At 58.4% G+C, this 230,686-nt stretch carries 176 protein-coding genes, 3 pseudogenes and 1 riboswitch (2 of these 180 running past the window's edge); of the genes and pseudogenes, 81 read left to right on the top strand and 98 right to left on the bottom strand.

Annotated elements, in window-relative coordinates:
• Window positions 1–700, bottom strand: partial view of a DNA recombination protein RmuC gene (rmuC, locus tag JOE34_RS13540; protein ID WP_161420716.1) — the 5' portion only. It extends 665 nt beyond the left edge of the window; 700 of the gene's 1,365 nt are visible here — the first part of the coding sequence; it begins with the start codon at window positions 698–700; the stop codon falls past the left edge of the window.
• A gap of 753 nt (window positions 701–1,453) precedes the next feature.
• On the opposite strand from rmuC, the gene JOE34_RS13535 reads away from it, so the two are divergent.
• From JOE34_RS13535 to JOE34_RS13525, 3 genes are all read left to right on the top strand, one after another.
• Complete coding sequence (locus tag JOE34_RS13535; protein WP_024960053.1) at window positions 1,454–1,759, top strand: hypothetical protein; 306 nt, start codon at window positions 1,454–1,456, stop codon at window positions 1,757–1,759.
• A gap of 481 nt (window positions 1,760–2,240) precedes the next feature.
• Window positions 2,241–2,459, top strand: a complete 219-nt coding sequence (locus JOE34_RS13530; RefSeq protein ID WP_002554588.1) for a hypothetical protein — start codon at window positions 2,241–2,243, stop codon at window positions 2,457–2,459.
• 248 nt (window positions 2,460–2,707) lie between these two features.
• Window positions 2,708–3,982 carry an outer membrane protein transport protein gene (locus JOE34_RS13525; RefSeq protein WP_024648754.1) on the top strand — a complete coding sequence of 425 codons (1,275 nt, stop codon included), beginning with the start codon at window positions 2,708–2,710 and terminating at the stop codon, window positions 3,980–3,982.
• Window positions 3,983–4,240: 258 nt separating this feature from the next.
• On the opposite strand, the gene JOE34_RS13520 is transcribed toward JOE34_RS13525, so the two are convergent.
• The 13 genes from JOE34_RS13520 to cobO form a co-directional block, all read right to left on the bottom strand.
• Entirely contained in the window at window positions 4,241–4,792 is a 552-nt protein-coding gene (locus JOE34_RS13520) for a glutathione peroxidase (protein ID WP_003314628.1), read from the bottom strand.
• A 61-nt stretch (window positions 4,793–4,853) separates the two neighbouring features.
• Window positions 4,854–4,976, bottom strand: a complete 123-nt coding sequence (locus JOE34_RS26060) for a hypothetical protein (RefSeq protein WP_280922941.1) — start codon at window positions 4,974–4,976, stop codon at window positions 4,854–4,856.
• On the bottom strand, window positions 4,973–6,172 hold the full coding sequence (locus JOE34_RS13515) for an MFS transporter (protein ID WP_162488815.1): 1,200 nt from the start codon (window positions 6,170–6,172) through the stop codon (window positions 4,973–4,975). Before JOE34_RS13515 ends, JOE34_RS26060 begins: the two co-directional genes overlap by 4 nt.
• Window positions 6,173–6,279: 107 nt before the next feature.
• Window positions 6,280–7,011 (bottom strand): adenosylcobinamide-GDP ribazoletransferase, encoded by a 732-nt coding sequence (locus tag JOE34_RS13510; RefSeq protein ID WP_024664249.1) that lies wholly within the window; start codon window positions 7,009–7,011, stop codon window positions 6,280–6,282.
• 1 nt (window position 7,012) lies between these two features.
• Complete coding sequence (cobC, locus tag JOE34_RS13505; RefSeq protein ID WP_016568706.1) at window positions 7,013–7,585, bottom strand: alpha-ribazole phosphatase family protein; 573 nt, start codon at window positions 7,583–7,585, stop codon at window positions 7,013–7,015.
• Complete coding sequence (gene cobT, locus JOE34_RS13500; protein ID WP_032661167.1) at window positions 7,582–8,634, bottom strand: nicotinate-nucleotide--dimethylbenzimidazole phosphoribosyltransferase; 1,053 nt, start codon at window positions 8,632–8,634, stop codon at window positions 7,582–7,584. Before cobT ends, cobC begins: the two co-directional genes overlap by 4 nt.
• Entirely contained in the window at window positions 8,631–9,152 is a 522-nt protein-coding gene (gene cobU, locus JOE34_RS13495) for a bifunctional adenosylcobinamide kinase/adenosylcobinamide-phosphate guanylyltransferase (RefSeq protein WP_003344890.1), read from the bottom strand. Before cobU ends, cobT begins: the two co-directional genes overlap by 4 nt.
• The gene (locus JOE34_RS13490; protein WP_003393744.1) at window positions 9,153–10,613 is read right to left on the bottom strand and encodes a cobyric acid synthase; all 1,461 of its coding nucleotides are present in this window, start codon (window positions 10,611–10,613) and stop codon (window positions 9,153–9,155) included.
• Window positions 10,610–11,614, bottom strand: a complete 1,005-nt coding sequence (cobD, locus tag JOE34_RS13485; RefSeq protein ID WP_003314621.1) for a threonine-phosphate decarboxylase CobD — start codon at window positions 11,612–11,614, stop codon at window positions 10,610–10,612. Before cobD ends, JOE34_RS13490 begins: the two co-directional genes overlap by 4 nt.
• The gene (gene cbiB / locus JOE34_RS13480; RefSeq protein WP_096115738.1) at window positions 11,607–12,515 is read right to left on the bottom strand and encodes an adenosylcobinamide-phosphate synthase CbiB; all 909 of its coding nucleotides are present in this window, start codon (window positions 12,513–12,515) and stop codon (window positions 11,607–11,609) included. The genes cobD and cbiB overlap by 8 nt, the downstream gene beginning before the upstream one ends.
• Window positions 12,512–13,162 (bottom strand): 5,6-dimethylbenzimidazole synthase, encoded by a 651-nt coding sequence (bluB, locus tag JOE34_RS13475; protein WP_209995958.1) that lies wholly within the window; start codon window positions 13,160–13,162, stop codon window positions 12,512–12,514. Before bluB ends, cbiB begins: the two co-directional genes overlap by 4 nt.
• Window positions 13,159–14,454: a cobyrinate a,c-diamide synthase gene (locus JOE34_RS13470; RefSeq protein ID WP_003393738.1), complete on the bottom strand. Its 1,296-nt coding sequence runs from the start codon at window positions 14,452–14,454 to the stop codon at window positions 13,159–13,161. The genes bluB and JOE34_RS13470 overlap by 4 nt, the downstream gene beginning before the upstream one ends.
• Window positions 14,455–14,479: 25 nt before the next feature.
• Window positions 14,480–15,091: a cob(I)yrinic acid a,c-diamide adenosyltransferase gene (gene cobO / locus JOE34_RS13465; protein WP_003393737.1), complete on the bottom strand. Its 612-nt coding sequence runs from the start codon at window positions 15,089–15,091 to the stop codon at window positions 14,480–14,482.
• Window positions 15,092–15,181: 90 nt separating this feature from the next.
• A riboswitch (cobalamin riboswitch) is annotated at window positions 15,182–15,396 on the bottom strand.
• 119 nt (window positions 15,397–15,515) lie between these two features.
• On the opposite strand from cobO, the gene JOE34_RS13460 reads away from it, so the two are divergent.
• Complete coding sequence (locus tag JOE34_RS13460) at window positions 15,516–16,844, top strand: sorbosone dehydrogenase family protein (protein ID WP_004411233.1); 1,329 nt, start codon at window positions 15,516–15,518, stop codon at window positions 16,842–16,844.
• A 339-nt stretch (window positions 16,845–17,183) separates the two neighbouring features.
• Here JOE34_RS13460 and JOE34_RS13455 read toward each other — a convergent pair whose 3' ends face one another.
• The 6 genes from JOE34_RS13455 to JOE34_RS13430 all read right to left on the bottom strand — a co-directional run bounded on the left by JOE34_RS13455 (window position 17,184) and on the right by JOE34_RS13430 (window position 22,691).
• Window positions 17,184–17,729: a C40 family peptidase gene (locus tag JOE34_RS13455; RefSeq protein ID WP_003404277.1), complete on the bottom strand. Its 546-nt coding sequence runs from the start codon at window positions 17,727–17,729 to the stop codon at window positions 17,184–17,186.
• A gap of 89 nt (window positions 17,730–17,818) precedes the next feature.
• The gene (locus JOE34_RS13450; RefSeq protein ID WP_004416752.1) at window positions 17,819–18,547 is read right to left on the bottom strand and encodes a C40 family peptidase; all 729 of its coding nucleotides are present in this window, start codon (window positions 18,545–18,547) and stop codon (window positions 17,819–17,821) included.
• A gap of 75 nt (window positions 18,548–18,622) precedes the next feature.
• Window positions 18,623–19,387, bottom strand: coding sequence for an NAD-dependent deacylase (locus JOE34_RS13445; protein ID WP_024692408.1), 765 nt, complete (start codon window positions 19,385–19,387; stop codon window positions 18,623–18,625).
• Window positions 19,381–20,085, bottom strand: coding sequence for a DnaA regulatory inactivator Hda (gene hda, locus JOE34_RS13440; RefSeq protein WP_003369632.1), 705 nt, complete (start codon window positions 20,083–20,085; stop codon window positions 19,381–19,383). Before hda ends, JOE34_RS13445 begins: the two co-directional genes overlap by 7 nt.
• Window positions 20,086–20,474: 389 nt before the next feature.
• Window positions 20,475–21,548: an AI-2E family transporter gene (locus tag JOE34_RS13435; protein WP_003404282.1), complete on the bottom strand. Its 1,074-nt coding sequence runs from the start codon at window positions 21,546–21,548 to the stop codon at window positions 20,475–20,477.
• 39 nt (window positions 21,549–21,587) lie between these two features.
• The gene (locus tag JOE34_RS13430; RefSeq protein WP_209995956.1) at window positions 21,588–22,691 is read right to left on the bottom strand and encodes a DUF2066 domain-containing protein; all 1,104 of its coding nucleotides are present in this window, start codon (window positions 22,689–22,691) and stop codon (window positions 21,588–21,590) included.
• Between the two features lie 341 nt (window positions 22,692–23,032).
• Between JOE34_RS13430 and purM the strand changes: the two genes are divergently transcribed.
• From purM to JOE34_RS13410, 4 genes are all read left to right on the top strand, one after another.
• Complete coding sequence (gene purM, locus JOE34_RS13425) at window positions 23,033–24,091, top strand: phosphoribosylformylglycinamidine cyclo-ligase (RefSeq protein WP_209995948.1); 1,059 nt, start codon at window positions 23,033–23,035, stop codon at window positions 24,089–24,091.
• A complete protein-coding gene (gene purN / locus JOE34_RS13420; RefSeq protein ID WP_017279531.1) occupies window positions 24,091–24,741 on the top strand; it encodes a phosphoribosylglycinamide formyltransferase in 651 nt (216 codons plus the stop codon). Before purM ends, purN begins: the two co-directional genes overlap by 1 nt.
• A gap of 8 nt (window positions 24,742–24,749) precedes the next feature.
• The gene (locus JOE34_RS13415; RefSeq protein WP_003305121.1) at window positions 24,750–25,463 is read left to right on the top strand and encodes a DUF3108 domain-containing protein; all 714 of its coding nucleotides are present in this window, start codon (window positions 24,750–24,752) and stop codon (window positions 25,461–25,463) included.
• A gap of 508 nt (window positions 25,464–25,971) precedes the next feature.
• Complete coding sequence (locus tag JOE34_RS13410; RefSeq protein WP_002554613.1) at window positions 25,972–26,151, top strand: hypothetical protein; 180 nt, start codon at window positions 25,972–25,974, stop codon at window positions 26,149–26,151.
• A gap of 78 nt (window positions 26,152–26,229) precedes the next feature.
• Here the strand turns inward: JOE34_RS13410 and JOE34_RS13405 are convergent, their stop codons facing one another.
• The 5 genes from JOE34_RS13405 to cysM all read right to left on the bottom strand — a co-directional run bounded on the left by JOE34_RS13405 (window position 26,230) and on the right by cysM (window position 32,399).
• The gene (locus JOE34_RS13405) at window positions 26,230–26,769 is read right to left on the bottom strand and encodes a DUF2058 domain-containing protein (protein ID WP_003314606.1); all 540 of its coding nucleotides are present in this window, start codon (window positions 26,767–26,769) and stop codon (window positions 26,230–26,232) included.
• A gap of 30 nt (window positions 26,770–26,799) precedes the next feature.
• On the bottom strand, window positions 26,800–27,633 hold the full coding sequence (mazG, locus tag JOE34_RS13400; protein WP_209995938.1) for a nucleoside triphosphate pyrophosphohydrolase: 834 nt from the start codon (window positions 27,631–27,633) through the stop codon (window positions 26,800–26,802).
• A 108-nt stretch (window positions 27,634–27,741) separates the two neighbouring features.
• Window positions 27,742–29,985 carry a GTP diphosphokinase gene (relA, locus tag JOE34_RS13395; RefSeq protein WP_032612245.1) on the bottom strand — a complete coding sequence of 748 codons (2,244 nt, stop codon included), beginning with the start codon at window positions 29,983–29,985 and terminating at the stop codon, window positions 27,742–27,744.
• Between the two features lie 156 nt (window positions 29,986–30,141).
• Window positions 30,142–31,497, bottom strand: a complete 1,356-nt coding sequence (gene rlmD / locus JOE34_RS13390) for a 23S rRNA (uracil(1939)-C(5))-methyltransferase RlmD (protein WP_003424955.1) — start codon at window positions 31,495–31,497, stop codon at window positions 30,142–30,144.
• The gene (gene cysM, locus JOE34_RS13385; RefSeq protein WP_024664402.1) at window positions 31,497–32,399 is read right to left on the bottom strand and encodes a cysteine synthase CysM; all 903 of its coding nucleotides are present in this window, start codon (window positions 32,397–32,399) and stop codon (window positions 31,497–31,499) included. Before cysM ends, rlmD begins: the two co-directional genes overlap by 1 nt.
• A gap of 250 nt (window positions 32,400–32,649) precedes the next feature.
• On the opposite strand from cysM, the gene JOE34_RS13380 reads away from it, so the two are divergent.
• The 3 genes from JOE34_RS13380 to JOE34_RS13370 all read left to right on the top strand — a co-directional run bounded on the left by JOE34_RS13380 (window position 32,650) and on the right by JOE34_RS13370 (window position 36,325).
• Window positions 32,650–35,403, top strand: a complete 2,754-nt coding sequence (locus tag JOE34_RS13380; protein ID WP_024649972.1) for a response regulator — start codon at window positions 32,650–32,652, stop codon at window positions 35,401–35,403.
• A gap of 80 nt (window positions 35,404–35,483) precedes the next feature.
• Window positions 35,484–35,921, top strand: coding sequence for a hypothetical protein (locus tag JOE34_RS13375; protein ID WP_003314595.1), 438 nt, complete (start codon window positions 35,484–35,486; stop codon window positions 35,919–35,921).
• Window positions 35,918–36,325 carry an META domain-containing protein gene (locus JOE34_RS13370; RefSeq protein WP_046266894.1) on the top strand — a complete coding sequence of 136 codons (408 nt, stop codon included), beginning with the start codon at window positions 35,918–35,920 and terminating at the stop codon, window positions 36,323–36,325. Before JOE34_RS13375 ends, JOE34_RS13370 begins: the two co-directional genes overlap by 4 nt.
• Window positions 36,326–36,485: 160 nt before the next feature.
• Here JOE34_RS13370 and JOE34_RS13365 read toward each other — a convergent pair whose 3' ends face one another.
• Window positions 36,486–36,953, bottom strand: a complete 468-nt coding sequence (locus tag JOE34_RS13365; RefSeq protein ID WP_004416738.1) for a TlpA disulfide reductase family protein — start codon at window positions 36,951–36,953, stop codon at window positions 36,486–36,488.
• A gap of 129 nt (window positions 36,954–37,082) precedes the next feature.
• Here JOE34_RS13365 and arsC point away from each other — a divergent pair, with 129 nt between their 5' ends.
• The 3 genes from arsC (at window position 37,083) to JOE34_RS13350 (ending at window position 38,809) form a co-directional block, all read left to right on the top strand.
• A complete protein-coding gene (gene arsC, locus JOE34_RS13360) occupies window positions 37,083–37,436 on the top strand; it encodes an arsenate reductase (glutaredoxin) (protein WP_003314592.1) in 354 nt (117 codons plus the stop codon).
• On the top strand, window positions 37,433–38,038 hold the full coding sequence (gene wrbA / locus JOE34_RS13355; protein ID WP_003418197.1) for an NAD(P)H:quinone oxidoreductase: 606 nt from the start codon (window positions 37,433–37,435) through the stop codon (window positions 38,036–38,038). Before arsC ends, wrbA begins: the two co-directional genes overlap by 4 nt.
• A 99-nt stretch (window positions 38,039–38,137) precedes the next feature.
• On the top strand, window positions 38,138–38,809 hold the full coding sequence (locus JOE34_RS13350; protein ID WP_003314590.1) for a DNA-3-methyladenine glycosylase I: 672 nt from the start codon (window positions 38,138–38,140) through the stop codon (window positions 38,807–38,809).
• Between the two features lie 6 nt (window positions 38,810–38,815).
• Here the strand turns inward: JOE34_RS13350 and ttcA are convergent, their stop codons facing one another.
• Complete coding sequence (ttcA, locus tag JOE34_RS13345; RefSeq protein ID WP_003344844.1) at window positions 38,816–39,640, bottom strand: tRNA 2-thiocytidine(32) synthetase TtcA; 825 nt, start codon at window positions 39,638–39,640, stop codon at window positions 38,816–38,818.
• 194 nt (window positions 39,641–39,834) lie between these two features.
• On the opposite strand from ttcA, the gene JOE34_RS13340 reads away from it, so the two are divergent.
• Complete coding sequence (locus JOE34_RS13340) at window positions 39,835–40,329, top strand: SprT family zinc-dependent metalloprotease (protein ID WP_003314586.1); 495 nt, start codon at window positions 39,835–39,837, stop codon at window positions 40,327–40,329.
• A 66-nt stretch (window positions 40,330–40,395) separates the two neighbouring features.
• On the opposite strand, the gene JOE34_RS13335 is transcribed toward JOE34_RS13340, so the two are convergent.
• The 4 genes from JOE34_RS13335 to JOE34_RS13320 form a co-directional block, all read right to left on the bottom strand.
• Window positions 40,396–41,748 carry a dicarboxylate/amino acid:cation symporter gene (locus JOE34_RS13335; RefSeq protein WP_003393718.1) on the bottom strand — a complete coding sequence of 451 codons (1,353 nt, stop codon included), beginning with the start codon at window positions 41,746–41,748 and terminating at the stop codon, window positions 40,396–40,398.
• Window positions 41,749–42,210: 462 nt separating this feature from the next.
• Window positions 42,211–43,557: an ATP-binding protein gene (locus JOE34_RS13330; RefSeq protein WP_057405934.1), complete on the bottom strand. Its 1,347-nt coding sequence runs from the start codon at window positions 43,555–43,557 to the stop codon at window positions 42,211–42,213.
• Entirely contained in the window at window positions 43,554–44,231 is a 678-nt protein-coding gene (locus JOE34_RS13325) for a response regulator (RefSeq protein WP_003393715.1), read from the bottom strand. Before JOE34_RS13325 ends, JOE34_RS13330 begins: the two co-directional genes overlap by 4 nt.
• Before the next feature lie 27 nt (window positions 44,232–44,258).
• Entirely contained in the window at window positions 44,259–44,609 is a 351-nt protein-coding gene (locus JOE34_RS13320) for a hypothetical protein (RefSeq protein ID WP_003344838.1), read from the bottom strand.
• Window positions 44,610–44,782: 173 nt separating this feature from the next.
• Here JOE34_RS13320 and JOE34_RS13315 point away from each other — a divergent pair, with 173 nt between their 5' ends.
• On the top strand, window positions 44,783–45,571 hold the full coding sequence (locus tag JOE34_RS13315; RefSeq protein ID WP_096113442.1) for a dienelactone hydrolase family protein: 789 nt from the start codon (window positions 44,783–44,785) through the stop codon (window positions 45,569–45,571).
• A 178-nt stretch (window positions 45,572–45,749) separates the two neighbouring features.
• A complete protein-coding gene (locus JOE34_RS13310) occupies window positions 45,750–46,475 on the top strand; it encodes a 4'-phosphopantetheinyl transferase superfamily protein (protein ID WP_198699077.1) in 726 nt (241 codons plus the stop codon).
• Here the strand turns inward: JOE34_RS13310 and fhuF are convergent, their stop codons facing one another.
• Genes fhuF through JOE34_RS13295 form a run of 3 tightly spaced genes read right to left on the bottom strand, consistent with a single transcriptional unit; the run spans window position 46,476 to window position 49,538 of the window.
• Window positions 46,476–47,222 carry a siderophore-iron reductase FhuF gene (gene fhuF / locus JOE34_RS13305; RefSeq protein WP_096113441.1) on the bottom strand — a complete coding sequence of 249 codons (747 nt, stop codon included), beginning with the start codon at window positions 47,220–47,222 and terminating at the stop codon, window positions 46,476–46,478. It abuts the gene before it with no gap.
• Window positions 47,180–48,790 (bottom strand): ATP-binding protein, encoded by a 1,611-nt coding sequence (locus JOE34_RS13300; protein ID WP_017279015.1) that lies wholly within the window; start codon window positions 48,788–48,790, stop codon window positions 47,180–47,182. The genes fhuF and JOE34_RS13300 overlap by 43 nt, the downstream gene beginning before the upstream one ends.
• Before the next feature lie 4 nt (window positions 48,791–48,794).
• Window positions 48,795–49,538, bottom strand: a complete 744-nt coding sequence (locus JOE34_RS13295; RefSeq protein WP_003393712.1) for a response regulator — start codon at window positions 49,536–49,538, stop codon at window positions 48,795–48,797.
• A gap of 709 nt (window positions 49,539–50,247) precedes the next feature.
• Here JOE34_RS13295 and JOE34_RS13290 point away from each other — a divergent pair.
• A complete protein-coding gene (locus JOE34_RS13290; protein WP_003418215.1) occupies window positions 50,248–53,160 on the top strand; it encodes a ribonucleoside-diphosphate reductase subunit alpha in 2,913 nt (970 codons plus the stop codon).
• Between the two features lie 265 nt (window positions 53,161–53,425).
• Window positions 53,426–54,673, top strand: coding sequence for a ribonucleotide-diphosphate reductase subunit beta (locus tag JOE34_RS13285; protein WP_003393710.1), 1,248 nt, complete (start codon window positions 53,426–53,428; stop codon window positions 54,671–54,673).
• 260 nt (window positions 54,674–54,933) lie between these two features.
• On the opposite strand, the gene JOE34_RS13280 is transcribed toward JOE34_RS13285, so the two are convergent.
• The 3 genes from JOE34_RS13280 to JOE34_RS13270 form a co-directional block, all read right to left on the bottom strand.
• Window positions 54,934–74,964, bottom strand: coding sequence for a non-ribosomal peptide synthetase (locus tag JOE34_RS13280; protein ID WP_209995936.1), 20,031 nt, complete (start codon window positions 74,962–74,964; stop codon window positions 54,934–54,936).
• 662 nt (window positions 74,965–75,626) lie between these two features.
• Window positions 75,627–76,223, bottom strand: a complete 597-nt coding sequence (locus JOE34_RS13275) for a cytochrome b (protein ID WP_003434345.1) — start codon at window positions 76,221–76,223, stop codon at window positions 75,627–75,629.
• A 33-nt stretch (window positions 76,224–76,256) separates the two neighbouring features.
• Window positions 76,257–76,853 carry a TetR/AcrR family transcriptional regulator gene (locus tag JOE34_RS13270; protein ID WP_003434343.1) on the bottom strand — a complete coding sequence of 199 codons (597 nt, stop codon included), beginning with the start codon at window positions 76,851–76,853 and terminating at the stop codon, window positions 76,257–76,259.
• Window positions 76,854–77,001: 148 nt separating this feature from the next.
• Between JOE34_RS13270 and JOE34_RS13265 the strand changes: the two genes are divergently transcribed.
• The 5 genes and pseudogenes from JOE34_RS13265 (at window position 77,002) to JOE34_RS13245 (ending at window position 81,546) form a co-directional block, all read left to right on the top strand.
• Window positions 77,002–78,213, top strand: coding sequence for a multidrug effflux MFS transporter (locus JOE34_RS13265; RefSeq protein ID WP_010421739.1), 1,212 nt, complete (start codon window positions 77,002–77,004; stop codon window positions 78,211–78,213).
• A gap of 271 nt (window positions 78,214–78,484) precedes the next feature.
• On the top strand, window positions 78,485–78,721 hold the full coding sequence (locus JOE34_RS13260; RefSeq protein WP_209995911.1) for a hypothetical protein: 237 nt from the start codon (window positions 78,485–78,487) through the stop codon (window positions 78,719–78,721).
• A 260-nt stretch (window positions 78,722–78,981) separates the two neighbouring features.
• The gene (locus tag JOE34_RS13255; protein WP_003314561.1) at window positions 78,982–79,665 is read left to right on the top strand and encodes a response regulator transcription factor; all 684 of its coding nucleotides are present in this window, start codon (window positions 78,982–78,984) and stop codon (window positions 79,663–79,665) included.
• Window positions 79,662–81,002 carry an ATP-binding protein gene (locus JOE34_RS13250; protein WP_209995909.1) on the top strand — a complete coding sequence of 447 codons (1,341 nt, stop codon included), beginning with the start codon at window positions 79,662–79,664 and terminating at the stop codon, window positions 81,000–81,002. Before JOE34_RS13255 ends, JOE34_RS13250 begins: the two co-directional genes overlap by 4 nt.
• Before the next feature lie 77 nt (window positions 81,003–81,079).
• Window positions 81,080–81,546: pseudogene (locus JOE34_RS13245) on the top strand (hypothetical protein).
• Between the two features lie 31 nt (window positions 81,547–81,577).
• Here the strand turns inward: JOE34_RS13245 and JOE34_RS13240 are convergent.
• The 5 genes from JOE34_RS13240 to JOE34_RS13220 all read right to left on the bottom strand — a co-directional run bounded on the left by JOE34_RS13240 (window position 81,578) and on the right by JOE34_RS13220 (window position 90,604).
• Entirely contained in the window at window positions 81,578–83,665 is a 2,088-nt protein-coding gene (locus tag JOE34_RS13240) for an AIPR family protein (protein ID WP_209995907.1), read from the bottom strand.
• Between the two features lie 15 nt (window positions 83,666–83,680).
• Window positions 83,681–84,628, bottom strand: coding sequence for a PD-(D/E)XK motif protein (locus JOE34_RS13235; protein ID WP_245227150.1), 948 nt, complete (start codon window positions 84,626–84,628; stop codon window positions 83,681–83,683).
• The gene (locus JOE34_RS13230; RefSeq protein ID WP_209995903.1) at window positions 84,621–87,353 is read right to left on the bottom strand and encodes a Z1 domain-containing protein; all 2,733 of its coding nucleotides are present in this window, start codon (window positions 87,351–87,353) and stop codon (window positions 84,621–84,623) included. Before JOE34_RS13230 ends, JOE34_RS13235 begins: the two co-directional genes overlap by 8 nt.
• Window positions 87,350–88,816 carry an ATP-binding protein gene (locus JOE34_RS13225; protein WP_209995901.1) on the bottom strand — a complete coding sequence of 489 codons (1,467 nt, stop codon included), beginning with the start codon at window positions 88,814–88,816 and terminating at the stop codon, window positions 87,350–87,352. The genes JOE34_RS13230 and JOE34_RS13225 overlap by 4 nt, the downstream gene beginning before the upstream one ends.
• Window positions 88,817–88,963: 147 nt before the next feature.
• On the bottom strand, window positions 88,964–90,604 hold the full coding sequence (locus tag JOE34_RS13220; RefSeq protein WP_122335523.1) for a DNA cytosine methyltransferase: 1,641 nt from the start codon (window positions 90,602–90,604) through the stop codon (window positions 88,964–88,966).
• 28 nt (window positions 90,605–90,632) lie between these two features.
• Between JOE34_RS13220 and vsr the strand changes: the two genes are divergently transcribed.
• The gene (vsr, locus tag JOE34_RS13215; protein ID WP_058416730.1) at window positions 90,633–91,052 is read left to right on the top strand and encodes a DNA mismatch endonuclease Vsr; all 420 of its coding nucleotides are present in this window, start codon (window positions 90,633–90,635) and stop codon (window positions 91,050–91,052) included.
• Window positions 91,053–91,391: 339 nt separating this feature from the next.
• The gene (locus tag JOE34_RS13210; RefSeq protein WP_209995899.1) at window positions 91,392–91,946 is read left to right on the top strand and encodes a Bro-N domain-containing protein; all 555 of its coding nucleotides are present in this window, start codon (window positions 91,392–91,394) and stop codon (window positions 91,944–91,946) included.
• Between the two features lie 52 nt (window positions 91,947–91,998).
• Here the strand turns inward: JOE34_RS13210 and JOE34_RS13205 are convergent, their stop codons facing one another.
• The 4 genes from JOE34_RS13205 to JOE34_RS13190 all read right to left on the bottom strand — a co-directional run bounded on the left by JOE34_RS13205 (window position 91,999) and on the right by JOE34_RS13190 (window position 100,992).
• A complete protein-coding gene (locus JOE34_RS13205; RefSeq protein ID WP_122243290.1) occupies window positions 91,999–92,289 on the bottom strand; it encodes a hypothetical protein in 291 nt (96 codons plus the stop codon).
• Window positions 92,290–92,749: 460 nt separating this feature from the next.
• Window positions 92,750–95,866, bottom strand: a complete 3,117-nt coding sequence (locus tag JOE34_RS13200; RefSeq protein WP_209995897.1) for an autotransporter serine protease — start codon at window positions 95,864–95,866, stop codon at window positions 92,750–92,752.
• A 91-nt stretch (window positions 95,867–95,957) separates the two neighbouring features.
• Window positions 95,958–98,963 carry an autotransporter serine protease gene (locus JOE34_RS13195; protein WP_209995895.1) on the bottom strand — a complete coding sequence of 1,002 codons (3,006 nt, stop codon included), beginning with the start codon at window positions 98,961–98,963 and terminating at the stop codon, window positions 95,958–95,960.
• 463 nt (window positions 98,964–99,426) lie between these two features.
• Window positions 99,427–100,992 (bottom strand): PAS domain-containing methyl-accepting chemotaxis protein, encoded by a 1,566-nt coding sequence (locus JOE34_RS13190; protein ID WP_198710942.1) that lies wholly within the window; start codon window positions 100,990–100,992, stop codon window positions 99,427–99,429.
• A 245-nt stretch (window positions 100,993–101,237) separates the two neighbouring features.
• Here JOE34_RS13190 and JOE34_RS13185 point away from each other — a divergent pair, with 245 nt between their 5' ends.
• Entirely contained in the window at window positions 101,238–101,588 is a 351-nt protein-coding gene (locus JOE34_RS13185) for a topoisomerase DNA-binding C4 zinc finger domain-containing protein (RefSeq protein ID WP_003393205.1), read from the top strand.
• A gap of 32 nt (window positions 101,589–101,620) precedes the next feature.
• Here the strand turns inward: JOE34_RS13185 and JOE34_RS13180 are convergent, their stop codons facing one another.
• The 3 genes from JOE34_RS13180 to recQ all read right to left on the bottom strand — a co-directional run bounded on the left by JOE34_RS13180 (window position 101,621) and on the right by recQ (window position 106,599).
• A complete protein-coding gene (locus JOE34_RS13180; protein ID WP_046265606.1) occupies window positions 101,621–103,846 on the bottom strand; it encodes a FimV/HubP family polar landmark protein in 2,226 nt (741 codons plus the stop codon).
• A gap of 95 nt (window positions 103,847–103,941) precedes the next feature.
• Window positions 103,942–104,376 (bottom strand): MarR family transcriptional regulator, encoded by a 435-nt coding sequence (locus JOE34_RS13175; protein ID WP_003363288.1) that lies wholly within the window; start codon window positions 104,374–104,376, stop codon window positions 103,942–103,944.
• Between the two features lie 93 nt (window positions 104,377–104,469).
• On the bottom strand, window positions 104,470–106,599 hold the full coding sequence (gene recQ, locus JOE34_RS13170; protein WP_032659871.1) for a DNA helicase RecQ: 2,130 nt from the start codon (window positions 106,597–106,599) through the stop codon (window positions 104,470–104,472).
• Window positions 106,600–106,778: 179 nt separating this feature from the next.
• Between recQ and JOE34_RS13165 the strand changes: the two genes are divergently transcribed.
• Complete coding sequence (locus JOE34_RS13165) at window positions 106,779–107,366, top strand: YecA family protein (RefSeq protein WP_003314545.1); 588 nt, start codon at window positions 106,779–106,781, stop codon at window positions 107,364–107,366.
• 10 nt (window positions 107,367–107,376) lie between these two features.
• Entirely contained in the window at window positions 107,377–107,790 is a 414-nt protein-coding gene (locus JOE34_RS13160; protein WP_024693547.1) for a YbaN family protein, read from the top strand.
• 38 nt (window positions 107,791–107,828) lie between these two features.
• Here the strand turns inward: JOE34_RS13160 and pap are convergent, their stop codons facing one another.
• Window positions 107,829–109,325: a polyphosphate:AMP phosphotransferase gene (gene pap / locus JOE34_RS13155; RefSeq protein WP_004416703.1), complete on the bottom strand. Its 1,497-nt coding sequence runs from the start codon at window positions 109,323–109,325 to the stop codon at window positions 107,829–107,831.
• Window positions 109,326–109,473: 148 nt separating this feature from the next.
• Here pap and mnmC point away from each other — a divergent pair, with 148 nt between their 5' ends.
• The 4 genes from mnmC to JOE34_RS13135 all read left to right on the top strand — a co-directional run bounded on the left by mnmC (window position 109,474) and on the right by JOE34_RS13135 (window position 115,886).
• A complete protein-coding gene (gene mnmC, locus JOE34_RS13150) occupies window positions 109,474–111,498 on the top strand; it encodes a bifunctional tRNA (5-methylaminomethyl-2-thiouridine)(34)-methyltransferase MnmD/FAD-dependent 5-carboxymethylaminomethyl-2-thiouridine(34) oxidoreductase MnmC (protein WP_209995886.1) in 2,025 nt (674 codons plus the stop codon).
• Between the two features lie 170 nt (window positions 111,499–111,668).
• The gene (locus JOE34_RS13145) at window positions 111,669–112,337 is read left to right on the top strand and encodes an ABC transporter ATP-binding protein (RefSeq protein WP_004416701.1); all 669 of its coding nucleotides are present in this window, start codon (window positions 111,669–111,671) and stop codon (window positions 112,335–112,337) included.
• Window positions 112,337–114,817, top strand: a complete 2,481-nt coding sequence (locus JOE34_RS13140) for an ABC transporter permease (protein WP_046719103.1) — start codon at window positions 112,337–112,339, stop codon at window positions 114,815–114,817. The genes JOE34_RS13145 and JOE34_RS13140 overlap by 1 nt, the downstream gene beginning before the upstream one ends.
• Window positions 114,807–115,886: a lipocalin-like domain-containing protein gene (locus tag JOE34_RS13135; RefSeq protein ID WP_096113062.1), complete on the top strand. Its 1,080-nt coding sequence runs from the start codon at window positions 114,807–114,809 to the stop codon at window positions 115,884–115,886. The genes JOE34_RS13140 and JOE34_RS13135 overlap by 11 nt, the downstream gene beginning before the upstream one ends.
• Window positions 115,887–115,911: 25 nt before the next feature.
• Here JOE34_RS13135 and JOE34_RS13130 read toward each other — a convergent pair whose 3' ends face one another.
• A complete protein-coding gene (locus JOE34_RS13130; protein ID WP_239959235.1) occupies window positions 115,912–116,052 on the bottom strand; it encodes a hypothetical protein in 141 nt (46 codons plus the stop codon).
• Window positions 116,053–116,473: 421 nt separating this feature from the next.
• Between JOE34_RS13130 and JOE34_RS13125 the strand changes: the two genes are divergently transcribed.
• The 4 genes from JOE34_RS13125 (at window position 116,474) to JOE34_RS13110 (ending at window position 121,569) form a co-directional block, all read left to right on the top strand.
• Window positions 116,474–118,246 (top strand): N-acetylglutaminylglutamine amidotransferase, encoded by a 1,773-nt coding sequence (locus JOE34_RS13125; protein ID WP_003402540.1) that lies wholly within the window; start codon window positions 116,474–116,476, stop codon window positions 118,244–118,246.
• Window positions 118,247–118,249: 3 nt separating this feature from the next.
• The gene (ngg, locus tag JOE34_RS13120) at window positions 118,250–119,998 is read left to right on the top strand and encodes an N-acetylglutaminylglutamine synthetase (RefSeq protein ID WP_003418255.1); all 1,749 of its coding nucleotides are present in this window, start codon (window positions 118,250–118,252) and stop codon (window positions 119,996–119,998) included.
• A gap of 79 nt (window positions 119,999–120,077) precedes the next feature.
• Window positions 120,078–121,274 (top strand): osmoprotectant NAGGN system M42 family peptidase, encoded by a 1,197-nt coding sequence (locus JOE34_RS13115; RefSeq protein ID WP_003314534.1) that lies wholly within the window; start codon window positions 120,078–120,080, stop codon window positions 121,272–121,274.
• 67 nt (window positions 121,275–121,341) lie between these two features.
• Window positions 121,342–121,569 (top strand): YheU family protein, encoded by a 228-nt coding sequence (locus JOE34_RS13110; RefSeq protein ID WP_003314533.1) that lies wholly within the window; start codon window positions 121,342–121,344, stop codon window positions 121,567–121,569.
• A gap of 59 nt (window positions 121,570–121,628) precedes the next feature.
• Here the strand turns inward: JOE34_RS13110 and csrA are convergent, their stop codons facing one another.
• From csrA to JOE34_RS13090, 4 genes are all read right to left on the bottom strand, one after another.
• Window positions 121,629–121,823, bottom strand: coding sequence for a carbon storage regulator CsrA (gene csrA / locus JOE34_RS13105; RefSeq protein ID WP_209995883.1), 195 nt, complete (start codon window positions 121,821–121,823; stop codon window positions 121,629–121,631).
• Window positions 121,824–121,993: 170 nt separating this feature from the next.
• Complete coding sequence (locus tag JOE34_RS13100; RefSeq protein ID WP_003393231.1) at window positions 121,994–122,326, bottom strand: YnfA family protein; 333 nt, start codon at window positions 122,324–122,326, stop codon at window positions 121,994–121,996.
• 104 nt (window positions 122,327–122,430) lie between these two features.
• Window positions 122,431–123,246: an SDR family oxidoreductase gene (locus tag JOE34_RS13095; RefSeq protein WP_003393233.1), complete on the bottom strand. Its 816-nt coding sequence runs from the start codon at window positions 123,244–123,246 to the stop codon at window positions 122,431–122,433.
• Window positions 123,247–123,348: 102 nt separating this feature from the next.
• Window positions 123,349–123,726, bottom strand: a complete 378-nt coding sequence (locus JOE34_RS13090; protein ID WP_209996862.1) for a DUF2784 domain-containing protein — start codon at window positions 123,724–123,726, stop codon at window positions 123,349–123,351.
• 316 nt (window positions 123,727–124,042) lie between these two features.
• On the opposite strand from JOE34_RS13090, the gene JOE34_RS13085 reads away from it, so the two are divergent.
• Window positions 124,043–124,201, top strand: a complete 159-nt coding sequence (locus JOE34_RS13085; RefSeq protein WP_002552554.1) for a DUF3309 family protein — start codon at window positions 124,043–124,045, stop codon at window positions 124,199–124,201.
• Between the two features lie 118 nt (window positions 124,202–124,319).
• Here the strand turns inward: JOE34_RS13085 and JOE34_RS13080 are convergent, their stop codons facing one another.
• The 3 genes from JOE34_RS13080 to JOE34_RS13070 all read right to left on the bottom strand — a co-directional run bounded on the left by JOE34_RS13080 (window position 124,320) and on the right by JOE34_RS13070 (window position 127,375).
• Window positions 124,320–125,978, bottom strand: a complete 1,659-nt coding sequence (locus JOE34_RS13080) for a cation acetate symporter (RefSeq protein ID WP_010421599.1) — start codon at window positions 125,976–125,978, stop codon at window positions 124,320–124,322.
• A complete protein-coding gene (locus JOE34_RS13075; protein WP_003314526.1) occupies window positions 125,975–126,286 on the bottom strand; it encodes a DUF485 domain-containing protein in 312 nt (103 codons plus the stop codon). The genes JOE34_RS13080 and JOE34_RS13075 overlap by 4 nt, the downstream gene beginning before the upstream one ends.
• 234 nt (window positions 126,287–126,520) lie before the next feature.
• Window positions 126,521–127,375 (bottom strand): glycine betaine ABC transporter substrate-binding protein, encoded by an 855-nt coding sequence (locus tag JOE34_RS13070; protein WP_003412711.1) that lies wholly within the window; start codon window positions 127,373–127,375, stop codon window positions 126,521–126,523.
• A 1,179-nt stretch (window positions 127,376–128,554) separates the two neighbouring features.
• On the opposite strand from JOE34_RS13070, the gene JOE34_RS13065 reads away from it, so the two are divergent.
• The 5 genes from JOE34_RS13065 to JOE34_RS13045 all read left to right on the top strand — a co-directional run bounded on the left by JOE34_RS13065 (window position 128,555) and on the right by JOE34_RS13045 (window position 134,163).
• Entirely contained in the window at window positions 128,555–129,853 is a 1,299-nt protein-coding gene (locus JOE34_RS13065) for a lipoprotein (RefSeq protein WP_003314524.1), read from the top strand.
• Window positions 129,846–130,658, top strand: coding sequence for a VacJ family lipoprotein (locus JOE34_RS13060; RefSeq protein ID WP_209995881.1), 813 nt, complete (start codon window positions 129,846–129,848; stop codon window positions 130,656–130,658). Before JOE34_RS13065 ends, JOE34_RS13060 begins: the two co-directional genes overlap by 8 nt.
• A 133-nt stretch (window positions 130,659–130,791) precedes the next feature.
• Window positions 130,792–131,382, top strand: a complete 591-nt coding sequence (locus tag JOE34_RS13055; RefSeq protein WP_010421587.1) for a hypothetical protein — start codon at window positions 130,792–130,794, stop codon at window positions 131,380–131,382.
• 203 nt (window positions 131,383–131,585) lie between these two features.
• The gene (locus tag JOE34_RS13050) at window positions 131,586–132,788 is read left to right on the top strand and encodes an MFS transporter (protein ID WP_003314520.1); all 1,203 of its coding nucleotides are present in this window, start codon (window positions 131,586–131,588) and stop codon (window positions 132,786–132,788) included.
• Window positions 132,789–133,086: 298 nt separating this feature from the next.
• Complete coding sequence (locus JOE34_RS13045) at window positions 133,087–134,163, top strand: diguanylate cyclase (RefSeq protein ID WP_024663594.1); 1,077 nt, start codon at window positions 133,087–133,089, stop codon at window positions 134,161–134,163.
• A gap of 4 nt (window positions 134,164–134,167) precedes the next feature.
• Here the strand turns inward: JOE34_RS13045 and JOE34_RS13040 are convergent, their stop codons facing one another.
• The 5 genes from JOE34_RS13040 to JOE34_RS13020 form a co-directional block, all read right to left on the bottom strand.
• Window positions 134,168–135,037 carry a hypothetical protein gene (locus JOE34_RS13040; protein WP_209995879.1) on the bottom strand — a complete coding sequence of 290 codons (870 nt, stop codon included), beginning with the start codon at window positions 135,035–135,037 and terminating at the stop codon, window positions 134,168–134,170.
• A gap of 694 nt (window positions 135,038–135,731) precedes the next feature.
• The gene (locus tag JOE34_RS13035; RefSeq protein ID WP_024663595.1) at window positions 135,732–136,463 is read right to left on the bottom strand and encodes a hypothetical protein; all 732 of its coding nucleotides are present in this window, start codon (window positions 136,461–136,463) and stop codon (window positions 135,732–135,734) included.
• 183 nt (window positions 136,464–136,646) lie between these two features.
• The gene (locus tag JOE34_RS13030; RefSeq protein ID WP_003320199.1) at window positions 136,647–136,916 is read right to left on the bottom strand and encodes a LuxR C-terminal-related transcriptional regulator; all 270 of its coding nucleotides are present in this window, start codon (window positions 136,914–136,916) and stop codon (window positions 136,647–136,649) included.
• Between the two features lie 455 nt (window positions 136,917–137,371).
• The gene (locus JOE34_RS13025) at window positions 137,372–138,688 is read right to left on the bottom strand and encodes an MFS transporter (RefSeq protein WP_003314515.1); all 1,317 of its coding nucleotides are present in this window, start codon (window positions 138,686–138,688) and stop codon (window positions 137,372–137,374) included.
• 267 nt (window positions 138,689–138,955) lie between these two features.
• Entirely contained in the window at window positions 138,956–141,130 is a 2,175-nt protein-coding gene (locus JOE34_RS13020; RefSeq protein ID WP_209995877.1) for a TonB-dependent siderophore receptor, read from the bottom strand.
• A gap of 301 nt (window positions 141,131–141,431) precedes the next feature.
• Here JOE34_RS13020 and JOE34_RS13015 point away from each other — a divergent pair, with 301 nt between their 5' ends.
• Window positions 141,432–141,740, top strand: coding sequence for a PepSY domain-containing protein (locus JOE34_RS13015; RefSeq protein ID WP_003393264.1), 309 nt, complete (start codon window positions 141,432–141,434; stop codon window positions 141,738–141,740).
• Between the two features lie 93 nt (window positions 141,741–141,833).
• On the opposite strand, the gene JOE34_RS13010 is transcribed toward JOE34_RS13015, so the two are convergent.
• The 8 genes from JOE34_RS13010 to JOE34_RS12975 form a co-directional block, all read right to left on the bottom strand.
• Window positions 141,834–142,997, bottom strand: a complete 1,164-nt coding sequence (locus tag JOE34_RS13010) for a PQQ-dependent sugar dehydrogenase (RefSeq protein WP_032659916.1) — start codon at window positions 142,995–142,997, stop codon at window positions 141,834–141,836.
• A gap of 55 nt (window positions 142,998–143,052) precedes the next feature.
• On the bottom strand, window positions 143,053–143,376 hold the full coding sequence (locus tag JOE34_RS13005; RefSeq protein ID WP_003418274.1) for a hypothetical protein: 324 nt from the start codon (window positions 143,374–143,376) through the stop codon (window positions 143,053–143,055).
• Window positions 143,377–143,625: 249 nt separating this feature from the next.
• Complete coding sequence (locus JOE34_RS13000; protein ID WP_032659918.1) at window positions 143,626–144,810, bottom strand: GAF domain-containing sensor histidine kinase; 1,185 nt, start codon at window positions 144,808–144,810, stop codon at window positions 143,626–143,628.
• 113 nt (window positions 144,811–144,923) lie between these two features.
• Window positions 144,924–146,111 carry a PAS domain-containing sensor histidine kinase gene (locus tag JOE34_RS12995; RefSeq protein ID WP_024663934.1) on the bottom strand — a complete coding sequence of 396 codons (1,188 nt, stop codon included), beginning with the start codon at window positions 146,109–146,111 and terminating at the stop codon, window positions 144,924–144,926.
• Complete coding sequence (locus JOE34_RS12990; protein ID WP_024663935.1) at window positions 146,101–146,922, bottom strand: alpha/beta hydrolase; 822 nt, start codon at window positions 146,920–146,922, stop codon at window positions 146,101–146,103. The genes JOE34_RS12995 and JOE34_RS12990 overlap by 11 nt, the downstream gene beginning before the upstream one ends.
• A 211-nt stretch (window positions 146,923–147,133) precedes the next feature.
• Window positions 147,134–147,571, bottom strand: a complete 438-nt coding sequence (locus JOE34_RS12985; RefSeq protein ID WP_003393272.1) for a nucleoside deaminase — start codon at window positions 147,569–147,571, stop codon at window positions 147,134–147,136.
• 31 nt (window positions 147,572–147,602) lie between these two features.
• Entirely contained in the window at window positions 147,603–148,103 is a 501-nt protein-coding gene (locus JOE34_RS12980) for a hypothetical protein (RefSeq protein WP_004416660.1), read from the bottom strand.
• A gap of 133 nt (window positions 148,104–148,236) precedes the next feature.
• Window positions 148,237–149,250 (bottom strand): ABC transporter substrate-binding protein, encoded by a 1,014-nt coding sequence (locus JOE34_RS12975; RefSeq protein WP_004416657.1) that lies wholly within the window; start codon window positions 149,248–149,250, stop codon window positions 148,237–148,239.
• 120 nt (window positions 149,251–149,370) lie between these two features.
• Here JOE34_RS12975 and JOE34_RS12970 point away from each other — a divergent pair, with 120 nt between their 5' ends.
• Window positions 149,371–149,781, top strand: a complete 411-nt coding sequence (locus JOE34_RS12970) for a GNAT family N-acetyltransferase (RefSeq protein ID WP_003314506.1) — start codon at window positions 149,371–149,373, stop codon at window positions 149,779–149,781.
• Between the two features lie 24 nt (window positions 149,782–149,805).
• Here JOE34_RS12970 and def read toward each other — a convergent pair whose 3' ends face one another.
• From def to JOE34_RS12955, 3 genes are all read right to left on the bottom strand, one after another.
• Entirely contained in the window at window positions 149,806–150,345 is a 540-nt protein-coding gene (def, locus tag JOE34_RS12965; RefSeq protein ID WP_003314505.1) for a peptide deformylase, read from the bottom strand.
• Window positions 150,346–150,395: 50 nt separating this feature from the next.
• The gene (locus JOE34_RS12960; protein WP_003314504.1) at window positions 150,396–151,361 is read right to left on the bottom strand and encodes a YihY/virulence factor BrkB family protein; all 966 of its coding nucleotides are present in this window, start codon (window positions 151,359–151,361) and stop codon (window positions 150,396–150,398) included.
• Window positions 151,362–151,586: 225 nt separating this feature from the next.
• Entirely contained in the window at window positions 151,587–151,778 is a 192-nt protein-coding gene (locus JOE34_RS12955; RefSeq protein ID WP_003402493.1) for a CsbD family protein, read from the bottom strand.
• 220 nt (window positions 151,779–151,998) lie between these two features.
• Between JOE34_RS12955 and JOE34_RS12950 the strand changes: the two genes are divergently transcribed.
• On the top strand, window positions 151,999–152,379 hold the full coding sequence (locus tag JOE34_RS12950; RefSeq protein WP_032659919.1) for a hypothetical protein: 381 nt from the start codon (window positions 151,999–152,001) through the stop codon (window positions 152,377–152,379).
• Between the two features lie 90 nt (window positions 152,380–152,469).
• On the opposite strand, the gene JOE34_RS12945 is transcribed toward JOE34_RS12950, so the two are convergent.
• Window positions 152,470–152,871 carry a DUF2177 family protein gene (locus JOE34_RS12945; RefSeq protein ID WP_010421525.1) on the bottom strand — a complete coding sequence of 134 codons (402 nt, stop codon included), beginning with the start codon at window positions 152,869–152,871 and terminating at the stop codon, window positions 152,470–152,472.
• 144 nt (window positions 152,872–153,015) lie between these two features.
• Here JOE34_RS12945 and JOE34_RS12940 point away from each other — a divergent pair, with 144 nt between their 5' ends.
• Window positions 153,016–153,648, top strand: a complete 633-nt coding sequence (locus JOE34_RS12940; RefSeq protein WP_032659920.1) for a DsbA family protein — start codon at window positions 153,016–153,018, stop codon at window positions 153,646–153,648.
• Between the two features lie 69 nt (window positions 153,649–153,717).
• Here the strand turns inward: JOE34_RS12940 and JOE34_RS12935 are convergent, their stop codons facing one another.
• The gene (locus tag JOE34_RS12935) at window positions 153,718–154,554 is read right to left on the bottom strand and encodes a S1-like domain-containing RNA-binding protein (RefSeq protein WP_024663939.1); all 837 of its coding nucleotides are present in this window, start codon (window positions 154,552–154,554) and stop codon (window positions 153,718–153,720) included.
• Window positions 154,555–154,860: 306 nt separating this feature from the next.
• Here JOE34_RS12935 and JOE34_RS12930 point away from each other — a divergent pair, with 306 nt between their 5' ends.
• The 4 genes from JOE34_RS12930 to JOE34_RS12915 all read left to right on the top strand — a co-directional run bounded on the left by JOE34_RS12930 (window position 154,861) and on the right by JOE34_RS12915 (window position 157,535).
• A complete protein-coding gene (locus JOE34_RS12930; RefSeq protein ID WP_002554403.1) occupies window positions 154,861–155,049 on the top strand; it encodes a hypothetical protein in 189 nt (62 codons plus the stop codon).
• A gap of 167 nt (window positions 155,050–155,216) precedes the next feature.
• Window positions 155,217–155,729, top strand: coding sequence for a hypothetical protein (locus JOE34_RS12925; RefSeq protein ID WP_003314495.1), 513 nt, complete (start codon window positions 155,217–155,219; stop codon window positions 155,727–155,729).
• A 144-nt stretch (window positions 155,730–155,873) separates the two neighbouring features.
• Window positions 155,874–156,602 carry a TorF family putative porin gene (locus tag JOE34_RS12920; protein WP_003314494.1) on the top strand — a complete coding sequence of 243 codons (729 nt, stop codon included), beginning with the start codon at window positions 155,874–155,876 and terminating at the stop codon, window positions 156,600–156,602.
• Window positions 156,603–156,671: 69 nt separating this feature from the next.
• Entirely contained in the window at window positions 156,672–157,535 is an 864-nt protein-coding gene (locus JOE34_RS12915; protein ID WP_209995875.1) for a DUF6279 family lipoprotein, read from the top strand.
• A gap of 106 nt (window positions 157,536–157,641) precedes the next feature.
• Here JOE34_RS12915 and JOE34_RS12910 read toward each other — a convergent pair whose 3' ends face one another.
• From JOE34_RS12910 to JOE34_RS12900, 3 genes are all read right to left on the bottom strand, one after another.
• The gene (locus JOE34_RS12910) at window positions 157,642–157,944 is read right to left on the bottom strand and encodes a hypothetical protein (protein WP_003346256.1); all 303 of its coding nucleotides are present in this window, start codon (window positions 157,942–157,944) and stop codon (window positions 157,642–157,644) included.
• Between the two features lie 184 nt (window positions 157,945–158,128).
• Complete coding sequence (locus tag JOE34_RS12905) at window positions 158,129–159,466, bottom strand: DEAD/DEAH box helicase (protein ID WP_003402477.1); 1,338 nt, start codon at window positions 159,464–159,466, stop codon at window positions 158,129–158,131.
• A 314-nt stretch (window positions 159,467–159,780) separates the two neighbouring features.
• Window positions 159,781–160,680 (bottom strand): LysR family transcriptional regulator, encoded by a 900-nt coding sequence (locus JOE34_RS12900; RefSeq protein WP_122243029.1) that lies wholly within the window; start codon window positions 160,678–160,680, stop codon window positions 159,781–159,783.
• 88 nt (window positions 160,681–160,768) lie between these two features.
• Here JOE34_RS12900 and JOE34_RS12895 point away from each other — a divergent pair, with 88 nt between their 5' ends.
• A complete protein-coding gene (locus JOE34_RS12895; protein WP_209995873.1) occupies window positions 160,769–161,569 on the top strand; it encodes an NAD(P)H-dependent oxidoreductase in 801 nt (266 codons plus the stop codon).
• Window positions 161,570–161,651: 82 nt separating this feature from the next.
• Here JOE34_RS12895 and JOE34_RS12890 read toward each other — a convergent pair whose 3' ends face one another.
• Window positions 161,652–162,680, bottom strand: coding sequence for an alpha/beta hydrolase (locus JOE34_RS12890; RefSeq protein ID WP_046265620.1), 1,029 nt, complete (start codon window positions 162,678–162,680; stop codon window positions 161,652–161,654).
• Window positions 162,677–163,939, bottom strand: a complete 1,263-nt coding sequence (locus tag JOE34_RS12885; RefSeq protein WP_046265621.1) for an MFS transporter — start codon at window positions 163,937–163,939, stop codon at window positions 162,677–162,679. The genes JOE34_RS12890 and JOE34_RS12885 overlap by 4 nt, the downstream gene beginning before the upstream one ends.
• A 105-nt stretch (window positions 163,940–164,044) precedes the next feature.
• On the opposite strand from JOE34_RS12885, the gene JOE34_RS12880 reads away from it, so the two are divergent.
• Complete coding sequence (locus JOE34_RS12880) at window positions 164,045–164,938, top strand: LysR family transcriptional regulator (RefSeq protein WP_024650586.1); 894 nt, start codon at window positions 164,045–164,047, stop codon at window positions 164,936–164,938.
• A gap of 16 nt (window positions 164,939–164,954) precedes the next feature.
• Here JOE34_RS12880 and JOE34_RS12875 read toward each other — a convergent pair whose 3' ends face one another.
• The gene (locus tag JOE34_RS12875; RefSeq protein ID WP_046265622.1) at window positions 164,955–166,067 is read right to left on the bottom strand and encodes a hypothetical protein; all 1,113 of its coding nucleotides are present in this window, start codon (window positions 166,065–166,067) and stop codon (window positions 164,955–164,957) included.
• Window positions 166,068–166,227: 160 nt separating this feature from the next.
• On the opposite strand from JOE34_RS12875, the gene JOE34_RS12870 reads away from it, so the two are divergent.
• The 4 genes from JOE34_RS12870 (at window position 166,228) to JOE34_RS12855 (ending at window position 169,403) form a co-directional block, all read left to right on the top strand.
• Window positions 166,228–167,538: a mechanosensitive ion channel family protein gene (locus tag JOE34_RS12870; RefSeq protein WP_046265623.1), complete on the top strand. Its 1,311-nt coding sequence runs from the start codon at window positions 166,228–166,230 to the stop codon at window positions 167,536–167,538.
• Window positions 167,539–167,600: 62 nt separating this feature from the next.
• The gene (locus JOE34_RS12865; protein ID WP_003393315.1) at window positions 167,601–167,792 is read left to right on the top strand and encodes a hypothetical protein; all 192 of its coding nucleotides are present in this window, start codon (window positions 167,601–167,603) and stop codon (window positions 167,790–167,792) included.
• Window positions 167,782–168,063, top strand: a complete 282-nt coding sequence (locus JOE34_RS12860) for a type II toxin-antitoxin system RelE/ParE family toxin (RefSeq protein WP_003319672.1) — start codon at window positions 167,782–167,784, stop codon at window positions 168,061–168,063. The genes JOE34_RS12865 and JOE34_RS12860 overlap by 11 nt, the downstream gene beginning before the upstream one ends.
• Before the next feature lie 260 nt (window positions 168,064–168,323).
• Window positions 168,324–169,403 (top strand): hypothetical protein, encoded by a 1,080-nt coding sequence (locus JOE34_RS12855; protein WP_235202837.1) that lies wholly within the window; start codon window positions 168,324–168,326, stop codon window positions 169,401–169,403.
• 477 nt (window positions 169,404–169,880) lie between these two features.
• On the opposite strand, the gene JOE34_RS12850 is transcribed toward JOE34_RS12855, so the two are convergent.
• Window positions 169,881–170,576: a hypothetical protein gene (locus tag JOE34_RS12850; protein ID WP_152533119.1), complete on the bottom strand. Its 696-nt coding sequence runs from the start codon at window positions 170,574–170,576 to the stop codon at window positions 169,881–169,883.
• 739 nt (window positions 170,577–171,315) lie between these two features.
• On the opposite strand from JOE34_RS12850, the gene JOE34_RS12845 reads away from it, so the two are divergent.
• Complete coding sequence (locus JOE34_RS12845; protein ID WP_024664888.1) at window positions 171,316–172,980, top strand: DUF262 domain-containing protein; 1,665 nt, start codon at window positions 171,316–171,318, stop codon at window positions 172,978–172,980.
• A gap of 505 nt (window positions 172,981–173,485) precedes the next feature.
• Here the strand turns inward: JOE34_RS12845 and JOE34_RS12840 are convergent.
• Window positions 173,486–177,280, bottom strand: a complete 3,795-nt coding sequence (locus JOE34_RS12840) for a hypothetical protein (RefSeq protein WP_024664889.1) — start codon at window positions 177,278–177,280, stop codon at window positions 173,486–173,488.
• A gap of 240 nt (window positions 177,281–177,520) precedes the next feature.
• On the opposite strand from JOE34_RS12840, the pseudogene JOE34_RS12835 reads away from it, so the two are divergent.
• Window positions 177,521–177,784 (top strand): annotated as a pseudogene (locus JOE34_RS12835) (hypothetical protein); the annotation flags it as partial.
• A 447-nt stretch (window positions 177,785–178,231) separates the two neighbouring features.
• On the opposite strand, the gene JOE34_RS12830 reads toward JOE34_RS12835, so the two are convergent.
• Window positions 178,232–178,762: a nucleotidyltransferase family protein gene (locus JOE34_RS12830; protein WP_235202838.1), complete on the bottom strand. Its 531-nt coding sequence runs from the start codon at window positions 178,760–178,762 to the stop codon at window positions 178,232–178,234.
• Window positions 178,763–178,992: 230 nt separating this feature from the next.
• Here JOE34_RS12830 and JOE34_RS12825 point away from each other — a divergent pair, with 230 nt between their 5' ends.
• Window positions 178,993–179,379, top strand: coding sequence for a hypothetical protein (locus tag JOE34_RS12825; protein WP_024664892.1), 387 nt, complete (start codon window positions 178,993–178,995; stop codon window positions 179,377–179,379).
• Window positions 179,380–179,682: 303 nt separating this feature from the next.
• Entirely contained in the window at window positions 179,683–181,803 is a 2,121-nt protein-coding gene (locus JOE34_RS12820) for an alpha/beta hydrolase domain-containing protein (protein WP_209995871.1), read from the top strand.
• A 200-nt stretch (window positions 181,804–182,003) separates the two neighbouring features.
• Here the strand turns inward: JOE34_RS12820 and JOE34_RS12815 are convergent, their stop codons facing one another.
• Window positions 182,004–182,444 (bottom strand): hypothetical protein, encoded by a 441-nt coding sequence (locus JOE34_RS12815; protein WP_024664894.1) that lies wholly within the window; start codon window positions 182,442–182,444, stop codon window positions 182,004–182,006.
• 1,037 nt (window positions 182,445–183,481) lie between these two features.
• On the opposite strand from JOE34_RS12815, the gene JOE34_RS12810 reads away from it, so the two are divergent.
• Window positions 183,482–183,919 carry a DUF3757 domain-containing protein gene (locus JOE34_RS12810; protein WP_003425545.1) on the top strand — a complete coding sequence of 146 codons (438 nt, stop codon included), beginning with the start codon at window positions 183,482–183,484 and terminating at the stop codon, window positions 183,917–183,919.
• A gap of 56 nt (window positions 183,920–183,975) precedes the next feature.
• Here the strand turns inward: JOE34_RS12810 and JOE34_RS12805 are convergent, their stop codons facing one another.
• Window positions 183,976–184,551, bottom strand: a complete 576-nt coding sequence (locus JOE34_RS12805) for a DUF1349 domain-containing protein (protein WP_010421419.1) — start codon at window positions 184,549–184,551, stop codon at window positions 183,976–183,978.
• Window positions 184,552–185,013: 462 nt separating this feature from the next.
• On the opposite strand from JOE34_RS12805, the gene JOE34_RS12800 reads away from it, so the two are divergent.
• A complete protein-coding gene (locus JOE34_RS12800) occupies window positions 185,014–185,559 on the top strand; it encodes a Bro-N domain-containing protein (protein WP_024664895.1) in 546 nt (181 codons plus the stop codon).
• Between the two features lie 78 nt (window positions 185,560–185,637).
• Window positions 185,638–186,372, top strand: coding sequence for an SDR family oxidoreductase (locus JOE34_RS12795; protein ID WP_003314465.1), 735 nt, complete (start codon window positions 185,638–185,640; stop codon window positions 186,370–186,372).
• Between the two features lies 1 nt (window position 186,373).
• On the opposite strand, the gene JOE34_RS12790 is transcribed toward JOE34_RS12795, so the two are convergent.
• The gene (locus JOE34_RS12790; protein WP_003418418.1) at window positions 186,374–187,252 is read right to left on the bottom strand and encodes a carboxylate/amino acid/amine transporter; all 879 of its coding nucleotides are present in this window, start codon (window positions 187,250–187,252) and stop codon (window positions 186,374–186,376) included.
• A 266-nt stretch (window positions 187,253–187,518) separates the two neighbouring features.
• Here JOE34_RS12790 and JOE34_RS26130 point away from each other — a divergent pair, with 266 nt between their 5' ends.
• Window positions 187,519–192,351, top strand: a complete 4,833-nt coding sequence (locus JOE34_RS26130) for a glycosyl hydrolase family 28-related protein (RefSeq protein WP_024664896.1) — start codon at window positions 187,519–187,521, stop codon at window positions 192,349–192,351.
• Between the two features lie 187 nt (window positions 192,352–192,538).
• On the opposite strand, the gene JOE34_RS12780 is transcribed toward JOE34_RS26130, so the two are convergent.
• Window positions 192,539–192,853, bottom strand: coding sequence for a hypothetical protein (locus JOE34_RS12780; RefSeq protein ID WP_003425559.1), 315 nt, complete (start codon window positions 192,851–192,853; stop codon window positions 192,539–192,541).
• A 67-nt stretch (window positions 192,854–192,920) separates the two neighbouring features.
• Between JOE34_RS12780 and JOE34_RS12775 the strand changes: the two genes are divergently transcribed.
• The 3 genes from JOE34_RS12775 to JOE34_RS12765 all read left to right on the top strand — a co-directional run bounded on the left by JOE34_RS12775 (window position 192,921) and on the right by JOE34_RS12765 (window position 196,574).
• Window positions 192,921–193,844 (top strand): LysR family transcriptional regulator, encoded by a 924-nt coding sequence (locus JOE34_RS12775; protein ID WP_003425560.1) that lies wholly within the window; start codon window positions 192,921–192,923, stop codon window positions 193,842–193,844.
• Between the two features lie 232 nt (window positions 193,845–194,076).
• Window positions 194,077–194,640 carry a peptidylprolyl isomerase gene (locus JOE34_RS12770; RefSeq protein ID WP_003314459.1) on the top strand — a complete coding sequence of 188 codons (564 nt, stop codon included), beginning with the start codon at window positions 194,077–194,079 and terminating at the stop codon, window positions 194,638–194,640.
• Window positions 194,641–194,741: 101 nt separating this feature from the next.
• Window positions 194,742–196,574, top strand: coding sequence for an ABC transporter ATP-binding protein (locus JOE34_RS12765; RefSeq protein WP_016568773.1), 1,833 nt, complete (start codon window positions 194,742–194,744; stop codon window positions 196,572–196,574).
• Window positions 196,575–197,481: 907 nt separating this feature from the next.
• Here JOE34_RS12765 and JOE34_RS12760 read toward each other — a convergent pair.
• From JOE34_RS12760 to hrpA, 4 genes are all read right to left on the bottom strand, one after another.
• Window positions 197,482–198,609 carry a GNAT family N-acetyltransferase gene (locus tag JOE34_RS12760; RefSeq protein ID WP_016568774.1) on the bottom strand — a complete coding sequence of 376 codons (1,128 nt, stop codon included), beginning with the start codon at window positions 198,607–198,609 and terminating at the stop codon, window positions 197,482–197,484.
• Window positions 198,610–198,648: 39 nt separating this feature from the next.
• Window positions 198,649–203,544: an NEL-type E3 ubiquitin ligase domain-containing protein gene (locus tag JOE34_RS12755; RefSeq protein ID WP_209995869.1), complete on the bottom strand. Its 4,896-nt coding sequence runs from the start codon at window positions 203,542–203,544 to the stop codon at window positions 198,649–198,651.
• A gap of 120 nt (window positions 203,545–203,664) precedes the next feature.
• A complete protein-coding gene (locus tag JOE34_RS12750) occupies window positions 203,665–204,786 on the bottom strand; it encodes a beta-ketoacyl-ACP synthase III (protein WP_209995867.1) in 1,122 nt (373 codons plus the stop codon).
• A 241-nt stretch (window positions 204,787–205,027) separates the two neighbouring features.
• Window positions 205,028–208,939, bottom strand: a complete 3,912-nt coding sequence (gene hrpA / locus JOE34_RS12745; protein ID WP_209995865.1) for an ATP-dependent RNA helicase HrpA — start codon at window positions 208,937–208,939, stop codon at window positions 205,028–205,030.
• 173 nt (window positions 208,940–209,112) lie between these two features.
• On the opposite strand from hrpA, the gene JOE34_RS12740 reads away from it, so the two are divergent.
• A complete protein-coding gene (locus JOE34_RS12740) occupies window positions 209,113–209,358 on the top strand; it encodes a type II toxin-antitoxin system Phd/YefM family antitoxin (RefSeq protein WP_003402372.1) in 246 nt (81 codons plus the stop codon).
• Between the two features lie 272 nt (window positions 209,359–209,630).
• Here the strand turns inward: JOE34_RS12740 and fadD1 are convergent, their stop codons facing one another.
• Together fadD1 and fadD2 are read right to left on the bottom strand one after the other, a co-directional pair.
• On the bottom strand, window positions 209,631–211,322 hold the full coding sequence (gene fadD1, locus JOE34_RS12735; protein ID WP_024649270.1) for a long-chain-fatty-acid--CoA ligase FadD1: 1,692 nt from the start codon (window positions 211,320–211,322) through the stop codon (window positions 209,631–209,633).
• 354 nt (window positions 211,323–211,676) lie between these two features.
• Window positions 211,677–213,365, bottom strand: a complete 1,689-nt coding sequence (fadD2, locus tag JOE34_RS12730) for a long-chain-fatty-acid--CoA ligase FadD2 (RefSeq protein ID WP_122219782.1) — start codon at window positions 213,363–213,365, stop codon at window positions 211,677–211,679.
• Window positions 213,366–213,733: 368 nt separating this feature from the next.
• On the opposite strand from fadD2, the gene JOE34_RS12725 reads away from it, so the two are divergent.
• Both JOE34_RS12725 and JOE34_RS12720 read left to right on the top strand, forming a co-directional pair.
• Complete coding sequence (locus JOE34_RS12725; protein ID WP_003314447.1) at window positions 213,734–214,204, top strand: MaoC family dehydratase; 471 nt, start codon at window positions 213,734–213,736, stop codon at window positions 214,202–214,204.
• 173 nt (window positions 214,205–214,377) lie between these two features.
• A complete protein-coding gene (locus tag JOE34_RS12720; RefSeq protein ID WP_024664218.1) occupies window positions 214,378–216,009 on the top strand; it encodes a type III helper protein HopAK1 in 1,632 nt (543 codons plus the stop codon).
• 211 nt (window positions 216,010–216,220) lie between these two features.
• Here the strand turns inward: JOE34_RS12720 and JOE34_RS12715 are convergent, their stop codons facing one another.
• Window positions 216,221–216,379, bottom strand: a complete 159-nt coding sequence (locus JOE34_RS12715) for a hypothetical protein (protein WP_003314444.1) — start codon at window positions 216,377–216,379, stop codon at window positions 216,221–216,223.
• A gap of 100 nt (window positions 216,380–216,479) precedes the next feature.
• Entirely contained in the window at window positions 216,480–216,821 is a 342-nt protein-coding gene (locus JOE34_RS12710; RefSeq protein ID WP_003348204.1) for a hypothetical protein, read from the bottom strand.
• 233 nt (window positions 216,822–217,054) lie between these two features.
• Between JOE34_RS12710 and rapA the strand changes: the two genes are divergently transcribed.
• Together rapA and JOE34_RS12700 are read left to right on the top strand one after the other, a co-directional pair.
• Window positions 217,055–219,901, top strand: a complete 2,847-nt coding sequence (rapA, locus tag JOE34_RS12705; protein ID WP_016568779.1) for an RNA polymerase-associated protein RapA — start codon at window positions 217,055–217,057, stop codon at window positions 219,899–219,901.
• A 241-nt stretch (window positions 219,902–220,142) separates the two neighbouring features.
• Window positions 220,143–222,434 carry an EAL domain-containing protein gene (locus JOE34_RS12700; RefSeq protein WP_032659775.1) on the top strand — a complete coding sequence of 764 codons (2,292 nt, stop codon included), beginning with the start codon at window positions 220,143–220,145 and terminating at the stop codon, window positions 222,432–222,434.
• A 149-nt stretch (window positions 222,435–222,583) separates the two neighbouring features.
• Here JOE34_RS12700 and JOE34_RS12695 read toward each other — a convergent pair whose 3' ends face one another.
• A complete protein-coding gene (locus JOE34_RS12695; RefSeq protein ID WP_003393364.1) occupies window positions 222,584–222,889 on the bottom strand; it encodes a DUF2288 domain-containing protein in 306 nt (101 codons plus the stop codon).
• On the opposite strand from JOE34_RS12695, the pseudogene JOE34_RS25865 reads away from it, so the two are divergent.
• From JOE34_RS25865 to JOE34_RS12660, 8 genes and pseudogenes are all read left to right on the top strand, one after another.
• A pseudogene (locus JOE34_RS25865) lies at window positions 222,888–223,139 on the top strand (hypothetical protein); the annotation flags it as partial. The gene JOE34_RS12695 and the pseudogene JOE34_RS25865 sit on opposite strands and share 2 nt — an antisense overlap.
• A 75-nt stretch (window positions 223,140–223,214) precedes the next feature.
• A complete protein-coding gene (locus tag JOE34_RS12690) occupies window positions 223,215–224,339 on the top strand; it encodes a branched-chain amino acid ABC transporter substrate-binding protein (protein ID WP_004416489.1) in 1,125 nt (374 codons plus the stop codon).
• A 227-nt stretch (window positions 224,340–224,566) separates the two neighbouring features.
• Window positions 224,567–225,490: a high-affinity branched-chain amino acid ABC transporter permease LivH gene (gene livH, locus JOE34_RS12685; RefSeq protein ID WP_003314436.1), complete on the top strand. Its 924-nt coding sequence runs from the start codon at window positions 224,567–224,569 to the stop codon at window positions 225,488–225,490.
• Window positions 225,487–226,752, top strand: coding sequence for a high-affinity branched-chain amino acid ABC transporter permease LivM (locus JOE34_RS12680; RefSeq protein ID WP_003314435.1), 1,266 nt, complete (start codon window positions 225,487–225,489; stop codon window positions 226,750–226,752). The genes livH and JOE34_RS12680 overlap by 4 nt, the downstream gene beginning before the upstream one ends.
• Complete coding sequence (gene livG, locus JOE34_RS12675) at window positions 226,749–227,516, top strand: high-affinity branched-chain amino acid ABC transporter ATP-binding protein LivG (RefSeq protein WP_003314434.1); 768 nt, start codon at window positions 226,749–226,751, stop codon at window positions 227,514–227,516. Before JOE34_RS12680 ends, livG begins: the two co-directional genes overlap by 4 nt.
• The gene (locus tag JOE34_RS12670) at window positions 227,517–228,218 is read left to right on the top strand and encodes an ABC transporter ATP-binding protein (RefSeq protein ID WP_003393371.1); all 702 of its coding nucleotides are present in this window, start codon (window positions 227,517–227,519) and stop codon (window positions 228,216–228,218) included.
• A 253-nt stretch (window positions 228,219–228,471) separates the two neighbouring features.
• Entirely contained in the window at window positions 228,472–229,152 is a 681-nt protein-coding gene (locus tag JOE34_RS12665; RefSeq protein WP_003412840.1) for a membrane protein, read from the top strand.
• A gap of 97 nt (window positions 229,153–229,249) precedes the next feature.
• A protein-coding gene (locus JOE34_RS12660) for an NAD(P)/FAD-dependent oxidoreductase (protein ID WP_046271178.1) crosses the window boundary here: on the top strand, window positions 229,250–230,686 show its 5' portion. Its footprint extends 177 nt past the window's final position; the window shows 1,437 of its 1,614 coding nt (coding positions 1–1,437); its start codon is at window positions 229,250–229,252; the stop codon falls past the right edge of the window.

The following is a 230,686-nucleotide window of genomic DNA, read 5'->3' as shown; positions in this document are numbered from 1 at the left end:
CCGGCCCCTTGAGGCTGATTTGCGTCTGGTACTCACGGCCCTTTTCAAGCCCGGCATGCTCCAGCACGCGCTCCAGGATCAGCTCGCCCCAGTTGCCCTGGGTCTTCTGCCCCTTCAAGGCGCGTGTCAGGTTGGTCGCCTCATCACTCAAACGCTGATTCAACTGCTGCAGACGTTCCAGCTCCTTGGCCAAGGAAAAGCGTTCGCGCGCTTCGTTCTGGTAACTCTCCTCGACACGCTTTTCGAACGACTGGATACGCTCCTTGAGCGGCGTGAGCAATTGGCCCAGCTGCTGCTGGCTGGTCTCGGCGAAGCGCTGCTCGCGCTCATCGAAAATCTTGCCCGCCAGTTCAGCGAACTGCGCGCGCAGCTCATCCCGGGACCCCTGCAGATCGTTCAGGCGCTGCTGATGGCCATCCTGCTGTTCGCGCAGCTCAGCGTTAAGCGCTGCACACTGCGCATCAAGGCGACGCAACTCTGCCTCTCTGGCGGCACGCTCATGATTCCAGTCCTGTGCCGTTTCGCGCGCGTTATCGCTTTCCTGGCGCAACAACTCGACCTCGCGGCGCAAAGCCGCCAGATCAGCCTGCTTGGCGGCATTGGCCTGACTGAGGTCGCTGACCTCGTCACGGCACGCATCCAGCTGGGCGTTGAGACCTTCCTGCGCCATTTGCGCCATGCTCAAACGCTCATCGAGCAACGCGCTCTCGGCCTGACGAGCGGCCAGACGGCGCTGCAGATGCCAAAGCAGGCCCAGCAAGGGCAACGCTGCTGCGCCAAGCCCCAGTAACAGGCTGTTCAGGTCCAGTGCCATTAAAGACTCCATGCGGGCTGAATAATAAAGGCCAGCGGCAGATTGAGTAGAGCGTGATAGTGCAGCAGAAACATCATCTCGGGTGAGACGGGATCAACAGGCGGGGGCAAATCGGGGGAACGGATTGTACGCGCTTTCAGCACGGCACACAGCCCCTATTAGGGGGACATTTGCGCGGGACAATCCACAGAAGCTGTGGATAACTCAGTGGACAACCGCCCTTTAACTTCCGCAAACGCAAGCAGCATGGGGCCTGCGCTCAAACTGACGATTTTTTCACCAGCTAAAAAAAAACGATGTTTTTCATTGACTTAATAATTCACCATCATAAATCAAACCCTTAGCTTCGCTTGTGACAGTGATGTCGCAGCTTGTGGCGCTAATGTGCACAACTCCTCATCAGGGCCGTTTTTGGTCATTTCATGCATCATTTATTGCGTGCCCGAACGCATCGCATTCTCAATGAATACAAGGCTCTCAGCAGGTTTTCGGTTTCTGGTTCGACATTGATGAAGAGGCATTTTGCGCATTATTCAGGGCAATGAAAGCAACACAGGCGACAAATTGCACATAGTGCGGTCCAAGCACTGCCAAAAATGCTCCCCATCCTAATGAACCAACGATTCAGTGAAGGAATCCATGAAGGAGATCGCCCAGTTCTTCCTGCTGCTGTTGGCTGTTTGCTTCGTCGCCCTGGCAGTCAGTATCGTGCTGCCACCCCCGGACGGCGGCGTGTTCGCCTACAGCGTGCTGCTGTCAGCGATCGCCCTGATGCTGATCATCTGCGGTGACCTGAGCAGCGGGCGCATCAACGCGACAGGCGACATCATGCGCGCCATCGAAAGCCGCAGGTCGCTGCGGCTGACTGTCACCGCCTACGTGCTGGGCTGCTCGATGGTTGCGTCAATCACCGTACTGATCTATAGATTGGCCGGGCACTGGTGAAGTTTTATACACTGCCACTTGCAATGTCCAGATGAGGCGGGTAATATCGCCGCCGTTAGTACCAAGCTGAAAATCAATTCCGGTCGACAAGTCCCCCGACAGACACTCCTCCATGCGACGAGAATGTTGGCAACAAGGGATCGACCACCTCGATGGTTTCCAGACATGAACCTTTCGCGCTGATGCACCATTTGGGGTGACAGTGCAGTCATGGCCCTCATGGTCTGCTTCAACCAGCCTGCAATTGATCAGGATCTTCACCCGGAGCGTAGAACCTTTGCTCCTGTTGTGTTGCCTGCCCTCCTAAGTACCTACCGGTCAGCCAGAGCGCCATACGATAAAGCGCGCTTCAACTGCCTGTCTTTGTTCCAGTCAGGTTCTCCGCCCAGCCAGGCTTTTGTATCAAATGTCGGCCCGCGTTTACTGGAATCTTTATTTTTGCACGGTATTGTTCCGTGTTGCTTCAGGAAACACCTTGAATATGAATACTCAGACTCAACATGCAATTCACACATTGACCAACGCTTTTGCCCCAATGAACTGCCTGATCATGGCCGCTCGCAAAGGCTGCTTCAGTTTCACCATCGTCAATGAACACGGCATCGCCCGCCACAGCGAACGCCTGTACCCCGATCAGTACGCCAGCGCCGAACCGCTGCAGGCCGTGATCGAGCGTACCCGCCAGGCCCTCATCGCCTGACGAAAACGTTGCACCGCAAGCCAAAAGCCCCGCACTGCAAAGGCGGGGCTTTTTTTATGCGCGCTTTATAACAGTGTCATTATGCGACGATAAGGCTCTGGAACTGCGCTAATTCGAAGTTCCTACTCCTTCGGCAGGATTGTCCTACAAGAATAGCTCTAAATCGGGCTCCTCAGCCTATAGCGCGCCGTCGAAAATGTTGGTAATTTTCGACCGGTGAATAACAAGGAGTTCTAATAATGAAAATAATGACAAAAGCACTGAACCGGACAACGCTTGGACTCGCACTGGGTCTGGCCTCTTCTCAACTGCTCGCTGCCGGCTTTGCCCTAAACGAACAAAGCATCAGCGGCATGGGCACCGGCTTTGCAGGTCGCTCCTCGTCAGCCGATGACGCAAGCACCGTATTCGGCAACCCTGCCGGTATGTCCCGCATCAAACGCGAACAAATCAGCGTGGGTGCAGCGGCAGTGATCGCCAAGACCGATATCGACAATGGCCGTGGCACATTTGGCGGCAGCAACGACGGCGACATGGTTCCGGTGGTCGGCGTACCCATGGGCTACTACGTCAAACCAATCGATGATCACTGGGCATTTGGTCTGGGCGTGTACGTACCGTTCGGCCTGGTCACCGATTACGAAAAAGGCTTCGCTGGCCGCTACTGGGGCGACAAGAGTCACGTCCAGGTCGTGACCTTCCAGCCGACTGTCAGCTATGCATTCAATGACAAGGTGTCCATCGGTTTCGGCCCGACGATCAACCGCATCGACGGTGAGCTGACGTCCGCTACATTGAATGGAAGAAGCCCGGGCCTCAACGACGGCAAGGTAAAGATCGAAGGCGATGACACCGCAATCGGCTTCAATGCCGGTATCCTGGTGCAGGCTACCGACACCACTCGCCTGGGCCTGACTTACCACTCCAAGGTCGATTACAAGCTCAAGGGCAAGACCAAGATCGAAGGTTCGGGCTTTGCCGGGTTCTCCGGCCAGAAGTATGACGCTTCGCTGGATATCTCCACGCCTGAGTCCGTGGACTTCTCCATCACCCAGCAGATCGACGAGAACTGGACGGTCTATGCCGGCAGTACCTGGACTCGCTGGAGCCGCCTGCAAGACATCACCGTCAACAACGATGGCGTCCCTGCCCTGCTAGGCGGTTCTGCCGGTCCGATCGGCACCATCACTGAAGAGCAGAACTGGCACGACACCTGGGCGCACGCCATCGGTGCTTCGTACAAGGTCAATAAAGAGTGGACGCTGCGTACCGGTTTCTCCGTTGATCAGTCGCCGACCAACAACGTCAACCGCTCCCCACGCATCCCGACGGGCGATCGCAAGATCATCAGCTTCGGTGCCGGCTGGAGCCCGACCGACGACCTGACCATCGACGTGGCGTACTCGTACCTGCGTGAAGACGAAACCAAGATCCGCGACAGCAGCCCGTCCAAAGGTTCGTACAGCGCCGACTACCGCAACACCGCTCACGGCCTGGGTACTTCGGTTACCTATCGCTTCTGATAAGCAACTGCCAGGCTGAAAAAAAGCCCGCAACCAGTGATGGTTGCGGGCTTTTTAGTGCATGCCTGGTGCGCTCAGACCTGAATTGATTGAATAGCGTACAGATACTCCGCGTCATTGACTGACTATCGTGCCGACGCTCAGCGTCGGCATGCAGTTCTGGACGCTCTGCGTCCCCTATGTGGCGCCTCGCATCACACAAGGGTTCTGCGATGCCAGGTCGATTCAGACAAGACTCAAGCCGCCCTTTTTTGCCCCCTAAGGCTTAGACGCAATCGCCTTCTCAATGGCTGCGATCAGCTCAGGATCATCCGGCTTGGTCATGCTGGAGAAGTTGGCGATGACCTTGCCCTGGCGATCGACCACGTACTTATAAAAGTTCCAGCGCGGCGCACTGCTTTGCTCGGCCAGCACCTTGAACAAATGGGTCGCATCATCACCGCGCACGGCCTGCGGCTCGGTCATGGTGAAGGTCACGCCATAATTGACGTAGCAGACCTTGGCAGTCTCCTCACCATCCTTGGCTTCCTGTTTGAAGTCATTGGACGGCACGCCCAATACTTCGAGCCCCTGCCCCTTGTAGCGCTGACTCAGCGCTTCAAGGCCTTTGAACTGCGGGGCGAAGCCGCAGAAGCTGGCAGTATTGACCACCACCAGCGGCTTGCCGGCAAAGCGCTTGCACAGGTCGATGTTTTCCTTGGCGCGCAGCTTGGGCAACTCGCCTTGCAGCAACGGCGGGCAGTCGGCGGCCATTGCAGCACCGCTCATGGCCAGCAGCAAAAGAGGGATCGAAAAAAAGCGAATGTTCATCATGGCGGCCCTGAATATTGTTTTGGTCTGCCGACACGCTACCCCATGCAGGAGCGTCTGCCTAGCAAGCGCCCATTCCCAATTGCAATGCGCCCAGCCCGACATGCTGCCAGGCCCTCCAGAGCAATCCCAGCACCACGGCGCCCACCAGCAGCGCCGCCAGCAGAGGCCAGCGCCGACTCATGCCAGACCGCCCTGCGCCTGCAATCGTGCCACCGGCCGCTCGCGCACCGGCCAGTTGAGCGCCGCGGCGAGTAGACTCAGCAGTATCGAGACTTGCCAGATCAGGTCGTAGCTACCGGTGCGGTCATACACCAGCCCGCCCAGCCAGCCACCGAGGAAGGCGCCTAGCTGGTGAAACAGGAAGACAATGCCGCCCAGCATTGACAGGTTGCGCACACCGAACAGTGTCGCGACCGTACCGTTGGTCAGCGGCACGGTCGACAACCACAGCAAGCCCATCGCCACGCCGAACAGATACGCTGTGGTCTGGCTCAAGGGTATCCAGAGAAACATCACGATCACCACCGCACGCAACAGGTAAAGCACGGTCAGCAGTCGGGGCTTGGACATGCGCCCGCCCAGCCAGCCTGCTGTGTAGGTGCCGAAGATATTGAACAGGCCGATCAGGGCCAGCACTGTAGTGCCGACCTTGGCGGGCAAGTGCTGATCCACCAGATAGGCCGGCAAATGCACGCCAATGAACACCACTTGAAAGCCGCAGACAAAGAACCCCAGCGCCAACAGCCAGAACCCCGAATGCGAGCACGCCTCACGCAGCGCCTCGCCCAGGGTCAATTCGACGCCGGTGGATACGCTCGGCGTATCCTTGAGCATACCCACCAAAGGCAGGATCAACGCCACCATCACGCCCAGCACCAGCAAGGCACCGGACCAGCCCAGCCAGTTGATCAAACCCAATGTACCGGGCAGCATGGCGAACTGACCGAATGAGCCGGCCGCGCTGGCGATCCCCATGCCCATACTGCGTTTTTCCGCAGGCAGCGCACGCCCCACGACACCCAGAATGACCGAAAACGATGTGCCGGACAGACCGATACCGATCAGCAGACCGGCGCTCAATGAAAGGCTGAGGGAAGAATCGGCGGTACTCATGCACAACAGACCTGCGGCATACAGCACACCGCCGACGAAGACGACTTTCGCCGCACCAAATCGATCGGCCAGCGCCCCGGCGAAGGGCTGTGCCAGGCCCCACATCAGATTCTGCAGGGCAATGGCAAAGGCAAAGACTTCACGTCCCCAGCCAAACTCGGCGCTCATGGGTGCCAGAAACAGACCGAAGCCGTGCCGCGTGCCCAACGAAAGCGCAAGAATCAGCGCACTCCCCAGCAGAACCCAGCCACTGGTACGCCAGATCGATGTCATGGTTAAGCTCCCTGCGCTTTGTGTTACATGGTTTTACCCGCGATTCGCGAAGCTACGCGCTGCCGGTAAAAGCTGTCAACAAAGCGATGCGCAGGGTCTCAAAGCAGCGCCAGCGTCAGCAGCACCGCCAACTCCAGCAGCTCAAGCAATGCCCCGGCTGTATCACCGGTGCATCCGCCCAGACGGCGCATCATCAGCTGCCGCAACCAGAAGAAGCAGGCGGCGCAGACCAGCAATACCATTCCCCCTGACCAGCCGGCGAGCAGCACGCACGCAATGGCAGTGGCGAGCAAAACCTTGCGTCCAGGGCCACGCGGCAGATGATCGGCCAGCGCCTGCCCCAACCCTCCGGAACGCACATACGGCGTCCCCAAAAACAGCCCAAGCATGGCAGCGCGCCCGATTACCGGTGCCAACAGCAGCCAGACACTGGCATGGCTCTCGATCAGCGCCAGAATCGCGGCAAACTTGAGCAGCAGCACCAAGACCAGCGTGACCACGGCGATAGGCCCGCTGCGTGGATCTTTCATGATCTTCAAGGTGCGTTCACGGTCACCGAAGCCGCCCAGCCAGGCGTCAGCACTGTCGGCCAGACCATCCAGATGCAGGCCGCCGCTGAGCAATACCCAGGCAGTGAGTACCAGCGCGGCGTGCAGCATCAGCGGCGCACCACTGAGCAGCGTGTTGAAACCCAGCAGCAGGGTGCCGAACACCGCCCCCACCAACGGGTAGAACAGCAAAGAACGCCCCAGCTCTTCGGGACGCGGCATACTGGGCAGCCTGATCGGCAGGCTGCCGAGAAATTGCAGAGCGATCCAGAACGGCAGCATCTCAGATCTCCGTGAGTACGCGATCAGCAGCGACCTGAATCGACAACAGCGCGCCATGTCCGACCACCACCTGCAACAGTTGCTCACGCGGCAAACCACGCGCCTGCGCCACCAGCAGGCGCATGACACCACCATGACTGACCAGCAACACGCGCTCACCCGCATAAGCCTGATGCAGACGCTCAACGGCACTCAATACGCGGTTCGAGAAATCCAGCACCGGCTCACCGTTGGGAGGTGTGAAGGCGTAGGGATCCGCCCAGAACAGCCCCAGGCCCTCGGCATCGGTCTCCATGAGTTGCGCAGGGCTGTGCCCTTCCCAGTCACCGAAATGCAGCTCCTGCAAACCCGGCTCCAGGTGCAGAGGCAACGACAAGCGCTGCGCCAGCTCCTCGGAGAAACGGGCGCAACGTTGCAGCGGCGAGCTGACAATCCGCGTCCAGGGGCCGCCACCCGCCACTGCCGCACGCATCTGCTGCCAGCCAGACTCGGTCAGAGCGTCGTCGATGCTGCCGCGCAGGCCGCCGCCCAGTTCGGTTTCGCCGTGACGCAACAAGTCCAGGTGCAAGGTCATGCGGGACGATCCGCCACAGCCGCTTCGGCAAACGTCGCCATGCCGTTGTGCAGCTCGCACGCCAGGCGCACCAGCGGCACCGCCAGTGCGGCACCGCTGCCCTCGCCCAAACGCAAACCGAGGTCCAGTAACGGTTCGGCCTGCAACGTTTCCAGCAGATGCCGATGGCCCGGTTCGGCGCCCCGATGACCGAACAGCAGCCAGTTACGGCAGGAAGGGTTCAGGCGCACCGCCACCAGCGCGGCCACGCTGCAAATGAAACCGTCGACCAGTACCGCAATTCCTTCCTGCGCGCAGGCCAGGTACGCACCAGTCAGTGCGGCGATTTCGAAGCCGCCCAGACAGAACAGGCTGCTCAACGGGTCACCCGCCTGCTCGGCGTGCAATGCCAGTGCGCGCTCGATGACACGCGTCTTGTGCTGAATACCCTCGGCGTTCAGCCCGGTGCCCGGTCCGACCAGCAATGGCGCGGCGCACTCCAACAGTGAGCAGGCGACTGCGCTGGCGGCTGTGGTGTTGCCGATGCCCATCTCGCCACCGATGAACAGTTCGGTGCCGACAGCTTTGGCGCGCAATACGCTGTCACGCCCGGCCTGCAGGGCGGCGAGCCCCTGCTCGACACTCATGGCCGGCCCCTGGGCAAAATTGGCGGTGCCCGCGCCAATGCGCAGATGGCGCACCCCGGGCAGATCCATTGGCGACACGGTGCCCAGATCGACCACGTCCAGTTGCGCGGAGAGCTGACGCGCCAGCACGCTGATCGCAGCGCCGCCGTTGACGAAGTTGTGCAGCATCTGACCGGTGACTTCCTGTGGGTACGCCGACACACCTTCAGCGACGACGCCATGATCAGCGGCAAAAATCGCGATCCACAGTTGATCGACGGCCGGACGCTCACGTCCCTGCAGACCGGCCAGCTGTACCGCCAGGCGCTCCAGTTGTGCCAGTGAACCGGCGGGTTTGGTCAGTTGCTGCTGACGGGCCAGTGCCGCCTCGCGCATTGGCACATCAATGGCCTGTGCAGGCTTGAGCCACCAGGAATTACTCATAGCGCGGTTCCTTTCAACGTCAGGGGCAAGCCGGCAACGGTCAACACGACACGCTGGCAACGCTCGGCCAGCGCCTGATGCAACAGGCCGGCTTCATCGACATAGCGACGGGTCAGTTCGCCGAGCGGCACGACACCAAGCCCGGTTTCGTTGCTGACAAAAATGATTTCACCCGGCAGCCCAGCAAGGCTGTCGAGCAGGGATTCACGTTCTTGAAGCAGGCGCTCGGGGTTGTCGAGCATCAGTAGATTGGTCAGCCAGAGGGTCAGGCAATCGACCAGCAGGCAGCAATCGGGCGCCGCGTTTTCGCGCAGTACCCGCGCCAGTTCGATCGGCTCTTCGACCAACCCCCAGTGCTCGGGACGGCGTGCGCGATGACTGGCAACACGCTGATTCATTTCGCCGTCCAGAGGCTGACTGGTGGCGATGTACGTCACCCTCAGCGCGCTGTCGGCGGCCAGTTTTTCCGCCAGACGACTCTTGCCGGAGCGCGCGCCGCCGAGGATCAATTGCAGCATTCAGTTCGCCTCCAGGCCACACAGTTCGCGAAGCAATGGGCCGTCCAGGTGCTTTTCCACCAGGTCCGCCAGACGTTCGATGTCGCGCTCGCGCAAGGCGTGATAATCGACGGACTGCACGTTCGTCAACCCCGCCCAGCGCAGCAACGCGCTACAGGCAGCAGGTGATTCGAACAGGCCGTGCAGGTAAGTCCCCAGCACCTGGCCATCGGCACTCTGCGCACCATCGCAACGCCCGTCGTCCAGTTGCACGGCAGCCTGCTCCAGCGCCGGCCCTGTCGTTACCCCGGCATGAATTTCGTAACCGCTGACCTCGGCGTCTTCCAGGGTCAGACGACCGCGCACATTGCGCAGTTGCTTTTCCGCTTCCAGCACCGTGCTCATTGCCAGTAGGCCAAACCCTGGGCTGGACCCGGCTGCGCCTTCCAGCCCGAGTGGATCGTGTACCTGCTCACCGAGCATTTGCAGGCCACCGCAAATCCCCATCAGCTTGCCGCCATAACGCAAATGCCGCTCGATGGCGGTGTCCCAGCCATTGTTGCGCAGGTAGTTGAGATCGCTGCGCACACTCTTGGAACCGGGCAGAATGATCAGGTCCGCAGGAGGAATCGCCTGGCCGGGGCCGATGAATTGCAGATTGACCTGAGGGTGCAGGCGCAACGGATCGAAATCGGTGTGATTACTGATGCGAGGCAGCACCGGGACCACCACGTTCAGCACATGCTCGACCTTGTCGGTCTGACGCTGGTCCAGGCCGTCTTCGGCCTCCAGGTGCAGATCCATCACGTAGGGCAGCACGCCAACCACCGGCTTGCCGGTGCGCGCTTCCAGCCAGTCCAGGCCCGGCTGCAACAAGGCGATGTCGCCGCGAAAACGGTTGATGATGAAACCCTTGACCCGCGCCTGCTCGCTGGGCGACAGCAGCTCGAGCGTGCCGACCAGATGGGCAAACACCCCGCCACGATTGATGTCGGCAATCAGCAGCACCGGGCAGTCGACCGCCTCGGCAAAGCCCATGTTGGCGATATCGTTGGCGCGCAGGTTGATCTCGGCCGGAGAACCCGCACCCTCGACCACAATCACCGGATAGCTCTCACCCAGGCGCCGATGCGATTCCAGCACTGCCTGCATGGCGATCTCTTTGTAGCCGTGATACGCCACCGCGTTCATGGTGGTCACGGCGCGGCCGTGAATGATCACCTGCGCGCCGGTGTCACTGTTGGGCTTGAGCAGCACCGGGTTCATGTCGGTGTGCGGTTCGAGGTAGCACGCCTGGGCCTGCACGGCCTGTGCGCGACCGATCTCGCCGCCGTCTGCCGTCACCGCGCTATTGAGCGCCATGTTCTGCGGCTTGAACGGCACAACCTTGACGCCCTGACGAGTCAGCCAGCGGCACAGGGCCGTCACCAGGGTGCTCTTGCCGGCATCGGAAGTGGTGCCTTGTACCATCAGCGTGCTCATGGGTATTCCTTGCGGTATTCAAGCAGAACATCGTGCAGCCGCAGCCAGTCGGCCTCGTCGCAGGGCAGACCGAAACGCAGACTGGACGACTCGGAGCTGTCACCCTTGAACAGGCGCAGCAGCACGCCACGCTGCGCACAAAACTCATAGAGCGTCTGCGCTTCAGGGGTCACCAGCCATTGGAACAGCGCGCAGCCGCCTTGCGGGCTCAGACGGTAGCGGTCGAGCAACGCCACCAGCCGCTCGCGGGCCTGCTCACAGCGCTCACGCTGGCGCGTCTGCCCCTGCTGATCGCTAAGGCACACCTGACCGATGATCCGGGTTGGCCCACTGACCGACCAAGGCCCGATTTCCTGCGCCAGCATCCTCAACAGCACCGGCTCGGCCATGACAAAACCAAGCCGGACGCCGGCCAGGCCGAAAAACTTGCCAAACGAACGCAGGACAATCAGTCCGCTGCGCCACGTCTCGGCCGCCAGGCTCATGCCCGGCGTGTTATCCATGAACGCTTCATCGACGACCAGCCAGCCACCGCGCTCGGCCAGTCGCGCATGCCACTCCAGCAGGCGCTCGGCGCTCAGGTGCAGGCCGGTCGGGTTGTTGGGGTTGACCACCACCAGCACGTCCAGGCTGTCGAGGAAGTAGTCGACCTCCTGCTCACCCACCTCACGGACCACGAAGCCGTTCTTGCGCCAGGCATGCGCGTGCTCTGCGTAGCAGGGCGACAGTACGCCAACCCTCCCTCCGCTGCGCACCCGTGGCAGCGCCTGAATCGCAGCCTGCGAACCAGACACCGGCAATAACCGGGACACGCCGTAATAAGTGCAGGCCGCCGCTTCCAGACCATCGTCAGTCTCGGGCAACCGCGCCCAGGCACGCGTCGGAATCTCCGGGATGGGCCACGACCAGGGCGCGATCCCGGTGGACAGGTCCAGCCAGTCGGCCAGAGGGATACCGTAATGCTGCGCGGCCGCGCGCAACCGCCCGCCGTGCTCAAGCATAAAATTCAGCTGCCACGCAGATGACCAGCAGCCATAACCAGACGCCGCGCTGCACCAGTTGCCAGCCGCGATCGATCGAGTCCGCATCGGCAGGCGTACCCTCACCCAGTTGCGGACGCTGATGCAGCTCGCCGTGGTAGATCGCCGCGCCCCCCAGTTCGACGCCCAGCGCGCCTGCGCCAGCGGCCATTACCGGGCCGGCATTCGGACTGTCCCATGCCGGAGCCTGCGTACGCCAGCAACGCAGCGCCAGTCGGGTCTTGCCCAGCAAGGAATAGGTCAATGCCACAAGACGTGCGGGAATATAGTTGAGCAGATCATCGATCTTCGCCGCAGCCCAGCCAAAACGCTCAAAGCGCTCATTGCGGTAACCCCACATGGCGTCCAGCGTATTGCTCAGCCGGTACAGCACCACACCGGGCGCGCCAGCCACCACGAACCAGAACAGCGCCGCGAACACCGCATCGCTGCCGTTCTCCAGCACCGACTCGGTAGCTGCGCGGGCGACTTCGGTAGCGTCCAGCTCAGTGGTCTGGCGACTGACCAGATAACCGACCCGCTGACGTGCTTCGACCAGATCATCACTGCGCAGCGCTTGCGCCACCGGCTGAACGTGCTCACCCAGGCTGCGCATGCCCAGCGCGCAATACAGCGCCAGAATATCGAACAGCCAGCCCACGCCAGGCAACCAGCTCAGCAGCGTGGCCAGCAGCGTCAGCGGTACAACGGTGATGACCCAGGCAGTAACGCCATGACTGCGCCAGCCACGGCCGCCACTGTTGAAGCGCTGCTCGACCCGGCTGGCGAAGTTGCCGAACGCCACCAGCGGATGCCATCGTTTTGGCTCACCGAGCAGCGCATCCAGCGCGACCCCGGCGACGCTCAACAGCGCCACACTCATTGACTCACTCCCCATTGATTCTCGTACAGCAGCTCATGCAGCGGACGCGCCTGCGCCCAGCCTTCCATCACCAGCATTGGCGCAGGATAAAATTCCTTGACCGGGCCCAGACAAATGATCGCCAGCGGCTTGGCGCCGTCAGGCATGCCCAGCAGTTCGGCCAGCGCCTCGGGGTCGAACAGCGACACCCAGCCCATGCCCAGGCCTTCTGCACGCGAGGCCAGCCACAGGTTCTGGATCGCGCAGGACAGCGAGGCCATGTCCATTTCCGGCAAGGTGCGACGGCCGAAAATGTGCTGCTCTCGCTTTTCCATCAGCGCGGCGACCAGCACTTCTGCACAGTCGTTGATGCCTTCGACCTTGAGCTTCATGAACTCGTCGGTTCGCTCACCCAGCGCCTCGGCGGTACGAATACGCTCTTCCTCTACCTGCGCCTGCATCCGGTCGCGCAATAACGGGTCGCTGATGCGGATGAAGCGCCACGGCTGCATCAGCCCGACGCTGGGAGCCTGATGCGCGGCCTCCAGTACGCGTGCCAGCAGCTCGGGCGCGACCGTGCCGCCGATGAAGTGGCGCATGTCGCGACGTTCGGCGATGGCGCGGTACACCGCAGCCCGCTCTTCGGGGCTGAACGCTTGCTCGGTCATGGTTTGAACAGCGCCGCTATCGCCCGAGGGCAGGAAGGAAAATAGAAATGCACGTAGGACGCGGTCAGGCGACCCAGGCGATAAACCGCTTCTGCGCCGCGTCCGCCATTAGGGCTGACGCCACGCGCGATCGGCTGCAGCTCGGTGCTGGTCAGCGAATGATGATAAGTGTGACCGTGCAGCGTGCCCTCGGGTAACTCGACGGCTTGCAAGGCCAGCGCAGCCAGACGCTTCTGCATGACGGCTTCACCGGACAGCAAACCGACCAGTTCGGCACGCACGCCCTCGACATCGGTCAAGGCTTCGAGCAAATAGAGCATGCCGCCGCACTCGGCCAGAATCGGCTTGCCGGCAATATGGTGAGCCCTGATCGAAGCCTGCATCGCGCCATTGGCGGCCAGCGCGACGTGGTGCAGCTCCGGGTAGCCACCTGGCAGGTACAGGCTGTCGGCGTCGGGCAACTCGCGATCATGGATCGGCGAGAAGAAACTCAGCTCGGCACCCATGTTCCTCAGCAGGTCCAGACTCGCGCCATACAGAAAGGCAAAGGCCTCGTCGCGCGCGATGGCGATGCGTACGCCGCGCAGCAGCGGCTCGACCTGAACCGGGTCGGGCGCAGTGAAGGTCACGGCCGGCGGCAAGGCCACTTCACAGGTGCTGGCAAGCGCCGCAGCCGCCATGTCCAGACGCACGTCCAGATCGTTGAGCTCACTGGCCTGGACCAGCCCCAGATGGCGGCTGGGCAGTTCGAAGCCGACTTCCCGGGACAGTGCGCCGTACCAGCGCAGGCCTTCGGTCAGGCTGTTCTCCAGCAATTGCGCATGGCGTACCGTGCCGACGCGATTGGCCAGCACACCGGCGAACGGCAGATCAGGCTGATAGCGCGCCAGGCCCAGCGCCAGTGCGCCAAACGTCTGCGCCATGGCCGTGCCGTCGATCACACCGAGTACCGGCACGCCAAAATGCCGGGCCAGGTCGGCGCTCGACGGCGTGCCATCGAACAGGCCCATGACCCCCTCGATCAGAATCAGGTCCGCCTCATCAGCCGCTTCCCACAACAAGCGACGGCTTTCATCCGCACCGACCATCCACATGTCCAATTGATAGACCGGCGCGCCACTGGCCCGCTCGAGAATCATCGGGTCGAGAAAATCCGGGCCGCACTTGAACACCCGGACCTTGCGCCCCTGATTGCGGTGCAGGCGTGCCAGTGCAGCGGTCACCGTGGTTTTGCCTTGCCCGGAGGCAGGCGCAGCGATCAATACCGCCGGGCAATCACGCGGGGCTCTCATTGCAATGCGCTCAATGATGAAGGGGTCACAGCTCGATACCTTTCTGCGCGCGAATACCGGCCTGGAACGCGTGCTTGACCACGCCGATCTCGGAAACGGTATCGGCCAGGTCGATCAATTCGGCTTTGGCACCGCGGCCAGTCACCAACACATGCTGCATCGGCGGACGTGCCTGCAGGTCGCTCAGCACCTGTTCGAGGTCGAGGTAGCCATGTTTGAGGGCGATGTTCAGTTCGTCGAGCACTACCAGCCCAATGGCCGGATCGCGAAGCATTTCCTGAGACACAGCCCAGGCGGCTTCAGCGGCGGCGATGTCACGCTGGCGATCCTGGGTTTCCCAGGTGAAGCCCTCGCCCATCACGTGATAGCGCACCTGCTCGGGGAAACGGCGGAAAAACATTTCTTCGCCGGTGCTGTTGCGGCCCTTGATGAACTGCACCACACCACACTGCATGTCGTGGCCCATGGCCCGGGCGAGCATGCCGAATGCCGAACTGCTCTTGCCCTTGCCATTGCCGGTCAATACCAGCAGCAGGCCGCACTCGTTGGGCGAGCTGGCAATACGCTGGTCCATGAAGGCTTTCTTGCGCTGCATGCGCGCCAGATGGCGTTCGTCGCGTTCGGGGGATTCGTTCATCTGGGTTCTCCGCTCGGGGCAGGCGACAACAGACGGAAGGACAGCACTGGACAGCACGGCAACGCCCTGCACAGAACACCACCCTCCGTGATGTCATTGAATGATTCAGGCCGGTCTCCGGGCTCATGAGCGGGTCACCCCGGCTGCGCGCCTTCCCATGTCGAAACACAGTGGCGTCAGGCACAGCCTTGACTCATTTACCGTTGCGGGGGCAGCGCCGGGATCGGATCTGTCGACCCACACCGGCTTCCCTGTTTCACTCTGCCAATCGAGGATTGCAGAGCACCTGAAACAAACCGCGAAGGGTAGAGGGTTGGACCGGGAGCGTCAATCAACACCGTCGCCGCGGAACGTTATTGAACCTAGCGGGTTGGCGGCGCCTCTATCAGTTACTGGACCACGCCTTTGTTAATGGAGATCGATCATGTTCAAACTCAGACCCCACTACGCAGTGTTGCTGCTGGTCGCCGGCGGCCTCGCTGCCTGCGGCGAGTCGTCGAGCCTGCAAGTCTCGGATGGAACAGGCCCCTCGCCCAAGCTGCCGGAGCCCAACAAGACGCTGATTCCGACCGTCAACATCGCACCCGCCGTAGGCTGGGAAAAAGGCGCCAAGCCGGTCGCCGCGCCGGGCACACAAGTGGCTGCGTTCGCCGAGAACCTCGATCACCCGCGCTGGCTGTATGTATTGCCCAACGGTGACGTGCTGGTGGCAGAAACCAATTCGCCCGCCAAACCGGATGACTCCAAAGGCATTCGCGGCTGGGTGATGGAAAAAGTCATGGGCCGCGCCGGTGCCGGTGTGCCCAGCGCCAACCGCATTACCTTGCTGCGCGACGTGGACAAGGACGGTGTGGCAGAGACCCGCACGGTTTTCCTGCAAAACCTCAATTCGCCGTTCGGCATGACCCTGGTGGGCAACAAGCTGTATGTCGCCGACACCGACCGCCTGATCAGCTTCCCGTATGAATCCGGGCAGACCTCGATCAGCGCGCAAGCGACCAAGGTCGTCGACCTGCCGGGCGGTACGCTCAATCACCACTGGACCAAGAACGTCATCGCCAGCAAGGATGGCAGCAAGCTGTACGTGACCGTGGGCTCCAACAGCAACGTGGCCGAGAACGGCATGGACAAGGAAGAAGGCCGTGCGGCGATCTGGGAAGTGGACGCGGCTACCGGTAACCACCGGATCTTCGCTTCCGGCCTGCGCAACCCCAACGGCATGGATTGGGAACCGAAGACCGGCAAACTGTGGACGGCGGTCAACGAGCGCGACGAGATCGGCAGCGATCTGGTGCCTGACTACGTGACCTCGGTGCAGGACGGCGCATTCTACGGCTGGCCTTACAGCTACTACGGCCAACACGTCGACGAGCGCGTCAAGCCGCAGAACCCGGCACTGGTCGCCAAGGCGATTGCCCCGGATTACGCAGTCGGTCCACACACCGCCTCGCTGGGCCTGGTGTTCGCCGACGGCAAGACACTGGCTGCACCGTTCAACGAAGGTCTGTTCATTGGCCAGCACGGCTCGTGGAACCGCAAACCGCACAGCGGCTACAAGGTGGTGTTCATTCCATTCAGTGGCGGCAAACCCAACGGCACACCGGTCGATGTGTTGACCGGTTTCCTCAACAAGGATGAAAAAGCCATGGGTCGTCCGGTTGGCGTAGTCAATGATCAGCGCGGCGGATTGCTGGTGGCCGACGATGTCGGCAACAAGATCTGGCGCGTGACATCCGCCAAGGCTGCTCAGTAACGCCGAGCGTAGAGATTTGACGCAGAGCGTCGCACGATAGTTGAGATCATCGCTCCCTACGCTCCAGCACTCGGCGTTACACACAAGTCCTGGAGAGCCCGGAATACGTGCCTTTCAGGGTTCTGTCCGAAGGGCGTAGGAGCGAACTTGTTCGCGAAGGCGGTGTTTCAGAAGATGCATTTTCGGCGATCATACAGGCCCTTCGCGAACAAGTTCGCTCCTACGGCCTACGGCCAGAATCAAAAGCAGACTTAGGTGTAACGTTGAGCGCTCCGCGTGGGCGTGGGCATGCAGTTCTGGACGCTCTTGAGCGCGCGCAGAGCAATCAGCGCGAAGCGCTTAAGGCCGATTCTGCGCCAGGCTGGCGGGCTGAATTACGCGCTTGGCGTTGAGGTAGGCTCTCTGCCAGTAAGGCTTGTCGAGGCTGTCGAGCTTGACCGTGCCGCCGGTGGCAGGTGCATGCACGAAGCGGCCTTCGCCGACATAGATCCCGGCGTGGGACACCTGAGAACCGCCCGATGTGGCGAAGAACACCAGATCACCTGACTGCAATTGCTCGCGACGAATATTCGGTGCGCCCATCACGATCATCTCGCGCGTGGAACGCGGCAGGGAAATGCCCGCCGCATCACGATAGACATAACCTATAAGACCGCTGCAATCGAAACCGGAGTCAGGCGTGTTGCCGCCCCAGCGATAAGGCGTGCCAACCAGCCCCAACGCACGAAACAGCACGTCTTCGGCAGCCGGAGAGAGAATCTGGGGAGGTGCAGTGACCACCGGACGCTGAACGATCCGGGGCGCTTTGGGCGGAGGCGGCGCACTGGCGCAGGCACCGAGCAACGCAGCAACAGAGATGACTAACAGCCGCAACGCAATCGACATAACCACAACAACCCATCCGGATGCGGCTTACGCTGCCGAGAAGCTCAAAAACGCAGAAAGACCCGAAGGTCTTGTACTGCGCGTTCTATTTATTTACGCCGCTTGGACGCGGTCTTGACTGTAGTCGAAGTCATCGCCGTTGTCTGCGTTACTTCAGGTGTCGATTTTACTGCAACAGTACCTGGGGCCATCGCCAGAGGCCGCTTGGCCTCGATGAAGGTCTTGCTCCAGTAGGCGTCATCGAGGCTGTCGATGCGCACACCGCCGCTGCGGCGACTGCTGGAGTGGATGAACTGCCGATTACCGGCGTAGATCGCTGCGTGGCTGACCTGACCGCGACCGCGGGTACTGAAGAACAGCACATCGCCCGGCTGAAGCTTGTTGCGCGCCACCAGAGGTGCGTTGACGTTGATCATTTCACGCGTGGAACGTGGCAGGCTCATGCCGGCCTCTTCGCGAAACAGATAACCGATGAAGCCGCTGCAATCGAAACCTGAAGAAGTCGACGTGCCGCCGAACTTGTAGCGTGTGCCGATCAGCGACTTGCCACGCTCCAGGATGCTGTCGGCCAAGGCCGGCAGTTGGTAAGACTTGTTATCAGCGAACTGGGACAGTTCGTCTTCGGTAGCGAGCTCGTCCTGCAGGACTGCCGCGTCTGCGCGACGGGCTGCGGACTGGGCGTTGGCATTGATTGCGCTCTGATAGCGTGGAACTGGCTGGGCCTGTTCCTGCTGTGCGACCGGCATATTGGCCGAGCAACCGAAGAGAAATGTAACGAGTGCGAGAGGCACGAGGGGTGCGAAGCGAACAACTTGCATGGGCACAACCGTGGCTGACTAGTTAAGATGGCGAGACTATGCCTTTTATGAAGGTGATTTGCAAATTCAATCGAACTAGATGTGACTTATGAGTTCGGCCATGACATGTGCCGCGCGGTACGGTAAAAAGACGTCCATCTGCGCGCTGTGATCCGTCGGCTGCGGATTGATTTCTGCGGTAAAACCCCCGGAAACCCTGGTGCGAATGACAGGTTCGTGAATGTAGGGGAAGCTTGCGGTGGTGCCGATACTCAGGACCGCGTCATAGCCTTTAGCCAGCTCTTCATGCAGTGTTTCCAGCGCTTTTTCGGGGAGCATTTCCTGAAAAAGAACGACGGACGGTCGCAAAATGCCACTACATGCCGGGCATAAGGGGGGCAAAGGGCGCTGCAAGTGCTCGCTCAATTGAGAATCCTCAGCACCGCAGGATTGGCAAAACAGTGGCGAGAGTTGCCCGTGAATTTCGATCAGGCGCTCCGGCGGACTGCCCGCCGCGCGATGGTAACCGTCGACGTTCTGGGTCAGTACCCAGCACTCGGGTTTGATGCGCTGCAACTGGGCGATGGCGTAATGCGCGACATTCGGCTCGCCACCCAGGCACGCCTTGCCCAGTTCGGCGATGTATTTCCAGCACAGTTCAGGGTCACGACGCAGCATGGGCCCGGACAGGGCCATTTCGATAGGCAGGCCATCGTCGGTCTTGCCATTGTAGAGCCCGCCCACGCCGCGATAGGTCGGCAGCCCCGAATCGGCAGACAGACCCGCCCCGGTGATCACCAGAATCCGTTGTGCATGGCGCAAGGCAGCCGCCGTCTGCATCAACAGCGCCTGATCTACCACCCGAGGGTCTCTTTAAGGAAGGGAATGGTCAGCTTGCGCTTTTCCTGGAGTGACGCCTGATCGAGGCGCTCGAGCAATTCGAACAACGCGCTCATGCTGCGTGTACCACGCGTCAGGATGAAATGCCCGACATCGTCGGTCAGGTGCAGGCCTCGGCGTGAAGCACGCAGTTGCAAGGCGCGCAGTTTGTCTTCGTCGGACAGCCCGCGCATCTGGAACACCAATGCCATGGTCAGGCGCGATTTCAGGTCGGGAAGCTTTACCGGCAGTTCGCGGGGCGACTTGGACGCGGCAATCAGCAGGCGACGCCCACTGTCACGCAGACGATTGAACAGATGAAACAGCGCTTCTTCCCAGTCCGGCTTACCGACGATCGCCTGCAGGTCGTCCAGACACACCAGCTCATATTGCTCCAGATGATCGAACAGCTCGATGCCTTCATCTATCACTTCGGCCAGCGGCAGATACACCGCAGGCTCGCCAAGCTGTTCGAAACGCAGACAGGCAGCCTGCAGCAGGTGCGTGCGCCCTACCCCGTCCTTGCCCCACAGATAGATGAGGCTTTCGGTCCAGCCAGCGTCGGCTTCGCACAGCCGCTCGACATAGCCGAGTGCAGCGGCGTTGGCGCCTGGATAGTAATTGACGAAAGTGGCGTCATCACGCAGACGCACACTCAGGGGCAGCTGAATCGGTTTCATGCTGACTAACGGCTCATGCAAACCGTCAAGGGCCTCTGTGTAAAGAGCGCAAAGTTTATACCCGTGACGCTGGTCGCACAATGCGACAGACCTCAAGCAAAATCAAAGGTTTGCGTCAGGGTGAGTAAAGCGCCGCCCAGGCTCTGTACGAAAAGTCGGCGAGCGAAGGTCAGGCAAGGCAAAAACAGGCGAGGAACGGCCGGGGTCGCGTTCGACTCGACGTGTTGTAAATGAGCATTCCGATTGGACTCGCATCCGAGCCTGTTTTTAACGAAGCATCACCGAGCGCAGCCACTTTTCGTACAGAGCCCAGTACGGGGCGTTTGAAGGGGGTCATGCCCTCAAGGCATGAGCCTCTTCACCGGTCGGCGAAGAGGCTTGCGTCGACCTTACAGCTCCGGATCTTCCGCGCCTGCGTAGATTTCCGAGTCCTTGTACAGATCATGCATGTGGCGCACCAGCACCATGATCACCGCAGCCACCGGCAGGGCCAGCAGAATGCCGGTAAAGCCGAACAGCTCGCCACCTGCGAGAATCGCGAAGATGACCGCGACCGGGTGCAGGCCGATGCGATCACCGACCAGCAATGGCGTCAGCACCATCCCCTCCAGGGCCTGACCGATCATGAACACCGCCACAATCCCCATCATCGGGTACAGGTCACCGCCAAACTGGAACAGCCCGGCCACCAGCGCCGAACCGATACCGATCACGAAACCCATGTAAGGCACGATGGCCGCCAGACCGGCAATGACGCCGATCAGCAGGCCCAGTTCCAGCCCGACCAGCATCAGACCGGCCGCGTAGATCACGCCAAGGCCGACCATCACCAGCAACTGACCGCGTATGAACGCGCCCAATACTTCATGGCACTCGCCCGCCAGCTTGACGATTTGCGCTTCACGCTGACGCGGCAGCAGGCCACGAATCTTGCCGGTCATGATGTCCCAGTCGCGCAGCAGGTAGAAACACACCACGGGAATCAGCACCAGGTTGGTCAGCCAGCCGATCAGCGCAAGGCTGGACGCAGTAGCCTGGGACAGCACGATAGAGACGATGTCCCCGGCCTGGCCCATATGCTCGGAGATGGCTGCCTTGATCTTGTCGAACTTCCAGAACCCGTCTGCCAGCCCGAACTTGGCCTGAACCCACGGCAACGCCGCGTGTTGCAGCCAGTCGAGGATCTGCGGCGCCAGTTCGTAGAGGCGGAACAACTGCTTGGCCAGCATCGGTACCAGAATCAGCAGCAACGCCATCAGCACCAGCGTGAACAGCCCGAAAACGACCACCACGCTCAGGGTTCTGGACAGTCCGGCGCGCTCCAGTCGATCCACCAGCGGATCGCCCATATAGGCCAGTAGCAATGCCACCAGAAAGGGAGTGAGGATTGGGTGCAACAGCACCACGAATGCGACCAGCAAGGCCAGGCCGCCGATCCAGAACCAACGCCGCATATCAGTCATCAATATCCCTCAAGCCAATAGAAAAGCGTTCTTGCCGGGTTACCAGCGGAAATAAAGCTGTGGCGCGGACGCCGGAACAATCATCGGTGCGGGCGCAGGTGCCGCAACAGGAGCAGCTCCATTCGCTGGCGCCACCGGCGCAGTTGCATCGACAGGCGCGGCAGGCGGCGTTGCGGTAGCGGTTGCCTCGGCTGCAGGCACTTCCTGCAATTTGGCCAGCGACAACTGCGAGCGTAGCTGATCGGTGCTGCCACTGACCTCAAACACCACTTTATCGCCTTCGACAGAACTCAGACGCACGCCGAACGGTTCGAGTAACTGAAGCAGTTGCGCATAGCGCTCCAGCGTCATGCCCTGAACCTGGATCAGCATGCCGGTCGACGCACCTGGCTTGGCAACGAAGCGCGGCGCCAGACGCTCGCTTACCGAGAGCAGCACCGCATCGGCCAACGCCTCGGAGGTGGCACCGGTTGCGGTGCCCTGTTCGCGCTGATCACCCAGCCACAAGCGCCATTTGCCCTGCCACTGACCGCCATCTTCCCTGGCGTGCACGGCCAGTATCGCGTCAGCGCCATAGCGCTCGGAGGCTTCCTTGAGCGGCGCAGGGTCAGTGCCCTCCAGGGTTTTCGCGTTACCGATACCCTGCTCGCTCAAATCAGCCAGCGGCAGGCGCAGTGGCAGTCCGCGGTGCTGAGCGGCCTGGCGCAAGGGTTCGGCGGCGGCCTGACCGTCGCCGACCAGATTCGAGCCTTCCACCGAGTCATTCAGCCACCAGCCGAGAATCGATGGGCGATTACTGCCCCAGATCGACAGACCCGCATCGTGCAGCGCACGGTCGGTGGTTGCCGGATCGAAGTCGACCAGCAGGGTTTCCGGCGGTCCGGCCTCGTAGCCGAACTGGCTAATGATCTGCTGCGGGTCTTTGCGCAGCGCGGCGATGGCCGAACCCTGCACGGCCTTGGCGTCCCCGGTCAGGCGCAGCACCAGGGTTTCGACGGCGGCCTGCGTGGCCCGCGTGCGTTCATCGGGCGACTGGCCATTGACCGGCTCGCGAACCTGATAAAGGTTGCTGACCGTTTCGGCAAGGCTGGGAAGGCTGATCAGGGACAGACAGCCGATTAGAAGAATTCTGGAAAAACGCATGGACAGTTCCCGAACGGAAAAAAGTAAAAAGAAGCTGTTTCAGCAGGTGTACAGGTCTGGGACAGACGTGAGCCACCCATCATTCAGTTCGCGCATAAAGTACACCCTAAACGTCCAGGCTCGCACTGACAGGCCACCTGGTTGAGGTTTATTTGGTGCAACACCGCCCTGTTGTCGGCGCAAGGATGGCCCCTGATGAGCAAGCCTGATAAAATCGCGCGCCTTCGCAGACCGGCAATCGCCATGGCCCCAACATTACCACCGCATGACAGCGCGGTGCTGAACGGGCCCTAACGCAGCGGTCGATACCTCCGAATCCCCCCTAAAGGCCTGGATTTTCTATGAGCAAGCAACCCTCCCTGAGCTATAAAGACGCCGGTGTAGACATCGACGCCGGTGAAGCATTGGTCGAACGCATCAAGAGCGTCGCCAAGCGCACCAAGCGTCCGGAAGTCATGGGCGGCCTGGGAGGCTTCGGCGCCCTCTGCGAAATCCCGGCCGGCTACAAGCAACCGGTTCTGGTTTCCGGCACCGACGGCGTGGGCACCAAGCTGCGTCTGGCGCTGAACCTGAACAAGCACGACACCATCGGCATCGACCTGGTCGCCATGTGCGTCAATGACCTGGTGGTCTGCGGTGCAGAGCCGTTATTCTTCCTCGATTACTACGCCACCGGCAAACTGAACGTCGACACCGCCGCTCAGGTCGTCACCGGCATCGGCGCCGGCTGCGAACTGGCCGGTTGCTCGCTGGTGGGTGGCGAAACCGCTGAAATGCCGGGGATGTACGAAGGCGAAGACTACGACCTCGCAGGCTTCTGCGTCGGCGTGGTGGAAAAGGCCGAGATCATCGACGGCTCGAAAGTCGCTGCCGGTGACGCCCTGCTCGCCCTGCCATCGTCCGGCCCGCACTCCAACGGTTACTCGCTGATCCGCAAGATCATCGAAGTGGCAGGCGCGGACATCGAGAACATCCAGCTGGACGGCAAACCGCTGACCGAACTGCTGATGGCGCCGACCCGCATCTACGTGAAGCCGTTGCTCAAGCTGATCAAGGAAACCGGCGCAGTCAAGGCCATGGCCCACATCACCGGTGGCGGCCTGCTCGACAATATTCCACGCGTACTGCCTGAAGGCGCTCAGGCCGTTGTCGACGTCGCCAGCTGGCAGCGTCCGGCCGTGTTCGACTGGCTGCAGCAGCAAGGCAACGTTGCGGAAAACGAGATGCACCGCGTGCTGAACTGCGGCGTGGGCATGGTGATCTGCGTCGCTCAGGAGCACGTTGAAGCGGCACTCAAGGTGCTGCGTGAAGCGGGCGAGCAGCCTTGGGTGATCGGCCAGATCGACACCGCTGCCGAAGGCGCAGCACAGGTCGAGCTGAAAAACCTCAAGGCGCATTGATGCCAGCCATCTGCGACGTCGTGGTGCTGCTGTCCGGCACCGGCGGCAACCTGCAAGCGATGATCGACAGCTTCAAGGACGGGGCTAGCCCCGTCCGCATCCGCGCGGTGATATCCAACCGCGCAGATGCGTTCGGCCTGCAACGCGCCCGAGACGCAGGCATCGAAACCTGCGTACTGGATCACACCGCGTACGAAGGTCGCGAGGCCTTCGATGCAGCGCTGATCGAACGGATCGACGCCTTCCAGCCACAGTTGGTCGTACTGGCCGGGTTCATGCGCATTCTCAGCGCAGGGTTCGTTCGCCACTATCACGGCCGTCTACTGAATATTCACCCTTCCCTGCTGCCGCGTTACAAAGGCTTGCACACGCACAAGCGTGCGCTGGAAGCCGGCGACACCGAGCATGGCTGCAGCGTGCATTTTGTTACCGAGGAACTCGATGGCGGCCCACTGGTCGTACAGGCAGTTATTTCGGTACAGTTGCACGACACGCCCGCAACGCTCGCGCAACGGGTCCATGTTCAAGAGCACCGTATTTACCCACTGGCCATTCGCTGGTTTGCCGAAGGCCGACTGAGCCTTGGTGAACAAGGTGCGTTACTCGATAGCCAGTTACTCCCGGCCAGCGGCCATCTGATTCGACATTAGGAGATACTATGCGTCGCGCTCTGCTCTTCGCTTTCGCTCTGCTCGCATTGCCTGCCGTACAGGCCGCAGACCTTCAACCCTTCTCCGCCAGCTACACCGCCGACTGGAAACAGCTGCCCATGAGCGGTACGGCTGAACGCAGCCTGGAAGCCGGCGCCAACGGCACCTGGACCTTGAGCTTCAAGGCCTCGATGATGATCGCCAGCCTGACTGAAGTCAGCACACTGAAGGTCGACAAGGACACCCTGCTGCCGCAGACCTACAGCTTCGAGCGCAGTGGTCTGGGCAAATCCAAGAAGGTCGATCTGGCGTTCGACTGGAACACCAAGTTCGTCACCGGCACCGACCGTGGCGATGCGATCAAGCTGCCGCTCAACCGTGGCATCCTCGACAAGTCCACCTATCAGCTGGCGTTGCAACATGACATCGCTGAGGGCAAGAAGAGCATGAGCTATCAGGTTGTCGACGGTGATGAAGTGGACACTTACGACTTCCGCGTGCTGGGTTCGGAAAAAGTCACCACCAAGACAGGCCAGGTCGATGCGATCAAGGTCGAGCGCGTGCGTGACCCGACGCAGAGCAAGCGCACCACCGTGCTGTGGTTCGCCAAGGACTGGGATTACCTGCTGGTCCGCCTGCAACAGGTCGAAACCGACGGCAAGGAATACAACATCGTCTTGCTGGACGGCACCGTCAACGGCAAAGCCGTCAAAGGCAGCTGATAGCCTTGACCGCCCGCACCACAGAGCCCCGCTTTTTAGCGGGGCTTTTTATTGGCTGAAGGCATGCGACGCAGAGCGCCGCACGATAGTCGCGCCGGCACCGGCCCCTTCGTGAGCAAGCTCACTCCCACGCCCTTCGGGCAGAAGCGCAGAGCATCGGGCACGATAGTTGAGGTTATCGTTCCGCACGCTCCAGCGTGGGAATGCAGGTCTCGACGCTCCGCGCCGCCAAGAGGACGCGGAGCGTCTGGAACGGCGTATCCAGGCGCGTTCGGACGAGCCGACAGCGCACCCGAAGCACATGAAACATCCTTCATTTTGCCACCACTGCGCTGTAAGCCTCGTCAAGCAAGGGCTGCAGAAGATCGATCAATTTCTGACCACCGGGGAACCTGAACAGGCTATTTACTTAGGCAGCTAACAAATCCTATAAAAGAGTCCTGCGACACATCGCCGCAGTATCCAGAGGCCTAACCATCGAGGCCATCAAAGTCAGGAGCTTACTACTATGACTGTCAGAGTTACTGAACGCGACGACGCCCACCTCTCTCACGAAGCCGTTGCCGACGGCATCCAGATCTGGGATGTACACCAACAGGACCAACTTGTCGGCATGTTCCACGTTGAGTCCGATGCCCTTCGCTATAAGGAAGAGCTGGAAGCGCTGGAAAGCCAGGGCAACCACTGAACAATTCCAAGAACAGAAAAAGACAAAACCCGCTGAATGCGGGTTTTGTTTTGACAACTCAATGACAGCGCCGTGGGCTTACCACATCAGATCGTCAGGCACCTGATACGCCGCGTACGGGTCGTCTGCATCCGGCGCTTCGGTCGGGGTGTTGAGCAGCACGATACGACGCGGGTCACGCTCCTGGATCTTCAGCGCAGCCTCACGCGGAATGATCTCGTAACCGCCACCGTGGTGAACGATGGCCAGTGAACCGCTGCTGAGCTTGTTGCGCACCATGGCGTTGACCGGGATACGCTTGACCTTCTTGTCGTCAACGAAGTTGTAGTAATCCTCGGTGATCAGCTTGGGCAGGCGCGACACTTCGATCAGTTGCTTGACCTGAGCAGTACGGGCCTTCTGCTCGACCTTCTCCTGCTGCTGACGGTTCAGCTCCTGATCACGCTTGGCCTTCTCGGCCATGGCCTCCTGGGCCGCACGCTTTTGCGAGTCATCGGCCTGCGCCTGACCCTTATGCACCAGACGCTGCTCTTTCTGCTTTTCTTTGCCGACCTGCTTGGCCTGCTTTTGGTTGACCAGACCTGCCTTGAGCAACTGATCGCGAAGGGAAAGGCTCATTGTCTACTCACTTATACCGTTACCGCACACTCAGCCGCAGCCGGGTGTGCTCTTTTCCTGACGTTTGGCTTCGCCCCACAACGCGTCCATTTCTTCGAGCGAGCACGCTTCGATAGGACGCTGCAGGTGGCGCAAAGCCTGTTCAATGAATCGGAAGCGTCTGTCGAACTTGCTATTGGCCGAGCGTAGCGCAGTTTCCGGGTCGACCTTAAGATGTCGGGCCAGGTTGACGACGCTGAACAGCAGGTCGCCGACTTCCTCGGCAATGCCCTCGGCGTCATTGTCGACCATGGCCTCAAGAATTTCATCGAGTTCTTCACGCACCTTGTCGACCACCGGCAAAGCCGCAGGCCAGTCGAAACCCACCTGCGCCGCACGCTTCTGCAGTTTGGCCGCACGACTCAACGCCGGCAAGGCCCGAGGCACGTCGTCGAGCAGCGACAACTGCTCGGGAACGCCAGCCTTTTCGGCACGCTCCTCGGCCTTGATTTCGTCCCAGCGAAGGTTGACCTGCTCGTCGGTCAGGCGCGGCGTTTCTGCCGACGCGTACAGCTCGCCGGTCGGAAACACGTGCGGATGGCGACGCAGCAACTTGCGGGTAATACCGTCGATCACATCGTCGAATTCAAACCGGCCTTCCTCTTTGGCCAACTGCGCATAGAAGACCACCTGAAACAGCAGGTCTCCCAACTCGCCTTTCAGATGGTCGAGGTCGCCCTGTTCAATGGCATCGGCCACTTCATAGGCTTCTTCCAGCGTGTGCGGCACGATGCTGGCGTAGGTCTGCTTCAGGTCCCACGGGCAGCCGAACTGCGGATCACGCAGCCGGGCCATGAGGTTGAGCAGGTCTTGAACTGTATACATGGGTTTCCTTCGGTCGCAGCGGTTTAGCTTCAAGCTGCAAGCTGCAAGCTGCAAGCCACCGCAATCCGCTTTAGCTTGCAGCTTGGAACTTGCAGCTTATAGCTGCCCCTAGGGCGTCCTGTTCCTGCGCGTTTCAATGATGTTCGGCAACTGGGAAATACGCCCCAGCAACCGCCCCAACGCGTCCAGACCCGGAATCTCGATGGTCAGGGACATAAGCGCTGTGTTGTCTTCCTTGTTCGAACGGGTGTTGACCGCCAGCACGTTGATCCGCTCGTTGAGCAGCACCTGGGTGACATCCCGGAGCAAGCCGGAACGGTCGTAGGCGCGGATGATGATGTCCACCGGATAGGTGAGCACCGGCACCGGTCCCCAGCTGACCTGAATGATCCGCTCGGGCTCGCGACCGCCCAGTTGCAGCACCGAAGCGCAATCCTGACGGTGAATGCTGACGCCACGACCCTGGGTGATATAACCGACGATGGCATCGCCCGGCAGCGGCTGGCAGCAGCCGGCCATCTGCGTCATCAGGTTGCCGACGCCCTGAATCTGAATATCGCCACGCTTGCCGGGCTTGTAGCCGGTGGCCTTGCGCGGGATCAGCTCCAGTTGTTCATTGACGCGATCAGGCTCGACCTGCTGCTGAGCCAGATTGACCAGTTGCGCCAGACGCAGATCGCCTGCGCCCAAGGCCGCGAACATGTCATCGGCCGTCTTGTGATTGGCCTTGTCCGCGAGCTTGTCGAAATCGACCTGTGGCAACGCCAGGCGCGCCAGTTCGCGTTCGATCAGGGTTCTGCCGGCAGCGACGTTCTGGTCGCGGGCCTGCAATTTGAACCAGTGAACAATCTTGGCCCGCGCCCGTGAGGTGGTGATGTACCCCAGGTTCGAGTTCAGCCAGTCGCGGCTCGGCGTACCGTGCTTGCTGGTGATGATTTCGACCTGCTCGCCGGTCTGCAGGCTGTAGTTGAGCGGTACGATTCGACCATTGATCTTCGCACCCCGGCAGTTGTGGCCGATTTCGGTGTGCACCCGATAGGCGAAGTCCAGTGGTGTCGCGCCCTTGGGCAGGTCGATGGCGTGGCCGTCCGGGGTGAAGACGTAGACGCGGTCAGGCTCGATATCGACCCGCAGCTGATCGGCCAGACCGCCGATGTCGCCCAGCTCTTCATGCCATTCGAGCACCTGACGCAGCCAGGAAATCTTCTCTTCATAATGATTGGAGCCGGATTTGACGTCGGTGCCTTTATAGCGCCAGTGCGCACACACGCCCAGCTCGGCCTCTTCATGCATGGCGTGGGTGCGGATCTGCACTTCCAGCACCTTGCCTTCCGGCCCGATCACGGCGGTATGCAGCGAGCGATAGCCGTTTTCCTTGGGGTTGGCGATGTAGTCGTCGAACTCTTTGGGAATATGCCGCCACAAGGTATGCACGATACCCAGCGCGGTGTAGCAATCGCGCATTTCCGGGACCAGCACACGCAGCGCACGCACGTCATAGATCTGGCTGAAGGCCAGGCCCTTGCGCTGCATTTTGCGCCAGATGGAATAGATATGCTTGGCACGCCCGCTGATGTCAGCGGTCACGCCGGTGGCCTGCAGTTCGTTGTCGAGCTGGGACATGACGTCGCTGATGAAGCGCTCGCGGTCCAGCCTGCGTTCATGCAGCAGCTTGGCGATCTGCTTGTATTGATCAGGCTCCAGGTAGCGGAAGGACAGGTCCTCCAGCTCCCACTTGATGTGACCGATGCCCAGGCGGTGGGCCAGCGGAGCATAGATGTCGAAGACTTCGCGGGCCACACGGTTGCGTTTTTCGTCGTCGGCGTTCTTTACCGCACGAATCGCGCAGGTACGCTCGGCCAGCTTGATCAGTGCAACACGAACGTCGTCGACCATCGCCACCAGCATCTTGCGCAGGTTTTCGACCTGCGCCTGACTGCCGAGCACCAATGACTGACGAGGGCTGAGACTGGCGCTGATCGCGGCCATGCGCAGCACGCCGTCGATCAGCTTGGCGACCGTTGCGCCAAAGCGCTGCTCGACTTCAGGCAGCGCAATGAGACCTTCACGCACGCCACGGTAAATGACCGCAGCGATCAGCGAGTCCTGATCCAGCTTGAGGTCAGCCAGGATCTCCGCGATTTCCAGACCGGTCTGAAAACTGGAGGTGCCCTCTGCCCAATGATTCTTGTGGGCCTTGTCGGTCTGCTCGGCTTCCCGGGCAAATTCACAGGCCTTTTTCATGACTTCCCGGTCCAGGACCAGGTCGACGCTGACAATATGATCGAGCCACGCGTCGAGATTGATACTGCCGTCTGTGTTTATCGGCTGGTTCGCTCTCACCTGTACCATGCTGCTTACCTTCCCTACGGCGCGATGAATAGCGCCATCAGTCGCCAGCCTTCTGAGCGAATGCCACTTGCCGGGCAAGCAAGGACCGGCATTCGCGGGCCAGTCGGATTAAATGAGATTCCTTGTCAGCAACGACCTCGTTCCAGTGAACGCTGCTCACTTACTCATTTCAAATAAAGCCATCGCCTCGACATGCGCCGTCTGCGGAAACATATCGAGGATTCCGGCACGTTTTAACCGGTAGCCCTGACGGATCAGTTCGACCGCGTCACGAGCCAAAGTTGCCGGATTACATGAAACATAGAGCAGTCGCCGGGCCCCCGTCTTTCTGATTTGACGGACCACTTCAAAGGCCCCATCACGCGGTGGGTCCAAGAGTACCGCAGAAAACCCTTCTGCCGCCCAGTCGGCATGTGTCAGCGGCTGCGAAAGATCCGCCTGAAAAAACTGCACATTGTGCAGATCATTACTCATTGCGTTGACGGCTGCACGCTCGACCATGGTCGCAACGCCTTCAACCGCCACCACTTCCCTGGCCAGACCCGCCAGCGGCAAGGCGAAATTGCCCAGACCACAGAACAGGTCCATGACACGTTCGTCTTTTGCAGGCGCCAGCCATTGCATAGCCTGCTCGATCATCGCGGTGTTGACCGCCGCGTTGACCTGAATGAAATCTCCCGGTCGCCAGGCCAAGTGCAGGTTCCACGGCTCCAGCCGGTAGCCCAGCGTATCGCCAGGGCTGGCCGGTTGGGGCTCGCCGTCACCATGCAGCCACAGCTGCGCGCCATGCCTGGAGCAAAACGCTTGCAACAGCGCCAGATCGGCCTCGGCAAGCGGCGCGGTGTGGCGCAACAACACAGCAGTCGCCACACCACTGAACAGCTCGACATGACCCAGCGACTGCGGCTTGCTGAAACTTTTCAGCATGCCAGGCAGCTCATTCATGATGGGTTGCAAGGCCTGTACCAGCACCGGACAGTGTTCGATGCTGACGATGTCCTGGCTGGCGGCTGCGCGAAACCCCACCTCCAGCCTTTTGGCCTTGGCATCCCAGCGAACCGCGACCCGCGCGCGTCGGCGATAGGCCAGCTCGGCACCGCTCAAAGGTGCCGCCCATTCATCCGGCACAACATTCGCCACGCGCAGCAACTGCTCGGCGAGCATGCGCTGTTTCAGGGCAAGCTGTTCTTCGTGGGGCACATGCTGAACACTGCAGCCACCACAGCGACCGAAATACTCACAGGCCGGAGCGCGACGCATGGCGCTGGCGGTGAAGACCCGCTCGGTGCGCGCCTCGACGACCTTGCCGCGCGCATTGAGCACGCGCGCCTCGACCTCTTCGCCTGCCAGACTGCCGGCGACAAACCAGGTTTTGCCCTCGAGAAAGGCGATACCGCGACCGTCGTCGGACAGCCGCTCGATGGTCAGCCGCTGCTTTTTACCGGTAGGAATCTGTACGGTTTTAACGCCGCCCGCAGGCTGAAAGCGCAAACCTCTTTCATGCTTGGCCATCAGTTGGGCGAATCATAGACGCCGGTCGACAGGTAACGGTCGCCTCGGTCACAGATGATCGCCACAATCACGGCGTTTTCGACTTCCTGGGAAATACGCAACGCCCCGGCGACCGAACCACCGGACGACACGCCACAGAAGATGCCTTCTTCGCGGGCCAGTCGACGCATGGTGTCTTCGGCTTCGGTCTGGCCCATGTCGATGATGCGGTCGACACGGTCCGACTGATAGATTTTCGGCAGGTATTCGTACGGCCAGCGGCGAATACCGGGGATCGAGGCGCCCTCCATCGGTTGCAGGCCGACGATCTGCACGTCCGGATTCTGCTCCTTGAGGTAGCGCGAGGTGCCCATGATGGTGCCAGTGGTGCCCATCGAACTGACGAAATGGGTCACGGTACCGCCCGTCTGCCGCCAGATTTCCGGACCGGTGGAGGTGTAATGCGCTTCAGGATTGTCGCCATTGGCAAATTGATCGAGCACTTTGCCGCGCCCTTCGGCCTGCATGCGCTCGGCCAGATCGCGAGCACCTTCCATGCCCTGGTCCTTGCTGACAGAAATCAGCTCGGCACCATAGGCGGTCATCGCGGCCTTGCGTTCGGCACTGGAGTTGTCCGGCATGATCAGAATCATCCGGTAGCCCTTGATCGCCGCGGCCATGGCCAGCGCGATCCCGGTATTGCCGGAGGTGGCTTCGATCAGTGTGTCACCCGGCTGGATCTGGCCGCGCAACTCGGCGCGGGTGATCATCGACAAGGCCGGGCGGTCTTTTACCGAGCCAGCGGGGTTGTTACCTTCGAGTTTCAACAGGAGGGTATTGCTGGTGTTACCCGCCATGCGTTGCAGACGCACCAGCGGGGTGTTGCCGACGCAATCGGCAATGGTTTGATACTGCAGGGTCATGGCGTCTTCGCAATCCAGACTGCGGGGGGTGCCTATCATAACGGCAAAAGGCCAAAGCCCATATCACGCAAAGTGCGCTGCTTATTCCCAAAAAGAATAAACGCTGATTTTTCCACTGCCGCCCCGCCCTGCACAGAGAGTAAGGTGCCCATGCCGATGGTAAATGGCTAAACTCATTCCCTTGTGCCGATACAGCAAGGCAGCCGATGCCTGATATCGACGGACTGATACATGTTGCCGGAGGAAGAGCGTGCTGACCAAGCTGGGTATAAAAGGCCGTGTGCTGCTACTGACTATTTTGCCTGCCAGCCTGATGGCGGCGACGCTCGGTGGTTATTTCACCTGGATGCAGTTGAGCGAACTGCAAAGCCAACTGCTGCAACGCGGCGAAATGATCGCCCAGGATCTGGCGCCGCTTGCCGCCAATGCCCTGGGGCGCAAGGATAAAGTGCTGCTCAGTCGCATTGCCACCCAGACGCTGGAGCAGGCCGACGTGCGCGCCGTGTCGTTTCTCGACACCGATCGAACGGTATTGGCCCACGCCGGGCCGACCATGATCAGCCCGTCGCCGATTGGCAGCGCCTCGCAGTTGCTCAGTTCCACCGGCACCGATGCCACGCGCTACCTGCTGCCGGTATTCGGCAGTCAACGCCATCTGACCAGCCCGATCATCCCTGCCGAAGCCGATACCCTGCTGGGCTGGGTCGAGCTTGAAATCTCCCATAACGGCACGCTGCTGCGCGGTTACCGAAGCCTGTTTGCCAGCCTGCTGCTGATCCTGACCGGGCTGGCGTTTACCGCGACCCTCGCGGTACGCATGAGCCGCACCATCAACGGGCCGATGAGCCAGATCAAGCAGGCGGTTTCGCAACTCAAGGACGGCAATCTGGAAACCCGCCTGCCACCGCTGGGCAGCCGGGAGCTGGACGAGCTGGCGTCGGGCATCAACCGCATGGCGGCGACGCTACAGAACGCGCAGGAAGAACTGCAACTGAGCATCGATCAGGCAACCGAGGATGTGCGACAGAATCTGGAGACCATCGAAATCCAGAACATCGAACTCGATCTGGCACGCAAGGAAGCGCTTGAAGCAAGCCGGATCAAGTCCGAATTCCTGGCCAACATGAGCCATGAAATCCGCACGCCGCTGAATGGCATTCTGGGCTTCACCCATTTGCTGCAAAAAAGCGAGCTGACCCCCCGCCAGTTCGACTATCTGGGCACCATCGAAAAGTCCGCAGACAACCTGTTGAGCATCATCAACGAGATTCTCGACTTCTCGAAGATCGAGGCCGGCAAGCTGGTGCTCGACAATATTCCGTTCAACCTGCGCGATCTGTTGCAGGACACCTTGACCATCCTCGCCCCGGCGGCGCACGCCAAACAGCTGGAGCTGGTCAGTCTGGTGTACCGCGATACGCCACTGGCGCTGTCCGGTGACCCGCTGCGTCTGCGGCAGATCCTGACCAATCTGGTCAGCAACGCGATCAAATTCACCCGCGAAGGCACGATCGTCGCGCGCGCCATGCTCGAGGACGAAACCGAAGAGCACGCGCAGCTGCGCATCAGCGTGCAGGACACCGGGATCGGCCTGTCCAGCCAGGATGTCCGAGCACTGTTCCAGGCCTTCAGCCAGGCCGACAATTCTCTTTCGCGTCAACCGGGCGGTACCGGGCTGGGTCTGGTGATCTCCAAACGCCTGATCGAGCAGATGGGCGGCGAAATCGGTGTCGACAGCACGCCGGGCGAAGGTTCGGAATTCTGGATCAGCCTGAAACTGCCCAAGGCCCGTGAAGACAAGGAAGAATCACTCAATATTCCGCTCGGAGGCCTGCGCGCCGCAGTACTTGAACATCATGACCTGGCGCGTCAGGCGCTGGAGCATCAGCTGGAAGACTGCGGCCTGCAGACCATCGTGTTCAATAATCTGGAAAACCTGCTCAACGGCGTGACCGCAGCGCACGAAACGCCAGCAGCCATCGATCTGGCGGTACTGGGCGTGACGGCGCTGGAAATCTCTCCTGAACGGCTGCGCCAGCACATCTGGGACCTGGAAAACCTCAACTGCAAGGTCATGGTGCTGTGCCCGACCACCGAGCACGCGCTGTTCCAGCTGGCGGTCCACGATGTCTACACGCAACTGCAGGCCAAGCCCGCATGCACCCGCAAACTGCAAAAAGCCCTGTCCGAGCTGATCGCGCCGCGAGCGGTGCGTACCGATATCGGCCCGCCACTGTCGAGCCGCGCACCGCGAGTGCTGTGCGTGGACGACAACCCGGCCAACCTGCTACTGGTACAGACCCTGCTCGAAGACATGGGCGCTGAAGTGGTCGCTGTCGAGGGCGGTTACGCGGCGGTCAATGCGGTACAGCAAGAAGCGTTCGATCTGGTGTTGATGGACGTGCAGATGCCCGGCATGGACGGCCGGCAGGCCACCGAGGCGATCCGCGCCTGGGAAGCCGAACGCAACCAGAGTTCGCTGCCGATCGTAGCCCTCACCGCGCATGCGATGGCCAATGAAAAGCGCTCACTGCTGCAAAGCGGTATGGACGACTACCTGACCAAGCCGATCAGCGAACGGCAACTGGCGCAGGTGGTGCTCAAGTGGACCGGGCTGGCGCTGCGCAACCCTGCGCCGGAACGCCAGAATGAAGCGCTTGAGGTGCATGTCGGGCCGCTGGTGCTGGATCATGAAGAAGGGTTGCGCCTGGCGGCAGGCAAGGCGGATCTTGCCGCCGACATGCTGGCCATGCTGCTGGCTTCCCTGGATGCCGACCGCGAGGCCATTCGTGCGGCGCGTGCCAGCCAGGATGTGCACGCGTTGATCGAACGCATCCACCGTCTGCACGGCGCAACGCGGTATTGCGGCGTTCCTCAACTGCGCAGTGCCTGCCAGCGCGCCGAAACCCTGCTCAAGCAAGACGCTCCGCACACCGAAGAGGCCCTGAACGATCTGGACAAGGCCATCATTCGCCTGGAAGCCGAGGCGCGGGTCATGGCTTGAGCGTGCGGCGGGACACCTTTCGTGCCTGACGCTCCAGCGTGGGCGGAGCATGTTAGGATGCGCGCAATTTTGGAGGACCCATGGTCGAACACGATTTTCGCTACAGCATGCTTAACCCTCAGCACACGCTGACCGAATGCCGAACTCTGGCGCCCGGTCGCTATCAGGTCACCGGCAACGGCGGCTCGATTCACGACAACGACCAGTTGTTGGTGACCATCAAAGGCAGTAAAAGCCTGCACATGCGCCTCACCGTCGAGAAAGTCCGGCACCTGATCAACCCGCCCGGCCAGTGGATTGCGGTGGCCAAAGGCCCGGTATTCGACGAGTTGGCAATTCATCAGTGGAAAGTGAATTGCGACAGCTGCGCCGCCGAACTGAACTTCGAGTTCATGGTAGAGAGCAAGCTGGGCGTCAAGGCGCAGAAACCGGCCGCTACCGCGCGCATCGCGGAGCTGGGCTGGAAAACCGATGGCGAGAAGCACTTCTGCAAGAAGTGCCAGGAGAAAGCGGCATGAAACAGTTTGCGCTCCTGAGCCTGATCGGCGGCGCGCTGCTGGTTGGTTGTACTGCTGACCCGCTGCCGATCCAGCAGGATCACAGCTATGTAACCGAGTGGATCGGCGAGCGTCCGCTGATTGATAACAGTCGTTTGACCATGACGCTGGGTGCCGATGGCCGTGCGTATGGCAATGCGGGCTGCAACCATTGGTTTGCGCCCTATACGCTGAACGATCACAGCATCAGTTTCGGTCCGCTGGGCAAGACGCGCAAGATGTGCGCGCCGGCGCTGATGGAGCAGGAGCAGCGTTTTATCAAGGCGATGAGCAGTGTTCAGCGCTGGGATATCTCGCCCATCGAGCAGTTGCGTCTGTGGCCAACGCAGGGCAAGCCGTTGCGTTTCTGGCTGGAAGATAGCTGATTGTAACTATCTCAGCGTAACTTGCGACACAGAGCGTCTAGAACTGCATTCCCACGCTGGAGCGCAGGGAACGATCACTATCGTGCGACGCTCCGCGTCGCATGCCGTTCTGGACGCTCCGCGTCCTCGTTGCTACGCCAAGCGTCGAAAATCGATCCGATCAGCCCTCGCCGCGCAGTGTCTTGAGCTTCTGGATCACGGTCGCGGCTGATTGTTCGCCTAGCAGTTGTTCGCGCATCTTGCCCTTGTCGTCGATGATGTAGGTCACCGGCAGTGCCTCGGAGGGCGGCAGGCTGTATTGCTCGGCCGGGTCCTGGGCGAGCACGGTGAATTTGATGCCCAGTGCATTGGCAGCGCTTTTCAGTTCGTCGCCCTGCAGGTTGTCGAAGTTGACCCCCAGCACGGTGACTTTCTGGTCCTTGAGCTGCTCGGACAATGCATTGAACTCCGGAACCTCGGTGCGGCAAGGGCCACACCATTCGGCCCAGTAGTTGACCACTAGCCAGTGCCCCTTGATGCGCTCGCTGGCGACCTTCTGGCCATTCTGATCATTGCCCAGGTCCACGCCACATCCGCTGAGCAGCAAACTGCCGAAAAGTATTACCGCTGCTGTTAATCGCCTTGCCATTTGCTTGTTTCCTCGCCCCGTTCAACCTGCAATTACTTATACCCAAGCCACGACTATTGACCATTCGATATGTCGGACAGTGCCATCGCTGGTTAGAATACGCCACCCCACACAAGATGCGACGTGCAAATGACCGATCTGACGCTGTATCACAACCCGCGCTGCAGCAAGTCCCGCGGCGCGCTGGAACTGCTTCAGGCCCGCGGCCTGACGCCGGACATCGTCCTGTACCTGGAAACCCCACCCGACGCCGACCGTGTGCGCGACCTGCTCGGCAAGCTGGGCATCGGCGCCCGGCAACTGCTGCGTACCGGCGAGGACGATTACAAGCAACTCAATCTGGCCGACCCGAGCCTGAGCGACGAGCAACTGATCGCCGCCATGGCCGCTCACCCCAAACTCATCGAACGACCGATTCTGGTCGCTGGCGACAAGGCTGTCATTGGCCGCCCACCCGAGAACATTCTGGAGCTGCTGCCGTGAGCACACCCTACATTCTGGTCCTCTATTACAGCCGCAACGGCTCCACCAGCGAAATGGCCCGGCAGGTTGCCCGCGGCATTGAACTGGGTGGCATGGAAGCGCGGCTGCGCACCGTACCTGCCGTTTCCGCCGACTGCGAAGCGACCGCCCCCGAGATTCCGGAAAGCGGCGCGCTGTACGCGACCCTCGATGACCTGAAAAACTGCTCCGGCCTGGCGCTGGGCAGCCCGACGCGCTTCGGCAACATGGCCGCGCCGCTGAAATACTTCCTCGACGGCACCAGCAACCTGTGGCTGACCGGCGCTTTGGTCGGTAAACCCGCCGGCGTCTTTACCTCCACCGCCAGCCTGCACGGTGGTCAGGAAACCACGCTGATGTCGATGCTGCTGCCGCTGCTGCACCACGGCATGCTGATCATGGGCCTGCCCTACAGCGAATCGGCGCTGCTGGAAACCACCGGCGGTGGCACGCCCTACGGTCCCAGCCATCACGCCGGTGCCGACGGCAAGCGCGCGCTGGACCGTCATGAAACCGACCTGTGCCGCGCCCTGGGCCAGCGTCTGGCCAGGACCGCGGTGCAACTGGACGCGCCGCGCAGCTGAATCGGCAGAGCGCCGGATGCTTTCAGTTAAATCGTAAACTTGCAGGGCAAGGGTCGGTCTGAACCCTTGTCCTGCCTGTTGAATTTCTTTGGAGAACCGATGCACGACTACAAATGGCTGAACGAGTATTGCCTGAATCGATTCGGCTCCGCCAAAGCTCTGGAAGCTCATCTGCCCTCCCCTAAGACACCCAGACAACTGCAAGCCATCAGCGCCGACCGCTACCTGTCGACCATGGCCCTGCGGGTTTTCCGCGCAGGCCTGAAACACAGCCTGGTAGACGCCAAGTGGCCAGCGTTCGAAGAAGTGTTTTTTCGCTTCGACCCGGAGAAAGTCGTGCTGATGGGCGCCGATCACTTGGAACGGCTGATGCAGGATGCGCGCATCATTCGTCATTTGGGCAAGCTCAAGAGCGTGCCGCGCAATGCGCAACTGATTCTGGACATCGAGCAGGAGCATGGCAGTTTCGGCAAATTCATCGCCGAATGGCCGGTCGATAACATCACTGGCCTGTGGCAGTACATCGCCAAACACGGCAACCAGATGGGCGGCCTGTCAGCGCCGCGCTTTCTGCGCATGATCGGCAAGGACACCTTCATTCCGACCTGGGATGTGGTTGCCGCCCTGAACGCGCAGGATATCGTCGACCGTGTGCCGAGCAGCAAACGCGATCAGGCGATCGTGCAGGACGTCTTCAACCAGTGGCACGCAGAAAGCGGTCGGCCGATGTGCCAGCTGTCAGCCATGCTGGCGTTCACCGTCAACCACTGAGTGCCGTCAGATATTGACCACATTGACGAACCGCGACGCAGCGGTTTCGTCGATGCGCAGGTTGCTGAAGTCGAACAGGTTGCGGTCGGCCAGCTGCGAGGGCTGCACGTTCTGCAGGGCGCGAAAGATGCTCTCCGTCCGGCCTGGCGTCTTGCGCTCCCAGTCCTGCAGCATCTCCTTGACCACCTGACGTTGCAGGTTTTCCTGCGAACCGCACAGGTTGCACGGGATGATCGGAAACTGCTTTAGGTCCGAGTAGGCCTGAATGTCCTTTTCATGGCAGTACGCCAATGGGCGGATCACCACGTTACGGCCATCATCGGCACGCAGCTTGGGCGGCATGGCCTTGAGCGAGCCATTGAAGAACATGTTGAGAAAGAATGTCTCGACGATGTCGTCGCGGTGGTGCCCGAGCGCCATCTTGGTGGCACCGATCTCGTCAGCGAAGGTGTACAGCGTGCCGCGACGCAGCCGTGAACACAGCGAGCAGGTGGTCTTGCCTTCGGGGACCAGTTCCTTGACCACTGAATACGTGTCTTTCTCGACGATGTGGTACTCGATACCCAGCTCTTTGAGGTAGGCAGGCAGCACGTGCTCGGGAAAGCCGGGCTGCTTCTGGTCCATGTTGACCGCCACGATGTCGAACTTGATCGGCGCGACCTTCTGCAGGTGCATCAGCACGTCGAGCATGGTGTAACTGTCCTTGCCGCCGGACAGGCAGACCATGACCTTGTCACCCTCTTCGATCATGTTGAAGTCGGCAACCGCTTCGCCGGCCAGCCGACGCAGACGTTTCTGCAATTTGTTCTGATTGACTGAAAGGGTGCCCATTTATGGAAGTATCCGCTGACGGTAGCTTGAGAAAAGCCGGACATTTTACCCGTAACCGACCATTCGTTAAATATGCTGCGCCTGTACTGTTCAGACAGGCGACCACGCTGGATCAAAAATGACCACCGGGCAGTTGGCCTGTTCAGAGCTTAGCCACATTGCGGCATACTTGGCGCACTGGAGAACCCTAAAGCATGCCCGAACAACTCAATTCACGCGTCGAGACCTGTTACCAACAAGCCGAAGCCTTCTTCAAGCGCACCTTCAAACGCCCGGTGGTCAGTTTCCAGTTGCGCGGTCAGAAGGCCGGTGTCGCTCACCTGCATGAAAACCTGCTGCGCTTCAACCCGCAGCTCTACAAGGAAAACGCCGAAGACTTCCTGCGCCAGACCGTGCCCCACGAGGTCGCGCACCTTATTGCCCATCAGTTGTTCGGTGGCAGCATCCAGCCGCATGGCGAAGAATGGCAATTGATCATGCGCGGCGTTTATGAACTGCCGCCCAATCGCTGCCACACCTATGCGGTCAAGCGGCGTAGCGTGATCCGTTACATCTACCGCTGCCCGTGCCCGGACAGCGACTTTCCGTTCACCGCGCAGCGTCACGGTATGGTTCGCAAGGGGCGGCGCTACCTGTGCCGTCGCTGCCGCGAGCCTCTGGTGTTCAGCGGCGAGACGCGCACGGAATAATCCTCCGGCAAACTGCAGGCACAAAAAAACCCATCCGAAGATGGGTTTTTTATGGCCTGAGGGTTATCAGACGGTCTTGGTGGTGTTCACCGCAGCGGCCGGAGTCGGGCCTTCGGCAACGCCGAGGTCGTCTTCAGGGCGGGTTTCCAGAATGGCAGAGCCACCGGAAGTCAGCTCGGACTGCAGCTTGTCGGTGTCCAGCTCGCCGACCCACTTGGCAACCACAACGGTAGCAACAGCGTTACCGACCAGGTTGGTCAGGGCGCGGGCTTCGGACATGAAGCGGTCGATACCCAGAATCAGCGCCAGACCGGCAACCGGCAGATGGCCTACAGCCGACAGGGTCGCAGCCAGTACGATGAAGCCGCTACCGGTTACGCCAGCAGCACCTTTGGACGACAGCAGCAGCACCAGCAACAGGGTGATCTGGTGCGTGATGTCCATGTGCGTGTTGGTTGCCTGAGCGATGAACACGGCGGCCATGGTCAGGTAGATCGAGGTACCGTCCAGGTTGAACGAGTAGCCCGTCGGGATAACCAGACCGACCACAGACTTCTTGGCACCCAGGCGCTCCATCTTGATCAGCATGCGCGGCAGGGCCGATTCCGAAGAAGAAGTACCCAGTACGATCAACAGCTCTTCACGGATGTAGCGAATCAGCTTGAAGATGCTGAAGCCGTGAGCGCGGGCGATCGCGCCCAGTACAAACACGACGAACAGAACACAGGTGATGTAGAAGCAGATCATCAACTGACCCAACTGCACCAGCGAGCTAACGCCATAGGCACCGATGGTGAAGGCCATGGCACCGAACGCACCCAGCGGGGCCAGCTTCATGATCATGTTGATGATGTTGAACATCACGTGGGCGAAGCGATCGATGAAGTCCAGAACCGGCTTGCCGTAGGCACCCAGGCGATGCAGCGCAAAGCCGAAGATCACCGAGAACATCAGCACTTGCAGGATATCGCCGTTGGCAAACGCGCCGACGATGGTGTTAGGAATGACGTTAAGGATAAAGCCGACGATGCTCTGATCCTGACCGGCCGTAACGTAGGCGGCGATCTTCGAAGCGTCGAGCGTGCTGACGTCGATGTTCATGCCGGCACCCGGCTGAACAACGTTGACTACGATCAGACCGATCAGCAACGCAATGGTCGAAACAACTTCGAAGTACAGCAGCGCATAGCCGCCGGTCTTGCCGACCGACTTCATGCTCTGCATGCCAGCGATACCACTGACGACGGTACAGAAGATGATCGGGGCAATAACCATCTTGATCAGTTTGATGAACCCGTCACCCAGCGGTTTTAACGCCTTGCCGGTGTCCGGGTAGAAGTGACCGATCAGGATACCGATGACAATCGCTACGATTACCTGAAAATAGAGGGATTTGTAGATGGGCTGACGAGTCGTCATTGCAGTTTTCCTCAAGGGCGTCGTCGGCATCTTCACCTGATGCGCGCGAGCCTATAAAGCGCTAACCCTCCTGCACTGGAGGGATTTGTTTTGTCGAGCTGCGCAAGGCAGGTCTCTGCCATGTAGGTAGCAATACGCGTGCCATGGAGTCATTTTGATATCAAAGCCCCGCAGCATAAGGCGCACACTGGTAACGGTAGCCGGGATCTGACAGGAGAGGTGGCGGTTTTCCGCCGTATGGTGGGAAAAACAGGCACACAGTGGCGGGTATCCGCCTTCTTTCGCCGGTGACGGGAGCGCTCGATGACGCACAGAGGTGTGACGCAGAGCGTCACGAACGGCATTCCCACGCTGGAGCGTGAGGAACGATAGGTGTGATAACACTATCGTGCCAATGCTCCGCGTTGGCATGCCGTTCTGGACGCTCTGCGTCCGCTCTTGAAACTGGGGCGAATCACACCCTCACTGCGCCAGAAAATGAATCCTGAACGCCGCGCCGCCCAGCGGGGAATCGCCCAGCGTCAATTGCGCGCCGTAGCTTTCGATGATGTCCTTGACCACCGCCAGGCCAATGCCTTGCCCGGGGTTCTGGCGGTCCAGACGCTCGCCGCGTTCGAGAATGCGCGCACGCTGGCTCTGCGGGACACCGGGGCCGTCGTCTTCGACGCACAGTTCATCGCCGGTCGTCGAGCGCGTGAAGCTGACGCGCACTTCACTCAGGCACAGCCGATAGGCGTTTTCCAGCAGGTTGCCGAGCATTTCCAGCAACGCGCCCTCTTCCATATGCACCTGGCAGTGCTCGGGCAGGTCCAGCGTGGCCTTGACCTGTTTGTCGCGATACACCTTGTCCAGCGTGTTGCACAGGCTTTCGACCACGGGTCGCAGCATCACGTGATGCCGCACCAGACCGCTCTTGCGCAGGCTGGCCCGTTGCAGTTGATAGCCGATCTGCTGGCTCATGCGCTCGATCTGCGATTGCAGCACCCACGCCTGCTCGACATCCTCGGGGCGCTTGGCAATGTTCTCGCTTACGCCTTGCAAGACCGCCAGCGGGGTTTTCAGGCTATGCGCCAGGTCGTCCAGAGAGTCGCGGTAACGAATCCGCTGCTCACGCTCGCTGCGTAGCAGGCGGTTGAGCGAGTCGGTCAGGCGCAGAAGTTCGCTGGGGTGTTCTTCGCTGAGGCTGTCGCGTACGCCGGATTCCACCTGATCCAGTTCCTGGCTCAAGCCGCGCAGGGCCCGCAGCCCCCAGGTCAGGCCCATCCACAGCAACCCGAGCAGCACCGCCAGTGCTGCGCCAAAGCCCAGATAAAGCTTGCGGCGCAGACCGTCGATGGTTTCCTGATAGCCGCGCAACGGTTGCACGGCAACGATACTGAACGCGGCATTGCGCCCGCCGAGCAGCCGGATCTCGACGTCATAGACGAAATACTCATCGCCATTGATTTCCTTGATCTTGGTGAACTCGCTGCCCTGCCCGTCATATTGCGGGCGGTAGTCGATGTTCTCGCCTTCGGTCGACAACGAGCGCCAGACCATCTGCCCCTGGCGGTTATAGATGTAGCCCAGCAGACGGCTGCCGGGCAGATTGAATTGTTCGCCCGGCAACACCGAGGGCATCAACAGATGGTCGTTTTCGACGCGAGCCGCCGAAATCATGGTGGTGACATCAGAAGCCAGGCGTTGCTCGATCGCTCCGCGTAGCGCCAGGCTGAACGCCCCCTGCAGTGCAGGCAGCATCAGCAGCATGAAGATCACCGCCAGCGTGGCGGCGCCCAGCATCAAGCGCAGGCGAAGCGAACGAATCACGTACAGCGCTCATTGAACAGATAGCCCATGCCGCGCACGGTTTCGATAGGTTTGAAAGCCACGCTGCCGTCCAGTTTGCGACGCAGACGACCGACCAGCACTTCGATCACGTTCGGGTCGCGCTCGTCGTCATCGGGGTACAGCTGCTCCATCAGGCGCTCCTTGGGCACCACTTGCTGATGATGGAGCATCAGGTACTCAAGAATGCGGTATTCGTAGGCCGTCAGCGCCAACGGCTGCTCGGCCAGTGCGGCGTGCTTGCGATTGAGGTCCAGCAACAGCGGACCAGCCGTTATTGTTGACTGGATGAAGCCGCTGGAACGCCGTAACAAGGCGTTCAGCCGTGCCTCCAGCTCTTCGAACTGGAAGGGTTTGACCACGTAGTCGTCAGCCCCGGCCGCCAGCCCTTCGACCTTGTCCTGCCAATTGCCGCGCGCGGTGAGGATCAGGATCGGAAAGGCCTTGCCTAGTGCACGCAGCTGGCGAATCAGGTCAAGGCCGCCGATGCCCGGCAGGCCCAGGTCGATCACCGCCAGATCGTGATTGAATTGCGCGACCTGATACAACGCCTCTTCGGCGTTGGCCACCGCTTCCACCACATGCCCGGCTTCGGTCAGACGGGTTCGCAGGTGGTGGCGCAGCAGCGCTTCATCCTCAACTACCAACAACTTCATGCAGCTCTCCCAGGCACAATCGCAGCCTCAAGACAAAGAATGAAACGACATCGTCGCATCAGTACTCAACAGGCGGGCGCTGACGGGCACGTGTTGTGTCACATCATAGCTGCCCAGCAGGATTTCGCGGCTGACAGGCGCACCATTGTGAGTGCCCGTCAGGCTGCCGTAAACCGGTGGCGAATAAAGCGTCCCCACCGAGACGTTGGAATGCGCCTGCTCCCCGAGCGCGTGTCCCCAACTGTTGGTATCGTCAAGCTTTTCGCTGGTCTTGCTGAATTCGATACGGGCCACGTCAAGCCGACCATCACCCGCCTGCACCGCAGCACTGCCACCCAGAAAAGCCAAGGCCAGGAAAAACTTGTTGAGATTCAACATATCGACTCCTTTTGCGCTCGGGGACGCTGTCAAGGTATGGGCCAACAGTAATCGCGCCGGGCTGAACCCCGACTGAACACTGCATGAACCGGCGCTGAACAGTCATCCACACCCTGTGCAGCAGAATCGGCTATGGTTGTTTGCGACTTCAAAACATCAACAAGGAGCTGACCATGCGTGTGTGGATTGCAATGATCATAATGGGCCTGACCGGCCTCGCCCAGGCGGCGATCAAGACCGAGCAGATCGATTATAAAAGTGCCGACGGCACCAAGCTGGTGGGCTATTACGCTTACGACGACGCTGTAAAAGGCCCGCGCCCTGGCGTCCTGGTGGTTCACGAATGGTGGGGCCTGAACGACTACGCCAAGCGCCGCGCCCGCGACCTGGCTGCGCTGGGTTACAGCGCGATGGCCATCGACATGTACGGCGAAGGCAAGAACACCGAGCACCCGAAAGACGCGATGGCCTTCATGCAGGCCGCGCTGAAGGACAGCGATGCCGCCGACAAGCGTTTTGACGCCGGGCTGGAGCAATTGAAGAAGCAGCCACAGACCGATCCGAAAAAGATCGCAGCGATCGGTTACTGCTTCGGCGGCAAGATCGTGCTCGACGCAGCACGCCGCGGTGAACCGCTGCTGGGCGTGGTGAGTTTCCACGGCGCACTGGTCACCAACACTCCTGCAAAACCGGGCATCAAGGTGCCAATGCTGGTCGAGCACGGCGCCAAGGACAGCATGGTCACCCCTGAAAACGTCACCGCGTTCAAGAAGGAAATGGACGACGCCAAGGCCGACTACAAATTCGTCAGCATCGACGGCGCCAAACACGGCTTCACCAACCCCGACGCCGACCGCCTGAGCCACGGCGAACACGGCGGCCCGGACATCGGCTACGACAAGGCCGCCGATGAGAGCTCCTGGGCGGACATGAAAGTGTTTTTCAAGAAGATATTTGGTTGAGCCATAGCTGACACTGCGCGTCCACCCGAGTCTGGGAGGACGCGGAGCGTCCGGAAAGGCATGCGACGCAGAGCGCCGCACGATAGCCAGGATTAGCGTTCCGCACGCTGTAGCATCGGCACGATAGTTACTGCTAGTGCCCTTCCCTCCAACCCATTACCCCGGCAAAATGCCGCCCATGACTCGACTATCCCACCTCCCCATCTGCTGCCCGGAACTGATCCGGCATTGGCCGTTGCCGCAAGCCTTGCCGGGGGCGCTGCTCGTGAGTGGGCATTTTGATCCGCTCAAGCTGGTCGACGGCGACTTTCAGCGTTGTGAGCTGCAAATGCCCGCGAGCATTCAGCGTTCGGTGGCCAAGCGCCAGACTGAATTCCTCGCCGGTCGTCTCTGCGCCCGCGAAGCCATGCGTCAGCTGGATGGCCGCCTGCATGTCCCTGCAGTGGGCGAAGACCGTGCGCCGATCTGGCCCGCTGATGTCTGCGGTTCGATCACTCACAGCACCGGCTGGGCCGCTGCCGTGGTTGCGCATAAGCAGCAGTGGCGCGGGTTGGGGCTGGATACGGAAAACCTGCTGAGCCACGACCGCGCCTCGCGGCTGGCCGGGGAAATTCTGACGGCGGCCGAGCTGGCAGAGATGGCGGCAGGTCCGGAAGATCAGATCGCGCTGCGCGTGACCCTGACCTTTTCGATCAAGGAAGCGCTGTTCAAGGCGCTCTACCCCATCGTGCACAAGCGCTTCTACTTCGAAGACGCGCAACTGCTGGAATGGTCCGCCGATGGCCACGCCCGATTACAACTGCTGATCGACCTGTCCAGCGAGTGGCATGCGGGCAAGGAGCTGGACGGTCAGTTCAGTGTGCAGGACGACCACCTGTTGAGCCTGGTCGCCGTCGAAGGTTGATCAGCCGGGCAGCGGACAATGTTCGCAACGTCCAACCCACTCGACCCGATGACTCAGGCAGCACACACGCCGTTGCCTGCGAGGTTCACCGCCCTGCGCCTGCGGCACATAACGCACGGCCTGGAACAGAGGATTGGCGCGCCCGTCCGGCCTTTTCTTCTCGCTTAACAGCGCCCGCCCGGCAGCCAGCGACGCATCACTGCAGGTGGCCAGTTGCGCAAGGCAGCCTTCCAGATAATCCCCGGCGCTGCTCCATAACACCGCGGCAGACAGTCCGCCATAAGCGCTCAGAGAAGTAATGAAGGGCTGCAGATTGTCATCGAGCAACCCGGCAAAGCGCTGAAACGGATCAACCGGCATACCCCGCCAGACGCGTCCCTCCCCCGCCAGCCTGACACCGCTCGGTACGCCTCGCTCATCCAGCAAAAGCGCCACCTGTTCCAGCTGCAACGGCCAATGCCAGTCATGCACCAGGCTGGCGACCAGCACCGGCGGAATCAGTTGCATGAAGTAAAACTTGGCCCACTGCGACACCAGCACAGGCAATTGATCAGGCATCAGCTGCGGCCCGTAAACAGTCAGCAGCAGTTGATCAAGACGCTCGGGGCGCAGCAGATCAGGCAACGTCATCAACGGGCGCGCGTCATCCGCCGTCAGCAAGGTCCGCCCGAATCGCGCAAATGGCCCGGCAAACAACGGCAAGCTCATCGCGGCACCTGCGTGCGCGGCCAAGACAGGCTGAAGCATGCTCCGCCCAGGCTGACGCTATGCCCGATCAGCGCGCGGCCTTCATGCCAATGGATGATCCGCCGCACGATCGACAGGCCCAGCCCATGCCCGCCCGAGGCTCGGGTGCGGCTGTCATCGATGCGCATGAACGGCGTGAAAATCTGTTCCCACGCCTGCTCCGGAACGCCAGGACCATCGTCGTCCACGTCGATACGGCACTGCTGCGCCTCCAGCCGATAGCTGATACGCACCTCGTTATCGGCATGGCGCAGCGCATTGCTCACCAGGTTCTGCACGGCGCGATGCAGGTAGCGCGGCTCGCCCTCGACCCAGGCAGCCTCGCCCTCTTCGGCCCTCAGGCATTCGCCCCGCGAAACCCTTACGTTGGCGCGCAATGGCGCCAGTTCGGCGATCACCTGATCGATCAGCGCATCCAGATCGACACGCTGGAAGTTCAAGGTCGGCGCGCCCTGCTCAAGACGCGCATAGGTGAGCATCTCATCGACCAGCTTGTCGAGGTCCTGGATATCGCTGTCCATACCGATCATGTATTTGCGCCGCGCCTCGGGAGTCGCGGCGTCGCTGACCATCTCCAGACCGAAACGCAGACGCGCCACCGGCGTACGCAACTCATGGGACACCGCGCGCACCAGTTCGCGCTGGATCATCAATGAGCGCTGCAGGTGTTCGGCCATGCTGTTGAACGCCGCTGCCACACGCCCCACCGAGTCGGAGCCCTCGGTCGGCACGCGGGTTTGCAAACTGCCCTGGGCAATCTGCGTGGCCGCCGCTTCCAGCTCCAGCACCCGTCGCTCCAGACGCCGCACCAGCAAGTACACCACCAGACCGATCAGACACAGCCCCATCAAGGCGATCAGCAGCAGCCAATGCAACGGGTAAGGGTTCATCTGGTACAGCGGACCGATTTCCAGCACCCAGTTGGTGTCGACGATCCCGGCCAGCACGCGGATCGAATCGCCGCCCTTGCCCAGCGCCATGACCGTATCGCCCTCATAGACGCGGCGGCGCTGGTCATCGTCCAGATCCGCCTGATCCAGCGCCAGCAGGTGCAGGTCGAAACCGAACCCCTTGTCGCTGCGCAGGGCCTGCAGGCGCGCCGGTTGCTCGTCGACCGGAAAGCGCACCAGTTCATCGATCAGCAGGTAAATAGTGGCTCTCGCCAACTGTTCGGTGATCTGCTGCACTTCGCCGGTCAGCAACAGCGGCTCCTTGTCGCTCAACTGACGATAAACCCTGGCAGCGTGCGGCCCGATCTGTTCGACCACCACCTTGCCGCGCGCCAGTTGGCCCAGTGCGCTGCTGTCGAGGTGAGCCTGCTCAAGGGTTTGCAGACTCAGGGGAATGCCCAGCAAACGCTCCCAGACCGCCAGGGCGCGGCGCCGTTCGATGCCATCGAGCGGCACCAGATTGTCGGCCATGATCGTAAAGGTGCCATGAGCCAGGCGCTCGCGGTACTGCTCGCCGCGCGACTGGTTGAGCACATGCAGGGCCAGCACGCCGAGCAGCGCGACCAGCACCAACACGCCCAGTACGCCACCGTAGATGCGCAGAAAGATCGAATTCATCAGGTCAGCCGCTGAACACGTGGCCGCTCATGTCCTGTGCGGCTTCGGGCACAAACAGATAGCCCTTGCTGCGCACGGTCTTGATCAGACGCGGATGAATGGGGTCGTCGCCGATTTTCGGGCGGATACGCGAGATACGCACATCGATGGAGCGATCCTGCCCGTCGTACCCCACGCCGCGCAACGCGGTGAAGATCTCTTCGCGCGACAGCGTGCGCCCGGCGTTGGCCACCAGCAGCCACAGCAGGTCGAACTCGGCACCGGTCAGCTCGATGCTCTGCTCGCGCAACCAGGCCTCACGCAGTGCGTTGTCCACCACCAGCGGGCCGAACACCAGACGGCGCAGCTCGGCAGCCGGCACCTGCGGCGCTTCACTACGGCGTAGCAAGGCTTTGATACGCGCCAACAACACGCGCGGGTGCACCGGTTTACAGACGAAATCGTCGGCGCCGGTATCGAGACCTTCTATATGGTCGGTGTCATCGGTGCGTGCGGTGAGCATCAGAATCGGCCCGTCGTAACGGTCACGCACGCTGCGGCAGATGCTGAAACCGTCCTCGCCGGGCAGCATCAGGTCGAGAATCACCAGATCCGGCTGCTCAGCGATGATCCGTGCCGACGCCAGCGCGCCGTCACCTTCGATGTTCACGCGCAGGCCGTGGCTCTGCAGGTAATCACGGGTCAATTCGGCCAGTCGCTGGTCATCCTCGACGATCAGCACGTGCCAGGTGTGTGGTTCCACAGCCATCTTTCCTTGTCGTTATCGACCGTTTTTTGTTTTTGCAACGCAGGGGTTGCGGCACCACGTCGCAGGCCAGTGTAGCAACCCTCGCGGGGATCACACGACACCGCACGCGACATAGCACATGACATGCCAGAACGGCCTTTCAGCTGTGTTTTTTTGTGATAGGGTTCGCGCCCTTAAAAATCAGCAGTGCCTCACCAGTGCCTACAGAAAACGGTGACAAACGGTCACGATCCAGTAGTTATGCGGCCTACACGCAAGGTGTGCGATTCATACACAAACTACACACACTTTATCCACAAGCGGTGCGTTGCAATTCATGTCCAAAACGCATTATCTTGTAGCCCGGCGACGAGACACACCCTACATGTGGGGTTTTGAATAAAAACGCCAGCACAACTCAAATGGGAAATTCAAGCATTTTTGTTGCGTCTGAGGGGTTGAACTTCAAGCCAGTTTAGGCACCAAGACGCTCGCGCGTGAACCAGAGCCATCCCGTACACGTTTTGCAACATCGAACACGCACTCTTGATCAGATTTTCGAAGGATCGGGCATAGCCCGGTCCTTTTTGGCTTCAAAACCTGGAAGCGGCGACAGCACCCCGCTTTCACCTTCGTTTTGGAGCCCTTTGGTCGCCTTTTGCGACTGACTGCTCTAAACGAAATGGTGGGCAGCAATGCCCGAACAAACTTAAAGAACGTGGAGTCACACATGCAAACAGACACAACTCGCGAGAACTCGCCGACCGGCGCGCCGCAGGCAAGCCAGACCCAGCAGGATCTGTCTGCCACTGCCCCCGGTCAACTGCGCGTGATCAAGCGTAACGGTACTGTCGTTCCCTACACGGACGACAAGATCACCGTTGCCATCACCAAGGCGTTTCTTGCAGTTGAAGGCGGCAATGCTGCTGCCTCGTCGCGCATCCATGACACCGTTGCCCGCCTGACCGAACAGGTCAGCGCCACGTTCAAGCGTCGCATGCCTTCGGGCGGCACCATCCACATCGAAGAAATCCAGGATCAGGTCGAACTGGCACTGATGCGTGCCGGCGAGCAGAAAGTGGCTCGCGACTACGTCATCTACCGTGACTCGCGCGCCAAGGAGCGTGCCGTTCGCGCCCCCGAAGAGCAGGTCCAGGCTCACCCGTCGATCCGCATCACCCGCGCCGACGGCAGCTTTGCGCCGCTGGACATGGGTCGCCTGAACACCATCGTCACCGAAGCGTGCGAAGGCCTGGCTGAAGTCGACGCCGACCTGATCCAGACCGAAACCCTGAAAAACCTGTACGACGGCGTGGCCCTGAAAGACGTCAACACCGCACTGGTGATGACCGCCCGTACCCTGGTCGAGCGCGAGCCAAACTACTCGTTCGTCACCGCCCGCCTGCTGATGGACACCCTGCGCGCCGAAGGCCTGGGTTTCCTCGGTGTCGCCGACAGCGCCACCCACCACGAAATGGCCGACCTGTACGCCAAGGCGCTGCCTGCCTACGTCACCGCCGGTATCAAGTTCGAACTGCTCAACCCTGTGCTGGCCGAATTCGATCTCGAAAAACTCGGCAAGGCGATCAACCACGAGCGCGACCAGCAGTTCACCTACCTGGGCCTGCAAACCCTGTACGACCGTTACTTCATCCACAAGGATGGCGTGCGTTTCGAACTGCCGCAGATCTTCTTCATGCGTGTGGCCATGGGCCTGGCAATCGAAGAGAAAGCCCGTGAAGACCGCGCCATCGAGTTCTACAACCTGCTGTCGTCGTTCGACTACATGTCGTCGACCCCGACACTGTTCAACGCCGGCACCCTGCGTCCACAGCTGTCCAGCTGCTACCTGACCACCGTGCCGGATGACCTGTCGGGCATTTACCACGCGATCCACGACAACGCCATGCTGTCCAAATTCGCAGGCGGTCTGGGCAACGACTGGACGCCGGTTCGTGCGCTGGGCTCGTACATCAAGGGCACCAACGGCAAGTCGCAAGGCGTCGTACCGTTCCTGAAAGTGGTCAACGACACCGCCGTTGCGGTCAACCAGGGCGGCAAGCGCAAGGGCGCTGTCTGTGCCTACCTGGAAACCTGGCACATGGACATCGAAGAGTTCATCGAGCTGCGCAAGAACACCGGTGATGACCGTCGTCGTACCCACGACATGAACACCGCCAACTGGATCCCTGACCTGTTCATGAAGCGCGTCTTCGACGACGGCCCGTGGACCCTGTTCTCGCCCTCCGAAGTACCGGACCTGCACGACCTGACCGGCAAGGCCTTCCAGGAGCGTTACGAGTACTACGAAGCGCTGACCGAATACCCAGGCAAGATCAAACTGTTCAAGACCATCCAGGCCAAGGATCTGTGGCGCAAGATGCTCTCGATGCTGTTCGAAACCGGCCACCCTTGGCTGACCTTCAAGGACCCGTGCAACCTGCGCAGCCCGCAGCAGCACGTGGGCGTGGTTCACAGCTCGAACCTGTGCACCGAGATCACCCTGAACACCAACAAGGACGAGATCGCGGTCTGCAACCTGGGCTCGATCAACCTGCCGAACCACATCGTCGACGGCAAGCTGGACACCGACAAGCTCAAGCGCACCGTCGATGTAGCCGTGCGCATGCTCGATAACGTGATCGACATCAACTACTACTCGGTACCGCAGGCCAAGAACTCCAACCTGCGTCACCGTCCGGTCGGCCTGGGCATCATGGGCTTCCAGGACGCGCTGTACCTGCAACACATCCCGTACGGTTCCGATGCTGCCGTGCAGTTCGCCGACACCTCCATGGAAGCGGTCAGCTACTACGCGATCCAGGCGTCCTGTGACCTGGCCGACGAGCGCGGTGCCTACGAGACGTTCCAGGGTTCGCTGTGGTCCAAAGGCATCCTGCCGCTGGATTCGCAACAGATCCTGATCGAGCAGCGTGGCGAGAAGTACATCAGCGTCGACCTGAAAGAAACCCTGGACTGGGCGCCGGTTCGTGCCCGTGTGCAGAAAGGTATCCGTAACTCGAACATCATGGCCATCGCACCGACCGCCACCATCGCCAACATCACTGGCGTGTCGCAGTCGATCGAACCGACCTATCAGAACCTCTATGTGAAATCGAACCTGTCCGGCGAATTCACCGTGATCAACCCGTATCTGGTTCGCGACCTCAAGGCCCGCGGCCTGTGGGACTCGGTCATGATCAACGACCTGAAGTACTACGACGGTTCGGTGCAGCAGATCGAGCGCATCCCGCAGGAGCTCAAGGAGCTTTACGCGACTGCCTTCGAAGTGGACACCAAGTGGATCGTCGATGCAGCAAGCCGTCGTCAGAAGTGGATCGATCAGGCTCAGTCGCTGAACCTGTACATCGCTGGCGCTTCGGGCAAGAAGCTGGACGTGACCTACCGCATGGCCTGGTACCGTGGTCTGAAAACCACCTACTACCTCCGTGCCTTGGCCGCGACCAGCACCGAGAAGTCCACCGTCAACACCGGCAAGCTCAACGCAGTATCGAGCGGCGGCCACGGCCCGGACGACTCGGCGATCACCGCCCCGCGTCCAACCGAAGCAGCACCTGCCGGCCCGGCCCCAGTGCCAAAAGCTTGCGCGATCGACGAGCCGGATTGTGAGGCTTGCCAGTAAGGCAACCCGCCTCGCCCCCACAGGAGAAACACAACCCTGTGGGAGCGAGAGGCCAACAAGCCTGACGCTGTACCTGTAGGAGCGGACTTGTCCGCGAAGAGGCCGGCAAGGATACACATCCCCTTGCCACCCTCCTCCTCACCCAAAGGCCCCGAAAGCCAAAAATTCATGTTCCTTGCGCGCCACACCTGAAAAGCAAGCAACACACCCTCTAGATCCAACAGGCCAGTCCACCCGACTGACCCTCAAGCAGGAGAAGTACACCATGCTGAGCTGGGACGAATTCGATAAAGAAGACGGCGAAGTAGTCGCCAAAGCGACCAACGCCGGCCACGCCAACGAAGCCAACATGGACCGCCTCGACAGCGCCGGTGGCCTCGCAGCCCAGGAAGCCCGCGCCGTGACCGCCGCCGACTCCGCTGCCCTGATCCGCGCCAAGAAAGCGCTGGACGCACTGGACGTCGCTGAAGGCCTGGCCGAACTCGAAGGCGCCAGCGCCCGCGTCGCCGTTGACGAAAAAATGATGATCAACTGCCGCGCCGACCTCAACCAGCTCGTACCTTTCAAGTACGACTGGGCCTGGCAGAAGTACCTGGACGGTTGCGCAAACCACTGGATGCCGCAAGAAGTCAACATGACCGCCGACATCGCCCTCTGGAAAAACCCCGAAGGCCTGACCGACGACGAGCGCCGCATCGTCATGCGCAACCTGGGCTTCTTCTCCACTGCCGACTCGCTGGTTGCCAACAACCTGGTGCTGGCCGTGTACCGCCTGATCACCAACCCGGAGTGCCGCCAGTACATCCTGCGCCAGGCCTTCGAAGAGGCGATCCACACCCACGCCTACCAGTACTGCATCGAATCGCTGGCCATGGATGAAGGCGAGATCTTCAACATGTACCACGAGATCCCGTCGGTCGCCAAAAAAGCAGCCTGGGGCCTGAAGTACACCCGTTCGATCTCCGATCCGAAGTTCGAAACCGGCACCGTCGACACCGACAAAGAGTTGCTGCGCAACCTGATCGCCTACTACTGCGTACTGGAAGGCATCTTCTTCTACTGCGGCTTCACCCAGATCCTCTCCATGGGCCGCCGCAACAAAATGACCGGCGTCGCCGAGCAGTTCCAGTACATCCTGCGCGACGAGTCCATGCACCTGAACTTCGGCATCGACGTGATCAACCAGATCAAAATCGAAAACCCGCACCTGTGGGATGCCGAGATGAAAGAAGAAGCCACGCAGATGATCCTGCAAGGCACCCAGCTGGAAATCGAATACGCCCGCGACACCATGCCCCGCGGCGTACTCGGCATGAACGCTGCGATGATGGAAGACTATCTGAAATTCATCGCTAACCGCCGCCTGAGCCAGATTGGCTTGAAGGAAGAGTATCCAGGGACGACCAACCCGTTCCCTTGGATGAGCGAGATCATGGACTTGAAGAAAGAGAAGAACTTCTTTGAGACGCGGGTTATTGAGTATCAGACAGGTGGAGCTTTGAGCTGGGATTGATTTGCATCCCGCGGAGTTGCAAAAAAAGCTGAACCCATCTCATCAACAATGAAGCGGGTTCTGAGAAAAGGGCTGCCAACTGGCAGCCTTTTTTATTTTTGTTTCGGCAAAAATGTGAGGTTTGACTCGGTTAAATCCAGTCGAATGTGACTCCGGCCGGGCCTCGCCTGTTTTTGCCTTGCTTGACCTTCCTCTCGGCCATCATCCCAGACGGCAAAGACCAGGACGACGGATGATGGCAAAGGGAAGGTCAAACGAAACTACACGGTTTCCAAAGGCAATCTGGTTTGGCTGGCCCTCCCCTTATTGGTGACTGACTCAAGGATCGCCCGCCCCAGCTCACGAATGTCGGGCTCTTTCACAATGGAGTGATGAGTTCCCATGATGGAGATGACTTGCAGTTGCTCCTTGGGCATCAGCGCCTCCCAACCAATGCTGATATCACTACGGTTTTCTCCCATTGCTGAGAATAAAGTGACACGCACCGGCAGCGCGGGCGGCATGTAACGGTAGAGCGCCAGACCGATACTGCGGATCAGTGCCAGGTATCTTTTTGCAAGATCACTCTCTATACCTTCAGGAAGCAGACCTTGAACTTGCGTATAAGCCAACAAGGCCTCGAAATCCCGAGCAGCAGCCAAGTGTCTGACAGGCCCCTGACGTACATCAGGCGGCAGAAGCCTCAATAAGGCTTCGATCTCGTCGAAATCCGGCCTCTCATCGAGATGAGCGTACCCCCCCTCCTGCGCATCAAACAAATGCCGATAGTCGCTGGTGGTGTCGATAAGCCCGAGGAATTCTACCGTAGCACCGGCCCCTATCAGTTGATGGGCAATTTCATAGGCGATCGTTCCCCCGGCAGACCAGCCAGCGACGCGATACGGCCCCTGTGGCTGTATATGGCGGATCCCCTCAATGTAGCGTGAGGCCATTGCCTCGATAGTGGTGAGGTGTTCCTCCCCACTTTGCAGTCCGCTCGCCGAAAATCCATACACCGGAATGTCAGAGGGAATTTGCTTTGCCAACTGTTGGGCATAGCCGATATCCCCTGAGCCTTCATGAATGAGGAACAAAGGATGTTGAGCCCCCTCTTTGCGAATGGTGGTCAGATTCGGATGCAGAGCCTTGCTCAGACCGCTATGGCAAGACGCGGCAAGTTCACAGATTGTCGGGTGCATGAACAGATCGCCTAGTGCCACTTCGACCTCGAAGCGCTGACGCAGGCACGAAACCAGTTGCACCGCCAGCAGCGAATGCCCGCCCAATTCAAAGAAGTGGTCATGGCGACCCACCCGCTCCAGCCCCAGCAATGCCTGCCAGATCTCCGCCAGCGCATGCTCGATTTCACCTACCGGCGCCTCGTAACCACGACTGGCATAAGCGTCGTCTTCCGGCGCCGGCAATGCCCGACGATCCAGCTTGCCGTTCGGCGTCAGCGGGAAACGCGTCAGCGTTACAAAGGCACTCGGGATCATGTACTCCGCCAGCCCTTGCGACAGTTGCTCGCGCAACTGCGTAGCCGACAATACGGCGCCTTCCTGCGCCGTCAAATACGCCACCAGGCGTTTGTCTCCGGGACGGTGCTCGCGCGCCAGCACTACCGCCTCCCTGACCCCGGGGCAACCCGCAAGCTGCGACTCGATCTCGCCCAGTTCGATACGGTAGCCCCGAAGCTTGACCTGATCGTCGTTACGCCCCAGGTACTCGATATTGCCGTCTGCCAGCCAGCGCCCCAGATCGCCGCTCCTGTACATCCGCGCCGCCGGCTCGGTACTGAACGGATCTTCCAGGAAACGCTCCGCCGTCAACTCCGGACGATTCAGATAACCACGGGCAACCCCGATACCGCCGATATGGATCTCGCCGCTGACCCCGATCGGTACCGGCTGGCCGTGCGCATCCAACAGGTAAATCTGTGTATTCGCTATCGGATGGCCGATCGGAACGATACCGATATCCTGCTCTGCCACGTAATGCCATGCCGTGACGTCGATGGCTGCTTCGGTGGGTCCGTACAGATTGTGCAACTCGCTTTTCGGGAAATGTGCCTGGCCTTGCAATAGCAAAGCATGCGGCAGCGCTTCACCACTGCAAAGTACTCGCTTGAGCGTCGAACACCGGCCTGCTGGCGTCTGATTGACGAAGGCCTGCAGCATGGAAGGAACAAAGTGCAGCATGCTGATGCTTCGGCGCTCGATCACCTCCATCAGGTAGTGAGGGTCTTGATGCCCGCCGGGGCGGGCCATGACCAGTTGTGCCCCGGCCAGCAGAGGCAGGAAGATCTCCCAGACCGATACATCGAAACCGAAGGGCGTCTTCTGCAAGACACGATCGTCGGCTCCAATCCGGTATTCGCTCTTTGCCCACCACAACCGGTTGACGACGCCGTCATGCTGGTTGGCCACGCCTTTGGGTTTACCAGTGGAACCCGAGGTATAAATCACATAGGCCAGGTGTTGCGGTGTGATGGCCGGCACTACGGGATTATGTTCAGCCTCAACCTCCCAGTCGCCAGCTTGCAGGTCGAGCGTCGGCACCGCCAACTCGCCCAGCAACGTCCGGGTCTCGGCCTGCACCAGCACCGCCACCGGCGCGCTGTCTTCCAGCATGTAGCGCAATCGCTCGGACGGATACCCAGGATCCAGCGGCACATACGCACTGCCCGCCTTCAAAATACCCAGCAAGCCCACCACCATTTCCAGGCTGCGCTGCGCACAGATCGCGACCCGATCATCCGGCTGGATACCCAGGCCGATCAGGTAATGTGCCAGTCGATTCGCCCGGGCATTGAGTTCGCCATAAGTCAGGCTTCCGGTTTCATCGACCACCGCCAGGGCATCGGGCTGTTGTGCTACCTGTTCCTCGAACAGTTGATGGAGCAACTTGCCCGCCGGGTAAGCCGCTGCCGTATCGTTAAACGACTCCAATACCTGCCGACGTTGCTCGCAGGACAGCAGCGGCAGTTCTGCGACCGATTGCTGGTCATCCGCCACCATGGCTTCCAGAAGCACCTGCAGGTGCCCCGCCATCCGCTCGATCGTCGCACGCTCGAACAAATCACTCGCGTATTCCAGAGAGCCGATCAATCCGCCATCCGCCTCGACCAGCGCAAGCGACAGGTCGAACTGGGCCGTCGTGTGCGGCGCTTGCAGCGGCTCCAGACTCAGCTCCGGCAGACTGAGTTCGCCGCCGCCCGGGGTGTTGTTCAGCGCCAGCATGACCTGGAAGATCGGGCTATGGCCCAGGCTGCGCGGTGGTTGCAGCGCCTCCACCACCTGCTCGAACGGCAGGTCCTGATGCGCATGCGCCGCCAGCATGACCGCCTTGACCTGCTCCAGCAACGCCGCCACGCTCAGGCCCCCTTCCGGCCGGATGCGCAGCGCCAGTGTGTTGACGAAGAAGCCGATCAGCGACTCCAGTTCGCTGCGCGGACGATTTGCCACCGGCGTGCCGATCACCACATCGTCCTGCCCGCTGAAGCGGCTCAGCAGACTCGACCAGCCCGCCAGCAAGGTCATGAACAGCGTCGCACCGTGACGCTGACCCAACTGCCGCAATCCTGCCGTCAACTCTGGGCTCAGGGCCAGGCTCACCCGTCCGCCGGCATAACTGCGCAACGGTGGGCGGCGGTGGTCGGTTGGCAGCTCCAGCAAGGCCGGTGCGCCACTCAGGTGCTGCCGCCAGAACTCGACCTGCGTGTGCAGGGTTTCGCCCTGCAACCACTGCCGCTGCCACGCCGCGTAGTCGACATACTGGAAGGCCAGTGCCGGCAGAGGATCAGCCAGCCCCTGGCTGAAGGCGCGGTACAACGTACCGATTTCGTGCAGCAGAACGCCCGTCGACCAACCGTCCGAAACGATATGGTGCTGCGTCACCAGCAGGATGTGCTCTGTCTCCGACAGTTGCACAAGTCGTCCGCGAATCAGCGGACCGCTCGACAAGTCGAACGGCGCCAGCGCCTCCTCGCGAGCGAGCCGCTCTACGGCCTCGTGTTGCGTCTCGTCTTGCGTCTTGTGTTGTGCCGCGCTGTCCAGAGCGCGCAGGTCATGAGTGACCAGGGCGAACCCTTGAGTCGCCGGCGCGATCACCTGGATCGATTGGCCCTCGTGTAGGGCAAAGTGGGTGCGCAGGGTTTCGTGGCGCGCCACAATCCGGTCCAGCGTGGCCTGCAAGGCCTCGCTGTCCAATCGGCCGCGCAAGCGCAGTCCCGCCGGGATGTGATAGGCAGCCCCCGCCGCACGGTCCAGTTGATCGAGGAACCACAAGCGTTGTTGCGCCCACGACAGCGGCAATGGCAGATCGCGATCGACGAGCGTCAACGGCGTCTGCGCCGAGAGCCGGGCGCTCGCCACCTGACGTGCCAGACCTTGCAGTGTCGGTTCGGCAAACACATCCCGCAGCGCCACCTCGACTTCGAAGCGCTGACGCAGACGCGAAACCAGTTGCACCGCCAGTAACGAATGCCCGCCCAGTTCGAAGAAGTGGTCATGACGACCTACACGCTCCAGCCCCAGCAACGCCTGCCAGATATCTGCCAGCGCATGCTCAACGTCACCTGCCGGCGCCTCATAGACGCGACTGGCATAAGCGTCGTCCTCCGGCGCCGGCAATGCCCGACGATCCAGCTTGCCGCTCGGCGTTTGCGGAAAACGCGCCAGCGTAACGAAGGCACTCGGAATCATGTATTCCGCCAGCCCTTGCGACAGTTGCTCGCGCAACTGTGCCGCCGACAATACGGCACCTTCCTGCGCCGTCAGGTACGCCACCAGGCGTTTGTCGCCTGGACGGTGCTCGCGCACCAGCACCACCGCTTCCCTGACACCGGGGCACTCAGACAGTTGCGACTCGATCTCGCCCAGTTCGATACGAAAACCGCGTAGCTTGACCTGATCGTCGTTACGCCCCAGGTACTCGATATTGCCGTCCGCCAACCAGCGCCCCAGATCGCCGCTCCTGTACATGCGCGCCGCCGGCTCGGCACTGAACGGGTCATCCAGGAAACGCTCCGCCGTCAGTTCCGGCAGATTCAGATAGCCACGGGCAACCCCCGCGCCGCCGATATGGATCTCGCCAATGACCCCAATCGGTACCGGCTGGCCATGTGCATCCAACAGGTAAATCCGTGTATTCGCGATCGGACGACCTATCGGCAGTGAATGACCCGCTTGAACAGCGCTGTCGCACAGGTAAAAAGTAGAGTCACCCGCCGCTTCCGACGAACCGTAGAAATTCAGTATCGTGGCCGAAGGTAACCAAGCACGAGTGCGAGCAAGCAGGGAGGACGAAAACACCTCGCCACTGCAAACGATCAGCCGCTTTTCTGGCGAAACTTGTCGGTTCTCTATTCTCGACATTTCTTCCAGCAGTGAAGGGACAAGAACCAGACGGGTCAACTGATGCTCTGTAACCGCCTGCCATAGCTGTAGCGGATCCCTGGAGGCCAGCGGCGACACGATATGCAGCTGCGCGCCAAACAGTAAGGGCATCAGCGTTTCAGTCACCGAATCGAGAAAACTGATCGACGTTTTTTGTGCATGCTTTTCGAGTCGCTGACCACCGAAAGTGCTATGCATCCAGTAAAGACGGTTAACCATGGCCTGATGTGGACCGCCCACGCCTTTGGGTTTACCGGAGGAGCCCGAGGTATAAATCACATAGGCCAGGTGCTGCGGCGTGATGGCCGGCACTACAGGATTGTGTTCAGCTTCAACCTCCCACTCGGCATCTTGCAGATCGAGCGTCGGCACCGCCAACTCGCCCAGCAACGCCCGGGTCTCGGCCTGCACCAGCACCGCCACCGGCGTGCTGTCCTCCAGCATGTAGCGCAACCGCTGCTCCGGATACGCAGGATCCAGCGGCACATACGCGCCACCTGCCTTAAAAATCCCCAGCAAGCCCACCACCATTTCCAGGCTGCGTTGCGCACAGATCGCAACCCGATCATCCGGCTGGATACCCAGGCCGATCAGATAATGTGCCAGTCGATTCGCCCGCGTGTTGAGTTCGCCATAGGTCAGGCTTCCGGCGTCATCGACCACCGCCAGGGCATCGGGTTGTTGCGCCGCCTGCTCCTCGAACAGTTGATGGATCAACTTGTCCGCCGGGTAGGCCGCTGCCGTATCGTTGAAAGACTCCAACACCTGCCGACGTTGCTCGCAGGACAGCAGCGGCAGTTCTCCGACCGCTTGCTGGTCATCCGCCACCATGCCTTCCAGAAGCACCTGCAGGTGCCCCGCCATCCGTTCGATCGTCGCACGCTCGAACAGATCACTCGCGTATTCCAGAGAGCCGATCAAACCGCCATCCGCCTCGACCAGCGCAAGCGACAGGTCGAACTGGGCCGTCGTGTGCGGCGCTTGCAGCGGCTCCAGGCTCAGCTCCGGCAGGCTGAATTCGCCGCCGCCCGGGGTGTTGTTCAGCGCCAGCATGACCTGGAAGATCGGGCTATGACCCAGGCTGCGCGGGGGCTGCAGCGCCTCCACCACCTGCTCGAACGGCAGGTCCTGATGCGCATGCGCCGCCAGCATGACCGCCTTGACCTGCTCCAGCAACGCCGCCACGCTCAGGCCCCCTTCCGGCCGGATGCGCAGCGCCAGTGTGTTGACGAAGAAGCCGATCAGCGACTCCAGTTCGCTGCGCGGACGATTTGCCACCGGCGTGCCGATCACCACATCGTCCTGCCCGCTGAAGCGGCTCAACAGACTCGACCAGCCCGCCAGCAAGGTCATGAACAGCGTCGCACCGTGACGCTGACCCAATTGTCGCAACCCTGCCGTCAATGCCGGGCTCAGGGCCAGGCTCACCCGCCCGCCGGCATAACTGCGCAACGGTGGGCGGCGGTGGTCGGTTGGCAGCTCCAGCAAGGCCGGTGCGCCACTCAGGTGCTGCCGCCAAAAGTCGACCTGCGTTTGCAGGGTTTCGCCCTGCAACCACTGCCGCTGCCACGCCGCGTAGTCGACATACTGGAAGGCCAGTGCCGGCAGAGGGTCGGCCAGCCCCTGGCTGAAGGCCCGGTACAACGTACCGATTTCGTGCAGCAGAACGCCCGTCGACCAACCGTCCGAAACGATATGGTGCTGCGTCACCAGCAGGATGTGCTCTGTCTCCGACAGTTGCACAAGCCGCCCTCGAATCAGCGGACCCCTCGACAGGTCAAACGGCGCCAGCGCCTCCTCGCGAGCGAGCCGCTCTACGGCCTCGTGTTGCGTCTCATGTTGCGCCGCGCCGTCCAGCGGGCGCAGGTCATGAGTGACCAGGGCGAACCCTTGGGTCGCTGGCGCGATCACCTGGATCGCCTGACCCTCGTGCAAGGCAAAATGGGTGCGCAGGGTTTCATGACGCGCCACGATCCGGTCCAGCGTGGCCTGCAAGGCGTCTCTGTCCAATCGGCCGCGCAAGCGCAGTCCTGCAGGGATGTGATAAGCAGCACCCGCCGCCCGGTCCAGTTGATCGAGGAACCACAAGCGTTGCTGCGCCCACGACAGCGGCAAAGGTAGATCGCGATCCACCAGCGTCAACGGCGTCTGCGCCGAGAGCCGGGCGTTCGCCACCTGACGTGCCAGACCTTGCAGCGTCGGCTCGGCAAACACATCCCGCAGCGCCACTTCGACTTCGAAGCGCTGACGCAGACGCGACACCAGTTGTACCGCCAGTAACGAATGCCCGCCCAGTTCGAAGAAGTGGTCGTGGCGACCTACACGCTCCAGCCCCAGCAACGCCTGCCAGATCTGCGCCAGCGCATGCTCGACTTCACCTGCCGGCGCCTCGTAATCACGACTGGCATAAGCGTCGTCCTCCGGCGCCGGCAATGCCCGACGATCCAGCTTGCCGTTTGGCGTTAGCGGGAAACGCGCCAGCGTTACAAAGGCACTCGGGATCATGTACTCCGCCAGCCCTTGCGACAGTTGCTCGCGCAACTGCGTCGCCGACAACTCGACACCTTCCTGCGCCGTCAGGTACGCCACCAGGCGTTTGTCGCCGGGAAGGTGCTCGCGCACCAGCACCACCGCCTCCCTGACTCCAGGGCACTCAGACAGTCGCGACTCGATCTCGCCCAGCTCGATACGGAAGCCCCGAAGCTTGACCTGATCGTCGTTGCGTCCCAGGTACTCAATATTGCCGTCCGCCAACCAGCGCCCCAGATCGCCGCTCCTGTACATCCGCGCCGCCGGCTCGGCACTGAACGGGTCTTCCAGAAAACGCTCCGCCGTCAGTTCCGGCAGATTCAGATAGCCACGGGCAACCCCCGCACCGCCGATATGGATCTCGCCGCTGACCCCGATGGGCACCGGCTGGCCGTGTGCATCCAATAGGTAAATGCGTGTGTTGCCGATAGGGCGGCCAATAGGAATCGAGCGCGAATTGTCGGACAGCGCATGGATCTCATAGGTGCTGGCAAAGGTCGTTGTTTCCGTTGGTCCATAGCCATTGATCAGATGCCTCGGGCGATGGGCGCGGGACAAAACCTTCGCAACGCTCACTGGATCGAGCACATCCCCACCGACCAAGAGATATCGCAGCTTTGAGAAGGCAGCGGCGAGTACATCGACATATTCATTGAACAATCCAGCAGTCAACCATAAAGCGGTCACGCCACCTTCAATCAATACATGGTTCAAGCGCGCGGGATTGAGCAGCGTCGCCTGAGACACAACCAACAGTTTCGCCCCATTGAGCAGCGCACTCCAGATTTCCCAGGTCGAAGCGTCGAAGGCCGTATTGGCGCCATGCGCAACACAATCCTCTGTGGTGATCCTGGCGTAAGGATTATTGATAACCAGACGCAGCACACTGCGGTGTTCAATCAGCACGCCCTTCGGCACTCCCGAGGAGCCGGATGTATACATCACATAAGCCGGCATTCTCGACGTCAGCCCCAGGGCATCAAGATCCGGATTGCCACACGGCAGCCCACCGGTCCCTGAGGACAGGTCCACGCTGTCCAACACGACCTGCTGCACATTTACCGCCGGCAGGCATTCCTGCAGCGCCGCTTGCACCAGCACTGCTACCGGCGTGCTGTCTTCCAGCATGTAGCGCAATCGCTCAGGCGGATACCCAGGATCCAGCGGCACATAGGCACCACCCGCCTTCAGAATACCGAGCAAGCCCACCACCATTTCCAGGCTGCGCTGCGCACAGATCGCGACCCGATCATCCGGCTGGATACCCAGGCCGATCAGGTAATGTGCCAGTCGATTCGCCCGGGCGTTGAGTTCGCTATAGGTCAGGCTTGCGGTTTCATCGACCACCGCCAGGGCATCGGGCTGTTGTGCCGCCTGTTCCTCGAACAGTTGATGGAGCAACTTGTCCGCCGGGTAGGCCGCTGCCGTATCGTTGAACGACTCCAATACCTGCCGACGTTGCTCGCAGGACAGCAGCGGCAGTTCTCCGACCGCTTGCTGGTCATCCGCCACCATGCCTTCCAGAAGCACCTGCAGGTGCCCCGCCATCCGTTCGATCGTCGCACGCTCGAACAGATCACTCGCGTATTCCAGAGAGCCGATCAACCCGCCATCCGCCTCGACCAGCGCAAGCGACAGGTCGAACTGGGCCGTCGTGTGCGGCGCTTGCAGCGGCTCCAGGCTCAGCTCCGGCAGGCTGAGTTCGCCGCCGCCCGGGGTGTTGTTCAGCGCCAGCATGACCTGGAAGATCGGGCTATGACCCAGGCTGCGCGGTGGTTGCAACGCCTCCACCACCTGCTCGAACGGCAGGTCCTGATGCGCATGCGCCGCCAGCATGACCGTCTTGACCTGCTCCAGCAACGCCGCCACGCTCAGGCCCCCTTCCGGCCGGATGCGCAGCGCCAGTGTGTTGACGAAGAAGCCGATCAGCGACTCCAGTTCGCTGCGCGGACGATTCGCCACCGGCGTGCCGATCACCACATCGTCCTGCCCGCTGAAGCGGCTCAACAGACTCGACCAGCCCGCCAGCAAGGTCATGAACAGCGTCGCACCGTGACGCTGGCCCAACTGCCGCAACCCTGCCGTCAATGCCGGGCTCAGGGCCAGGCTCACCCGTCCGCCGGCATAACTGCGCAACGGTGGGCGGCGGTGGTCGGTTGGCAGCTCCAGCAAGGCCGGTGCGCCGCTCAGGTGCTGCCGCCAGAAGTCGACCTGCGTTTGCAGGGTTTCGCCCTGCAACCACTGCCGCTGCCACGCGGCGTAGTCGACATACTGGAAGGCCAGTGCCGGCAGAGGATCGGCCAGCCCCTGGCTGAAGGCGCGGTACAACATACCGATTTCGTGCAGCAGAACGCCCGTCGACCAACCGTCCGAAACGATATGGTGCTGGGTCACCAGCAGGATGTGCTCCATCTCCGACAGTTGCACAAGCCGCCCGCGAATCAGCGGACCGCTCGACAAGTCAAACGGCGCCAGCGCCTCCTCGCGAGCGAGCCGCTCCACCGCCTCGTGTTGCGCCGCGCCGTCCAGCGGGCGCAGGTCATGAGTGATCAGGGCGAACCCTTGAGTCGCCGGCGCGATCACCTGGATCGCCTGGCCCTCGTGCAAGGCAAAGTGGGTGCGCAGGGTTTCGTGGCGCGCCACGATCCGGTCCAGCGTGGCCTGCAAGGCCTCGCAGTTCAATCGGCCGCGCAACCGTAGTCCCGCCGGAATGTGATAGGCAGCCCCCGCCGCACGGTCCAGTTGATCGAGGAACCACAAGCGTTGCTGCGCCCACGACAGCGGCAATGGCAGATCGCGATCCACCAGCGTCAACGGCGTCTGCGCCGATAGCCGGGCGTTCGCCACCTGACGTGCCAGACCTTGCAGTGTCGGCTCGGCAAACACATCCCGCAGCGCCACTTCGACTTCGAAGCGCTGACGCAGACGCGACACCAGTTGTACCGCCAGTAACGAATGGCCACCCAGTTCGAAGAAGTGATCGTGGCGACCTACACGCTCCAGCCCCAGCAATACCTGCCAGATCTCTGCCAGCGCATGCTCGACGTCACCTGCCGGCGCCTCGTAACCACGACTGGCATAAGCGTCGTCCTCCGGCGCCGGCAATGCGCGTCGATCCAGCTTGCCGTTCGGCGTTAGCGGGAAACGCGCCAGCGTTACGAAGGCACTCGGAATCATGTACTCCGCCAGCCCTTGCGACAGTTGCTCGCGCAACTGCGCCGCCGACAACTCGACACCTTCCTGCGCCGTCAGGTACGCCACCAGGCGTTTGTCGCCGGGACGGTGCTCGCGCACCAGCACCACCGCTTCCCTGATCCCGGGGCAAGCCGCCAGCTGAGACTCGATCTCACCCAGCTCGATACGGAAGCCGCGGAGCTTGACCTGATCGTCGTTGCGCCCCAGATACTCGATATTGCCGTCCGCCAGCCAGCGTCCCAGATCGCCGCTCTTGTACATCCGCGCCGCAGGCTCGGCACTGAACGGGTCATCCAGGAAACGTTCCGCCGTCAGTTCCGGCATATTCAGATAGCCACGGGCAACCCCCGCACCGCCGATATGGATCTCGCCGCTGACCCCGATGGGCACCGGCTGGCCGTGTGTATCCAGCAGGTAAATCCGTGTGTTCGCGATCGGACGGCCAATTGGAAATACCGAAGACCGATAACAGTCGATATCGTCAACCAGTCTATGCCAGGCCACCACGTCGCTACACTCCGTGGGCCCGTAACTGTTAATGAATTCGGGCCTCGGCTCGGGAAGCATTTCCAGCCTGGCGACTTGAATAGGCTCTCCACCCAGTACCACCCGGCGAATGCTGTCAAGTTGCCTTGAATCGTTTGCGTCGATGAGCGTGTTGAACGCACTGGGTGAAAGATTGATATGGGTAATACGCTCGCGTTGAATCTGCTCCAGCAGCACCTCGGGAATGAAAGCCTCTCTGGCCAGGTGCAGTGTTCCACCGACCAATAACGGACCGAGAATATTTTTTTGTGTCAGATCGAAGCTATAGGAGGAAACAAGCAGTACGGCATCATCGGACGCCAGTTTCAGCTCGGCCAGATACCAGTGCATCAGGTTTAGAAAGCCCCTTTGCTCGATCAACACGCCCTTGGGTTGGCCGCTCGAGCCTGAGGTGTAGATCACATAGGCCAGATGATCCGGCTTGACGGCTCGCGCCACTGGATCATGGTCAGCCTCAGCTTCCCAGCACCCGCCTTCCAGGTCCAGCAGTGGCACCGCCAACTCGCCCGACAACGCCCGGGTCGCGCTCTGCACCAGCACCGCCGCCGGCGCGCTGTCTTCCAGCATGTAGCGCAACCGCTGCTCCGGATACGCCGGGTCCAGCGGCACGTAGGCAGCACCCGCCTTCAGGATCCCCAGCAAGCCCACCACCATTTCCGGGCTACGCTCCACGCAGATCGCCACCCGGTCATCCGGCCCGATGCCCAGGCCGATCAGATGATGCGCCAACTGGTTGGCGCGCGCATTCAGTTGCGCATAAGTGAATGTGCGCGCCTCAAATACCAGCGCAATCGCTTCTGGCGTTTTTTCTACTTGCGCTTCGAATAACTGATGGACGCAGGTGCCTTGCGGATAATCCACGGCCGTCGCATTCCACTCCTGCAGCAACTGACGCTCGGATCGCGGCAGCATCTCCAGACTGCGCAGCAACGACTCAGGTGAGTGTTCCAGCGCGTCAACCAGACTCTCCAGCGCCGTCTCCATGTAAGCACATACCCGCTGCGGATCGATCCCCGCCGTGGCTTGAACGGTCAGTGCAAAGCCCTCGCCCAGATCGTCCACAGCCAGTGTCAGCGGATAGTTGGTTCGCTCATTCCAGCCCAGGACCTCGATTCCGCCCCAGGCGCGGTCTCCCTGGTCCGAGACTTGCGGCTCGGCGCTGTGGCGGTAATTCAGCAGCGCGCTGAACAGCGGCAACGGCGGAGCAATGGCGCTGCAGCGTTGCGCCAGCGCCAACGACGCATGTTCGTGACCGAGCAGCGCGGTCAGGCGGGCATGCGTGGCCTTTACCCCCTCACGCACGCCTTGCTCACCGACGTTCAAGCACAACGGCAAGGTGTTGATGAACATCCCCAACGAGCGGTCGGCACCGTCGCCACCCTGCATGCGTCCCAGCAACACCGTACCGAACACCACGTCTTCCTGGCCCGACGTGCGCCCCAGCACCTGCGCCCAGGCCAGATGATGCAGGCTGGCAGCACTTACGCCCAGACTCCTGGCTTGCCGACGGATCCTGCCCGCCAGCTCTGCGGCCACTGCCTGCCTGGCTTGCTTGATGTCCCGACCGTCACCCTGCACATCGTGCAAACCGAATGGCAGCGTCGGCTCCGTCACCTGACCGAGCATTTCCTGGAAGAACGCTTCATGCGCCGCTTGGCTTAAGCCCAGTCGCGCCTGCGCCACATGGTTGCGATAGGGTACCGAATCCGGCAGTCCGGCTGCCTGCCCCAGCAGATCCGCCTGTACCTCATGTTGCACCACTTCCAGCGCCGTATGGTCCAGCACCATATGGTGAAACAGCAGAATCGCCACCCAGCGACTATTGGCTTCGTCGTAGGCGTAAGCCATCTTCATCAAGGGCGCTTTCGTCAAATCCAGCCGGTAATGCCTGGGGTCGAAGCGCTCCTGGAGTTGCTGTTCGATGTCTCCGTCGGCCGCCTTCAGCTCCAACGCTTCAACGGCCAATGGCGCTTCGCGCCAGACTGTCTGAACCGGCTCGTCCAGCCCCTCCCACAGCACCGCCGTTCTCAAGATGTCATGCCTGGCAATCACACCCTGAAGTGCCCGGACAAATGCCTTCAGGTGGTCTTCGCTTGGCAGCGCAAAACGCGTATTTAGCAAATAGGGGTCACCCTCGACCGACGCAAGGTGGTGGAACAACACCCCTTCCTGCAGTGGCGCCAGTGCATAGATATCCTGGACGTTCGCCGTCCCGCCTGGCACAGCACGCACAATCCGCTCGATGGCATCCTCGCTCAGGTCCGCGAGCGGCAACATCGACGGTGTAATTCGTGTGCACCCGACCACGATTCCGTTGGCGGGCACCTCTACCTCATGACCGTTACCCAATACCTCGGCAAACGCCGAAAGGGTTGGCTGGGCAAACAGCAGCCGCACATCCGCCGACAGTCCCGCTTGACGCATCCGGCCCATCAGACTGACGGCCAGTAGCGAATGCCCACCCAGTTCGAAGAAGTGATCGTGGCGACCCACCCGCTCGACACCAAGCAGCTCCTGCCAGATTTCGGCAAGCGCCGTCTCCACCGTCCCGCGCGGCGCTTCGTAGCCGCGGCTCACATAAGCGTCAGCCTCCGGCACAGGCAACGCCCGGCGATTCAACTTGCCGTTAGGTGTCAGCGGCCACCCCGGCAGTTTCACATACGCGGCTGGCACCATGTACTCCGGAAGACTCGCCTGCAAGGCCGCCCGTAGCGTCTGCACCGCAATAGTCTCTTTCGCTTCCCGCGTCGTGTAATACGCGATCAGACGTTTATCACCCGGCGTGTCTTCCCGGGCAATCACCACCGCCTCTCCGACACCAGGGCACCCAGCCAACTGCGCCTCAATCTCGCCCAACTCGATACGGAACCCGCGGAGCTTGACCTGATCGTCGTTGCGTCCCATGTACTCGATATTGCCGTCCGCCAGCCAACGACCCAAATCGCCGCTCCTGTACATCCGCGCCGTCGGGTCGTTGCTGAAACGGTCTTTCACGAACCGCTCTGCGGTCAGCGCATCACGATTCAAATAGCCGCGCGCGAGCTGTACACCCGCGATATAAATCTCGCCGCAGACGCCAACCGGGACCGGTTGCATGTGCGGGTCCAGCAGATACATCCGGGTATTGGCGACCGGCCGGCCGATCGGCACGATCCCCGCATGCAGGTCGGGCACACAGTGCCAGTAGGTGACGTCGACAGCGGCTTCAGTGGGGCCATACAGGTTGTGCAATTGCACATGTGCAAAGCGTTGCTCGAAGTGCTTTTGCAAACTATAGGGCAACGCCTCGCCGCTACAGAACACCTGCCGCAATGTGCTACAGGCCAGCGGGCCAGACTGATTGAGGAAGCTCTGCAACATGGACGGTACGAAATGCAATATCGTGACACCCGAGTCTGCGATCAACTCGGCCAGATACTCGGGGTCCTGATGGCCTCCCGGACGCGCGATCACCAATTGCGCACCCGCGAGCAAGGGTAGAAAAAATTCCCAGACCGACACGTCAAAACCGAACGGTGTCTTTTGCAAGACGCGGTCTTCGCGACTCAGCCGATATTGGTCCTGTGCCCACAACAGGCGGTTCACAATGGCGCGATGCTCGATCATCACGCCCTTGGGCTGACCGGTCGAACCCGAGGTATAGATCACATAAGCCAGGTGCTGTGGCGTGACCGTCGGCAACACGCGGTCATGCTCGGTTTCAGCCGCCCAGTTCACGCCTTGCAGATCCAGCACCGGCATCGCCAGCGCACCCAGCAAGTCCCGGGTCGTACGCTGCACCAGCACCGCCACTGGCGCGCTGTCCTCCAGCATGTAGCGCAACCGCTCCGGCGGATACCCAGGGTCCAGCGGCACGTAGGCACCACCCGCCTTCAGGATCCCCAGCAAGCCCACCACCATCTCCACACTGCGTTCCACACAGATCGCCACGCGGTCGTCCGGAGCAATGCCCAGTGACAGCAAAATATCAGCCACCTGATTGCTGCGTTCGTTGAGGTCCGCGTACGTCACACGCTCGTCGCCGCACACCAGTGCAAGCGCTTGAGGCTGCTGCTGCGCTTGCTGTTCGAAAAGTTGATGGACCAATAGATCCTGTGGCCAGGCCTGATGTGTCGCGTTGAACTCGACAAGCACTTGCCGACGTTCGGTTTCGCCCAAAAGCTCGATCGCGCCCACAACCTGGCGCTCGTTCTCGACCATCGCACGCAGCACCCGTTCCAGATACGCCACGTAGCGTTGGGCCGTCTCGCGGTCGAACAGCGCCGTCGCATATTCCAGCGAACCGACGATCCGTCCCTCCACCTCCGCCAAGTCGAGGGACACATCGTACTTGGTGGTGCGTGCTACCGAATCCAGCAGCGTTAGCTCCAGCCCCTCCAACGCCAGTTCTGCGGGCGGCGTGTTCTGCCACGACAGCATCGCCTGGAACAGCGGGCTATGGGACAAGCTGCGCACCGGCTTGAGCAACTCCACCACCTGCTCGAAAGGCAGATCCTGGTGTTCATAGGCCGCCAGCGTGCAGGCCTTGACGCGACTCAGCAATGCCTCGACCGCCGGATCGTCCGACACATTCACGCGCAACGCCAGGGTGTTGACAAAAAACCCGATCAGGCCCTCGACCTCAGCGCTCATCCGGTTCGCCACCGGCGAACCGATCACCACCTCATCCTGCCCGGACAAACGACTCAATACCGTCGCCCAGCCCGCCAGCAATGTCATGAACAGGGTCGTGCCGTGCCGCCGACTCAGCGCCTTGAGCTCATGGCTCAGCGTCGCATCCAGCACCACGGGCACCGCATCGCCCGTATAGTCCTGTTGCGCCGGACGTACACGATCAGAGGGCAACATCAGCAATGCCGGCGCATCGAGCAGAGCGGTCTGCCAGTAGGTGCTTTGCTTGTGCAATACCTCGCCGCTCAACCAGCCTCGTTGCCACACCGCATAGTCAGCGTACTGGATCGACAACTGCGGCAACGGGTCTGCATCAGCTTGGCAACCGCTCGCGTAGAGTGCTCCCAACTCGCGCGTCAACACGCCCATCGACCAGCCATCCGATACGATGTGGTGCATCGTCAACAGCAACACATGCTCGTCATCGCTCAGCCGAACCAGACTCCCTCGAATCAGCGGTCCCTGCTGAAGATCGAAGCGCCCAATGGCTTCTTCGTCCATCAGTCGTGCCAACTCACTCGAGCTATCGGCATGCGTCGTGAGATCGTACTTGCGCAACGGGCAGCCTGTTTCCTCGGGATGGATGCAGAGCACTACGGCCTGATCCCCGGTCTGGACAAACGTTGTGCGCAGTACTTCGTGACGCGCCACAATCCGGTTCAACGCACGCTGCAAGGCCGCCTCATCCAGCGCGCCGACGATGCGCAGCCCCGCCGGTATGTGGTAAGCAGCGCTGGCACCTTCCATCTGCGCCAGAAACCACAACCGTTGCTGAGCAAACGACAGCGGCAGTTGCGCCTCTCGTGACGTTGGCACAATCTGCGGCAGTGTATTGTTTTGTGCCTGCGCCACCACGCAGGCAAGCGCCTCGAGCTGCGGATTCGCGAATAACGCGGCCAGTTCCAATTCCACGCTCAAACGCTGCCGGACCAGGGAGATGAGCCTCATCGCCAGCAGCGAATGCCCACCCAGCTCGAAGAAGTGATCGTTGCGCCCCGCCCGATCGACACCGAGCAGCTCCTGCCAGATCTCCGCCAGCGCACGCTCGACTTCGCCTGCCGGCGCCTCGTAGTCACGACTGGCATAAGCGTCGTCCCCCGGCGCCGGCAATGCCCGTCGATCCAGCTTGCCGTTCGGCGTCAGCGGCCATTCGGACACTTTCACATACGCCGCCGGCACCATGTATTCCGGCAGCCTCGCCTGCAAGGCAGCACGCAACGTCTGCGCTGTCATGGCCTGTGCAGCTTCCTGCATCGTGTAGTACGCCGTCAGACGCTTTTCACCCGGCGTATCCTCCTGGGCAATCACCACCGCGTCTCTGATGTCCGCGATCTGCCTCAGTTGCGCCTCAATCTCGCCCAGCTCGATACGAACTCCCCGGAGCTTGACCTGATCGTCATTGCGCCCCAGGTACTCGATATTGCCGTCCGCCAACCAGCGCCCCAGATCGCCGGTCCTGTACATCCGCGCCGCCGTTTCGGCACTGAACGGGTCATCCAGAAAACGCTCCGCCGTCAGTTCCGGCCTGTTCAGATAACCCCGGGCAACCCCCGCGCCGCCGATATAAATCTCGCCGCTGACCCCGATAGGCACAGGCTGGCCGTGCGCATCCAACAGGTAAACCTGCGTATTGGCTATCGGACGGCCTATGTGCAATACCGACTGCGTTGCATCGATCAGACCGGATGTGGCCACAACCGTGGTCTCGGTCGGACCATAGTTGTTGATCAGCGCAACCCGACTATCCGGATTGGGAAACTGACGCAACCGGTCTCCACCGATCAGCAACGTTTGCAGCGACGCCGGCTCGATCCCTTGGGCGAACGCAATCTCGGCAATCGGCGTAGGCAAGAAGCTCACATCCAGTTCTTGCCGACGCCACCATCCCAGCAGCGCATCGACATCATTGCCAAGCGCTTGTCCAGGCAACAGCGACAGGCTGGCGCCCACGCACAGCGCTGGCCATAGTTCCCAGACGCAAGCATCGAAACCGACACCGGCCACGCTCGAAACCCGCTTGCGATGGGTCAGATTGAAAGCCTCGCAATGCCAGGCCACCAGGTTCACGAGATTGCGATGCTCGATCATCACGCCCTTGGGCTGGCCGGTCGAGCCCGAGGTATAGATCACATAAGCCAGGTGCTGTGGCGTGACCGTCGGCAACACGCGATCATGCCTCGCTTCAGCCGCCCAGTTCATGCTTTGCAGATCCAGCACCGGCATCGCCAGCGCACCCAGCAAGTCCCGGGTCGTACGCTGCACCAGCACCGCCACCGGCGCACTGTCCTCCAGCATGTAGCGCAACCGCTCCGGCGGATACCCAGGGTCCAGCGGCACGTAGGCAGCGCCCGCCTTCAGAATCCCCAGCAAGCCCACCACCATCTCAACACTGCGTTCCACACAGATCGCTACACGGTCGTCCGGAGCGATGCCCAGTGACAGCAAGGCATGAGCCACCTGATTACTGCGTTCGTTGAGTTCAGCGTAGGTCACGCGCTCGTCGCCGCAGACCAGTGCAAGCGCTTGGGGCTGCTGCTGCGCTTGCTGTTCGAAAAGCTGATGGACCAATAGATCCTGTTGCAAGGCCTGATGTGTTGCGTTGAACTCGACCAGCACTTGCCGGCGTTCCGCTTCCCCCATAAGCGCAAGCTGGCCAATCGGCGTCGATTCATGAGCGGCAACCGACTCCAGGAGCAGCGTAATGCGGTCCCGAATCCGCTCAACTTCGTCCGGGCGAAAGCAGGCCAGATTGAAGTTGAAGTCGACGACTACGTCTTCATCCGAATAGTAATCACAGATAGCGATTGAGAGCGGCGTCTGATCGAAGCCGCTGTACATCCTGATCGCCTTCGAAGGGGCGCCGCCAAAGAAAAAGTCTGCGTCAAATTTTTCGAATGAAAGCGTGATATCGAAGATCTGCTTGCGCCTGGAATGGCCAATATTCAGGGCGCGATTCAGTTCCGCAATCGGGAAGTGCTCGTGGCGGTAGCAGCGTCGCAATTCGGCGGCCACATCGCCCATCAATTCGAGCAGGGAGCGATTAGGGTCAACCCGTACGCCGATCGGGATGACGGAAGAAAACATCCCGATCGTCTGTTTATGGCGGGCCGTCGTGCGGTTATGCAGGGGCATGCCAATGATGACTTCTTCTGCACCACCGACGCGTGAAAAATAGGCACTGACGACTGCAAAGAACACCGTGACAGGAGAAAGGCCATGCTCGGTGGCAACCGCGGCCACAGCATTGAACAGGTCACGCTTGATCGTCGAGCGAATATGACCGCTCTTGCACATCGAACCCACGGCATGGTCGCCGGACCACTGCAGCAGGGATGGCGGTATTTTTGCGTAGCGTTCGCGCCAAAACGACCGGTCACGCTCCAGGCGCGGCGAATTCAGATAGGCCTGGTCTTTGACCAGGAAGTCTCTGTAGGAAGGGCCTTCCTCGAGCTCGTCGATGCCCACCAGTAAATTGTTGTAGGCCTTCGCGACTGCATGGCAAAACAGCGTCGCCCCTGAGCCGTCCATGACCAAATGATGGTAGCGACCCAGCCAGTAGTGACGGGATGCACTGCACCGTACGAGCTGCGCCTCCCAAAGAATGCCTGCCAATGGATTGAAGGGTCGGGAAAATGCGTGTTGAAGGTATTCCTGCGCTCGCTCGACGCTGTCAACGTAGTCTGAAAAGTCGACGAGTTCGAGTGTGATATCGACAGATGGCAACACTCTCTGCCGGGCTATATCACCCTCTTGGAACAAGGCAAGTCGTAGCGCATCATTATGCCTGACAACGAGATTGATAGCCTTCTCGAACATTGGAATATCGAGATCACCCTTGATCTCCAGCTTCATGCCAATGTTGTACAGCGGTATGTCCGGATTCGCTATCTGACCGAGCCAGATACCCTGCTGTACAGAAGATAGTTCATACGAGACATTGGAGTTGTTCGATACGTGTTGATGCGACGACGTCATGCGTAAACATCCCTGATTTTAATATCCTTTCGGGAGCCGAGTGACGATGTCCGCGGCCCTGCCGAATTCCTGGCGTGCTGGCCAAGTTCCATACAGAACTCGGCAGTTACAGCACAAGTTTGTCGCAGATAAACCGGATGTCAGAACCTGGCTTGCCCTGTCTGCATGACTGCCATAGGGACCTGGGAGAATGTCATTGATGTGCCGACAGTACCGGCTAGTAGCACCTTGATACTTCCGGACTGCGGGTTTCTCTATTTTCCCCTAAGTCGTGAACGGTTCGAACCGACGAAAAAAAGACCCTGACCCCGGATAAGCTGCTAGGCCTGCAATAATAGCGTTGACACTTACAAAGAGAAAAACAGAAATGAGGGCTTGTCCCGTATTACCAGTACACCCCTCCCGCATTCAATAAACCGTTTTCGCTTCATTTGCCAAGGCAAAACGCGGGCATATCACCTTATCTGGAGGCGCGGGACTGATCGATAGACGCGGGGTTTGAACTTTGCTCTAGGCGCTGCTCGATTGGCTGGCCAGTCAACAATTAACATGGAACAAAGGAGATAGTAGACTAATGACTCCTGCCCCTCTGTCAGAGGCAGGATTTAAACATCAATTCCTTAATTTGGAAGCGTTCTCCACGCTTGCCGGGCTCCCACAGCTCATGACGCTTTAGGTAGGCTTGACCAAGGCAGCATACGTCTCAAAACACTGTCGCGACGTACCAGATGATGGAAGAGCGCAGCTAACACATGCAGGCTCACCACGACCCAGGCAACCCACTTCCCAAGGAAATGATGAACAGTATCTATCGGAGCCTCAAACGCTTCATAGCTTAAACTGAATGTGACACTGAACCAGGCGAATAGCTTGGTTTCATTGAAGCCTGTCATGCTGAACAGTCCGAAGTCCGTAGGTGCCCCCGTGCCCAAGTAGCCCGTTAGCGGCATCGCAATCATCAGACCATAGAGTCCCCCGTGCGCAACGTGCGCGAGTATGTGTTCCAACGCCGAACCGGGCGGGTTATCCGGCTGCATGTCCAGCAATCGCCATAGCAACCTGGGCAACACTAGAAAACCGACTAGCAGGCCAAGCACCCAATGAATATTGAGCACTGGCAAAGACTCCGGAGAGGTGTCATCCATGAACCAGATAACGTAATAGACGACGATGTAAGCCGCGATAAATGAAGCCGCGCTCGTCCAGTGAAAAAATTTGGCAAGGCCACCAAAACAGGTCGCGCTATTGCGCCATTGCATAGTAGGTATTCCTGAAAAGTGAGGTGGCAGCGGTTAGCTATTAAGCAGACCGCTTAGTAGCCGTTCCAAGCCTTCAAGTGCTTGGGCCAAACGTGCCTCAATGTCGCCATCAGGTTCTGCGATCCAGAACGATGCTTCGGTGACAGCGCCATAGATCATTCGGGCTGTCACGGTTGTGTGCAGCGGTGCCACGACACCTTCGGCAATCAGTCCGTCGAGCGCGGCTTGCAGTGCGGCAATGCCCAATGACTGAGCGGCTTGCGGAACATCACCGAAGATGGCACGTGCATCCTGCAAGATAATCCGGCGGATTTCCGGCTCCAGTGCCAGTTCAAGATAGGCGCGACAACGTCGACGGAATGCTTCCCACGGAGAAGGTGCCGCATCCGAAATTGCCTGAAGGCGTTCGCCCACTTCGGTCTCGATCTGCTCGATGACTGCGAGTAGCAATCCTTCCTTATTGCCAAAATGGTGATAGATCGCCCCCCTCGTCAGACTGACTTCGGCGGTGAAATCATCCATTGAAGTATGGGCGAAGCCCTGGCTGGCAAATGCCTGCCGGGCGGCTGCTACCAGCTTGGCGCGAGTTTGCTCAATCATTCCGGCGCGCGTACGGCGTTGTTGCTGCATAAAAGCATCCTTTTTAGCTCACATACGCCGCGTACGCTAATTGACATACCTCTCGAATGTCAATACGATTTGATTTGGCATGCGTAACGTATGTGAATTCTCTTTGATGCGTTGCAAGTGCATCCTGAAGGTACGAGTCGGTCAAATTATGGATACCCCACAGCACACCGTCGGCTTCAAGGCAGCAGCCTCTCTGGCCTTGATCACAATACTTGGGCCCTCGGCCATCGATATGTACTTGGCGGCCATGCCCCAGATGACCAAGGACCTGAATACCGACTACGCCACCATGCAGCTGACGTTGACGGTGTTTTTATTGGCAATGGGCGCGGGACAGCTCGTGTTCGGGCCGGTTATCGACGCGCTAGGCCGCCGACGCCCTTTGCTGGCGGGCCTGGCGGCGTTCATCCTGGCTTCGTTATGGGCATCCTTAAGCGAGTCGATGGGCGCCATGCTGCTCGCTCGATTCTTTCAGGGGCTGTCTGTTGCGCTGGTGCTCGTTATCGCCATGAGCTCGGTGCGCGACCTCTCCAGCGGCATTCGTGCCACGCAGCTTTTCGCTCTGCTCGTGACCATACAGGGTGCCGCCCCGATACTCGCACCGGCATTCGGCGGCATCATCAATGTGCACTTCGGATGGCGAGCCGTGATGCTGGCGCTGGCCATTGTCGGTGTGTTGGCTTTGTTAAACTCCAGTGTTTGCCTACCGGAAACCTTAGCCAGAGAAAAGCGCACGCCGTTCAGGCCTGCCAGTGTGTTCGGCACCTATCGGCGTCTTGTTGCGGATAAGCGATTTATCCTTCCTGCTCTGGCCCTTTCATCCGTGTTTTTCTTTTTGTTTGGCTACGTCGGTGGTGCATCTTTTGTGTACCAAAGTGGCTACGCCTTGCGTTCAGACATCTTCGGCTTTGTATTCGGCGGCACGGGCGTGGCTATGATGTTGGGTGCAATGACCGGTAGCCGTTTGGCCAGCAGATGCTCGGCGAGCCTGATGGCACTGCTTGGAGTTGCCATGATGAGCGGCGGTTCAGCGCTGGCACTGCTCGCCGTGTACGTAGGTGCAGATCTTTATGGCATCGTCCCAGCGCTATTCATCGCTGTTTTCGGTTTTGGGATCGCCGAACCATCACTCATGTCCATTGCGATGGCCTCACAAGAACGAGCGTTAGGTGCCACTGCCGCTTTATTAGGTGCCAGCACGCACATTCTAGGTTCGCTTGCTACACCGTTGGCCGGCTCACTCGCACAGATCGGCGCGCATGCATGGTTGGCTTTGCTGCTTGCGGCTGCGTTGGTGAGCCTTGCTCTTGTTTTCATTAGTGTCCGTAGCGTGAGCAACAACGTCATACCCGTACATTAACGATGTGCGCTCGCTTACAGGGTGAGTTGTTGTCGGCATTTACAAGAGCAGATGTTTAGCCATTCTTTTGCATAGCAAATCCGCCCTTTATAAAGACGGCTGTAGGTTACAGGCGGCGCGAGGGCGCTGAACGACAGGAATAATCGTATACGTCTGTATTTTTTGTAATTTTTAGTCGCTCTTAATACTGGGTTAATCGAGGTGCATTAAATTATAGCTCATCCAAGCAGACGGATTAGCTCTGCAAACCTGCCCCGAGAGGAATGTATTAATGAAAACGCCGACACTGGTTTTGGCTTCGTTTCTTAGTCTGTGCTGCTGCGCCACTTTTGCTCAAGACGGCGCTGATATGTTGCAAAAACGCCAAGAAGCTAGAGCGCTTGAGCGTCAGCAAGCACGTGAGAAACTTGCGGGGCCTGAAGACAAAAAGCACAACGATAAATCGGCTGTCACCTCATCAGTCAAACACAAAGATGTGTCAAAAGCCGAGGAAAAGCCAATCCATTGAAAAATGCTTTCCACTGTCTAAGCCGACGCACTGATGTTGATGAGGGCTTGAATATTTAAAGTGATTGAAGATAACACTCAAGCTGTTTTTTTGGGGCGGATGATATGAACATAGCTGTATCAATCATCCGCCTGTTGAGAAATAAACGCTCAGTCAGAGAGGCAATCTGCAACATCAGGCATAGTTATTTTTCGTGAACGCAGACCGTAGCGACTCCAATGCGTTCTATGTGTAATTCTTTCCTCCATTAGGGTCCAACAATGCACGTGCTGCTTTGTGAAGATGACGAGCTTATTGCCAGTGGCATCGTCGCTGGTTTACATGCTCAAGGCCTTAACCTTGACCGTGTTGGCTCAGCCTCTGCGGCTCATGCGATCTTAGATGCGGCGCAGTTTGACGTGATGATTCTTGATCTGGGGTTGCCCGATGAAGACGGTATCAGCCTTTTGAGATCCTTACGAAGTCGAGGGCATAACATCCCGGTGTTGATTTTGACCGCACGTGATGACGTGGATGATCGGGTCAAGGGGCTCCACGCTGGAGCTGATGACTACATGGTAAAGCCATTCGACCTTAGGGAACTCTTTGCTCGATTACATACGTTGGTTCGTCGCGTTGCAGGACGAACGGTAAACCACATCGAACATGGCATTCTCACTTACGACCCCAGTACGCGGGAAACCTGGCTATCTGGCACTGCCATAGACCTTTCGCGTCGTGAACAAGCAGTGCTTTTGGCCCTCCTGAACAATCCAGGGCGTGTTCTCTCGCTTGAGCAACTAAAAGATAGCGTGTACGGGTTCACTGATGAGGTCGAGAGCAATGCACTTAATGTCCATATTTTTCATCTAAGGCGCAAATTGGGAGGGCAAATCATCGAGACGGTTAGAGGCTCAGGGTATCGACTAGGCGTTGCCTCTTCACTCCAGAGTTGCTGTTCATGAGCCTGCGTTTACGCTTAAGTCTGATACTGGGTGTTGCTTTTGTCGCGGTCTGGACACTCGCTGCGACCTGGATGTTCCAAGATGTACGTAGCCAAATGATGTACTCACTGGATCAGCGACTTGTGGCATCAGCACGAATGGTTGCGGGTTTGGTCGCCCAGTTGCCTCAACCTTTGTCCAGCAAAGATCACGGGGCTCATTTCAGCGCCGATCAGTTGGGCATCCCCGATGGCATGGCGTGTGAGGTCAGTTCGTTACGCGGGGAAATTTTGGCAAGTAACCGCAGCAATACTGGCACTGTCATCGCCAGTCCCAGCGGTGGTTTTTATGACCAAGTGATTGATGGAGAGCATTGGAGAAGTTTCACGCTTGTGCAGGACGACGTTCGCATCACGACGGCTGACCGCGAGCAAGAGCGTGAGCAACTGAATCACTCTGTCCTGCTATCAGCGTCAATGCCAGTATTGGTAGCGCTTTTGTCCTGCGTCGCAACGCTTTGGTTGGGAATAGGTAAGGGCCTGGCGCCACTCAATCGTATGCGCGACGAATTGAGAAAGCGCAACATCGACTCCCTTGAACCACTGCACCTTCAGATGCTTCCTTGTGAGTTAAAGCCTTTGCTGGAAACTCAAAATCACTTGTTGATGCGTATCAGCCGGGCAATCGAGCGTGAACGCCGCCTGACGGGTGATGCAGCACATGAATTACGTAGTCCATTGACGGCCATTAAAACCCATCTGCAGGTTGCGCAAATGACTTCAGGGGAAGCGCAGTGCTTGGCGTTGAGCCGAGCCGAGCAAGGTACTGATCGTCTGCATAGCACGCTTGAGCAATTGCTTCTGTTGGCCAGGGTTGAAGGCAGTCTGTCATTTGATGATGGAAGTCAATGCGGTGTCGAACAGGTCGTTTCGTTAGCTGTTCAGGATGCAACGTCCAGCACAGAGCGGATAGTTCAGACCTTTCAGTTTGTAAGACCCTTGGCGTGCCTGGATATGCCGGCCGTACTTGCCGTGGCTGCGCTTCGCAACCTACTTGATAATGCGCTGCGCCACAGCCCAGCAAATACGCAGGTGGTCGTTAGCGTGACCGACGATAGCGGGTTCGCGTTGGTGACGGTTAAGAACGTGAGCGTTGAGATGTCACAAGATAATATTCATCTCCTGACTGAGCGATTTTGGCGCGGTAGTTCAAGTACTGGCTGCGGTCTCGGCCTCGCCATCGTGCAAGCTATAGTCGAGAGATGCGGGTGCACAATAAAATTCACAACCACCAGTCAGTATTTCGAGGTGGCGCTAGGCATGCCTTTGGTACCCGCCAAAGGGGAAAGTTACGAATAGCGCTGTCTGACACGTGGAGTGGTCTAATGATTCCGGGCACTCTTTTAGGCAAGAATATCGCCAGATAGAGGTCTCTTATGACCAGACAACGCCGTACCTTCTCCGCTGAATTCAAATGCAAGGCCGGAGGCTCAATCAGGTTATAGCAATATCGAAGCCTCACGCTCACTTGGGTTGGTCGAGTCTGCGCTGCGTCGCTGGTGTGCCCATGAGCCAATCGAGTTGCTGTGCGAAGTGTTCGAGATACCTCGCTCGTGATACTACGACCATTGCATGCGACGCCAGGCTCCAGACCCGAGCGGGATCGTCTACTCAGCGGGGTCGATGAACTCGAAGCGCAGCCGGCAAAAGCAGTATCGTGTCGATATTGCAGGAAGATGGCGAGAAAATCGGTCGGTTCAACATGACGGCCCGAGAGGTTCAGCAGGATATCCTTCATTATCGGATGCGTCGTTATAGCTGGATTCGGCCGTGCCAGTTCAATGATGGACTGGCGCCCGCTCAGTACGAGAAAAACTTTAACATCGTGTCCAAGATCATTTGATCAATACAATAATCTTTACCATTACAAAAAATCACATAGCAATGAATCCTTCATTGATCATCGCATCACGGATTTTCCATATCTCTATACATTGCTTCTCAGTGGGCAACTTCTTAGGTATTTGAGAAGCTATCAACAAAAGACTTTTTTGTTTAGGCGTTAGATGGTTATGCTTACCTCCCCAATTAAGCATGCGACTCCATTCCGCGCCAGGCACACTAGCAACCTGAATCTGAATTTCAATCCCATCATCGGTTTTTTGAGTTTTTCTGGATTTCTTACCTTCATCAACTACCGAACTCACATCAACAAGCTTTTCATAGAAGTCGTTTTTAAACGGTATATCAAGCAGTTTAACCTGCTCCCAACAGGCTTGTGTTTTAGCCCATTCAGTCACGTTATCTTTAGGTCGCTCAGAATCAGTTAAAACTTCAAAAACACATTTAGCAACTACTACGAGCTGACTGACAAGCCATTCTGGAACGCATTGCAGATCCCAAATCGCACGAAGATCTAACTGCTTCCCTAACGCTTGTTCGGATATCATATTATGCAGCTTGGCAACCGTATAAGTCACAATGTTAGCTCTGTAACCTCCTTGGTACCAAGGTTGCTGGCTTACAAGTGCCTCTAACCTTTTAAATATTATAGCCAACGAAACAAGCGAGCGAAAATAATCTTCATTGTAATTTTTTCCATCATTAGACCAGAGCTTAGAAATAACATCTGCAAAAAGCATGAAGTTCTTTTGAGCCCCCATACTTACTTTATGAGGCATTTCTCGCCAACTATTTTCATATTTGGCCACGTCAGTTTTATTAAACAACTGTGATTTGGGATTTTGAATAAGAAACTGATTTTTTTGGGCAGCTGTAAGCTTAGCTTGCTCATTCGCAAACTGTCCACGGGCACGTTCATAGAACCAGTGCGTGCCATGCTGAGCCCCACCGATAGGGGAAGTAAAAATACGGCGAGAAAACTCCTCCAGTCGGATGTGATAGGGGTGATTTGAAAAAAAATCAGCGTCACTTACCTTATTCTGACTGTTGGCATATCTAGCGATTTCCGGCGTGAGCATACCAATCCGCTCGGGAGAGAGAATTGACAACTTCATCTGGACCATTACGTTAGAAAGATCAGCAAAATCCTTCTTTCCTGAAGATCCACGCTTTGCATAGGCGAGCGAAGCGGTAGTTTGCCCACCATTAACGATCTGTAGATTAGTAACATTTGTTATACGTAATCCCGCTGGGGTCTCTTGGATTACGACGTTTTCAGCAGTAGCGGCTATACCGTTATTGAAAGCAAAAAACATTTCCGGACGATGACGTATAGTATTTTGTATAGCAGAATTCACTTTACCTTTGGTGCTTAGAAAAGTCCGAACATTACCCTCTAACAATCTACTACCGTACTTATCATAGATATCCGCCAAAGAATCTCCAGATATCATACACAGATAAGCATCATACTCGTCGCCGGACTGGACTGCGGCTAGAAATGGCAGGCCAGGGCTATCGGCGGTACAAAAATCCACAGAAAGCTCATCTCGTCCAGTAGCGGACACGTACGCAGAATGAAAGCGAGCTATGTCCCAGATATGCAGCTCCACAGGAACATCTTTAACTTCTTCTTCAAACCAATCCTTCTGTCTACTTTTTGAAACCCTATCAGTAACAAAATAAAATTTATATCTTGTAATCTTTGAATGCCAATCCATCAAGTCACAAGCCAGACCGTATCCAGGATTACTCTCATCAACTGATCCGTCAGTTAAAGATCCATTCAGAGCCTCCTCTAAATAGGAGCGAAGTTGTTCAAAAGCACGTTTTACGTCTTGAGTAACGAATGTTCCCATTTCGTCATCATTAAAGAACTCAGCCACCATTAAAGTTAGAGAACTATCAGCATCATCGTAATAGTAGCCATCTACACGTAGCTTTCTCTTTTTGATGCCTACACCCTCAAAACGGCAACTCTCAAAAGAAAAAAACTCCTCAGCATCTATAAGACGATCACCGCATTCATCAACAAACACTGCACGAATAAAATCTCTCGTTGATTCAGCTCTGGCCCTAACTGTTTCGATAAACTCTCGATGAAAGTCTTCCAAATTCATTATCTACTCTCCAGCTCAGGCGACAGAGACTTTGAAAGTCTCACACAGCGAAATATCCAGCTTATACCTTGTTTCACTAATGCCATTTGGCAGCATCGCCTTGGTGATACAAGGAAATCCTAGGCCTACGCTATAACTAGAAACCTCCCTTACAACAAGGTTTATTTCATCATACTCAGAGCGCTCTATATACCCTGCCCTGAATAGTGCTTTATCAAACATAACTCTCGAATCATAAGAAGCTTTGATTGATGCCCTAAGCTTTTTCACTAAAGAGTTCAATGTAAAGGCACCTACAGACATAGTGGAACAGTTAGCTACTTCATATACAACTAGTACTATTTCTCGTACTGACGAGTCGAGTTGTCGCTCCGACGAAATAAATATATCAGAAATACCTGGTCGCAAAGTTTTTACTTCCCATGCGATAGTGTCCATCTGAAAGTCTTGATCAGCCAAGTAAGGCCCAACCCAACTTGCTACAGATAAGCTACAACCATAGATTTCGGTTAAATCGTGCAGATATAATAATTCACCGCATAGACCTCTGATTTCTGACTCCGACAAAAGACCTAAATCACCTCTTTCGAAAAGTAACCGCCAACTAGCCAATCTCTGCAAGACAAACCCTAACGCTTCTTCTACGTTAGGAATATCACGTGATGACTCTATTAAGTCGCTACATAGCAAAGAGAATATTTCAAGTAGAGCAATATCTTCGAGCATCAGGAATAATGACCAGCGGCCGTCATCACGTGCCACGCACTTCACTCGTACCAGTTTCAAGTCGCTCTGAAAATCCGGTCGACTATTACAGATCAAGAGTAACGTGTGCCTGCCATCTTTGTCGAAACCAAGATAAAAGTCCAGTGAGTGGGAAGCGTCTACCCTACTGAAGCCGGCGCCTGATTTTTCCGAAGAACCCGACGAAGTTGAACTCCAAAGAAACACTGAGTTATTCATCGTCTTGGTCATCCTCATCCTCATCGTCTGACTCAATGCTAGAAGTATCCCCTGAAAGTATATTTCTCAGCTCAACAAGGTTGATCCTATAAGCAATTCGATGACTTGCCATGTCTAGTTCGGGAAAACTGAGGCCGATCGCTACCAATGCGCCGCATCCTTGGGGAGTAAAAGATGTAGCGTTACTATCGGTGCTTTTTGAATTTATCAGATGGAGAAGCAATAACGGCCTTTGGCGAACCGCAGTATATTTACTACCTGGAACAGTCTTTGATTTATTCCTAGAGTCCGAACGAAATAAAGCTTCTACACTTTCAATCTCTGACGAAGTTAATCCTATTTTTTCATCAGCAGCAGAACCGACTCGTAATTTGCTACCATTAATCAACAAAGCGCGGATGGATTCGTCTTCAGTTATATTGCGTCGTCTTGGTTTTACAGTGAGCCCAGGGACAAAATTATAACTATCAACTTCTCCACTAGGGATCGCGACCTCCCATTTTCTAAGCTTATCATCGTCAGACTTCTCAATAAAATCAGCTAAACTCGAGGTTTGCAGTTTTACGCTTAAAGGATGATTTACAAACGATCTCAAAAATTTCACTATGAGCGCTTTTGAAACTCCGTACCAGATGGGAAACTTTGCCTCCTCCCGTACATTATTACTCATAACTTCAAGCACAAAACTTTGTGCAGCTTTATAATTACCAATGAGAATGGCAGGATCTTTTAGCAGCCTAGGCGACTCTAAACTCTCTTGAGAAATAGATATTGTTTGTACGATTTCATCAGTGTAACGCATCTTGTTTTTTGCGGTGATCAGTAGCGACTCAGGATGGGATCTGACTTTCAGTCCAAAATCTATTGGTTTAAGCCGAGAGATCTGCATCCGTCTGACCTCTCCTCTAAGCTCATCAGTAGCTTGAGATATATGAGAGTAGAAATCAAAGGTTTCATTGGACATCCATATCTTAAATAGGTCTTCGTATCCTGTTCTATACCCGAACCATCTCCCCATCTGGAGCAGAGCATCGTACATCTGCGTACCACGGAAGAAGTAACTAATACAAAGTCCTTCAAGAGTCAACCCCCTAGCAAGACTATTCCCACCTACAGCAACTACCCTTAATCCATACTCTTTATAAGATGAGTAATCCAAGCTTGCAGGACCACTTTTCTGATTGACTGCTACGACCTGTATAGGCAAATTAGCTGCAGTCAATCCGGCTTGAATTTTAGCCCAAGGTATGTTTAGACCGCTGTAGAATTTACTGTAACAAGCGTGTAACTTTCGAATAGAGTCATTACGTAATGCTTCTGTTGTTGAAAGCGAGGCATAGTTTCTTATGTCAGACTGCATCAGTCTAACCTCATGATCCAAGATATCTCTAATTTGGTTCTGAACATGCGTGAAGTGACTAACATTTACCAGCATTGATCTGTGCTTAGGCGTTCCAGGACGAAGATCCATAATCGTGTTTATTATAAAAAAACACGACACCGCTTCAAGCATACTGTCAGGGACAGCATCGATGACACTGTCAGAAGACATCCCCTTTGGAAAATACTCTTCCGCATCCCAAATAGGCTCAACACACTTTAAATCTGCATTATCACCAAATATCCGATGTGCGCCTACATAGTTGGATGGCGCATCTAATGCATATATGAAGTCTCTTGGAAAGAGATCATCGCCCTCCATTTCGGTTGTAGTATCTGGATTTATGAAGACATTAGCAAAAGGAGTTGCAGTAAAGCCTACATAACTGGAGCGCGGAAAAACCTTAAGTAAGCCCCTGATACCCGAATTAATCGCGGTAGCTTTTTTGGGGTTAGTATTAATAGATGCGTTATCAGCTTCATCATCTATAAGCAAAAGCGGCAAATCTATATTGCCAGATCCACTAGCATTAAAGGTGACTAACCAGTCAGCAAGATTCTCCAATATTCTTTTATTCTTTTTAACTACCAGAAGAACAGGCTCTTTATAGTCTTTAAGCTTGAAACCCAACTGATTTACAGTTGCGGCTTTGAAATCTCCAACGGTAGATGTAAAAACGCCTGCGGACCTGGCAGCATCGATAAGCCCAACACCAATTTCTTTACGATGACGCTTTCGATTATTTACAACACCAGAACTATCCAAGCCTACGAAACCTGAATCAAGCCGTTCTTGAGTCTGTCTCCTCAGACTTTCTAACGTTCCAGTGAGCAAAATAACAAGTTTGTACCCTGCATCCGCAGCCTTACATATCAACCCAGTATAGTTTGAAGTTTTACCGGACTGAACATCGCCCATCACCAGCCCCCGACGAGGCCACCCAACAGAATCTTTGGGATTACCTAATAAGTCCAGTATCTCATCAGTAACCTTGTCTAAAGAGCTGACAACTTTTGGCCCCCAACCCTGCTTGAGCAGATCAGCTTGGTAACGCTCCCAATAGAAAGGATCAATGTCAGCCTTTCGCGCTCGTAGCCAAGGGTTATGCTCATCATAAACGTAGCTGCCTAAGCCCATATCCAAAGTTAGAGCAACATGTAATCTTTTTATAACGTTTTCGAATTCGAAATCTGAAACTGCGTATATAGGTATCGCTCTCAAGCAGGTCGCAAGCTCAAGAATCTCAAGCTCAGTAGGAATACCATCAACTGTTAATGCAGTAATAACACCCAACTCTAATCTGCGACCATTAGGTGACAACTGATATCTGGCATCACTGCTCATAATTCATATTCCTTTACAATATCTTTAGTTAAATTTGGATGTAAACTGAATGGCTCAAGCAAATGCAAAGTCGACAACAGCCTAGAACGTGCATCAGAATTTTTAGGCAGTTGGGAAAAAAGATTTCCAACTAGCTCTCTCAATCGCTCCATCGATTCATCATCGTTAAATCCAGAGCGAATATCTCCTGCCATTTGCGAATACAAAGCTTCCGCTGGAAACGAATTCTCAATCACACTCAACAACAAATCAAATAACGGAACATTAGATGCTTCCAAGCTATTCCTATATTCAACAATCATCGGATACTCACGATTTATATCGTAACGCACCCCTCCTCTAGCAATAACCTCATGCCAGACGGGAGACGTCTTTGAGCCTTCAACCTTCCTGCCCTTAAATTTAATAGTTCTACCACTGGCCTCTCTGATTCTTTCTACTGTCCTCTTCAGATTAATTCTTACCGCTTCAGGAGGATGCGCAGCGGACTTTTTTATATCCAATGTCCACAAATAATCTAATGAATTTGGGATATCGACTCTGACTCGAGCCAGCTTACTCAGCTCATCTTTTTTCGCCAGTCGAAACCAAGTACCCCATATAATAAGCCTTTTATTCCGGTAAATATAAAAGCCCTGCTGCGCTTTTATTCCTTCACTTCTCCCAGCATGAAGTACTTCTGAAGAAGACATTTTGTTAACGTGCGGCAATATATAAGGCTTTACCGAAACCCGTTGCCCCGAAATTGTAAAGTTATCTTCATCTAACACCTGAGTTGCTTTATGATCGGCCCAGAAAGGATCTATCGCCTGTAAGGGAGCACCATTCAAAAAAACGCTCAAGCGCTGTTTTGTGTGATAACTTGAAATAAACCTGTGAAACACCAAAGAAAGATGGTCTCGCACATATAGCATTTTTTCGCCTAGGGCAGACTCAACAGACCTTTCGCCTACAACCAAATTATCTAGATTCTGCCAAAGCACGACAGTACCAGAATCTTGTTTGCTCAGCTCATCGTAATGCGGAAGAACTTCATAATCCGCGGGGTCAAGAGCCAGCATTACCCAATTACCCTTATCGATTACAACGTCTAGATCCCAACAAAATGCACTTACGCACCCTTCATGTTTTGAAACTACAGTCAGACGCCTGCATTGAGACAGGGATGAAGTCTTAAGACCCAGCCCGTACCGACCCATATCATCAGACTTTCGCTCATAGATAGGACTCGTGCTTCCATGTCTCATCGCATTGTGAAGGACGTCGGAAGACATTCCAATGCCATCGTCGATCAACGCTACATAAGGATCGTCATATGGCCTAAATTCAATATTTATAGTTTTAGCTTGCGCTGAAATACTGTTGTCTATCAGATCTGCCAAAGCAGATTCCAATGTATAGCCAATAGACCGCATGGATTCGAGAAGTGATGCTGCATTAGGCGGGTTATCAATCTCTCTCATAACCAGTGCGCCAAATAAAATGCACTGTTAGTAGACACTCTTCTATTCAACATTCCATGTCCTCATATGCATGATCCGGGTGCTTCGCCCTCAAAAAAAGGAGTTTTGCACCTAATGTCAAGAGCCACCCTTTCGCCAGTATTCATCTCATAAAATAAGAGGGAGCGCAAGCTCATATTCGTCCTTAAATTCTATATCCGCGGCAGTGCTTTTCTGAGCGATAATGCGCTCAATCACGGTGGCGATTTTTCTTGCTAGGAGAGGGGGGACGGCGTTACCGACTTGATGGTACTGCTGAGTACGGTTGCCCAGGAAAAAGTAATTGTCTGGGAAGGTTTGAAGACGGGCAGCCTCTCTAACTGTCAAGCTCCTACATTGATTAGGATCATAATGAATAAAATAGTGGCCGTCTTTGGAAATATGACTCGTGATGGTGGATGACGTTTGGTTTTTCACTTGAACCCTAAAGCGGTCGCTAAACTTTCCAGTCTCCCAATTTTTGTGCAAAGGTGCTAAACCCGGCAAATCGAATTGATGATGACCTTTTGGCGATATGTTGTGCGCCTGAGCATATGTTGCGGCATATACATAACGCTTTAAATCTGCGCTCATATGACCGCGCGCTTCATGATTTAACCAAACCCCCAACTGAGAATCCAGAAACCACTCATTTAAACCGCTATCTTTTATACTACCATCCCAAAACTTGTCTTTCTTTACCCGCAAACCACCGTTATTAAGTCGCCCACCTGAGAATGACTCTCTTACAATTTTCAACTCTATTTCAAGTGAAAGATCACGCTTCCCCGATGCAGCTAAATCTTTATACAGGCCATCTAGGTGCGTTAGAATGTCACCACACCATACATCGGCGTTATCTTTTCCTCGGGATAAGATACTACGAAGTGGTGGTAAGGTACCAATCATCTCGCTTACGGTAGCACCCTTAGTTGGTACTAGCTTAAGGTTGTCCAATCCACTTACATAGTCTTCAGAAATCCCGACTAATATTACTCGATGTCGACTCTGGGGAATCCCGTAGTTTTCTGAGCGAACGACAAAACTGCTCAGGTTAATATCATCAGTATTCATCCCAGATTCATATACATCATCGGAAGCCAATGAAAAAATCTTATACTTAGAGCCGCTATCGGTTTTAACTCCTAGAGCAGCGTCAGGATCTGACAAATCTTTCAGTATCTGGGGAAATATTTGTTCTCCTGCTATTTTCGACGAGAGAATACCTTTTACGTTCTCCATCACAAATACGGCAGGCTTTTTACTTTGAATTATTCTCAAATACTCTCTATACAAAAAGTGGCGACTATCGTCCTCAGCTTTATATTCAGAGTTTCCTTTATTCCGTGCACGTCCTACAAGAGAATAAGCTTGGCATGGAGGCCCACCAATTAAAACCCATGGTTTGCTAGTATCTAACCTGTCCTCGAGTATTGCATCAAGTTCTGCATTTCCCTCAATGCTGCCCAACTTTATTTGACGCGCTTCGCTGTCAGCATACTTCCACTGCTCGAAACTATCTCCTGTCCATGGTTGGACAGCGCTGTTTGTTTCACAAAATCTATAATAGTCTTTTAAAGCATCCGGGTTTTGTTTTTTCAAAGCACGGTAAAAAGCCCTAAGTCTCAGCGTATTTCTTGCGAACGGATCCATCTCTGCGGAGACTAATACCTCAAAGCTTTTTCCATTATTTAGGGAAGAAAAGCCTTCGCCAAGGCCGCCAGGACCAGCAAAAAGGTCCACAACCTGCAAAGGTTCAACTGTTTTCATTTGTCAAGTCTGCCAAGGGGTGAACGTAATGGACATCGTAGACAGTGCGACGCGATCGAGAATGATGTCTGGTATCAGGGGGAAGAACACTCGTCCCGAGCTGTTGGTGAGAAAATTTCTTCATGCTCATGGCTTTCGATTCCGGCTCCATCGGAAGGACCTACCTGGAAATCCCGACATTGTACTGCCGAAACTAAAGACCTGTATATTTGTACATGGATGTTTTTGGCATCGGCACCCGGGATGCCGGTACGCAACGATGCCTAAGACAAGACCCGAATTCTGGGCAGAAAAATTTTCCAAGAACGTTGCTAGAGATGCTAAGTCAATCTTAGCTCTCAGACAGCTCGGCTGGAGGACAATAATAATATGGGAGTGTCAGCTCAAGGCGCCAGAGCTAACCACAAGCGCCTATCTTCAGGATTTAAAGAAGGCCTTGGACGAATGATTTCGCAGACCTCAGCATCACTCACGCTAGGCATTTGATACGACGATTTTTCAGAAAAATCCTACGCGTTAGCACCTTGTCCATCTATCTGATGCCTAATACCCTTACACCGCGCCTAAGAAACGCCCAAGAAACTCAAATGTAGCGGCCTGACCGCTTCCGATAAAATGCGGCTTTTTGTACCTGCAGCCTTCGGCTGCGCGTTCTAAAATCTCTGATATGTCGGGAGTGGACCAATACAAGACCCGCAAGGGGAATACGTCCGGCCTTTTCTACATTGGGGTTTCTTAGCTCCCGACGCCTAGCTCTCAAAAAGCTAAAAATGTAGAGATTACCTAGATGCCGCACATCACAAACCTAAATCAGACGACGCCCCTCACCCCAACCCCCTTCCACCGCCACAACCGCCAACTCCTCGCCCTCCTACTCGAAAACCAACCCTGGTTCAGCGCCCGCGATCTGGGTCGCATGATCGGCTGGCCTTTGAACGAGCGGACGCTGCGCAAGCTGGACGCTGACCAGCACCGGATGATCACGCTCGACCTGCACGGCGAAGCACAGTCAGAGCTGATCGTCAGTGAGTCGGGGGCGTACGCGATGATGGTGCATCACTATCACGCGGAGAATCGTGGGTTACGACAGTGGCTTACCCATGAGGTGGTGCCTGCGTTGCGGGATGGGCAGGTGCCGTTCGATGACTGCACGCCGAACCTGAGCATGCTGCAGTGGCCGGGGTTGTCGGTGAGTATGTTGCACTGGCACAGCGAGCCGTGGATACGGTTGCGGGATATGCCGATGCTGTTGGCGCACCCGCAGATGCAGGTTGAGGGGCGTCCGCGCAGTTTAGGCAGGCCTTGGTGGCGGGCGGTGTTGCCTGCTTCTCGGTTGGGTTGAATGCGGCGTGATGGCCGTGCCGTGTGGGTGACGGCCATTGTGTCTCGTCGGATCAGTCTTTCAGGCGGCGTCGGTAGTCGTTGATCATTTCTTTGGTGACGTCATCCTTGTAGCAGATGGGTGCGTAGCCGCCTTTGCGGCTGTACGCACTGCGCTTGCCACATTGACTACCATTGCGGGCAGCGTTGTAGGGGCATGGGCAGTTGCCGGGGTAGCTGTCGATGGATTCCTGGATGATGGCTTTGACGATTGAGGCGTCTGTTACCTGGGTTCCTCTGGCCTGCACGGTGAAGGCGCAGAGCAATGCGAGTATGGCGAAGAGGCCTGTCCCTGTCTTTTTCATGGCTATTCCTTAGCGAGTGCAGACAAGTGTCTGTTGCAAGGTTTTACCATGATGGTAATGAGCCATCAAATTTTGTTTATTGAGGTGGTTGTTGAGGATTCGGGTTTTTCGGTGAGCCTATTTGGCAATGAGGCATGGCTAGGCCAATCTGAGATTTGGTTGCCAAGGACGTAACGTATACACAGGTTTTGCTGCCGGTACCCGGCAGATCGCGAACAAGTTCGCTCCTACGCCCTACGGGCAGAAGCGGGTCAGCGAAACGTCGACCGGTGCGCCCCACGGCCTCCGGCCAGAAGCCGGAGTTGTGAGTGATCAGGCATTTGCCTGATGGCTTGGATATGACGCAGAGCGTCACGAAATGCGTGCCAACGCGGAGCATTGGCCCGATATTCATATGGAGCAATGGGCACGACAGGTGGCGAGAGCCTGCGGGGCCACTACACCCCGCAGGCATCCCCCATCAGAACTGCCAATCCAGCGACAGCCCCACACCGTGAGTCTTATCCCGCGCACCCAGCAAACCGTTGTAGTCCAGGTTGATGCGTGCGTCCCTGCCCAAGGCCAGGCTGGCGCGGGCGCCGACTACGGCGGCGTCGCGGTCCATGGAGACGCTTTGCACGTTGAAGCTGTTGCCGGCACTGGCGAAGGCCAGGTGTTGTTCAGACGAGGTGTCGTTCAGGTTGTGCTGCCAGCCAAGGGTGGCGGAGACGTCGAGTTTTTGTGTGTCGTTGAGGTTGAAGCGGTTACCGGCGCGCATACCCAGGGTCGAGAGCACGGTGTCGCGGGTGTCGTCACTGCCTTTGAGGGCTGTGGCGCCGCCTTTTTCGGTGAAGCTGTCGCTGTCGAAGTGGACGTAAGCCAGGTTGGCGAATGGCTCCAGTGCCAGCGGTTGCAGGTTCAGGCGGTAGGCGGCTTCGGTGAACACCTGGCTCGACTGGGCGTCGCGCTTGACCTTCTGACGGTCGGAAAACGCGCCGAATTGCAGGTCACGTTTCACGTCGATGCGGTGCCAGCTATGCGACGCGCCTGCGGTGAGGTGTAATGCGCCCTGTTCGTGGCCGATGTAGGCGCCCAGGTGGTAGCTGTCTGCCGAGGCCCGCGAGTGGGTGTCATCGCCCAGGCTCAGCGAGGTGTCGCTGTAACCTGCCATCGCGCCCAAACGGGTGTGCTCGCTGATCAGGCCGTCGACGCCTGCCAACAGGCCACCCAGCGATGAGGTCGAGCTGGCGCTGTCACTGCTGCCGCTGTTTTTGCCCCAGGCACCCAGCGCCTTGACCCACACCGAGTTGTCTTCAGTGCCCGGTGCTGGCTGGTCATACAAGCCTTCTACACGCAGACGATCACCCACGGCGTCGCGCAGTTGGCGGCTGTCGTTGATCAGCTGTGTAGCGATGGCCGGATGCACCTCGCCCGACAGCTGGGTGAATGCGCGGCGTGCGCTGGAAGTGTCCTGGCTGAGGATGATGCCCTCGTAGACCGAGTTGCCTGTACTCAGTTGCTCGATGGCCTGGGCCACGCTGCGCTGGTTGTCGGTTTGTGCGGCGCTGGCGAAGCTGTCGCCGTTACGTGCAAGGGCCAATGTCACGCCTGTACCGCTATAGGCCAGGTTACCGTCCAGGAATGCATAGTTATCGGTCACAGAACCGAACTGCCCCTGAACGCCGCCAGCCGCCTGCAGCACGTTGAACTGCTGACCAAGAACGCTGCTGGTCTGGTTGCTGCTGAGCAGTGCAGGATTGTCGTTTTCCAGAGACAGGGCCATGTTGGCGCCGCTCACGGTCGCGGTGCCGCCGACCACGATACGGTCGCTGGCGGTGGGCGAGAATTCAACCGCGTAGGTCGAGCCCGGTGCCAGGTTGAGATCGCCCGCCACTTGCAGGGTGCCAATGGAGTTGCCCGGCGCGACGGTGCCGCCCCGGTTGGCGTTCAGCGAGGTGACGCTGCCATTGCCACCCAGTATGCCGCCGTTATTGACGGTGACCGCAGAGGCCAGCGAGCCGTTGATGGCCAGACGACCTTGATTGACCAGCGTCGGGCCGCTGTAGCTGTTGGCGCCAGTCAACACCAGGGTGCCGATGCCTTGTTTGGTCAGGCCGCCGTGGCCGGAGATGTTGTTGCTCCATACGTCCAGCCCGCATTGCGGCCCGCTGCAGGTGCGTTGGGTCGGTTTGCCGGCATCGACAATCGCACCGACGCCAGGCAGGTCAGCCACGAACTGGCTGTCGCCGTAGGCGCCGTCGATACGAAACTCGGCAGGAATGTCCGCTTCGGTAACGAACATGCTCGGGCCGTTGACCGCTTTGCCGAGGTTGATCATGCCCCAGCCATACAGCGCATCGACGCCCGGCGCGCCGAGGTCGGTGGCGGTAGTTTTCAGGACGTCGGCGACCTGCGCGCCGGTCATGTACGGAAAGCGCTCCATCAGCACAGCCATGCTGCCTGCGACGTGAGGTGCGGCCATCGAGGTGCCGTTCTTGTTGGCCCAGCCGACGGTCAGGTCTGCCAGGCTGGTGCCGTTGAGCACCGAGCTGTAGATGCGCGTGCCCGGTGCCGAGACGCAGAAGCTGGCGGTGTAGCCGCAGCGCGACGAGAAGGTGCTCAACGTGTAGGGCGTGGTAGCGGCCGCTGCGGCATCCGGATTTTGTTGCAGGGCGGCGACGGTCAGCCAGTTGGGGGCGATCTCCGGTACGAAGTAGCCGAGCCCGGCCATCGCGTCGGGGTTGTTGAGGTTGTAGTCGTTACCTGCTGCGAAGATAGTCACCACGCCGCTGCGTGCGGCGTCGATCGCGCCCTGATACGCGCCACCCGGACGCGTGCCGAGGATCTGGCGAATCTGGTCGAACTGCACTTGCGCGTCCTGCACGGTGAAGTGCGGGAATGCCGGATCGCGCCCGCCTTTGTCGAAACGGTCCGTGATGCCAATGCCCCAACTGTTGTTGATGACCCGCGCGCCGCTGTTGACCAGCGCGTTCCAGCCTGCCTGATACACCGCGCCGTCGTTGCCCAGTACGATGCCGTCTTCCGGGCCCGGGTCGCCGTTGTCGGCGCTGATGATTTGCGCGTTGTAGGCCACGCCGTGCATCGGCCCGCCGTCGCGATTGCCACCGGCAATGCCGCCGACGTGGGTGCCGTGGTTACCGAGTTTGCCGCCGGAGTCCAGGCTCGGTGCGCCGTCGTAGCGGAAAGCGTCGCCCGCCTTCACCGGGATGTACGGGTCGGTGTACTCGCGGATGCCGCTGGTGACCAGATTGACCACCTTGTTGGGGCTGTCGAATTCCGGATGCGGGGCGTAGACCGGCTGGTCGAAGATGCCCAGTTTGATGTCCTTGCCCGAGTAGCCTGCGGCGTAGGCCTGATCGGCGTTGATCGCGCCCAGGCCCCAGTCGGCATTGAATTCGGCACTGCGCCAGCTGGCGGCATTGCCCGCCTGCCCTGCTTCCACATACGGTGCGGCATGAGCCACGCCCAGTGTCGCCAGGTAGCAGGCGAGCGCGCCACAGGATGCGCGATTGACCGCCCGAATGGCTTGTCTCAGGGGTTTGACAGAGGTGTGTCGGGTGCTGAGTGCATCTTTCATGAAAATTACCGTCCTTAGTTAACGCGCACGAATCTCCGCGCGCATGCATCTGCATGCGCGTCGTTCTTTTGGGTTTAGGGTTGTCTTCTGCTTAGAACTGCCAGTTAAGACTCAGGCCGACACCGTGACTTTTCTCACGACTGGCCAGCTGGCCGCTGTAATCGAGGCTGATCCTTGCCTCCTTGCTCAACGCCAGACTGGCGTGAGCACCGACCAGCGCGGCGTCACGCACCAGCGGCGAGCTTTCTATACCGAAGCTGTTGCCGCTGGAAGCGAATGCCAGGTGCTGTTCGGAGTCGGTGTTGCTCAGGTTGTGCTGCCAGCCGAGGCTGCCGGACAGGTCGACCTTCTGACGGTCGCTGATCGCGATGCTCTTCAGGGCACGCAGGCCCAGAGTGCTGAGTACCGCATCACGGTTGTCGCTACCGGCAGACAGCGCTGCAGCGTCGCCCTTCTCGGTGAAACCATCGGTGTTCAGGTGGACGTAGGCCAGGTTGGCGAACGGCTCAAGCGTCGCGGGTTGCAGGTGAATGCGATACGCCGCCTCGGTGAACACTTGGGTGCTCTGCGCATCGTGTTTGGTTTTCTCCTTGCCCGCTGCGCCGCCGACCTGCACGTCGCGTTGCGCGTCGATGCGATGCCAGCTGTGTGCGGCGCCCAGGGTCAGGCGCAGTGCGCCGATTTCATGGCCGAGGTACGCGCCCAGATGGTAGCTGTCCACCGACGCCCTGGAGTGCGTGCCGGAGCCCATGTTCAGCGAGCTGTCGCTATAGCCTGCGACGACGCCCAGACGGGTGTCATCGGCAAGGTTGCCATCGACACCGGCGAGCAGCCCGCCAATCGAGGAGGTGTAACCCGCGGTGTCGTCGCGCGAGTCGGTCTTGCCCCATGCGCCCAGGGCTTTGAGCCAGACGTTGTCTTGTGCGGCAGTGTTGCCATCGGTGCCGAACACGCTGGCGCCCAAGCGCTCACCCACCGCATCGCGGACCTGACGGCTGTCGTTGATCAACACGCTGCCGATGGCCGGGTAAATTTCCCCGGACAATTGCTGGAAGCTGTCGCGTGCCGAGGCAGCGCTCTGGGTAAGCAGCAGGTTTTCGTACACCGCGTTACCGGCACCGAGCTGTTCGGCGGCAGTCGCCACAGCCGCCTGGTTGGGGGTTTGCGCGACGCTATTGAAAGCGGCAGTTTGCTCGACGTTCAGTGCGACCGCATTGGCTGCGTAGTCGAGTCGGCCACCGAGAAAGGCGTAGTTGGAGGACACGCTGCCAAACTGGCCATTGATGCCATTGGCCGCTTGCAGCACGTTGTACTGGCGACCTACCACGCTTTGGATCGGAGCAGAACTCAAGGCCACAGGCGTTGCATTCTCCAGCGCCAGCGTCATGTTCGCGCCTGACACCGTGGCGCTGCCTGTAGCGACGATGCGGTCACTGGCGGTTGGGGAAAGCTCCACGGCGTAGGTCGAACCCGGCTCGAGGGTCACATTGCCATTGACCTGCAATGTACCGATGGAATTGCCCGGCGCGACGATACCGCCGTTGCGCGCTGTCAGCCCGCCGATCTGGCCATTGCCGCCCAGCGTGCCGCCAGCATTAACCTGCACGGCTGACACCAGCGACCCATTGACCGACAGCAAACCGCCATTGACCAGTGTGTCACCGCGATAGGTATTGGCGCCCTCCAGAATCAGTCGACCCGCGCCGGATTTAATCAAGCTGCCTTGGTACTGACGCTTTGCCGCTGCGGCGGCGCGAGCAGTGCCGGTGGCATAATCGGCCTGATCCTGCTGGCTGGCGGTACTGGCAACGCCGTTCTGCCAGCCTTTACTGATCAGCGTCTGCTGCCAGGTGGCCTGCTCGGCGCTGTCCTCGGCCTGACGCTGGATCAGCGCCTGATCGGAGATATTATTGCTCCACACATCCGTCAAACCTGCGCCCAGGTTAGCGTCGAAGGTGCCGAGCAATTGGCCCGGACCGCGCATTGCCCGCTTCAGGTTGGCCACACCCCAGCCGACGCTATTGGTCGGTGCCTGAGTAATCGAACCGTCGAGCTGGGTGGCGGTGGTCAGCAGCACTTGCAGCGCCTGCTCGTTGGTCATGTACGGGAAACGCTCCATCACCAGTGCCAGTGCGCCAGTGGCATGCGGCGCGGACATGGAGGTGCCGGATTTGATGCCGTAACCGCCACCCGGCACGGTGCTGTTGACCAGCCGACCGGGCATGGTGATGCACCAGTACTTGGACAGGCCGCACTGGTTGTAGCGTTGACCGTTGCTGCTGTCGAGGCCAGACACGGCCAGCCAGTGGCCTTCAAGATCCGGCTGGAAAAAAGGCAGCGAAGCCCGCACGCTGGCGTTGGCGTAACCGGTGTTGCCTGCACTGAAGACGTTGATCACGCCCTTGCGCGAGACATTCGCCGCTTCGTCCAGCCAGGTGCCGCGGTTGTAGTGCTGAGCGTAGGCAGCGCGCACGCCCGCTTCGGTGGCGTAGGTCACGTCGGCCGGCTGGCTGCCCCAGCTGTTGTTGATGGCGCGCACGCCGGCATCCGCCAAGGCGCCATACACCGCTTTGAAGTACTGCGGGTCGGGGTTAGGGCCGAACAGGAAGCTGTCGTTCTGATTGGTGTTGCCGACGTAGATCTGCGCGTTGTACGCCACACCATGCATCTCCACACCATCGCGCGCCGCGCCCATAGTGCCGGTAACGTGTGTGCCATGGGTGTCGTTGTTCGGGTTGATGGCACCGGTGATGCTGAACGGCGAGCCGTTGACGTAGGTACCGGTAGCGGTGACGGCGTGGTAGCGGGACGGCGTGGCTTCCGGATGGGACGGGTCGAAGCCCGAGTCCAGCGCACCGATTTTGACGCCAGCCCCGGTGATGCCAGCGGCGTAGGCCTGATCAGCCTGGATACGGCCCAGACCCCAGTCGCTCTGGAATTCTGCCGAGCGCCAACTGGCAGCGTCACCCGGCTTGCCCTGCTCGACATAGTCAGCATAAGCCGAGCAGCCAAACGTAAAAGACAGCGCGCACAGCGCGCCGGTTGCTACAGGCTTGAACGAATAACGGACAACACTCACGCACTTCGACTTTTGCATCCCTGCACACCTGATACTGGTTGGCTCTTGATTGAGCGATTCCAGAACATAGTCCGCAGTGTAAAACTTGGCAACAGTTTTATTTCAATTCTGATACAAAGGTTAAGACATAAGGAAAACGCATCGCAGGACATATACATAGCTGATAGGCGCTTGAATCTATTGAGTTTATTTTGGATTTTATTATGCGGCTCAAGTGCGGAGTAGTGGCCATTTAATTGCACGCGACTTGTTTTTCTCGCGCTCTACCTAGTGTTTCCAGTAACAGTTGCCAACGGCGTTACTTGTCTGAAAGCACCAAAACTTGTCAGGCAATAATAAATATTCATTCTGAGATTCCCGGAAAAAGATGACGCAGAGCGTCATGAACGGCATGCCCACGCGGAGCGATGGGCACGATAAGTGGTGCGCGCGTGGTAATGCCGTTCAGGACGCTCCGCGCCCTATCCAGGGAGTGGCCTGCCTAGCGGCTGAACCGTTCCGCCAGACTGTGCAGGTACTGCGCCATTTCTTCCAGCTCGCTGCTGATCTGCGAGCCTTGCTGCGCCTGGCTGGCGCTCTCGTCGCAGAGTTGCGCGATGCGGGTGATTTGCTGGCTGATGGTTTCCGCGACGTGGCTCTGTTCTTCAGACGCCGACGCCATCTGCTGGCTCATGCCGGTGATGCGGGTCACCGACTGGCTGATGCCATCCAGCGCCTTCTGCACGGCTTCAACGCTGGCGACACTCTCCTGAGAGATCTGCTCGCCCTTGTTGGCGGTCTGTACCGCACGGTCGGCGCCATCACGCAGCGAGGTGATGATTTGCTGGATCTGCTCGGTCGACGACTGCGTGCGAGACGCCAGCGAACGCACCTCGTCGGCCACCACCGCAAAACCACGCCCCTGTTCACCGGCACGCGCCGCTTCGATAGCCGCGTTGAGCGCCAGCAGATTGGTTTGCTGGGCGATGGACGTGATCACATCGACCACACTGCCGATCGATTGGGTCGCGTCAGCCAGTTCCCCCACGGCGTTGCCAATGTCGGTAACCGAGGTCGCCATGTGCCGAATCGCCAGCAGGCTTTCATCTGCCAGCCCACGCCCCTGTTGCGCGAGCTTGTCGGCCTCCTCGGCAGCATGGGCAGTGTTCTGCACGTTGTGGGTGACTTCCTGAATGGTCGCCGCCATCTGGTTGATGGCCGTGGCTGACTGATCGGCCTCACTGCGCTGCTGATCCAGCGACTCGGCCTGGCGAAGGGACAATTGCGCTGACCGGCCGGCATGCTGGCGCACGCTCTCGCCGGTATCCGCCAGACGCGTCAAGGCCGTCTGCAAGCGCGCTTCTTCGCTGAGCATGGCCAGGTCGAGCTGGGCCTGCGGGCCGCGATTATCGCTGTAGGTCAGCGCAATCAATGCACTGGTGAAGGCCTTGGGGTGTTCTTCAAGGGTTTCGCGGATGCTGCGGCGCTGACGCACTTCAAGAAAAACGCCCAACACAACCATCACAATCGGGATCATGATGATCGACGGCAAATCGTCGAGCAGGTAAACACCCACAGCCAGCGCAAGCGCGCAGAGGATCATCGGTAACTGGCGAATCAGGTGATAGGCCGCCGAGCTGCTGGAGGACACTGCCGACTTGCCAGCCCGCAACCGCGCATACAGCGCTTCAGCGCGACGCACCTGATCGCGGGTCGGCAGCGAGCGCACCGACTCGTACCCGACGATCCGGCCGTTTTCGTAAACCGCCGTCACATAAGCGCTGACCCAATAGTAATCACCCTGCTTGGAGCGGTTCTTGACCACCCCCATCCACGGCTTGCCCTGTTTGATAGTTTCCCACATATGCGCGAACACCGAGGCTGGCATGTCCGGGTGGCGCACCAGATTGTGCGTCTGCCCGACCAGCTCTTCGCGAGTAAAACCGCTCAGGGTGACGAAGGCGTCGTTGCAGTAAGTAATGTGGCTGTTAAGGTCGGTGGTGGAGATCAGGCGTTCAGAGGCCGGAAAAGTCCGCTCAGTCTGCGTGATAGGCATGTTGACGCGCATTAGGAATCACTCCGTGATAATGCTGATACTCCGGGCAGATGCTGAAGGTGTAGCACAGCCTTTCAAAGTGACAACCGATAGTCATGATGCACTGTTATCGCCCCCAAGACTCAGGGCTTTAACAACGGTTGGGGATTACGTCACTCAAGAAACGGCAGGAATGAGAGCGGCGTAAGGTGTTTGCGCCGCAAGGAGGATGCCTGCACCATCCGGCACCTGATCGCATCCCGACCCAAGGCAACCCCATGGCACACAACACGACCTCTGCGCTGCAAGCACTTATCAAGAAACTGCGCGGGTTATTGAGCCGGGTTGCGGGAGGCACACCGAACCGGCAACAGCACCCGGAGCCCGCTACGCCTGCAGCGCAATTGCCTGAACCGCAAGCGCCAGTCAGAACCCGCCGCGCCAACCCTGGCAAAAAGCCCCACAAACCTGCGCCGCCAACACCCACGGCAAAGCCGGCGGCGCCTGCGTGCCCGCACTGTCGGAAAACCATGGTGATCAAGGTGGCCCGCACCGGCAAGAACGCCGGGGAGTTCTGGGGTTGTGTGGCCTACCCGAAATGCCGGGGGATCCGACCGATCTTTCGCTGAACGCAGGACCGGTCGCCCCTTACACGCTGCGCTTAGCTGATGTTGGCCAACAGCTCGCGGGCCATGCGCCGATGCTCCTCATCGGACTCGTCAATGATCTGCTGGAGGATTTCACGGGCCGATTCGAGATCGCCGTCCTCAATCAGCACTTGCGCCTGATTGATCTGGCTGAGCGGCGGTTCTTCCAGATCCAGCAGGTCGAAATCGGCGTCATCGTTCATGAAACTGTCGAGGAAATCGTCACTCAGGCCGTCGGCGGCAGATGGCGCAAGTACTTCGACTGGCTCGACCACCTCGGGCTCGGAGAAGTCACTGAGGAACTGTTCATCCGAGAGCTCGAAGACCTCCGGCAGTTGAGTCAGGTCCGAAGAAAAACCGGGATCGACTTCAGCGGGCGCTGGCGCAGCGGCAGGCTTGGCACGCGGCGGCGGGCTGTCGAATGGATCGACCAGATCCCAGTCGGCGTCCATCGACAGGTCGTCCAGGTTCAACTGAAACTCGTCGGCGTGCTGCGGGTTCAGCGCCGCAGCGGCGCTTTCATCCAGCTGCGCGGCGGGTTCTGGCTCAGCCTCGGGCTGCAGGTAGAGCTCAGGCTCTGGCTCGGATTTATCGAAAGACAATGTGCTGGCTGCTACCGCGACAGCCGGCACAACAGCCGCTACGGGAGCGATCTCGGCAGCCTTTAGCTGCGGGAAGCGATCGCGGATGTCCTGAATGGTCTGCGGATCGACGCCATGCTCCAGCGCAGCCTGTTCTTCGCGAACGAAACCACTGCCGTCGCCCTGCTCCGCCAGCAACTCCAGCAGGCGAATGCGTATGTCATCACGCTCGGGCTGGGTTTCCAGGGCGCTGCGCAGAATACCCATCGCCTCGGTGAAGCGTCCGTAGGCGATGTAAATGCTCACGCCATCCAGCGCATCCGGAGCAGCGCCAGGCGAGCGTTGTGCTGGCGATGGCTTGGCCGGTGCCTGCGTCGATGGGCTCTGCACCACGGGCTGCGGCGCAACAGCAGGCACTTCGAACACCGGAAGCATGGATGCCTGAGCGGGCTTGATCAGTTGGTCATCCGGGGTGGCGGCGGGCGCCGCTGATTCCTTGCGCTGCTGACGTCGTTTTGAATAAGCAAACGCCACCAGCAAAAGCACGATCAATACGGCAGCGATCAGTATCGGCAGGCTGAGGAATGAATCGCTGCCCGACGCAGCAACAGGTTGAGCAGGGGCGGCAGGCGCAACTGCAGGTGTCGCAGGTGCTGGCGTGACTGTTGCCGGTGCAGCTGGCGTGGCAGTTGGCGTGGCCGCGGATTGCGCAGCGGCCAGATCACTGCGCAAGGCGATGATCTGTTTGTCCTTGCCACTCATCTCTTCCTGCAATTCCTGCGTCTGCGCCTTGAGCGCCTCCAGTGACTGAGTCAATTGCTGGTTTTCGATGGCAGCGGCCGACAACTGCTCGGCGGTACGCTGCAATTCGACAGGCTTTGGCGACGGCGCGGCAGCGCTTGCGGCAGGCGCTGCCGCGGTCGGCAGCACTGCGGCGTCCGGCAGCAACAGGTCCTGGCCAACTTTAAGCGCAGACCCGGCGCCTGCGGCGAAGATTTGCGGGTTGAGCGAACGGATACCGTCCATCAACTGGCTAGCAGACACCTTGTTGCCCGGCCCTTGCAAGCGGCTGGCGATACCATTCAGCGTGTCGCCACTGGCCACCGTATAGCGTTTGCCCTGCACGGCCGCCGGTGGCGCGACCGGCATGCGGCTTTCCGAAGCGGAGGTGGCCGAGCGCTGCTGGTTGCGGCTGCGCGTGGCAGCCAGGCCTTGCGCCGAGGTGGCAGGATCAAGGAGCAGCGTGTATTCGTGCAGCAAATCGCCATTCGGCCGCGCCAACTGGACGAGAAAACTCAGGTAGGGTTCGGTGACCGGTTTGCTGGACACCACCCGAATCACGCCGCGATCACCGCGCAGTATCGGCGTGAAGCGCAGGTCATTGAGAAAGAACACGCGTTCCATGCCCGCCTTGGCGAACGCTTCGGGCGATGCGAGCCGGGCGACCACGTCTTCATTGCTCAGACCGCCGGTTTCCAGCAGCTGGATCTCGGCATTCAATGGCTGGTTGAGCGCCGAGTGCAAGGTGATTTCACCCAGGCCCAACGCAGACGCCAACGTGGAGCAGGTCAGTAACGAGACCGCTAACACGCCCCTGCCAAACGCCCCGCGCGCCCTGCGACCTGCACCTTCGACAGCAGCCAGTGAACTCTTCAGCATGCGAACCCTTATGGAAACCACGGCAGGCTTCTCACGTAATCAAATGGACGTCGGTATCCGTTTAACGATTATGGTTGAGAATGCGCAGCTTCGTCTCAGGATCTTTCCAGATTGGCCAGAATCTGCGAATGCACACGCATGCTGACGCGCAGATCCTCTTCGCTCACGCCCTCGAACAACTCGATACGCAATACATTGGCGATGTTTTCAATTTTTTCGATCAGGGGCAATGCCGTGTCACTGAGCAGGATCTTTTTTGCACGTCGATCCTCAAGCACCGCCTGACGTTGCACCAGGCCCTGTTTTTCAAGACTGTCAAGCAAGCGCGCCAGGGTGGGGCCTTCTACGCCCACACTCTGCGCCAGCTCGCGCTGGGTGGGCGGCTCGGTGAAGCGCGCGAGGTGCAGCAGGACCAGCCAGCGAGCCTGAGACAGGCCAAGATCGGCCAGCCTGCGATCCAGCTCCGCACGCCAGCCTCGCGTGAGGTGTCCGAGTTGCATCCCGAAACGATGTTCATCAGTCATTGGCATAAGGACACTCGTGATTAAAACTAATTATTAGCGAGCTAAGCATGGTCCTTATGTTCAAGCAAGCACGGGACGGTGACGCTCCGTCGCACGCCGTTATACCTCAAACTCCGATTGCAGCGCTGCACGTACGCAATACAAAACACCCTCCGGCACCCGCCCGGCAAACTGCTCGGCAATCGCCGACACCGGCGGCAGTTCCCCTTCTCCATCGAGAAAGGCATCCTGCACTTCACCCAGCAGGTCCTCCGGCAAGTCCAGCGCCTGCTCAATGGATAACTGCTGCTTGCCGATGGCTTCGGCCAGCAGGGTGTAGACATTTTTTTCCGAGCACTGCAACTGACCGGCGATCTGCGTCGGGGTCATGCCTGCGCGCGCCAGGCTGATCAGTTCGTGACGCACATCGGCGACCGCCCGTGGTGCCTCGGCCTTGCCGCTGAGCACTTCGAGAAAGGCTTCGCCATAACGCTCCAGCTTGCGCGCACCCACACCGCTGACCTTGGCCATCTCGGCCATCGATCCGGGTTTGCTGCGCAGCATTTCCAGCAGGGTCGAGTCCGGGAAAATAACGTAAGGCGGGACACCGTGCTCTTCGGCCAGCTTGCGCCGCAGGGCACGCAGGGCTTCCCACTGCTCGCGCTCTTCGCCACGCACCAGTTGACTGGCCGGGCTGCCGGAACTGCTTCTCGATGTGGTTTGTGGCTTGAGGTCCTGGCGCAGTTCCAGAGAAACTTCGCCACGCAGCAAAGGGCGGCATGTTTCGCTGAGACGCAGGCCGCCATAGCCTTCAAGATCGATGTCCGCCAGACCACGTGCAACCAGTTGGCGGAACAGCGAGCGCCACTCGGACTCGGTTCGCGCTTTGCCGACGCCGAACACCGACAGGTGCTGATGACCGAAGCTCTCTACCTTGTCATTAGACTTGCCGAGCAACACGTCGACCAGATGACCGACGCCATAACGCTGGCCGGTACGGTAGATGGCCGACAGCGCCTGACGCGCGGGTTCGGTGGCATCCCAGGTCTGCACGCCATCGACGCAGTTGTCGCAATGGCCGCACGGGTTGGGCATGTCTTCGTCGAAATAGGCCAGCAGGGTCTGCCGACGGCAACGGGTTTCTTCGCATAAGGCCAGCATCGCATCGAGCTTGTGCTGCTCCAGCCGCTTGTGACGCTCGTCGCCTTCGGAGTTCTGCAGCATCTGCTTGAGCATCAGCACGTCTTGCAGACCGTAGGCCATCCAGGCATCGGCGGGCAGACCGTCACGCCCTGCCCGACCGGTCTCCTGGTAATAAGCCTCAAGCGATTTGGGCAGGTCCATGTGCGCGACAAAACGCACGTTGGGCTTGTCGATGCCCATGCCGAACGCGATGGTTGCCACCATGATCAGCCCTTCCTCGTTGAGAAAGCGCTTCTGGTTGGCCGCCCGGGTTTCGGACGGCAGACCAGCGTGATAAGGCAGCGCGGGGTAGCCGTTGTCACTGAGAAAGACGGCGACCTCATCGACCTTCTTGCGCGAGAGGCAATAGACGATACCGGCGTCGCTGCGGCGTTCGGAAAGAAAGGCCAGCAGCTGTTTGCGCGGCTGTTCCTTGGGCACGATGCGATAAAAGATGTTGGGCCGGTCGAAACTGGACAGAAAGCGCTCGGCGTTCTGCAGGTGCAGACGCGTGACGATTTCTTCGCGGGTGCGCTTGTCGGCGGTGGCGGTCAGCGCGATGCGCGGTACATCCGGAAACAGCTCGGCCAGTTGACCCAGTTGCAGGTATTCCGGGCGGAAGTCATGACCCCATTGCGACACGCAGTGCGCTTCGTCGATGGCAAACAGGGCGATCTTGAGGTTTTGCAGGAATGACAGCATGCGTGGCTGAACCAGGCGCTCCGGGGCGAGGTAAAGCATTTTGACTTCGCCCAGACGAATGCGATTGGCCAGTTCGCGCTGCTGCTCGGCGCTGAGCGTCGAGTTGAGTGCAGCGGCCGACACGCCCAGTTCATCCAGCGTGGCAACCTGGTCGTCCATCAGCGCGATGAGTGGCGACACAACCACGCACAGCCCGTCGCGCAACAGCCCTGGTACCTGAAAACACAGGGACTTGCCGCCACCGGTGGGCATCAGCACCAGCGCATCGCCACCGCTGGCTACGCGCTCAATAATGGCACCCTGGCGACCACGAAAGCTGTCGTAACCGAAGATGTCTTTAAGTACGCGTTGTGCCTGCTCAAGCATAAAAAACCCCGGAATATCCTGCTGCACTGCAAAACGGGGGAGTATACCCGAGCGCTCGGGAGCAATGGATGACTGGGACATGAGCGGTCGAAATTAACTGCAATTGGCCTGCGCGCTGGCGCCACGGACGCTCAGGGCCTAGAATCCAGCATCGTTTATATTTTCAAGGTAGCGCTTCCATGTCCTTCGCTGAGCAATTAACCCGCCTGCAAGTCTTCCTCGATGCAGATGAACTGCACGAAGAAGCACTGGACTACGTGGCCGCGCATGGCTACCTGACCGCCTTGTCAATCTGCGCTGAAGAGGTGCCGGAGCGCGAGTGGATCGACGCGCTGTTCTCCGAGCCGCCGCAGTACTCCAGCGAAGCGCAACAGACAGAAGTCGAAGCGACGCTGATTGCCCTCAAGGCACACATTGCCCGCCAGCTGGCTTCGGACGAAGAGTTCGAGCTGCCGTGCGATCTTGACCTGGGCGACGACCCTGATGATTCCGACCTGCGCGGCTGGTGCATCGGCTTCATGGAAGGCGTGTTCCTGCGTGAAAACGCCTGGTTTGAAAGTGCCGAGGAAGAAGTCAGCGAAATGCTCCTGCCGATCATGGTCGGTTCGGGCCTGTTCGACGAACAGCCGGAGTTCGCCGACATCGCCCAGGACGCCAACCTGATGGACGACATGATCGTGCAGATCCCCGAAGCGCTGACCGCCCTGTACCTGCTCTGCCAGGCACCGGACGAAAAGCCGGCGATCCTCAAGCCCCGCCATCACTGAGTCGGCGCCTATGGCGCAAGGCTCACCGCGCACCAGCCGTCACCGGTCGGTGCGCTATCTGCTTGTAGCGATTGGCTGGCTGAGCGTGATATTGGGCGTGGTCGGTATTTTCCTGCCGGTGCTGCCCACCACGCCTTTTCTGCTGCTGGCCGCGGCCTGCTTCGCGCGCAGCTCTCCGCGCTTCTACGACTGGCTGGTCAACCACCCGCAACTCGGTCCGTGGATTCGTGATTACCTCGAAGGCAATGGCATCCCGCTCAAGGGCAAGGTATACGCCATCGGCCTGATGTGGCTGAGCATCAGCCTGTCCTGCTACCTGGTGCCCTCACCCTGGGCACGGGTCTTCATGCTGACCAGCGCAGTGCTGGTGACGATCTATATTCTCAGGCAGAAGACGCGAACGCCGGGCTGTTGCAAGCGATAGCGCCGAGCGAAGCCGACGCCACCGCAACACTCAGATCATCAGTTCTTCTTGTCCCTGGCGAACGCCGCTTCCAGCGCTTCGTTGAGGGTGCGCAATACCTTGACCCTGGCCCAGCGCTTGTCGTTGGCCTCGATCAATGTCCACGGTGCGATTTCGGTACTGGTGCGATCCACCATGTCGCCGACTGCCTGGCGGTAGTCAGGCCATTTCTTGCGGTTGCGCCAGTCGTCCTCGGTGATCTTGTAGCGCTTGAACGGGATCTTTTCGCGCTCCTTGAAACGCTCCAGTTGGGTCTGCTGATCGATGGCCAGCCAGAACTTGACCACCACAACGCCTGCGTCGGTGAGCTGCTCTTCGAAGTCATTGATTTCCGAATACGCGCGCTTCCAGTCCGACTCGCTGCAAAAACCCTCGACCCGCTCGACCAGCACGCGGCCGTACCACGAGCGATCGAAGATGGTGAATTTGCCGCGCGCCGGTATCTGCCGCCAGAAACGCCACAGATACGGTTGCGCGCGCTCGTCCTGGGTGGGCGCGGCGATCGGCACGATGGCGTATTGACGCGGGTCCAGTGCCGCCGCCACACGTCGAATCGCACCGCCCTTGCCTGCCGCATCGTTGCCTTCGAACACTGCCAGCAGCGCGTGGCTTTTCATGCGCTTGTCGCGCATGTTGCCGGACAGCCGCGCCTGCTCGGTAATCAACTGTTGCTGATAATCGTCCTTGCTCAGGTTCAGGCTCAGGTCGAGACTGTCGAGCAGGGTCAGCTCGTTACTGTGAATCGCCAGCGGCCCGACAGTCAGCGCCGCGGTCTCGGGCTCGGCCTTGTTCAGCGCGGCTTGCATACCTTCCAGCAACAGGCGGCCGACGGTCAGGCTGCGGTAGTTGGCGTCCACACCCTCGATCACATGCCAGGGGGCGTATTCACGACTGGTGCGACGCAGGACCCGTTCGCCGAAGCGCACGAACTTGTCGTAGGTCTTGGACTGCTGCCAGTCCAGCGGGCTGATGCGCCAGCTGTGCAACGGATCATCCTTGAGGGTTTTAAGACGCAACTTCATCTGTTTTTTGGACAGATGAAACCAGAATTTGAAGATCAGCGCGCCTTCATCGCAGAGCATCTTTTCCAGTCGTTCGGCACCGCTGATGGCCTGATCGAGCACGGCGTCCTTGAAGCGCCCGTGAACCCTGTCCTGGAGCATCTGGCTGTACCAGTTGCCGAAGAAAATCCCCATGCGGCCCTTGGCCGGCAATTGCCGCCAGTAGCGCCAGACGGGCGGATGAGCGAGTTCTTCGTCGGTCTGCTGATCGAAGGTACGCACCTCGATCAGGCGCGGGTCCATCCACTCACTGAGCAGTTTGACGGTCTCGCCCTTACCCGCGCCTTCTATGCCGTTGATCAGCACGATGATCTGGCGACCAGCCTGCTCGTGCAGGTCTATCTGCGCTTCGAGCAACGCTTCGCGCAGTTGCGGCAACGCTGCCTCGTAAGTCTCATCGTCAATGACATGACCGATTTCAGCGGATTCAAACATGCACAGCTCCTGATTGATGTGGGCTCAGAGAACGCCTGATGGAGATTGTGACCATTGATTACAGGCATCGGTCAATCCGCACATCCTTGATAGCACTTTTCTCTGCGCAGACGGCTAAAATGCCGCCACTGCCTTCGCTGAGCCCGACATGACCATTACCCGCCACGCCCAGATCGACTGGGACGAACACGGCAACCCGCGTTCCCGTGATTTTTCCGACGTGTACTTTTCCACCGAGTCCGGTCTGGACGAAACGCGCCATGTGTTTCTGGTGCAGAACGACCTGCGCCGGCGCTTCACCGAATTGCCGGATGAAGCCCGGTTGATCATTGGTGAAACCGGCTTCGGCACCGGGCTGAATTTCCTTTGTGCCTGGCAGTTGTTCGACGAGTGCACGCCCGCCAATGCGCGCCTGCAGTTCGTCAGCGTCGAGAAATACCCGTTGAGCCACGCCGACCTGCAGCGTGCCCTTGCGTTGTGGCCCGAGCTGTCGCCGTTTGCGGGTCAATTGCTCGATCAGTATGTGGCTGTGCATGAAGGCTTTCAGCGTCTGGTGTTCGCGGGCGGCCGCGTGACGCTTACGCTACTGATCGGCGATGCGCTGCAGATGCTGCCGCAACTGGACGGGCAGGTGGACGCCTGGTTTCTCGACGGTTTTGCGCCAGCGAAAAACCCGGAAATGTGGACCCCCGAGCTGTTTGCCGAACTCGCGCGCCTGTCCACATCGAGCACCACGATAGGCACCTTCACCAGCACCGGCTGGGTGCGCCGCTCGCTGAATGCGGCAGGGTTCAAGATGAAGCGCGTACCGGGCATCGGCCACAAATGGGAAGTCCTGCGTGGCGCTTTTATCGCTTGGCCAGAGGACGTAGCGCTCCCCGCTGCTGCCAAGCCTTGGTTCGCCCGCCCCGCGCCGATTGGCGGCGAGCGTAAAGCGCTGGTGATTGGCGCGGGGCTGGCCGGCTGCGCCACGGCACAGAGTCTGGCGCAACGCGGTTGGCAGGTCAGCCTGCTGGAGCGCCACGCCGCACCGGCACAGGAAGCATCCGGCAACCCGCAGGGCGTGCTGTACCTGAAACTGTCGGCGCACGGTACGGCGCTGTCACAGTTGATCCTCAGCGGTTTCGGTCATACACGAAGACTGCTTGAGCGCTTGCAGCGGGGGGTCGACTGGGACGCTTGCGGGGTGCTGCAACTGACCTTCGACGACAAGGAAGCGCTGCGCCAGAAACAACTGGCCGATGCCTTCCCCGAATCACTCCTGCACCTGCTGGACCAGCCTGCGGCCGAAGCGCAGAGCGGCGTTGCGCTGAACAGTGGCGGGCTGTTTTACCCCGAAGGTGGCTGGGTTCATCCGCCTGCGTTGTGTCACGCACAGGCTGCGCACGCCAATATCAGCCTGATCACTCATCAACAGGCACTGGAGCTGAGACGTGTCGACGATCAGTGGCAGGTCTGGAGTGAGGAACAGTTGATCGACAGCGCTCCGGTCGTGGTGCTGGCCGGTGCAGCTGATATTCAGCAGTTTTCACAGAGCGCCGACTTGCCGCTCAAACGCATCCGCGGGCAGATCACCCGTTTGCCGCAGACTCAAGCCAGCACGGCATTGCGCAGCGTGGTGTGCGCCGAGGGTTATGTGGCTCCGGCGCGCCTGGGCGAACATACGCTGGGCGCCAGTTTCGATTTCAACAGCACTGATCTGACACCGAACCTGGCCGATCATCTGGACAATCTGGGGCTGTTGCGGGAAATTTCGGAAGACCTCACTTCACGCCTTGAGGCCGCCGCTTTGTCGCCCGAACAATTGCAGGGGCGCGCGGCGTTTCGCTGTACCAGCCCGGATTATCTGCCCATCGTCGGTCCGCTGGCCGACCGCAAGGCGTTCATGCAGGCCTATGCCGCACTGGGCAAGGATGCACGTCAGGTCCCGGACAGCGCCTGCCCGTGGCTGGACGGCCTGTACGTCAACAGCGGCCACGGTTCGCGCGGGCTGATCACCGCGCCGCTGTGTGGCGAACTGATCGCCGCCTGGCTCGACAACGAACCACTGCCTTTGCCACGTAGCGTGGCCGAGGCCTGTCACCCCAACCGGTTCGCGCTGCGCGGGCTGATTCGCGGCGGCGGGAAGTCGCCTGAAAAGCAGGACCAACGTGGAGCATCGCACGCTAGTTGAGATGATCGTTCCCTACGCTCCAGCGTGGGAATACAGCTCTCGACGCTCTGCGTCGCAAAGAAGACGCAAAGCGTCCTGAACGGCATGACGACGCAGAGCGTCGCACGATATTTCCTACGAGCACGCTCAGGCGCTACTCTTGAGCGTCTGTCAGAACGATTGGGTTGCTCATGCTGCAAGTGCGAAACGTATTCAAGCGCTACACCACGGCACAGGGACCGCTGGATGTCTTGCGTGGTGTCGATCTGCATCTGGCACAGGGCGAAAGCCTGGCGTTGATGGGTGAGTCCGGCAGTGGCAAGAGCACCTTGCTGCATCTGGTGGCGGGCCTGGATCAGGTCGACGATGGCAGCATCGAGGTCGCAGGCCAGCGTCTGGACCTGATGAACGAAAGCCAGTTGGCCAACTGGCGGCGTACCGAGATCGGTCTGGTGTTTCAGCAGTTCAACCTGATCGGCAGCCTGAAAATAGCCGACAACCTGGCGTTTCAGGCACGACTGGCCGGGCGCGTTGATGCAGCCTGGCAGGCGCATTTGATCGAGCGACTGGGCCTGGCCGCGCTGCTGGATCGCTATCCCGAACAACTCTCCGGCGGACAGCAGCAACGTGTAGCGATAGGCCGCGCCCTCGCCTCGCGACCCGGCCTGCTGCTGGCTGACGAACCCACCGGCAATCTCGACGAAGCCACCAGCGACGAGGTGCTGCAACTGCTGCTGGATATCCTCGCCGACAGCCCTACCAGTCTGCTGATGGTCACCCATAGCCCGCGCGTCGCGCAGCGGCTGTCGCGCAAAGTAGTGCTGCATCTGGGGCGTCTGGCTGACGAAGGCAAACGCTGATGCGGGTTTTCTATTGGACGCTGCGCGCCCTGCTGAGCCATTGGCGCCGTCATCCGGTGCAGTTTTTCAGTGTGCTGACCGGCTTGTGGCTGGCCACCGCGCTGCTCACAGGCGTGCAGGCGCTCAATAGCCAGGCGCGGGAAAGCTACCAGCGTGCCAGCCAGTTGATTGGCGGCGAGCCGCAGACCCGTATCACCGCCAGCAGCGGCGGGCTGTTCCCGCAAGCATTGTTTATCGAGCTGCGCCGCGAAGGCTGGCCCGTGTCGCCCATGCTGCAAGGCCGTATCGTGCTTAAAGGGCGTGAAGACCGTCGCCTGCAACTGATGGGTATCGAGCCGGTGACCTTGCCGCCCGGCTCGGCACTGGCCGGACAGACGTTGAACGCCGAACAGGTCGTGGACTTCCTCACACCGCCGGGCATGACCTGGATTGCGCCGCAGACCCTGCAAGCGCTGGGGCTTGAGGAAGGCCAGCAGCCGCTGACCGAAACCGGCGTCGCGCTGCCCCCCTTGCACGCCAAACCCGACATGGCGCCCGGTGTTTTGCTGACGGACATAGGCTTTGCGCAACCGTTGTTGGGCCAGCCAGGGCAGTTGTCCGGAATGCTGCTGGCCAAGGATTTTGCCCGGCAAAACCTTGCGCTACCGGCAGCCCTGAATGACCTGCTGGTGATCAAGAAAAGCGGCGAAGAAAACAATCTGGAGCGCCTCACCGAAAGCTTCCATCTGAATCTGAACGCACTCGGGGTACTGTCCTTCATCGTCGGCCTGTTCATTGTCCACGCCGCCATTGGCCTGGCCCTTGAACAGCGCCGTGGTCTGCTGCGCAACCTGCGTGCCTGTGGCGTCAGCGCACGTCTGTTGATAGCTGCGCTGGGCGTAGAACTTGGGGCACTGGCGCTGTTGGGCGGTATTTTTGGCGTGGTCAGCGGCTATCTGCTGGCCAGCCTGTTATTGCCGGATGTCGCGGCCAGCCTGCGCGGCTTGTATGGCGCAGAGGTCGCTGGCCAGTTGAACCTCAGTCTGTGGTGGTGGCTGAGCGGTATCGGCCTGAGTCTGCTTGGCGCGTTGCTGGCCGGTGCCAATAGCCTGTTGCGGGCTGCGCGCCTGCCGTTGCTGGCACTGGCCGATGCCCAGGCATGGCAGCAAGCCCATGCGCGGTGGCTGCAGCGCCAGGCTTGGGTGGCGGTGCTGGGCGCGGTGGTTGCCGTGAGCGCGCTGTTGTTCGGCACCAGTCTGATGCTGGGGTTTGTGATGATGTCCGCCCTGCTGCTCAGCGCCGCGCTGGCCCTGCCGGTTTTGCTGGACGCCATGCTTGGCGGCCTGTTGAAGCGCAGCCGCTCGGTGCTCGGGCAATGGTTTCTGGCGGATTGCCGTCAACAGTTGCCCGCCCTGAGCCTGGCGCTGATGGCCCTGTTGCTGGCGATGGCCGCGAACATCGGCGCAGGCAGCATGACGTCGGGCTTTCGCCAGACATTCAATAGTTGGCTGGAGCAACGCCTGACCGCTGAACTGTATGTCAGCCCGCAGAACCCCGAGCAGGCCGGGCCGCTGAACACCTGGCTGAGCCAGCAACAGGATGTCAGCGCCGTGCTGCCTAACTGGCAGGTGCCGGTGCAAGTCCAGGGTTGGCCTGCCGACCTGTTTGGCGTGATCGATCACGGCACCTATCGCCAGCACTGGGCATTGCTGGAATCCGTCGCTGGTGATCCGTGGAATGTTTTGCGCGATGAAGACACGGTGATGCTCAGCGAACAATTGGCACGCCGCCTGCAACTTGGGCTGGAAGATACGCTGAGCATCCCGGTGCCCACTGGCAAGTGGACCCCGCGCATCGTCGGGATCTATGCCGACTATGGCAACCCCAAGGGACATCTGCTGGTCAATGCCCGGCACCTGCTCGCCCACTGGCCGCAATCGATGCCGGTGCGTTTCAACCTGAGGGTCGATCAGGCGGCAATCCCGTCGCTGGTCACCCGGCTGCAAGCGCGTTTCAAGCTGGACGACAATCACATCATCGATCAGAGCCAGCTCAAGGGTTGGTCGAGCCAGGTCTTTGAACGTACGTTTGCCGCCACTGCCGCTCTCAACAGCCTGACACTGGGCGTTGCTGGCGTGGCGCTGTTCATCAGCCTGCTGACTCAAAGCCAGAGCCGCCTCGGGCAGCTCGCCCCATTATGGGCGCTGGGCGTCACGCGACGGCAACTGATGCTGCTCAACCTGGGACAGACCTGGCTGCTGGCGGTCCTGACACTGGTGCTCGCGCTGCCACTCGGGCTGCTGCTGGCCTGGTGCCTGGATGCGGTGATTAACGTTCGCGCCTTTGGCTGGCGCCTGCCGCTGCAGGTGTTCCCGCTGCAACTGCTGCAATTGATGGCGCTGGCGATGCTGGCGACTTTGCTGGCCTCGGCCTGGCCGCTGCTGAAGCTGTACCGCAGCCGTCCAGCGGATCTACTCAGGACATTCGCCAATGAACAGTAAATGGCTGATGCCGCTGGTCCTCGTCGGGCTGCTCGCTGCCTGCGACGACAAACCACAACCTGAAAGCGGATTCGCCGGACTGGGCAATACCGCCGACAGTTACGCGCAGGTGACGCCGGGCAAGGTGTTTTCATTCCCGCAAGACCATGGCCAGCATCCCGGCTTTCGTATCGAGTGGTGGTACATCACCGCCACCCTCAAGGATGACGCGGGCCAGCAGTTCGGCGTGCAGTGGACGTTGTTTCGCAATGCCCTGCGCCCCGGCCAACAGACTGGCAGCGGCTGGAATGACGGCACGATCTGGCTGGGCCATGCGGCGGCAACGTCGAGCAGCGGCCACTATGTAGCAGAGCGTTACGCACGCGGCGGTATCGGTCAGGCCGACGTGACCCTGGCCCCCTTCTCGGCATGGATCGATGACTGGGCCTTTACCAGCAGTGTTCACAGCGGTGATCCACTGACTGCCATGCAGCTAAAGGCCAGCGGCAAGGACTTTCGCTACGACCTGAACCTGACATCCAGCAAACCGCTGGTGCTGCAGGGCGAACAGGGCTACAGCCAGAAATCGGAGGCGGGCCAGGCGTCGTACTACTACAGCCAGCCCTTCTTCGACGCCAAAGGCAGCGTGGAAATACAGGGCAAGTCCTATCAGGTCACCGGCCACGCCTGGCTGGACCGGGAATGGAGCAGCCAGCCACTGACCGCCAACCAGAGCGGCTGGGACTGGTTTTCGCTGCAACTGGCAGACGGCGATCGCCTGATGCTGTATCGCATCCGTCACAAGAACGGCGCCCCCTACCTGACCGGTAACTGGATCAGCGCCGACGGCACCACCCGGATGCTGCACGCCAACGAAATCAGTCTGGAGCCATTGAAGGAAACCTTGATCGGCGAGCATAAAGTGCCCACCCGCTGGAGAGTCAGGGTCCCCGACCGAAACCTGGACATCACCACCGACGCGCTGAACCCGGCCGCCTGGATGGGCGTGAGTATTCCCTACTGGGAGGGGCCGGTGAAGTTCAGCGGGAGTCAGGAAGGTGTGGGGTATCTGGAGATGACCGGGTATTGAGCGGATCCTGTTGGCGGTTGCGCTTTCAATTCGAAACACCTGTTGGCGCTGCGAGAGCCAACACCATGTACATCGAAACGATCGCAGTGAGCACTCCGCAGAACAGAAGAACATTGCGAAGCGCTTCTTTTGCCAGCAGTTCGGCCAGAGCCAGCCACATATCCATATGATTTTTCTCATAAAAAATGGAGACCGATCGGGGCCTCCATTTGAAATTCCTGAACGGGTTTAAAAGCCTTCGTACTCTTCGCAAACCTGTGCAATGTGCTTGTTCATATCGATACCCCTTTATGTATGCCGAGTGAGTTGGCGTGCTTTCATAGGCCCCAAACTAGCGTGCTGCAAACATCACCGTCAATGAGCCGAATCCGCTTTACATGTCAGAAAAATCCGTCTTAAAGCGGGTGCGGTAAGCACGACAGCAAACCGAACCCAGTTAGCGCATCAATTCCAGAAGCACGTTGCCAACCAGCTGAAAACAAACGCTTATAACTTTTTGATCTAAAACTACCATGCCCTCACTGGGTCAGTTTCTGGGTGACTGCACTTTCTCAGTCACCTCCCCAACGGAAACCCGGTAAGGACTTATGTGCGGATTAGCAGGTGAATTACGTTTCGACCATCAACCAGCGGACCTAGCCGCTGTTGAACGCATTACCCATGAGCTGGCGCCTCGCGGCCCGGATGCGTGGGGGTTTCACAGCCAAGGGCCGGTTGCCCTTGGTCATCGTCGCCTGAAAATCATGGACCTGTCGGACGGCTCGGCGCAGCCGATGATCGACAGCAATCTGGGCCTGTCCTTGGCCTTCAACGGCGCGATCTACAACTTCCCTGAATTGCGTGCCGAGTTGGAAAGCCTTGGCTATCAGTTCCATTCCGGCGGTGACACCGAAGTGTTGCTCAAGGGCTATCACGCATGGGGCGCAGACATGCTGCCCAAGCTCAACGGCATGTTCGCCTTTGCCATCTGGGAACGTGACAGCAAGCAGCTGTTCATCGCCCGTGACCGCCTCGGCGTCAAGCCGTTGTACCTGTCGAAAACCGACAAGCGCCTGCGCTTCGCATCCTCGCTGCCTGCCCTGCTCAAAGGTGGTGACATTAGTGGGATGCTTGATCCGGTGGCGCTCAACCATTACCTCAACTTCCATGCGGTGGTGCCTGCGCCGCGCACCTTGCTGGCCGGCGTCGAAAAACTTCCGCCGGCCAGCTGGATGCGTATCGACGCCAGCGGCAAGGTCGAACAGAAAGTCTGGTGGACGCTGCCCTACGGCCCGCACGAAGACGAGAAAAACCTCACCCTCGAAGACTGGCGCGACCGCGTACTGGACAGTACGCGTGAAGCGGTAGCGATCCGTCAGCGTGCTGCAGTGGACGTCGGTGTGCTGCTGTCCGGCGGCGTCGACTCGAGCATGCTGGTAGGTCTGCTGCGTGAAGTGGGTGTCGAGGACCTGTCGACCTTCTCCATCGGCTTCCAGGATGCCGGCGGCGAGCGTGGCGACGAATTTCAGTATTCCGACCTGATCGCCAAGCATTACGGCACGCGCCATCACCAGTTGCGTATTCAGGAACGCGAGATCATCGAGCAGTTGCCTGCGGCGTTCCGCGCCATGAGCGAGCCGATGGTCAGCCACGACTGCATCGCCTTCTACCTGCTGTCGCGTGAAGTGTCGAAACACTGCAAGGTGGTACAGAGCGGCCAAGGCGCCGATGAACTGTTCGCCGGTTACCACTGGTACCCGCAAGTCGACGGCGCAAGCGATCCGGTTGCAGCCTACCGCGATGCATTTGTAGACCGCAGCTACGCAGAATACGCCGAGACTGTGCAGCCGAAGTGGCGCACTGCCAATGACGCCGCCGGTGATTTCGTTCGCGATCACTTTGCCCAGCCAGGCGCCAGCGCTGCCGTCGACAAGGCCTTGCGTCTGGACAGCACTGTGATGCTGGTCGATGACCCGGTCAAGCGTGTCGACAACATGACCATGGCCTGGGGCCTGGAAGCGCGAACGCCGTTCCTTGACTATCGCCTGGTCGAACTGTCGGCTCGCATTCCGGGTAAATTCAAGCTGCCCGACGGTGGCAAACAGGTGCTGAAAGAAGCTGCGCGCATGGTCATTCCTTCGGAAGTGATCGACCGCAAAAAAGGCTACTTCCCGGTGCCTGGCCTCAAACACTTGCAGGGCGACACGCTTAACTGGGTGCGCGAGTTGCTGACCGACTCCAGTCAGGACCGCGGCCTGTTCAACCCTGCGATGGTCGACAAGCTGCTGACCAACCCCGAGGGCCAGCTCACGCCATTGCGCGGCTCCAAGCTGTGGCAACTGGCAGCGCTGAACCTTTGGCTCAGCGAACAGGGACTGTGATCGATGAAACAGAACGCGACGACTTATAGCCAGCGCCTGTTGCGCGGCCAGTCGCCCTCGTACGAACGTCTGCAGGCACGACTCGCTGAAGACGGCAGCCAGATAGATGCAGACCCTCTGGCGCTGCACTGTGGCTGGGGACGTTTGCTGATCGGTCACACCTACCCTGATCCGGCAGCGCTGGCTCAGGACCTGCTCAACGAAAAACCCGGCGAGCGCGACATCGCGCTGTATGTGGCAGCGCCGCAACAGGTGTTGGCGCAATCGCCGCAGCAGTTGTTTCTCGACCCGTCGGACACGCTGCGTCTGTGGTTCAGCGATTACCGCCCGGCGCAGCGTGTGTTTCGCGGCTACCGTATCCGCCGTGCCCACAACGAGAACGACTGGCAGGCCATCAACAACCTGTATCTGGCGCGCGGCATGTTGCCCATCGACCCCGAGTTGCTGACCCCGCGCCACGAAGGTGGCCCGGTGTATTGGGTGGCCGAGGACGAAGGCAGCAAGACGATCATCGGCAGCGTCATGGGCCTCAATCATCAGAAGGCCTTCAATGACCCGGAGAAAGGCAGCAGCCTCTGGTGCCTGGCGGTTGATCCGCAATGCACGCGGCCGGGTGTCGGCGAAGTGTTGGTTCGGCATCTGATCGAGCACTTCATGAGTCGCGGCCTGAGCTACCTCGACCTGTCGGTGCTGCATGACAACGATCAGGCCAAGGCGCTGTACGCCAAATTGAATTTCCGCAACCTGCCGACCTTCGCCATCAAGCGCAAGAACGGTATCAACGAGTCGTTGTTTCTCGGCCCTGGCCCGCAGGCGGACTTCAATCCGTATGCGCGGATCATTGTCGAGGAAGCCCATCGGCGCGGCATTGACGTGCAGGTGGATGATGCGGATGCCGGGCTGTTCACCCTCAGCTACGGCGGTCGTCGTATACGCTGCCGCGAATCGTTGAGCGATCTGACCAGCGCGGTGAGCATGACCCTGTGTCAGGACAAGAGCCTGACCCATCGTGCCCTGAAGGCTGCCGGCCTGCGCCTGCCCGCGCAGCAAAGGGCGGGCAGCGCAGACGACAATCTGGCGTTTCTCGAAGCGCACGGGCAAATCGTGGTCAAGCCGCTGGACGGTGAACAAGGCCAGGGCGTAGCGGTTGATCTGCGCACCATTGACGATGTACAGAGTGCTATCGAGCAGGCCCGCCAGTTCGACACTCGCGTGATTCTGGAAAGCTTTCATGAAGGCCTGGACTTGCGCATCGTAGTGATCGGCTTTCAGGTCGTGGCTGCGGCGATACGCCGTCCGGCTGAAATCATCGGTGACGGCCGCCACACCATCAAACAGTTGATCGAAGCCCAAAGCCGACGCCGCGCCGCAGCAACGGATGGCGAAAGCCGTATTCCGATGGATCAGGAAACCGAGCGCACAGTGCGCGAGGCCGGTTTCGACTATGCCGATATTCTGCCGATGGATCAGCGCCTGGCCGTGCGTCGTGCTGCCAACCTGCACACCGGCGGCTGCCTGGAAGATGTAACGGCCATTCTGCACCCGGTGCTCAGCGACGCAGCGGTGCGTGCCGCGCGGGCGCTGGACATCCCGGTCGTCGGCCTGGACCTGATGGTGCCGGCCGCCGATCAGCCTGAATACGTGTTCATCGAAGCCAATGAACGCGTAGGGCTTGCCAATCACGAACCGCAACCCACCGCCGAACGTTTCGTCGATCTGTTGTTTCCGCACAGCCTGCCTGTGCATATCTGATCGCAGCTGCGGGCACGGCTGCAAGAGGCGCATCAGCCTTTGCAGCCCGTGGCTTGCAACTGTTCCATAAGGAGCATCCATGACCCCTGCAAATATCCCCGATCCGGATCTGAAATACCTGCAGAAAGTTCTGTTGGAAATGCTCGCGATCCCAAGCCCCACCGGCTTCACAGACACCATTGTGCGTTACGTGGCCGAGCGACTCGAAGAGCTCGGGATCCCGTTCGAACTGACCCGCCGCGGCACTATCCGCGCCACACTGAAGGGCAAGCAGAACAGCCCTGACCGGGCCGTATCGGCGCACCTGGACACCATTGGTGCCAGTGTTCGGGAAGTCAAAGACAACGGCCGCCTGGCGCTGGCTGCGGTCGGCTGCTGGTCGAGCCGCTTTGCCGAAGGCAGCCGGGTCAGCGTGTTCACCGACACCGGCGTGATCCGTGGCAGCGTTCTGCCGCTGATGGCTTCCGGTCACGCGTTCAACACCGCCGTGGACGAAATGCCGATCAGTTGGGACCACGTCGAGCTGCGCCTGGACGCCTATTGCACCACGCGCGCCGACTGCGAATCACTGGGCATCGGCATCGGTGACTTCGTGGCCTTCGACCCGCTGCCGGAGTTCACCGAGAGCGGACACATCAGTGCCCGTCACCTGGATGACAAGGCCGGTGTGGCAGCACTGCTCGCCGCCCTGAAGTCCATTGTCGAAAGCGGTGCCGAGCCGTTGATCGACTGCCACCCGCTGTTCACCATCACCGAAGAAACCGGGACGGGCGCAGCGGGTGTACTGCCTTGGGACGTGAGCGAGTTCGTCGGCATCGACATTGCACCGGTTGCGCCGGGTCAACATTCCAGCGAACACGCCGTCAGCGTGGCGATGCAGGACTCGGGCGGTCCTTACGACTACCACCTGTCCCGCCATCTGCTGCGGCTGGGCGTGGACAACGAGTTGCCGGTGCGCCGTGACCTGTTCCGCTATTACTACAGTGATGCGCACTCGGCCGTGACCTCGGGGCATGACATCCGCACCGCCCTGCTGGCCTTCGGCTGTGACGCGACGCATGGCTACGAGCGCACGCATATCGACAGTCTGGCAGCGCTGAGCAAGTTGCTGGGTGCCTACATCCTCAGCCCGCCGGTATTCGCCAGCGATGCCAAACCAGCGCAGAGCTCGCTGGAGCGCTTCAGCCATCAGATTGAGCACGATGCGCAGATGGAATCCGATACCCGCGTGCCACCCGTTGACAGCCTTATCGGGCAGAATCGCGAAGAGAGTTGAGGCCCTGTGAATTGCGGTGCACGGCACCGCAGTTCTATCATCGCCGCTCATCGACACGAGAACCGCCATGCTGATCCCCTACGACCAACTGGAACCTGACACCCTCACTCGCCTGATCGAGGACTTCGTCACCCGTGAGGGCACCGATAATGGCGACGAAACACCCCTGCAAACCCGGGTATTGCGCGTGCGTCATGCGTTGACCAAGGGTCAGGCGGTGATCTTTTTCGACCTTGAGAGCCAGCAGTGTCAGCTGATGCTCAAGCACGACGTGCCGAAGGAGTTTTTCGAATAGCCCCCTACAGGGCCTGCGTCAGGTCATTCACCTACGACATCGTTTGCTGACAACGCCGCTCACTGAAGCGGCGTTGTTACCTGTTGGGCAAGCGTCCTGGCAATTCGTTTGTAGACCTCGGCGCGGTGAACCTTGACGTCTTTCGGGGCATTGATCCCGAGCCTGACCTGATTGCCGTTGATCCCCAGGATCTGCACGGTGATGTCATCACCGATGGAAAACGTTTCGCCAATTTCCCGCGTCAGTACCAGCATTTTTCCCACCCTTGCGTTGCGCAAAAGAGGCAGGGTGCATGGCGAGACACGGCGCTTCAATGCACTGATGGCAAATCAGTAACGTCCTGCAACAGCACCGGAAAAGACTGAAGGAAACGTCTTACTTTCCGGCCAAATCCGTGGGAAATGTCGTTAGCGGCTGTGGTTAATCAAGCGGCGGACCAACGCGGCCCGAGCAGAATGATGGTCGCACCGATGACGCAGAAAGCCAGACCCAGCCAGTCCGTGCCCAACGGCCTGACCCGCTCGACCAGGCCCAGCCAGGCAATCGACGCGACAATGTAGATCCCGCCATACGCCGCGTAGGCTCGGCCCGCATAAGCCGCCTCCACACGTGTCAGCAACAGTGCAAACACCGTCAGGCTGACAAGTGCAGGAATCACCCACAGCGCGCTCTTGCCTTGCCGTAACCACAGCCAGAAGGCATAGCAACCGAATATCTCGAACAGGGCGGCAAGGAAGAACCACAGGTAATTGAGCATGAACGGTTCACAGATCAGGGCTGAAATATGCACGCAACCCTATCAGAAAACAGTGCGATCATGACCTTGATACCACCCAAGAGGACGCGGAGCGTCCGGGTCAGTCAGGCATGCCCCTTCTGCGCCTTGGCGCGCATCTTGGCGCACATGACGGTCATTTCGTCATACATCGCCTGTGGCTGCTTGCGTTTCATTTCCCAGGCCATGCGGCCTTCTTCGTGAGGCAGGATCATGAACTCGCCTTCGCCGACCTGCCTGAAGATGCAGTCGGCGATATCCCCGGCGGTGATCGGCGACTTCTCCAGCAACCTGCCGATCTGCGCCTTCATCGCGGGCGTGGGGCCGCGGAAGGAATCCAGCAGGTTGGTCTGAAAGAACGACGGGCAGACCACATGAACACCAATCCCCTGGTCATGCAACTCGACCAGCAGGCTCTCGGAAAGCGCGACGACCCCGGCCTTGGCGACGTTGTAATTGCTCATCGCCGGCGCCTGCATCAGCGCTGCCATCGAGGCGATGTTGATGATCCGGCCATTGCTGGCCAGCAGCATCGGCAGGAACGCCTTGCAGCCCTTGACCACCCCCATCAGATTGATCGCGATCTGCCAGTCCCAGTCCTCCAGCGACAACTCGTTGAAGAAGCCCCCGGAAGCCACCCCCGCATTGTTGACGATGACGTCGATGCCGCCAAAACGCTGTTCGCACGCTTGAGCAAACGCGGTGAGCTGGCTGTAATCGCGAACGTCGCAACGCTGTACGAAGCCGTCACCACCCGCTTCGCGTACCAGCGCAAGGGTCTCCTGCAAGCCGGCATCATTGATGTCCGAGAGTGCCAGCCGCCACCCTTCGCGTGCCCAGCGCAGTGCAATTTCACGACCCAGACCTGAGCCGGCGCCAGTAATCATGATGCGGTTTTGCATAGCGAGTGCCTTGTGATGTGCAGGAGTTGTCTGAGTGTAATCACACTAGAAGCACCACAAACCCACCATCAAGACGCTGAATGCCTGGAGCAAACCGCAGCCCTATGAACGCCTGGACCGGGCCACATAACGCAGCAGCAACAGGCCATACACCGACACGTTGAGCAGCACGACCATGCCACCCAGCCAAAGCTGCATGCCCGGCGTAAGCCCGGCCGGGTAAATCAGCGGGATCAGATAATGCTCAACGAAGCCCCCGGTATAGCCCTGCCCTCCAGCGTTGCTGCGCAGGGTGTTTTCCAGCGGTGTCAGCGGGCAATACAGGTGCAGAAACTCGACCGCTGTCCCCCAGGCCGCAGCAGGAACGTGCAGCAGTGCCAGCCAGTGCCTTCTCAATACCAGCAGTCCGCCGAACAGGACGAACACAATAAACAGTAGATGAAACATGACCACGGCATCCGCCGCCACTCGATAAACCATCATTGTGTCCTCTTGCGGGCCATGCCTCAGGTAGAAAGTTCGCATCGCGCTGAGACTTTCCAGGGTCTTTAGTTCAATTGTTTTTAAGACCGATTCAAACGCGCCAAGTCAAAAAAAGCCCCATTTATTGTCAGACAAAAATACGGTAAGCCTCTGACTTTCAATGATTTTAAAATGTGTAATAAATTATTTAAAATAGATCGAACCTTTCTCCAACGCCCAGAGTCCGATGAGTCAAGCAGGCCACTTCATACCGTTCGGTGTGACGTTTCAACTGCATCTGCTAATTAACATTAATGTAAAGAGGGAACTCACCATGGGCATCGGCACTATTCTTATCATCGTTCTGATTCTGCTGCTAGTTGGCGGTTTGCCAGTATTCCCGCACTCGCGCAGCTGGGGCTACGGTCCGTCGGGCATCATCGGTACGATCCTGGTGATCCTGCTGATTCTGGTGTTGCTCGGCAAGATATGACCTGCTGCTCCACGCAGCAGCGCATGTAGCCAATAAGAAACCCCGCTTTTTCAAGCGGGGTTTTTTATCGCCCATGAAAAAGCAGCCCGAAGGCTGCTTAGTTCATAACACTCATGCCTTAGTGTGAAACCGCACCACTGGCACCCAGCCCGGTCTGCGAGCGGACGAATTGCGGGTAGAACAGAGCGCGCTCGCCCTCCGCCGCTTTCGACTTGTCGGTGATGGAGAAGAACCAGATCCCTACGAAGGCAATGGCGATGGAAAACAACGCCGGGTATTCGTAAGGGAAAATGGCTTTCTCGTGATGCAGTATCTGCACCCAGATGGTCGGACCCAGCACCATCAGCACCACTGCGCTGATCAGGCCCATCCAGCCGCCAATCATGGCGCCACGGGTGGTCAGGTTTTTCCAGTACATGGAAAGCAGCAGGATCGGGAAGTTGCAGCTTGCCGCGACCGAGAACGCCAGGCCCACCATGAAGGCGATGTTCTGGCTTTCAAAGGCAATGCCCAGAAAGATCGCCACGACCGCCAAGGCGATGGTGGTGATTTTCGAGATACGGATCTCGTCCTTCTCGTTGGCTTTGCCTGCCTTGATGACGCTGGCATACAAGTCGTGAGAAACCGCCGAAGCACCCGCCAGGGTCAGACCGGCAACCACTGCCAGAATGGTGGCGAAGGCGACTGCCGAGATGAAGCCCAGGAACAGACTGCCTCCGACTGCATCGGCGAGGTGAATCGCCGCCATGTTGTTACCGCCCAGCAAGGCGCCTGCCGCATCCTTGAACGCCGGATTGGTGCTGACCAGCAGGATCGCGCCGAAACCGATGATGAAGGTCAGGATGTAGAAATAGCCGATAAAGCCGGTCGCGTAGAGCACCGACTTGCGGGCTTCCTTGGCATCGCTCACGGTGAAGAAGCGCATCAGGATGTGTGGCAGGCCGGCAGTACCGAACATCAGGGCCAGACCCAGCGAGAACGCAGAGATCGGGTCTTTCACCAGCCCGCCAGGGCTCATGATCGCTTCACCTTTGGGGTGAACCTTGATCGCTTCGGAGAACAGCATGTTGAAGTCGAAGTTGACGTGCTTCATGACCATCAGTGCCATGAACGACGCACCGGACAGCAACATCACCGCCTTGATGATCTGCACCCAGGTGGTGGCGAGCATGCCGCCGAACAGCACATAGAGACACATCAGAATACCGACCAGCACCACCGCAACGGCGTAGTCAAGACCGAACAGCAGCTGGATCAGTTTGCCGGCACCCACCATCTGCGCAATCAGGTAAAACGCCACCACCACCAGCGAGCCGCAGGCAGACAGGGTGCGAATTTCCTTTTGCTTGAGGCGGTACGAGGCCACGTCGGCAAAGGTATATTTACCCAGGTTGCGCAGGCGTTCGGCGATCAGGAACAGGATGATCGGCCAGCCCACCAGGAAGCCGATCGAGTAGATCAAGCCATCATAGCCGGAGGTGTAGACCAGTGCGGAAATCCCCAGAAAGGACGCTGCCGACATGTAGTCACCGGCAATCGCCAGACCGTTCTGGAAGCCGGTGATCTTGCCACCTGCCGAATAATAGTCCGACGCAGTCTTGTTCTTTTTCGATGCCCAGTAGGTGATGTACAGCGTGAAAGCGACGAAGACCACGAACATGACGATCGCGGCGACGTTCAGGGGTTGTTTCTGCACTGCACCCGTCAACGCGTCTGCCGCCCAGAGGGTCGGCGCGAAGGCTGCCAGGCCAAGTGCTGCTGATAGGCGCCGGATCATTGCTGAGCCTCCTTGAGGATCGCGTTGTTCAGGTCATCGAATTCACCGTTGGCACGGCGAACATAGATGGCGGTCAATATGAACGCGGAAAGGATCAGCCCTACGCCTATCGGCATTCCCCAGGTAATGGTCGAAGTGGGACTTAGTTTGGCCCCCAGAATATGGGGTCCGTAAGCAATCAAAAGAATAAAGGCCGCATACAGGCCAAGCATGATCGCCGAGAGAATCCAGGCGAAACGCTCTCTTTTGGAGACCAGCTCCTTGAAACGGGGGCTGTTTTGAATCGAGAGGTAAATGCTGTCGTTCATTGTTTTTGTCCTCGCAGCACAGATGAGATGTCACGTAATGCACTTTAGTCGGGTCCGGCGCGCACTCCAGACGACCTTAGTATTAGAACGACATTAGCTGTGGATACCTCTTCTCGCACGGTCTGAACCCACCGGCAGTCGGTCGCACGGAAAATACTCCGGGGCAGAAAAACAAAAGGCCGTCTGGCGATAACACCAGACGGCCTTGAGAAGGGCTATTCAGACACTTTGCGACTATTTGGCAGTCCATGCGGCGACGCGGTCCGGGTGCTTGGCGACCCAGTCCTTCGCTGCAGCTTCAGGTTTGGCACCGTCCTGAATCGCCAGCATCACCTCACCGATTTCATCCTTGGACGCCCACTGGAATTTTTTCAGGAAGGCCACGACTTCAGGAGCTTTCTTCTCCAGCCCCAGGCTGCCCACGTTGTCGACGGTTTCAGCCTCGCCGTAGACACCTTTCGGATCGTCCAGGAAACGCAGTTTCCACTTGGCGAACATCCAGTGCGGCACCCAGCCGGTGACGACGATGGACTTCTTCGCCTTTTCCGCGCGGGTCAGCTCGGCAATCATGCCTGCGCCGGAGCTCGCCTGCAGTTTATAGCCGTCCAGACCATAGTCCTTGATGGCCTGATCGGTCTTGAGCATCACGCCCGAGCCCGCATCGATGCCGGTGATCTTCTTGTTGAAGGAAGCATCGGTCTTCAGGTCTTCGATGGTTTTGGCCTTGACGTATTCAGGCACGATCAAGCCAATCTTGGCGTCCTTGAAGTTAGGCCCGTAGTTGACGACCTGATCCTTGTACTTGGCGTAGTACTCGCCATGCGTGCCCGGAAGCCACGCAGACAGCATCAGATCGAGCTTGTCGGTTGCCACCGCCTGCCACATGATCCCAGCGGCGACAGACTGCAACTTGACGTCATAACCAAGCTTTTGCTTGATCACTTCGGAGGCCACGAAGGTGGTCGCGACACTGTCGGACCAGCCTTCCACATAGCCGATGGTCAGGGTCTTGGTTTCGGCAATCGCCAGCGTGGAGCTGACCGCAAGTACCAGAGCGGCACCCGCCCCCAGTATTTTTCGCATCATCATTGTCGCTTCCCCGGAAGTCTGCACCGACGGTTGTCGGGGCATGGTTAACGTTGTTCTCCAGACCGCCCCCGCGCCCGACCTTGGGGCACGCGGCGCCTTGCACGTTTTTATCGCTGCCACGCGCAATCAAACGCACCGCAACGCCACCCTGATCATCGACCTGCACGACAGGCAGGCATGCTCTGTCTGCGACACTGGGGCAATGGGAAACGACAACAACGAGCCATCAACGACAACGCACAGCGAAAAACGCCTGAAGCTGGCCATTAGCGGCAGGGGCACACCTTTATGCCCAGAGGAGAACGCCCTCCCCCATACCATCGTCGTATAGACGACACCGACTTGCAGCGCACCACTCTGGCTCATGCTACGAAGGAAACACGATGTGTTACCGCAGCTTTACGATCACCACCGCGAACGGGTAACACGGAAACATTTTTTCCGGCTCTACGACCACGCGCCAACCATCAGAATTCACAAGCTACTGATTTAAAAGAGTTTTAAAAAACTGGCACGGGTCCTGCTATATCTCTGATACAACAAAAACAACAAATGATGCAGCAAACCAATAAAAACAATACGTAACGGCTCTGACACAACAAGAACAAAACGGACAGAGGCGCAGCTAACAGATTTTTTTGGAGTGGATCAGCTTTACAGGGACCTTTCAATGAAAGGCCTCGCGACCGGCCCGAGAACAATAAAACTACCGTCAGGTAGCTCCAGAACCGGTGGGATCACCCTGTTGTGCAGGCAGGTGATTAAAGCGAATCAGCGCTCAAAAAAATACGTTTGCTCTTGACCCCGTATGGGGGTCGCACAACAACGCTGTAGAGGGACTGGTCGCCAACAACAATAACAGGCCGCCCCATAACAATAAAAAGAGCACGTGAACCACATTGGAGGAGAGCTACGGCTCTCCTTTGTGCTTTACGCAAGCCGCAAATTTCGCCTCCAGGCCATGGCCTGCCAACCTTCACCAGCACTGCAAACGTCGAGCCGGGCCAGCAAATACGCTAGTCACGCAAAAATAAACCGCATATCTGCATTGCAAAATCCAAAGAACGTGTATTGTTCCGTCTTATTTACAGGGTTAACCGGTGGATGGGGCACTTTGGCACTACACCTTGGTCATAGCCTGCGTATCTCATCAGCACTTCTTTCCCAAGGGATTTAGTCATGCTCCGTTTTCTGCGCCTCGCCACTGTTATAGGTGGCTTGTGTTTAAGTGCGTCCGCTCTGGCAACCACCGTCGACTCCGCCACCTATGGCTACCCGCTGACTAATCCGTTTGAAGCGACCATTGCGACCACACCGCCCGCTCTGCGCCCCGACCTGCCTGACGATGAAGATATCGATCAGGATGTCTACACCCTGAACCTGCATCCCGAGCGCGAGTTCACCCTGCCCGACAACTTCTGGGCGGTGAAAAAGTTGCATTATCGCCTGGCCAAACAAGACCACGCTGCCCCGCTGATCTTCCTGATCGCCGGCACGGGCGCGCCGTATAACAGCACCATCAATGAATTCCTGAAAAAGCTCTATTACGGCGCGGGCTACCACGTCGTGCAGCTGTCTTCGCCCACCAGCTATGACTTCATGACCTCGGCCTCGCGCTTTGCGACTCCTGGCGTCTCCACCGACGACGCAGAAGACATTTATCGCGTGATGCAGGCCATTCGGGCTCAGCAGGCGCAACTGCCGGTAACCGACTATTACCTGACCGGTTACAGCCTTGGCGCACTGAATGCTGCATTCGTCAGCAAGCTGGACGAAACCCGTCGCAGCTTCAACTTCAAGAAGGTCCTGCTGCTCAACCCGCCGGTCAATCTCTACACCTCGATCAGCAACCTCGACAAACTGGTACAGACCAACGTCAAGGGCATCAACAACACCACCACGTTCTATGAACTGGTGCTGGCCAAGCTGACCCGCTACTTCCGCCAAAAAGGCTACATCGACCTCAATGATGCACTGCTGTTCGACTTCCAGCAGTCCAAGCAGCACCTGACCAATGAACAGATGGCGATGCTGATCGGTACCTCGTTCCGCTTCTCGTCGGCTGACATCGCGTTCACCTCCGACCTGATCAACCGTCGCGGTCTGATTACGCCACCGAAATTCCCGATCACCGAAGGCACCAGCCTGACGCCGTTCCTCAAGCGCGCCCTGCAGTGCGACTTCGATTGCTACCTGACCGAACAGGTCATCCCGATGTGGCGTGCACGCACCGACGGCGGTAGCCTGCTGCAACTGGTCGACCAGGTCAGCCTCTACGCCCTGAAGGACTACCTGCACAGCAACACCAAGATTGCCGTCATGCACAACGCCGACGACGTGATCCTGGGTTCGGGTGACCTCGGCTTCCTGCGCAAGACCTTTGGCGATCGCCTGACCGTTTACCCGTACGGCGGGCATTGCGGCAACCTTAATTACCGCGTCAACACCGACGCCATGCTGGAGTTTTTCCGTGGCTAAACGTCTTTTACTTCTTGCCGCTCTGCTCTGTGCCGGCACAGTCCAGGCCGCTGACGCGGATACCAGCAACAAGGCTCAGCACCCGGCCACTGTGGCCCGTCAGACCGATGCTGATGGTTTCACTCAGCCGCTGAAGTCGCTGCAATTCAACCCGGGGCTGGATCAGCGTGAGTTCGAGCGCGCCTCCATCAACGCACTGGAAGTCTATGATCCGCTGGAATCCTGGAACCGCCGGGTCTACCACTTCAACTACCGTTTCGATGAATGGGTATTCCTGCCGGTGGTGGACGGCTACCGCTACATCACTCCTGGCTTCGTACGCAGCGGTGTGAGCAACTTTTTCAGCAACCTGGGTGACGTCTCCAACCTGTTGAACAGCCTGCTGCAGTTCAAGGGCGAGCGCTCGCTGGACACCACTGGCCGTCTGCTGCTCAACACCACCATCGGCATCGCCGGTCTGTGGGACCCGGCGACCATAATGGGCCTGCCGCGCCAGAGCGAAGACTTCGGCCAGACCCTGGGCTTCTACGGCGTGCCTTCAGGACCTTATCTGGTGTTGCCATTGTTCGGCCCATCGAACCTGCGTGACACTGGCGGCATGCTGTTCGACTACACGGCTGAAAACCAGATCAACTTCCTCAACGTGGCTGAAGTCAGCAGCGACCATCCGGAAATCACCGTGTTGCGTGCCGTTGACCGCCGTTACGTCACCAGCTTCCGTTACGGTCAGCTCAACTCGCCGTTCGAGTATGAAAAAGTGCGCTACGTCTATACCGAGTCGCGCAAGCTGCAGATCGCCGAATAAGCATAACGCGGCAAAACGACGGCCAGCCGGAGTGATCGGGCTGGTCGTTTTTTTATGGGCACTTTTACCTGTCTGGTCAATCACATGCCTCAGGGCAAACGCCTCCGTCATTAACAGACAAAAAGGAATTTCCATGCGCTTTTTCGGTTTCAAGGCAATGGCTGTATGTGTCGCACTGGCAGCATGTCAGAGCATGGTCAGCGTTCAGGCTGCCACCAAACCGCAGGCCGCTGCGCCCGCCGCTGCCGCAGTGCAAAACGCTTCGCTGCTGGGCGGCAAACTGGCCTTCACCATTCCTGCGGGCTACGTACAGGGCGAGATGCCCGAGATTGATGCAAAAGCCAAGGCTCAGGGTGTGACCGGGTCGCTCTACACCAATGCGGCCGAAAAGCGCGTGCTGATCGTTACCGAAACGCCTATGCCAATGGGCGTGCAGGCCAACGATAACGACGGCGCAGTACTTGACGGGCTGGTCACCGGCATCCTTGCCCAGCAGAGTACCGGCTACAAGGACTTCAAAAAGCTGGGTGACAAGAAGATCGTCAAGAAGAATGGTCTTGGTGTGCGCCAACTGGATACCTCGGCAACCATGAGCGACGCTCAGGTGCTGAGCACATCGATCATCGCTGCATCGGGTACCCGCGCAGCCGTGCTGAACGTGGTCTCCAATGCAAAAAATCCGAAAGAGCACGCCGCGCTGGTGAAGACTGTCATCGGCCAATGATCTGCGGACCGGTCAGCCGCTCCGATGCGACTTGATCCGCGCGAAACACCTCGCATAATCACTCGCCCAGGGTCTGGACCTTGGGCAGGGTGCCTACGAATCCTTATTAGTGAATTCCAGTCCACAACAAAGGGAAAACTTGGCAAAGATAGAAGCTCATTTCTGCAATAAGCTGGCGGACTTATTTTTAATGGGTCTGCACTATGCCTTCTCTGGAAACCACTGCCTCCGGCGCCCGTAGCGAAAGCTCGACCGGCGCCGGCTTGTCCATCGCGATTCTGGCCCTGGCCGGCTTCGTGATCGTCACCACTGAATTTCTCATCATCGGTCTGTTGCCTTCAATGGCCCGTGATCTGGGGATCTCCATCTCTACCGCCGGCTTGCTGGTAACGCTGTTCGCCTTCACGGTGATGCTCTTTGGCCCACCGCTGACAGCCATGCTCTCGCACCTTGACCGCAAGCGCACGTTCATCGTCATTCTGCTGATCTTCGCCGCCGCCAACGCACTGGCGGCGGTGTCGAGCAATATCTGGGTGCTGGCGCTGGCGCGGTTCATTCCGGCACTGGCCTTGCCGGTGTTCTGGGGCACCGCCAGTGAAACGGCAAGCCTGCTGGCCGGACCGAAGCGCGCTGGCAAGGCCGTTGCGCAGGTCTACCTCGGCATCTCGGCTGCCATGCTGTTCGGTATCCCGCTGGGTACAGTATTTGCCGATGCCGTGGGCTGGCGCGGGGCATTCTGGGCGCTGACGCTGCTGTCAGCGTTAATGGCTCTGTTGCTGGCACTGTCGATGCCGCGTATCGAACCTACCGCAAAAGTCGGCCTCGCCGAGCAGGCAAAAATTCTCCGGGATCCGTTCTTCCTCGCCAACCTGCTGCTGTCCATCCTGCTGTTCACGGCCATGTTCGGTGCCTACACCTACCTGGCTGACACGCTGGAACGCATCGCGGGCATCGAATCGGCTCAAGTGGGTTGGTGGTTGATGGGCTTCGGCGCGGTCGGCCTGATCGGCAATGCCCTGGGTGGACGTTATGTGGACCGCAGCCCGCTCGGCTCGACCATGGCCTTTGCGCTGTTGCTCGCGCTGGGCATGACCGCAAGCGTACCGGCCGCAGGCTCCATGCCGTTGCTGGCCGTGGTACTGGTGATTTGGGGCATCGCGCATACGGCGTTGTTTCCGATCTGCCAGATCAGGGTGATGAAAGCCGCGCCTCAGGCCCAGGCACTGGCCGGGACCTTGAATGTCTCGGCCGCCAATGCCGGGATCGGTCTGGGATCGATCATCGGAGGCCTTACCATCGAGCACCTGGGGCTGGGTGCCGTAGGGTATGTCGCCGCTGTTGTTGCGCTGCTGTCCATTGCCGTTGCATGGATGACCAGCACGCAGCAAAACAAGGCAACGTTGTAATCGCCTGACCGTCGCTTGACTGAACTCGCAGGGCGGTGTGTCTGCCAACAACCAGACACCCTGCCCCGGTTATTCACGGTGTATTAAATTGTATGTTTCGTCATATTTTTGAACAGGTTTTAGTACTGTTTATGTCATTTAATTGACTTTTAAACAGCCAGTTTCATCAATATGTAATTATTTGACACCCCTCGGCAAAATACTCTTCCCTTGCCACTAGTGAACGCTCAAACTCCAGCCCTTCGGTCAAGCGGCGTCGATTTCTGACCGATTCGAAAGTAATGTCCGGTAAGAATCTATGAGCACCTATCACCGCAGAGGGATGGCATTCGCCAAGCGGATCTACGCCCCGAGATGCTTCGGTGTAAGCGTTGGCTTTGTGACGGTCGCTGTTTCTCTGTATTACGTGAATACAGCACACTGGGCGTGGTTGTTGGCACTGCTCTACAGCCTCGTATGGCCGCATGTTGCTTACCAGCTCGCAAGAACGTCGCGCGAGCCCTACCAGGCTGAATGGCGAAATCTGCTTTTCGATTCGATGATGGGTGGTTTCTGGGTTGGCGCGATGGGTTTCAGCGCAGTTCCCGGTATAACGGTCCTCGCCATGATGGCCATGCATAACATGGCGGCCGCCGGTCCACGTCTGATGCTGCAAGGCCTGTGCATGCAGGCACTGGGCGTGCTGATTTCGCTGGCCGCGCTCGACCCTGTCGTCAATCTGCATGGCAACATGGCGCAGATCTACGCCTGCCTTCCGGTACTGGTGACCTACCCTATTTTCATCGGCTGGCTGAGCCATCAGGTCACACTCAAACTATGGGAGCACCGCAACATCCTGCGCAAGGTCAGCCGTACCGACAGCCTGACCGGTCTGCTCAATCACGGAGCGTGGAAGGATCTGCTTGACCTGGAGTACGCCAGTAGCCAGAACGCGTATCAGGAGTGCGTCATCGCGTTGATCGATATCGATCACTTCAAGGTCATCAACGACACTTATGGTCACCTGATGGGCGACACGGTATTGCAGAGTATCAGCGAGGCACTGACAGAAAACCTGCGCGATTCCGACCTGATCGGGCGTTGTGGCGGCGATGAGTTCTGCGTCATTTTGCCCGACACCTGCTTGCTTCAAGCAAAGGAAATTCTTGAGCGCCTGCGCCTGGCGATAGATGAAATGACCTACACCCTGCATTGCGATCTCAAGGTCAGCCTCAGTATCGGCATTGCCGCCTACTCCCCTGAAATGCCGGATGCGTCGTCGTGGCTGCACGAAGCAGACAAAGCGCTGTATCTGGCCAAAAGCACCGGCCGCAACCGCGTCGCCAGCCATCAGGATGCGCAACCAGAACTCCAGTCGCTTGGCGCACAAGCCTGATCCGTCAACGCTTATCCTTGAACAGCATGTCGAACAGGGATGAGAGACTCGTGACCCCCATCGCTTTCAGAAACGTCTCGCGCATATCGTTACGCAGGCTTTCCAGAGTTACTTCCTTGGGTTTAGCGGCTTTTTTTACGGAGGTCGTTTCTCGAGAGTCGCCTTCACCTGGCGTGTATTTTTCCTTGGACAGCGTCCTTATGTAGTCACTCTTCTGGCTTTTATAAGTAGTGAAGTCTGCACCCAGTTGTTCGTCCCTTTCCCCCGCCGTTGAAAACCTGTTGATGACTTTTTCCATGAACTCAAAATTATTGTGACCTATGGACCCGTAGTCCTTGTCAGTGATGAAGCGAACGAACCCCTGATCCAGCCGCGTTGTTTTTAACCCATCGCTTTCGGTAATACGCTTGGCGGTGGCCGCGTGCGGCTCGGTAAAACTGTAGAACACCTTGTGGCCTTCTACGTCATATGTTTTGCCTTGGTTATGACGAAGCATTATCCCTCCATCATCACTCTCTCTGTAAGAAGCCAACTGAAACGCCAAGTCATCGACATAGCTCAAATCAGCTCCCTGATCACTCGCCCAACCGTAAACGTCACCCAACAGACTCCGATCATCCCGGGTTAGAAAAAACGTCTGGGGCATGGACATTCCACATTCGGCTTTTCCTAGCATGGGTGCAGAACGAGCAGAGTCCGCGAATCCGAACACCCTGTGTTTCAGGAGGGCCTGGCCGCTGATGGTCACCGCAGAGTCTGGAGAGGTTGATCGGAGGGGGGGATTGGTAATTGAGGGCATGTTTTTTGCCGCTCTTTTATCATCAAGTTGTTGCGCGGCTATCAGTGCATCTGCTCCGGAACTTATGACTCGCATGACGTTGGCTCCTGCCCCGAAAGTTCCCTGGCGGTTATCGCCAGGGATGAACAATCAATACGTTAAATGAAAGGTGACTGTTTCTGGCCCGGCAGGCTTGCTTTGCCAAGGCCCATTGACAGCTTGGTGTTTTATCAAAACATCCGATGCATAGCTGAACCCCAAGCTATTAAATTGATCAGTATCACCTGGCATACCTGGATCAATCTGAATACAGCTCGATTCGTGTACGCCTCCGCGTCTGAAACATATTTTTGCCTGCTCACCCGTACTCTCCGGAAAAGACGTAGCGGTCCAGGAAATCTTTTGCAACCGGGAGTTATTCGCCGCGCCGCGGGGGTAATCAGCCAATCTCAATTGGTGTCGGGAAAACGCACTGTGACCAGGCCCATTGATAAACGTCGGTGTTCGGGTGGTCGTAACAGAATAATCGCCCGCCTGGCTGGCAGCCGACACTAACAACACAAGCAAAGGTGCTATTTTTTTCACAGGTGTTACTCCAATATTTATAAATCAAATTCATCGGCCGTGCGAAAGCCGCAGGCTTGAAAGCATCTGCACGAACCGCTATTTTTTACCATTCACCGAACGCGCTAACGCGCGCTCTGATTAAACATGTTTGTTAGAGAAAACCTAAACCGCTTGTAAAAATCCTATCAACTGACTGGTATAGATACCCACGTCCGAGACCTGATTAGCCACACGCTTGATCAATGGAAAGTTCAAACGATGAGAGGTTATCCAACAGCCACTCAGGCGTATGCCTCTCAAGCAATGTGCCAATGGGCTGCTGCTTTATCAGTGCGCCGTAGAGGGCTTCTTCATGATCGAGGTGTGCTTGCTGAACAGCTCGATAGTTGAGCGGATAGATGCTCTTCTCGATGGGCAATAGCCGGTCGAAGTGTTCGAGCAGACCATGAAAGACGATTCGCCGTTCGACGGTATTGCGCGTGGTAGCTATGAGTTTGACGAAGTACTCACTGTCCTGAGCCCGCAGCGCTTCGCTGGCGGCATAACGCTCGACCAGCGTGTGCGGCGATGGATCATCGAATACGATGCAGCACAGGTCTTCGCGCACCAGGCCTTTGAACGGGTTCTCGGCTTCTGACCGACGGCCGTGCAGCCCGAGTGCAAATTGTACGGCGCGCTCGGCCAGCCATTGACGCTTGCGGCCCTCAAGCCGTGCAATGTCTTCGAGCAAGGGTGACTGACGCCCATGCGAACGAAGCTGCCGACAGAGTTTGGCAAACAGGCCAACGGGGCCGGACAGCTTTGCCTGTTGCTCGGCAAGTTGCGTCACCGAAAGCGCGGACTGCCGGGTTGTCAGATGCTGGAAGTCCGTTGTCATATTAAAATCAGGCCGCTGCGGATCCAGCCGCAACGACGTGTCGGCACCTGACTCGCCCCGAACAAAACAAACAGTCATGAGTGGCTCCTTTTTTATTGTTTACAGTTCGTCGTGCGAGCAGGTTTCGGATAGTCCTTTATGCAGACAGCCAGGAAGCAGTGGCTGACGGCAGTCACAGAGCAGCACGGTATTATTGATTGCACTGCCAAAGTATCAGCAGTGCTTATTGCATTAACAAGTTACAGGTTGCGACAAGACACATTATGTATGTGCTGGCTCGCTGCGCAATCCGACAGATGTAGGGGGTTGGACAGTGTTCCCCGGAAGCAATAGAGATACACACCGGGCCATGAGCTCGGCACGCGTCCTTACCTGATTCTTTCTTAGCAGCGAAGATACGTGATCGCGAACGGTGTAGTCACTGATACTGAGCTGCCTGGCAATTTCCTTGTTCGTACATCCCTGCAACAACAGGCCAAGAACCTCCTGCTCTCTCATTGTCACCCACATGATACTTCCCCTTGCCATCATTTTGCCTAATCGGCAAATTCGTAGGATGTTTCTTACATTCGTCTTCCATGACCTACACAGTAAATCGGCACAGAAATCATTTTATTTAGTCTTGTTTTGCATTAACACAAGATAGCCCTCAAAGCTTCGCAATAAAGCTGCAAGCTGTAAGAAAAATCTTTAATATTTAAATACTGAGGAAACCTCCTACAGTAAATACAGAATAATTACGTATTCCTATTTATCGATGCCATGAATGACCCACCTGACGAAATATTTTCCACGGGCACGAATCAAGGACGCACTAGATAAATAACGTAAACACTATAGAGAGGGGCAAGATAGACTTGAGGAAATGGAATTACAATCACTTGTTACAATTGAACGCGTCTGCACAAGGAACTTTCCGGCCATGTTCGAGCTGCCACTCACCCCTGCAGAGGTGAGCAGCGGGCGTTGCGTCACCCCGCCCGGAGTTATCCGGCTTTACCGCTTGCCAGGTCATCCACCACCATGCCCCGGCGCAGGCCGAATACTGCAGCGGTCATCAGGCCCGTGGCGCCCATGATCAGGCTGTACAGCACACACACCCAGATATTCCAAGGCACCAGGGCAATCAGCAGCAATGGCGTGGTGCTGGCCCAGAAGGCGTAGGCGATGTTGTAAGTGAACGAGATGCCTGACACCCGGATGTTCGCCGGGAACAGTCCGATCATCACCGACGGCACCACACCGACAATCCCGCACGCCAGTCCGGCAATCGCGTAGGCAATGCCCAGTGGCATCCATTGCTCGATGAGGCTGGTATAAAGCACGCCGATGCCCATCGGCATCAGCAGGCTGTAGAACAGGATGCCGCGCCAGGCGCCGATACGGTCGACCAGCATGCCTGCCAGCACGCAGCCTATATTGAGAAACACGATACCGACGGCGCTCAGGGCAAAGGTGTCGCTGGCACTGATACCAAAGCGCTGCTGCATGACAGTCGGAGTAACCACCACCAGAACCACCACTGCTGAGGTCAGCACAAAGGTCAGCAGCGCAGCAGGCAGCAAGGATTGGCGATGATCGCGCAGCACCTGGCCAAGCGGCAGCGCCGGCAGGTGTTCACGCTGGGCATGCAGGGCGATGAACACCGGGGTTTCGTTTAGCCAGCGGCGCAACCAGACCCCAACCACACCGAATACGCCACCGAGCAGGAACGGAATACGCCATGCCCAGTCAAGAATTTCGCCGGGGCTGAAGACCCGCGCCAGCCATGTTGCGGTCAGCGCGCCCAGCAGATATCCGAACGTCAGGCCGGCTTGCAGTACGCCCAGTGCATAGCCGCGGTGCCCCTTGGGCGCGTGTTCTGCTACGAATACCCAGGCGCTTGGCACTTCGCCGCCCACAGCGGCTCCTTGCAGGATGCGCAGCGCCAGCAGGACCAGCGGCGCCCAGTAACCGATCTGTGCGTAAGTGGGCATGACGCCGATCAGCAGACAAGGCAGGGCCATCATCAGAATGCTCAGGCTGAACACGCGCTTGCGCCCCAGCCGGTCGGCGAAGTGCGCCATGAGAATCCCGCCCAGCGGGCGCGCCAGATAGCCGGTCACGAAGATCCCGAAGCTTTGCAGCAGACGCAGCCACTCTGGCATGTCCGGGGGAAAGAACAGCTGGCTGAGGGTCAGCGCAAAGAACACGAAAATGATGAAGTCGTAGATTTCCAGCGCCCCACCCAGCGCGGCAAGACTCAGGGTCTTGTAGTCGCCTTTGGTGAAAGGTTGCGGAGTGGATTGAACGATGGCCGTCATGAAGCCCCCGAAACATGGCTGAAAAGAGCGCCTGACGCTCACAGGGCGCGAAGAATAGCAAAGCTTGCGGGCGCACTGATACGGAGCTGAGGCCTGTAGCGGGAACGATGATCCCGACTATCGTGCGGCGCTCCGCGTCGCATGCCGTTCTGGACGCTCTGCGTCCTCTTGACGACGTAGAGCCTCGAGAACTGCATTGCCATGCGGGAGTATGCCGAACGATCATCTCGACTGTCGTGCCGATGCTCCGCGTACCAGAGCCCTTCGCTAAAAGTTGACGGAGGCTGACAGTCTCGCCGTTCTGGGCGCGCCCATGAACAGGTAGTCGTCACCCAGATACTCTCCGGCATCACGCCAATAGCGTTTGTCGAACAGGTTGTCTACCGTCAGGCGCAGGACCGTGTCGTAGCCGCTGATTCGGGTGCTGTAACGGCTGCCGATATTGAACAGTGCGTAGTCATTGACCTGCACGGTGCCTTTACGGTCAGCGTACTTGCTGGCGCTGTACTGCACGCCGCCGAGCAACGCGAACCCGGGCACCGGCAGGCTGTAGTCGGCTTGCAGGGTGCCACGGTATCTGGGCACATTGAGGGCCTGGTGATCGTCATAGGCCTCGGTGCCGCTGTCTTCAACGCGCGCCCGGATGGCCGCCGCACTGGCGGATATCTGCAGGCGGTCAGTCACCCAGCCACTTGCCCCCAGCTCAAGGCCGGTGTTTTTCTGCTCGCCTTGCTGTACGTAAGTGAACGTACCGTCATCGTTGGGTCTGGAATACTGGTAGGCCTGACGGGCCTGAAACACTGCGGCGGTCAGGCTCATGCGCTGCCAGTCATACTTGACGCCTGCTTCCAGCTGTCGGGATACGGTCGGCGCAAGAATTTCACTGGCATTGGTGGTGAACCACGCTGCCGTCCCGCCCAGCGACAGGCCCTTGCTGTAGCTGGTGTAGAGCGAAACATTGTCCACCGGCTTGTAGATCAGCGCCGCCTGCGGCAGAAACACATAGCGCTCGGTGTGTCGCGCATCACTGCCGTCCTCGTTGAATGCCTGCTCGTCGAGCTGCACCCCGCGTCCGCCCAGCACGGTTTGCCAGTGCTCGTTGAAGCTGATCCGGTCGGTGGCAAACAGCCCGTACTGGCGGCTGTCCAGGCGGCGCTCGGTATGTGCAAGCGCCAGGGTCGAGGGTGCCACCTGCTCAGGTGCCTCATTGATATTGCCCGAGCCGACGAATTCGTTGAAGGTCCCGCGCGTGTCGACCGTGCGGCGGTAGGCACTGCTGCCGAAGGTCAGTTCGTGCCCCAGCGATCCCGTAGTGAATGTGCCGGACATGGCTGCTTCGACTTCATCGTTGCGACGCGTATCGTCCGGGCTGCGGAAATCATAGATGTCATAACCGCCCTCGGCACTGAAATGGTTAGGCACCGCTTGCCCGGCGCAACTGGCCGAGCCGTAACACCCCCACGCAAAGGCACTGTAGTCATCGATGACCACGCGACTGCGCGAAGCACTGAGACTGCCCTTCCAGCTGTCATTGAAGCGATATTCGAAACGTCCGTTCATGTTCAGCGAGTCGATACCGACCGGATTGGACCAGTTCTGGTAGCCCAGCAATTTACGTGGCGAGGCGTCGTGAGGCAGCGCAGTGCCGCCCAGAAGCTGATAACCGGGCACCGAACGCTGTTCTTTGGTCTGGTACTCGACATCGAGTTGCAGCAGGGCGCGCTCGCTGATGTTCCAGTCGAACGCCAGCGAGGCAAAATCGCGCTGGCCATCGGCGTGTTCGACATACGAACGAATGTCTTCATGGGCAAGGTTGGCGCGCAGGCCGAATTGCTGTTCGCTGCCGAACCAGCCCCCGACGTCGGTCGCGATGTAGCGTTCGCCGTGTTCGTTGGTCGAGACCGTGACCGAGCGAACGTCCTGCGCCCGTTTGGTCTGATAATTGATGACCCCACCGGGCTCGGCCACGCCGCTCTGCAGGCCGGAAAGCCCCTTGAGCAACTCGACCTGCTGCTTGTTCTCCAGCGCTACGTTCTGCTCACCGGCAATGCTGCGGCCATTGATGCGATAACTGTTGGCGGCGTTCAACGAAAACCCGCGCACCACAAAGTTTTCGTAATAGCCCACCGGGGCATAGCCGTCGCCGACCGACGCATCGTTGCGCAGTACTTCACTCAGCAGTTTTGCCTGACGGTCCTTGATCAGCGCAGCGTTGAACACTGACACCGAGGCAGGCGTATCCAGCAGTGAAGCCTGATCGAAACCGAAGATCGATGCCCGCTCGGCTTTATAGTCGCCGGTGCTTTCCGGCTCGCTGAACCCAGTGACATTGACCGCATCCAGGCTGAGCACCTCTGCGGCCAGCAACGGCGAGGCAACCGCCATACCCAACGGTAACAATCGCCAGGCGTGGCGCATGGCAGGTCGGTAAGGCGTTCTCATCGAGCAGACTCCGCAAGGACAGATGCCTGGACAGACGCGACGCACCTTCCGGCAGGGGCCAACCTTTTACGTTCACTGTCGGTTTTTTTCAACCTTTACGTGATGCTTTGCCTTTAAACGAAGTGCTGGGGAAAACTTTACTTACGAATCAGCAGAGCGAGACCGGCTTCAAAACGCCCCACACACTTGAATAATTAAGCGTGAATTAAGTAAGCGCGGATAATCTGAGTTCAACAAAACCGCTGAACCAATCAGCGTGTGATGAATCAATCAAGACAGATCAATCAGAAAGGAATACCCCATGAAACTTATGCCTGCCGTTTTCGCCGCTGTTGCCCTCACTGCTGTTGCAGGTGCCGCCCAGGCTGACGTTGGTCCCGATGAAGTGATCCGCCTGTACAAGTCCCAAGCGTTGGGTGACTTTGAACAGTTCAACAAGAATGCCGTTGCCAAGCACCAGGGCTTCACGGTCAGCGATACCGAACTGGACAAGGACCGCACCGGCCGCCTGATCTATCAGATCGAACTGAAAGACGCCAAGGGTGTGGAGTGGAACTACGACGTTGATGCCAAAACGGGCGAAGTGGTACGTGACGCAAAAGATAATTGATCCGACTGCTTTACCGATTACCACCGCAAGCAACTCATAAGAAAATTCCCACAATATTGTGGGAATTTTCTTTTTCAAGCGGTTAACAGTTTATTACTGAGCCAAGCCCACTTTCAGCAGACTGCCCTTATCGTCGTCGGTCAACAGATACAAGTAACCATCCGGTCCCTGACGAACATCACGTATGCGCTGTTTCATGTCTTTCAACAGACGCTCTTCATGAACGATCTTGTCATTCTCGAACTGCAGCCTGATCAACTCTTCAGTGGCCAGCGCACCGATGAATACACTGTGATCCCATGCCTTGAAAAGGCTGTGGTCATAGAACGCCATGCCACTGAGGCCCGGCGACACTTCCCAGACCTGGAACGGAATTTTGGTTCCTTCGACAACCTTGCCCTTGGACTCCGGAATCGGCTGACCCGAGTAGTCGATACCGTGGGTCGCGATCGGCCAGCCATAATTCGCGCCACGCTCGATGATATTCAGCTCATCACCGCCCTTGGGACCATGCTCATTGGTCCACAACGTCCCGGTCCAGGGATCCAGCGCGGCGCCCTGCTGATTGCGATGGCCATAGGACCATATCTCGGGGCGTACGCCCTTCTGGCCCACGAACGGATTGTCTTTCGGTACGCTGCCGTCCGGGTAGATGCGCACGATCTTGCCCTGCAGCTTGTCCAGATCCTGCGCAGTGGGGCGCTGATTGTTTTCGCCCAGCGCGATGAACAGGTAACCGTCGCGATCGAAGACCATCCGCGCGCCGAAGTGGTTGCCCACCGACAGTTTCGGTTCCTGGCGGAAGATGACTTCGAAGTCTTCCAGACGGGTCATGTCCTTGGACAGACGACCACGCCCTGCGGCAGTGCCGGCGGTATCGCCCTCGGCGGCGGTCTTGCCGCTGCCCTCGGAGTAGGTCAGATAAACCATACGGTCCTTGGCGAAGTCCGGTGACAGCACGACATCGAGCAGACCGCCCTGCTTTTGCGCCCAGACTTGGGGCACCCCGGAAAGCGGTGCGGATAATTTGCCATCCGCCGACACCACGCGCAGGTTGCCGGAACGCTCTGTCACCAGCATGCCTTGCCTGTCAGGCAGAAAGGCCAGCGCCCACGGATGATCCAGACCTTCGACAACAGGCGTCACCGTGACGGTGCCCAGCTCGCTTTTGTAGGACTCCGTAGCGGCGCTGGCCGTCAGTGGCAGGCTCAGAATGGCTGCAGTACACAATGTCGCGATCAGGGTTTTTCTAAGCATGAGCGTTTCCTTATGCATTGAGTCGACGTCCGCAAGGGTTCGCCGGGTTGAAAATTCAGTTGCCGCGCTTGGGGTCGGTTATCGGAGTAGTAGAAGGACGTGGCGTGTTCTGGCGCGTAGGGTAGCCGTTGCCGATGCCACCGTTTTCCAGAGTGGGCTTGCGCACCGGCGGCGCAATGTTGGGGCCTCGGGACGGTGGCACGCTGGACTCGGTGCCTTGGCGGCTGTTGGGATTGGCACGGTGAATCGGGCTGTTATAGGGGTTGCTGCTGGCACCGTTGTTGAGGGTGCTGTTTGGCAGCGTCTGCGCCTGGACCGCACCGATGCTGCATGACGCAACAAGCACGCCGCCGACAAGATTGCGCACAAAACTGTTCATCACTACCTCTGGGCAAAGTGAAACTTCGGAGTAACCGTGAAGGCTCAGGCTTTTGATGGCAACCCGGGCCTCAGGTTCGACGCGACACTGTCGATGAGCAAGCAAAGCGCTGGGAGAGTTTGTAACAAGGATGGTCAGGGCTGTCGAAACCGAACGACGCAACGGCCTGCATTCCAAGGTTTGCGGAGCCCAAAAAAACACTTGATGAGCAGCCTGTGCGCTCAAAAGGCACAGGCTGGCGCAGGGTGCCTACGCAGTTTTCAACGGCATGCTGAAGGTAAAGACCGTGCCCTGCTCGCGCGTCGAGCACACCTCAAGCGTACCTCCATGAGCGATGGCTATCTCGCTGGCGATGTACAAGCCCAGTCCGAGCCCGGCTTGCGGCTCGTCGGTGATGGGTCTTGAGTACGGCAGGAACAGTTGCGCACGAACCGATTCAGGTATCGGCTCTCCCTGATTGGTAACGCTGAGCACAAACACCTCGCCATGCACGCCTGCCGTCACTTCCACCGGGCTCTCGGCATCACCATGGCTGATCGCGTTGGACACCAGATTGGAGAGCAATTGCGCGATTCGCTCGTGATCGCAGCGGATACGCTCCAGCGCGCCTATGTTCGAGTGAATCGGCCGCGACGGGTGAACACGCTGCACCTCTGAAATCACATGTTCCAGGGTTTTATCCAGGCCGGGCGCCTCATGGATACTGAGAGGAATGCCATGACCCATGCGGCCACGGGCAAAATCGAGCACGTCATCGACCAACTGCGAGGCGCGCTGGCCAGAGGTCAGGATGTGTTGCACGACCTGCTGGGCCTTTTCGTCCAGCGGACGGCGCAGCAGCAGTTCGGCACTGGCATTGATGGCAAACAGCGGGTTGCGCAGGTCGTGCCCCAGCACGGCGATAAACTGCTCGCGCAGCTCAGCCACCTCACGTTCGGCGAGCAGGTCTTCACGCGCCTGTTGCAGGTTTTCCTCGGCCTCGATCTGCAGCGCCAGAAGACGTGCGAACGACACCATCATGGCCTCGATGGGCGTACCGATCAGCTTCGCCGGCTTGGGATCCAGCGCACAGATAGTGCCGAAAAAGGAGCCGTCGGAAAGAAAGATCGGCACCGAGATATAGCTCTGGAAGCTGTACAGACGTGGTGTTTCATGCGCACAGAACAACGGATCTTCAGCGACATGATCAATCACCACAGCCTTGTGGGAGCTGCGAATCTCGTGGCAGATGGTGCTGCTCAGCTCCAGCTCGCCGCCGGGTTTCAAACCGAAATCGAGCTTGTCCAATACCGCACAGGCCGTCCAGGTGGTTTCGGTTACACGCGCCACGGCGGCGAAACCCAACCCGGTGGATTCGGCAATGACTTGCAGGATGGCCGGCACCGCGCTGATCCGACTGATCGTGGCCACATCATTTGAAAGGGATCGCCGCATGTAGAACCTGTATGAGCCTTGATGTGATGACGCAGCTCGTAAGTTTAGAACTGTAACGATTTTTCTGCACCCGTGAATAACACCGGTTGATCGTCAATCTGCATGAAACCTGATCAAACCTCGGTTTTCGCCGGGGGACGCGGAAACGCCACGGTGAAGGTCGTGCCCTCTTCAGCCGAAGAACGAACCGTCACATCGCCCAGATGGGCTCGAACGATCTCGCGCACGATAAACAGCCCGAGCCCGACGGTGCGGGTCTCGTCACTGTCGCTGACCACGCGTACGACGGGCTCGTACAGGTCGTCTACCTTCTCCATGGGTATCGGTTCACCAACGTTGTGCACCGACAGTTTGATCATCCAGGTGTCGAACGACGACGTAATCAAAACCTCGCCGTCGTCGGTGCCGTAATTGATGGCATTGCTGACCAGATTGCCAAGCATCTGCAGCAGGCGGTCAGGATCAGCCGAACACGCGCCCTGCCCTTCGCTGCGATGGGTCAGCACCCGATCCGGGAAAACCTGGCGCAGCTCTTCGACGCCACGGGCGACGACTGCGTGAAAATCGACAGGCTGAGGTACGACGGTAATGCCACTGCCGACCCGGGCGTGGGTGAAATCCAGCAGGTCGACAATCATGCGATCGGCACGGTCGGTGGAATGGTTGATGTGTCCAAGAATCCGCTCTTGGCGCGACTCCAGCGGCGTGCGTTCCAGCAGCCCGGCAGCCATCTTGATCGCGGCCAGCGGGTTGCGCAGGTCGTGGCTGACGATGCCAATCATCTGTTCGGCAAAAATAGCCCGGATCTCCGCCTCGGCATGCGCCAGACGCAAGCGATTACGCGCCGAGGTCAGCTCGCTCTGCACGGTCATCTGCTGTTGCAGGAGCTCCTCGGCGATCTTGCGGGCAGCCAGCAGTTCGCGCTCGTACTTGTTGCGCTCTTCGGCCAGGAACACGGCAACTTCATGCAAATACCCCGACGGGTACTCGCGGCGGACGGCATTGAGCATCATCGGAATGGGGCGGCCATCGGCATGAATCAGCTCGACCTTGACCTCGGCAATTGAACCTTGTGCCAGCAGTGTGGGTGCCCAGTGAGTCTGCAGAAAGGCCTTGCCTGCCAGACTCAGCAGTTCCTGAAAGCGGCGGCCCACAACAGCGTCGCGCTCCAGCCCCAGCCATCGGCAAAACGTCAGGTTGGCGCGCTCGATAGTGCCGTTGGGCAACGTGATCAACAGACCACAGGGCGCATGCTCGTAGAGATCTCCCGTAACAGGCAGACTCACCTGTTCAACGGTCATGTGCGGCGCTCTCGTAAGAGGCCAGAAACTGATTCATCGCAGTAATGCATTCCTGGGCTGCGCTCATGTGTGGGTAATGCCCTACGTTGTCGATCATGCGCAGGGTGCTGTCGGTAATGACGCGGTGCAAATATTCACCCACCTCGACTGGCACCACCATATCGTCGCTGCTTTGCAGAATGAGTGTTCTGCTCTTGAGTTGCGCGACATCTGCACGATGGTCGGATAAAAACGTCACGCGGGCAAACTGTCTGGCGATCTCGGCATTGGTGCGACAGAAACTGTTGGCGAGTTCTTCGCTCAGTTCAGGCCGGTCCGAGGCGCCCATGAGTGCGGGCGCCATGGTGCTCGACCAGCCAAGGTAATTGCTTTCCAGCGTCTCAAGCAACGAATCCACATCGGCGCGAGTGAATCCCCCCATGTAATCTCCCTCGTTGAGGTAGTGCGGGGATGGACCAATCATGATGTGACCGTCGAACCGGCCGGGCGACTGAAGCTCGGCCAGCACGGCAATCATGCAACTGACCGAATGACCGACGTGCACCACCGGCCCCTCTGCGGCGAACTCGTTGACCACTTGCAACAAGTCAGTTGCATAGCCCTTGAGCGACGAATACTTGTGCGGATACCAGGCCGACACATCAGAATTGCCGTTGCCCACCAGGTCGAACAGCACGACCTTGAAGCGCGCTGCGAAGTGCGGCGCCATAAAACGCCACATGTTCTGATCGCAGCCGAATCCATGAGCGAAAATCAGAGTGATCGGTCCGTCGCCTGAAATATTGACGTTGTTGCGCTGCTGGACCGACATGTCGGGCTCCAAAAATGGCCAGGTAAACGGCTGGGTATGTGCATACCGTGATAAAGATGAGAGGAGGTTATCACCGTTAAAGGCACATTAGTGGCACAAACCGCACTTTAAGGCAGGAGCGTCACGAACTGCATGCCAATGCGGAGCATTGGCACGATGAGCAGTCAGATTTACGATGAACGCGGAGCGTGGGGCTGACAAGACGCGGGATTCACTCGCCGATGTCTTCGTTCCACAGTTCGGGCTTGCTGGCGATAAAGTCTTTCATCATGTGTGTGCACTCAGGGTTGTCCAGCACGTCGATCTGCACGCCACGCGAGCGCAGCAGTTCTTCCTCGCCCATGAAGGACTCATTCTCACCGATGATCACTTTGCGAATCCCGTAGAGCAGGATCGCACCGCTGCACATCGCACAAGGCGACAGCGTGGTGTAGAGGACCGAGTCACGGTAGACACTGGCAGGCTGGCGACCGGCATTTTCCAGCGCATCCATCTCGCCATGCTTCGTCGCACTGCCCTCTTGTACACGACGGTTGTGGCCTCGACCGATGATTTTGCCGCCGTGGACGATGACCGAGCCGATAGGAATTCCGCCTTCCTTCAGCCCGAGTTGCGCCTCATCGAATGCTGCCTGCATGAATGCGTCCATGTTTTTTTGCCTCGTCTCGTCAAAATAGCTGTCAGCGTCGCAGTGCTGCCTCGGCATTGCTCAGCGCACGACTGACAAATTGTCCCAGCAGCTCCGATGATCGGGCTTTCATATCGACGCTGACCTGGGTGTTTCTCGACCTGAATCTGTTCCCTAATGCAGGCGAGTCCGCCCCCTGATTGAGCGAACGCAATTCCTCAGCGGTAAAGGCATGAGCATAAGCGGCTGCCAGATTGCGGTCCCACTGCGCCTGATATTCCGGCTTGAGGCGCTGCAATTCCTTCTGTACCAGCTCCTGCGCTTCAGTCTTGCCGACAGCCTGCACGATACCGGCAAACGTCGCCGTGCGCGAGGCGACCTGATAGCCCAGCCAGGCAAGGCCTTCGCCCAGGTTTCGTTGTTCCACCAGGGCCAGCGCCATGTCGTCGGCCTCTTCGGCGCTGGCCGGATGCATCGCGTCCAGGCACAGACAGGCCAGCAATGCCAGGCAGGTCTGCCAAGTACCGCGCGAGCCCCGAGCGTGATCAGTCATGACGCCTCCCGAGCATCGATTGACCCAGACCTGAACTTATCAGCTCGGCGGGGCTTTACCACTCGGCGCGTCGCATACCGGTCATTGATGCCGCTATCAGCTATGCGCCTGGCGTCATGCGGCAGAGTGAACGTTAAAGACTGCTGCTGACCCGTTCCGCCACATCGGCAGGCAACCAGGCTTTCCAGACGTCGGGATGTTGCTTGAGAAAGCGTGCAGCCACAACCTTGGCATCCTCATGCTTGTCACTCATTTCGCCCAAGGTCTTGTTCAGCAGGTCAATCGGAAAATCCACGCCCTTGAAGACACTCACCAGCTCAGGGTATTGCTTGCTGAATTCTGCCGACACGCCGATCGACAGCGTTGCCGCCAGCGAAGACGTGCCGCGCGGGTTGGGGTTGCTGGCGTCGGTCAGGGTTTTCCAGGCTTCAGCGTCAAAGGCGGGCTCGTCCAGTTTGATCAGCTTGTACTTGCCCAACAGGGGCGTAGGTGACCAGTAGTAGAACAACACCGGCTTGCCGCGCCGGATGGACGATGCGACCTCGGCGTCCAGTGCTGCGCCCGAGCCGGTGCGGAAGTTGACGAAGCTGTCGGCCAGGCCATAAGCCTTGAGTTTCTGGGTGTTGACGATTTCCGAGGTCCAGCCGCTCGGGCTATTCAGGAATCGGCCTTTGTCCGGCGATTCCGGGTCTTCGAAGACGTCCTTGTAGCGCGCCAGATCCGCAACAGATTTCAGGTCCGGCGCCAGCGGTTTGATGCCTTTGGCGGCGTCGCCCTTGATCACGTACTCGGGCACCCACCAGCCTTCGGTCGCGCCCTTGACGATGTTGCCCAGGCCGAGCACCTTGCCTTCCTCTTCAGCCTTGACCCACACCGGACTGCGTCCGGTCCACTCTTCGGCGATCACCTGAATATCATTTTTCGCCAACGCGGTTTCCAGGCTGACCGTACTGCCTGGCAGGGTATCGGTCGGGTAGCCATAGCCCTTCTCGACAATGGTACGCAGGACTTCAGTGATCAGGCTGCCGCTTTCCCAGGTCAGCGCGCCAAACTGGATAGGCTTGGTTTTTTCAGCCGCTGTCGCGGTCTGCCCCAGTAGGCCCAGCGCCAGAAGTGAACAGCCCAGTAGTCGTGTTATTGATTTCATGCTCACCTCAAATGGCGCGGAAGAAACGGGTCTGAAAGTATCGACACCAGCCTGCGCCGATTAGTTGTCACGGCTTGAGCCTCTGTATGATGCAAGGCTCCTATTTCAAGCGCAGCCGCGATGTCCGAAATCCAGTTCTACCCGCTACCTGATGAATGTCGCCCATTGCTGGGCAAGTTCTACCGCGAGCACCAGTCGTCAATGCGCGCTGCCAGCAAAGGCCAGGCATGGGTTGCAAAGCAGGCAGAAATCATCGGCGCGTTGTGCTTGACGCCTGTTGCAGAGGGGCATTGGCTGACCGGGCTTTTCGTGGCGCCGGCGCTGCGTGGACAAGCAGTGGCGCGGGGCTTGATCGAAGCCGCGTTGCAACCGTTGGGCGGGCCGGTCTGGCTGTTCTGCCATCCGGACCTGCTGGTCTTCTACCAACGCTCAGGGTTCGAGACGGCACAGCGTCTGCCACAGACCCTCGGCGAACGATTCATGCGTTACAGCCGCAGCAAGCCGCTGATAGCACTGTGCCGCGAAGCCTGACGGCTTCGCTGTGCCACACGACGATCACTCGTCGGCGTTGGGGTCCATGTCCGGAAACATCACGTCCATGAAGCCGAATTTGCTGAAATCGGTGATACGCGACGGGTAAAGCCGACCGATCAGGTGGTCGCATTCATGCTGAACGACCCGCGCGTGAAAACCATGGGCAACACGCTCGATGGGCTGGCCTTGAGGATCGAAGCCTTCGTAACGAATGCTCTGATAACGGTCCACCATGCCGCGCAATCCGGGCACTGACAGACACCCTTCCCAGCCCTCTTCCAGCGTCGGGCTCAGCGGGGTAATCAGCGGGTTGATGAGGATCGTCTGCGGGACCGCCTCGGCCTGGGGATAGCGCTCGTTGCGCTCGAAACCGAAAATCACCAGTTGCAGGTCAATGCCGATCTGCGGTGCCGCCAAGCCAACACCGCCGACGCTGTGCATAGTTTCGAACATGTCAGCAATCAGCGTATCGAGCTCGCTGCTGCCGAACATCTCTGCGGGCACCGGAGGGGCGATGCGCAACAAGCGCTCATCGCCCATCTTCAGGATTTTGTGGATCATGACTGCCTGTCTCTTGCCGACTTAAAAAGCGATCTTGCCACAGAAATCGATCAGGCTTCGTCAGCCTTCTGCAGCGGCACTGAGTGGTCGCGGCCCAGACCGGAGACATGCTGCTTGTCTGTCTCGCTGCTTTCTTCGCCGCCGTCACCGGCTTCCTTCTCGCCTGCGTCCTTGCCTTCAGCGGACATGTGCTCGATCACCGCATTCATTTCCGCCCCCAGCAACAGCACCGCCGCCGAGATGTAGAAATACAGCAGCAGCACGATGATCGCGCCGATGCTGCCGTACATGGCGTTGTAGTCGGCAAAGGTCTTGACGTAAAAACCGAAGGCCAGGGAAGCAACGATCCACACCACCACGGCCAGCACCGAGCCTGGGGTGATGAAGCGAAACTCCTGTTTGACGTCAGGCATCACGTAATAGATCAGTGCCACAGCGACCATCAGCAGAATGATGATCGCGGGCCAGCGCAGGATGGTCCACAGTGTGACGATGAAGTCTTCCATGCCGATCTGCGCGGCAATCCAGTTCATGACCTGCGGCCCGAGCACCATGAAGGCGGCTGCCGCCAGCAACATGCCGGCAATGCCTACGGTGTAGAGAATCGACAGCGGCAGACGCTTCCAGATAGGACGCCCTTCGACGACGTCGTACGCAGCGTTCATGGCGCTCATCATCAGGCGTACGCCCGCTGACGCGGTCCACAGCGCGATGACGATACCGATCGACAGCAAGCCACCCTTGGACTGCTGCAACTGGTCGATGACCGGGTTGACCTGCTCGAGGGCCTGCGGCGGCAAGAGGAACTCCGATTGCAGTCGCAACCAGGAGAAAAAGTCCGGCAGATGCAAGAAACCGATCAGCGCGATCAGAAACAGCAGGAACGGAAACAGAGAAAACAGCATCTGGTAAGCCAGTGCAGATGCATAGGTGGACATCTCGTCATCGAGGAACTCGTTGACGGTTCTCACCAGCACCTTGCCGACTTTCAATTTACGCAAATGGGGGAAAATCATGGCGCTTCCTCTCGCTCCCTTACTGGAAAACCTTACATCCTGAAAACCGGCATGCCGTAGGTGCCATATCGCGCTGACAGAGCCACACACGAATACCGATGGCACATTGACTGGACAGGCCATGAAAGGTTTCAGTCCCGCAGAGCAGAAAGCATAACGGCCATCCGTGGATGACCGTTATCGGTAATGCCCGCTCCCGGCGCCAACGCGCCGGAAACAATCGACTCAAGCCTTGTCAACGCCCTTCTTGATCGCGTCCTTGACCTTGCCTACGGTCTGCTGGCCTTCGCCTTTCAGCTCTTGTACCTTGCCTTCAGCCTGAAGTTTGTCATTGTCGGTAGCCTTGCCAACAGCCTGCTTGACGTTACCAACTGCTTCGTTGGCCATACCTTTGGCTTTATCGCTGGTGCTGCTCATCGAAAATCTCCTGGGTCTGAAGACCGCGCTGGAATCGGATGTCGTACTCGACAAAAGATTGACCTGTGTGGGAGGCAAAGAGTTTCAACTATTTTCGGGGCCCTGTTGCCGCTCATCTGCCGTGCATTGGGGCAGGTTTGCGGCAGAGTTTGTGCGAGAATGCGCGCCACCGTTGTCCGGCAGGGCCGACACGCTGAACACACCGATTCACAGGAACGTTATGAAACTCGATAAAAAGCTGGCCATCGCACGCAGAAACCAGGATCTGGGTGGTGCAGTGCTGGGCGTCAACAACACGCATTTCGCCGTGCTGGACCACAAAAGAAACATCTGGTGGTTCGACCTGCCTGTCCCGCGCCTGCAAGTAGGTCAGTACGAGTGGCTGCACCTGCTGCTGCACACGCCTGAAACCGACCAGTTGCTGCATTTGAAAGTGACCACGGTCTTCATGCGCGATCACATGGAAGGCCTTGAAGTGCGCAATGGCGACAAGCGCAAGCCGACCGTCAGCCTGGAGCTGAGCGCCGACAAGGACTCTTTCCTCAAGGACATGCGCCCCAAGGGCAGCAACCTGAGTTTTGCCAGCTTCCTGCAGAAGTAACTCTGAACGTAGCGGCAGCGTAGCCGCTACGCTCGCGCACTGCGTCGGGTGAACGTTGCGCATCGGCAACGCTCATTGCGGCACAGCGCTTCAGGCAAACTTACGTACCGCCAGATAGCCCGCCGTACCGGCCAGCGCCGACACAATCGTGCCCCACGCATGATCCACCAGCGCCAGCTGCGCCGGCCAGCCCTGCAAGGTGGCCCAGTTGGTCAGGTCATAGGTGCCATAGGCAATCAGCCCCAGCAGACCGCTGCACAATGTCGCATGGCTCAGTCGTTGCACTCTGAGCGCAGGCATGACGCCGAAAAACACCACCCCCGCCCCATACAGCAGATAAAACGCGATGGCAGGTCCTAATACGGGCGTATCGAGCATCAGCGGTCCGAGCCATTCACGGTAGGTCGGCCCCATCAACACGCCCAGCCACAGTCCGTCGAGGATCAGAAACGCCAGCAATGTGCCGAAGTAAGCGATCAGTATTCTTTTCATGGCGCGTCCTTGATGAAGTTTCAGGGCCGGGAAAGCCCGCTTGAGGGTATGACCGACCAAAGGTAGACATTGATCCATCCAACTTCAGGACTTTTAAAAGGTTAAGGGAGTCAGTGTTAACGAGCGTTATGGAGTTTCAAGCACATGAACACTGTTGGTCCCCTGAAAATAGATGTCTGGAGCGACTACGTCTGCCCCTTCTGCTACCTGCAACTGGCCGTCCTGGAACAGCTTCAGCAAACCTACGGTGAACGGCTCGAATTCAATTGGCATGCCTTTGAACTGCGCCCTGATCCGCTGGCACTGCTCGACCCGAGTGCCGATTATCTGCGTGAAACCTGGTCTCGCTCAGTGCTGCCGATGGCCGACAGGCGTCAGGTGACAATGAAGATGCCCAGCGTTCAGCCGCGCAGCCGCAAGGTGCTGGAAGCCGCGGCCTTTGCCAGGAACGCAGGAAGTTTTGAAGCCTTCCACAAAGAGGCTTATCGGGCTTTCTTCGAAAAGGGGCTGGATATCGGCGAGACGCACACGTTGCTCGAGCTGGCCGCCACCACCGGACTGGATCGGCAAGCGATGGAGCAGGCACTCAACGCCGGTCATTTCGAAAAGGCCGTGATGGACGACCAGCAACTGGCGCAGAAGCTTGGGTTAAGAGCGGTGCCGGTCGTGCTGCTGCGACGCAGTGACGAGGCACTGGAAGACGCCCGGGTATTCAATGGCACCTTGCCGTTCGAGCGCCTGAGCCAGGAAATAGATGCGCTCGCCACCTGGGCCTGAGGTGCTGCGAGCTGCTTCGATTGCAGCTCACATCGATTAACTCAAGGGCACCCAGGCTGCGATGCCGTATCAGACCAGCTCGATACGGTCGGCGTGAATCACGATCTGGCCCTGCTTGTACAACGCACCAATAGCCTTTTTGAAGTTGCCCTTGCTGACGCCAAACAGGCCGCTGATGACCTGCGGATCACTTTTATCGCTGACTGGCAGCATGCCGTCGTTCTCGCGCAGCTTGGCAAGAATCTTCGAATTCAAGCTGCTTGCGGCCTCTGCACCAACGGGCTGCAGGCTCAGGCTGATATTGCCGTCGCTGCGAATTTCCTTGATGTAGCCTTTTTCCTGCTTGCCGGCGCGCATGAACTTGAACACTTCGTTCTTGTGAATCAGGCCCCAGTGCTTGTTGTTGATGATCGCCTTGAAGCCCATATCGGTCGCTTCGGCGACCAGCAAATCGACTTCCTGCCCCACGCTGTAATTGGCGGGAGTTTTATCCAGGTAGCGGTCCAGGCGCGCAGTGGCGGTGATGCGCCGTGTGTGCTTGTCGAGGTAGACGTGAACTACGCAGTAATCACCGGCCTGCAGGGTGCGCTTCTCTTCGGAGTATGGCAGCAACAGGTCTTTGGGCAGGCCCCAGTCGAGGAACACACCGATGCTATTGACTTCAACCACCTTCAGGCTGGCGAACTCACCGACCTGCACCTTGGGTTTTTCAGTGGTGGCGAGCAGCTTGTCTTCGCTGTCCAGATAGACGAACACATTGAGCCAGTCTTCATCTTCCGTAGGAACGTCCTTGGGGATGTACCGATTGGGCAGAAGGATTTCACCATCCTGCGCACCGTCCAGATACAGACCGAAGTTCGTGTGCTTGACGATTTGCAAGCTGTTGTAGCGCCCGATTAAAGCCATTTCCAGATACCCTCATTACGTGGGCGGCATTCTACCCGACTTTGAGTCCGGGTTCGCGTTGCGTGGCCGAAGGTGGCGATGCAGCCTCCACTCGTCAGTTTCCCGGTTACCCATCGATCGGCCTTGCTGGGCGGCGGCGCAGCGCCTCATCGAAAATTTATATCTGAAAACAGTCGGTTAGCACCATTTAGAGGAAATCCGGCCAGCCACCGATTACAGGCCCGGCTCGGGCGAATGCCATATTCACCAAGCAATAATCAAGCGTTTCCTGTACTCTGGCTGGCCGTATTACGTTTATGAAGGTAAATGGCAGCCATGCGTATCAAAGCATCCCACTCGAAAGCCAAACCCGCCCCAGCCGTTGAAACGAGCGACTCGATCAACGCGCAGATTGCAGCTTTCCTGAAGTCCGGCGGTGAAATCCAGCAAATTGCCAAAGGCGTGAGTGGCCAGACCTTCGCACCTTCCAAGCAGATCAATCTCGGTAAAAAGTAAAACCGCGTCCTGCCTGTCGATCTCTACGCGCCTTGACACTCAAGGCGCTAGATTGACCATCCTTCGCTGGATATTCTTCCGGCCACGCTGCTACTCTCTCCTCTGATATCACTATGACCACGAGCTGGATCACGCTCTGGACGTTATCTTCTTTGTGGAATGCTCGAATGAAGAACTGGATGCTTTTCGGTGCACTTGTCTACCTTGGCGGCTGCGCGTCGCACCACTGCGAAAATGGCCCCAACGACAGTCAGCTCACCGACAGCCCTTGCCGGGCGGAGCACCTGCTGTATCAGAACGACATGCTGCAGGCCAAACTGCTGATCAGCGAAGACAACCGCGAAAACTATGAGCTGGCCGAAGCCATGCTGCGCCGAGCCGCACTTGACGACGCGTCGGGCGAAGCCGAGTTCTATCAGGCCGTGTTGCTGATTCGCCAGCAGGCCGACCCAAAGCAGATTATCGATTTGCTGCAAACCGCTGCGAAACACAAGCATCCCCTGGCCATCGCCCTGCTCTCCCAGCAATTGAGCGTCAGCGATCCAAAGCTTGCCGAACGTTACCAGGCTGAATACGCCCAACTGGACGTCGCCAAGAGCGGCTACCCGTCGTTCGAGCAGGCGCTGGTGGTGATTCGCGGTCTGATCATCCCCTCTGCACGCACCACTGCGGCCAACTGACACACAACGGATCGACGAACGGTCCGCCCTCTGCTCATTTCGACGGTATGCTTGCGAGGCTCTAGCTCGCGGCATGTGTCGGCTCCTGAGCCATTTTCGATACGCCATCCCTGACCACACTCCTCGCAGATCAAGGAGTGAGCCATGCTCAGCCATCGCTTACACGTGCTGTCTTTCAGCGCCATGCTTGTTTGTCAGTCCGTCTCTGCCCAGGTTCTGGAGCGGGATCTGGGCGACTTCGACCTGAAACTCGCCACCACGCCTACGCGCAGCATGGCCCAGGGTCTGGTAACGCCCACCGGCGGCTCCGGCTCCTTTCACGGCGGCATGGACCTGACTCACGAGAGCGGTTTCTACTTCGGGCAGTGGGCGCCCAACGTGGGCCTGGCCTCCGATACCGCGATGGAGCTCGATTCCTACATGGGCTTCAAGAAGCCCTTCGATAACACCCTTGGCTACGAGCTGGGGATGATTCGTTACAGTTACCCCGACACCAGCCAGATCGACAGCCACGAGTTCTATGCCGGTCTGCGCATGCGTGACAGCCGGATCGGCGCGGCCTTCAGCAACGATGTCGGTACCCGCGATAGCACGGTATTCGTCGATCTGGGCGCCATCGAGCAACTCGGCGTCGGGGTGCGCATGCAGTACGCCAATCACCAGTTCGATACCCCGCAGTCCGCCGCCGACGGCGGGTTGATCAACGGCTTCAACGACTGGTCGCTGAACCTGTCACGCCCCTGGCTGGGCATCGACATGAACCTCATCTACAGCGGCTCCAGCCTGAGCGGCGGCGATTGCAGCGTTTACAGCGGCCACAACGCACGCTGTGACGGGACGTTTACCCTCAAAGCGGTGCGTTCATTCTTTTAAAGGCCCAAACCGGTTGAACTGCCAGACGCTACACTCCTCTACTGCACGTCAGTACGCCAAGGAGATGTCATGCAGTCTTTATTCAAAGCATTCGTCACGCTGTTGATGACCGTTGCACTGCTCGCAGGATGCAATCAGGTAGGACTGGCGTATCGCAACCTCGACGTGATCATTCCGTGGACGCTCAGCGACTACCTGGACATGAATTCGGAACAGAAAGGCTGGCTGGACGTGCGCCTCAAGCAACACTTGAGCTGGCACTGCAGCACCCAGCTGCCGGAATACCTGACCTGGCTGGACAAGCTCGAAGACATGGTCAAGACCGACCAGGTGACGTACGAAGGGCTGCAGGCTCGTACCAGCGAAGCCAAAGAGGCGATTGCCAAGATCTCGAAGGAAATCACCCCGTCTGCGGTGGAGTTGCTGTCGCGCTTTGATGACAAGCAAGTGCAGGAGATGCAGGAGTCGTTCGCCAAGGATCAGCGCAAACGCGAAAACAAATACCTCGACCAGCCACTGGAACGCCAGATCGCAGAACGTGCCGACCGTATGCAGAAACGCGTGACGCCGTGGGTCGGCAAGCTCAATCAGGCGCAGAAAGACCGCATTCAGGCCTGGTCTGCATCGCTGGGCGAACAGAACAAGGCCTGGATTGAAAACCGTACGCGCTGGCAGAACCTGTTCCTGGCCACCGTGCAGCAGCGGCAGGCCAGTGACTTTCCGCAACGCATCGCCGCATTACTGCAGGACCGCGAAACGTTCTGGACCCCTGAATACCGCAAGGCCTACGACCAGACCGAGAAGGCCGCGATATTGCTGATCGTCGACATCACCGCCCTGAGCACCCCGGAACAACGCGCCAAATTGCTGAGCCGCATCGCCGACATGCGCAAAGACTTCACCGACCTCGATTGCCTGAAGTCGCAGAAGTAGTCCGATAGCCCTCTCACCACAGCTATCGTACCCATGCTCCGGGTGGGTATGCCGTTCCGGACGCTCTGCGTCCTGCCCGGAATCGGCATGCGCGGGGTCGGCGGTTTCAGGCGATCTGGGGCTTTTTGGCGATGGTGTCGAAGAGCGCGGGGTCAAGGGGGTCGCCGGCCTGCTCATTGAGCACCTGACGTGGGTGGTCGTTTCCCGGAATGCTGCTGTCAATCAACGCCAGCAGGCTCGCGCCGCGCTTTGTCAGCATGTACGTCGAGCCACCTCCGCCTTCCTCGCGAGGGCGCGGTTCGATGTAGCTGCGATTGAGCAGCGTCTCGAATTCAGTGGATGTCGAGGCGGTGCCGTTGTTCTGCACATCGTGCAACAAACGCTCGATAAGATCCCAGTTGTAAGTCATTTCTCTAAACCTCCGTCCAGCATGGAATGATCACCCATGACCTCCAGCCACGGGCATGCGACTCAAAGGGTGTGACCTGCGAGGCGTATGACGGTTCAGAGAAGCTGGCGGGCGGTGTAACGAGGCGTTGTCAGTACTTTAAAGAGGTTGATCGCTCCCGAATGCACGGGAGCGATCACGGCAATCACTCGGCAGCCGGGGCCGGGGTGCTGCGTTTTTTCAGCGGGGCCATGCCGTCCTGGCTGACCAGGTCGGACTTGGGACGGTTGACCGTCTTGCGTTTGGTTGGCCCTTTGGCCGCGACCTTCTTCTTGTCACCCTTCGCGTCGGTCTTTTTCTTCTTGACGCCGACCGCCTTGCCGGAGGCCTTGACCTTCTTCGGCCCGCCATAGGTGCCTTTGACTTCCTTGATGACGCGACGCTCGAAGCTCTGCTTGAGGTAGCGCTCCACGCTCGACATCAGGTTCCAGTCGCCATGACAGATCAGCGAGATCGCCAGACCGTCGCTGCCTGCACGGCCAGTACGCCCGACGCGGTGGACGTAGTCATCGCCGCTGCGTGGCATGTCGAAGTTGATCACCATGTCCAGACCTTCGACATCAAGGCCGCGAGCCGCCACATCGGTGGCAACCATGATCTTCGCACCGCCTTGCTTGAGACGGTCGATAGCCGCCTTGCGGTCCTTCTGGTCCTTGTCGCCGTGCAGCACGAACGCCTTGTATTCCAGCGCCACCAGGCGACCATACAGACGATCGGCCATGGCCTTGGTGTTGGTGAAGATAATGGCTTTCTGGTAAGTCTCGTTGGCCAGCAGCCAGTTGAGAACCTGCTCTTTGTGCACGTTGTGGTCAGCAGTGATGATCTGGTGGCGTGTGCCGGAAGCCAGCTCGCTGACGCTGTTGACTTGCAGGTGCTGTGGATCCTTGAGCACCTTGCCGATCATTTCCCGCAGGCCAGCGCCGCCGGTGGTCGCCGAGAACAGCATGGTCTGCTCACGACCGGCACATTCGCCGGCAAGACGCTCGACGTCTTCGGAGAAGCCCATGTCCAGCATGCGGTCGGCTTCGTCCAGTACCAGCACTTCAACGTGCTTGAGGTCCAGATTTCCTGCGTTCAACTGCTCCAGCAGACGACCCGGCGTGCCGATCAGAATGTCCGGCACCTTGCGCAGCATGGCGGCCTGAACCTTGAAGTCCTCGCCACCGGTGATCAACCCGGCCTTGACGAAAGTGAACTGCGAAAAGCGCTCGACTTCCTTGAGCGTCTGCTGAGCCAGCTCACGGGTCGGCAGCAGGATCACCGCACGGATGTCGACGCGAACCTTGGCCGGGCCGATCAGACGATTGAGGATCGGCAGCACAAATGCGGCGGTCTTGCCGCTACCGGTTTGCGCAGTCACCCGCAGGTCGCGCCCTTGCAGTGCGAGCGGAATGGCGGCCGCCTGCACGGGCGTAGGCTCGACAAATTTAAGCTCGGCCACAGCTTTGAGCAGGCGTTCGTGCAGGGCGAATTCGGAAAACACGGGTGCTACCTCGACGAAAAACAAAAATACAGCTGCATAGCGTAACGGTTTCGAGCGCCGGGGCCGAGTTTCTTTACCACCAAAGGCCGATTTTGTTTACCAACGGGCGGATAAGGCCATTAGAAACGTTGCAAAACCATAGAGCGCCGTCACGGGGCTGCGCATCCAGCATCAAGACAAAGTCCAAGGTGGTTTCATCGACGTTATTTTTACCCTCGCCACACGCATGAAAGCCATGCTCGAACACCGCAAAACTCTGAGTCGCATGCACGGCGGCAGCCAGGCGACGGGGCAAGTCCGGTCGCTGACACGGCTCAATCAATGGCCGAGACCATCAGTTCTCGCAGCCACATATGAGCCGGATCACGGTGCAAACGCTCTGGCCATAGCATGAGCATTTCAAACCCGGGAATCGAAAGCGGTGGTTCCTGAACCACGAGCATCGGCTGATTGCGCACCAGCCGTTCAGGCACCACTGCAACCAGGTCGCTGCTGGTCAATGCAGACACCAGCGAGCCGAAATGCGGTGCCGACAACACGACCCGCCGACTTAAACCCAGCGCCGCCAAGGCCTGGTCGGTGCTTCCGGCAAAGCCGCCGCCGTTGGGAGACATGACCGCATGCTCCAGCTCACAGAAACGTGTCAACGATACTGGTCGCGCAAGGTCCGGATGATCATGCCGGGCAGCAAGCACATAACGTTCATGAATCAACGACCGCTGGCGCAGCTTGGGCGGCGCCTCCTCGCGGGTGTGCAACGCCAGATCCAGCCGACCGTTTTCAAGATCCGCGGCCAGGCTGACAGGGTGCTTGTTCAACATGGCCAAGCGCGTACCCGGCGCACTGCTGCGCAACCTGCCGAGCGACGGCCATATCAATGCGATGGTCGCGTAGTCGCTGGCAGCCACGCGCCAGGTGTGATCGGCCGTTGCCGGATCGAAATCCCGGCCGGGCAGCAAAGCTGACTCCAGCGCTGCAAGTGCCTGACGGAGTGGTTCGCGCAGTTCTTCAGCCCGCGCGGTCGGGGTCATGCCTCGCGGCCCCGGCAACAACAACGGATCTTCCAGCACCTGCCTCAGCCTGCCCAATTGCAGGCTGACGGTGGGCTGGGTCAGGTTCAGCCGATGGGCCGCGCGGGTGACGTTCTGCTCCGAGAGCAATGCATCCAGCGTGACCAGCAGATTGAGGTCGATACGCCGCAAGGTATTGTTCATGCACATACCAAGTGTTTGGGAGATTGATTTCCAGCATACCCGATCGATTCTGTAGCGTTGCCTCATGACAGACAAACCGGAGCCCCTCATGAACGTACTTATTGTCTACGCCCACCCCGAACCGCGCTCGCTGAACGGGTCGTTGAAAGACTTCGCCGTCGATCATCTGCAGAACAACGGCCATCAGGTGCAGGTGTCCGACCTTTACCAAATGGGCTGGAAAGCGATCATCGACGCCAACGATGCACCCGGCCTTGAGAACAACAGCCGCTTTGACCCTGCCCTTGAGTCGCAACGCGTGTTTGCCGCCGGTATCCAGCCGCCGGACATCGAGGCCGAACAGGGCAGATTGCTCTGGGCAGACGCCGTCATATTTCAGTTTCCGCTCTGGTGGTTTTCGATGCCCGCGATCATGAAAGGCTGGATAGAGCGGGTATACGCCTGTGGTTTCGCCTACGGCGTGGGCGAGCACAGCGACCAGCACTGGGGTGATCGATACGGTGAAGGGACGCTGGCAGGCAAGCGCGCCATGCTGGTGGTGACCATGGGCGGCTGGGAGTCCCACTACAGCGAGCGAGGCGTAAACGGGGCGCTGAACGATGTGCTCTTTCCTATCCAGCACGGCATCCTGTTCTATCCAGGCTTCGATGTGCTCGCGCCCTTCCCCGTGTACCGGGCAGGCAAGGTGGACAGCACAACCTTTGCGCGGATTTGCGCCGATTATGGCGACCGCCTGGATACCCTGTTCATCCTTGAGCCCTTGCCATTTCGCAGGCAAAACGACGGCGACTACGAGATCCCGGCACTGACATTGCGAGCGGACCTTGCACCGGGTCGGCAGGGGCTGGACATTCACCTGCGCGATGAGGATGAGCCGGCGGATCTTTAGGCAGATTTGAAACCGTCACTGACAGATAACGAAAAGACCCTGCTTGTGCAGGGCCTTTTCATGCGTGGTGTTTTCTGGCGGATTACTTCAGGTTGTTCTTGAAAAACTCGCCCAGCTTGTCGAACGGGATCAGATCGACCCGATCGTACAGATCCACATGCCCGGCTTCCGGCACGATGATCAGTTGCTTGGGCTGGCCGGCCAGTTTGTACGCTTCCTCGCTGAACTCCAGAGAGTGCGCCTTTGAGCCGGCGATGAACAACATCGGGCGTGGCGAGATAGTCGCGATGTCGTTGAACGGATAGAAGTTCATGAACTTGATGTTGCTGGTCAGCGTCGGGTGAGTGGTCAACTCGGGGGACTGGCCTTCGGGCGTGAACTCGCCCCGTGGCGTGCGATAGAAATCGTAGAACTCGCGTTCGATCGGGCCGGATTTTTCAGTCAGTTTGTGTACGGTGCCGCTGGTATACGCGGTGTCGCCGCCGCTGTATTCCACGTCGCGCTGCAGTGCCGCCTGCTCAATGATCGTCTTGCGCTGCGCCAGCGTCTGCGAATGTTTAAGGCCATTGCGATTGGCGGCACCCATGTCATACATGCTCACCGTGGCAATGGCTTTCATACGCGGGTCGATCTTCGCGGCACTGATGACAAAGCTGCCACTGCCGCAAATCCCCAGCACGCCGATTCGTTTTTTGTCCACGAAGGTCTGAGTGCCCAGGAAGTCCACTGCAGCACTGAAGTCTTCGGCGTAGAGATCGGGTGAAACGGCGTTACGCGGCTGGCCTTCGCTCCCGCCCCAGAACGACAAATCCAGCGACAAAGTGACAAACCCCTGCTCGGCCAGTTTCTGCGCGTACAGATTGGCGCTTTGCTCCTTCACCGCCCCCATCGGATGGCCGACGATGATGGCCGGAGCTTTAACGTTCGGGTTCGAGCCTTTGGGTATAAACAGATTGCCGGCGACTTTCATCTTGTACTGGTTGTTGAACAGCACTTTTTGCGCAACGACCTTGTCGCTTGTGTAGAAATTATCGGCACCGTGAGACATGTCTGCTCCTGTCGCAGCGTATGAGCTTATTAAAAGCCCAAGCATCAAAAGAATCTTTTTCATGGCGTGTTACCTCGTTGAGAAATTGACCCGCGTTTATCTGCCCGGCCCTGACCGGTGTTGCTTTCCTGCAGGGACGCGTTGTCGCATGCCGTCCAGGCCAGCGCGGCCGAACACGCCAGTAACACGCCACCGAATGCGAACGGACTCCACCAACCGAGGCTGTCGAACAGCGCGCCGCCGATGCCGGCCCCGGCGGTGATCGCCAGTTGAATGGTCGCCACCATCAGGCCGCCGCCCGCCTCGGCATCGTCGGGCAGCGTGCGGCTCAACCACAGGCCCCAGGCGACCGGTGCAGGTGTGGCAATTAGCCCCCAGAAGGCAAGCACAATGGCGACGGCCTGAGGCGAATGACCCAGACCAGTCAGCGCCACGGCCAGCACCGCCATCAGCAGCGGAATGCCGATCAGGCAGGCATACAGGCCTTTGTGCAGCAGCCTGCCGATCAGGTAGGTGCCGACCAGCCCGCTGGCCCCCAGCGCCAAAAGCATCAGGGACAACGTGTTGACGCTGACCCCGGTGATCTCTTCCAGAAACGGGCGCAGGTAGGTGAAGACGGCGAACTGGCCCATGAACAGCAACAGGATCGCGCTCATGCCGACGGCCACTTGCGGGTTGCGCAGCAGGCGGAACGGATTGCGTGCCCTGTTGTTCGGCTGGCTGCGCATGGCCGGCAGGCTCAGCCACTGCCAGGCAAACGCCAGCGCGGCGAGCGGGATGACCAGGAAAAACGCGCCGCGCCAGCCGATGTACTGGCCCATGAAGCTGCCCAATGGCGCGGCGACCGTTGCAGCCAGCGCATTGCCACCGTTGATCAGTGCCAGGCCCTTGGCGACCGATTGCTTCGGCACCAGCTTCATCACGGTAGCGGTCGACATCGACCAGAAGCCACCAATGGCGATCCCGAGCAATGCACGGCCTGTCATGAACAACCAGCCGTTGGAGGCCAGCGTAACAATCACGCCAGACACCAGCAGCAACAGGCTGAAGCCCAGCAGGACAGGCTTGCGATCCAGATGTCCGGCCAGCGGCGTGTTCAGCAGGCTGGTCAACACGGCAAAAAAGCCGGAGATCGAAATCGCCTGGCCTGCCTGCCCCTGACTGATGCCCAAGTCCTGCGCGATGGGTGTCAGCAGGCTGACCGGCATGAACTCCGACGCAATCAGCACCACCACACACAGCGCCATCGAAAACACGGCGCCCCAGGCTGGCGGATGTGCTGTCGTCTCAGCCCCCTTTAGCGTTGAATCGAATGCCTGCATGCGTCCTGACCTGGCGATGTTGAAAATAGTCGGCACAGGTTAGGGCAAAGGTATTAGGATGATTAGACACCGCAATTTAAACGCGCTTGTGAGGAGGATTCAGCAATGAGCACACCCAAACTCAATGATCTGCAAGCCTTTCTGCAGGTAGCACGCGATCAGAGCTTTACCAAGGCGGCCACCAAGCTGGGCGTTACGCCTTCAGCCCTGAGCCACACCCTTCGCGGCCTTGAAGAACGCATGGGCCTGCGCCTGCTGGCGAGAACCACCCGCAACGTAGCCCCGACCGAAGCCGGCGAACGGCTGATGCGCTCGATCGGGCCGCTGCTGGATCAGATTGCCGCAGAAGTCGAAGTGCTGGGCGAACTGCGCGACAAGCCCGCAGGCACCATTCGCATTACCTGCTCCGATGACGCCGCAGAAGGCATCATCCGCCCGATGCTTGCAGGGTTTCTGGCGCAGTACCCGGATATCCAGGTCGAGATCTGCATCGACTACGGCTTCACCAATATTGTCAGCGAACGCTTCGATGCAGGCATTCGCCTGGGTGAATCCATCAGCAAGGACATGATTGCCGTACGCCTGGGGCCTGACTGGCGCTTGTCAGTGGTCGGCTCGCCGGCCTACTTCGAGCGGCACCCCGTCCCGCTGCAGCCTCAGGACCTGACTCAACACACCTGCATCAACATCCGCCACTCGCCGAACGGCAGTTGCTACGCCTGGGAGTTCGAGAAGGGCAGCCGCAAGCTCAACATACGGGTCAATGGGCAATTCACGTCGAACAGCATGATCCACGTGCTCAACGCCGCACTGGACGGCGTGGGCCTGGCCTACGTGCCGGACTCCATGGCCGAACCGCACATCGCCAGCGGCCGCTTGAAAGAAGTGCTGGTCGACTGGAGCCCGTATTTCGAAGGCTTTCACTTGTACTACCCGAACCGGCGACAGGCGTCGCCGGCGTTCAGTGCGTTTGTCGAGGCGGTGAGGTATCGGGGCTAGCGCCTCCGTCGCCTGATTACTGCGCGGCTTTCAACGCATCCGCGACCTTGTTCAGCGAACCTTTAGCGGGCTCGGCAAGCAGTTTCAGCTCGGTGGTTTTGCCACGCACCACCACTTGCATGGCGGTGGGCGCACCCTTTGCGTCACCCAAGATCCGGTAAGCGGTGTCGCCGCGCACGAAGCTCAATACGTGACTGGTAGCGTCGTACTTCAGTTGCTCACCGTCAGCCTGGGGAAACAGCAGCCCGACCTGATTCTTGCTGTCCACGGCCGCGTAGAAGACCGGGCTTGCGTCCCCTGAGCGGAACAACACAATGCGCTTGCCGGACGGCGCGAGCCTGAACGACAGGAGAATCTCACGCTGCTGGTCTTCCTCCCAGACGATGCTGGTGGTGTGCGTCATCTTGCCATTCTGATTGCGACTGACTGTTTCAGTCGGCAGTCCCGACCCACCGGTATGGTCAAGGACCGTTTGCGTTTCCAGAACCGGCTCGCCATTACGGATGCTGTAGGTAGACGTCTGGTGCCAGCAGCAACCGTCTTTGGTCATGGTCTCGATCTTGCGGGCTTTCTCATTCACGCTGAACAGGCCGCAGTTGTTTTGCGCCAGTTGGGTAAACGAATCGCTGTGCCGGAAACCATCGGCCGTGCCGAGAAAGACCTGATACGAGGGGCCGTGATAGCAGCTGTTCTGCCCGTCCATCAAGGCCAAGTCCTTGATGCCATCGAAGTTGAAATCCTGATAGATCAGTACGCTCTGTTCGCCATAGGGCAACTCGTGCACGTTGGTTTTGACCTTGCCGGTTTTGGGGTCAGTGCCAAGCACCAGTTCGTCGGACTGCACGCGGATCAAAGCCGCACCGCTGGCCTTGTCGTACACGTTGATCACGCCGGGACGAAACACATCGTCCTTGGCTGAAATATCCAGCGTCGCACGGTATTTATCGGAAAAGCCCTGCAGGGCGTAGTTCTCCCGGGGCGAGCCCGCGAACCCTGCTGCGTCCATTTCACCGTAGGTCGGTAACGCACCGGCGGCACTGACCAGTGTCGAAGAGGCCAGGCCGACCAGTACCCACAAGGCCTGCAACCCGAGACGTGACGCACAGCGTTGAACGATGGATAGGTGCAAGACGCAACTCCTCTGATAATGAGCGATGAGTTTACTTCAGCAATTGATACAATTTGAAATCATTGCCCAACGTGCACTTCGTGCTCACAGGCCGCCCCGTCCGACCCGGTAAATGTTCTAATCACGCCCCCCCTCTTCGCTCAACGGGCCCGATGCTTTTATGGATATTCACTCGCTTTGGCTCAAGACCCAGGAAATCTGGGACATGCTCGATCAGCACCCGTGGATACGTACCGGGCTGGCGCTGATCCTGTTGCTGACCGCCGCACTGGTGCTTGGCCGCGTGGCGCGCTTTCTGGTGCTGTATGCCGTGAGGATGCTGGGCCGTCAGGCGTCGCTGCACTGGATCAACGACTTTCGCCACAACAAGGTTTTCCATCGCCTGGCGCAAATGGTGCCGTCGCTGGTGATTCAATTCGGCCTGAACCTGGTCCCCGGGCTGAGCGCCACAGGCAAGAACGTCATCGGCAACCTGGCGATGGCCTTCACCATCCTGTTCATGACCCTGGCCATCGGCGCCCTGCTCAACGCCCTGCTGGACATCTACGCGCGCACCGAGCACGCCCGCACGCGCTCCATCAAGGGTTACGTGCAACTGTCGAAGATGATCCTGTACGTCTTCGCCGGGATCATCATCGTCGCCACCCTGATCGACCGTTCGCCGCTGCTACTGCTGTCCGGCCTCGGCGCCATGTCGGCGGTCATCCTGTTGGTATACAAGGACACCCTGCTCTCCTTCGTCGCCAGTGTGCAGCTGACCAGCAACGACATGCTGCGCGTCGGCGACTGGATCGAAATGCCGCAGGTCGGCGCAGATGGCGACGTGGTGGACATCACCCTGCACACCGTCAAGGTGCAGAACTTCGACAAAACCATCGTCTCCATCCCGACCTGGCGCCTGATGTCAGAGTCGTTCCGCAACTGGCGCGGCATGCAGCAATCAGGCGGACGGCGCATCAAGCGCAGCCTGTTCATCGACGCCAGCGGCGTGCGCTTCGTGCGCGACGATGAAGAACAGCAACTCATGCAAATCCACCTGCTCACCGACTACATCGGCCGCAAACAGGCCGAACTGCTGGCCTGGAACCAGGCGCAAGGCAACGTCGCACAAATGTCCGCCAACCGCCGACGCATGACCAACATCGGCACCTTCCGCGCCTACGCCCTGGCGTACCTGAAAAGCCACGTCGACATCAACCCGAACATGACCTGCATGGTTCGCCAGCTCGAACCCACCTCGCAGGGCATCCCGCTGGAAATCTACTGCTTCACCCGCACCACGGTGTGGGTGGATTACGAGCGGATACAGGGGGATATTTTCGATTATCTGATTACCGTGATGCCGGAGTTCGGGTTGAGTTTGTATCAGCAGCCTAGTGGGGCGGATATGCGGGTGGGGTTGAGGGGGGAGCCGGCGCGGGTGGGGGCTACACCGTTGGTAGAGCCGTTTCCTACAAAACATTCAGGCTGAACGGCGCAGACAATGCGTAACTGAAGGCCTAAGATAGATCCACCGCCAACAGGAGCTTGATCATGAGCGCTCGAATTTCTCCAATCGTGTCGGAGTTTGAAACCGAGGAACAGGCCGCCAGCTACGACAAGTGGTTTCGTGCGCAGGTCCAGGCGTCAATCAATGATCCGGCACCCAATATTTCACACGATCAGGTCATGGCCGAGATGCGTGCGCTTCTAGAGTCTAAGCAGCCCCCGTCAGATGCTGGTTGAGTGGCGGCCGGCAGCACGAATGAACCTGAAGCAAATACTTTCCTACATCGCAGACAGAAATATACGAGCAGCCAGCGAACTGGGAATGGCAATAGAAGTAGCCACTTCAGCCCTACCTCAACATCCTTACTTGTATCGCCATGGGCGAGTGCCTGGAACAAGGGAAATCGTTGTCCACCCTAATTATCTCGTTGTTTACAAAGTGACAGATCGGATCGAAGTTCTCGCTGTACTTCACGCCAGGCAAGCCTACCCTACCGACGCTGGGTAGATCTTCGATTGAGGTGTTGGTGCTTATGTCGAATCAGAAAAGGCAATCGGTTCCGCGGCAGTGTCTGCAGCACCGATCCAGAGATACCGAAGCATCACATGACTTTGTAGAAAAGCAGCCCATACTGATGATGCTAACAACGCTTCATCGACGTATCGCTGCGGTGCTAACCCAACACTTTCGTACTCTACGAACTCAAGCTTTTCGAGCCTGAATAGAAGCATTACTGTCCTTGGATACACCTCTTCGGATGCATTGATATGGATGATGCGCTGGTAGTCTTTTCACGCAAAGGCCTCTTCCAAACTCCGGTTACGGCTTACGAGATCAAAAGTCGGGAGCATTACCGAAAGTTGTGGCCCTTGGTCACCATGGATAAACCGCATCGCCTCGTAAACTGGGTGAGCCCTTGTTTCAATGATGAAGGAAAGCTGAAAACACGCAGCTATTTCAGAACCTACAATGGCAAACGCGGCGCCCGAGCTGGCGACTATTTCATTACTCAGGAAAAAGCTCGACAACTTCATATTGGCGAAAGCGAGGAGCATAGGCGAGCCAAGCAGTTGATCGCCAATGAGCTTCAGCACCGACTCGACGCAGGGTTGGCGATGCCTTGGTACTACATGGATGGAACCATCAGCCAATACCACTTGGCCGGCAACCTTCTACTCGGGGCTGATAGAGTTACACAGGAACAGAGTATCAAAACACCGTTCGGTAACGCCTATCGTCTTGATGTGGCAGTGCTTGGCAAGCCCATTCTTCGGCATCCGATGGTGCTGGCGGGTATCGAAATTGAACTTGGCCACGCATTTGACGGGCGAAAGGCTCTGGCAAGTCGCTCCACGGGATTCCCGCTCATCTCCATCGACATCACCGACATGAATCTGGAGCAGTTGACACCGCAGTGGGCCAAGCAGGCGCTTACAGTAACGAAGAGCAGCGATGATAGCGGGCGGCGTAAGACGTTCATCTACCTGAATGACCTGCTCTATCCACTTTATGTTCAGTTGCCCTCTACGCTAATCGAGAGGGATGACTTCCGGCACCAGTTCATTGTATTTGCCGCCGATGAGCACTTGGAACGAGTAAAAGCGACCTTAGCCAAGGTCTGTGCGGCACTCGACCTTAAGAGCCCTATAGTTCTATTGGGAGTCGTCAACGGCAAAAGCGCGTCAGCAGCAAAGCAAGTCGCCAACCTCGGCGATATCGCGGGGCCTGATTGGCATGAGTTCAATGAGCAGCGTTGCCTGACGATCACGCTGGATCGCCCAAGGACACCTCAAGACTTGCCGAGCCACCTCATGCACATTGCCATTGCCGCATTTTTGGCTGGCTAGGGCAATGCTTTGGTGGGCTACAAGAACCGCCTCGGCATCATTAACCATCGTCCCGAAGAAGACGTCTGGAATGAGTGTCGACGTGGAACCTGTCACCGCATCTTGCCCAAGCGTCTTGCGGTGCCATTTCAGCGTTACTTGGCAGTGATTGACCAGCTACATAGTCAATAAGCTGCGTCTATATCAGCGGTGATTGGGATCAATTGATCGCTCTAGAATGCATCCCGAACTAACGGAGTGTGCCGGACATAAGCTATTAAACAGATAGGGGATCAGCTAGCAAACCAGAAAGCTCTGGATGGTTGAAAAGGATTGAAGATGAGCTCAGCTCACATGTGATAGTACACAGCCCTGACCTGCCGTGTCATGGCTGTTCACCCAAACAGCAGGACAGCCCTGGTACACCGCATGAGCATTAACTGCATTGACAGTTAAACCAAACAAAAAACGCTAGACAACTTAACTAATCATGGTGAGTTACTTACCGCCAACATAACCGCATACCATAGCATAAATAGCAGGCTCCTGAATATAAACGACAGCCACGCTTAGAAATATCATCCCCAAAATTGCGGAAACCACCCCTCTTAAAATCCCAAAATGGTTCACACCTCTCTGCAACTTTACAGAGCAAACAGTAAATGCAAGATAAAATAACCCTATCATGGTGTTTGACGTTCTGGATACCGAACTGGCAGATATCGCCGCAGTAACATTAATTCCAAAATCACCAAGCTCACAGCTCTGCGCCAAAGCAGTCATTCTCGAGCCTAACGCTGGCATCTCGGCGATCTTCATAAAAACAAGGAAGATCGAAATATAAAAAAAGGAGTTAATCGTAGAAAACAGCGTCCCCTTTCCGAGGACAATGCGAGCGCCCAGCCAAAAGCAAACTCCATATAGGATTAAGAGCATGCAATTCAGAACGAGCATAACAGATAGAAAATCCTTACTCAACTCTATCCCAATCCCTTTCAGCGACGGAAAACTTAGCAGCGATAACGCTACAGCCATTACGAACCCTACCGAGCCCGCTTGCGCACACCAAAAATTTCGCAACCGCATATCTTTGAAGAAATCGGTTGGAGTTATTATGGATCGCTGTAGATCTTTAACCCCAGCCAAAAATGCAGGAAAAATACCTTTGATGATGGATAACATTCCGTCAGACACTTATAACTCCTTAGCTAGTAGATGAAGAGATATCATTTGTAGTATCTAATAAAACCTTAGCAAAAAAATCAAGGCTTTTACCGATGGATTTTATAAATCTAGCCACTCCCAGAAGGGTATTCCCGGAACCTAGCGACTGGCTAGGAACTCAACATTAGTCAAAAGGAGACTCGATGACTCTAGCTTTCACACCTGCCAACGCAGCGGGCAAATGAAATCCATCACTCATTGCCGCATGGATCGCACCCTGACACCGACGCAGGATCGTCGTCTCGTGCAGGCTTCCTTTATCGCCAGACCTCTGCAGCCGAACTAGGCTGCATCAGATGAATAGGCAGCGAGGCCATCAAAGGAAAGCTGGCCGCCTTCCCTCCGCTTCGGGCTCCATGGTGCTTATCAAGCCCTTACAAGGTGCGACTTGATCGGGAAACGCTCTGGACTGGGTTGTTTGCGTTTGCCAGCGTACTCGGTGTGGATTTCTCGAATCAAAAGCAAAAATATTAGTACTCAAAAATTGAAAATCACGGCCAAGTAAGAGATTGTGTCATTGCAGACCGTTCCAGGCAGCATTGCAGGCAGCTATCTGGTACTCGTTCGTAACGTGGGTCAAATACCAGATACACGCAGACTCCGCAACACGTAGAGGTAGCTTGCGGGATCGTTTAATAGCGTATTCAAAGAAAGGCTATGAACCCTGCCAACACCATTAATTGTAGAAAAACACTATAAGGAAATACCCATGGCAGTTAAAAACAAACCAACTCAAACAGAGCCCCAATTTCTTTTACGACCAGAAAACGCCGTCAAGAAATATGAAGCTCTCTTTCTTGAAATTGACTCAGGCCAAATCAAGCTACCCATGTTTCAACGCGAATTCGTCTGGGACAAAGAGCAGAGCGCTAAACTAATAGACAGTATTCTCAAGGGATATCCTATAGGGACGTTTATTTTATGGAAGACCAAGGAAACATTGAGATCCGTGAAAGATATCGGCAATCATAAATTGCCTGACACGCCTAAAGGTGACTATGCCCACTATATACTCGATGGCCAGCAACGAATCACATCACTGTACGCTATTAGAAAAGGCATCCGACTAACTAAGGATAAAAAAGAAATCGACTACAAGGATATTTTTGTTAACCTTGATTATGACCCTTTAATTGATGAGCAGATCGTAACTAGCCAACAGGAAGAGCAAAAAACTTATGTATCCGTGCATGATATCCTGACGTCGGATGCGTTGGATTTCATTGAAAACCTTGGCAAAGAAAAAGCTAAAAAATTTCAACAATACAAAACAAATCTAACAACCTACGACTTTGCGACTATCACGATCAAAGACTACCCCATAGAAATTGCCTGCGACGTCTTTGCTCGTATAAACACGGGCGGAAAGCCTCTGACGCTTTTTGAGATCATGGTAGCCATGACCTACGATGAGGCTAGGAACTTCGATCTCTCTTTGAAATATGAAGAGTTACTCTATGGTAGCGACGAAGTGGCAAAGAGTTTAGCCAAAGCAAAATTTGAAACAATTCCAGCAGCCACAGTGCTTCAGGCTGTTGCCGCAATTGCAGTTGGGAGCATTCGCGCTAAGGATATTTTAAAAATTGGCCGTGAAAAATTTATCACAAATTGGGAACCCATGGTTTCGTCGATGTTCACAGCCGTCGATTTCATCAGAACCAAACTACACGTCCCTGTCTCTCAGCTTCTGCCGTATTCTTCTTTGCTGGTGCCACTCACTTATTTCTTTTTTAAAAATAACAATAAAAAGCCAACTGAAAGTCAATCAAAGCTACTAAAGCAATTTTTTTACTGGGTCGGCTTAAGCTCGCGATACAGCAGCGCTACCGAAACGAAGATTGCGGAAGATCTCAAAAAAATCGGACTGATACTGAAAGGGCAAAAACCAAAATACTCTTCGGATGAGCTTACAGTTTCCGCGGAGGAGATTGCTATAACTTGGTTTTCGGCTGGCAACTCATACATTAAAACCATTATTTGTTTACTCGCCTCTCAAAAGCCAAGAAACCTTGATGATGACAGCGACGTAATACTAGACAACTCAAACCTGAAAATTGCATCCAGCAGAAACTACCACCACTTCTTCCCCAAGGCTTACGTCAACAAACACTTTAAAGATAGTGAACCCAACTTAATTGCCAACATCACATTAATTGACGCTACCTCGAACAACACAATTCGCGCGAAGTCTCCAAGCATCTACGTTGGAGAGTTTGAAGGCTCCAATTCAAAACTTTCTGCCACTTTAAAATCTCACTTTATTGGCAGCCCAAAAAGCTACGGAATTCTAGATAATGATTATGAAAAATTCATAGGCAAGCGCGCTACAGCAATTGCTGCGGCTCTCAATGAAATCTTAAATCCAGAACTCTAAATAGGTTTCAATACGGCTAATCTTTGTGACTATAAAAAGGCGCAAAGCAAAGCTTACTCTATCAGCGGAACAAATCTTAATAACATTACGTTGGAGACAATCGGATCGGTCATACTAGATGGGGATCCAAAAGTAGGCAGGGCATCGATTTTGATGCCCCCCTTCCCTCAAATCAAGGTAAGCGCTTCAAAGCCTGTTTCTGACAGCGATGTAAAAATCCGCGCGAGGGCAAAGATGATTCCTTGGCTCGTACTCGTCGTCTGCTGTACGTCACTTGTAGCCGAGCGGAAGAAAGTCTCGCGATTGTGATTTACACCACCCAGCCCGCGACGGCGAAACAGCGAGTTATTGAGGCTGGATGGCTCCAGCCAGAGAAGATCGAAATCCTATGACCTAGTCTCCCAGCTAGCTGGACAGTAACAAAGCTGAGGTTATTTCCTGCTGTGAAGTGCGCCCCATTGCGGCTTGGTGACCTATCAATTCTGGGCAGGTGAAAGCTCCCTACCTAGAGCCTGCCAACTCGCTTTGTATAGACCATTATATGGTCTTTTTCCGGCTTGATCTTGCCTACAAATCCACGCTCATTGAGCGCCTGAGAAAGGCGAACATCGAGTTCCAAATTCGGTAACCGCACAGTTCGTTTATCCCCTAACAACTCAGCGTATCCGCCGGAGAGCGAAACCAGTATCGACGAGGTTGTAGCCCAATCGATATGCAGTTTTAGAGCCTGATGCAGTAGCTCCTGCTTTTCACGTTGCGGAAGATTGGCATCACACGCCCGCGATGCAATGATGTTTCTGCAATTACGGGGCATGATGAAATTCTCGGCATTAGCCCTGGCGCACACCAATGCAAGTTTCCCGACTACAGCCGCGTGGCTGGCTTCTTCTCGCGCAACCAAACCCTCCCACATCTCGGCAATATCACCAATAGGGACGCTGCGCGCGTCGCTGATTAAACCGACAGCCTTCGGATCAAACTTCCGCAGGTCGACATAGTCACGAGCATCAGCCCAGCACCTGATCAGATACGCCGCCTCTGCGGTTGGGGCATTGTTGCTAATTTCCTCCAGAACCTGACCATCGAAGGGCACGAAATGAGCCTGGGCCAGAAATCCCCATCGATCAGCCGATATGTTCAGCCCTGCGAGAGACTCGGGGCCTACAGTGGTACTCCCGAAAATTTCATCCAGCGAGTCATCGTCAAGCTCCGAAGCCAGCAAATAGGCTTTCAGGTCATCCGCCTCGTCTCTCACATCATCCCAAAGCCGCTGAGCTTCTCGGGCGTTCCTAGCAAGAAACGCTGTGAAGATATCTCGGATGCGATCCTGCTCTTCCTTGTCAATAGATTGAGATGGCGTCTCCGTCGGCCTTACTATCATGCCTATATAATAACTCCAAGCCGCTTGCGCCACTGAGGTCACCCGGTCTAGTTCAAGCACCTTCTCCCAGATGTTAGCCGTAAAGCCTTCCAGGTCATCAATCAGCCCTTCGGTGTGCCGGAACAAATCCTCCTGCACCTCTTGATCATCCTGTACTAGCCCAAGAATGTACCTAAGCGATTCAGTGTTTTCCTGAAGCTTACTCGGTTGCTTCATCAACTCGAAGATGAAGTCTTCAGGAGCAGTCTCAATCAATGAATCAAGTCCTGCGAGACTTAACGCTCGAAGGCGCTTGTAAGAGACATCTCCCCCCTCGCCCGTAAACGTCTTCAGGATCAATGCCATCATCGGGAGACTCAGTTGCAAGCAGCCCCAGCCAATCAATTGCCCCAGTATACTTGAACCGACATCTGCGGCGAGATTGTTGAAGTGGACAGGCTCACGGCGAAGCCACGCCCAGCCATTGATACTCGACTCCATACCTGCGATCAGGTGATCGATGTCTATGAGACTGGCGATTGTGTTAAGGAGAGGCTTCCGATGAGCGAAGACCTCCAGCTGTTGTTGAGACAAGCTGTCCATCATCCCGCATATCAAGGTCTGTCGCGCGTCAGCTTCCGTAAATCGCTCAGAACTCAGGATCACGGTGAAGAGGTCGGGGGCCAATGCATACACAGCGCGAACGAGCGGTAACCAAGCATCCCCTGCAAGGATGATAGATACAGCCTCAGCCAACCGGCTCGTATTCTGATGGCCGCTCTGCAGGATGATGTCCAGCTTCTGGGTTCTTGCGTCCGACAAATCAGTCAGTGGCGCCGAGAGTGAGAGTTCCACAATCAAGTCAACAATAATGCCTTTACCATCCCCGAGAGCATCATGCTCCAGTTTGCCGGCCACTCGCTCAGGATTCCGGACTGGCGAGGCGACGTCGAGGCTAGTACGGCGCCTGAGCGCAAGGATCAAATTCTGATCGCCGCGTGTCAGCGAACCTTCGTAGAAAAATCCAAGATAGTCTGTGTAATCAGTGTCGAGGTATCCGGCACGCATCAGGTAAACGACCATCTCCATTCCTACCAGACGCTGTTCTATGATCATTCCATATTCGCCACGGGCTGCTTCACGGAAGGAAATAGTCTTGATCTCAGTCAGTTTCCTTTCTGCCGCCCCAATGGCCCCCTCTAGCGACTTCAGGGAGTGATGAATCCACGCGAGACGCGTACGATAGGACGCTCTTTCAAGTGCATCATCTGGACGAACAACATGTCCAATTGGGTTATGGTTGGCCCACTGTGAAAAGAGCATACCCTTGAGTTGCTCGGCCTCACAGACTCGAGTGAAGACTTCGTCCTGTAGAAATTCGTTGAGAGAGACTCGCTGGTTACCGTCGACTAGAACGTAATTCGCACTATCTATTCCACTTGCCCTCAGCACTTCGAACCAGACACTTAACCTAAGATCGATTATGCGCTCTTCACCGTGTTCCTCACGCTGAGACTTTTCTTTGATTAATCGTTCGAGCTCAGCGAGTGCCTGCGATGGTTGGTCAGCCCAAGAAGACAACCCGGTGAGCAAGTTGTACACCTTTCCTCTCCGCTTAACTAGCTCTGCAAATTCTTCCGGGTAGAGGTTCCTGAGCACCACTATGGCGAACAACTTGTTCTGATCCAGGTTGAGGCCACCATGGGAAAGCAGGCTCGCAAAAATATCGTACTCATTGACGATGTTCTTGATTAGCCGCATCTCGTCTATGTAATAGCAAACAGTCTCCACTAAGACTGGGTCAAGATCAGCACCCAGAGCCTTGCCATCAACCACCCGTATTTTCATCAGCTCGTTAAGTTTCTCCCTTGAGTTCTCAGAGTTGACCACAGGAATAACTGGGATAATTAGATCAAAAAATTTAGTCTTGTCGGTGACGGTAAACAGTTCGTCACGAATAGCGTAAATAAAGTGAACAGGTCGAGTTATTTGGGGTGAATTACGGATGGTGAAGTTAATCTCACGTAAACGGAAAAATATTCCCTGAGTTCCGAAACGATCTAGATCCTCAATCACCACGACACGAACATCGCTTCGCTCAAAACAGTAGATAATTTCATCCACGTTCTTGTGGAGTACGGATCCGTGATTCACAGCCTCAAGCTTTCCTCCCTTCAGCGTCAAGCCGTCGATACTGAACATAGACAGAAATTTGAGGCTCGCGTAGAGGAGATAAAATCCACCTAGCCCTGCTACCAAGACTGACAGCCAACCCGGAATCGTTAAAAGGCTCGTCAGCAACCAAGCCGGATCTAGCGTAGGCATTTCCTTCAACGTAGGAACATAGAGCCGCATGGTTGCAATGAAGATCACCCCCAAAACAATCGTGCGCCTTGCGATGCTGCGACCCGATGTCTGGACAATTCGCTTGAGCCTGGTTTTGGGTAAGCGCGCAGCTGGCACGGCGTAAAGGAGCTGCTGGACTATGGTTTCCTCAATCCTTGCGATCAAATCGCTTGATGTACTACCTTCGCCAGTATCCTGTACTGACTGGGAGTTTCTCGCTGAGGTCTCAGGTGGCTCAGTACCTGAGCCGGTCGAAGGCGGTGGGGCATCTTTGCTGAAAGTAGCGAGTGAAACATAAGCCGTTTGAAACTCTGGATGTCTCTCAAAGAAGGTTTTGAGGACACTGCTCTTGCCTGCCCCATAGCCACCGGTGAGTGCGATATTTAAAACCTCATCCTTGCCGAGGGCGCCAAGCAGTTCTCGCTCATAGCGGTCAAAATGATCGCTATCGATCAGGACTGGTGTGAGCGGTTCAAACGTACCCGATGAGGAAGGCGCTGAGCATAACGAGCGGAAGATGCGAATCCCCTCTTTAGCCGCGACCGAAAAAGCGGCGCATTTCAGTCTGATACTGGCTAACCATCCCTGAGACATTGGCGATCCTTGTCCTAGACATCCATGCCTTCAGGCTTGGGCATCTGCAAAGTAATTGAGCACCAGCTAGGCCAGCGCCGTCCTCGATAGCAGCTATATGCCACATCTATTAGGCTCTGATCCAGTAATGCGTAACGAATCCGATATCTTCAGTCTAGTAGCGAACCCAATGGTCACAGCTGATCAACCCGCTTTGCCTAAGGACGGCATCAGAGCCACGACTCGCACAAGGCAGTTGACATGAGCCACCCTCTGTTCGACTTTGATCTCAAACGTGTCTCGCTCCAGCACTACATAACTGGAAAAGCCGCCATCAACTTCCCTCATCCTGGAGGCACCACCGGTGGATGGCATTTCCTTTCCTATTTTGATCGGGAATCAGGTGGGGCCAAGGTGTCGCTGGCAGGCATCCATTATCATGACACGACAGGCTACTTTGGTGACCTTGGCATCATCGACGTAACCGATGAGCTAGCAAAGCGTGGATGGTGTGCTGAAGGGCGGTGACTGTACATCGCCGATCACCACAGGGCTGCTGCGGACATGATAGTGAAGTGGGTACCGATTAACACTTTATATGAACGCACCCCATTCTTTTCCATGGTCGCCCCCCGCCCGCCACTGGCGGCTTCTGAAGTCTCCCCGCGTCCTGGTGGCTGTCCAGATCAGGTTGACGCAGTAGGTACGTGAATAGCGGCGGCAACACCAGAGCAAGCAACATGAGCTTTATTTTATTAAAAATTCAACTCAACCCGTGATCTCAAGGCTCTGTACGTAAACCCAAGAAATTATTTTCTGTCAAATACATCGCTATTAAAGCTTGGAAGCCAGAATGGCAAAGCGGTTCGCGGATGTGCTTCACAAACCGGTGCCGTTTGCAGCCCGCAGGGACAGCACTCGGCTCTCATCCCCCATAAATGCCCTCATCGGCATACTCCGCGCGTCCCCATTTTAGCTTTGGGGATCTAAGATCCTGAGCCAGGGCCAGCGAGCTTGATAACTTTTCGCCTTCTGATAGAACAGATCTGGCTTGGGATTCTTTGGATTGATACGAAGTAGCCCTTGCTCGGTGTCGGCCAAGCCATTGGGAGCGTAGATTTCACTAGTTTCAACATCCAAACCAATGCAGGTACCGGCAATTAGGTAGCGATCAATCCCGTCTTTAGCCGACTGAAGCTGGGGATAATCCCCGCCAAACCGCTGGCTGTACCACAGATGAACGCGAGCCTGATTTTTGATCTCAATGTTAACTTCGAGGTCTTGGAAGAGCCGCTGAACAGAGTCGATGACCTCATTCTCTGCCTCCCAAGACAGATCATTGTCGAAGTAAAAAACGTCGTAATCCTTCACCCCCCAAGCTGACGGCAGGTGAGACTGATGATTCCAGACGGCTTGGAACAGGCAGCCAGCAGTGAGCATGCATTGATTCAAACCGAGTGAAGGTAAGCGTGAGATGATTTCCGCGTTTAATGGATTGGCCATTGCTATCCTGGCCAACCTCTCGACAGTCAACGTCATTTTCATCCTTTTGGAATCGATCTAGTCCTAGCAACCGACAATACGCGATATCCTTGTAAAGCTCCGCCAAGGAGAGCGTTTTTACACACTCTGGGCCAATAGCTGAGGCTCAAACCGTTGATCAATACCATGCCACAACGCATGCGCTGAAAATACCCTTTGATACTAGGGCTCCTGCAAGAGGAAAGGTTCGAATGAGTCTCGATCTGTATCTAGAAGCTGATAACGTGCTCACAGCTCCTGCATTTGAACAAGCCTTGAAAAATGCAGGTGCGTTGGAAGTCAACACGCTAGACGGCGGTTTGGAAGCCGTCTTCATTTCGGGGCTAACATTGACCACCAATGGCGTAACTACTGACTCTACGATTTACGCTGAGGATACAAAAGGTATCGACTTCCGCGTCGCGATGCGTTGTAACATCAGAATCAAAGGCCCTGAACCGGAAGGCCATTCGGCCATGGAAGATCTGAACAAAATAGCCGAATCTATAGCTGAGATGTGTTCTTCTCTGTTCCTGATCACTTTCCAGTTCGAAGAGACGTTGTATTGGCGGAACCTAACGGGGCTTCATCGCCTCTGACACCAGGACCTTTAAATGTATGAACGCACACAGTCCGCTTCGATCCGATAGCAACTGATGCTCAATGATTCGTGTTTGGACTGTTCGTCCAGCGCGCAATCCTGAAATACGCCATGGCTACATCCTCACCTAGCCACTGCCCACCTGAATACTGAAATTGGCAAGGTATGCTCTCGGAACGCTTACGAATTCATGATAACCGAGCTAGCTGCGGGCTATGCTTGACGCCCTATGGTCTGTACAAATCATCGTCATCAGAGCATCAAAAGCCATCCATAAAAAAATGACAAATTGGGGGTAAGGATGAAGCGCCTATTTCATGCTGCAGCGTTGGCAAGCTCCATGATGATCGTTGCAGCACCCGCCCAAGCCCGTATCACACAATTGGAGATCCTGCGGACCGAACCCGCTTTCGGAGGCGAAAGCTTAGGGAATACAGGGAGTTACGAACGCGTCTTTGCGCGCGCTCATGGTGAGTTAGACCCAGGAGTTTCTGGAAACAAGATTATTCAAGACATCGAACTTGCACCCCGTAACGGGCGCGGGATGGTTGAATACACGACTGATGTTGCAATCCTGCGTCCCGCTGACGTGGCCAAATCGAATGACATTCTTCTATTCGACGTGCCAAATCGAGGCTCTAAGCGCGCGATGTTATTGTTCAACGCTGATATGCAGGGTAGTCCAGCAGCGTTCAACAACTTCGAAGTCGCTGGGGACGGTTTTCTACAGCGCCAGGGTACGACGCTGATCGCGTTTGCCTGGCAGGGGGACGTTGCCCCGGGTGACAACCGTATGATGGTGCAATTGCCGACGGCCATAAATACTGATGGGTCGCCGGTAACAGGTGTGGTGCGCAGTGAGTTGACCATGCTCTCACCGACCGTCAGCCTTAACCTGTCCGCAGGTTGGTTCACCTCCACGCCGCCTCATACCAGCTATAAATCGGTTGAAACCGACAATACCAAAGTGCTCGCGGATGGCTTTCGTCCGACGTTGACAGTGCGTTCGCGGGCAAATGCGCCCCGACAGGAAATTCCAGTGAATGACTGGAAGTTTGGCGATTGCAATACGCCGAGCGAAACCCAGATATGCCTACCCGCGGGTTTTCAGCCCGGTAAGCTTTACGAGCTGATTTACCAGGCCAAGGAGCCGGCGGTAATGGGTATTGGTTTTGCTATCGCACGGGATGTTGGTGCGTTTTTCCAGCAGGCTGAGCATGACGATACTGGTGTGCCCAACCCTGTAGTGCATGGGCCTAAGGTCAAGTCGATTATCACTGGCTCATCACAAGCCGGGCGATTCATCCGCAGCATGATCGCGCTGGGTTTCAACCGCAGCGAGGAAGGTCATCGGGTCTATGACGGTGCGATGCCGCATATCGGTGGTGGCCTGATGCCGCTCAATATCCGATTTGCTCAACCTGGTCGGGCGTGGGGCCAGCAGGTCGATCATGATTCTCCTGCTTACGATTTTCCGTTTACCTATGGCCGGGAAACCGATCCTGTTACCGGGCGCTCGCAGGGTTTGCTGGATCGCTGCAACGATAACAATACTTGCCCTCTGATATTCCACATGGCAACGGCCCTTGAACTTTGGGAGGGACGCCAGTCGCTTGGCCTTACCGATCCACTCGGCTTGCGCGATGCACCTGAACCGGAAAACGTCCGCACTTTTATTATGGCAAGTACGCAGCACGCACCGCCGTCTTTGCCACTCCCGGCTAACCCACCCTTTGGGCTTTGCCAGGTTCAATCAAATCCAAATCCACACACCTGGGCCATGCGCGCAGCGTTCATCAATCTCGTCGGCTGGGTTCGTGATGAGACAACACCGCCCGCTTCGATAAAGCCTTCAGTGGCGGACGGCACCCTCGTGTCGGCGGACAGGGTCAGTTTCCCGCTCATCCCCACGACCAATTATGGTGGCGTTTCGCGCCCCGAGCTCCGCTACACCGGTGCAGTCAATAGCCTGCAAGTTCTTGATTTTGGACCTGGTTTTCGTCCCGAAGACAGCTCTGGCATTCTCACAAACGAGCCGCCGAAATCGGGGGTTGGTAGTTACGGCCTCTTGGTGCCTCAAGTGGATGCAGACGGAATTGATGTGGGTGGCGTTCGGGATGTGTATCTGGGTGCCCCCATCGGGACTTACACGGGTTGGAACACCTTCCGGCCCGAGTTTTTTGATGGCGGCTTTTGCAACTTCCAAGGCAGCTTCCTCCCGTTTGCCGCGACGAAGAAAGAGCGAATCGTGGCCGGAGATCCTCGCCTTTCTCTCGAGGAACGCTACCCCACGAAGGAGGCTTACGTGTCTGCAGTGAGTAAAGCTGCAGACTCGCTGGTTGAAGCGCGGATGCTGCTTCCTGAAGACCGTGAGCGGCTTGTAAAGGAAGCGCAGGAAAAAGGTGTGCGTGTAGGGCCTTGAGCAGGGCTGATCACTCCTTCGAAAAAGAGTTGTCTTAAACCTTGCCGCCTTTGATTGATATCCATGGCAGGTATAGCAAGGAATGCCCTGGAGCTCGCGTAACTGCGGGCTTTGGGCTTTTTGGGTCGATACCTGCTTAAGACATTGCTTTTCCATCCTGAGCCTAAAACAGGGGCTACTAAGCCGATGATTAGACTGCCCTAGGAAAAAACCTTAACAAAAATTAGTAAGGCTCCCAGCAGGAACAATGCAGAGGCTCCGTATCCAACTGAACGGATCCGTCGATAGGTGCGCGAAACACCATTGGGAGCTAAAGTGGGAAAACGCTGGATGTCTTTGAATACAGTGGCGAAGCCAAGAGCAGGAGAGCGGAATCGCTGGTCGTCGCTCTCGATAGCAGCTGCTACATTCAACGCAATAGCGGCGTAGCTATCAAAACGTTTATACGTTTGAATAGTAAAGTGAATGATGACCACGCCCAGTAAAAAAACAAGCTCAGCTCCCAAGATCTTTGATATCGCTCCATACAAGACCGGAGTACCCGCCATGGTGGCGACCATGAGAGACAGGGCCATGTTTGCCATAGTGTCGTAATGCCGATGTGAGTTGAGAGCTTCGCGGTAGGAGTCTGCGGGGAGCATAATTGTCGCCTGGCAAGAAAAAACCTAATTTACAGAAAAGAAATGCTAGGAGCTATCATTAACGCGAACGAGGCTCTTTGCGGCTGTGACCCAACCAATAAGCGTAACAGCCTGAGGTCCCCAGTAATTATTGAATCTAGGTCAGCTGTCTAAAACGAGTCGACGTCACGCACATGCAATAGCCTGCTTTCGGCTGTTAGCCGACCTTGACAATCGGCCGCTTTGAATCGACTGACGCCGCTTGCTTGACCAGCGGCAGTCGATCGAACCAAAGCAGTCATTAACAGCAGGCCCGAACAAAAGAGAGTTCGAAGCTCAGACCTTCCTAACCCAGTCGCTACTACTACCCATAAGAATCAATCTGTTCCCATGGCCCTGAATATCGAAAGAGAAGTCCTAGAATACTGGGTACGCCGGATAACCTATGGTTAGCAGAAATGCAGTTATGGCGCTGGCTTGGTCGAGGCGCACATACGTGAATGGTGCCTCAAGAATGATCAGAATTTCTGAGCGCTTCGGCGTTAGATCTAATGGACCATGACCGCCATCCCGCCAGCCAAAGAATTTGGTTCCCATATGCAGATACCGCAAAGGCATTATTGGTGCGTACGCCTGTGGGGAGTGGCTTTCACGAACCAAGCCTTGGTGAAGCCCCCGGCTTGGCCTTTCGAGGCGTCATCCCGCGCGCTGCCCTTGCCATGCCTATATGGACAGGGTTTCAGGAGCAATCAGCCAACCCACTACCCCCACACAAGCCAACGCCATTTCCTACACACAATTAAGGCCTGAAGGCGCAGACAATAGACAGACTAACCCCTACGATAAACCCATCCACATTGGATACGATCAAGTTATTACTGAAGCACGCACCTCGCTTAACAACGAGATAACAAGCAACACAATTCTTGCTGCACACTAGATAGCTATATGCAACTAACTAGCAGACTTGGGAAACAAGCTCGCTCGGCCTAACTGCGTAAAAATCTTACATATACGCTTATATACACATCAAGAATTAAAACAATTTAAGGAATATCATGAAAAAATTACTGATCAGCGCCGCAATGGCTACTTCCCTGCTGGGACTGTCCATGACCTCTCAAGCGGCGGAAAACTGCCCTGCTGTCTCGAAAATCGAACAGGTCTCGCCCGGTGTTTACCGGGCGAGCGGCAATGACGGCGAGTGGACCGGCGTGCTGCAAGGCGTTGTGACAAAGAAAATGCCTGTGCAGTCCTTTGACCTGGCCATTGCTATTCAAGAGGGTGCAGACGCACCTCAAATGTTGCAACACTGCACCTACAACATCGGTGGGCGCGAGGCGCTGGACATGCGTTTCATCGCTAAAAACAATAAGGATTTCACTATAAAAACTGCAGGCAATGCCTGGAAGAAAGAAGATGGGCCTTTTGGTCTTGTCTATAACGTGTGTGAAAAAACATCAGCTGAAAACTGCAAGTTCACTGTCGTTCAGTAACACGAAATAACTCTGTCGCTCTTCAGCGAGCCTGCAATGGCTCGCTGAAGAGCCACTCACGTCAGATCATGCAAATCCTTGCCCAGTGCAGGCATGACTTCGAAATGAGAGAACACCACCTCCAGCCCTCCCCGCTCCGGGCTGCAGCACATTGGGCCTACGGCATAAGACTCACTCACGGGAAATGGTGCCAGGCGCAGCAGCGGCCAGCGCAGGCCGTCGCTGGAGTGCTGAATGCGCAGCACGCCCTTGGCGACGGTGACTCGCAGCCAGAGGCCGGATGACGAATCATCAAATACACCCGTGGCCCAATCGGATTGTCCGCAGGTTAAAACGCTGCCCAGCATCAGGGCTCCGTCACTGACTTCAACGCCGGTTTTGACCCAGTTGCGCTCATCAATGCGGACCATCAAGCCCGCCTGATCGTAAAGCTTCTTGAAATCACCCTGCACATGCACTTGCGCGGTGAAATCACCGGTCACCGAAACTCCCAGAAAATGACCGGTATCGCGGCAAAAGCCGTAGTGCGTCTGCTGCCAGAAATCGGTTTGCGGGTCTGTGGTGACTGTCAGACGCTCGTCCTTCACGCTGCAGTGCCGGGGTTGGTTCAGCCAGATGCCTTTGTCGAACATGTCGCCTCCTGTGTGGGTTTGTCGAGGGTGATCGAGGGTTTACTGACCTCATCTACTCCATATGCATGGATACCTTCCCGATGATAAACATCAACCAACAACACACCATCTGACCACACCCTAAAACCGCACGCATCTTACCCATCCAAAAAACGCCATTTCCTACGCTGCAAACCGACGCCCACACCCTTGCCACCCCGTTCCCACCACGCTAACCTCCCCGCCGCTCGCTGCAAAATCAGCAGCTGGGTTTGGCGACCCAAAGAAAAGACAAAAATACGCTCCATCGCGAAACAGCAGATCCTGTCGGCCTGCATGTCGCGCTATGGCGGCTGTGCGCGGGAGATCTTCGGGTCTGCCGGGGTTTGTCTTTTTGCCCGGTTCGCCAACCTGCACACAGCTGCCACCCAATGTTTGGCGACAATCCGTGGCGGCTCTCGATAACCAAAAAGAGCGTCACCCATGCAAAATATCGTTCTCAGAAACACCCATACACCCCATTTCGAAGCCATCCTCTTCCTCCGCCACAGCCGCACCCTTCGCGCCATTTTTACCGAATCTCAAGCCTGGTTCTGCCTCGCCGACCTTGCCCGTCTGATGGGCAGGGCGCTGGATGAGCGTGCCACGCTCAAGCTCGATGCGGATCAGCGTCGCGAGGTCTGGCTGGAAGCTCATGGCGAGTGCCAGCGGCAGTTGATGATCAGCGAGTCCGGCGTGCTAGCGCTGCTGGTTCATCACTACGTGCCCGAGAACCGCGCGCTGCGTCAGTGGCTGACGCATGAGGTGCTGACGACCTTGCATGATCAACAGAACGTCACGCTGGATAACCCCAGAATGAGCCAGCTGCAATGGCCCGGCACATCGCTGAGCGTGCTGCACTGGCGCAGCGAAACCTGGGTTCGCTTGCGCGACATGCCGAATGTGGTGGCCGAGGCAGCGCCCCGGCCAAAGCGGCCGTTATGGCGCAGGGTGTTGAAGCGCATCAACACAATGCGCACTGCCGCCTGACCGGTACTGCCTGAACCCCGTTGACACCCCACCCACCAAAAAACATGATGCATCCACCCTAAAAACCGGAACGCACTCATGAGCGACAAGAAAAAGCTTTTGCTGACTGGCGCAAGCCGGGGTATCGGTCATGCCACGGTCAAGCATTTCAATGCCGCTGGCTGGGAGGTGTTTACCGCATCGCGGCAGAACTGGGTCGCTGACTGCCCCTGGGCTGAAGGTCTGCTCAACCACATTCACCTGGACCTGGAAAATATCGACAGCGTCAGCGAGAGCATGGCGGCGATCAAGGACAAGCTCGGCGGGCGGCTCGATGCGCTTGTCAACAATGCCGGCGTTTCACCGAAGACCGAGGACGGCGGGCGCATGGGTGTGCTGGAGTCGGATTACAGCACCTGGATCAAGGTGTTCAACGTCAATCTGTTCTCCACCGCGCTGCTGGGTCGGGGCTTGTTTGACGAGTTGAAGGCAGCCAAGGGCAGCATCATCAATGTCACCTCAATCGCCGGCTCGAAGGTCCACCCGTTTGCGGGGGTCGCCTACGCCACGTCCAAGGCGGCACTGTCGGCGCTGACGCGGGAAATGGCCTTCGATTTCGGTCCGCACGGGATACGGGTCAATGCCATTGCGCCGGGTGAAATCGATACGTCGATTCTGTCACCCGGCACCGCCGAGATTGTCGAGCGGCTGGTGCCGATGCACCGGCTGGGCAAGCCCGAGGAAGTCGCCTCGCTGATCTACTTCTTGTGTACGGCTGGCGCGTCCTACGTGAACGGTGCGGAGATTCACGTCAACGGCGGCCAGCACGTCTGACTCAACGTGTGCCGGAAACGCTCTCCGGCACGCGTCGCACGCCCAGGCGACTGATCCACACCGACGCCACGATCACCCCGCCGCCGATCAGCAGGCGGGTGAAGTCCTCATGCTGGTTCCAGATCAGCAGATTAATCAACAGCCCCAGCGGCACATGCAGGTTATTCATCACCGCCAGTGTGCCGCCGTTGACCATGCACGCGCCTTTATTCCACCAATACATGCCCAGCGCCGTCGAACACAGACCAAGAAATAGCAGCACGATCCATTGGGTCGGCGCTTCGGGCAGGTGTTGCGGGTTACCGAACATCAGGAACGCCGGTAGGACCACGGCCAGTGCGCCGAGGTAGAAGTAGCCGAAGCGTCGGTAATGCGGCAGATCGCTCGGGTAGCGCGCCACCAGATGCTTGTACAGCACCTGCCCGGCGGCGTAGGTGAAGTTGGCCAGTTGCAGGAGCAGAAAGCCGCCAAGGAAGTCGCCGTCCAGGCCATCGTAACGAATCACCCCGGCGCCCAGCACCGCGACTACTGCCGCCAGCAATGCCCAAGGGTTGAAGCGCCGGTTAAGCGCATCTTCGATCAACGTCACGTGCAGCGGCGTGAGGATGGTGAACAGCAGCACTTCCGGCACCGTCAGCACCCTGAAGCTCAGGTACAGGCAGACATAGGTCACGCCGAATTGCAGCGCGCCGATCAGCAGCATGCTGCGCATGAAGCGCGGTTCGACCTGACGCCAGCGGGTCAGCGGAATGAATACCAGACCCGCCAGCACCACGCGGACCAGCACCGCGAAATAGCTGTCGACGTGCCCGGCCAGATAGACACCGATCAGGCTGAACGAAAACGCCTGAATCAGTGTGACGAAAAGTAGATAACCCATGCCCGCCCCCATTTTTGAAGGGCGCGACCATAGCGGTTGCGTCACTTACTGTCCACTCAGAGGCCGCCGCTTTTTGACGCCAACCCGTCGCCGCGCTCCGCGTTACCCGTCACAAATATGACAGTCGCATTATTGACGTACATGTCGTCGGTTTCGACGAAAATATAGCCTATATCGGCAACTTTTCCACAGAAAAAGGTCTTATCATCTCGACGCTGCAATATTGACTCATTTCATCCACATTCGTCGTCGCCTGGAGTAACACCATGATATTCAACACAAAAGACTTCGGAGCACTGGGCGACGGCGTCACTGACGACACGGCAGCCATTCAGGCCGCGATCGACGCAGCCGCTGCTGCAGGCGGCGGTGAAGTGGTGATGGGGGCCGGGACCTACGTCGTGTCCGGTGGCGAGGAGCCTTCGGATGGCTGCCTGATGCTCAAGAGCAATGTCACCCTGTCGGGCGCAGGCATGGGCGAGACGGTCATCAAGCTCGCGGATGGCTCGGACACCAAGGTGACCGGCATCGTGCGCTCGGCCTACGGCGAAGAAACCCACGACTTCGGCATGAAGAACCTGACGCTGGACGGTAACCGGGACGCCACCACCGGCAAGGTGGACGGCTGGTTCAATGGTTACATTCCAGGCTCTGACGGCAAGGATTCGAACGTCACCCTCGACAGCGTCGAGATCAAGGATTGCTCGGGCTACGGCTTCGACCCGCACGAGCAGACCGTCAACATGGTGATCAAGAACAGCGTGTCGCATGGCAACGGCCTGGACGGCTTCGTGGCCGATTACCTGAGCGACAGCGTGTTTGAAAACAACGTTGCGTACGACAACGATCGCCACGGCTTCAACGTGGTCACCAGCACCCACGACTTCACCCTGAGCAACAACGTTGCCTATGGCAATGGCAGCACCGGCATCGTGGTGCAGCGCGGCAGCGAGAACATCCCCTCGCCCGCCAACATCACCATCACCGGCGGCGCGGTGTATGGCAACGCGGCAGAAGGCGTGCTGATCAAGCTGTCCAGCCAGGTTTCGGTCAGCGGCGTGGACATCCACGACAATGGCAACGCCGGCGTGCGCATTTATGGCAGTTCCGGGGTGGATATCTTCGACAACACTCTGAGCAACAACGCGCAGGGTTCAGCGGTTCCGGAAATCATCATTCAGTCCTACGACGACACCACAGGCGTGTCCGGCAAGTTCTTCAGCGGCAGCGACAACCTGATCCGTGGCAACACGATCACCGGCAGTGACAACTCCACGTACGGCGTCGCCGAGCGCAACGAAGACGGCACCGACCGCAACAGCATCGTCGGCAACACCATCAGCCACACCAGCAAGGGGCTGACCCTGGTGTACGGCGATGGCAGCTTTGCAGGTGATGCGTTCCCGCTGGTGACCGTCAATGGCACCGAGGGCAACGATGTCATCACCGGTGGCGCAGCCCACGAGCAGATCTTCGGCCTGGCGGGCAAGGACACCCTGAACGGCGGGTCGGGTGACGACATCCTGGTCGGCGGTGCCGGGGCCGACAAGCTCACCGGCGGCGCGGGGGCCGACACCTTTCGCTTCGATCAGTTGACCGACAGCTACCGCACGGCGACCACCAGTTCCACCGACCTGGTCACCGACTTCGACATCAGCCAGGACCGCATCGACCTGACCAACCTGGGCTTCACCGGGCTGGGCAGCGGCAAGGGCGGTACGCTGAACATCAGCTACAACGCCACACTGGACCGCACCTACGTCAAATCACTCGACGCCGATGCCAGCGGCAACCGCTTCGAGCTGGGCTTGAGCGGCAACCTGAAAGACACGCTCAATGCCAGCCACTTCATCTTCCAGCATGTCGTGGAAGGCACGGCGGGCGGCGATACCCTCACCGGCACCGACGGCAATGACGTGCTCAACGGCAATGCCGGTACGGACCGTATCGATGGCGGCGCGGGCGCCGACACGATCACTGGCGGAGCCGATGCCGACACCCTGACCGGTGGCGCAGGCGCGGACCTGTTCATCTACAACTCGCGCCTGGACAGCTATCGCAATTACACCGCCAGCGGCACCAAGCAAAGCGATACGATCACCGACTTCAACCCGGCCGAAGACCGCATCGACCTGTCCAGCATCGGCCTGCGCGGCCTGGGCGATGGCAGCGCCAACACCATTTACCTGTCCGTCAATGCCGACGGCAGCAAGACCTACATCAAGACCGATGCGGTCGACAGCACAGGCAATCGCTTCGAGATCGCCTTGCAAGGCAACCTGGCCGACAAACTCAGTGCGTCCAACTTCATCTTCTCCACCGCAGCCGCCGCCAATCAGGCGCCAGTGCTCAATACGCCGCTGATGGACCAGAACATCACCGAGCTGAAGGCGTTCTCCTACGCCGTGCAGCCCGGCAGCTTCAGCGACCCGGACAGCAACACGCTGACCTACAGCGCGACCCTGGCCGATAACAGCGCCCTGCCCGACTGGTTGAAGTTCGACAGCAAGACCCTGACCTTCAGCGGCACACCGGGCGGCACGGCATCGGGGCTTTACTCGGTATTGCTGACCGCGAGCGACGCGACCGGTGCTTCGGTGGCCGACAGTTTTGCCATCAATGTGGGCAACGTGACACCGGGGATCCTCACCGGCACCGAGAACGCCGAGGCGCTGTACGGCACCGAAGGCAACGACACGATTCTGGGCCTGGGCGGTGACGACACGCTGCGCGGCGATACCGGTGCCGACATCATCAACGGTGGCGCAGGACGCGATGCCCTGTACGGTGGCGCCGATGCCGACACGTTCGTCTACAGCGCACTGACCGACAGCTACCGCGATTACGACGCTGGCGGGCTGACGGCCACCGACACGATCTATGACTTCACCCCCGGTCAGGACAAGATAGACGTCTCCGCGCTGGGCTTTCTGGGGCTGGGCAACGGCGAAGATCACACGCTGTACATGACCCTCAACGAGACGGGCGACAAGACCTACATCAAGTCCGCCACGGCGGATGCCGACGGCAATCGCTTCGAAATCGCCCTGAGCGGCAACCTGATCGACACCCTGACCGACGCGGACTTCGTCTTCGGCCAGCGTGAGTCGCAGGAGATTCTCTACCTGCCGACGCTGGGCCAGTCCAATGCGCGCCTGCTGCGCATGACTGAAGACGATAACCAGTCCGGCACCTCGGAAATGGTCAAGGACCTGACTCGCTACACCGATTACGACGTGCGCAGCCAGTTCACCGACGCCAACGGTGATGGCATCGACCTCGCCGTGGGCGGCAGCACCGTGGTCGGCTACTCGACCGGCACTCAGGATGAACAGCGTGTTTCCTGGTGGCTGGTCGACACCGATGAGCCGGGCCCTGCGCTGTTGCGCGCCACCGAGTTGCTCAAGTCGCAACTGGCGTCGCTGACCGCCATCGACAAAGTGACCACCGGGATCATCTGGGGTCAGGGCGAAGAAGCCGCTCAGGAAATCGCCCGCGCCACTGACAAGCAGGCGGCGGCCGACCTGTACAAGGCCTCGACCCTGAAAGTGTTCGACTACTTGCACGCGCAGATCGGTGATTTCACCGTGTACATCGCCGAAACCGGGCACTACCAGACCGACGCCGCCAAGGCGCGCGGTTACACCGAAGAAAAGATCAACGCCATCGTCGAGGGCACCGGGTACGTCAGAAGCGTCCAGGAAGCCATTGCCACTGAGCGCGCCGACGTCAAGCTGGCGGTTGACTACACCGACCTGCCCCTGCGTTACGAGGTCAACCCGCTGGTTTACCCCGATGACGTCTGGCACTTGCATGAAGAGTCCGCCGAGATCGTCGGCCAGCGTCTGGCCGATTTCATCGCCGATGACCTGGGCTTTCATGGCAACGCAGCTGACAACAACGACCCGGCGGCCATTTTCGAGAGTGGCCAAAACGAAGGTGGCCATATCTTCGGCACCAGTGACGACGACACGCTGGTCGGCAGTTCCGGCAATGACGTGCTGGACGGCGATCAGGGCGCGGACGACATGAGCGGCGGCGATGGCAACGATATCTACGTGGTCGACAACGCTTTCGATACCGTCACCGAAAGCAACGACTCCCCCTCGCAGGTGGACACCGTGGTGTCGTCTGTCAGCTGGACGCTGGGCGCAAACCTGGAAAACCTGCTGCTTACCGGCGTATCTGCCATCAATGGCACCGGCAACGCCGTGAAAAACGTCATCATCGGCAATGCCAGCAACAACATCCTCGACGGCGCTGCAGGTGCCGACATGCTGACCGGCGGCGATGGGTCGGACAGTTATTATGTCGACGATGCCGCCGACCGGGTGGTCGAGACCAATGCCGATGCAAAAGTGGGCGGCGTGGATACGGTGTACAGCTCGCTGGCCAGCTACACGCTGGGGGCCAATCTGGAAAACATCGTCATCAACAGCAGCGGGGCCGCCAATGCCACCGGCAACGCCCTGGATAACCTGATTTATGCGGGCGCTGGCGACAACGTCATGGACGGGCGTGGCGGCAATGACACCGTGTCGTATCTGTTCGCCACTGCCGGCGTCACCGTTGCGCTGAACACCAGCGCTCAGCAAGCCACCGGCGGTTCGGGCCTGGACACACTGAAGAGCACTGAAAACCTGATCGGCAGCCAGTTTGCCGACACCTTGACCGGCAACAAGAACGCCAACACTCTGAGTGGAGGCGCTGGCAATGACACCTTGTCCGGCGGCGCGGGCGACGACGTGCTGATCGGCGGATCAGGCGCGGATACGCTGATCGGCGGCACCGGTGCAGACCACTACGTGTTCAACGGCATCAGCGATACGGGCCTGGGCGGACTGCGCGACATCATCAATGGCTTCAAGACAGCCGAAGGCGACAAGCTGGACTTCTCCGGCTTCGATGCCCGCCCGCTGACCGATGGCCACGATGCCTTCGTGTTCATCGGCAATGCCGCGTTCAGCGCCAACAACAACGGCGAACTGCGTTTTGCCGATGGCGTGCTGTACGGCAACATCGACGACAATATCGGCGCGGACTTCGAAATCCAGCTCACGGGCGTGCAGACGCTGCAGGCCGCCGACATCATTGTCTGATCGTCCCAAAGCACATAACGCTTAAACAGCCCTGGAAACGGGGCTGCACCCTCAGAATATCTGCAAGAGCGACCGGGGTGAGTGACATCCCCCGCAACCCCGGTCCTACACCAACGCGTTGCGCAAAAACGCGGAGCCTCTGTGCCCCCACCCATAAATTTGTCTTATCCATAAGAGCGCTCTACTCTCAGGCGGGCTGACAGCTGAGCCTGATTCGCAGCTTTATGATGCTGCGATTGAATCGGGATGAGACGTCGAGACTCTTGCCTGCGCCAACCTGCACACGCCGGGTGCGCGGTGCCTCCGGCCCGTTGATGAACACCACCGAACATTTGACGTCTACTTCACCGTAGTTGTTGACGGTGATTGACCCGGTATCGTGATAGACGTCGTGGGCAACATAATCGATCTTCACGTCCTGGTACTGTTTTTCCACCTCGATGGGGTACGCCAGGGCCGTCACCGGCAACATGACCAGCAGCGCACAACACAGTCGATTCATTCGGCAATCTCCGAGTCGGGATTGTCAGAGTAGAACAATAAGCCCGTATTTAAAGAGGAATTACAGCATGAAAGCGCCCCGCGTGACTCTCGACCAGTGGCGCACATTGCAGGCCGTGGTCGATCACGGTGGTTTTGCTCAGGCCGCCGAAGCGTTGCATCGCTCGCAATCATCGGTGAGTTACACCGTGGCGCGCATGCAGGAACAACTCGGCGTGCCGTTGTTGCGTATCGACGGGCGCAAGGCGGTGCTGACCGAAGCCGGTGGCGTACTGCTGCGCCGCTCGCGGCAACTGGTCAAGCAGGCCAGTCAACTGGAAGACCTCGCGCACCATATGGAGCAGGGCTGGGAAGCGGAAGTGCGTCTGGTGATCGACGCGGCGTACCCTTCGGCACGTTTGGTCAAGGCGCTGACCGCATTCATGCCACAGAGCCGCGGCTGCCGGGTGCGACTGCGTGAAGAGGTGCTCTCCGGCGTCGAAGAGGTCTTGCTCGAAGGCGTTGCGGACCTGGCCATCAGCGGCTACAGCATTGCCGGGCATCTGGGCACCGAGATGAGCTCGGTCGAGTTCGTCGCCGTCGCGCACCCTGACCACGCCCTGCATCAGGCCAATCGCGAGCTGACCTTTCAAGACCTGGAAAGCCAGTTGCAGGTGGTCATCCGTGATTCGGGCAGGCAGCAACCCAGGGACTTCGGCTGGCTGGGCGCGGAACAGCGCTGGACCGTCGGCAGCCTGGGCACCGCCGCGACCTTCGTCAGCAACGGCCTGGGCTTCGCCTGGCTGCCGCGGCACATGATCGAGCGCGAACTGCGCGAAGGCTTGCTCAAGCCCCTGCGCCTGGACAAGGGCGGCAGCCGCAACCCGACCTTCTATCTTTACTCCAGCAAGGACCGGCCGCTGGGCCCGGCCACGCAGATTCTGATCGACCTGATCCGCACCTTCGACACGGCCCCGCTCACACCAGCACTCGGCACGCCGCAAAACGCCTGACCGGAGCAGCCACATGGCACTCTGCGTACAATCAGGGCTGTATGCAGCACTTCAATCGCACGCGGCTGGAATTCATCGCCAGCAACGCAGTCTGAAATCCTGTGCGGTCCATGGACGTGCAGCCTGGTCGCCTGAAGTGCTGCAAACCCGCCAACACGCTGGGCAAAAAAAGCCAAACGTGGTTACCTTGCCGGTCACAGTCGATATCTCTCAATGAAGGACGTGTTGCCACATGCTGAAAAAAATCGCTCTCGCCGCCTGCTCCGTGCTGTTCGCCGCCAACCTGATGGCTGCCCCGGATAAAGCCACGCACGTGGTACTCGACACCAGCTTCGGCCAGATTGAAATCGAACTCGCAGACACCAAGGCGCCGGTCAGCACCCAGAACTTTCTGGGCTATGTCGACAGCGGCTTCTACACCAACACCATCTTTCACCGGGTGATTCCGGGCTTCATGGTGCAGGGCGGTGGCTTCACCCCGCAGATGGTTCAGAAGCAGACCAAGGATCCGATCAAGAACGAAGCCCAGAACGGTTTGCATAACGTGCGTGGCACCATTGCCATGGCGCGTACATCGGACGTGAACTCGGCCACCAGTCAATTCTTCATCAACACCAATGACAATGCCATGCTCGACAACGGCGCGCGCGACTTCGGTTACGCGGTGTTCGGTAAAGTCGTCAAGGGTATGGACGTCGTCGACAACATCGTCAACGCCCGCACCACTACTCAGAAAGGCATGCAAAACGTGCCAATCGACCCGATCCTGATCAAGTCCGCCAAACGCGTCAACTGATCGGGAAACCTGCACCGCATGAAGCCTTGGGCTTCGTGCGGTCCGGACGGGAGAGCCTCCACTTATCAAGGAGAACCCACGTCGCGTGGGTGTGATAGCCAATGCTTTATCGTCGTTTCGAAAAACTGATCGATATCTTCAAAGACGCTCCTACCGCAGCCCCGCCCAATACCGTCTTCGCGTTTTACCTCTACTACCTGCGTCAGGTGTGGCCGACGTTCACTGCGTTGCTGGTGGTCGGCCTGATCGGTGCGTTGATCGAAGTGTCGCTGTTCAGTTACCTGAGCCGCATCATCGACCTGGCGCAAACCACGCCGCCGGAGAATTTCTTCAGCATTCACGCTTCCGAACTGATCTGGATGGTCGTCGTAGCCCTGTTGCTGCGGCCGATTTTCGTCGGCCTGCATGATCTGCTGGTCCACCAGACGATCAGCCCCGGCATGACCAACCTGATTCGCTGGCAGAACCACAGTTACGTGCTCAAGCAGAGCGTCAACTTCTTCCAGAACGACTTCGCCGGGCGTATCGCTCAGCGCATCATGCAGACCGGCAACTCGTTACGTGACTCGGCCGTGCAGTCGGTGGATGCGCTGTGGCATGTGCTGATCTACGCGATCAGCGCAATGGTGCTGTTCGCCGAAGCCGACTGGCGCCTGATGATCCCGCTGGGTACCTGGATCGCGGCGTTCATCCTCTCGCTGATGTATTTCGTGCCGAGGGTCAAGCAGCGCTCGGTGGATTCGTCCGATGCCCGCTCAAGACTGATGGGCCGCATCGTCGACGGCTACACCAACATCACCACGCTCAAGCTGTTCGCCCACACCAACCACGAGCAGCAGTACGCTCGCGAAGCGATGCGCGATCAAACCGAAAAAAGTCAGCTGGCTGGCCGCGTGGTCACCTCGATGGACACCACCATCACCACCATGAACGGCGTACTGATCGTCGCGACCACCGGTCTGGCCCTTTGGCTGTGGACCCAGTCGATGATCTCGGTGGGTGCGATCGCACTGGCCACCGGTCTGGTCATCCGCATCGTCAACATGTCCGGCTGGATCATGTGGGTGGTCAACGGCATCTTCGAGAACATCGGCACCGTGCAGGATGGCCTGGAAAGTATCTCGCAGCCCGTCACCGTCAATGACAAACCCGGCGCCCTGCCGCTGAAGATCGAAAACGGCGGCGTCCGGTTCGACGGCGTCGATTTCCATTACGGCAATGGCAACGGGATCATTCACAACCTCAACCTGGACATCAGACCGGGTGAGAAGATCGGCCTGATCGGACCTTCCGGCGCGGGCAAGTCGACGCTGGTCAACCTGCTGCTACGCATGTACGACGTGCAAGGCGGGAGGATCCTCATCGACGGCCAGGATATTTCCGAAATCACCCAGGAAAGCCTGCGGGCGCAGATCGGCATGATCACCCAGGACACCTCGCTGCTGCACCGCTCGATTCGCGAGAACCTGCTGTATGGCAATCCGCACGCAACTGATGAACAGCTCTGGGATTCGATTCACAAGGCGCGCGCCGACGAGTTCATCCCACTGCTCTCGGACTCCGAAGGTCGCACCGGCTTCGACGCCCATGTCGGTGAGCGCGGCGTCAAGCTGTCGGGCGGTCAACGCCAGCGTATCGCGATCACTCGCGTGCTGCTCAAGGACGCGCCGATCCTGATCATGGACGAAGCCACCTCGGCACTCGACTCGGAAGTCGAAGCGGCGATTCAGGAGAGCCTGGAGACGTTGATGCAGGGCAAGACCGTGATCGCCATCGCGCACCGCCTGTCGACGATCGCACGCATGGATCGCCTGGTGGTTCTGGAGAAAGGCCAGATCGCCGAAACCGGCACGCACAGCGAACTGCTGGCGCATGGCGGGCTGTATGCACGGTTGTGGCAGCATCAGACCGGTGGGTTTGTAGGCGTGGATTGATAGGGCGAGGCTGCCGGCCTCTTCGCGAGCAAGCTCGCTCCCACAAGATCTTCACAAGCCACAAAATCTTCAGGGGCAGTGATCTCCCCGCTACCCCGCCTGTCGGTCAGGTGTACACAGCAGTTGTGTGAGCTTGCTCACGAAGGTGCCAGTGCTGTCGCTGGATGTCTTCTGGATAGCTGCTCACCTGTCGGTCAGGTGTACACCGCACTTGTGGGAGCGAGCTTGCTCGCGAAGAAGTCAGTGCAGTCGTTGGATGTCTTCTGGGTAGCTGCTCACCTGTCGGTCAGGTGTACACAGAAGTTGTGTGAGCTTGCTCGCGAAGAGGCCAGTGCAGTCGCTGGATGTCTTCTGGATGGCTGCTCACCTGTCGGTCAGGTGTACACCGCACTTGTGGGAGCGAGCTTGCTCGCGAAGAGGTCAGTGCAGTCGCTGAATGTCTTCTGGATAGCTACTCACCTGCCGGTCGGGTGTACACCGAACTTGTGGGAGCGAGCTTGCTCGCGAAGAGGCCCGTGCAGTCGCTAGATGTCTTCTGGATAGCTGCTCACCTGCCGGTCAGGTGTACACCGCACTTGTGGGAGCGAGCTTGCTCGCGAAGAGGCCCGTGCCGTCGCTAGATGTCTTCTGGATAGCTGCTCACCTGTCGGTCAGGTGTACACCGCACTTGTGGGAGCGAGCTTGCTCGCGAAGAAGTCAGTGCAGTCGTTGGATGTCTTCTGGGTAGCTGCTCACCTGTCGGTCAGGTGTACACAGAAGTTGTGTGAGCTTGCTCGCGAAGAGGCCCGTGCAGTCGCTGGATGTCTTCTGGGTAGCTGCTCACCTGTCGGTCAGGTGTACACCGAACTTGTGGGAGCGAGCTTGCTCGCGAAGAGGTCAGTGCAGTCGCTGAATATCTTCTGGCCGGTTACTCCGCCTGCCGATACGGCAGCGCGCTGCGCGCATCCTCGGCATAGGCCATTACGCCGACGCGCTCCTGCTCCAGAAACTCGCTGACCGCGTCTTTCAGGCCTGGGTGCATCAGGTAATGCCACGAACGGGTGATCTGCGGTTCGAAGCCGCGGATCAGTTTGTGTTCGCCCTGCGCACCGGCGTCGAAGCGTTGCAGGCCGTGGGCGATGGCGTAGTCCATACCCTGGTAAAAACAGGTTTCGAAATGCAGCCGGTCGAACTCGGCCAGGCAGCCCCAGTAACGCCCATAGAAACTGTCGTCACCGATCAGGCTGAAAGCCATCGCCACAGGCCGTGAGCCCTGCAGCGCGATGACCACACGGATCGATTCGGGCATGCGCTCGGCCAGCAGGCTGAAGAACTCACGCGTCAGGTAAGGCGCCTGCCCGCGCACCTCGTAGGTATTGGAGTAGCACGCATACACGAAGTCCCACAGCACTTCGCTCATCTGCGCGCCTTCGAGCCATTCGAACTCGATGCCCTGCCCGGCCACCTGTTCACGCTCCTTGCGCATCTGTTTGCGCTTGCGCGAACTCAATGCGTCGAGAAAATCCTGGAAATCGCGGTAGCCGCGATTCTGCCAATGAAACTGGCAACCAATCCGTTGCAACCAGCCCGGTTGGGTTTCAAGCAGGGCATCGGCCGCCGGATCGGTAAAGTTCACGTGCGCGCTCGACAGCCCCTCACGTTGCAGGTACGCCGGCAGCTCGCCGAGCAACTCGATGCCACCCTGAGGCGTCGCGGACAGAATCCTCGAACCGCCAACCGGGCTGAAAGGCACGGCGACCAGCAGCTTGGGGTAGTAGGCGATGCCAGCGCGACGGCAGGCGTCTGCCCAGGCGTGATCGAACACGTACTCGCCATACGAATGCCACTTTCGGTAGGCCGGCAACGCCGCCACCAACTGATCGTTTTCGTAGTGCAGCACATGTTCGGCACGCCAGCCTGATCGTGGGCCGAGGCTGCCGCTGTCCTCCAGCGAGCTGAGAAACGCATGCCGCAGGAATGGCTGATTGCCAGGGACCAGCGCATCCCATTGGGCAGGCGTGACGGTGGCGAGGCTGTCGATTACGTGAACAGGCATGCAGGTTCCCCGATAGGCAGACAGGGTGAAGAATATCCCTTATTGAGCCGTGATGTTCACCGCCTCCGCAATCTGCCTGGAAAGAGTGACCGCGAATTCGTTGATCGCTCGCTCACGCTCACGGGAGATCACGCCAATCTGCTCGAGGTACTGCTGATCGGATTGCTCGTCAGGCGGCAACTCATCCAGGGCCACCAGGCGCTGATTGAAAGGCTGCTTGACCGGCTCGAACTCCGGGGCGTAACGAATTTCCAGATAACTCATCCAGAACTCCCGGGCAATCATCGACTGAAAAAACTCAGGGGTGGTTTCGCGATCAATGATTTCGTTGTACGCCGTCTGTAAATCCGCTTCGCTCACCCTGGCAATAGCGCGGAACCACATGGTTCGCGGCTGGCCCGGCAGTTCAAGCCGCGCCTGCAGACCGACGCGATAGGCCAGGCGTACTTCGGCCTCATCGACGCTCTCGCCGCTCGCCTGGCGAAACGCAATCTCGCGCAGGGCAATTTTCTCCACCTGGTCCAGACGGTCCAGACTGCGGGTCATCCTGAACAGCTTGCGTGGCTGCGCAGACGCCGGCGTGGATGACATGATCGAGAAGATCTGGACGCGCACTTCCATGTCGCCAAACACCAATGCCAGTCCATCGCCACACGTCTGCGGGTGCGCAGCAACATCGAAGAGCTGGGCACGCAGCTCGGCGTTTACCGACGCCGATTCGATCATCGACCAGACCCGCGCAATCAGCTCATCGCGGTTACTTGAAAAGTCGGCCGAGTGTGTCAGATCGCTTAGCATCTGAAAAAAATCCGTGGAGCCGGCACAAGCGCGCAGGTCTTGCCACAGCCTTGTGCGGGTATTGGCCTGCTCACGATTCAGGCCTAAAAGCCACGGCGCACTGTCAGGCACGGCCTCAACCGGATTGACACTCTGGCTGACACCCCATCGCGGTCGCAGCCTTCCCTCGCGAAACAGCCTGATGCGCTCCAGCGTGGGTGAATTCAACGGATTGCCGTTCAGATGCAAGTGCAGGCGCGAGGAACTGAGGGAGCGCTCGATGTTATCGAGCTCATCGATGGATATTTCCGAGATGCGATTGTCACGCACATCAATACGAATCAGCTCAGACCGAAGCCAGTTCCATGCCGGCAATCTGCTAATGCCGGAGCCGCGCAGAAACAACAGGCGCAGGGAGTTCAGTGCATTGATGGGGACGTCCTCGCCGAGCGAGCAAAAATTGAGGTCCAGAATTTCCAGGCGGTTCAGGTTCTGCAACGTCGCGTTGGCGGACTCTGTCCAGATCAGCGGATTGTGGCTGATGGACAGCTCTGCAAGCTGAGGCATTTGCCCTATCGAAGTCGGCAAGGATCGCAGGTCATTGAAGTCCAGGCTCAGTGAACGCAGTCTATTGAAGTTTTTCAGTAATGCATCCGCTTGTGGATCGGTAAGCTGCATGGCGCGGGCTTTCAGCACCGCCACATGGTCGAAGTTGGCCGTGATATCCGGTAGTTGTCCGATACGCAGATTATCCAGATCGAGCGCGTACCCCAAGAAGTCGCCTTGAAAGTTTCGGCACTGAACGCTCAAGCGTTTCCAGCAGTCGTGAATGCGCGTCGCGGCAACCTCCCTCGGCCGGCGCATCGAAGAAAAGGGCGTTTCCGCGACCCAAGTGTCCAGGGTAACCTGGAGCGTTCGCAGTTCATCGGCGAGGCTGCTCAGTCTTTGCCGGACGAAAGTCGACAACTCCCTCGCCAGTCCGGTGTGTTCGGCGCGCAACGCGTTCAGGAAACCGGACACCTCTGCATCGGAAAAATCAGGGTATAAGCTTTTTACCGCAAGCTCCGGCGAGTACCTGGACGCGCCGATGCCCAGACGACGAAAGAAACGTCGCAACCGTCCACTCAGGGGGTAGCCAATACGGCCATGGGGCAAGCGTTGCGGCCATTTGATACCCGGCTTGATCAGTTGTAATTGCAGAACGGCAGCCATGCGCTCGCGTCGTTCGACTGCCGTATTGCGCAACAGGCTGCGCAGTTGCAGCTCATCCGCATCGGCGGGCAGCTGGACGTCGAGCCGCACTTGCTCAGGAAGCGCCAGCAACAACGCCCTGAAAAACTGCTGATCCACTTCACCGAGCGACTCGCCCGACGGCTCAAAGCACTGAACACCCTGCTCGGTATTGACCAGCAGCCGGTGCGATGAGGCCTGATCGCTGTCGAGACTGGCTATTTCGTCGCCCTCCAGCGAATCCTTCAACAGATCGATCGAAACATCACCCCGCCAGCCTGGCACGTACTGCAGCATGCCCAGCCCCGCTGCCCGGGTGTCCGGATTATCGGTTACCGCCCGATAGAAGCCTTCGTTGGCGCGGTTTATCCGCAGTTGCTGCTGATACTCGCGGGCATGCTCGGCAAGCCCTAGAGGAATGCGCTTTTCAGTGGTCATTCGCGCTTTGTCTGCATCGCTCGCCATGCCGATGAGTTCGAGCGCCACGCTGCTCGGCAGGCTTTCGAAGTCGCGCTGTAGCAGCTGGACATGCGGGTCGTCGCTGCGACCTTTGAGCGCCTGCACGTCATCTAGCAGGCGCCCGATGTGCGTCTGGGCGTAATCGGCCAGATAGCGTTTGAGGCCACGCAGTTGAACGGCCCTGTCGGCACTGTCGCTTCCGCTCAGACGAGCGGCTTCATCGGCGGACAGATTTTCCAGCAATTGACCCAGCACCTCAGTGAGCTGCCCGGTCGGCCCTGTGACATGGGACGACAGCGTCATCTGCGATCCCGCGTTCCACGCTTCCAGCAGCGCGCCTTGGGCGTCGATCAGTAGCAGGCCGCGGGCCTCATGCCAGCGCGGTGATGACACCAGCAGTTTCAGCCACGGTTCAAGATGAGAAACATGGACATCAGCCACGTCGGCGGCCTGAAGAGCGTCGATGCAGGCGTGCAACTGCCGTTCTGTTTCAACGCGCTGAATGGCGTCCTTCAGCAAGGCCGGAGGCTGGAGGTTCTCGACATGGACCTGGCGCAACAACGCCTCTTGGGTGCCGGTGATGCGCAGGACTTTATGAATGTCTTCTTCCAGGAACGCATGATACGTCGGGTTCAGGCGTCTGAAAGCCGTTACCTCGTCCCAACCCATGGGGTTTTCCCATTCATGGCGCCAGGCACCGGCACCGTTGTGCTTGAGCCTTGGCGCGTACGAACGCTCATTCACCGGATGCCTGACGCGCCATTGGGTGCCGTCTGCATCGGACTCGACGCGATACAGTTTGCCGTCCAGTGGCAACCAGGTCTTGCCCTCGTGCTCATAAAGCCCAAGGGCGTTGCTGCTCAGGTTGTCGGGCAACGAAACCGTATGCGCATAGGCATCAATGCTCGGCTTGCCGAGACGTACGGCCCCGTCGACACGCCGTTGCACCAGGCTTTCGATGAACATCGAGGGTTGCAGCCCGTTCACCGCAGCCACGACGCCGCCTGCCACCAGCATCTGTGCAACGTTTTCGCCGATGTCGTAGACATGTTGCATGGCGTCTTCGACTTCATCGTGCTTCCAGTCTTCGTAAGCAACGAACGCTTCGCTGGCGAGCTGATAGAGGGCGACCACGGACATGACTTCACCCAGCACCGGCACAAAGAACCCGGCCACGTTGAGCAGGTTCATACCATTGTTTTCAAGGCTTTCGATCAGTGCATCGTGAGCCTGCTGGTCCACCTGAGCGGAAGGCACCGCGATAGCCTTTGAGTCGTCATAGGTTTTGGCCAGTAAATGGTCGTATAGCTGCGCGAATGGCGGCTTCGAGAATGGCTGTGCCTGCACGACCAGGTCGGCATCGGGGTTCAGCTTGCGATCCCTGGCCGGATACAGCCGCGCGTCCAGTTTGGTAAAAAATGCCGAAGACTGGCCGAGGCTGACGAAACGGCTGAAGTAGCGTCGATAGTGTTCGCTGCCCAACGCCGTCACCAGCCAGGCGTTGAAGGCCCGCAACGATGCGAACTGCTTGATCGGATGCGAGGGCTCGGAAGGCAGGTAGACCAGACAAGGACCGTCATCGGGCCTGGCGCCATCCTGCTGTATCAGCAAAGCACCCTGTAACAGCGAGCCGGGGAACGTGTAGGTGTCGAGCATGTGCAGCTGGCAGTAACGCACGCCCTTGCCATCCCATCGCGGCTGGTCAACGGACTTCACCATGTCCAGCAGGGTCTGGTACGCCGCTTCAGTGATATCGCCTTTCATCACAGCGATATGCGCAAGCACCTCGACGGCGGCACGCTCGCTGTCCATGAATGCGCTGGCAACCGCTTGCGCAGCCGGGCCTGGCGGTTTGAACACGCTGTCCAGATGGGTCTGATACTGGCGGCCCAGATCCAGCTCATGGCAAAAATCAGCGAACTGTTCGAGATCGATCGCCTGACGGTCCCGGTATTCCACCTTGTAGCGGCGCTGGGCGCTGTCGATCAGCCAGTAGCGCAGGCCACCTGCGCGCAAGATTGCAGAGTAGGGATCGAAGCGGCTTCTGTTGCTCGGAGCGAAGTTCTGCAAGGCCGCCTGGAGCAGAGTCTGCTCGAGCGGGACCGGGTTCCAGGTGCTGTCGTAGCGCCAGGTCATCAGTTGAAAGCCTTCAACGTCGAGGTCGAGCTTGAAACGTTCGACAAACGCTTTCGACAGCAAGGGCGCTGCAAACTGCTGCGCCGATAACAGCCGGTTGCGCATTGGTTCCAGCGCCTGCGCGCAACGGCGTGCGCTTTGCTGGCTGGCGTGCAGCGCCTGGCGCAGTGCCGTAGGCGCGCCCACATACCAGTCTGGCAAGTTGAGCCTGATGAATTCGGTGTTGGCGTGCTCCGCTTCGAACGGCGCCGCGTCCTGCGGTGGAGGCGTTACAGAGGCGTGTGCAACGGACGATTCTATTGTTTCAAAGGGGTTGTATCTGAGGGTGAACATGGTCGATACCGCTAATGGCTTTGTGAATAGCCAATACGATAAAGACCCAACGGCCTGCACATGACATAACGGGATATGACAGGTAGCGCCCGTCTCAAGAGCGCTACCCGTCGAACGCGATCAGCGCTTGCGCAGAATCACGCTGCCGATCGAGTAACCAGCGCCAAACGAACTGAGTACCGCCAGAGCGCCTCGCGGCAAGTCGTCCTGATAGGTGTGAAACGCAATCACCGAGCCCGCCGAGCTGGTATTGCCATAGGTGTCGAGAATCACCGGCGCTTCTTCGACACTGGCGTCGCGGCCCAGCAGCTTCTTGACGATCAGATGGTTCATGCTCAGGTTGGCCTGGTGCAGCCAGAAGCGTCTGACGTCAGTGATGTTGATGCCGTTGTCCTGCAAATGCGCAGCGACCAGCTTGGCGACCATCGGGCACACCTCGCGGAATACCTTGCGGCCTTCCTGCACAAACAGCTTGTCCGGCGCGCTCTGGCCCTCGTCCGAGGTACGGTTGAGGAAACCGAAATTGTTGCGGATGTTGTTGGAAAACTGGGTCAGCAGCCGGGTGCTGACGATATCGAACTGATAAGGCGACGTGGCAAGATCGGCGCGCTCGACCACCACCGCCGTGGCGCCGTCACCAAAGATGAAGTGGCTGTCACGGTCACGGAAATTAAGGTGTGCGGTGCAGATTTCCGGGCTGATCACCAGCAAGGCGCGAGCCTGACCCAGTTGCACGCTGTTGCAGGCCGTCTGAATGCCGAAGGTGGCCGACGAACAGGCCACGTTCATGTCAAACCCGTAACCGGCAACGCCCAGCGCTTGCTGAATCTCGATGGAGATTGCCGGATAGGCGCGTTGCAGGTTGGAGCAGGCAACGATTACACCGTCGATGTCGGCAGCGGTTTTGCCGGCGCGTTGCAGCGCCTGTCTGGCGGCAGCTACACCCATCTCACAGAGGATCGACCATTCGTCATTGCTGCGCTCCGGCAGGTTGGGCTTCATGCGCTGCGGATCGAGAATGCCCTCCTTGTCCATGACGAAGCGGCTTTTGATACCCGAAGCCTTTTCGATGAAAGCGGCGCTGGACTCACTCAGCGCCTGCACGTCGCCACGTTCGATAGCGGCGGCATTATCGCTGTTGAACTGTGCAACATAGGCATTGAAAGACTGCACCAGCTCTTCGTTGGAGATGCTGTTGGCCGGGGTAAACAGGCCTGTGCCGCTGATGACGACGTTGTGCACGGTCGTTCCTCTCTTATTGAGTTGCAGGTAATGACCTGCTCACGCACGGCAACTGAAGGCCCACTGCTTTTTGGGACCTGCGTACCAGTGCGACTGTAAAAGCTGCCCGTAACCGGGAGCAGCATTTCATGACACGGTGAAGACAGGCGCGGAGTGTGCCACAGAGCCCGGTTTTGGCGCTATCGGGCCAATGAATATAGGCACGATAGACGCCTTTTACTTCGTGACAGGAAGCAGCGGATCAGCTCTCCACCTGACTCCACTGCTTGCTCAACCGTTTGTCCGACACGGGCATTTTCGTGCCCAGTTGCTGGGCGAACAGCGAGACGCGGTATTCCTCCATCCACCAACGGTACAGCGCCAGTTCCGGGTCGCGCTTGCCTTCTTGCGCGTGCTTGTCGGCGCGTGCCTGGTACTGCGTCCACAGACCTGCCAGCTCGATGCTCCACACCCGGTCCTTCTGCACCTGAGACGGCAGTTTTTCCAGACGCATCTCGATGGCCTTCAGATAACGCGGCAGCTCCTTGAGCCATACCGCCGGGGTCTCGCGGACGAATCCGGGGTACACCAGCTTGCTCAGTTGCGCCTTGATATCGTTGAGCGCCACCGCCTGGGACAGGTCGATCTTGCCTTTGAAGCGCTTTTGCAGACCGTGCCACAGCTTGAGAATTTCCAGCGTCAGCTTCGCGAGCCGCTCGGCATGCTCGGTCCAGTCGGCGCGCTTGCGCTCAGCCAGCGACAGCAGGCCGGCACCGTCGCGCGGCAACTCGGCTTCACCTTCCAGCACGCAACTGTCGAGGCTGGCCAGCAGGATGTCTTCGATCAACGCATCGATGCGCCCCAGCTCGCGATGAAGCAAGGCCAGTTCGGTCTGCCCCGGCAATTTGTTGCGCAGAAACTTGGCGGGTTCGGCCAACTGCTGCAACAGCAAACGCTGCAAGGCGCGGCGATGCTGATACTCGGCCTCGGCCTGGGTCGAGAAACGGCCTTCCTTGACCGCTCCGCCCTCTTCGACCAACGCCGGATAAACCGTCATCGACAGCCCGGCGATGTTCTGCTGGGTTTTCTGCGCCACCGCAGCGAAGGCCTTGGCCTGCACGGGCTGCTGGCTTTTCGCGGTTTGCGGCACGGCCAGCGCGGCCTGACTCGCCTCGGCAAAGCGCGCCGTCAGCTCGGCCAGATCGCGCCCCTCACCGAGAAACTTGCCGCTGCCATCGACGATTTCCAGATTCATCTTCAGATGACCTTCAAGCTGCTGTGCCGCCTCGGCCCAGGCTTCGTCGCCGACCCTTACGCCGGTCATGCGCAGCAGTTCACGGCCCAGCGCCTGAGGCAATGAGCCCTCGCCGAAGGTGATGCGCTGCAACGCCGCCTTGATGAAATCCGGGACCGGCACGAAGTTCTTGCGCACCGCCTTGGGCAGGTTGCGAACCAGCGCAATGCACTTGGTCTCGAGTAACCCCGGCACCAGCCACTCAAGACGCTCGGCAGGCAGCGACAGCAACAACGGCGCGGGAACACGCAAGGTCACGCCGTCACGCGGGTGATTGGGTTCGAAGTGGTAGCTCAGCGACAGGCTCAGGTCGCCCAGCCGCAGGGTGTCCGGATATTGCGCGGCGGTGACTTCGCTGGCCTCGCGCGCCAGTACGTCCTCTTCGCGCATGATCAACAGCTGTGGATTCTTCTGGCTTTCGGTTTTGTACCAGTTGTCGAAGGTGGCCGTCTGATGAATCTCGGCCGGAATGCGTGCTTCGTAGAAGCTGTACAGGGTGTCTTCGTCAGCCAGAATATCGCGGCGTCGAGCCTTGGCTTCCAGCTCGTCGAGCTGTTCCAGCAAGCGGGTATTGGCGCTCAGGCACTTGGCCCGCGACAGGATATCGCCACGCACCAGGCCTTCACGAATGAACAGCTCGCGCGAAACCACCGGGTCGATAGGCCCGAAATGCACCGGGCGACGGCCCACCACGATCAGGCCAAACAGCGTGATCTGTTCGAACGCCACGACCTGCCCGCGCTTCTTCTCCCAGTGCGGCTCGAAGTGGTTTTTCTTGATCAGATGGCCGGCCAGCGGCTCGATCCAGTCCGAATCGATCTTGGCGACCATGCGCGCGTACAGTTTGGTGGTTTCCACCAGTTCGGCGGTCATCAACCACTGTGGACGCTTCTTGCCCAATCCGGAGGACGGATGAATCCAGAAGCGCCGCTGTCGTGCGCCGAGGTAATCGCCCTCGTCGGCCTTTTGCCCGATCTGACTCAGCAGACCGGAAAGAATAGCCTTGTGAAACTTAGGGTAATCGGCCGGCTCCTTGTTGACCGTCAGTTGCAGGTCGCGACAGATCAGGCTCAATTGCCGATGGGAATCGCGCCATTCACGCAGGCGCAGGTAATTCAGGAAATTGCGCCGGCACCAGTTACGCAGCGGACTGGCAGTCAGGGTCTGGCGCTGCTCTTCGAAGCCGCGCCACAGATTGACCATCCCGGCGAAGTCCGAGTCGGCGTCCTTCCATTGCGCGTGAGCCTGATCCGCAGCCTGCTGACGCTCGGGCGGTCGCTCGCGCACGTCCTGTACCGACATGGCGCTGGCGACGATCAGCACTTCCTGCAGGCTGCCCTGCTTCGCCGCTTCCAGCAGCATGCGGCCCATGCGCGGGTCCACCGGCAGACGCGCCAGTTGGCGGCCCAGCGGGGTCAGCTGATTCTCGCGGTTGACCGCCGAGAGCTCCTGCAACAGGTTGAAACCGTCGCTGATCGCCTTGCCGTCCGGCGGCTCGATGAACGGGAAGTCGGTGATCTCGCCCAGGCGCAGGTGCAGCATCTGCAGGATGACCGCGGCCAGGTTGGTGCGCAGGATCTCGGGGTCGGTGAATTCAGGCCGACCGTTGAAATCCTCCTCACTGTACAGACGCACGCACAGGCCGGGCTCGACCCGTCCGCAACGGCCTTTGCGCTGGTTGGCACTGGCCTGGGACACCGCCTCAATCGGCAGGCGCTGGACCTTGGCGCGATAGCTGTAGCGACTGATGCGCGCCGTACCGGTGTCGATCACGTAACGGATGCCCGGCACAGTCAGCGAGGTTTCAGCGACGTTGGTAGCCAGTACAACGCGACGACCAGGGTGCGATTGAAAGATACGCTGCTGCTCGGCCGGCGAGAGGCGCGCGTAAAGCGGCAGAATCTCGGTGTGCCTGAGCTGCGCCTTGCGCAGCACCTCGGCGGCATCGCGGATCTCGCGCTCGCCAGGCAAGAACACCAGCACATCGCCTGGGCTCTTGCGCTCGCTGCGCTCGAAGGCCGCCAGTTCGTCCAGCGTGGCCAGAATCGCCTGATCGACGGTCAGGTCCTCTTCAACGCTGTTGCCGTCTTCGTCCTGCTCGCTGGTCAGCGGGCGATACCAGACGTCCACGGGGAAGGTACGCCCGGACACTTCGATCACCGGCGCATCGTTGAAGTGCTCGGAAAAGCGCTGCAGGTCGATGGTCGCGGAAGTGATGATGACCTTAAGGTCCGGACGACGCGGCAGCAGGGTCTTCAGATAACCCAGCAGGAAATCGATGTTCAGGCTGCGTTCGTGGGCTTCGTCGACGATGATCGTGTCATAGCGCTCGAGAAAGCGGTCGTGCTGGGTTTCGGCCAGCAGAATACCGTCGGTCATCAGCTTGATCAGAGTGTTGCTGTCGCTCTGGTCCTCGAAACGCACCTGATAGCCGACCAGCGCACCGAGCGGCGTACCGATTTCCTCGGCAACCCGGCTGGCCACGCTGCGGGCGGCGATCCGGCGCGGCTGGGTATGACCGATCAGACCGTGCTGACCGCGACCGATTTCCAGGCAGATTTTCGGCAACTGGGTGGTCTTCCCGGAGCCAGTCTCGCCGGCAATGATCAGCACCTGGTGCTTGAGCAGCGCATCCTTGATCTCGTCACGCTTGGCCGCGATGGGCAGGTTATCGTCATAACGAATCGCCGGGACACTTTCACGCCGCGCCGTGACCTGCGCGCAGGATGCCTGCACGCGCGCAACCCACTGCGCCAGCTTCGCCTCGTCGGGCTTTTTGCGCAGGTCGTGCAACTGACGGCGCAGACGATAACGTTCGCTGATCATCGCTTGGTCGAGGTTTTTCAGAAGTTGGTCGGTAGAAGGCGATTCGTCGGTCATCAGGCGCGCAGGGTCTTTTTTCAAATGGCAGATGCGGATTGTCGCAGATTGCGGTGGGTCGTGACGATGGTCTGAGGATTGGGCGGTCTATGACGGCAACGACGCAGCATCTTCTCTCTTGCACCAGCGCATCAAAAAAGACCAAAATTGAGCACTAACTGGAGTCCTAAATCATGCAAAGCATCCTTGCAGATGTCGCGGTCAGCGTCTCTGAACTCAAGAAAAATCCGTCAGCGGTCCTGAGTGGCGCTCATGGTTTACCTGTGGCCGTCCTTAATCACAATAAAGTCATGGGCTACATGGTCCCTGCCGAGGTGTTTGAAGCAATGATGGAGAGGCTTGATGACCTTGATCTGGCCGAGCTGATCAAATCTCGCCAACATGAAAAGCCGGTGTCGGTAGATATAGATGACCTTTGAGCTTGAATTTCTGCCCTCGGCCTTGAAGGAGTGGGAAAAGGAAAATACAGGCCATCTGTGCTGTCATGCGTAAATATCTGACGGGTTTGTGGGCGTGCATGCACGCTGGAGAAGATTTTGACACAGCCAAGCTTTTCAGCGAAAAGCACCTGATAAAAGCTTGACCGTGAACAGATTATCTACAAAAGCCCTGCTCTGCACTCATCGAGATTTTTATATAACGATGAGCGCCTGGCGTGGAAATGAACGTCAATCCGGTTTCGGGCCTGCCCTTACTTCTTCACACCCAGTTTCTTCAATTCCTCGTCACGCAGCTCGCGACGCAGGATCTTGCCGACGTTGGTGGTCGGCAGCACGTCGCGGAATTCGACGCTGCGCGGCACTTTGTAGCCGGTCAGGTTGGCGCGCATGTGCTCCATGACCTTGTCCTTGGTCAGGGTAACGCCCGGTTTGGCGACCACGAAGACCTTGATGGTCTCGCCCGACTTCTCGTCCGGGACGCCGATCGCCGCGCATTGAAGCACGCCGGGAAGCGTCGCCAGCACGTCTTCCAGTTCGTTGGGGTACACGTTGAAACCGGAGATCAGGATCATGTCTTTCTTGCGATCGACAATCCGGATATAGCCGTCAGGCTGGATGATCGCGATGTCGCCGGTCTTCAGCCAGCCTTCGCTGTCGATCATTTCATCGGTCGCTTCCTGGCGCTGCCAGTAGCCTTTCATGACCTGCGGCCCCTTGATGCACAGCTCGCCGGTTTCACCGAACGCCAGCTCGTTGCCCGCATCGTCGATGACCTTGCACAGGGTCGACGGTACCGGAATACCGATGCTGCCCATCTGCACGTACTGAGAAGGATTGACCGTGGCCACCGGGCTGGTCTCGGTCATGCCGTAGCCTTCGCAGACCTGACAGCCCGTCACCTGCTTCCAGCGCTCGGCAGCGGCCTGCTGCAAGGCCATGCCGCCGGACAAGGTGACTTTCAACGCCGAGAAATCGAGGTTGCGGAAGCCTTCGCTATTGCACAGGGCCACGAACAGCGTGTTAAGGCCGACAAAGCCGCTGAACTTCCATTTCGACAGCTCCTTGACCATGGCCGGCAGGTCACGCGGGTTGCTGATCAGGATGTTGTGATTGCCGAGCAGCATCATCGCCATGCAATGAAAGGTGAAGGCATAGATGTGATACAGCGGCAGCGGCGTGATGATGATCTCACAGCCTTCGCCCAGATTTGACGCCATCAGCGCCCGGCATTGCAGCATGTTGGCGATCAGGTTGCGGTGCGTGAGCATTGCCCCCTTGGCCACGCCGGTGGTGCCGCCGGTGTACTGCAGCACGGCAACATCGGCGCTGCCAGGCGACACCTCGGTCACTGGCTGACCACGGCCCTTGCCAAGTACATCGTTGAATTTGACGGCCTTGGGCAAGTGATAGGCCGGGACCATTTTCTTCACGTACTTGATGACGCTGTTGATCAGCAAGCGCTTGAACGGTGACAGCATGTCGGCCACTTCGGTGACAATCACCTGCCTGATCTGCGTCTTGGGTACGACCTTCTCGGCCAGGTGGGCCATGTTTGCCAGGCACACCAGCGCCTTGGCACCGGAGTCGTTGAACTGGTGTTCCATTTCCCGCGCGGTGTACAGCGGGTTGGTGTTGACCACGATCAGCCCGGCGCGAATCGCGCCAAAGACGGCAATCGGGTACTGCAATACGTTGGGTAGCTGTACGGCGATACGGTCACCCGGCTGCAGGTCGGTATGTTGCTGAATCCAGGCGGCAAACGCGCCGGACAGCTCATACAGTTCGCCGTAGGTGATGGTCTTGCCCAGGTTGCTGAACGCCGGCTTGTCGGCGAAGCGCTGGCAGGACTGCTTCAGGACCGCCTGGACGTTAGGGTACTCGTCGGGGTTGATATCGGCAGGGATACCGGACGGGTACTTGTCCTTCCAGAAGTTATCAATCATTCAGTCGGCTCCGTAGCGATAGCGAATTCTTCACATCGCCTGAAGCGATGATTTTCTTGTGCTTGGAATTATGCAGTAGACGCTTTTTCCGCTTTATGACTGATCAAAAAGCGCGCCGAGAGTAGCAGCTTTGCCAAAGGCCGACTAGAGGCATAAGAAGGCCCGACAGTCACCAATAAGACCAGAAAATCACATCTGGTCACTTTTAATACATTTAATAAAACCTCATCACTGCCTCAAAAGCACCGGACCAGAGCGGCCCCTCAGCATAATCGCCTGTTTCCGGAAAAAATCGACCCCGTTTGCAGCGATCTGCAAACGGGGTCAGGTACACAGATGGAGACGATTAAAGGGTCAGGCAATGTCCCGAAGCTCGCGGCGCAGAATCTTGCCCACCGGGGTCATCGGCAATGAATCACGCAGAACGATCTGCCTGGGCACCTTGTAGCCGGTGAAATTCTCTTTGCAGAAGGCCTTGAGCTCTTCGATGCTCAGCCCCGGGTCTCGCGCCACCACGAATAGCTTTACGGCCTCCCCCGAGCGCTCGTCCGGCACGCCGATGCAGGCGCAGTTGGCGACTTTCGGATGGGCCATGACCACGTCTTCGATTTCGTTGGGGTAGACGTTGAAACCGGACACGATGATCAGGTCTTTCTTGCGGTCCACGATACTGACGAACCCGTCAGCGCCAATCACGGCAATGTCACCGGTCTTGAACCAGCCTTCGGCGTCCAGGCATTCGGCTGTGGCATCGGGCTGGTTCCAATAGCCTTTCATGACCTGCGGCCCCTTGATGCACAGCTCGCCACGCTCGCCGAAAGGCAACTCGATGCCATTGTCATCGATGACTTTCATGGCGGTGCCGGGCACGGGAATGCCCACGGTTCCCAAGCGCGCCAGAGTGCCGTAGGGATTGGCACTGGCAACAGGCGACGTCTCGGTCAGGCCGTACCCTTCGACGATCATGCAGCCGGTGATCTGCGCCCAGCGCTCGGCCGTGGCCTTGACCAGTGCAGTGCCGCCGGAGTTGGTGCTTTTCAGCGCCGAGAAATCCAGATTCTTGAATTCCGGACGGTTCATGAGCGCAACGAACAGTGTGTTGAGGCCGATCATGGCAGTGAACTTCCACTTGCCCAGTTCCTTGATGAAGCCGCCGATATCGCGAGGGTTGGTGATCAGAATGTTGTGATTGCCGCTGATCATCATGCACATGCAGTTCGCCGTGAACGCGTAGATGTGATAGAGCGGCAGCGGCGCGATCATCACCTCTTTGCCTTCTTCAAACAGCGATCCGCCTTGCGGCCCTTGCTGACGCATGCAGGCATAGACCTGCTGCATGTTGGCGACCAGATTGCCATGGGTGAGCATCGCGCCCTTGGCCAGCCCCGTGGTGCCACCGGTGTACTGCAGAACGGCAACATCCTGCAGACCTCGCGGCACGACCTGCAGGCGGCTGTCGCGCCCCAGGCGCAGCGTTCGCTTGAAGCCGACGGCCTGAGGCAGATGGAATTCAGGGACCATCTTCTTGACCTTGTCGACAATGGTATTGACCAGCCAGCCCTTGGCAGCCGATTGCATGTCGCCCATTTTCACTTCGATCAGGTATTCGATGGCCGTGTCCGGCAGCACTTCCTGCACCAGCTTGCCGAACAGATTGAGATAGACCAGCGCCCGGGCGCCGGAGTCCTTGAATTGATGGCGCATCTCGCGCGCGGTGTACAACGGGTTGGTGTTGACCACCGTCAGACCGGCACGCATCGCACCGAATACGGCGATCGGGTACTGCAGGATATTGGGCATCTGTACGGCAATGCGGTCACCCGGCACCAGTTGCGTGTGCTGCTGCAAATACGCGGCGAAGGCGGCGGAGTGACGCTCGAGTTCCGCGTAGGTCAGCGTCACGCCCATGTTGCTGAACGCAGGTCGGTCGGCGAATTTCCTGCAGCAGCGCTCAAACACCTCGACGACCGATTGGTAGGTCTGCAGATCCACCTCGGCGTCGACACCCGCCGGACGCTTGTCATCCCAGAAGTCAGCTCGCATTATTTTTATCCCTTTTCCCTGCATAGGTCTGAGCGGACGTTAGCAGTTAAAGCACCTCAGGCAAATCATCATCCGGGCCTCATCAGCAGCATGAATCTTGTCTCTGTTCAGACTGAAATCTGTCGCCAGCGATACACTGCGCACGGCAATCGGGCTGGTAAAGACACCTGCCCGATAGCGCAGTAGCCGTATTCACACGACGTTTGCTTATTATTTGCCTTGAATGTGATCCGGGGAGCGCCAGCAAGCGTCTGAATGATCTTGTCCGCGCATTGGCGGCGACAGGTCATCAAGTGTTACAAATCAAGGCCAGGTCGGGTTGCACGAACCGGCGCGCTTCAATTCATTTTTATTGTCAGGACAGCCACATGACTCAAGTCACCAACACGCCTTACGAAGCCCTTGAAGTCGGTCAGACCGCCAGCTACAGCAAGACAGTGGAAGAGCGTGATATTCAGCTGTTCGCCGCGATGTCTGGCGACCATAACCCGGTCCACCTGGACGCCGAATACGCCTCCAAGACCATGTTCAAGGAGCGTATTGCCCACGGCATGTTCAGCGGCGCGCTGATCAGTGCGGCGGTTGCGTGCGAGTTGCCTGGCCCCGGCACCATCTATATCGGTCAACAGATGACCTTCCTCAAGCCGGTAAAACTGGGCGATACCCTGACGGTGCGCCTGGAAATCCTGGAAAAACTGCCGAAGTTCCGCGTGCGCATCGCCACCCGCGTTTTCAATCAGAACGATGAGCTGGTTGTGGACGGCGAAGCCGAGATTCTCGCCCCGCGCAAGCAGCAGACCGTCGACCTGACCGTATTGCCCGAGATCACTTTCGGCTGATACCGCGCACGGGCGTGCGCCACGCAGAGCGCACGACCGACCGACCCGCCAGTGGCCTGAACAAAAATTCATGATGCACCCGGAACTGCTTTCCTGCGCTTTCCACTCAGGAAACCAGTAGCACTCCCTATCCGGATCACGAATTGTTCATCCCACAGGCGGGGAAATCAGCCATGAATACGATCAACAGAAACTATTACCCCGTCTCCGGGACTTCTGCGCAGGATGCTCCGGCGCAGACCGATCAACTGCAGCTTCAAGGTCAGGGCATCAAGCCGGGCCACAATAGCAACCTGATCGACTTCGGCCTGACACAGCAGGCCAATGGCCCGCACTCTTCGCTGAATACACTAGGCTCCAGAGTCCAGCCGACTGACACGAGCACGCCTTCAAACATGCTGGGTGGCAACGGTGAGCAGGTACTGAACAAACTTGTGCAAGCGATCCGCAACATCCTCAACAACCTGCTTTCTCTGCTGGAAGGCAATCTACAGAACGGCTCCGGGCCTGCACAGACTCAACGCGAACAGACGCCGACACTCGCTCAATCGCCATCGCCCTCGTCCTCTTCCTCTTCCTCGTCGCCTTCGACACCTCAGGGCAACGCAGAAAAACCGTTTGTGGTGCAGAACGATCACCCTTCAGAAAAACCTGTATCACTGCAAAAAAATACAGAGCCGACGTCCACTGCGCCGTCACAAACAGCAGACCGGACGGCCGAGCGAAGCAGTGCCACTCCAGACAAGACACCCGCCAGGCCCGATGCGGTAAACCCGACAGTGGTCAATGACCCTGCCCTGCCGAAAACCTCGACGGACACCACCAAGACCGATAACACGGTTAAAGCAGCGAAAACCGTGACCCCGGCAGCGCATGGCCAGGGCGCGGACATGTCCGGCATCGTAGGTTTCGCCAAAGAGGCCAACACCACCGGCGGTAACGGTGGCGAAGTCGTTACTGTCAATACCGTGGCGGACCTCAAGAAGTACATGGAGGACGATAAAGCCCGCACCGTCAAACTGGGGGCCAATCTGTCTGCCGACAGCAAAGTGACCATCAACTTTGGCGCCAACAAGACTCTGCTCGGCACCGACAAGGGCAACAGTCTGCACAACATCTACCTGGCCAGCGGCAAGACCGCCAGCAATGACATCTTCCAGAACCTGAACTTCGACCACGACAGCCGTTATCGCGAAAACGGTGACATGCAGATGTTCATCAGCAGCGGTCAGAAATACTGGATCGACCACAACACCTATTCAGGCACCAAGGATCAGAATCCCAAAGGTCTGGACAAGCTGCTCTATGTCGGCGGAAAGGCAGACAACGTCAGCCTGACCAACTCGAAATTCCAGAACAACGAATATGGCGTGATTCTCGGTCAGCCGGACGACTCCGCTCAAGCCAAGGCCGAGTACAAGGGCTACCCGCGCATGACCATCGCCAACAACGTGTTCAGCAACCTTGATGTACGAGCACCCGGATTGATGCGTCAAGGGCTATTTGATGCTTATAACAACTCGATCGACAATTTCCATCTTGGCTTTACCGCGACGGGGAATGCGACCATCCTTTCGCAGGCCAACTATTTCGCAAAAGGAGTGGATGTTTCCGGCAAGGCCAGCAACTCCGGCGTGCTGGATGATTATGGCGATGCGCACTTCAAGGACATCGGCAGTAATGTCAGCTTCACCCAGAAGTCAGCGGTGACCGCCTGGACGCCGAGCTATCAGCGCGACATCAAGACCGCCGAAGCCGCCAGAGCCTATGACCTGACCCATGCCGGCGCCAACACTGTGAACTGATAGCGCTCGATGCAGGGCGTGGCATGCAGACGAAAAAAAGGGCGACCGAAGTCGCCCCAAGTGCCTTGCGTGCTCATTGAATGCAGTCAGGCGCGTGTCCGCCTACAGCGCATCCGATGCAACAAGATTAAGGCAGCGTGCATAAAGGCGAGTTGATCCAGATCAGCTGTTGTGAAACCAAACTGATCAGATCAGGAGCGTGGCGGCTGGGTCAGCGCTTTTTGGGCTTTTTGCCGGACTTTTTCTGCTTGCTCAACGGCATGGCCTGCTCGAAGGCATTGCGTACTTCATTGAGGCGCTTGTCATTCAGATCGTGGATACGCTTGGCGCGCTCGGCGCCCAGGTCGATCAGTTGTGCGTCGTCGCTCATGGCTTGCGGTTCTCGAACACGGGAAATCAGGGCCAATAATGCTCAATCGCAGCAGCCCTAGCCAGTCCCGTGACCCGTACAGACATGGGCGGTGCAGCGATCAGATCTGAATATCCACCCAAAGCCCCTGACGCGGCTCGTCGTCGATGAGCGGTACGACGGGTACGGTATTGTCGGCGTTCAGCGAATCACCCGGAACCACCAGCCCCACGTATTCCTCGGCTTCTCCACCGCCATGAGCCTGCTGCTGTTGCTGCTGGCGCTGTTGCTCTTCACGCAACAGCAACGCGCTGCGTTCAGTATCTTCATTGCGCAGGTCGATAGAGGTCTCGCTGGAGCTCTGCTGCACCGGCGCGACAGGTGGAATGTCCGGCATGCGTTTGGCCGGATCCAGCTGTGATGTCACTGGCACCACACTTAACGGAAGCATAGGTTGCAGCATGGTTTTATCTCCTCTTACCGGGGTGTCGGCCGTGCACGAGGCAACTTGAACCGGGCTGAAATAGCCAGTGATGGTTTATAAGATCTTTTTTGACTCCTCTCAGTGAAATAAGTGTCATGGAACCAAAAATTCGATAGGTTCCGGCGCTGACCATGAGTTTTTTCACGCTGCCTTTGGCCTTCGGGGCGCGTTCCGTTAACATACTCAGCTTTTTCAAGCGGGAGACAGGCAGCATGGCGCAGCAGTATCAACCGGGGCAACGCTGGATTAGTGACAGCGAAGCCGAGCTGGGTTTGGGCACCGTTCTGGCACAGGACGGCCGCTTGTTGACCGTGCTCTATCCGGCCACTGGCGAAACACGTCAGTACGCACTGCGTAACGCGCCGCTGACCCGCGTGCGCTTCTCCCCTGGCGACGTAATCACGCACTTCGAAAACTGGAAAATGACCGTCCGCGAAGTGGACGATGTCGACGGCCTGCTGGTCTACCACGGCCTGAACGCGCAGAACGAACTGGTCACGCTGCCGGAAACCCAGTTGTCGAACTTCATCCAGTTCCGCCTGGCGACCGATCGTCTGTTTGCCGGCCAGATCGACCAGCTGTCATGGTTTTCGCTGCGCTACAACACGCTCGAGCACACCAGCCGTCAATTGCAGTCCTCGCTCTGGGGCCTGGGTGGCGTGCGCGCACAGCCTATCGCCCACCAGTTGCACATCGCTCGCGAAGTCGCGGACCGCATCGCGCCACGCGTTCTGCTGGCCGACGAAGTGGGGCTGGGTAAAACCATCGAAGCCGGTCTGGTGATCCATCGCCAACTGCTGTCGGGCCGCGCCAACCGCGTACTGATCCTGGTTCCGGAAAATCTGCAGCACCAGTGGCTGGTGGAAATGCGTCGCCGCTTCAACCTGCAGGTTGCGCTGTTCGACGCCGAGCGTTTCATGGAAAGCGATGCCGGCAACCCGTTCGAAGACACCCAGCTCGCGCTGGTTGCCCTGGAATGGCTGGTCGAAGACGAAAAAGCCCAGGACGCCCTGTTTGCGGCGGGCTGGGACTTGATGGTGGTTGACGAAGCGCATCACCTCGTCTGGCACGAAGACAAGGCCAGCCGCGAATATTCGTTGGTCGAACAGCTGGCCGAAGTCATTGCCGGCGTACTGCTGCTGACCGCGACGCCGGAACAACTGGGCCAGGACAGCCACTTTGCCCGTCTGCGCCTGCTGGACCCGAACCGTTTCCACGACCTCAAGGCCTTCCGCGCCGAGAGCGAGAACTATCGCCCGGTGGCTCAGGCCGTTCAGGAGTTGCTCGACAAGGGCAAGCTGTCCGCTGCGGCGCAAGAGACCATTCACGGCTTCTTGGGTGCCGAAGGCGATTCGCTGCTGGCCTCGGTGAATACCGGCGACGAAGAAGCCAAATCGCGTCTGATTCGCGAACTGCTGGACCGTCACGGCACCGGCCGCGTGCTGTTCCGCAACACCCGCGCCGCGGTGCAGGGCTTCCCGGAGCGCAAGCTGCATCAATACCCGCTGCCCTGCCCTGTCGAATACCTCGAATTGCCGGTCGGCGAGCATGCCGATCTTTACCCGGAAGTCAGCTTTCAGTCGCAATCGGAAGTCAGTGAAGAAGAGCGCTGGTGGCGCTTCGACCCCCGCGTCGACTGGCTGATCGATACCCTGAAAATGCTCAAGCGCGTCAAGGTGCTGGTCATCTGTGCCCACGCCGAAACCGCCATGGACCTGGAAGATGCGCTGCGTGTGCGCTCCGGTATCCCTGCGACGGTGTTCCACGAAGGCATGAACATTCTCGAGCGCGACCGTGCGGCGGCCTACTTTGCAGACGAAGAGTTCGGCGCCCAGGTGCTGATCTGTTCGGAAATCGGCAGCGAAGGCCGCAACTTCCAGTTCTCCCACCATCTGGTCCTGTTCGATCTGCCGTCGCACCCGGACTTGCTGGAGCAGCGTATCGGGCGTCTGGACCGGATCGGCCAGAAGCACACCATCGAGCTGCACGTCCCGTTCCTGGAAACCAGTCCGCAGGCCCGCTTGTTCCAGTGGTATCACGAAGCGCTCAACGCGTTTCTCAATACCTGCCCGACCGGCAACGCCCTGCAGCATCAGTTCGGCCCGCGCCTGCTGCCGCTACTGGAAAGCGGTGACGACGACGAGTGGCAAACCCTGATCGATGAAGCCCGCAGCGAACGCGAGCGCCTGGAAAGCGAACTGCATACCGGTCGCGACCGTTTGCTGGAACTCAATTCCGGCGGTGCTGGCGAAGGCGAAGCGCTGGTCGAAGCGATCCTCGATCAGGACGATCAGTTCAGCCTGCCGATCTACATGGAAACCCTGTTCGACGCGTTTGGCATCGACAGCGAGGACCATTCGGAAAACGCCCTGATCCTCAAGCCGAGTGAAAAGATGCTCGACGCCAGCTTCCCGTTGGGCGACGACGAAGGCGTGACCATCACCTACGACCGCAATCAGGCGCTGTCCCGCGAGGACATGCAGTTCATCACCTGGGAGCACCCGATGGTGCAAGGCGGCATGGATCTGGTGCTGTCCGGTTCGATGGGCAACACCGCCGTGGCGCTGATCAAGAACAAGGCGCTCAAGCCGGGCACCGTTCTGCTGGAACTGATCTACGTCAGCGAGGTGGTTGCGCCGCGCTCGCTGCAACTGGGACGTTATCTGCCGCCTGCCGCGCTGCGCTGCCTGCTCGACCCGAATGGCAACGATCTGGCCAGCCGTGTGTCGTTCAACACGCTCAATGATCAGCTCGAAAGTGTGCCCCGTGCCAGCGCCAACAAGTTCATCCAGGCACAACGTGACCAACTGACCCCGAGGATCAACGCGGGCGAAGAGAAAATCACGCCGAAACACGCAGAGCGCGTTGCCGAAGCGCAGCGCCGCCTGGCAGCCGATACTGAAGAAGAACTGGCCCGCCTGACGGCATTGCAAGCGGTCAACCCGACCGTGCGCGACAGTGAACTGGTGGCTCTGCGCGCTCAACGTGAACAGGGTCTGGCCATGCTTGAAAAAGCGGCACTGCGTCTGGAAGCGATCCGGGTACTGGTCGCAGGCTGAGGGCCGGTTACACACCCACCTGCCACGCGATATACGCCCCCCCTATCGTGCCCATGCTCCGCATGGGCATGCCTTTCCGGACGCTCTGCGTCCTCCCAAGCATAGAGTCCAGACGCGCCAGCCATCACTTTGATGCCAAATTGGCACCTCGTGTATTGGCAGGATGTAAACAGCTTCTATACTCAGCCTAGAACGCCAGGCCTTCAGCCTTGGCGCCCTTGCAGTGAGAATAGGGCAAGCTATGGATTGGCTGGGTTTGAACGTATTCGCTGACCCACCAGCGGACGTGCAATTGTTGATCGACTGTAGTCACAACCTGTTTCTGGTCGCGCTTGCTTACGGCGTGGCCTGTGCTGCGTGCTTTGCCACGCTGGACATTGCGGACCGTGTCATCCAGGTCGACGCCCTCAAAAGCCGTCGCCTCTGGAAAGCGCTGGGCGCGCTTTGCCTGGCCGGTGGCGTATGGGCGATGCATTTCATCAGCATGCTGGCCTTCCAGGCCCCCCTCAAAATCGCCTATGACCTCTCCATCACGCTGATTTCCCTGCTGATCGTATTGATCACCGCATTGGTGGCCATGCGAGCACTGACCATCCCCGAGCTGACCTTGAAGCGCTGTCTGATCAGCGCGGTGGTGATGGGGATCGGCATCAGTGTCATGCACTACCTGGGCATGTCGGCCATGCGCTCCACTGCCACGCAGTACTACGAGCCGCGGATGTTTGCCCTGTCGATTCTGGTGGCGGTTCTTTCCAGCATTGCGCTCCTGACCCTGTCCCGGCACTTGCGCCAGTACAGCGGCATGTTTCATCAGATGTTCCGTTACGCGGTCAGCCTTTTGCTGGGCGCAGGCCTGCTGACCATGCACCTGATGGGCATGAAGGCGCTGCGGCTGGTAATACCAGAAGGCGTTGCGCTGCACGGCCCCACTACCGAAAACAGCCAACAGCTGGGGCTTACCATCGCGGCCATCGCCCTGCTGATCATCGCCGGCAGCATCAGCGCAGCAATGGCCGACAAGAAACTGCAAGGCAAGGAGCATGACCTGCAACGGGTCAATGTGCTGCTCAGCCAGCTTGATCAGGCACGTGTCTCGCTTCAGCAGGTTGCACATTACGACCCACTGACCAACCTGATCAACCGTCGCGGCTTCAATCAGATCTTCGCCGAGAAGCTGCAGGAGCACACCTTCAACAAAGGCATGCTTGCGGTGATGTTCCTTGACATCGACCACTTCAAGCGCATCAACGACAGCCTGGGCCATGACGCGGGTGACGAGTTGCTCAAGGTGATCGCCGAGCGCATCCGCAGCGCTACACGTGCCCAGGACGTGGTTGCGCGTTTCGGCGGCGACGAATTCTGCATTCTGCTGAGCATTCCGGACTACGAAGAGGCAAGACATCTGGCTCATCGAGTCATGCACAAAATGAAGGAGACCATCGCGCTGGCAGGCAGGCGTATGGTCATGACCACCAGTATCGGCATTGCCGTGTTCCCGCGTGATGGTTCGACCTGCGATGAGCTGCTCAAGCACGCAGACCTCGCGCTCTACCAGTCAAAGGACAAAGGGCGCAACGGCGTCAACTTCTTCAACCCGGCTCTCAAGACCAAAGCCAGTCTGGAACTGCAACTGGAAGAAGAACTGCGCAATGCCTTGCGCGAGGGGAAGGGGCTACAGGTGTATTACCAGCCTATTGTCGACATGCGCACTGGCCACGTTGCCAAGCTCGAGGCGCTGGTACGCTGGAATCACCCGCACCACGGCCTGCTGGTACCCGCACGCTTCATCAGCATTGCCGAGACTAACGGCCTGATTGCCGAGCTGGATAACTGGGTGCTGCGCCGCGCCTGTCACGACCTGCGCACTCTAGGCCAGGAAGGGCTGGAACAGCTGATCATCTCCGTCAACTGTTCAGCGCTGACGCTGGGCCGCAACGAACTGGTCGAAGAGGTTGAACGGGCGCTGGCCGATGCTGACGCGGCACCTGGACAGCTTGAACTGGAGGTGACCGAAAATGCCTTGATGGGCAACATCAGCAATACCATCCAGATGCTCAAGCACATTCGCAGCCTGGGTGTTTCACTGTCGATTGACGACTTCGGCACGGGATACTCGTCGCTCGCCTATCTCAAGCGACTGCCACTAGACACGCTGAAGATCGACCGTTCGTTCATTATCGACATTCCGCAGTCCCCGCAGGACATGGAAATCGTTCAGGCAATCCTCGTCATGGCGCATACGTTGCGCTTGAAAGTGGTGACCGAAGGCGTCGAAACCCAGGATCAACTGGAGTTTCTCAGGCAGTTTGGCAGTGATTACGTACAAGGTTATCTGTTCAGCAGGCCCCAGCCGCTGGAGCGCATCCTGCCTCTTGCCAGACAGATGAACCAGCGCGAGCCCACGACCCGCTGGTCTGCCCTGCCACAACAGCATAGCGAGGAGTCGGGCAGCGAAACGCCAGCCATTCCGGATGTGTTTGCCGAACTGCGTGACAATGACGATTTCGCCAGTCCCAGACCTGTCCGTACCTGAGGGGGCGGCGCACGGCTCCACCGTCTAAAGAAACAGTGCAGCCCGCGGAACCGCTACCTCCAAGGTGGGGTTTTACGCTACGCGGGCTGCCGAAAAGTTACCTTCCAACTCACTCCGGAAAACCGCTCGGCACCTGACTGGTGCGCAAATCAATCCTGCGCCCTGTTTTGAATCAAAACCCAAGGTGCCACTACTACAGCCCAGAGCAGCGGATCTGTCTCCACCAGCTCAAGCGCCTTGGTTTCAGACACCTTGCCAACCCGACCCTCAGCCAACCATGCAGACACCCTGGCTGCATCATTTTCGGCCACCGCCTCGGCGACTTCGATCAAATCCAGAGGCAACTCGACCCACAACAGGGCACCCTTGGCAAAGAATGGTTGCAATTCAGTCCAGGTGATTGATGCCGTTTCGCCAAGCAGTTTGGCATAGAGGGTGCTAGGTTCTTGCGTCATGGGTTTCACCAAAAAGAAAATCGGCGCAATGATAACGCCGAGTTTCCCACCGGCAAGCCCAGAAGCAGGCGATTTATCGCAGGGAAGTGCAGATAACCCTATGGATCTGAAGTGATTTCAGACGCTCAAGCGGTTCGATTCTGTAACTTTCTTTCGATTAAGCGACACCCACAGGTTTGTCCTCAGACGCCCGGCTTTCCAAGCCAGCGAACCGCGCTCTAAACTGTTCCGGTACAGTTGGCGGCGTGGGACAACCGGTGATCGAATCGGTCCTGGAGCCTTGGCCATCAGGATTATAAAAACTACAACGCAAGAGTGGAGCATCATGACTAAGGGTACCAATAAGCTTTCAAGGCTGTTTGCCGCACTGGTTATGGCGGGGGTTGCCAGCCATTCGTTCGCAGCTGACACCATCAAGATCGGCATCGCCGGTCCCAAGACCGGCCCTGTCGCCGAATACGGCACCATGCAGTTCAATGGCGCCAAGATGGCCATCGAGCAGATCAACGCCAAAGGCGGCGTAGATGGCAAAAAGCTTGAAGCCGTCGAATACGATGACGCCTGCGATCCGAAACAGGCCGTTGCGGTCGCCAACAAAGTGGTCAACGACGGCGTGAAATACGTGGTCGGTCACCTTTGCTCCAGCTCCGCCCAGCCAGCCTCTGACGTTTACGAAGACGAAGGCATCATCATGGTGACCCCGGCTGCCACCAGCCCGGAAATCACCGCGCGCGGCTACAAACTGGTGTTCCGCACCATCGGTCTGGACAGCGCCCAGGGTCCGGCCGCCGGCAACTACATTGCCGACGTCGCCAAGCCGAAAATCGTTGCAGTCATCCACGACAAGCAGCAGTACGGCGAAGGTATCGCGACAGCCGTCAAGCAGACGCTGGAGAAAAAAGGCGTCAAGGTTGCACTGTTCGAAGGCATCAACGCTGGCGACAAGGACTTCTCGTCGCTGATCGCCAAGCTCAAGCAGGCCAACGTCGACTTCGTCTACTACGGCGGCTACCACCCAGAGCTGGGCCAGATCCTGCGCCAGTCCAAGGAAAAAGGCCTGAACGCCAAGTTCATGGGCCCTGAAGGCGTCGGCAACGAGTCGATCTCGCAAATTGCTGGCGAAGCTTCCGAAGGCCTGCTGGTCACCCTGCCAAAATCCTTCGACCAGGACCCGGCCAACCAGGCACTGACCGAAGCCTTCAAGGCCAAGAGCCAGGACCCGAGCGGCCCGTTCGTGTACCCGTCCTACTCCGCCGTGCAGGTCATTGCTGACGGCATCGCTGCCGCCAAGTCCGAAGACACCACCAAGGTGGCTGCTGCCATCCATGCCGGTACCTTCAAGACGCCAATGGGCGAGCTGAGCTACGACGAAAAAGGTGACCTGAAGAACTTCCAGTTCGTGGTCTACGAGTGGCACTTCGGCAAACCCAAGACCGAAGCCGCCAAATAAGCTGCTTGCGTCAACCCTCAAAGCCCACTGCCAGCGCAGTGGGCTTTGTTTTACGAATCCAGGCCCGTACGCACGTTTCGGCGACCCGAACGGCGTGCACGAGGCCCCCTGAAAATCTTAAAACCGTCAATAGCGGTTCCTTGATAGCGCAACAGGCTACGCATCGACAGAATGCCACCCCGGCGCAGGTCAGAGAAATGCAGATCAGGTTTTTAGGAGCGCGGTAAATGCCCGAGTTATTCCACTACATGCAGCAGCTGGTCAATGGCCTGACCATTGGCAGTACGTATGCATTGATCGCCATCGGTTACACGATGGTGTACGGCATCATCGGAATGATCAACTTCGCCCATGGCGAGGTGTACATGATCGGTTCCTATGTAGCTTTCATGGCCCTCGCCGGTCTGGCGATGCTGGGGATTCACAGCCTGCCGTTGCTGATGATTGCCGGTTTCGCCGCTGCGATCATCGTGACCAGTGCCTACGGATACAGCATCGAGCGCGTGGCCTACCGTCCGTTGCGCAACAGCAACCGTCTGATTCCACTGATTTCTGCCATCGGCATGTCGATCTTTCTGCAGAACTCGGTCCAGCTTTCCCAGGGCTCGGGCAACTTCGCCATCCCCAACCTGCTGCCCGGCAGCCTCTCGTTCGGGCCCGGTGGCGCAGAGGAAGTGCTGATTTCCTACATGCAGATCGTGGTGTTCGTCGTCACCCTGGTGGCCATGACCGGCCTGACCCTGTTCATCTCCCGCTCGCGAATGGGCCGCGCCTGCCGCGCCTGTGCCGAGGACATGAAGATGGCCAATCTGCTGGGCATCAACACCAACAACATCATCGCCCTGACCTTCGTGGTCGGTGCTGCACTGGCCGCCGTCGCCGCCATGCTGCTGAGCATGCAATACGGCGTGATCAACCCCAACGCCGGTTTCCTCGTCGGCCTGAAAGCCTTCACGGCTGCGGTACTGGGCGGTATCGGTTCGATCCCGGGTGCTGTGCTCGGTGGCCTGGTGCTGGGCGTCGCCGAAGCCTTCGGTGCCGACATTTTTGGTGATCAGTACAAGGACGTCGTGGCTTTCGGCCTGCTGGTCCTGGTGCTGCTGTTCCGACCGACCGGCATTCTGGGTCGTCCGGAGGTTGAGAAAGTATGAGCAAGTCTTTCAAACAGGCGCTGTTCAGCGCCTTACTGGTCTGGGCCGTGGCCTACCCGGTGTTCGGCCTGAAACTGGCCTTTTCCGGCGTCACCCTGCAAGTGCAGAACGCCAGCCCGCTGACCCTGACCATCATTGCCGTGTGTTCGGTCCTGCTGTTTCTGCGCGTATTGTTCGCCGAGCAGATCAGCGGCCTGCGTCGCGGCTCCGACAAACCGCTGATCCCGCAAAAAACCAGCGACTTCCTGACCCAGCCGAAAACCCAGCGCTGGGGCCTCGCGGCGCTCATCGTACTGGCCTTCATCTGGCCATTCTTCGGGTCGCGCGGTGCGGTGGACATTGCCACGCTGATCCTGATCTACGTGATGCTCGGCCTCGGCCTGAACATCGTGGTCGGCCTGGCAGGTCTGCTTGACCTGGGCTATGTGGGTTTCTATGCGGTCGGCGCCTACAGCTATGCCCTGCTGTCGCATTATTACGGGCTCGGCTTCTGGATCTGCCTGCCGATCGCGGGATTGATGGCGGCGCTGTTCGGATTCCTGCTGGGCTTTCCGGTGTTGCGTCTGCGCGGCGACTACCTGGCCATCGTGACGCTGGGGTTCGGCGAGATCATCCGTATCTTCCTGCGCAACCTGACTGATATCACTGGTGGTCCGAACGGCATCAGCAACATCGAAAAACCGACCCTCTTCGGTCTGACCTTCGAGCGCAAGGCCGCTGAGGGCATGCAGACCTTCCACGAGTTCTTCGGCCTGCCGTACAACTCGATCAACAAGGTCATCTTTCTCTACCTGATCGCCCTGCTGCTGGCGCTGGCGGCGTTGTTCGTCATCAATCGCCTGCTGCGCATGCCGATCGGACGGGCCTGGGAAGCCTTGCGCGAAGACGAAATCGCCTGCCGCGCACTGGGTCTGAACCCGACCGTGATCAAGCTCTCGGCCTTCACCCTTGGCGCTGCGTTCGCAGGTTTCGCGGGCAGCTTCTTTGCTGCACGTCAGGGTCTGATCACTCCGGAATCGTTCACCTTCATCGAGTCGGCAATCATCCTCGCCATCGTGGTGCTGGGTGGCATGGGCTCGCAACTGGGCGTGATTCTGGCGGCGATCGTAATGATCCTGTTGCCTGAGCTGATGCGTGAGTTCAGTGACTACCGCATGCTGATGTTCGGCGCGCTGATGGTGCTGATGATGATCTGGCGTCCACAAGGCTTCCTGCCGATGCAGCGTCCCGAAATGAAATTGAAAGCGGAGCTGCCGAAATGAGCCGCCCATTACTGCAAGCCACTGGCTTGAGCATGCGTTTTGGCGGCCTGCTGGCGGTCAATGGCGTTGCCCTGACGGTCAATCAGGGGCAGGTTGTGTCGATGATCGGCCCCAATGGCGCCGGCAAGACGACAGTTTTCAACTGCCTGACCGGTTTCTACCGGCCGAGCGCGGGCACGATTCTGCTGGACGGTGAGCCGATCCAGGGCCTGGCTGGCCACCAGATCGCGCGCAAGGGTGTGGTGCGTACGTTCCAGAACGTGCGCCTGTTCAAGGAAATGACCGCCGTGGAAAACCTGTTGGTTGCCCAGCACCGGCATTTGAACACCAACTTCCTGTCCGGCCTGTTCAAGACGCCCGCGTTCCGCCGCAGCGAACGTGAAGCCATGGACTACGCCGAGCATTGGCTGGAGGCGGTCAACCTCAGGGAATTCGCCAACCGCCCTGCCGGGACGCTGGCCTACGGTCAGCAACGCCGCCTGGAAATCGCCCGCTGCATGATGACGCGTCCGCGCATTCTGATGCTCGACGAACCGGCAGCGGGTCTGAACCCCAGGGAAACCGATGATCTGAAAGCACTGATCGGCGTGTTGCGCAGCGAGCACAACGCGACGGTCCTGTTGATCGAGCACGACATGAAACTGGTGATGAGCATTTCCGACCACATCGTGGTGATCAATCAGGGCACGCCTCTGGCCGATGGCACCCCGGAACAGATTCGTGACAATCCCGATGTGATCAAAGCCTACCTGGGGGAAGCGTAAATGCTGCAGTTCGAAAACGTTTCCACCTTCTACGGCAAGATCCAGGCGCTGCACAGCGTCAACGTGGAAGTACGCCAGGGTGAAATTGTCACCCTGATCGGCGCCAACGGCGCGGGCAAGTCCACCCTGCTGATGACCCTGTGCGGCTCACCGCGCGCCCACAGCGGCAGTATTCGCTACATGGGCGAGGAACTGGTCGGGCTGGAGTCGTCGATCATCATGCGCAAGAGCATTGCCGTGGTGCCGGAAGGCCGTCGGGTGTTTGCGCGTCTGACCGTTGAAGAGAACCTGGCGATGGGCGGTTTCTTCACGGAAAAGGAGGATTATCAGGAACAGATGGACAAGGTCCTGCACCTCTTTCCACGCCTCAAGGAACGCTTCAATCAGCGCGGCGGCACCATGTCCGGCGGCGAACAGCAGATGCTGGCCATTGGTCGTGCACTGATGAGCAAGCCCAAGTTGCTATTGCTGGACGAGCCTTCACTGGGTCTGGCGCCGATCATCATCCAGCAGATTTTCGAGATCGTCGAACAGCTGCGCCGCGATGGCGTGACGGTATTTCTGGTCGAACAGAACGCCAACCAGGCCCTGAAAGTCGCCGACCGCGCCTACGTACTGGAAAACGGCCGCGTGGTCATGCAAGGCACAGGCGAAGAACTGCTGGTCGATCCGAAAGTACGGGACGCGTATCTGGGCGGCTAAGCGCACGCCACGTCCCGAGAGGCCTGAGCGGTTTTGCAGGCGCGAATCGGGCGACGCTTCGCTTGTTCGCGAAGGCGTTCGTTTAAACGATGTATTTTCGTCGAACAAAACGGCCCTTTCGCGAACAGGTTCGCTACGGTCAGCGTCAAACCTGCACGATAGTCAAAGCCACTGCTCGCGCGATAAGCATCCCGACCCTTGTGATGCACCTCCAGTCTGAGTAACGTGGCGGCACTTGTCTGGAGACCACATCATGTTCGCTGCCCGTTCCGTCCTCGTATTTGCTCTTCTACCGCTGTTTGCCGGGTGTCAGTTGCTCGGTAAACAGGCCGAGGAACCGAAGGTTTCCACCGCGGGCATGCTCCGTATGCAGGGCGACCTGACCGGGGAAAACGGCCAGTTGCTGTTCAAGCCGTGTAACGAGCAGCGTCGCTACGTGGTCAAGGATCGCGGCAACACCGGCATTCTGCAGGAAGCGGCCTCGCTGGCAGACAGCAAGGGCACGGTGTTTGCCGATCTGCGCGGCAGCTTTGCCGCAAGCAAGGCGGCCAACAGTGACGGTCAGCTGGACCTGCATCAGCTGTACCGCGTCGAACGCCCCGGTCAGGCCTGTGAAGACCTCAATTTCAAACGCCTGACATTGCACGTCAATGGCAACAAGCCCGCCTGGAACGTCAATGTCAGCGGCAAGGGCATGGTTCTGGAGCGCGAGGGCGTTGCGCCACTGGCGCTGCCCTACGTGGAAGAGAAGCTGCCGGACGGCAGTTTCAGCGTCAGCAGCGAAGCCAACAACCAACGCATCGAGATCTGGGTCGCGCCACAGCGCTGCGTCGACAGCGTCGACGGCTCGGTGCAACACCTCACCGCAGAGCTGCGCATCAACGGCCAGGCCCAGCGTGGCTGCGGTTATTACGGCGGTTCACGCGACGACTGATCGCCCAGGCTCGCCGCCAAAGGGGTTCAGCGCTTATAATCGCCGGTTCTTGTAGTGCTGTCGGGCTGAACCTGCGGCCCGAAAACTGGACCCCTTAATGTTACGAATCACCGAACTCAAGCTGCCGATCGATCATCCGGAAGAAGACCTGCGCGTTGCGCTCTTGAAGCACCTGGGTATCGACAGCGGCGAACTGCTGGACTTTACCCTCTTCAAGCGCAGCTACGACGCGCGCAAAAAGTCTTCCGAGCTGTGCTTCATCTACACCATCGACTTCCAGGTCAAGGATGAAGAAGCACTGCTGCGCAAGCTGGCCAATGACCGCCATGTCGGCCCGGCACCTGATGTCAGCTACAAAGTCGTCGGTCACGCTCCCGAGGGGCTGACAGAGCGCCCGATCGTCGTGGGTTTCGGACCCTGCGGTATCTTTGCCGGCCTGCTGCTCGCGCAGATGGGCTTCAAGCCGATCATTCTCGAGCGCGGCACCGAAGTTCGTCAGCGCACCAAGGACACCTGGGCGCTGTGGCGCAAAAACGTCCTCAACGCCGAGTCCAACGTGCAATTTGGCGAGGGCGGTGCCGGGACCTTTTCCGACGGCAAGCTTTACAGCCAGATCAAGGACCCGAAATTCATCGGCCGCAAGGTGCTGCACGAGTTCGTGAAGGCCGGCGCGCCGGATGAAATCCTCTATGTCAGCAAGCCGCATATCGGCACGTTCCGCCTGACGGGCGTGGTCGAGAACATGCGCCATCAGATCGAGGCGCTGGGCGGCGAAGTGCGCTTTCAGCAGCGCGTGACCGACGTGATGATCGAGGACGGCCAATTGCTGGGTGTGCAACTGGACAGCGGCGAACAGATCGAGTCCAGGCACGTGATTCTGGCGCTGGGCCACAGTGCCCGTGACACCTTCCGCATGCTGCACGGCCGTGGCGTGTTCATGGAAGCCAAGCCGTTCTCGGTGGGCTTCCGCATCGAACACCCGCAATCGTTGATCGACCGCGCACGACTGGGCAAGTACGCCGGTCACCCGAAGCTCGGCGCAGCCGATTACAAGCTGGTGCACCACGCCAGCAACGGCCGCTCGGTCTACAGCTTCTGCATGTGCCCTGGCGGCACGGTCGTGGCAGCCACGTCAGAGCCCGGTCGAGTGGTCACCAACGGCATGAGCCAATACTCACGCAACGAGCGCAATGCCAACTCGGGCATCGTGGTCGGTATCTCGCCGGAACAGGACTACCCTGGCAGCCCGCTGGCCGGTATCGAGTTGCAGGAGCGTCTGGAATCTCACGCCTATCTGCTCGGCGGCAGCAGCTACGAAGCGCCTGCGCAACTGGTCGGCGACTTCATTGCAGGCCGGGCCTCTACCGCTCTGGGCAGCGTTGAACCGTCCTACAAGCCGGGTGTGAAGCTGGTGGACCTTGCCGAGGCCCTGCCCGCCTTTGCCATCGAAGCCATTCGTGAAGCGTTGCCTGCGTTCGACAAGCAGATCAAAGGCTTCTCGCTGCACGACGCTGTGCTGACCGGCATCGAAACC

It is taken from the genome of Pseudomonas sp. PvP028 (assembly GCF_017832255.1).
GTDB classification, from domain to species: domain Bacteria; phylum Pseudomonadota; class Gammaproteobacteria; order Pseudomonadales; family Pseudomonadaceae; genus Aquipseudomonas; species Aquipseudomonas syringae.
Note: the sequence above shows the minus strand (reverse complement) of the source record. Positions and strands in the feature narration are given on the sequence as shown.

Excerpts from the sequence above, each read along its gene's own strand:
- JOE34_RS13535 (WP_024960053.1), top strand. The coding sequence starts at position 1,454 with ATGAAGGAGATCGCCCAGTTCTTCCTGCTGCTGTTGGCTGTTTGCTTC.
- JOE34_RS13530 (WP_002554588.1), top strand. The coding sequence starts at position 2,241 with ATGAATACTCAGACTCAACATGCAATTCACACATTGACCAACGCTTTT.
- JOE34_RS13525 (WP_024648754.1), top strand. The coding sequence starts at position 2,708 with ATGACAAAAGCACTGAACCGGACAACGCTTGGACTCGCACTGGGTCTG.
- JOE34_RS13520 (WP_003314628.1), bottom strand. The coding sequence starts at position 4,792 with ATGAACATTCGCTTTTTTTCGATCCCTCTTTTGCTGCTGGCCATGAGC.
- JOE34_RS26060 (WP_280922941.1), bottom strand. The coding sequence starts at position 4,976 with ATGAGTCGGCGCTGGCCTCTGCTGGCGGCGCTGCTGGTGGGCGCCGTG.
- JOE34_RS13510 (WP_024664249.1), bottom strand. The coding sequence starts at position 7,011 with ATGCTGCCGTTCTGGATCGCTCTGCAATTTCTCGGCAGCCTGCCGATC.
- cobC (WP_016568706.1), bottom strand. The coding sequence starts at position 7,585 with ATGACCTTGCACCTGGACTTGTTGCGTCACGGCGAAACCGAACTGGGC.
- cobT (WP_032661167.1), bottom strand. The coding sequence starts at position 8,634 with ATGAGTAATTCCTGGTGGCTCAAGCCTGCACAGGCCATTGATGTGCCA.
- cobU (WP_003344890.1), bottom strand. The coding sequence starts at position 9,152 with ATGCTGCAATTGATCCTCGGCGGCGCGCGCTCCGGCAAGAGTCGTCTG.
- JOE34_RS13490 (WP_003393744.1), bottom strand. The coding sequence starts at position 10,613 with ATGAGCACGCTGATGGTACAAGGCACCACTTCCGATGCCGGCAAGAGC.
- cobD (WP_003314621.1), bottom strand. The coding sequence starts at position 11,614 with ATGCTTGAGCACGGCGGGCGGTTGCGCGCGGCCGCGCAGCATTACGGT.
- cbiB (WP_096115738.1), bottom strand. The coding sequence starts at position 12,515 with ATGAGTGTGGCGCTGTTGAGCGTCGCCGGGGTCGCGCTGGATGCGCTG.
- bluB (WP_209995958.1), bottom strand. The coding sequence starts at position 13,162 with ATGACCGAGCAAGCGTTCAGCCCCGAAGAGCGGGCTGCGGTGTACCGC.
- JOE34_RS13470 (WP_003393738.1), bottom strand. The coding sequence starts at position 14,454 with ATGAGAGCCCCGCGTGATTGCCCGGCGGTATTGATCGCTGCGCCTGCC.
- cobO (WP_003393737.1), bottom strand. The coding sequence starts at position 15,091 with ATGAACGAATCCCCCGAACGCGACGAACGCCATCTGGCGCGCATGCAG.
- JOE34_RS13460 (WP_004411233.1), top strand. The coding sequence starts at position 15,516 with ATGTTCAAACTCAGACCCCACTACGCAGTGTTGCTGCTGGTCGCCGGC.
- JOE34_RS13455 (WP_003404277.1), bottom strand. The coding sequence starts at position 17,729 with ATGTCGATTGCGTTGCGGCTGTTAGTCATCTCTGTTGCTGCGTTGCTC.
- JOE34_RS13450 (WP_004416752.1), bottom strand. The coding sequence starts at position 18,547 with ATGCAAGTTGTTCGCTTCGCACCCCTCGTGCCTCTCGCACTCGTTACA.
- hda (WP_003369632.1), bottom strand. The coding sequence starts at position 20,085 with ATGAAACCGATTCAGCTGCCCCTGAGTGTGCGTCTGCGTGATGACGCC.
- JOE34_RS13435 (WP_003404282.1), bottom strand. The coding sequence starts at position 21,548 with ATGACTGATATGCGGCGTTGGTTCTGGATCGGCGGCCTGGCCTTGCTG.
- JOE34_RS13430 (WP_209995956.1), bottom strand. The coding sequence starts at position 22,691 with ATGCGTTTTTCCAGAATTCTTCTAATCGGCTGTCTGTCCCTGATCAGC.
- purM (WP_209995948.1), top strand. The coding sequence starts at position 23,033 with ATGAGCAAGCAACCCTCCCTGAGCTATAAAGACGCCGGTGTAGACATC.
- purN (WP_017279531.1), top strand. The coding sequence starts at position 24,091 with ATGCCAGCCATCTGCGACGTCGTGGTGCTGCTGTCCGGCACCGGCGGC.
- JOE34_RS13415 (WP_003305121.1), top strand. The coding sequence starts at position 24,750 with ATGCGTCGCGCTCTGCTCTTCGCTTTCGCTCTGCTCGCATTGCCTGCC.
- JOE34_RS13410 (WP_002554613.1), top strand. The coding sequence starts at position 25,972 with ATGACTGTCAGAGTTACTGAACGCGACGACGCCCACCTCTCTCACGAA.
- JOE34_RS13405 (WP_003314606.1), bottom strand. The coding sequence starts at position 26,769 with ATGAGCCTTTCCCTTCGCGATCAGTTGCTCAAGGCAGGTCTGGTCAAC.
- mazG (WP_209995938.1), bottom strand. The coding sequence starts at position 27,633 with ATGTATACAGTTCAAGACCTGCTCAACCTCATGGCCCGGCTGCGTGAT.
- relA (WP_032612245.1), bottom strand. The coding sequence starts at position 29,985 with ATGGTACAGGTGAGAGCGAACCAGCCGATAAACACAGACGGCAGTATC.
- rlmD (WP_003424955.1), bottom strand. The coding sequence starts at position 31,497 with ATGGCCAAGCATGAAAGAGGTTTGCGCTTTCAGCCTGCGGGCGGCGTT.
- cysM (WP_024664402.1), bottom strand. The coding sequence starts at position 32,399 with ATGACCCTGCAGTATCAAACCATTGCCGATTGCGTCGGCAACACCCCG.
- JOE34_RS13375 (WP_003314595.1), top strand. The coding sequence starts at position 35,484 with ATGGTCGAACACGATTTTCGCTACAGCATGCTTAACCCTCAGCACACG.
- JOE34_RS13370 (WP_046266894.1), top strand. The coding sequence starts at position 35,918 with ATGAAACAGTTTGCGCTCCTGAGCCTGATCGGCGGCGCGCTGCTGGTT.
- JOE34_RS13365 (WP_004416738.1), bottom strand. The coding sequence starts at position 36,953 with ATGGCAAGGCGATTAACAGCAGCGGTAATACTTTTCGGCAGTTTGCTG.
- arsC (WP_003314592.1), top strand. The coding sequence starts at position 37,083 with ATGACCGATCTGACGCTGTATCACAACCCGCGCTGCAGCAAGTCCCGC.
- JOE34_RS13350 (WP_003314590.1), top strand. The coding sequence starts at position 38,138 with ATGCACGACTACAAATGGCTGAACGAGTATTGCCTGAATCGATTCGGC.
- ttcA (WP_003344844.1), bottom strand. The coding sequence starts at position 39,640 with ATGGGCACCCTTTCAGTCAATCAGAACAAATTGCAGAAACGTCTGCGT.
- JOE34_RS13340 (WP_003314586.1), top strand. The coding sequence starts at position 39,835 with ATGCCCGAACAACTCAATTCACGCGTCGAGACCTGTTACCAACAAGCC.
- JOE34_RS13335 (WP_003393718.1), bottom strand. The coding sequence starts at position 41,748 with ATGACGACTCGTCAGCCCATCTACAAATCCCTCTATTTTCAGGTAATC.
- JOE34_RS13325 (WP_003393715.1), bottom strand. The coding sequence starts at position 44,231 with ATGAAGTTGTTGGTAGTTGAGGATGAAGCGCTGCTGCGCCACCACCTG.
- JOE34_RS13320 (WP_003344838.1), bottom strand. The coding sequence starts at position 44,609 with ATGTTGAATCTCAACAAGTTTTTCCTGGCCTTGGCTTTTCTGGGTGGC.
- JOE34_RS13315 (WP_096113442.1), top strand. The coding sequence starts at position 44,783 with ATGCGTGTGTGGATTGCAATGATCATAATGGGCCTGACCGGCCTCGCC.
- JOE34_RS13310 (WP_198699077.1), top strand. The coding sequence starts at position 45,750 with ATGACTCGACTATCCCACCTCCCCATCTGCTGCCCGGAACTGATCCGG.
- fhuF (WP_096113441.1), bottom strand. The coding sequence starts at position 47,222 with ATGCTTCAGCCTGTCTTGGCCGCGCACGCAGGTGCCGCGATGAGCTTG.
- JOE34_RS13300 (WP_017279015.1), bottom strand. The coding sequence starts at position 48,790 with ATGAATTCGATCTTTCTGCGCATCTACGGTGGCGTACTGGGCGTGTTG.
- JOE34_RS13295 (WP_003393712.1), bottom strand. The coding sequence starts at position 49,538 with ATGGCTGTGGAACCACACACCTGGCACGTGCTGATCGTCGAGGATGAC.
- JOE34_RS13290 (WP_003418215.1), top strand. The coding sequence starts at position 50,248 with ATGCAAACAGACACAACTCGCGAGAACTCGCCGACCGGCGCGCCGCAG.
- JOE34_RS13285 (WP_003393710.1), top strand. The coding sequence starts at position 53,426 with ATGCTGAGCTGGGACGAATTCGATAAAGAAGACGGCGAAGTAGTCGCC.
- JOE34_RS13280 (WP_209995936.1), bottom strand. The coding sequence starts at position 74,964 with ATGACGTCGTCGCATCAACACGTATCGAACAACTCCAATGTCTCGTAT.
- JOE34_RS13275 (WP_003434345.1), bottom strand. The coding sequence starts at position 76,223 with ATGCAATGGCGCAATAGCGCGACCTGTTTTGGTGGCCTTGCCAAATTT.
- JOE34_RS13270 (WP_003434343.1), bottom strand. The coding sequence starts at position 76,853 with ATGCAGCAACAACGCCGTACGCGCGCCGGAATGATTGAGCAAACTCGC.
- JOE34_RS13265 (WP_010421739.1), top strand. The coding sequence starts at position 77,002 with ATGGATACCCCACAGCACACCGTCGGCTTCAAGGCAGCAGCCTCTCTG.
- JOE34_RS13260 (WP_209995911.1), top strand. The coding sequence starts at position 78,485 with ATGAAAACGCCGACACTGGTTTTGGCTTCGTTTCTTAGTCTGTGCTGC.
- JOE34_RS13255 (WP_003314561.1), top strand. The coding sequence starts at position 78,982 with ATGCACGTGCTGCTTTGTGAAGATGACGAGCTTATTGCCAGTGGCATC.
- JOE34_RS13250 (WP_209995909.1), top strand. The coding sequence starts at position 79,662 with ATGAGCCTGCGTTTACGCTTAAGTCTGATACTGGGTGTTGCTTTTGTC.
- JOE34_RS13240 (WP_209995907.1), bottom strand. The coding sequence starts at position 83,665 with ATGAATTTGGAAGACTTTCATCGAGAGTTTATCGAAACAGTTAGGGCC.
- JOE34_RS13235 (WP_245227150.1), bottom strand. The coding sequence starts at position 84,628 with ATGAATAACTCAGTGTTTCTTTGGAGTTCAACTTCGTCGGGTTCTTCG.
- JOE34_RS13230 (WP_209995903.1), bottom strand. The coding sequence starts at position 87,353 with ATGAGCAGTGATGCCAGATATCAGTTGTCACCTAATGGTCGCAGATTA.
- JOE34_RS13225 (WP_209995901.1), bottom strand. The coding sequence starts at position 88,816 with ATGAGAGAGATTGATAACCCGCCTAATGCAGCATCACTTCTCGAATCC.
- JOE34_RS13220 (WP_122335523.1), bottom strand. The coding sequence starts at position 90,604 with ATGAAAACAGTTGAACCTTTGCAGGTTGTGGACCTTTTTGCTGGTCCT.
- vsr (WP_058416730.1), top strand. The coding sequence starts at position 90,633 with ATGGACATCGTAGACAGTGCGACGCGATCGAGAATGATGTCTGGTATC.
- JOE34_RS13210 (WP_209995899.1), top strand. The coding sequence starts at position 91,392 with ATGCCGCACATCACAAACCTAAATCAGACGACGCCCCTCACCCCAACC.
- JOE34_RS13205 (WP_122243290.1), bottom strand. The coding sequence starts at position 92,289 with ATGAAAAAGACAGGGACAGGCCTCTTCGCCATACTCGCATTGCTCTGC.
- JOE34_RS13200 (WP_209995897.1), bottom strand. The coding sequence starts at position 95,866 with ATGAAAGATGCACTCAGCACCCGACACACCTCTGTCAAACCCCTGAGA.
- JOE34_RS13195 (WP_209995895.1), bottom strand. The coding sequence starts at position 98,963 with ATGCAAAAGTCGAAGTGCGTGAGTGTTGTCCGTTATTCGTTCAAGCCT.
- JOE34_RS13190 (WP_198710942.1), bottom strand. The coding sequence starts at position 100,992 with ATGCGCGTCAACATGCCTATCACGCAGACTGAGCGGACTTTTCCGGCC.
- JOE34_RS13185 (WP_003393205.1), top strand. The coding sequence starts at position 101,238 with ATGGCACACAACACGACCTCTGCGCTGCAAGCACTTATCAAGAAACTG.
- JOE34_RS13180 (WP_046265606.1), bottom strand. The coding sequence starts at position 103,846 with ATGCTGAAGAGTTCACTGGCTGCTGTCGAAGGTGCAGGTCGCAGGGCG.
- JOE34_RS13175 (WP_003363288.1), bottom strand. The coding sequence starts at position 104,376 with ATGCCAATGACTGATGAACATCGTTTCGGGATGCAACTCGGACACCTC.
- recQ (WP_032659871.1), bottom strand. The coding sequence starts at position 106,599 with ATGCTTGAGCAGGCACAACGCGTACTTAAAGACATCTTCGGTTACGAC.
- JOE34_RS13165 (WP_003314545.1), top strand. The coding sequence starts at position 106,779 with ATGTCCTTCGCTGAGCAATTAACCCGCCTGCAAGTCTTCCTCGATGCA.
- JOE34_RS13160 (WP_024693547.1), top strand. The coding sequence starts at position 107,377 with ATGGCGCAAGGCTCACCGCGCACCAGCCGTCACCGGTCGGTGCGCTAT.
- pap (WP_004416703.1), bottom strand. The coding sequence starts at position 109,325 with ATGTTTGAATCCGCTGAAATCGGTCATGTCATTGACGATGAGACTTAC.
- mnmC (WP_209995886.1), top strand. The coding sequence starts at position 109,474 with ATGACCATTACCCGCCACGCCCAGATCGACTGGGACGAACACGGCAAC.
- JOE34_RS13145 (WP_004416701.1), top strand. The coding sequence starts at position 111,669 with ATGCTGCAAGTGCGAAACGTATTCAAGCGCTACACCACGGCACAGGGA.
- JOE34_RS13140 (WP_046719103.1), top strand. The coding sequence starts at position 112,337 with ATGCGGGTTTTCTATTGGACGCTGCGCGCCCTGCTGAGCCATTGGCGC.
- JOE34_RS13135 (WP_096113062.1), top strand. The coding sequence starts at position 114,807 with ATGAACAGTAAATGGCTGATGCCGCTGGTCCTCGTCGGGCTGCTCGCT.
- JOE34_RS13130 (WP_239959235.1), bottom strand. The coding sequence starts at position 116,052 with ATGGATATGTGGCTGGCTCTGGCCGAACTGCTGGCAAAAGAAGCGCTT.
- JOE34_RS13125 (WP_003402540.1), top strand. The coding sequence starts at position 116,474 with ATGTGCGGATTAGCAGGTGAATTACGTTTCGACCATCAACCAGCGGAC.
- ngg (WP_003418255.1), top strand. The coding sequence starts at position 118,250 with ATGAAACAGAACGCGACGACTTATAGCCAGCGCCTGTTGCGCGGCCAG.
- JOE34_RS13115 (WP_003314534.1), top strand. The coding sequence starts at position 120,078 with ATGACCCCTGCAAATATCCCCGATCCGGATCTGAAATACCTGCAGAAA.
- JOE34_RS13110 (WP_003314533.1), top strand. The coding sequence starts at position 121,342 with ATGCTGATCCCCTACGACCAACTGGAACCTGACACCCTCACTCGCCTG.
- csrA (WP_209995883.1), bottom strand. The coding sequence starts at position 121,823 with ATGCTGGTACTGACGCGGGAAATTGGCGAAACGTTTTCCATCGGTGAT.
- JOE34_RS13100 (WP_003393231.1), bottom strand. The coding sequence starts at position 122,326 with ATGCTCAATTACCTGTGGTTCTTCCTTGCCGCCCTGTTCGAGATATTC.
- JOE34_RS13095 (WP_003393233.1), bottom strand. The coding sequence starts at position 123,246 with ATGCAAAACCGCATCATGATTACTGGCGCCGGCTCAGGTCTGGGTCGT.
- JOE34_RS13090 (WP_209996862.1), bottom strand. The coding sequence starts at position 123,726 with ATGGTTTATCGAGTGGCGGCGGATGCCGTGGTCATGTTTCATCTACTG.
- JOE34_RS13085 (WP_002552554.1), top strand. The coding sequence starts at position 124,043 with ATGGGCATCGGCACTATTCTTATCATCGTTCTGATTCTGCTGCTAGTT.
- JOE34_RS13080 (WP_010421599.1), bottom strand. The coding sequence starts at position 125,978 with ATGATCCGGCGCCTATCAGCAGCACTTGGCCTGGCAGCCTTCGCGCCG.
- JOE34_RS13075 (WP_003314526.1), bottom strand. The coding sequence starts at position 126,286 with ATGAACGACAGCATTTACCTCTCGATTCAAAACAGCCCCCGTTTCAAG.
- JOE34_RS13070 (WP_003412711.1), bottom strand. The coding sequence starts at position 127,375 with ATGATGATGCGAAAAATACTGGGGGCGGGTGCCGCTCTGGTACTTGCG.
- JOE34_RS13065 (WP_003314524.1), top strand. The coding sequence starts at position 128,555 with ATGCTCCGTTTTCTGCGCCTCGCCACTGTTATAGGTGGCTTGTGTTTA.
- JOE34_RS13055 (WP_010421587.1), top strand. The coding sequence starts at position 130,792 with ATGCGCTTTTTCGGTTTCAAGGCAATGGCTGTATGTGTCGCACTGGCA.
- JOE34_RS13050 (WP_003314520.1), top strand. The coding sequence starts at position 131,586 with ATGCCTTCTCTGGAAACCACTGCCTCCGGCGCCCGTAGCGAAAGCTCG.
- JOE34_RS13045 (WP_024663594.1), top strand. The coding sequence starts at position 133,087 with ATGAGCACCTATCACCGCAGAGGGATGGCATTCGCCAAGCGGATCTAC.
- JOE34_RS13040 (WP_209995879.1), bottom strand. The coding sequence starts at position 135,037 with ATGCGAGTCATAAGTTCCGGAGCAGATGCACTGATAGCCGCGCAACAA.
- JOE34_RS13035 (WP_024663595.1), bottom strand. The coding sequence starts at position 136,463 with ATGACTGTTTGTTTTGTTCGGGGCGAGTCAGGTGCCGACACGTCGTTG.
- JOE34_RS13030 (WP_003320199.1), bottom strand. The coding sequence starts at position 136,916 with ATGATGGCAAGGGGAAGTATCATGTGGGTGACAATGAGAGAGCAGGAG.
- JOE34_RS13025 (WP_003314515.1), bottom strand. The coding sequence starts at position 138,688 with ATGACGGCCATCGTTCAATCCACTCCGCAACCTTTCACCAAAGGCGAC.
- JOE34_RS13020 (WP_209995877.1), bottom strand. The coding sequence starts at position 141,130 with ATGAGAACGCCTTACCGACCTGCCATGCGCCACGCCTGGCGATTGTTA.
- JOE34_RS13015 (WP_003393264.1), top strand. The coding sequence starts at position 141,432 with ATGAAACTTATGCCTGCCGTTTTCGCCGCTGTTGCCCTCACTGCTGTT.
- JOE34_RS13010 (WP_032659916.1), bottom strand. The coding sequence starts at position 142,997 with ATGCTTAGAAAAACCCTGATCGCGACATTGTGTACTGCAGCCATTCTG.
- JOE34_RS13005 (WP_003418274.1), bottom strand. The coding sequence starts at position 143,376 with ATGAACAGTTTTGTGCGCAATCTTGTCGGCGGCGTGCTTGTTGCGTCA.
- JOE34_RS13000 (WP_032659918.1), bottom strand. The coding sequence starts at position 144,810 with ATGCGGCGATCCCTTTCAAATGATGTGGCCACGATCAGTCGGATCAGC.
- JOE34_RS12995 (WP_024663934.1), bottom strand. The coding sequence starts at position 146,111 with ATGACCGTTGAACAGGTGAGTCTGCCTGTTACGGGAGATCTCTACGAG.
- JOE34_RS12990 (WP_024663935.1), bottom strand. The coding sequence starts at position 146,922 with ATGTCGGTCCAGCAGCGCAACAACGTCAATATTTCAGGCGACGGACCG.
- JOE34_RS12985 (WP_003393272.1), bottom strand. The coding sequence starts at position 147,571 with ATGGACGCATTCATGCAGGCAGCATTCGATGAGGCGCAACTCGGGCTG.
- JOE34_RS12980 (WP_004416660.1), bottom strand. The coding sequence starts at position 148,103 with ATGACTGATCACGCTCGGGGCTCGCGCGGTACTTGGCAGACCTGCCTG.
- JOE34_RS12975 (WP_004416657.1), bottom strand. The coding sequence starts at position 149,250 with ATGAAATCAATAACACGACTACTGGGCTGTTCACTTCTGGCGCTGGGC.
- JOE34_RS12970 (WP_003314506.1), top strand. The coding sequence starts at position 149,371 with ATGTCCGAAATCCAGTTCTACCCGCTACCTGATGAATGTCGCCCATTG.
- def (WP_003314505.1), bottom strand. The coding sequence starts at position 150,345 with ATGATCCACAAAATCCTGAAGATGGGCGATGAGCGCTTGTTGCGCATC.
- JOE34_RS12960 (WP_003314504.1), bottom strand. The coding sequence starts at position 151,361 with ATGATTTTCCCCCATTTGCGTAAATTGAAAGTCGGCAAGGTGCTGGTG.
- JOE34_RS12955 (WP_003402493.1), bottom strand. The coding sequence starts at position 151,778 with ATGAGCAGCACCAGCGATAAAGCCAAAGGTATGGCCAACGAAGCAGTT.
- JOE34_RS12950 (WP_032659919.1), top strand. The coding sequence starts at position 151,999 with ATGAAACTCGATAAAAAGCTGGCCATCGCACGCAGAAACCAGGATCTG.
- JOE34_RS12945 (WP_010421525.1), bottom strand. The coding sequence starts at position 152,871 with ATGAAAAGAATACTGATCGCTTACTTCGGCACATTGCTGGCGTTTCTG.
- JOE34_RS12940 (WP_032659920.1), top strand. The coding sequence starts at position 153,016 with ATGAACACTGTTGGTCCCCTGAAAATAGATGTCTGGAGCGACTACGTC.
- JOE34_RS12935 (WP_024663939.1), bottom strand. The coding sequence starts at position 154,554 with ATGGCTTTAATCGGGCGCTACAACAGCTTGCAAATCGTCAAGCACACG.
- JOE34_RS12930 (WP_002554403.1), top strand. The coding sequence starts at position 154,861 with ATGGCAGCCATGCGTATCAAAGCATCCCACTCGAAAGCCAAACCCGCC.
- JOE34_RS12925 (WP_003314495.1), top strand. The coding sequence starts at position 155,217 with ATGAAGAACTGGATGCTTTTCGGTGCACTTGTCTACCTTGGCGGCTGC.
- JOE34_RS12920 (WP_003314494.1), top strand. The coding sequence starts at position 155,874 with ATGCTCAGCCATCGCTTACACGTGCTGTCTTTCAGCGCCATGCTTGTT.
- JOE34_RS12915 (WP_209995875.1), top strand. The coding sequence starts at position 156,672 with ATGCAGTCTTTATTCAAAGCATTCGTCACGCTGTTGATGACCGTTGCA.
- JOE34_RS12910 (WP_003346256.1), bottom strand. The coding sequence starts at position 157,944 with ATGACTTACAACTGGGATCTTATCGAGCGTTTGTTGCACGATGTGCAG.
- JOE34_RS12900 (WP_122243029.1), bottom strand. The coding sequence starts at position 160,680 with ATGAACAATACCTTGCGGCGTATCGACCTCAATCTGCTGGTCACGCTG.
- JOE34_RS12895 (WP_209995873.1), top strand. The coding sequence starts at position 160,769 with ATGAACGTACTTATTGTCTACGCCCACCCCGAACCGCGCTCGCTGAAC.
- JOE34_RS12890 (WP_046265620.1), bottom strand. The coding sequence starts at position 162,680 with ATGAAAAAGATTCTTTTGATGCTTGGGCTTTTAATAAGCTCATACGCT.
- JOE34_RS12885 (WP_046265621.1), bottom strand. The coding sequence starts at position 163,939 with ATGCAGGCATTCGATTCAACGCTAAAGGGGGCTGAGACGACAGCACAT.
- JOE34_RS12880 (WP_024650586.1), top strand. The coding sequence starts at position 164,045 with ATGAGCACACCCAAACTCAATGATCTGCAAGCCTTTCTGCAGGTAGCA.
- JOE34_RS12870 (WP_046265623.1), top strand. The coding sequence starts at position 166,228 with ATGGATATTCACTCGCTTTGGCTCAAGACCCAGGAAATCTGGGACATG.
- JOE34_RS12865 (WP_003393315.1), top strand. The coding sequence starts at position 167,601 with ATGAGCGCTCGAATTTCTCCAATCGTGTCGGAGTTTGAAACCGAGGAA.
- JOE34_RS12860 (WP_003319672.1), top strand. The coding sequence starts at position 167,782 with ATGCTGGTTGAGTGGCGGCCGGCAGCACGAATGAACCTGAAGCAAATA.
- JOE34_RS12855 (WP_235202837.1), top strand. The coding sequence starts at position 168,324 with ATGGATGATGCGCTGGTAGTCTTTTCACGCAAAGGCCTCTTCCAAACT.
- JOE34_RS12845 (WP_024664888.1), top strand. The coding sequence starts at position 171,316 with ATGGCAGTTAAAAACAAACCAACTCAAACAGAGCCCCAATTTCTTTTA.
- JOE34_RS12840 (WP_024664889.1), bottom strand. The coding sequence starts at position 177,280 with ATGTCTCAGGGATGGTTAGCCAGTATCAGACTGAAATGCGCCGCTTTT.
- JOE34_RS12830 (WP_235202838.1), bottom strand. The coding sequence starts at position 178,762 with ATGGCCAATCCATTAAACGCGGAAATCATCTCACGCTTACCTTCACTC.
- JOE34_RS12825 (WP_024664892.1), top strand. The coding sequence starts at position 178,993 with ATGAGTCTCGATCTGTATCTAGAAGCTGATAACGTGCTCACAGCTCCT.
- JOE34_RS12820 (WP_209995871.1), top strand. The coding sequence starts at position 179,683 with ATGAAGCGCCTATTTCATGCTGCAGCGTTGGCAAGCTCCATGATGATC.
- JOE34_RS12815 (WP_024664894.1), bottom strand. The coding sequence starts at position 182,444 with ATGCTCCCCGCAGACTCCTACCGCGAAGCTCTCAACTCACATCGGCAT.
- JOE34_RS12810 (WP_003425545.1), top strand. The coding sequence starts at position 183,482 with ATGAAAAAATTACTGATCAGCGCCGCAATGGCTACTTCCCTGCTGGGA.
- JOE34_RS12805 (WP_010421419.1), bottom strand. The coding sequence starts at position 184,551 with ATGTTCGACAAAGGCATCTGGCTGAACCAACCCCGGCACTGCAGCGTG.
- JOE34_RS12800 (WP_024664895.1), top strand. The coding sequence starts at position 185,014 with ATGCAAAATATCGTTCTCAGAAACACCCATACACCCCATTTCGAAGCC.
- JOE34_RS12795 (WP_003314465.1), top strand. The coding sequence starts at position 185,638 with ATGAGCGACAAGAAAAAGCTTTTGCTGACTGGCGCAAGCCGGGGTATC.
- JOE34_RS12790 (WP_003418418.1), bottom strand. The coding sequence starts at position 187,252 with ATGGGTTATCTACTTTTCGTCACACTGATTCAGGCGTTTTCGTTCAGC.
- JOE34_RS26130 (WP_024664896.1), top strand. The coding sequence starts at position 187,519 with ATGATATTCAACACAAAAGACTTCGGAGCACTGGGCGACGGCGTCACT.
- JOE34_RS12780 (WP_003425559.1), bottom strand. The coding sequence starts at position 192,853 with ATGAATCGACTGTGTTGTGCGCTGCTGGTCATGTTGCCGGTGACGGCC.
- JOE34_RS12775 (WP_003425560.1), top strand. The coding sequence starts at position 192,921 with ATGAAAGCGCCCCGCGTGACTCTCGACCAGTGGCGCACATTGCAGGCC.
- JOE34_RS12770 (WP_003314459.1), top strand. The coding sequence starts at position 194,077 with ATGCTGAAAAAAATCGCTCTCGCCGCCTGCTCCGTGCTGTTCGCCGCC.
- JOE34_RS12765 (WP_016568773.1), top strand. The coding sequence starts at position 194,742 with ATGCTTTATCGTCGTTTCGAAAAACTGATCGATATCTTCAAAGACGCT.
- JOE34_RS12760 (WP_016568774.1), bottom strand. The coding sequence starts at position 198,609 with ATGCCTGTTCACGTAATCGACAGCCTCGCCACCGTCACGCCTGCCCAA.
- JOE34_RS12755 (WP_209995869.1), bottom strand. The coding sequence starts at position 203,544 with ATGTTCACCCTCAGATACAACCCCTTTGAAACAATAGAATCGTCCGTT.
- hrpA (WP_209995865.1), bottom strand. The coding sequence starts at position 208,939 with ATGACCGACGAATCGCCTTCTACCGACCAACTTCTGAAAAACCTCGAC.
- JOE34_RS12740 (WP_003402372.1), top strand. The coding sequence starts at position 209,113 with ATGCAAAGCATCCTTGCAGATGTCGCGGTCAGCGTCTCTGAACTCAAG.
- fadD1 (WP_024649270.1), bottom strand. The coding sequence starts at position 211,322 with ATGATTGATAACTTCTGGAAGGACAAGTACCCGTCCGGTATCCCTGCC.
- fadD2 (WP_122219782.1), bottom strand. The coding sequence starts at position 213,365 with ATGCGAGCTGACTTCTGGGATGACAAGCGTCCGGCGGGTGTCGACGCC.
- JOE34_RS12725 (WP_003314447.1), top strand. The coding sequence starts at position 213,734 with ATGACTCAAGTCACCAACACGCCTTACGAAGCCCTTGAAGTCGGTCAG.
- JOE34_RS12720 (WP_024664218.1), top strand. The coding sequence starts at position 214,378 with ATGAATACGATCAACAGAAACTATTACCCCGTCTCCGGGACTTCTGCG.
- JOE34_RS12715 (WP_003314444.1), bottom strand. The coding sequence starts at position 216,379 with ATGAGCGACGACGCACAACTGATCGACCTGGGCGCCGAGCGCGCCAAG.
- JOE34_RS12710 (WP_003348204.1), bottom strand. The coding sequence starts at position 216,821 with ATGCTGCAACCTATGCTTCCGTTAAGTGTGGTGCCAGTGACATCACAG.
- rapA (WP_016568779.1), top strand. The coding sequence starts at position 217,055 with ATGGCGCAGCAGTATCAACCGGGGCAACGCTGGATTAGTGACAGCGAA.
- JOE34_RS12700 (WP_032659775.1), top strand. The coding sequence starts at position 220,143 with ATGGATTGGCTGGGTTTGAACGTATTCGCTGACCCACCAGCGGACGTG.
- JOE34_RS12695 (WP_003393364.1), bottom strand. The coding sequence starts at position 222,889 with ATGACGCAAGAACCTAGCACCCTCTATGCCAAACTGCTTGGCGAAACG.
- JOE34_RS12690 (WP_004416489.1), top strand. The coding sequence starts at position 223,215 with ATGACTAAGGGTACCAATAAGCTTTCAAGGCTGTTTGCCGCACTGGTT.
- livH (WP_003314436.1), top strand. The coding sequence starts at position 224,567 with ATGCCCGAGTTATTCCACTACATGCAGCAGCTGGTCAATGGCCTGACC.
- JOE34_RS12680 (WP_003314435.1), top strand. The coding sequence starts at position 225,487 with ATGAGCAAGTCTTTCAAACAGGCGCTGTTCAGCGCCTTACTGGTCTGG.
- livG (WP_003314434.1), top strand. The coding sequence starts at position 226,749 with ATGAGCCGCCCATTACTGCAAGCCACTGGCTTGAGCATGCGTTTTGGC.
- JOE34_RS12670 (WP_003393371.1), top strand. The coding sequence starts at position 227,517 with ATGCTGCAGTTCGAAAACGTTTCCACCTTCTACGGCAAGATCCAGGCG.
- JOE34_RS12665 (WP_003412840.1), top strand. The coding sequence starts at position 228,472 with ATGTTCGCTGCCCGTTCCGTCCTCGTATTTGCTCTTCTACCGCTGTTT.